General features: G+C 58.8%; 166 protein-coding genes and 5 tRNA genes. 80 read left to right on the top strand and 91 right to left on the bottom strand.

Annotation, left to right across the window (positions count from 1 at the left end; all coding sequences use genetic code 11):
* From AC2TDJ_RS06075 to AC2TDJ_RS06065, 3 genes are all read left to right on the top strand, one after another.
* Nucleotides 1-86, top strand: an 86-nt coding sequence (locus tag AC2TDJ_RS06075) for a hypothetical protein (protein ID WP_480840253.1), incomplete at its 5' end; no start/stop codon positions are given.
* A 48-nt stretch (nucleotides 87-134) separates the two neighbouring features.
* Nucleotides 135-668, top strand: coding sequence for a GNAT family N-acetyltransferase (locus tag AC2TDJ_RS06070; RefSeq protein WP_480840172.1), 534 nt, complete (start codon nucleotides 135-137; stop codon nucleotides 666-668).
* Nucleotides 669-823: 155 nt separating this feature from the next.
* Nucleotides 824-991 carry a hypothetical protein gene (locus AC2TDJ_RS06065; protein ID WP_480840170.1) on the top strand — a complete coding sequence of 56 codons (168 nt, stop codon included), beginning with the start codon at nucleotides 824-826 and terminating at the stop codon, nucleotides 989-991.
* Here AC2TDJ_RS06065 and AC2TDJ_RS06060 read toward each other — a convergent pair.
* The 3 genes from AC2TDJ_RS06060 to mazG all read right to left on the bottom strand — a co-directional run bounded on the left by AC2TDJ_RS06060 (nucleotide 988) and on the right by mazG (nucleotide 3296).
* Nucleotides 988-1437 carry a GNAT family N-acetyltransferase gene (locus AC2TDJ_RS06060; protein ID WP_480840168.1) on the bottom strand — a complete coding sequence of 150 codons (450 nt, stop codon included), beginning with the start codon at nucleotides 1435-1437 and terminating at the stop codon, nucleotides 988-990. The two genes, AC2TDJ_RS06065 and AC2TDJ_RS06060, sit on opposite strands and share 4 nt — an antisense overlap.
* Entirely contained in the window at nucleotides 1434-2375 is a 942-nt protein-coding gene (locus AC2TDJ_RS06055) for a nucleoside hydrolase (protein WP_480840166.1), read from the bottom strand. The genes AC2TDJ_RS06060 and AC2TDJ_RS06055 overlap by 4 nt, the downstream gene beginning before the upstream one ends.
* Nucleotides 2376-2438: 63 nt before the next feature.
* On the bottom strand, nucleotides 2439-3296 hold the full coding sequence (gene mazG / locus AC2TDJ_RS06050; RefSeq protein WP_480840165.1) for a nucleoside triphosphate pyrophosphohydrolase: 858 nt from the start codon (nucleotides 3294-3296) through the stop codon (nucleotides 2439-2441).
* A gap of 66 nt (nucleotides 3297-3362) precedes the next feature.
* On the opposite strand from mazG, the gene AC2TDJ_RS06045 reads away from it, so the two are divergent.
* From AC2TDJ_RS06045 to AC2TDJ_RS06030, 4 genes are all read left to right on the top strand, one after another.
* Nucleotides 3363-4526, top strand: a complete 1164-nt coding sequence (locus tag AC2TDJ_RS06045; RefSeq protein WP_480840163.1) for a M20 aminoacylase family protein — start codon at nucleotides 3363-3365, stop codon at nucleotides 4524-4526.
* A gap of 53 nt (nucleotides 4527-4579) precedes the next feature.
* Nucleotides 4580-5542, top strand: a complete 963-nt coding sequence (gene speB, locus AC2TDJ_RS06040; RefSeq protein ID WP_480840161.1) for an agmatinase — start codon at nucleotides 4580-4582, stop codon at nucleotides 5540-5542.
* Between the two features lie 85 nt (nucleotides 5543-5627).
* Nucleotides 5628-6575 (top strand): agmatinase, encoded by a 948-nt coding sequence (gene speB / locus AC2TDJ_RS06035; RefSeq protein ID WP_480840159.1) that lies wholly within the window; start codon nucleotides 5628-5630, stop codon nucleotides 6573-6575.
* Between the two features lie 62 nt (nucleotides 6576-6637).
* A complete protein-coding gene (locus tag AC2TDJ_RS06030; protein WP_480840157.1) occupies nucleotides 6638-7045 on the top strand; it encodes a DUF1499 domain-containing protein in 408 nt (135 codons plus the stop codon).
* Here AC2TDJ_RS06030 and AC2TDJ_RS06025 read toward each other — a convergent pair.
* Nucleotides 6986-7273, bottom strand: a complete 288-nt coding sequence (locus tag AC2TDJ_RS06025) for a hypothetical protein (protein WP_480840155.1) — start codon at nucleotides 7271-7273, stop codon at nucleotides 6986-6988. The two genes, AC2TDJ_RS06030 and AC2TDJ_RS06025, sit on opposite strands and share 60 nt — an antisense overlap.
* Before the next feature lie 63 nt (nucleotides 7274-7336).
* Here AC2TDJ_RS06025 and prfA point away from each other — a divergent pair, with 63 nt between their 5' ends.
* The 3 genes from prfA (at nucleotide 7337) to AC2TDJ_RS06010 (ending at nucleotide 10056) form a co-directional block, all read left to right on the top strand.
* A complete protein-coding gene (gene prfA, locus AC2TDJ_RS06020; protein WP_480840251.1) occupies nucleotides 7337-8392 on the top strand; it encodes a peptide chain release factor 1 in 1056 nt (351 codons plus the stop codon).
* Nucleotides 8389-9234 (top strand): peptide chain release factor N(5)-glutamine methyltransferase, encoded by an 846-nt coding sequence (prmC, locus tag AC2TDJ_RS06015; protein ID WP_480840153.1) that lies wholly within the window; start codon nucleotides 8389-8391, stop codon nucleotides 9232-9234. Before prfA ends, prmC begins: the two co-directional genes overlap by 4 nt.
* A gap of 240 nt (nucleotides 9235-9474) precedes the next feature.
* Complete coding sequence (locus AC2TDJ_RS06010; protein WP_480840151.1) at nucleotides 9475-10056, top strand: DUF4167 domain-containing protein; 582 nt, start codon at nucleotides 9475-9477, stop codon at nucleotides 10054-10056.
* Nucleotides 10057-10127: 71 nt separating this feature from the next.
* Here the strand turns inward: AC2TDJ_RS06010 and rsmA are convergent, their stop codons facing one another.
* From rsmA to lptG, 5 genes are all read right to left on the bottom strand, one after another.
* Nucleotides 10128-10970, bottom strand: coding sequence for a 16S rRNA (adenine(1518)-N(6)/adenine(1519)-N(6))-dimethyltransferase RsmA (gene rsmA / locus AC2TDJ_RS06005; RefSeq protein WP_480840150.1), 843 nt, complete (start codon nucleotides 10968-10970; stop codon nucleotides 10128-10130).
* Between the two features lie 84 nt (nucleotides 10971-11054).
* Nucleotides 11055-12020, bottom strand: coding sequence for a 4-hydroxythreonine-4-phosphate dehydrogenase PdxA (gene pdxA / locus AC2TDJ_RS06000; RefSeq protein ID WP_480840148.1), 966 nt, complete (start codon nucleotides 12018-12020; stop codon nucleotides 11055-11057).
* Entirely contained in the window at nucleotides 12017-13270 is a 1254-nt protein-coding gene (locus AC2TDJ_RS05995; protein ID WP_480840146.1) for a peptidylprolyl isomerase, read from the bottom strand. The genes pdxA and AC2TDJ_RS05995 overlap by 4 nt, the downstream gene beginning before the upstream one ends.
* The gene (locus tag AC2TDJ_RS05990; protein WP_480840144.1) at nucleotides 13261-15426 is read right to left on the bottom strand and encodes an LPS-assembly protein LptD; all 2166 of its coding nucleotides are present in this window, start codon (nucleotides 15424-15426) and stop codon (nucleotides 13261-13263) included. Before AC2TDJ_RS05990 ends, AC2TDJ_RS05995 begins: the two co-directional genes overlap by 10 nt.
* On the bottom strand, nucleotides 15426-16526 hold the full coding sequence (gene lptG, locus AC2TDJ_RS05985; RefSeq protein WP_480840142.1) for an LPS export ABC transporter permease LptG: 1101 nt from the start codon (nucleotides 16524-16526) through the stop codon (nucleotides 15426-15428). Before lptG ends, AC2TDJ_RS05990 begins: the two co-directional genes overlap by 1 nt.
* A gap of 219 nt (nucleotides 16527-16745) precedes the next feature.
* Here lptG and AC2TDJ_RS05980 point away from each other — a divergent pair, with 219 nt between their 5' ends.
* Genes AC2TDJ_RS05980 through AC2TDJ_RS05970 form a run of 3 tightly spaced genes read left to right on the top strand, consistent with a single transcriptional unit; the run spans nucleotide 16746 to nucleotide 19752 of the window.
* A complete protein-coding gene (locus tag AC2TDJ_RS05980; protein WP_480840141.1) occupies nucleotides 16746-18212 on the top strand; it encodes a leucyl aminopeptidase in 1467 nt (488 codons plus the stop codon).
* Between the two features lie 4 nt (nucleotides 18213-18216).
* On the top strand, nucleotides 18217-18675 hold the full coding sequence (locus AC2TDJ_RS05975; RefSeq protein WP_480840139.1) for a DNA polymerase III subunit chi: 459 nt from the start codon (nucleotides 18217-18219) through the stop codon (nucleotides 18673-18675).
* Between the two features lie 30 nt (nucleotides 18676-18705).
* Complete coding sequence (locus AC2TDJ_RS05970) at nucleotides 18706-19752, top strand: aldo/keto reductase (RefSeq protein ID WP_480840137.1); 1047 nt, start codon at nucleotides 18706-18708, stop codon at nucleotides 19750-19752.
* 66 nt (nucleotides 19753-19818) lie between these two features.
* Here AC2TDJ_RS05970 and AC2TDJ_RS05965 read toward each other — a convergent pair whose 3' ends face one another.
* A complete protein-coding gene (locus AC2TDJ_RS05965) occupies nucleotides 19819-20805 on the bottom strand; it encodes a GlxA family transcriptional regulator (RefSeq protein ID WP_480840135.1) in 987 nt (328 codons plus the stop codon).
* Between the two features lie 133 nt (nucleotides 20806-20938).
* Here AC2TDJ_RS05965 and bcoG point away from each other — a divergent pair, with 133 nt between their 5' ends.
* The 3 genes from bcoG to AC2TDJ_RS05950 all read left to right on the top strand — a co-directional run bounded on the left by bcoG (nucleotide 20939) and on the right by AC2TDJ_RS05950 (nucleotide 24165).
* Nucleotides 20939-21856 carry a 3-dehydrocarnitine:acetyl-CoA trimethylamine transferase BcoG gene (gene bcoG, locus AC2TDJ_RS05960; RefSeq protein ID WP_480840133.1) on the top strand — a complete coding sequence of 306 codons (918 nt, stop codon included), beginning with the start codon at nucleotides 20939-20941 and terminating at the stop codon, nucleotides 21854-21856.
* An 87-nt stretch (nucleotides 21857-21943) separates the two neighbouring features.
* Nucleotides 21944-23407: a carnitine 3-dehydrogenase gene (locus tag AC2TDJ_RS05955; RefSeq protein ID WP_480840131.1), complete on the top strand. Its 1464-nt coding sequence runs from the start codon at nucleotides 21944-21946 to the stop codon at nucleotides 23405-23407.
* Nucleotides 23404-24165, top strand: a complete 762-nt coding sequence (locus AC2TDJ_RS05950) for an SDR family oxidoreductase (RefSeq protein WP_480840130.1) — start codon at nucleotides 23404-23406, stop codon at nucleotides 24163-24165. Before AC2TDJ_RS05955 ends, AC2TDJ_RS05950 begins: the two co-directional genes overlap by 4 nt.
* 15 nt (nucleotides 24166-24180) lie before the next feature.
* Here AC2TDJ_RS05950 and AC2TDJ_RS05945 read toward each other — a convergent pair whose 3' ends face one another.
* Complete coding sequence (locus AC2TDJ_RS05945) at nucleotides 24181-24363, bottom strand: hypothetical protein (protein ID WP_480840128.1); 183 nt, start codon at nucleotides 24361-24363, stop codon at nucleotides 24181-24183.
* 78 nt (nucleotides 24364-24441) lie between these two features.
* Nucleotides 24442-25320 (bottom strand): helix-turn-helix domain-containing protein, encoded by an 879-nt coding sequence (locus tag AC2TDJ_RS05940; protein ID WP_480840126.1) that lies wholly within the window; start codon nucleotides 25318-25320, stop codon nucleotides 24442-24444.
* 107 nt (nucleotides 25321-25427) lie between these two features.
* Here AC2TDJ_RS05940 and AC2TDJ_RS05935 point away from each other — a divergent pair, with 107 nt between their 5' ends.
* From AC2TDJ_RS05935 to AC2TDJ_RS05925, 3 genes are read left to right on the top strand one after another with little or no spacing between them, the layout of a single operon-like run.
* On the top strand, nucleotides 25428-25631 hold the full coding sequence (locus AC2TDJ_RS05935) for a DUF2061 domain-containing protein (RefSeq protein ID WP_480840125.1): 204 nt from the start codon (nucleotides 25428-25430) through the stop codon (nucleotides 25629-25631).
* Nucleotides 25624-26526 carry a fatty acid desaturase gene (locus tag AC2TDJ_RS05930; protein ID WP_480840123.1) on the top strand — a complete coding sequence of 301 codons (903 nt, stop codon included), beginning with the start codon at nucleotides 25624-25626 and terminating at the stop codon, nucleotides 26524-26526. The genes AC2TDJ_RS05935 and AC2TDJ_RS05930 overlap by 8 nt, the downstream gene beginning before the upstream one ends.
* 21 nt (nucleotides 26527-26547) lie before the next feature.
* Nucleotides 26548-27447, top strand: coding sequence for an EamA family transporter (locus tag AC2TDJ_RS05925; protein ID WP_480840121.1), 900 nt, complete (start codon nucleotides 26548-26550; stop codon nucleotides 27445-27447).
* Here the strand turns inward: AC2TDJ_RS05925 and AC2TDJ_RS05920 are convergent.
* The 3 genes from AC2TDJ_RS05920 to AC2TDJ_RS05910 form a co-directional block, all read right to left on the bottom strand.
* On the bottom strand, nucleotides 27444-28805 hold the full coding sequence (locus AC2TDJ_RS05920; protein ID WP_480840119.1) for a DEAD/DEAH box helicase: 1362 nt from the start codon (nucleotides 28803-28805) through the stop codon (nucleotides 27444-27446). The two genes, AC2TDJ_RS05925 and AC2TDJ_RS05920, sit on opposite strands and share 4 nt — an antisense overlap.
* Nucleotides 28806-28988: 183 nt before the next feature.
* On the bottom strand, nucleotides 28989-29930 hold the full coding sequence (locus AC2TDJ_RS05915; RefSeq protein WP_480840117.1) for a glycosyltransferase family 2 protein: 942 nt from the start codon (nucleotides 29928-29930) through the stop codon (nucleotides 28989-28991).
* 40 nt (nucleotides 29931-29970) lie between these two features.
* Nucleotides 29971-31575, bottom strand: a complete 1605-nt coding sequence (locus AC2TDJ_RS05910) for a peptide chain release factor 3 (protein ID WP_480840115.1) — start codon at nucleotides 31573-31575, stop codon at nucleotides 29971-29973.
* 109 nt (nucleotides 31576-31684) lie between these two features.
* Here AC2TDJ_RS05910 and AC2TDJ_RS05905 point away from each other — a divergent pair, with 109 nt between their 5' ends.
* From AC2TDJ_RS05905 to AC2TDJ_RS05870, 8 genes are all read left to right on the top strand, one after another.
* On the top strand, nucleotides 31685-32047 hold the full coding sequence (locus tag AC2TDJ_RS05905; protein ID WP_480840113.1) for a SnoaL-like domain-containing protein: 363 nt from the start codon (nucleotides 31685-31687) through the stop codon (nucleotides 32045-32047).
* A gap of 87 nt (nucleotides 32048-32134) precedes the next feature.
* On the top strand, nucleotides 32135-32914 hold the full coding sequence (locus AC2TDJ_RS05900; protein ID WP_480840249.1) for an SDR family oxidoreductase: 780 nt from the start codon (nucleotides 32135-32137) through the stop codon (nucleotides 32912-32914).
* Between the two features lie 2 nt (nucleotides 32915-32916).
* Nucleotides 32917-34029 (top strand): hypothetical protein, encoded by a 1113-nt coding sequence (locus AC2TDJ_RS05895; protein WP_480840112.1) that lies wholly within the window; start codon nucleotides 32917-32919, stop codon nucleotides 34027-34029.
* 105 nt (nucleotides 34030-34134) lie between these two features.
* Nucleotides 34135-35181, top strand: a complete 1047-nt coding sequence (locus tag AC2TDJ_RS05890; RefSeq protein WP_480840110.1) for a methyltransferase domain-containing protein — start codon at nucleotides 34135-34137, stop codon at nucleotides 35179-35181.
* An 80-nt stretch (nucleotides 35182-35261) separates the two neighbouring features.
* Nucleotides 35262-36347 carry an ABC transporter ATP-binding protein gene (locus AC2TDJ_RS05885; RefSeq protein ID WP_480840108.1) on the top strand — a complete coding sequence of 362 codons (1086 nt, stop codon included), beginning with the start codon at nucleotides 35262-35264 and terminating at the stop codon, nucleotides 36345-36347.
* 120 nt (nucleotides 36348-36467) lie between these two features.
* Nucleotides 36468-37250: a 5'/3'-nucleotidase SurE gene (surE, locus tag AC2TDJ_RS05880; protein ID WP_480840106.1), complete on the top strand. Its 783-nt coding sequence runs from the start codon at nucleotides 36468-36470 to the stop codon at nucleotides 37248-37250.
* On the top strand, nucleotides 37247-37897 hold the full coding sequence (locus AC2TDJ_RS05875) for a protein-L-isoaspartate(D-aspartate) O-methyltransferase (RefSeq protein WP_480840105.1): 651 nt from the start codon (nucleotides 37247-37249) through the stop codon (nucleotides 37895-37897). Before surE ends, AC2TDJ_RS05875 begins: the two co-directional genes overlap by 4 nt.
* Nucleotides 37898-37957: 60 nt before the next feature.
* A complete protein-coding gene (locus AC2TDJ_RS05870) occupies nucleotides 37958-39136 on the top strand; it encodes a peptidoglycan DD-metalloendopeptidase family protein (protein WP_480840103.1) in 1179 nt (392 codons plus the stop codon).
* A gap of 64 nt (nucleotides 39137-39200) precedes the next feature.
* On the opposite strand, the gene AC2TDJ_RS05865 is transcribed toward AC2TDJ_RS05870, so the two are convergent.
* Nucleotides 39201-39872 carry a helix-turn-helix transcriptional regulator gene (locus AC2TDJ_RS05865; RefSeq protein WP_480840101.1) on the bottom strand — a complete coding sequence of 224 codons (672 nt, stop codon included), beginning with the start codon at nucleotides 39870-39872 and terminating at the stop codon, nucleotides 39201-39203.
* Between the two features lie 15 nt (nucleotides 39873-39887).
* Entirely contained in the window at nucleotides 39888-40196 is a 309-nt protein-coding gene (locus tag AC2TDJ_RS05860) for a hypothetical protein (RefSeq protein ID WP_480840099.1), read from the bottom strand.
* Nucleotides 40197-40412: 216 nt separating this feature from the next.
* Here AC2TDJ_RS05860 and AC2TDJ_RS05855 point away from each other — a divergent pair, with 216 nt between their 5' ends.
* The 4 genes from AC2TDJ_RS05855 (at nucleotide 40413) to AC2TDJ_RS05840 (ending at nucleotide 42928) form a co-directional block, all read left to right on the top strand.
* Complete coding sequence (locus tag AC2TDJ_RS05855; protein ID WP_480840097.1) at nucleotides 40413-40628, top strand: twin-arginine translocase TatA/TatE family subunit; 216 nt, start codon at nucleotides 40413-40415, stop codon at nucleotides 40626-40628.
* A gap of 6 nt (nucleotides 40629-40634) precedes the next feature.
* Nucleotides 40635-41093: a Sec-independent protein translocase protein TatB gene (gene tatB / locus AC2TDJ_RS05850; protein ID WP_480840096.1), complete on the top strand. Its 459-nt coding sequence runs from the start codon at nucleotides 40635-40637 to the stop codon at nucleotides 41091-41093.
* Complete coding sequence (gene tatC, locus AC2TDJ_RS05845) at nucleotides 41090-41968, top strand: twin-arginine translocase subunit TatC (protein ID WP_480840094.1); 879 nt, start codon at nucleotides 41090-41092, stop codon at nucleotides 41966-41968. The genes tatB and tatC overlap by 4 nt, the downstream gene beginning before the upstream one ends.
* Nucleotides 41969-42085: 117 nt before the next feature.
* Nucleotides 42086-42928 carry an ATP-binding protein gene (locus tag AC2TDJ_RS05840; RefSeq protein WP_480840092.1) on the top strand — a complete coding sequence of 281 codons (843 nt, stop codon included), beginning with the start codon at nucleotides 42086-42088 and terminating at the stop codon, nucleotides 42926-42928.
* A gap of 63 nt (nucleotides 42929-42991) precedes the next feature.
* Here AC2TDJ_RS05840 and AC2TDJ_RS05835 read toward each other — a convergent pair whose 3' ends face one another.
* The 7 genes from AC2TDJ_RS05835 to AC2TDJ_RS05805 form a co-directional block, all read right to left on the bottom strand.
* Entirely contained in the window at nucleotides 42992-43636 is a 645-nt protein-coding gene (locus AC2TDJ_RS05835; protein WP_480840091.1) for an SDR family NAD(P)-dependent oxidoreductase, read from the bottom strand.
* A 42-nt stretch (nucleotides 43637-43678) separates the two neighbouring features.
* On the bottom strand, nucleotides 43679-43927 hold the full coding sequence (locus AC2TDJ_RS05830; RefSeq protein WP_480840089.1) for a hypothetical protein: 249 nt from the start codon (nucleotides 43925-43927) through the stop codon (nucleotides 43679-43681).
* A gap of 287 nt (nucleotides 43928-44214) precedes the next feature.
* Nucleotides 44215-45738 carry an amidophosphoribosyltransferase gene (purF, locus tag AC2TDJ_RS05825; protein WP_480840087.1) on the bottom strand — a complete coding sequence of 508 codons (1524 nt, stop codon included), beginning with the start codon at nucleotides 45736-45738 and terminating at the stop codon, nucleotides 44215-44217.
* Nucleotides 45739-46398: 660 nt separating this feature from the next.
* The gene (locus tag AC2TDJ_RS05820) at nucleotides 46399-47019 is read right to left on the bottom strand and encodes a CvpA family protein (protein WP_480840085.1); all 621 of its coding nucleotides are present in this window, start codon (nucleotides 47017-47019) and stop codon (nucleotides 46399-46401) included.
* A gap of 39 nt (nucleotides 47020-47058) precedes the next feature.
* Nucleotides 47059-48423, bottom strand: a complete 1365-nt coding sequence (gene radA, locus AC2TDJ_RS05815) for a DNA repair protein RadA (RefSeq protein ID WP_480840083.1) — start codon at nucleotides 48421-48423, stop codon at nucleotides 47059-47061.
* Between the two features lie 133 nt (nucleotides 48424-48556).
* The gene (locus tag AC2TDJ_RS05810) at nucleotides 48557-49339 is read right to left on the bottom strand and encodes a kinetochore Spc7 family protein (protein WP_480840082.1); all 783 of its coding nucleotides are present in this window, start codon (nucleotides 49337-49339) and stop codon (nucleotides 48557-48559) included.
* Nucleotides 49340-49488: 149 nt separating this feature from the next.
* The gene (locus AC2TDJ_RS05805; protein ID WP_480840080.1) at nucleotides 49489-49941 is read right to left on the bottom strand and encodes a paraquat-inducible protein A; all 453 of its coding nucleotides are present in this window, start codon (nucleotides 49939-49941) and stop codon (nucleotides 49489-49491) included.
* Nucleotides 49942-50110: 169 nt separating this feature from the next.
* On the opposite strand from AC2TDJ_RS05805, the gene AC2TDJ_RS05800 reads away from it, so the two are divergent.
* Nucleotides 50111-50479, top strand: a complete 369-nt coding sequence (locus tag AC2TDJ_RS05800; RefSeq protein WP_480840078.1) for a hypothetical protein — start codon at nucleotides 50111-50113, stop codon at nucleotides 50477-50479.
* On the opposite strand, the gene AC2TDJ_RS05795 is transcribed toward AC2TDJ_RS05800, so the two are convergent.
* From AC2TDJ_RS05795 to AC2TDJ_RS05755, 9 genes are all read right to left on the bottom strand, one after another.
* Nucleotides 50476-51222, bottom strand: coding sequence for an ABC transporter ATP-binding protein (locus AC2TDJ_RS05795; protein ID WP_480840076.1), 747 nt, complete (start codon nucleotides 51220-51222; stop codon nucleotides 50476-50478). The genes AC2TDJ_RS05800 and AC2TDJ_RS05795 overlap by 4 nt on opposite strands.
* Nucleotides 51219-52001, bottom strand: coding sequence for an MlaE family ABC transporter permease (locus tag AC2TDJ_RS05790; protein ID WP_480840075.1), 783 nt, complete (start codon nucleotides 51999-52001; stop codon nucleotides 51219-51221). The genes AC2TDJ_RS05795 and AC2TDJ_RS05790 overlap by 4 nt, the downstream gene beginning before the upstream one ends.
* On the bottom strand, nucleotides 51998-53032 hold the full coding sequence (alr, locus tag AC2TDJ_RS05785; RefSeq protein ID WP_480840073.1) for an alanine racemase: 1035 nt from the start codon (nucleotides 53030-53032) through the stop codon (nucleotides 51998-52000). The genes AC2TDJ_RS05790 and alr overlap by 4 nt, the downstream gene beginning before the upstream one ends.
* A gap of 272 nt (nucleotides 53033-53304) precedes the next feature.
* A complete protein-coding gene (locus AC2TDJ_RS05780) occupies nucleotides 53305-54795 on the bottom strand; it encodes a replicative DNA helicase (protein ID WP_480840071.1) in 1491 nt (496 codons plus the stop codon).
* Nucleotides 54796-55054: 259 nt separating this feature from the next.
* On the bottom strand, nucleotides 55055-55732 hold the full coding sequence (locus AC2TDJ_RS05775) for an orotate phosphoribosyltransferase (RefSeq protein WP_480840070.1): 678 nt from the start codon (nucleotides 55730-55732) through the stop codon (nucleotides 55055-55057).
* Between the two features lie 143 nt (nucleotides 55733-55875).
* Complete coding sequence (locus AC2TDJ_RS05770; RefSeq protein WP_480840068.1) at nucleotides 55876-57057, bottom strand: ammonium transporter; 1182 nt, start codon at nucleotides 57055-57057, stop codon at nucleotides 55876-55878.
* 201 nt (nucleotides 57058-57258) lie between these two features.
* Nucleotides 57259-57735 (bottom strand): CinA family protein, encoded by a 477-nt coding sequence (locus AC2TDJ_RS05765; protein WP_480840066.1) that lies wholly within the window; start codon nucleotides 57733-57735, stop codon nucleotides 57259-57261.
* On the bottom strand, nucleotides 57732-58229 hold the full coding sequence (locus tag AC2TDJ_RS05760; protein WP_480840064.1) for a phosphatidylglycerophosphatase A family protein: 498 nt from the start codon (nucleotides 58227-58229) through the stop codon (nucleotides 57732-57734). Before AC2TDJ_RS05760 ends, AC2TDJ_RS05765 begins: the two co-directional genes overlap by 4 nt.
* The gene (locus tag AC2TDJ_RS05755; protein WP_480840062.1) at nucleotides 58226-59356 is read right to left on the bottom strand and encodes a bifunctional 2-C-methyl-D-erythritol 4-phosphate cytidylyltransferase/2-C-methyl-D-erythritol 2,4-cyclodiphosphate synthase; all 1131 of its coding nucleotides are present in this window, start codon (nucleotides 59354-59356) and stop codon (nucleotides 58226-58228) included. Before AC2TDJ_RS05755 ends, AC2TDJ_RS05760 begins: the two co-directional genes overlap by 4 nt.
* A 234-nt stretch (nucleotides 59357-59590) precedes the next feature.
* On the opposite strand from AC2TDJ_RS05755, the gene dusB reads away from it, so the two are divergent.
* The 5 genes from dusB to ntrX all read left to right on the top strand — a co-directional run bounded on the left by dusB (nucleotide 59591) and on the right by ntrX (nucleotide 66760).
* On the top strand, nucleotides 59591-60520 hold the full coding sequence (gene dusB, locus AC2TDJ_RS05750; protein ID WP_480840248.1) for a tRNA dihydrouridine synthase DusB: 930 nt from the start codon (nucleotides 59591-59593) through the stop codon (nucleotides 60518-60520).
* Nucleotides 60517-61599 carry a two-component system sensor histidine kinase NtrB gene (locus AC2TDJ_RS05745; protein ID WP_480840060.1) on the top strand — a complete coding sequence of 361 codons (1083 nt, stop codon included), beginning with the start codon at nucleotides 60517-60519 and terminating at the stop codon, nucleotides 61597-61599. The genes dusB and AC2TDJ_RS05745 overlap by 4 nt, the downstream gene beginning before the upstream one ends.
* Entirely contained in the window at nucleotides 61599-62966 is a 1368-nt protein-coding gene (locus AC2TDJ_RS05740) for a response regulator (RefSeq protein ID WP_480840058.1), read from the top strand. The genes AC2TDJ_RS05745 and AC2TDJ_RS05740 overlap by 1 nt, the downstream gene beginning before the upstream one ends.
* 192 nt (nucleotides 62967-63158) lie before the next feature.
* A complete protein-coding gene (locus tag AC2TDJ_RS05735; RefSeq protein ID WP_480840246.1) occupies nucleotides 63159-65354 on the top strand; it encodes a sensor histidine kinase NtrY-like in 2196 nt (731 codons plus the stop codon).
* Nucleotides 65351-66760: a nitrogen assimilation response regulator NtrX gene (gene ntrX, locus AC2TDJ_RS05730; RefSeq protein WP_480840057.1), complete on the top strand. Its 1410-nt coding sequence runs from the start codon at nucleotides 65351-65353 to the stop codon at nucleotides 66758-66760. The genes AC2TDJ_RS05735 and ntrX overlap by 4 nt, the downstream gene beginning before the upstream one ends.
* Before the next feature lie 10 nt (nucleotides 66761-66770).
* Here ntrX and AC2TDJ_RS05725 read toward each other — a convergent pair whose 3' ends face one another.
* On the bottom strand, nucleotides 66771-67250 hold the full coding sequence (locus AC2TDJ_RS05725) for a hypothetical protein (protein WP_480840055.1): 480 nt from the start codon (nucleotides 67248-67250) through the stop codon (nucleotides 66771-66773).
* A gap of 96 nt (nucleotides 67251-67346) precedes the next feature.
* Here AC2TDJ_RS05725 and trkA point away from each other — a divergent pair, with 96 nt between their 5' ends.
* The 5 genes from trkA to AC2TDJ_RS05700 all read left to right on the top strand — a co-directional run bounded on the left by trkA (nucleotide 67347) and on the right by AC2TDJ_RS05700 (nucleotide 72243).
* On the top strand, nucleotides 67347-68723 hold the full coding sequence (gene trkA / locus AC2TDJ_RS05720; RefSeq protein ID WP_480840053.1) for a Trk system potassium transporter TrkA: 1377 nt from the start codon (nucleotides 67347-67349) through the stop codon (nucleotides 68721-68723).
* The gene (locus AC2TDJ_RS05715; RefSeq protein WP_480840051.1) at nucleotides 68723-70264 is read left to right on the top strand and encodes a TrkH family potassium uptake protein; all 1542 of its coding nucleotides are present in this window, start codon (nucleotides 68723-68725) and stop codon (nucleotides 70262-70264) included. The genes trkA and AC2TDJ_RS05715 overlap by 1 nt, the downstream gene beginning before the upstream one ends.
* Nucleotides 70265-70394: 130 nt before the next feature.
* Nucleotides 70395-70634 carry an RNA chaperone Hfq gene (gene hfq / locus AC2TDJ_RS05710; RefSeq protein ID WP_005982826.1) on the top strand — a complete coding sequence of 80 codons (240 nt, stop codon included), beginning with the start codon at nucleotides 70395-70397 and terminating at the stop codon, nucleotides 70632-70634.
* Nucleotides 70634-71905, top strand: a complete 1272-nt coding sequence (hflX, locus tag AC2TDJ_RS05705; protein ID WP_480840049.1) for a GTPase HflX — start codon at nucleotides 70634-70636, stop codon at nucleotides 71903-71905. The genes hfq and hflX overlap by 1 nt, the downstream gene beginning before the upstream one ends.
* A gap of 29 nt (nucleotides 71906-71934) precedes the next feature.
* Complete coding sequence (locus tag AC2TDJ_RS05700) at nucleotides 71935-72243, top strand: putative quinol monooxygenase (RefSeq protein ID WP_480840048.1); 309 nt, start codon at nucleotides 71935-71937, stop codon at nucleotides 72241-72243.
* Nucleotides 72244-72281: 38 nt separating this feature from the next.
* Here AC2TDJ_RS05700 and AC2TDJ_RS05695 read toward each other — a convergent pair whose 3' ends face one another.
* The 5 genes from AC2TDJ_RS05695 to hemB all read right to left on the bottom strand — a co-directional run bounded on the left by AC2TDJ_RS05695 (nucleotide 72282) and on the right by hemB (nucleotide 78000).
* Complete coding sequence (locus AC2TDJ_RS05695) at nucleotides 72282-72677, bottom strand: SgcJ/EcaC family oxidoreductase (RefSeq protein ID WP_480840046.1); 396 nt, start codon at nucleotides 72675-72677, stop codon at nucleotides 72282-72284.
* 117 nt (nucleotides 72678-72794) lie between these two features.
* Nucleotides 72795-73502, bottom strand: coding sequence for an alpha/beta hydrolase (locus AC2TDJ_RS05690; RefSeq protein ID WP_480840044.1), 708 nt, complete (start codon nucleotides 73500-73502; stop codon nucleotides 72795-72797).
* 151 nt (nucleotides 73503-73653) lie between these two features.
* Nucleotides 73654-76119 carry a penicillin acylase family protein gene (locus AC2TDJ_RS05685; RefSeq protein WP_480840042.1) on the bottom strand — a complete coding sequence of 822 codons (2466 nt, stop codon included), beginning with the start codon at nucleotides 76117-76119 and terminating at the stop codon, nucleotides 73654-73656.
* Between the two features lie 167 nt (nucleotides 76120-76286).
* Nucleotides 76287-76859: a lipid-binding SYLF domain-containing protein gene (locus AC2TDJ_RS05680; RefSeq protein ID WP_480840040.1), complete on the bottom strand. Its 573-nt coding sequence runs from the start codon at nucleotides 76857-76859 to the stop codon at nucleotides 76287-76289.
* Between the two features lie 142 nt (nucleotides 76860-77001).
* The gene (gene hemB / locus AC2TDJ_RS05675) at nucleotides 77002-78000 is read right to left on the bottom strand and encodes a porphobilinogen synthase (protein ID WP_480840038.1); all 999 of its coding nucleotides are present in this window, start codon (nucleotides 77998-78000) and stop codon (nucleotides 77002-77004) included.
* A gap of 120 nt (nucleotides 78001-78120) precedes the next feature.
* On the opposite strand from hemB, the gene AC2TDJ_RS05670 reads away from it, so the two are divergent.
* Both AC2TDJ_RS05670 and mfd read left to right on the top strand, forming a co-directional pair.
* The gene (locus AC2TDJ_RS05670; protein WP_480840037.1) at nucleotides 78121-78648 is read left to right on the top strand and encodes a component of SufBCD complex; all 528 of its coding nucleotides are present in this window, start codon (nucleotides 78121-78123) and stop codon (nucleotides 78646-78648) included.
* 19 nt (nucleotides 78649-78667) lie between these two features.
* On the top strand, nucleotides 78668-82123 hold the full coding sequence (gene mfd, locus AC2TDJ_RS05665) for a transcription-repair coupling factor (protein ID WP_480840035.1): 3456 nt from the start codon (nucleotides 78668-78670) through the stop codon (nucleotides 82121-82123).
* Here mfd and AC2TDJ_RS05660 read toward each other — a convergent pair.
* The 5 genes from AC2TDJ_RS05660 to AC2TDJ_RS05640 form a co-directional block, all read right to left on the bottom strand.
* Nucleotides 82120-82797, bottom strand: a complete 678-nt coding sequence (locus AC2TDJ_RS05660; protein ID WP_480840033.1) for an SH3 domain-containing protein — start codon at nucleotides 82795-82797, stop codon at nucleotides 82120-82122. The genes mfd and AC2TDJ_RS05660 overlap by 4 nt on opposite strands.
* Nucleotides 82794-84458 (bottom strand): tetratricopeptide repeat protein, encoded by a 1665-nt coding sequence (locus AC2TDJ_RS05655; protein WP_480840031.1) that lies wholly within the window; start codon nucleotides 84456-84458, stop codon nucleotides 82794-82796. The genes AC2TDJ_RS05660 and AC2TDJ_RS05655 overlap by 4 nt, the downstream gene beginning before the upstream one ends.
* A gap of 57 nt (nucleotides 84459-84515) precedes the next feature.
* On the bottom strand, nucleotides 84516-85724 hold the full coding sequence (locus AC2TDJ_RS05650; RefSeq protein WP_480840029.1) for a multidrug effflux MFS transporter: 1209 nt from the start codon (nucleotides 85722-85724) through the stop codon (nucleotides 84516-84518).
* Between the two features lie 74 nt (nucleotides 85725-85798).
* Nucleotides 85799-86458 (bottom strand): DsbA family oxidoreductase, encoded by a 660-nt coding sequence (locus AC2TDJ_RS05645; protein ID WP_480840028.1) that lies wholly within the window; start codon nucleotides 86456-86458, stop codon nucleotides 85799-85801.
* Entirely contained in the window at nucleotides 86455-87972 is a 1518-nt protein-coding gene (locus tag AC2TDJ_RS05640; RefSeq protein ID WP_480840026.1) for a class I adenylate-forming enzyme family protein, read from the bottom strand. Before AC2TDJ_RS05640 ends, AC2TDJ_RS05645 begins: the two co-directional genes overlap by 4 nt.
* A 65-nt stretch (nucleotides 87973-88037) precedes the next feature.
* Between AC2TDJ_RS05640 and AC2TDJ_RS05635 the strand changes: the two genes are divergently transcribed.
* Nucleotides 88038-88661 carry a helix-turn-helix domain-containing protein gene (locus AC2TDJ_RS05635; RefSeq protein ID WP_480840024.1) on the top strand — a complete coding sequence of 208 codons (624 nt, stop codon included), beginning with the start codon at nucleotides 88038-88040 and terminating at the stop codon, nucleotides 88659-88661.
* On the opposite strand, the gene AC2TDJ_RS05630 is transcribed toward AC2TDJ_RS05635, so the two are convergent.
* Entirely contained in the window at nucleotides 88658-88885 is a 228-nt protein-coding gene (locus AC2TDJ_RS05630; protein WP_480840022.1) for a hypothetical protein, read from the bottom strand. The genes AC2TDJ_RS05635 and AC2TDJ_RS05630 overlap by 4 nt on opposite strands.
* Before the next feature lie 637 nt (nucleotides 88886-89522).
* Nucleotides 89523-91337: an extracellular solute-binding protein gene (locus AC2TDJ_RS05625; protein ID WP_480840020.1), complete on the bottom strand. Its 1815-nt coding sequence runs from the start codon at nucleotides 91335-91337 to the stop codon at nucleotides 89523-89525.
* A 293-nt stretch (nucleotides 91338-91630) separates the two neighbouring features.
* Here AC2TDJ_RS05625 and AC2TDJ_RS05620 point away from each other — a divergent pair, with 293 nt between their 5' ends.
* Together AC2TDJ_RS05620 and AC2TDJ_RS05615 are read left to right on the top strand one after the other, a co-directional pair.
* Nucleotides 91631-92404 carry a 3-hydroxybutyrate dehydrogenase gene (locus AC2TDJ_RS05620; protein WP_480840018.1) on the top strand — a complete coding sequence of 258 codons (774 nt, stop codon included), beginning with the start codon at nucleotides 91631-91633 and terminating at the stop codon, nucleotides 92402-92404.
* A gap of 48 nt (nucleotides 92405-92452) precedes the next feature.
* Nucleotides 92453-93478 (top strand): patatin-like phospholipase family protein, encoded by a 1026-nt coding sequence (locus AC2TDJ_RS05615; RefSeq protein ID WP_480840017.1) that lies wholly within the window; start codon nucleotides 92453-92455, stop codon nucleotides 93476-93478.
* Here AC2TDJ_RS05615 and AC2TDJ_RS05610 read toward each other — a convergent pair whose 3' ends face one another.
* From AC2TDJ_RS05610 to AC2TDJ_RS05595, 4 genes are all read right to left on the bottom strand, one after another.
* Nucleotides 93479-94156, bottom strand: coding sequence for a DUF502 domain-containing protein (locus AC2TDJ_RS05610; protein WP_480840015.1), 678 nt, complete (start codon nucleotides 94154-94156; stop codon nucleotides 93479-93481). It lies immediately after the preceding gene.
* A gap of 64 nt (nucleotides 94157-94220) precedes the next feature.
* Nucleotides 94221-95135 (bottom strand): pseudouridine-5'-phosphate glycosidase, encoded by a 915-nt coding sequence (locus AC2TDJ_RS05605; protein ID WP_480840013.1) that lies wholly within the window; start codon nucleotides 95133-95135, stop codon nucleotides 94221-94223.
* Nucleotides 95132-96025 carry a PfkB family carbohydrate kinase gene (locus AC2TDJ_RS05600; RefSeq protein WP_480840011.1) on the bottom strand — a complete coding sequence of 298 codons (894 nt, stop codon included), beginning with the start codon at nucleotides 96023-96025 and terminating at the stop codon, nucleotides 95132-95134. Before AC2TDJ_RS05600 ends, AC2TDJ_RS05605 begins: the two co-directional genes overlap by 4 nt.
* A gap of 63 nt (nucleotides 96026-96088) precedes the next feature.
* Complete coding sequence (locus AC2TDJ_RS05595) at nucleotides 96089-96709, bottom strand: thiamine phosphate synthase (protein ID WP_480840009.1); 621 nt, start codon at nucleotides 96707-96709, stop codon at nucleotides 96089-96091.
* Between the two features lie 163 nt (nucleotides 96710-96872).
* Between AC2TDJ_RS05595 and AC2TDJ_RS05590 the strand changes: the two genes are divergently transcribed.
* From AC2TDJ_RS05590 to AC2TDJ_RS05580, 3 genes are read left to right on the top strand one after another with little or no spacing between them, the layout of a single operon-like run.
* Nucleotides 96873-97616: an RNA methyltransferase gene (locus AC2TDJ_RS05590; protein ID WP_480840007.1), complete on the top strand. Its 744-nt coding sequence runs from the start codon at nucleotides 96873-96875 to the stop codon at nucleotides 97614-97616.
* Nucleotides 97617-97676: 60 nt separating this feature from the next.
* Complete coding sequence (gene ctaA, locus AC2TDJ_RS05585) at nucleotides 97677-98822, top strand: heme A synthase (protein WP_480840005.1); 1146 nt, start codon at nucleotides 97677-97679, stop codon at nucleotides 98820-98822.
* 5 nt (nucleotides 98823-98827) lie between these two features.
* Nucleotides 98828-100297: a carboxypeptidase M32 gene (locus AC2TDJ_RS05580; protein WP_480840004.1), complete on the top strand. Its 1470-nt coding sequence runs from the start codon at nucleotides 98828-98830 to the stop codon at nucleotides 100295-100297.
* Between the two features lie 83 nt (nucleotides 100298-100380).
* Here AC2TDJ_RS05580 and trhA read toward each other — a convergent pair whose 3' ends face one another.
* Entirely contained in the window at nucleotides 100381-101049 is a 669-nt protein-coding gene (gene trhA, locus AC2TDJ_RS05575; RefSeq protein WP_480840002.1) for a PAQR family membrane homeostasis protein TrhA, read from the bottom strand.
* 130 nt (nucleotides 101050-101179) lie between these two features.
* Nucleotides 101180-103906, bottom strand: a complete 2727-nt coding sequence (gene gyrA, locus AC2TDJ_RS05570) for a DNA gyrase subunit A (protein WP_480840000.1) — start codon at nucleotides 103904-103906, stop codon at nucleotides 101180-101182.
* 193 nt (nucleotides 103907-104099) lie between these two features.
* Here gyrA and AC2TDJ_RS05565 point away from each other — a divergent pair, with 193 nt between their 5' ends.
* The gene (locus tag AC2TDJ_RS05565) at nucleotides 104100-104369 is read left to right on the top strand and encodes an usg protein (RefSeq protein ID WP_480839998.1); all 270 of its coding nucleotides are present in this window, start codon (nucleotides 104100-104102) and stop codon (nucleotides 104367-104369) included.
* A 4-nt stretch (nucleotides 104370-104373) separates the two neighbouring features.
* Here the strand turns inward: AC2TDJ_RS05565 and AC2TDJ_RS05560 are convergent, their stop codons facing one another.
* Nucleotides 104374-105327: a radical SAM protein gene (locus tag AC2TDJ_RS05560; RefSeq protein ID WP_480839997.1), complete on the bottom strand. Its 954-nt coding sequence runs from the start codon at nucleotides 105325-105327 to the stop codon at nucleotides 104374-104376.
* Nucleotides 105328-105489: 162 nt separating this feature from the next.
* On the opposite strand from AC2TDJ_RS05560, the gene zwf reads away from it, so the two are divergent.
* From zwf to AC2TDJ_RS05540, 4 genes are all read left to right on the top strand, one after another.
* A complete protein-coding gene (gene zwf / locus AC2TDJ_RS05555) occupies nucleotides 105490-106944 on the top strand; it encodes a glucose-6-phosphate dehydrogenase (RefSeq protein WP_480839995.1) in 1455 nt (484 codons plus the stop codon).
* Nucleotides 106941-107612: a 6-phosphogluconolactonase gene (gene pgl / locus AC2TDJ_RS05550; RefSeq protein WP_480839994.1), complete on the top strand. Its 672-nt coding sequence runs from the start codon at nucleotides 106941-106943 to the stop codon at nucleotides 107610-107612. The genes zwf and pgl overlap by 4 nt, the downstream gene beginning before the upstream one ends.
* Nucleotides 107613-107617: 5 nt before the next feature.
* Entirely contained in the window at nucleotides 107618-109228 is a 1611-nt protein-coding gene (gene pgi / locus AC2TDJ_RS05545; RefSeq protein WP_480839992.1) for a glucose-6-phosphate isomerase, read from the top strand.
* Nucleotides 109229-109416: 188 nt separating this feature from the next.
* On the top strand, nucleotides 109417-111036 hold the full coding sequence (locus AC2TDJ_RS05540) for a long-chain-fatty-acid--CoA ligase (RefSeq protein WP_480839990.1): 1620 nt from the start codon (nucleotides 109417-109419) through the stop codon (nucleotides 111034-111036).
* 14 nt (nucleotides 111037-111050) lie between these two features.
* Here AC2TDJ_RS05540 and AC2TDJ_RS05535 read toward each other — a convergent pair.
* From AC2TDJ_RS05535 to AC2TDJ_RS05525, 3 genes are all read right to left on the bottom strand, one after another.
* Nucleotides 111051-111125, bottom strand: a tRNA-Asn gene (locus AC2TDJ_RS05535).
* A gap of 127 nt (nucleotides 111126-111252) precedes the next feature.
* Nucleotides 111253-111327: transfer RNA gene (locus AC2TDJ_RS05530), tRNA-Asn, on the bottom strand.
* A gap of 76 nt (nucleotides 111328-111403) precedes the next feature.
* Entirely contained in the window at nucleotides 111404-112318 is a 915-nt protein-coding gene (locus tag AC2TDJ_RS05525; RefSeq protein ID WP_480839989.1) for an MBL fold metallo-hydrolase, read from the bottom strand.
* A gap of 44 nt (nucleotides 112319-112362) precedes the next feature.
* Here AC2TDJ_RS05525 and AC2TDJ_RS05520 point away from each other — a divergent pair, with 44 nt between their 5' ends.
* The gene (locus AC2TDJ_RS05520) at nucleotides 112363-113682 is read left to right on the top strand and encodes an ATP-binding protein (protein WP_480839987.1); all 1320 of its coding nucleotides are present in this window, start codon (nucleotides 112363-112365) and stop codon (nucleotides 113680-113682) included.
* Between the two features lie 10 nt (nucleotides 113683-113692).
* Here AC2TDJ_RS05520 and AC2TDJ_RS05515 read toward each other — a convergent pair whose 3' ends face one another.
* The 9 genes from AC2TDJ_RS05515 to AC2TDJ_RS05475 all read right to left on the bottom strand — a co-directional run bounded on the left by AC2TDJ_RS05515 (nucleotide 113693) and on the right by AC2TDJ_RS05475 (nucleotide 123667).
* The gene (locus tag AC2TDJ_RS05515) at nucleotides 113693-115069 is read right to left on the bottom strand and encodes a dipeptidase (protein ID WP_480839985.1); all 1377 of its coding nucleotides are present in this window, start codon (nucleotides 115067-115069) and stop codon (nucleotides 113693-113695) included.
* A 120-nt stretch (nucleotides 115070-115189) separates the two neighbouring features.
* Complete coding sequence (locus tag AC2TDJ_RS05510) at nucleotides 115190-115642, bottom strand: SRPBCC family protein (RefSeq protein WP_480839983.1); 453 nt, start codon at nucleotides 115640-115642, stop codon at nucleotides 115190-115192.
* Between the two features lie 106 nt (nucleotides 115643-115748).
* Nucleotides 115749-116561, bottom strand: coding sequence for an XdhC family protein (locus AC2TDJ_RS05505; RefSeq protein ID WP_480839981.1), 813 nt, complete (start codon nucleotides 116559-116561; stop codon nucleotides 115749-115751).
* Between the two features lie 12 nt (nucleotides 116562-116573).
* Entirely contained in the window at nucleotides 116574-117761 is a 1188-nt protein-coding gene (locus AC2TDJ_RS05500) for a vWA domain-containing protein (RefSeq protein WP_480840244.1), read from the bottom strand.
* Nucleotides 117761-118627, bottom strand: coding sequence for an AAA family ATPase (locus AC2TDJ_RS05495; RefSeq protein WP_480839980.1), 867 nt, complete (start codon nucleotides 118625-118627; stop codon nucleotides 117761-117763). The genes AC2TDJ_RS05500 and AC2TDJ_RS05495 overlap by 1 nt, the downstream gene beginning before the upstream one ends.
* A gap of 53 nt (nucleotides 118628-118680) precedes the next feature.
* Entirely contained in the window at nucleotides 118681-121098 is a 2418-nt protein-coding gene (locus AC2TDJ_RS05490) for an aerobic carbon-monoxide dehydrogenase large subunit (protein ID WP_480839978.1), read from the bottom strand.
* Nucleotides 121095-121589 carry a (2Fe-2S)-binding protein gene (locus AC2TDJ_RS05485; RefSeq protein WP_480812100.1) on the bottom strand — a complete coding sequence of 165 codons (495 nt, stop codon included), beginning with the start codon at nucleotides 121587-121589 and terminating at the stop codon, nucleotides 121095-121097. Before AC2TDJ_RS05485 ends, AC2TDJ_RS05490 begins: the two co-directional genes overlap by 4 nt.
* A 14-nt stretch (nucleotides 121590-121603) precedes the next feature.
* A complete protein-coding gene (locus AC2TDJ_RS05480) occupies nucleotides 121604-122437 on the bottom strand; it encodes an FAD binding domain-containing protein (protein ID WP_480839976.1) in 834 nt (277 codons plus the stop codon).
* A 138-nt stretch (nucleotides 122438-122575) separates the two neighbouring features.
* Complete coding sequence (locus AC2TDJ_RS05475; protein ID WP_480839974.1) at nucleotides 122576-123667, bottom strand: MHYT domain-containing protein; 1092 nt, start codon at nucleotides 123665-123667, stop codon at nucleotides 122576-122578.
* 443 nt (nucleotides 123668-124110) lie between these two features.
* Between AC2TDJ_RS05475 and AC2TDJ_RS05470 the strand changes: the two genes are divergently transcribed.
* Nucleotides 124111-124338 carry a hypothetical protein gene (locus AC2TDJ_RS05470; protein WP_480839972.1) on the top strand — a complete coding sequence of 76 codons (228 nt, stop codon included), beginning with the start codon at nucleotides 124111-124113 and terminating at the stop codon, nucleotides 124336-124338.
* 159 nt (nucleotides 124339-124497) lie between these two features.
* Here the strand turns inward: AC2TDJ_RS05470 and AC2TDJ_RS05465 are convergent.
* Nucleotides 124498-124574 (bottom strand) — tRNA-Ile (locus AC2TDJ_RS05465).
* Nucleotides 124575-124681: 107 nt separating this feature from the next.
* Between AC2TDJ_RS05465 and purM the strand changes: the two genes are divergently transcribed.
* From purM to rnd, 3 genes are all read left to right on the top strand, one after another.
* Entirely contained in the window at nucleotides 124682-125728 is a 1047-nt protein-coding gene (gene purM / locus AC2TDJ_RS05460; RefSeq protein ID WP_480840242.1) for a phosphoribosylformylglycinamidine cyclo-ligase, read from the top strand.
* The gene (gene purN / locus AC2TDJ_RS05455; RefSeq protein WP_480839971.1) at nucleotides 125725-126321 is read left to right on the top strand and encodes a phosphoribosylglycinamide formyltransferase; all 597 of its coding nucleotides are present in this window, start codon (nucleotides 125725-125727) and stop codon (nucleotides 126319-126321) included. The genes purM and purN overlap by 4 nt, the downstream gene beginning before the upstream one ends.
* A gap of 117 nt (nucleotides 126322-126438) precedes the next feature.
* Complete coding sequence (gene rnd, locus AC2TDJ_RS05450; RefSeq protein WP_480839969.1) at nucleotides 126439-127596, top strand: ribonuclease D; 1158 nt, start codon at nucleotides 126439-126441, stop codon at nucleotides 127594-127596.
* On the opposite strand, the gene AC2TDJ_RS05445 is transcribed toward rnd, so the two are convergent.
* Nucleotides 127593-128150, bottom strand: a complete 558-nt coding sequence (locus AC2TDJ_RS05445; protein WP_480839967.1) for a hypothetical protein — start codon at nucleotides 128148-128150, stop codon at nucleotides 127593-127595. The two genes, rnd and AC2TDJ_RS05445, sit on opposite strands and share 4 nt — an antisense overlap.
* Before the next feature lie 110 nt (nucleotides 128151-128260).
* Between AC2TDJ_RS05445 and AC2TDJ_RS05440 the strand changes: the two genes are divergently transcribed.
* Nucleotides 128261-128671: a SufE family protein gene (locus AC2TDJ_RS05440; RefSeq protein WP_480839966.1), complete on the top strand. Its 411-nt coding sequence runs from the start codon at nucleotides 128261-128263 to the stop codon at nucleotides 128669-128671.
* Nucleotides 128672-128673: 2 nt separating this feature from the next.
* On the opposite strand, the gene AC2TDJ_RS05435 is transcribed toward AC2TDJ_RS05440, so the two are convergent.
* Both AC2TDJ_RS05435 and AC2TDJ_RS05430 read right to left on the bottom strand, forming a co-directional pair.
* Nucleotides 128674-129351 carry a DUF1638 domain-containing protein gene (locus tag AC2TDJ_RS05435; protein ID WP_480839965.1) on the bottom strand — a complete coding sequence of 226 codons (678 nt, stop codon included), beginning with the start codon at nucleotides 129349-129351 and terminating at the stop codon, nucleotides 128674-128676.
* A 123-nt stretch (nucleotides 129352-129474) separates the two neighbouring features.
* Complete coding sequence (locus AC2TDJ_RS05430) at nucleotides 129475-130173, bottom strand: corrinoid protein (protein ID WP_480839963.1); 699 nt, start codon at nucleotides 130171-130173, stop codon at nucleotides 129475-129477.
* Between the two features lie 278 nt (nucleotides 130174-130451).
* On the opposite strand from AC2TDJ_RS05430, the gene AC2TDJ_RS05425 reads away from it, so the two are divergent.
* Nucleotides 130452-131540: a PA0069 family radical SAM protein gene (locus AC2TDJ_RS05425; protein ID WP_480839961.1), complete on the top strand. Its 1089-nt coding sequence runs from the start codon at nucleotides 130452-130454 to the stop codon at nucleotides 131538-131540.
* A 50-nt stretch (nucleotides 131541-131590) separates the two neighbouring features.
* Here the strand turns inward: AC2TDJ_RS05425 and gltA are convergent, their stop codons facing one another.
* Nucleotides 131591-132886 carry a citrate synthase gene (gene gltA, locus AC2TDJ_RS05420; RefSeq protein ID WP_480839959.1) on the bottom strand — a complete coding sequence of 432 codons (1296 nt, stop codon included), beginning with the start codon at nucleotides 132884-132886 and terminating at the stop codon, nucleotides 131591-131593.
* 121 nt (nucleotides 132887-133007) lie between these two features.
* Nucleotides 133008-134408, bottom strand: coding sequence for a glutamate--tRNA ligase (gene gltX, locus AC2TDJ_RS05415; RefSeq protein ID WP_480839958.1), 1401 nt, complete (start codon nucleotides 134406-134408; stop codon nucleotides 133008-133010).
* 78 nt (nucleotides 134409-134486) lie between these two features.
* Here gltX and AC2TDJ_RS05410 point away from each other — a divergent pair, with 78 nt between their 5' ends.
* Entirely contained in the window at nucleotides 134487-136526 is a 2040-nt protein-coding gene (locus AC2TDJ_RS05410) for a ComEC/Rec2 family competence protein (protein WP_480839956.1), read from the top strand.
* Here the strand turns inward: AC2TDJ_RS05410 and lexA are convergent.
* The 6 genes from lexA to AC2TDJ_RS05380 all read right to left on the bottom strand — a co-directional run bounded on the left by lexA (nucleotide 136520) and on the right by AC2TDJ_RS05380 (nucleotide 141345).
* Nucleotides 136520-137218: a transcriptional repressor LexA gene (gene lexA, locus AC2TDJ_RS05405; RefSeq protein WP_480840240.1), complete on the bottom strand. Its 699-nt coding sequence runs from the start codon at nucleotides 137216-137218 to the stop codon at nucleotides 136520-136522. The genes AC2TDJ_RS05410 and lexA overlap by 7 nt on opposite strands.
* Before the next feature lie 78 nt (nucleotides 137219-137296).
* Entirely contained in the window at nucleotides 137297-138469 is a 1173-nt protein-coding gene (locus tag AC2TDJ_RS05400; RefSeq protein WP_480839954.1) for a molybdopterin molybdotransferase MoeA, read from the bottom strand.
* Nucleotides 138466-138939 (bottom strand): cyclic pyranopterin monophosphate synthase MoaC, encoded by a 474-nt coding sequence (gene moaC, locus AC2TDJ_RS05395; RefSeq protein ID WP_480839953.1) that lies wholly within the window; start codon nucleotides 138937-138939, stop codon nucleotides 138466-138468. The genes AC2TDJ_RS05400 and moaC overlap by 4 nt, the downstream gene beginning before the upstream one ends.
* Nucleotides 138939-139751, bottom strand: coding sequence for an indole-3-glycerol phosphate synthase TrpC (gene trpC, locus AC2TDJ_RS05390; RefSeq protein WP_480839951.1), 813 nt, complete (start codon nucleotides 139749-139751; stop codon nucleotides 138939-138941). Before trpC ends, moaC begins: the two co-directional genes overlap by 1 nt.
* Nucleotides 139748-140767 (bottom strand): anthranilate phosphoribosyltransferase, encoded by a 1020-nt coding sequence (gene trpD, locus AC2TDJ_RS05385; protein WP_480839949.1) that lies wholly within the window; start codon nucleotides 140765-140767, stop codon nucleotides 139748-139750. The genes trpC and trpD overlap by 4 nt, the downstream gene beginning before the upstream one ends.
* Nucleotides 140764-141345, bottom strand: a complete 582-nt coding sequence (locus tag AC2TDJ_RS05380; protein WP_480839947.1) for an anthranilate synthase component II — start codon at nucleotides 141343-141345, stop codon at nucleotides 140764-140766. The genes trpD and AC2TDJ_RS05380 overlap by 4 nt, the downstream gene beginning before the upstream one ends.
* Nucleotides 141346-141543: 198 nt before the next feature.
* Here AC2TDJ_RS05380 and AC2TDJ_RS05375 point away from each other — a divergent pair, with 198 nt between their 5' ends.
* Nucleotides 141544-143058 (top strand): divergent polysaccharide deacetylase family protein, encoded by a 1515-nt coding sequence (locus AC2TDJ_RS05375; protein ID WP_480839945.1) that lies wholly within the window; start codon nucleotides 141544-141546, stop codon nucleotides 143056-143058.
* 47 nt (nucleotides 143059-143105) lie between these two features.
* Here AC2TDJ_RS05375 and trpE read toward each other — a convergent pair whose 3' ends face one another.
* From trpE to fabI, 5 genes are all read right to left on the bottom strand, one after another.
* A complete protein-coding gene (trpE, locus tag AC2TDJ_RS05370) occupies nucleotides 143106-144617 on the bottom strand; it encodes an anthranilate synthase component I (protein WP_480839944.1) in 1512 nt (503 codons plus the stop codon).
* A gap of 12 nt (nucleotides 144618-144629) precedes the next feature.
* Nucleotides 144630-146471, bottom strand: coding sequence for a peptidyl-prolyl cis-trans isomerase (locus AC2TDJ_RS05365; RefSeq protein WP_480839942.1), 1842 nt, complete (start codon nucleotides 146469-146471; stop codon nucleotides 144630-144632).
* Between the two features lie 82 nt (nucleotides 146472-146553).
* Nucleotides 146554-147729, bottom strand: coding sequence for an aminotransferase (locus AC2TDJ_RS05360; RefSeq protein WP_480839940.1), 1176 nt, complete (start codon nucleotides 147727-147729; stop codon nucleotides 146554-146556).
* 69 nt (nucleotides 147730-147798) lie between these two features.
* Nucleotides 147799-148308, bottom strand: coding sequence for a xanthine phosphoribosyltransferase (gpt, locus tag AC2TDJ_RS05355; protein ID WP_480839938.1), 510 nt, complete (start codon nucleotides 148306-148308; stop codon nucleotides 147799-147801).
* A gap of 4 nt (nucleotides 148309-148312) precedes the next feature.
* The gene (fabI, locus tag AC2TDJ_RS05350; RefSeq protein WP_480839936.1) at nucleotides 148313-149119 is read right to left on the bottom strand and encodes an enoyl-ACP reductase FabI; all 807 of its coding nucleotides are present in this window, start codon (nucleotides 149117-149119) and stop codon (nucleotides 148313-148315) included.
* 135 nt (nucleotides 149120-149254) lie between these two features.
* Here fabI and pdxH point away from each other — a divergent pair, with 135 nt between their 5' ends.
* The 4 genes from pdxH to AC2TDJ_RS05330 all read left to right on the top strand — a co-directional run bounded on the left by pdxH (nucleotide 149255) and on the right by AC2TDJ_RS05330 (nucleotide 151102).
* A complete protein-coding gene (gene pdxH / locus AC2TDJ_RS05345) occupies nucleotides 149255-149860 on the top strand; it encodes a pyridoxamine 5'-phosphate oxidase (protein WP_480839934.1) in 606 nt (201 codons plus the stop codon).
* A 121-nt stretch (nucleotides 149861-149981) separates the two neighbouring features.
* Nucleotides 149982-150509 (top strand): cold-shock protein, encoded by a 528-nt coding sequence (locus AC2TDJ_RS05340; RefSeq protein WP_480839932.1) that lies wholly within the window; start codon nucleotides 149982-149984, stop codon nucleotides 150507-150509.
* A gap of 8 nt (nucleotides 150510-150517) precedes the next feature.
* A complete protein-coding gene (locus AC2TDJ_RS05335; RefSeq protein ID WP_480839930.1) occupies nucleotides 150518-150982 on the top strand; it encodes a DUF192 domain-containing protein in 465 nt (154 codons plus the stop codon).
* A gap of 43 nt (nucleotides 150983-151025) precedes the next feature.
* Nucleotides 151026-151102, top strand: a tRNA-Pro gene (locus AC2TDJ_RS05330).
* Nucleotides 151103-151108: 6 nt separating this feature from the next.
* Here AC2TDJ_RS05330 and AC2TDJ_RS05325 read toward each other — a convergent pair.
* Nucleotides 151109-151390: a hypothetical protein gene (locus AC2TDJ_RS05325; protein ID WP_480839928.1), complete on the bottom strand. Its 282-nt coding sequence runs from the start codon at nucleotides 151388-151390 to the stop codon at nucleotides 151109-151111.
* 697 nt (nucleotides 151391-152087) lie between these two features.
* On the opposite strand from AC2TDJ_RS05325, the gene AC2TDJ_RS05320 reads away from it, so the two are divergent.
* Nucleotides 152088-155705, top strand: a complete 3618-nt coding sequence (locus AC2TDJ_RS05320; protein ID WP_480839926.1) for a vitamin B12-dependent ribonucleotide reductase — start codon at nucleotides 152088-152090, stop codon at nucleotides 155703-155705.
* A gap of 542 nt (nucleotides 155706-156247) precedes the next feature.
* Entirely contained in the window at nucleotides 156248-156493 is a 246-nt protein-coding gene (locus tag AC2TDJ_RS05315) for an EF-hand domain-containing protein (protein WP_480839924.1), read from the top strand.
* 54 nt (nucleotides 156494-156547) lie between these two features.
* On the opposite strand, the gene AC2TDJ_RS05310 is transcribed toward AC2TDJ_RS05315, so the two are convergent.
* On the bottom strand, nucleotides 156548-158092 hold the full coding sequence (locus tag AC2TDJ_RS05310) for a trimethylamine methyltransferase family protein (RefSeq protein ID WP_480839922.1): 1545 nt from the start codon (nucleotides 158090-158092) through the stop codon (nucleotides 156548-156550).
* A gap of 431 nt (nucleotides 158093-158523) precedes the next feature.
* Here AC2TDJ_RS05310 and AC2TDJ_RS05305 point away from each other — a divergent pair, with 431 nt between their 5' ends.
* On the top strand, nucleotides 158524-159042 hold the full coding sequence (locus AC2TDJ_RS05305; protein WP_480839921.1) for an outer membrane protein: 519 nt from the start codon (nucleotides 158524-158526) through the stop codon (nucleotides 159040-159042).
* Between the two features lie 15 nt (nucleotides 159043-159057).
* On the opposite strand, the gene AC2TDJ_RS05300 is transcribed toward AC2TDJ_RS05305, so the two are convergent.
* Together AC2TDJ_RS05300 and AC2TDJ_RS05295 are read right to left on the bottom strand one after the other, a co-directional pair.
* Entirely contained in the window at nucleotides 159058-160245 is a 1188-nt protein-coding gene (locus tag AC2TDJ_RS05300) for a pyridoxal phosphate-dependent aminotransferase (protein ID WP_480839920.1), read from the bottom strand.
* 53 nt (nucleotides 160246-160298) lie between these two features.
* Nucleotides 160299-160643, bottom strand: coding sequence for an MmcQ/YjbR family DNA-binding protein (locus tag AC2TDJ_RS05295; RefSeq protein ID WP_480839919.1), 345 nt, complete (start codon nucleotides 160641-160643; stop codon nucleotides 160299-160301).
* A 217-nt stretch (nucleotides 160644-160860) separates the two neighbouring features.
* Here AC2TDJ_RS05295 and cysS point away from each other — a divergent pair, with 217 nt between their 5' ends.
* Genes cysS through AC2TDJ_RS05280 form a run of 3 tightly spaced genes read left to right on the top strand, consistent with a single transcriptional unit; the run spans nucleotide 160861 to nucleotide 164671 of the window.
* A complete protein-coding gene (gene cysS / locus AC2TDJ_RS05290; RefSeq protein ID WP_480839918.1) occupies nucleotides 160861-162258 on the top strand; it encodes a cysteine--tRNA ligase in 1398 nt (465 codons plus the stop codon).
* The gene (gene cimA / locus AC2TDJ_RS05285; protein ID WP_480839917.1) at nucleotides 162258-163892 is read left to right on the top strand and encodes a citramalate synthase; all 1635 of its coding nucleotides are present in this window, start codon (nucleotides 162258-162260) and stop codon (nucleotides 163890-163892) included. Before cysS ends, cimA begins: the two co-directional genes overlap by 1 nt.
* Before the next feature lie 2 nt (nucleotides 163893-163894).
* Nucleotides 163895-164671: a squalene/phytoene synthase family protein gene (locus AC2TDJ_RS05280; protein ID WP_480840238.1), complete on the top strand. Its 777-nt coding sequence runs from the start codon at nucleotides 163895-163897 to the stop codon at nucleotides 164669-164671.
* Nucleotides 164672-164674: 3 nt separating this feature from the next.
* On the opposite strand, the gene AC2TDJ_RS05275 is transcribed toward AC2TDJ_RS05280, so the two are convergent.
* Nucleotides 164675-165901 (bottom strand): MFS transporter, encoded by a 1227-nt coding sequence (locus AC2TDJ_RS05275; protein ID WP_480840236.1) that lies wholly within the window; start codon nucleotides 165899-165901, stop codon nucleotides 164675-164677.
* Between the two features lie 99 nt (nucleotides 165902-166000).
* Between AC2TDJ_RS05275 and AC2TDJ_RS05270 the strand changes: the two genes are divergently transcribed.
* From AC2TDJ_RS05270 to AC2TDJ_RS05260, 3 genes are read left to right on the top strand one after another with little or no spacing between them, the layout of a single operon-like run.
* Complete coding sequence (locus AC2TDJ_RS05270) at nucleotides 166001-166633, top strand: DNA-3-methyladenine glycosylase family protein (protein WP_480839915.1); 633 nt, start codon at nucleotides 166001-166003, stop codon at nucleotides 166631-166633.
* Entirely contained in the window at nucleotides 166630-167295 is a 666-nt protein-coding gene (locus AC2TDJ_RS05265) for an alpha/beta hydrolase (protein WP_480839913.1), read from the top strand. The genes AC2TDJ_RS05270 and AC2TDJ_RS05265 overlap by 4 nt, the downstream gene beginning before the upstream one ends.
* A 3-nt stretch (nucleotides 167296-167298) precedes the next feature.
* The gene (locus AC2TDJ_RS05260) at nucleotides 167299-167787 is read left to right on the top strand and encodes an N-acetyltransferase family protein (RefSeq protein WP_480839911.1); all 489 of its coding nucleotides are present in this window, start codon (nucleotides 167299-167301) and stop codon (nucleotides 167785-167787) included.
* On the opposite strand, the gene AC2TDJ_RS05255 is transcribed toward AC2TDJ_RS05260, so the two are convergent.
* On the bottom strand, nucleotides 167784-168209 hold the full coding sequence (locus tag AC2TDJ_RS05255; RefSeq protein WP_480839909.1) for a VOC family protein: 426 nt from the start codon (nucleotides 168207-168209) through the stop codon (nucleotides 167784-167786). The genes AC2TDJ_RS05260 and AC2TDJ_RS05255 overlap by 4 nt on opposite strands.
* Nucleotides 168210-168240: 31 nt before the next feature.
* The gene (locus AC2TDJ_RS05250; protein ID WP_480839907.1) at nucleotides 168241-168846 is read right to left on the bottom strand and encodes a pseudouridine synthase; all 606 of its coding nucleotides are present in this window, start codon (nucleotides 168844-168846) and stop codon (nucleotides 168241-168243) included.
* A 212-nt stretch (nucleotides 168847-169058) separates the two neighbouring features.
* Between AC2TDJ_RS05250 and AC2TDJ_RS05245 the strand changes: the two genes are divergently transcribed.
* On the top strand, nucleotides 169059-169646 hold the full coding sequence (locus AC2TDJ_RS05245) for an HNH endonuclease (protein ID WP_480839905.1): 588 nt from the start codon (nucleotides 169059-169061) through the stop codon (nucleotides 169644-169646).
* A 3-nt stretch (nucleotides 169647-169649) separates the two neighbouring features.
* On the opposite strand, the gene AC2TDJ_RS05240 is transcribed toward AC2TDJ_RS05245, so the two are convergent.
* Both AC2TDJ_RS05240 and AC2TDJ_RS05235 read right to left on the bottom strand, forming a co-directional pair.
* Nucleotides 169650-170114: a disulfide bond formation protein B gene (locus tag AC2TDJ_RS05240; protein WP_480839903.1), complete on the bottom strand. Its 465-nt coding sequence runs from the start codon at nucleotides 170112-170114 to the stop codon at nucleotides 169650-169652.
* The gene (locus tag AC2TDJ_RS05235) at nucleotides 170111-170689 is read right to left on the bottom strand and encodes a YqaA family protein (RefSeq protein ID WP_480839902.1); all 579 of its coding nucleotides are present in this window, start codon (nucleotides 170687-170689) and stop codon (nucleotides 170111-170113) included. Before AC2TDJ_RS05235 ends, AC2TDJ_RS05240 begins: the two co-directional genes overlap by 4 nt.
* Nucleotides 170690-170833: 144 nt before the next feature.
* Between AC2TDJ_RS05235 and AC2TDJ_RS05230 the strand changes: the two genes are divergently transcribed.
* Both AC2TDJ_RS05230 and AC2TDJ_RS05225 read left to right on the top strand, forming a co-directional pair.
* A tRNA-Leu gene (locus AC2TDJ_RS05230) sits at nucleotides 170834-170919 on the top strand.
* A gap of 313 nt (nucleotides 170920-171232) precedes the next feature.
* Nucleotides 171233-172201 (top strand): TAXI family TRAP transporter solute-binding subunit, encoded by a 969-nt coding sequence (locus AC2TDJ_RS05225; RefSeq protein WP_480839900.1) that lies wholly within the window; start codon nucleotides 171233-171235, stop codon nucleotides 172199-172201.
* The last annotated feature ends 31 nt before the right edge of the window (nucleotides 172202-172232 follow it).

Here is a 172232-nt window from a genome sequence, read left to right as displayed (position 1 = left end):
TGGCCAAGTACAACCAGCTGATCCGCATCGAGGAAAGCCTCGGTGAGGTTGCGGAGTATGCAGGCAAGGCCATCCTTCGCAAGTGATGTGAGTGGTGCTAAGCTGATCCTCGGTTGCTGTTTGAGGATCGCCATTTGCTGAAGATCATAGAACCCAAGGCGCCGGACCACTTCGATGCGGTTCGGCGTTTGTGTTGGGAATATCGGGATTTCCTGTTGTCGCTGGACGACAGGTCGGCACAGATTGTCGAGACTGTCTATCCGTACGAAAAATATAAGCGCCTGATGGAGGCTGTTGAGACAGAACATACCCCGCCTTGTGGCGGCGCCCGGTTGGCTATGCTGGACGGGCAGGCGGTCGGCTGCGGTATGTTTCACGCGCTGGAACCCGGTGTTGCCGAAATCAAACGGGTCTTTGTCAACGACAAAGCGCGCGGGACCGGGGCGGGGTGCGCCATCATGCTGGCGCTGATCGAACAGTGCCGTGATGACGGGTATGGCTATATCCGAATGGACACGGGCAAGCCCCTTGAAGCTGCGACTCGCTTATACCTGTCTTTGGGCTTCAAGTTGCGTGATGCTTATTCCGATATCCCCGAGGTTGCCAAAGACCATCTTCTGTTCTTCGAAATGGCGCTGGCGTCCGATAAAACCGGAGAGTGCCGTTAACCGGCTGTTTTTTATTCAGAACACCTGATTTCATCGGTCCTAGCAGGCCTAAATGTCATGATGCGATCATCATAAAGATCGTTATGTGTGAACTTGTACCTAAGAAACGCGACACACGTAGCCTATACTCCGGACATTGCAGTAAGGGGGCTACAATGTCTGTATCAAAGATCCTTCTGACGATTTCAGCACTCTCAATCAGTTTCCTGGCCGCTTGTGCAGGACCCGACACCTATCCGATCACAGGAGCAGAAGTTTCTCAGGATGACCCGGTCAGGGGGATGTACAATCCGGATCTGATTTTCCGCGGAGAGTCCCGCTAAAGCGTTCTGCTCATCAGCATGTAGCGTTCGCGGGGCTTGAAACCTGAACGAAAATATAGCTTCTGGGCTGCCTCGTTGGTGCGGTCGACTTCAAGATGCAGGGCGGTCAGCCCCGCCTCGGCAAGGGCTTTGGGGAGCTCTTGCAGAACTTCGGTTGCGATGCCGCGGCCACGCACGGCCGGGCGGATGTAAATCTCGTCCACAAACCCATCCATGCCCCCGAATTCGACCGACCAGCCGAAAGTCAGAATGATGTATCCCAGCGGGGCACGGCCGGGGCCGATCAGATAAACGCATCCATGAGGGATGCCTTCGAGAAGCGGCAGCAGGGCTTCGCGCCTTTGATCGGCATCCTGCTCGATACCTGCTTCGACATGAAAGGCTGAAACCAGAGTCATCAGACGGTCCAGGTCCTCGGGGCGGGCAAGGCGGAGCGCAGCACTCATAGTTTCGCCAACCGCTCGGTGAGCAGGGCAAAAAAGCCATCCGCGTCTATCTCGCCCATGAATATGGCATTCGGAGGGTGATCGGTGACCCGCCACCAGTCTGCGACGGTCATTCCCATGGTCAGTTCGGACTGTGTTTCGATTTGCACGTTGATATGGCGACCCTCGAACAGGTCCGGCCGGATCAGGTACGCGGTCACGCAGGGATCATGCAGCGGGGCACCTTCGGAGCCGTATTTTTCCTTGTCGAACCGCTCAAAAAAATCCGTCATTTCGGCCACTGCATGACCGACTTTTGAGTTCAGTGCGCGGAAGGCATCGTTGCGCTGTTTCGTGACCAACGCATCATGAGTAACGTCCAGCGGCATCACCACGATATGAACGCCGGATTTGAAAACAATATCTGCCGCTTCCGGATCGACGTAAATGTTGAACTCGGCAGCGGGTGTGATGTTGCCGACCTCAAAATACGCCCCGCCCATCAGCACGATTTCCTGAACCCGGTCGATGATGTCGGGCGCTTTTTCAAAGGCCGTCGCAATATTGGTCAGAGGGCCCAATGGGCAGAGCGTTACCGTTCCCGGTTCATGCGCGCGCAATGTGTCGACGATGAAATCGGCGGCGTGGCCATCAGCCAGCGGCATTTCCGGATCGGGCAGAACGGGTCCGTCCAGACCCGTTTTTCCGTGTACATGCTCGGCGGTCACCAAGGGCCGTTTCAGCGGGCGGTCACACCCGGCATAGACAGGAATGTGGCTGTGCCCGGCCAGTTCGCAGACTATACGGGCGTTCTTGGCGGTCAACTCCAGCGGCACGTTTCCGGCAACAGCTGTGATACCCAGAACTTCGATCTCTTCGGGGCTTGCCAGCGCCAGCAGAATGGCGACGGCGTCGTCCTGCCCGGGGTCGGTGTCGATGATGATTTTGCGCGGTGCCATGGCTGCCCTCCGGGGTATTGAAGGGCGGACACTGACAAGAGCGGCCCGCGTTGTCCAGTGGTTTTAGGCGCCGGTAGCGGCATCCACAGGCGGGAGTTTGCCGTTGGCCCGATGCTCTTCGTTTTTGACCTCATCCCACAGCGCGTCCATCTCGGCCAGATCGCTCTGCACGGGTGTTCTGCCGCGTTCCGCCAGCCGCGCCTCGACCTTTCCGAACCTGCGGGTGAATTTGGCGTTGGTGCGTCGCAGGGCGGCTTCGGGTTCGATGCCCAGATGACGCCCCAGATTGACCATCACGAACAGCAGGTCCCCGAATTCATCTTCCAGCGCATCTGCGTCCTTGCTGTCGCGTGCCTCTTCCAGTTCCGCGGCCTCTTCGGTGATCTTGGCAAGTACGTGGCTGGCGTCGGGCCAGTCGAAGCCCACCCGTGCCGCGCGTTTTTGCAGCTTGTAGGCGCGCAACAGGGCGGGCAGGTTGGATGCCACCCCATCCAGCGCACCTTTTTGTTCTTTGCCGGCGCGTTCTGCGGCCTTGATGGCCTCCCAATCCACGGTTTGCTGATCGGCGGATTTATCGCGGGATTCGTCGCCGAATACATGTGGATGACGGGCGACCATCTTGTCCGACATGGAGCGCACCACGTCCTGAAAAGCGAAATGCCCCGCTTCCTCGGCCATTTGGGCGTGAAACACCGACTGGAACAGCAAATCGCCCAGTTCGCCCTTCAACTCGTCCCACGCCTGCCGTTCAATGGCGTCGGCGACCTCGTAGGCTTCTTCGATCGTATAGGGTGCGATGGTGGCGAAATCCTGTTCGATGTCCCATGGGCAGCCCGTTTCCGGGTCGCGCAGACGGCGCATGATTTCCAGTAAACGCTCGATCCCGGCGTCCGAGTCATGGATCAGCGGATTTTCAACCATTGCGAAGCCCCTTATTCCGGTGTCAGATGCATCCATCTCGCAGCTTGGATCAGGAGTCCACCCCAGATGCCCGTCGTCAACCGCATTGCTGAATTCACCGCCGATATGACCGAATGGCGCCAGCACCTGCATTCGATCCCCGAACTGGAGTTCGAATGCTACGAGACCTCGGCCTTTGTGGCTGAGCGTTTGCGCGAGTTCGGAGTGGATGAACTGCACGAGGGAATTGCCAAGACGGGAATCGTCGCCATCATCAACGGGCAAGGAGAAGGTCCGACGATCGGTCTGCGCGCAGATATGGACGCGCTACCGATTCCGGAAGAGACCGGCGTCGGCTATGCCTCGAAGAACCCGGGCAAGATGCATGCCTGCGGTCATGACGGGCACACCACGATGCTGCTGGGTGCCGCACGCTATCTGGCGGAAACGCGGAATTTCAGGGGCCGGGTCGCGCTCATCTTTCAGCCCGCCGAGGAAGAAGGTGGCGGCGCCGGGGTGATGGTTGAAGAAGGTGTCATGGACCGGTTCGACATTTCCCAGGTCTATGCGCTGCACAATGCGCCCGGGTTTGAAGAGGGTACGTTCTACACGACGCCGGGCCCGATCATGGCGGCCGTCGACACGTTCGAGGTGCATATTCAGGGCGTCGGCGGCCATGGCGCCATGCCGCATGAAACCCGGGATCCGGTGATGGCGGCTTGTGGTATTGCACAGGCGATGCAGACCATCGTCAGCCGCAATCACTATGCGCTGGACGATCTGGTGGTGTCGGTTACGCAGATACATACGGGAACGGTGAACAACGTGATCCCGGACACGGCGTATATCAACGGCACGGTGCGCACTTTCGACCCTGCCGTTCAGAAAATGGTTATGGAACGGATGGAGCAAATCGTGCAGGGGCAGGCCACCTCTTACGGGGTCGAGGCGCGGCTTGAATATCAAGTGAGCTATCCTGCCACGATCAACGACGCTGAAAAGGTTGCTTTCGCCGCCGACGTTGCCCGCGAGGTTTCGGGTGCTGAACGCGTTAGCGCCAATTCCGGCCGCGAAATGGGGGCCGAGGACTTTTCCTACATGCTGCAGGTACGGCCCGGTGCCTACTTGTTCTTGGGGCAGGGCGATGGCGCGGGCCTGCACCACCCGAAATACAACTTCAACGATGAAATCGCGCCGGTGGGTGCATCCTTTTTTGCGAAGATCGTGGAAAAGGCGCTGCCTGTGGCTTGACGTTAACGCGCGTCGCCAGCCCATCGGGAACTTTGGAAGGAAGAAAACCCGATATGGCATTGGAAGATGCAAAGAACCAGGTGGACGAGGCGTTCACCAACCCGGATCTCAAAGGTCTGTCTAATGAGAATACCTTTGGTGGTGCGACGTCGTTCCTGCGCCGTCTCTATACAAAGGATCTCAAGGGCGTCGACATTGCGGTGACCGGTGTGCCGTTCGATCAGGCGGTTACCAACCGTCCCGGCACTCGGCTGGGTCCTCGCGCCATCCGCGAGGCCAGCGCGTTGCAGTCGCCCGATGCGCCATACGGCTGGCCCTTTGACGCGCTCAGCGAACTGGCAATCGTGGACTACGGTGACATGGCCTATGACTACGCCAATATCCCGGCCTTTCCGGATACACTGACTGATCATATCCGAACCATTCTGGCGGCTGATGTGGCCTCTGTCGCCTTGGGTGGGGATCACTATATCAGCTTCCCGATCCTCAAGGCTTATGCCGAGAAATATGGGCCGATGTCTTTGCTGCAGTTCGATGCGCATACGGACACATGGGCCGATGACGACATGTCACGCGTGGATCACGGGACAATGTTCTACAAGGCCGTGAAATCGGGGATAGTCGACCCGAAGCGATCCGTTCAGGTGGGCATTCGTACAACAAATGAGGATACGCTGGGCGTCAACATCATCGACGCCCGCGAGGTTTACGAATCCGGCCCGGCCGCCGTGGCCCAAAAGATCAAAGGCATATTGGGCGACAGCCCGGTTTATCTGAGCTTCGACATCGATGGGTTGGACCCGGCTTTTGCGCCCGGCACCGGTACGCCCGTTTGGGGCGGGCTGAGTTCCATTCAGGCGCAGATCATCCTGCGGGACATCGCCGGGATAAACATTAAGGGGGGCGACGTCGTCGAGGTCTCACCCCCGTTTGACACTTCGGGCGCGACGGCGATTGCCGGGGCGCATGTGGCAACGCAAATCATCTGCTTGTTGGGGTGGAACAAGCTGATTTAGGGGTTTTTGCGCAAGGCATTAACTTTTGGTTAGCCATACTTCCGGTATTTGCAGACCCAACGGGCCGGATGGGAGAACAACACGCATGACAGACTACAATCAACCGATCAGCGGTAACGACCTTGCGCGGTTTTCCGGGCCGAACACGTTTATGCGTTTGCCGCAGGCGTCTTCGCTTGATGGGCTTGACGTGGCAGTTCTTGGGATTCCGATGGACATCGGCACCTCGTGGCGGTCGGGGACGCGGTTCGGGCCAAAACAGATCCGCAGCGAAAGCGCTATGATCCGGCCTTACAACATGGCGACGTTCGCTGCACCTTTTGACAGCCTGCAAATCGCGGATATTGGCGATCTGGCGATCAATACGTTCTCGCTGGCAGACAGTCTGAAGATCATCAAGGATAGCTATGACGGTATTCTGGCGCAGGGTGTGATCCCGGTTGCCATGGGTGGGGATCACTCTATTACACTGCCGATCCTGCGCGCGATTGCCGCCAAGCACGGCCCGGTCGCACTTGTGCATGTCGATGCCCATGCCGACGTCAATGACGAAATGTTCGGTGAGCGTGAGACCCACGGCACTGTCTTCCGTCGCGCCTACGAGGAAGGGCTGATCGTTCCCGACAAGACTTTCCAGATCGGTATCCGCGGCTCGGGCTATGCCGCCAGCGATTTTACCGAGGCTCAGACCTGGGGATTCCGTCAGTTTCCCGCGTGGGATCTGTGGCAGCAAAACCTGACCGAGATCGGCTCGCAAATCCGCAAAACGGTTGAGGACCATCCGATCTATGTTTCATATGACATCGACAGCCTGGACCCGGCTTACGCACCCGGTACCGGAACGCCCGAAATTGGTGGATTAACAACGCCTCAGGCGCTGCAGTTGATCCATGCACTGGCGGGGATGAACGTGGTGGGCTGCGATCTGGTCGAGGTGTCTCCTCCCTATGATCCCTCGGGCAACACAGCATTGACTGCGGCAAACCTGTTATTCGAGCTTTTGTGCATTCTGCCCGGAGTGACGTCGCGATAAGCGGCTGGGTGGGTTGTGCCATTCATTGTTCGCGGTACTTTTCCCAAAAGTATGAGAACAGGATGAAGATGATCATTCCATTGCTGCTGGTGGGGCTGCTGGTGTCACTCGGCGCCTATGTTCGGCTGACCCCATCCAACCCTGACCGTTGGCATGTCGCGCCAGTTGGCGATGTGGACCGGGATATGAAAGGCGGCGTTCTACGCGTCGTCGAAACCGGTCCAGGCGGATTGGCTCGTTTGGATGCGATCGCGCGTGACACCGCGCGGACCAAAGTTGTTGCGGGATCTGTGGCGAAGGGAATGATCACTTATGTCACACGTACGCCCGTATTGGGATTTCCGGACTACACAACTGCGCAGCAGGACGGCGATATCCTGCGTATTCATGCAAGGCTGCGGTTTGGGCGGTCAGATTTTGGGGTGAACCGGGATCGTGTCGAAGGGTGGCTTGTCTTGTTGCAACCCTGAGGACAAGCACCCTTCCTGCACCTCACGCCACATCGGTACGTTCAGCGACATCTGACACTGCGCCATGAACATGCGGCCGTCGACTTGCAGGCAAATCATCTCTCCCAACTCGACGCGTGACCCGGATTGGTCGGTACAATAGCAATCCTGAACCTTGCCGCCGGGGCCAATTACATCGGCCAAGGCAGGGGATGCACACAGGGTCAGAGCAAGCACAATCCGTTTCATGGCTCTAAGCTTAGCACGATGCAGCCCCTTGACCAAAGCCCCCGGATGATAGACACCGCCGTGATGATCCCCGAAGAACGCCTTGAACAGATAACTCAGCGATTCCAGTACCTCGAAGCGGCCATGGCCGATGGCGCCTCGGGCGGGGATATCGCGGCATTGGCCAAGGAATACTCGGACCTCAAGCCGGTGGTCGATCAGATCACCGCCTGGAGACAGCTGGTGGCCGATCTGGCCGAGGCCGAGGCGATGCTGGCCGATCCGGACATGAAGGAACTGGCCGAGGAAGAAATACCGCAGCTACAGGCGCGTATCCCCGAGGCCGAGCATGCGCTACAACTGGCGTTGCTGCCCAAAGACGCGGCCGATGCGCGTCCGGCGATGCTTGAAATCCGGCCCGGAACCGGAGGCGACGAGGCGGCGCTATTTGCCGGTGATCTGCTTCGCATGTATCAGCGCTATGCCGAGGCTCATGGCTGGCAGTTCGAGATTATCGAGGAACAGGCCTCGGACCTGGGCGGCATCAAAGAGGTTGTGGCCCATATCAAGGGCGACAATGTCTTTGCCCGAATGAAATACGAGTCCGGTGTGCATCGGGTGCAGCGCGTGCCCGAGACGGAAAGCGGCGGGCGGATTCATACCTCGGCGGCCACTGTGGCTGTGCTGCCCGAGGCGGAGGACGTTGATATCCAGATCGACGCGAATGATATTCGCATCGACACGATGCGCAGCTCGGGTGCGGGTGGGCAGCACGTGAACACGACGGATTCGGCTGTTCGGATCACGCACCTGCCCAGCGGTATCGTGGTCACCAGCTCGGAAAAGTCTCAGCATCGCAACCGCGAGATCGCGATGCAGGTTCTTAAAACGCGGCTTTATGATCTGGAGCGGCAGCGGATCGACAGCGAGCGTTCTGCGGATCGCGCCAGCCAGGTCGGCTCGGGCGACCGGTCCGAGCGGATCAGGACCTATAATTTCCCGCAGGGCCGGATGACGGACCACCGTATCAACCTGACGCTCTATAAGCTGGATCAGGTGATGCAGGGCGATCTGGACGAAGTAATCGACGCGCTGACCGCTGACGATCAGGCACGCTTACTGGCCGAGATGTCTCAATGACCGGGGCGCAGACAGCGGCACAGGCAATGGTTGCGGCCACAGCACGCCTGCGGGCGGCGGGTGTACCCGATCCGGCTCGCGATGCGCGCCTTTTGCTGGCCCATGCCGCCCGCGTTGAAGCCAGCCGCGTGACCTTGATTGCGCCGGAAGAGCTACCGCTGGATATAGCAGAACGTTACGACCAGTTGGTCTCGCTGCGCGCCATTCGGGTGCCGGTTTCGCATCTGTTGGGCGAGCGGGAGTTCTACGGCCGTCGTTTTCGTGTCAGCGGAGACGTGCTTGATCCGCGACCCGAGACCGAAGCTCTGATTGAAGCGGCGCTTAGTGAGCCATTCGATCACGTTTTGGATCTGGGAGTGGGTTCGGGCTGCATCCTGATCACTCTGCTGGCCGAACGCACCAGTGCCTCGGGCGTTGGTGTTGATCTGAGCGAGGCCGCATGTCTGCAAGCTAGCGCCAATGCGGTGCAGCATCAGGTGCAGACTCGGACCGAGATTCTCCAGTCAAATTGGTTTGGAAACATTGAGGGGAAATTTGACCTTATTGTTTCTAATCCACCATATATCTCGGTTTCCGAGATGGACGAACTGTCCCCTGAAGTGCGCGAGCATGAGCCGCGATTGGCCCTGACGGATGAAGGCGATGGACTGGGTGCGTATCGCCAAATCGCGTCCGCTGCCCCTGATTTTCTGGTCCCGGGCGGGCGTATTCTGGTTGAGATCGGGCCGAAACAAGCTTCGGATGTCTCGGCTTTGTTCGATGCGGCTGGATTGTCGAATATTCGCGTAATCCACGATCTCGATGGCCGGGACCGGGTCGTGGGTGCCAAAATGCCTGGATAATGCGCGATTCTGCGGCTGAAAAACGCCGGTAATTGTAAAAAAGCTGCGAAATTTCTGACAAACCCCTTGTCTGCGCGCGCAGGACATGTTTACTCAGGATTAGTCGGCGAGGTTGACGCTGCTTCAGCGCACCCCTGACGCCAAGCCCAAAAAAGTCGATGACACGTTACGGGACAAGCCTCTGAGCAGCGTAAGGTACGGGTTGATCGACAGCGAATGACAAGGCTGACGTAAAATAAGATGAGATCCTCCAAATCCCGCTCGCGGGCCAAGAACAACCGCAATCGTCCTTCTGGCGGCAACGTCGTAAACCGGGTTTTTGACAGCTCGGGCCCCGAGGGCAAAGTGCGTGGCACACCGCAGCAGATCATTGACAAGTACAATCAGTTGGCGCGCGACGCTCAGCTCTCCAATGACCGCGTGGCCGCCGAGAACTTTCAGCAGCACGCCGAGCATTACCTGCGCCTGCTGAGCGAAGCGCAGCGCGAGATTGAAGCGCGCCGCGAAGAGCAGGAGCGCCAGAACCGCGAGCGTCAGGCCGAGCGTGACCGTGAACGCGCCGAGCGTCAGGAACGCGAAGCAGCACGCCAGGCAGATTTGGCCGAAGCACCGCAACCGGATGTCATGAGCTTTGACGCTCCGGCCGAGGCGCCGGAAAGTGGTCTGGTCGAAACCCCTGAAAGCAAGGACAATGCCTCTGCGGCGGCGTCCGAAGCACCGGAGCGGAAGGAAAAGCCTGCGCGCAAACCCCGTGCCCGCAAACCCAAACCCGCGCCGGAGCCGGCTGCCGACAACGGCGACGCACCGGAGGCGGCGGAATAGTCGCTCCACATCATTGTATATGAAGACAAGGAACCCTGGCCCAGTCGCCGGGGTTTTTTCTTTGCTTGATGTCAGGGATTGCGAATTTCGCGGGCGAGCGCGCAGAACGCCTCCAACGGAACCTGTTCGGCGCGTTCGGTGGGTTTGATCCCAGCAGTAATCAGACGGTCTTCGATATCTGGCGCGACACCTTTCAGCGAGGCGCGCAGCATTTTGCGGCGCTGGTTGAAGGCCGCTGCCACCACACGCGACAGGGTAGCTGCGTCGGCCGGATAGCGCGGTTCTGGCAGGGCGGTCAGGTGGACCACGGCGCTGGAGACCTTGGGCGGAGGCGTGAATGCGCCGGGGGGCAGCGACATGGCAATGCGCGCCTCGGCCCGCCATTGGGCGAGGATGGCGAGGCGACCATAGGCCTTGCTGCCCGGATGGGCCGAGATGCGATCGGCCACTTCGCGTTGAAACATCAGTGTCAGGCTCTGCCAGAACGGTGGCCATTCGGGCGGGGTCAACCAGCGGACCAGAAGCTCGGTGCCCACGTTGTAGGGCAGGTTGGCGGCGACGCGGATAGGTGGCGTCAAATGCGCCAGCGGGTCAAGTTCCAGCGCGTCACCGTTGATCACCTCGAGCCGACCGGGATAGGCAGCAGCGATATCGTTCAGTGCGGCGATGCAACGCGTGTCTTTTTCGACCGCTACAACTTTGCGCGCGCCTTCGGACAACAGACCGCGAGTCAGGCCACCGGGACCGGGGCCGATTTCCAGCACGTCGCATTCCGTCAGGTCGCCCGCCTGCCGCGCGATCTTGGCAGTCAGGTTCAGGTCCAGCAGAAAGTTCTGCCCCAGCGATTTGCGTGCTGAAAGCTGGTGAGTTGCGATGACTTCGCGCAACGGCGGGAGGGTGTCGATGGCGCTCATGATTGGTCTACCGTGGCGCGGAACGAACGGGGCGCGCCAGAGATTTCTTGCCTCCGGCAGGGATATTTTCGGCCAGGTGAAGCATCAGCCGCTTTGGGCCATGCGCTGCGCCAGTTTCAGGGCTTCGATCAGGCTGGTTGGGTTGGCGACATTCTGACCGGCAATATCCAGTGCGGTTCCGTGGTCGGGTGAGGTGCGAATGAAGGGCAGGCCCAGCGTCACATTCACGCCCCGGTCAAAATCCAGTGTCTTGATCGGGATCAGCGCCTGATCGTGGTACATCGCAATCGCTGAATCATAACGGGCGCGAGCGGCAGCGTGGAACAGCGTGTCGGCCGGGTGCGGGCCGGTGACCGTATAACCGCTGGGGTTGAGGTCAGCCAGCAGTGGCGCGATCCAGTCCAGCTCCTCGGTTCCCATTTTGCCGCCTTCACCGGCATGCGGGTTGAGGCCTGCGACGGCGATGCGCGGCTGTGCTATTCCAAATTGGGCGCGCAGTCCGTGGGCGGTGATCTCAATGGTTTCCCGCAACAGTTCCGGCGTCAGTGTCGTTGCGACTTCGCACAGTGGTATATGGATCGTGGCGGGCACCACGCGCAACTGGTCGCTGGCCAGCATCATGACCACCCGGTTGCGTTCGGCCAGGGCCGCCAGAAACTCGGTATGGCCGGGATAGGCGAAGCTGGCGCCGTCAATCAGTGCCTTTTTGTGGATGGGCGCGGTACAGAGTGCCGAGGCAGCGCCGGATTTCACCATCTGCACGCCTTGTTCGATGGCTGCAATGACCGACGGTGCATTGGCGGGGTCTGGGTGCCCGGGAACATTGGAGGCAGGGAAATCCCTATGCAAAACCGGCAAGGCAGAAGTGCTGGCAGCCCGCGCCTGAGAGGTGTCCGCCAATTCGGCCACGGGGGTTCCCTTGGGCAGATGCGAGGCGTCACCGATATAGACGAAAGGACAAGTGTCGCGCAGCGCGTCCCAGGCCTTGGCCGCGATTTCGGGTCCTATGCCGGCCGGTTCACCGCAACTGAGCGCAATGGGGCCGGTCATTGCTCGATAATGACGGCGTCTGCCCTCAGCTGCTCCAGCAGGCTTTCAGCGAAGGCTTGCAGACGTTGCTGCGTCAGGGCGTTTGCAACATCCACGCGGGACGTATCTTCACCCAGATCGCGCGTGCGGTTGCACATCATCAGGAACACAAGCGTCTGCCCGTTGTTGCGCGTCAGAGTGGTGGAGACCTCATTCGGGTCGAGCTTTGCCAGCTCCAGCGCGATGTCGCGCGGAATCTCTGAGGGCGCGGCTGAGACACGGTCCAGCACCTCGGGCGGCTGATCTTTGGCAATACCGTATAGGTCGTCACAGGTATCGATTTCTTCTTTCAGCCGGGCTGCTGTCGCCAGCGTTTCGGTGCTGCGGCCTCCGGGCAAGTAGTAGACCGCGTAGTCAATCTTGGAGTATTGGGGCGCACCGGTCGAGACCTCACGAATTCCGCGCATCTGGAACAATGCCACGGCGTTGGGCAAGGTTATCGGCTCGGTGATCTCGCCATTCTTCAGACCCAGAATAACCGGCTGCAGTGCGGGGGGCAGGTTTGTGATTGGCAGCCAATCGAGGCGCCCGCCATTCTCGCGGGTAACAGCGCCCGAGTATTGCGTTGCTGCTGCTGAAAACGCCTCCTGGCCTTCTACCTGTGAAATCTCCTGTGCCAGGGCATCGGCTTGCGCGAGGGTTTGCGGAGTCACGGGAATGATGAGCTCGGACAGCAGAACTTGCAGCCCGCCGCCGCCGCCCTGTCCCATGGCGCGGTCAATCTCTTCTTCGGTCGGTCGTGCCTGCGAGATAAAACGTGCCGAGACGTAATCCCGCCACGACATCTGATCGGCAACGAAATCACGAACGGTTTCAGGGTCGATTCCCGCCTCGCCGAGTATCTGAAGAAATTGATCGGTACTCAGCTGTCCGCGCGCGGCAAATTCATCGATTCCGGTCTGAACGTCTTCGGGTGCGGCCTGAATACCGGCTTCGCGCATGGCCTGTTTGCGCAGACGATCGTCAATCAGGGCCTGCCGAACCTCTGCTTCCGAGCTGCCGGGAACACCGAGGATCTCAAGAAACTGTTGCCGTTGCTGTAGTTCGTACCAGGTGACGATGTCCTGATTGACCCGAATGGCCGGAGAAAACAGGCTTTGCGCGCCGGCATGTGGCGGCGCCCCGACGATCAAAGCGGCGGCCAGTGCCGGGAGGGCCGGTTTGCACCAGACAGAACGGAGTAATTTGGTGAATCCTGAGATCAGCTGCATGTTTTCTTGTACTTCTTACCACCGCTTTCGACGGAATACCCTGTCAGGGCAACGGTAAAGCCGATTTCCGTCGAAGGCTCAATACTTGATGTCGAGGTAAAGCGCCGCCTTACGGACATGTTAACCTGGACGCATTCGTTACTGTACGTCACGCCGACGCCGAACCGGATGGGTTCGGATTCGGCCAGATCATAGCGTGCGAAGGCGCTTGTCAGCCAGTTCTGATCGATGCGGTGACGCCCGGTCAACCAGAGTTCCGAGATTTTGTCGCCGGGGCTGATTGCCGGATCAGGCTCTTGCCAGACATAGCTGCCAGTCAGCAGGGTTGCATCTTTCGACCAGGCTGTTCGGATTTCGGCCGAGCTAAAGCTGAGATCGTCGTCCAGCAGCCCACGCGCCGCCAGAGACAGGCCCTTGCCATTGTCCAGCTGACCGGCCAGCAAGATGTCGGACGCGGTGCCCTGCAATCCGGATGTCAGCGTGAAATCGGGGTCGGCGGTTGAGCGGAACACTTGACCGATCGTTGCCCGCGCGCGCCATCCAGATGTGTCAAACCGCGACCAGTTCAGGCCAAATACCGCGGTCGTCCCGTCTTCGCGGCGATCTTCGGCGGGAAAGCGCGACAGGGACAGCAGGTTGCCCTGGTCGAACTCCTGAAATGTACTCTCGTCGTTCGGGACATCCGTGTCCGACACATGGGTCCAGCCGACCTGCGCGATCGGTTCCAGAATTTGCGTCGCGCCTGATTGTTCGCGACGCAACATGGGATAGCGCAAAGTCAACGCGGCGCGCGGCGTCGAGCGGGTGATGCTGTTCGGATAGGTGCTGTCGTTCGTGATGTCGAACGTATCGACCGAGGCACCGATCTGCGCATCAGCCCTGATGCCCGTGGCAAAGGTCCAACTGCGTAGCCATTCGGCATCAAATGTCGCCCGTGCAACATCGCGGCCGATGATGTCCTGATCGCTGGTGCGTTCATGGGCATGACCGATAAAGGCCAGCTGAACTTCGCCACCCAGCCCGCTGGGAAAAAAGCGTTTTCGATAGTTCAGGTCGAATACGCGCGATGGGATTTCGTCCTGCTGTTCACTGTCGCGCAGCGTTTTGTAGTGGATAAACCCGGTTTTGAAAGCCGTATCGCGCTTGATCCGCTCCAACGCGATTTCGCTGCGCAACCGATCATAGTCGGGCAATCCGTAATCGGCGAGATATGCATCGTCCGAGGCGGTCTGGATGTTGAAGGTCAGTCGGTAATCGTTCTTCAGGTTGAACCAACCGTTGGCAAAGAAATAACCCCGGTCCTGATCCAGTTGCAGGTCGTCGCGTGTAAAAGCGCCTTCGAACTCGATGCGACCATACTTGAAGGCCTGCCGATAGCGGTAGCCCAGGGTCCGGGTGTTCGGCGACACATACGGCGTCAGGGTCAGGTCTTTGTGATCGCCCAGTTTGATGAAATACGGAACCTGTACTCCGGTGCCCAATTGCGACGTTGTGCGAATGGAAGGCACCAGGAACCCGGTAGCCCGCTCTAGCGTTGGATCGGGCAGGCGAAGGGCAGGAAAATAGAAAACCGGCACATCACGGATGAGAAACTGCGCGCCTTCGAAATACAGTTGGCGCTCAAGCTGATCATGGGTCACTTTGCGCGCCCGTATCTGCCAAAGCGGCGGCCTTCCATTTGAGCATACATGGCACGAGGTGGCCGCAACCTTGCTGAATTGCGTATAACGCCCCGCCGCACGGTTGGCCTGCACCGAGGCGACCTGAACCTGCTGGTCAAACACCATTCGCGCACCGGTCAGCAGGCCGTTCTGAATGCCGCTGTCCAACTGGGCGGTATCGGCCAGCAGGGTGGTTCGACCGCCCTGATCAATGCGTATTGGCCCGGTCAGCGTCAATTCTCCGGTTTCCCGGTCATATACGACCTTGCGGGCCGTCAGTTTGACGTCACCCTGAAAGGCTTCGACATTGCCTTCGGCCACAAGTTCGCGGTCGGGCGTGATGAAGATACGGTCAGCCACCAGCAGTGCGGGTTCGTCCTGTTGCGTTGCCGATTGATCCGGATTTGCGCCACCCGCCGCGGATTGGGCCGCTGCCGCCGCCGGAAGTGAAAGGATCAAAGTGGTGGACAGGAGAAGTGAAAGGATTGGCCGCATCAGCCATCCTCCGCATGCAGCAAGAGGCCCAGAGACAGAAGAACTGCCGCAAAGGGCGGGGCCCAGGCTGATACGAAGATTGGCAACTGGCCGTTTTCACCAAGGATTTGCGCGAAATTGCGGACGAAGTAGATTGCAAAGCCCAACAGAACTGCGGACAGAACGGCGACACCGGTCCCGCCAAACCGCACGTGGCGCATGGTAAAAGCAGCGCCGATCAGCACCATCGAGACAAGAAAGAAGGGACGCGCCAGCTGCACCTGTAGCCAAACCTCATATTGTTTTGTGGAAAAACCCGCCTCTCGCAGATCTCGAATCAACTGCGGCAGGTCATAGACCGACACGGAATCCTGCTGGCCCAAGGTGTCGAGAATCCGGTCGCGCGTCAGCGTCGTGGGCAGGTTCAGGACTTCGTGGGTTATTGCATTCGTTTCAGGGTTCAGGTCGTTCTGCAAAGTCCAGACCTTGGCCTGACGCAGGGCCCAGTGACCGTTTTCCAACTGAGCGTGGTCCGCAAGGATTTGCTCGATCGGTTTGCCGTCTGGCGAAAACGTAGTGATCGTTACGTCGCGCAAGCCGAACTTGTCTCCGTTCAGCGTGCCCAGGGCATGTATGACCGACTGCCCTGAAGCCGAACCCTGACGCAGCCACAGTCCTTCGCGGCTGATGGACAGGGTTGAAATGCCGTTGTTGCGATAGCTGTCTGAAAGGCGCTGATATTCTTCGGACGTGGCGGCGGCAAAAGGGTTGAGCAAGCCCACGGCCAACGCTCCAATCAACAGCGCCAATGTGACCGGAGCGACCAGGGCGCGGATGCCGGACCGGCCAATGGCACGCGTTACCACCAGCTCCGAACTTCGGGCCAGGCCGACAAACAGCGCGATCGTCGACAGGATCATCAAAAGGGGCAGAATCTCGCTGATGGCTGCCGGCGTATTCAGCAGCGTCAATTGCAACAACTGCCCGAACGACAGATTCGCTTCTTCAAAGCGGCGGGCCTGCTCGATCAGGTCGATCAGCATCATCAACGTCAGAAAAATAGCGCCGATCACGACAAAGCTTTGAATGAAACGGCGGGCGAAATAGCGGTCGAGGATCACGCAGGCACCCTCGGTATTCGGTGGTGATCGGGAATCACCCGAACCGTGCCCCGGCATGCTGGCCTTTGCTTGCCGAACTCTGTCACTTCACTGCCCCCTGGTACCCGTCGGTTATTTTCGGGCGACCATAGTGTAATTGCGGTGCGGGGAAAACTGCTATCTGGTCAACTGCGGCGGCGCGGGCTAGGTCTTGTGCAAAGTTTTTTCCAGGAGAACCTCATGAGCAGTCTCGTCCCCGTCCGTTTTCAACCGTTTGACCTTGACCTGATGGCGCAAGCCGAAGGGCGTGTGGTCATCGTCGTTACCGAAGACGGCAAAATGGGGCCCGCGGTGCGCCGGGCCAATCGCTTGACGCGTGGTGCCGTGGCACGGCTGATCGAGAGTGAAAGGTTCGAAAAGGTCAAGACGGGCGAAGTTATCTCGCTTGCCTGGCCGGGCGGTATGGCGGCCGAAGCGCTGGATGTGCTGGTACTGCCCCGTCGTCCCGATCAGGATGATGCTCGAAAGGGCGGGGCGAAGCTTGGCAAGCTGGCGGCGGGCAAGTCCGTTCTGGTGATGGCCGGAAATCAGAACCGAACTGAGGATTTGATCTTGGGGATGGTTCTGCGCAGCTATGATTTTGACGTGCACAAGACCAAGGAATCGGACCCGACGGGCGAGATTACCGTCTGTCACAACAAGCCGGACGAGGCGGAAGCGGCCTTTGCGCCGCTCTATGCCGTTGCCGACGGCGTGCGCATGACGCGCGACCTGACCAATGAGCCCGCCAACGTGCTGACCACGACCGAGTTTGCCAACCGCCTGTCCGAGATGCAGGAACTGGGGCTCGCGGTTGAAGTCCTGGAAGAAGACAAGCTCGCCGAATTGGGCATGCGGACGCTTCTGAGCGTCGGGCAGGGCTCGGACAGCCCTTCGAAAGTTGTGGTGATGCAGTGGAACGGTGGCGACAAGGACGACGCGCCATTGGCGCTGGTCGGTAAGGGTGTGGTGTTCGATACCGGTGGTATCTCGCTGAAACCGGCAGCGGGCATGGAAGACATGACCATGGACATGGGCGGTGCTGGCGTCGTTGCGGGTACCATGCGCGCGCTGGCCATGCGCAAGGCCAAGGCGAATGTCGTGGGCCTGGTTGGGTTGGTCGAGAACATGCCATCGGGCAATGCCTCGCGCCCCGGAGATGTGGTCAAGTCGATGAAAGGTGACACGGTCGAGATCATCAACACCGATGCCGAGGGCCGTTTGGTACTGTGTGATGTGATGTGGTACGCGCAGGAACGCTTCAAACCGGTAGGGATGATCGACCTAGCGACCCTGACGGGCGCGATCATCATCGGTCTGGGGCATGAGAACGCCGGTGTGTTTTCGAACAATGACACGTTCTGCGATGCCTTCCTGAAATCGGCCAAGGCCGAGGATGAGGGCGCGTGGCGCCTGCCTTTGGGTAAGGCGTATGATGAGCTGCTGAAATCGCGGATCGCGGATATGAAAAATGTGGGCGGACGGCCTGCGGGCTCGATTACTGCGGCACAGTTCCTTCAGCGATTTGTCAAAGAGGAAACACCGTGGATTCACCTGGATATCGCAGGCGTTGCCTCGGTGTCGTCGGAAACCTCATATGCGCCAAAGGGGGCGACTGGCTGGGGCGTGCGCGCGCTCAGCCGGTTCGTGCAGGACAATTTCGAGTAGGCACATGGGAGCCGTCTATTTCTACCACCTGACCCGTCAGCCGCTGGAGCACACTTTGCCGGTGCTGTTGGGCAAGGCGCAGCAGGCCGGGTGGCGGATTGCCGTGCGGGGCACAGATCCCGCACGGATGGACTGGCTGGACGAAAAGCTGTGGCTTGGGTCCGACGACGGGTTCCTGCCTCACGGTCGCGCCGGTGGCCCGCACGATGCGGCGCAGCCCATATTATTGACGACCGACGCGCACGCCGCCAACGATCCGTCTTGTGTCATGGCCGTTGATGGGGCGTCTGTCGAACCGGATGAAGTTACCGCGCTGGAGCGGGTGTGCATTCTGTTTGACGGAAACGATCAGATGGCCGTTCAGCACGCGCGCGGTCAGTGGAAGGCACTGACCTCTGCCGGGTGCTCAGCGCAGTATTGGTCCGAGGAATCAGGGCGGTGGGAGAAAAAGGCCGAAGCCTGACCGGTCGCAACTTTTTCAGGAGATGATTTTATGACAAAAAAGCCATTGGGCCGCACCGGTATTTTGGTGTCGGATATGTGCCTTGGGACAATGACTTTCGGAACCCAGACCTCTGAAGTCGAAGCGCATCGACAGATGGACATGGCGCTTGCGGCAGGGATCAATTTTGTCGACGCGGCGGAAATGTATCCGGTGAATCCGGTCTCGAAAGAGACGATTGGGCGCACCGAAGAGATTCTGGGAAACTGGAACGCCGCCAACCCGTCGCGCCGCAGCGATTACGTGCTGGCCACCAAACATTCCGGCGAGGGATTTGTACACGCCCGTGGCGGAGCGCCGATTTCCAGAGAAACGATCCCCGAAGCGATCGAAGGCTCGCTGCGCCGTTTGCAGACGGATTGCATCGACCTCTATCAGTTTCACTGGCCCAATCGCGGAAGCTATATGTTTCGGAAGAATTGGGAGTATGCGCCGACGGGAGGAAACAAGGACGAGGTTCTGGCCGAGATGCAAGGCTGTCTTGAGGCCCTGCAGGCGCAGGTCGACAAGGGCAACATCCGCGCATTCGGCCTGTCTAATGAAAGCGCGTGGGGGACGGCGCAATGGCTGCGACTGTCTGAGGAGACGGGCGGGCCGCGGGTAGCGTCGATCCAGAACGAATACTCCCTTTTGTGCCGCCTGTTCGATACGGATCTGGCCGAGCTGTGCTTGTTCGAGGATGTCGGTCTGCTGGCATTCTCCCCGCTGGCCGCCGGGTTTCTGACCGGGAAATATCAGGGCGGAGCTGTCCCCGAAGGTTCACGGATGTCGCTGGTGCCGCAGATGGGCGGGCGCAAGACGGCGCGGGTATTCGACGCGGTGGCGGCCTATCTGGAGGTGGCCGACCGCCACGTGCTGGACCCCGTGCATATGTCGCTGGCCTGGTGTCGCAGCCGACGCTTTATGATCTCGACCATATTTGGAGCGACAAATGTGGGCCAGTTGGAGCACATTCTGGATGGATTGGATTTGGTGCTGCCGGAAGACGTTCTGGCTGAAATCAATGCGGTCCATCGGGCGTATCCGATGCCGTACTGAGGGAAGGGGGCTCTGCCCCCGTCGCCTTTGGCGACTCCCCCGGGATATTTTTGGCCAGATGAAGCTTTAGTGATGTGTAGGTTGGGTTCGGTCCTGCCTCAGGTCGCGGGCTGACAAGCCGTGCGCAGTGCGAAAGGCGCGCGCAAAGCTGGATTGTGAAGCGAAGCCCGTGGCCAGCGCCACGTCCATCAGCGGCATGTCGGTGTCGGTGACCAGGCGACGGGCCTCGGCCAGGCGCAGTTGCAGATAGTGATCCTGCGGTGTGGTGTTCAGGCGCAGGCGGAACTGTTGTTGCAGGGTGCGGGGGCTGGTGCCCAGCCGGTCTGCGATATGGGCCAGGGGCAGGGGGTCGTCCAGCGAGGTTTCCATCAGCGAATTGGCGCGTGCTGTCAGAGCGGTGTGTCGGTGCGGCGCCCCGGTGCGGCTTTGTGGTTTCGAGCGTTCGGGAGCCCCATCGTAGAGGAACAAGCCCGACACACGGGCCGCAAATCCAGCCCCATGACGGGCGGCGATGACGTGCAGCATCATCTCGATCGCTGGAATCGCGCCCCCAGAGGTCAATCGTCCATCCGAGACGGTGAATCGGTCCGGCCGCACCATCACATCGGGGAAGCGGGCGGCGAAATTGTCCAGGTCTTCCCAATGGGTCGTGGCAGCGTGTCCGTCCAGCAATCCGGCCTCGGCCAGAAGCCAGGGGCCGCCATCAATACCCGCCATGGTCGCCCCGGTTGCCGCGATGCGACGCAAGCCTGCCAGCAGGCTGGGGGTTGCGTGGCGGGCCAGTTGAAATCCGGCAATCACGATCATCAGGTCGCAGCCGTCCAGTCGGGCCAGCGGAATGCCGGGAACACTGAGTGCGCTGGTCAGCATTGCGGGTTCGGACCCGGCTGTGACGTAGTCCCAATCGAAAGCGGGCCGATCCGCCAAGCGGTTGGCCGCGCGCATCGGGTCAACGGCCGATGCAAAGCTGAGCGTGTTGCATTCGTCCAGCACCAGCACAGCCGTTTTCAGGGCGCGATGTTCGGGCTGAAGTATGTTTTTTGCGGATTTCATCAAGTTCGATTCGCATCTTGGAAAGTTGTTTTCACAAGGCTGCGCCAGAGTCGGGTGAGAAAGCAAATCGGAATCCGGGGAGAAGCCTGGGGAAAACTCAGCTCGGAACCGGGTATAACTTGGGGAAAAAGTCATGCCTCTGGAAATGAACCGCGAAGTCTTCATCACCTGTGCCGTCACCGGCTCGGGCGGAACACAGGATCGAAGCCCGCATGTTCCGCGCTCGCCGCAGCAAATCGCCGACAGTGCGATTGCCGCCGCCAAGGCCGGCGCGGCTGTGGTGCATTGTCACGTGCGCGATCCTGAAACCGGGGCGCCCAGCCGCCGTTTGGATCTGTATCGCGAGGTGACGGACCGTATTCGTGAGGCCGATGTCGACGTCGTGCTGAACCTGACTGCGGGCATGGGCGGGGACATCGTGTTCGGTGGTGTCGAGAGCCCGTTCCCGGTGAACGAGGCCGGGACCGACATGATCGGTGCGTCGGAACGTGTGTCGCACATTGCGGAGTGCTTGCCCGAAATCTGCACTCTGGACTGCGGCACCATGAACTTTGCCGAGGCCGACTACGTCATGACGAACACTCCCGGTGCGTTGCGGGCGATGGGGCAAATGATGACCGACATGGGTGTGAAGCCCGAGATCGAGGCATTTGACACTGGCCATCTGTGGTTTGCCAAACAGTTGGTGAAAGAAGGTATTCTGGAGCCCAACGCGCTGGTGCAGCTTTGCATGGGTGTACCGTGGGGTGCGCCGGATGATCTGAACACCTTCATGGCGATGGTGAACAATGTGCCCGACGACTGGACGTTCAGCGCGTTCTCGCTTGGCCGTAACCAGATGGCTTATGTGGCGGCCACAGTGCTGGCGGGTGGCAATGTGCGCGTGGGCCTCGAGGACAACCTGTGGCTGGATAAGGGCGTTCTGGCTGAAAACTGGCAACTGGTCGAACGTGCGGGCACGATTATCGAAAACATGGGGGCAAAGGTGATCGGGCCGCAGGAAGTGCGTGAGAAGCTGGGGCTGGTGAAACGGCCACCGGCGGCGAAGTGAAGAAGGATCAGGCTTGGGGGCCAGCCCCCAAACCCCCGGAGTATTTTGAAAAAGATGAAGAACGGCGAAATCAATGGGTCGATTAATATGAAAACTGCAGCGATCATTGGTGGCGGGGTTATCGGTGGTGGTTGGGCCGCTCGGTTCCTGCTCAATGGCTGGAATGTGCGGGTGTTCGATCCGGACCCCGAGGCCGAGCGCAAGATTGGTGAGGTTCTGGACAACGCGCGGCGTTCGCTGCCGGGGCTGAGCGATGTGCCATTGCCGCCCGAGGGGGGCTTGTCGTTCCATGACGACATGGCCGAGGTCGTACAGGGGGCCACGTGGATTCAGGAAAGCGTGCCGGAACGGTTGGATCTGAAACTTAGGGTTTACAAAAATCTGCAAGAGGCATGTGGTCCGGATGCGATCATCGGTTCTTCGACCAGCGGTTTCAAACCTTCCGAGCTGCAGGAAGGTGCGCTGCGGCCAGAGCAGATCGTGGTGACTCACCCGTTCAACCCGGTCTACCTGTTGCCGCTGATTGAGCTGGTGCCGACCGACAAGAACGCGCCGGGAACCATCGAGCGAGCCAAGGACCTGCTGACTTCAGTCGGGTTTTTCCCGCTGCACATCAAGAAAGAGATCGACGCACATATCGCGGACCGGTTCCTCGAGGCGGTCTGGCGTGAGGCGCTTTGGCTTGTGAAGGATGGCATCGCCACAACCGAGGAAATAGACGAGGCGATCCGCATGGGCTTTGGCATCCGATGGGCGCAGATGGGGCTGTTCGAAACCTATCGTGTTGCCGGTGGCGAGGCCGGAATGCGGCATTTCATGGCGCAGTTCGGTCCGGCGCTGCAATGGCCCTGGACCAAGCTGATGGATGTGCCAGAGTTCACCGACGAGCTGGTTGACATGATCGCCGATCAGTCTGATGCGCAGTCGGGGATGTATTCGATCCGCGAGCTGGAGCGTATCCGTGACAATAATCTTGTCGGCATGATGCGTGCACTCAAGGCGCAAAACTACGGCGCGGGCGCGGTGCTGAACCAGCATGACGCCGTGTTGAAATCCGCCGCGTTGCCGACGCTGGACCAGGCTGATCTGAGCCAGCCGATCCTGACAGTTTCGCGCGCGGTGCCGCTGGATTGGACCGATTACAACGGTCACATGAATGAGGCGAAATATCTTGAAGCGTTCTCGTTAGCCAATGACCGGTTCATGGAAATCATCGGCTGTGATGCGGACTATATCGCGTCGGGCGGCAGCTATTTCACGGCCGAGAACCACATCCGTTATGTGGGCGAAGCCCATGCCGGGTCGAAGATCGATATCCGCACCCAGATGATGTTGGGGCAGGGCAAGAAGCTGCACCTGTTCCACAGCATGTATGAAGGCGACACGCTGCTGGCGACCTGTGAAAGCTTCATGCTGCATGTCGGGCTTGAAACGCGGCGTCCGAGCGCTCCGTCGGCCGAGATCGAGGTTGCGATGGCACGAATCGCCGAGGCGCAGGCCGGGTTGCCCTATCCGGACGGTGCCGGGGCATCTATTCGGAAACCATCGTGAGTGGCCGGGTTTTGATCACGGCCGGCGCCTCTGGTGTCGGTCGGGCGATGGCAGACGCATTTGATACCTCAGGGGCGCAGGTCTGGGTTGCGGATATTGACAAAGCCGCCCTGGCGAAATGTCCGGCGCACTGGCAGAAATCCGAGCTGGACGTGTCGGACGAAGCCGCCGTTGCCGGAATGTTCGCCCGGATTGAAGTGGATTGGGGCGGTCTGGATGTCCTGTGCGCCAATGCGGGAGTCGCCGGGCCCACTGCATTGATTGAAGACGTGGCGCTAAGCGACTGGCGTACATGCCTTTCCGTCAATCTGGAAGGCGCGTTTTTGTGCTCGAAATACGCGGCCCCAATGATGAAGCGGCAGGGCAGCGGTGTGGTGCTGATTACGTCATCGACAGCGGGTCAGTTCGGGTATCCGAATCGCGCGCCCTATGCAGCGGCGAAATGGGGCATGGTCGGCCTTGGCAAGACCCTTGCGATGGAGCTTGGTCCTCACGGAGTGCGCTGCAACGTGATATGTCCCGGCGCCGTCGAAGGACCGCGCATGGAGGGCGTACTGCAACGCGAGGCCGCGGCCAAGGGCATGACCCGCGATCAGGTATACGAAGGATATGCCTCGGGTACGTCCATGGGCAGTTTTGTCGAAGGGCGGGACATCGCCAATATGGCCGTTTTTCTTGCGTCAGACGCCGCACGGCTGGTGTCAGGGCAAGTCATCGCGGTGGATGGCCATACCGTCAACCCTGACCCCAAAGTATAAGTGCTTGCGTTGGCGTCAGCCCTGATTGGGGCCACGAATCTGGCGTATGGCGCTACGCACCGCCTGCCAGTCCTGTGCTTCCTGAGTGTTTCCGGCGGCTTCGCATTCGCGCATTTTTTGCGCGGCTTCCGCCTCGGCCCTGTCACCATGGGCGGCATAAAGGGCACGTGCGTATTCAGCGGTCTTTAGAGCGTCCATTCCTGTCATCCTCCATCTAGATCGGAATGCCCGAAGGTTCGCGCAGAATGACTATACTACAGGAATCGTTTCCTCGCATCACGCGCTGCCGGAACTTGTGACAAGCCCCTCGCGCAGATGTCGGAGATGCGCTGGAAAACTACGAGCAGTCACGTCAGCTTCGCGCACTAAGTTATCGAATTGACGGGTAAAAACCTCGATACGATCACGGTCGCGAAATGCCATGTAGTGACTGCCTGCATAAAACACGCACATCAGAGGGCCAAAGATCGTCATCGGCGCGGAATACAGGCGCTTTGCGTCGAACAAGTAGATGCGCAGACGCGGATAGAGCTGTTCGCAAAGATCCAGCAGGTGGTCGATCTGCTCCAGCCGCACGTGCTGTGGCAGGCCGTCGTAATACCCTGTCGCTTGCGCAAAGCTGTGGATCTCGTAAAGCGGCATCGCAATTTCGTAGTCGGATTGTGCGCTTCGCATCCACATCAGCCTGTCTGCCGAAGCCCCAATTGCCTGATCCGCAGTGCGGCCAAGATGCGGGGCATACTCCCATTCCAGAACAGCGCGGGTTTTTAGCATATCAGGCAGAGTCGCCGGAACGTAGCGGATTTTGTACCCGGCGGCTTCCTGATGCCACTCGAATATCCGTTCATCCACCAGCGCGCGGGGGGCTTCGGTCATGGTAAGCGAACTGGCCAGCAGCTCGGCCGCGCTTTCCGGTCGGTTGGACAGGCTGAGCAACCAATCAGCCGACACGCCAAGGGCCGAGGCGCAACTGCCGACGACATGTGCATTCGGCAGCCGCGCGCCATCGTCGGTCAACAATTGCGACACCGTGGACCGGTCGACACCAATATTGCGGGCAAGCGCGCTCTGGCTGACGCCGCCTTCCTCCATGGCGCGGGCCAGCCGGTGGCGAAATCGGGCAGCGCGGTCGAGTTTGTCGATTTTATCATGCATGTGATGACAAATATCACATTCGATGAGTTTTGTTAATCATATTCAGAATTCCCAACATCAGCACCAACCGGTAACGCTTGAATAACAACAAAAAAATGGGGTCCGGAATGGAAACGCGACGAAGATCGGTCGTGAAAGCAATCGTTTGGAACGTGATGGGGCTGGCAACAATGACGCTTGTCGGTCTGATCGCAACAGGCTCTGCCGCAGTGGGCGGAGTCCTGGCCGTGGTGAACACCGCTATCGGCCTGTCACTTTATATCGTCTACGAGCGGATTTGGGCGGGAATTTCGTGGGGACGTCATGGCTGAACCGACAACACCCAACTCGCCCGAATGGGGTACCTTTGGCCTGATTGCCGCGTGCTATGCGGCGTGGCTTGTGATCGTGTTCTGGCTGGCCGCCTGGTCCTTATGGCTGGCGGTACCGTTCATGGGAGTAATTGCGGCGCTGCATTCGTCGCTGACGCACGAAGTTCTGCACGGGCATCCGTTCCGGGCCAAATGGCTGAATGAGGCGCTGATGGCGCTACCTCTGACATTGTTCATTCCCTACAACCGCTTTCGGGATCTGCATTTGGCCCATCATCAGGATGCCAACCTGACCGACCCCTATGACGACCCGGAATCCAACTATCTGGACCCGAAGATCTGGGATTCCTTGTCCCAATGGCAAAGGCGCCTTTTCTTCGCCAACAATACCTTGCTGGGCCGCATCGTTCTGGGCCCTGCCATTGGGCAGTTGGCCTTTATGCGGGAAGAATTGCGCGGTGCATTGCGAGGGGACCGCGCAATTCTGTTGGCGTGGGCGCTGCATTTGCCTGGGGTTGTTGCGGTATTGTGGATCGTTTCACAATCCCCGATGCCAATATGGGCGTTTGTCCTGTCCGCTTATATCGGGCTGGCAGTCATCAAGATCCGCACGTTCCTGGAACATCGCGCGCATGAAAAATCCCGTGCCAGAACGGTTATTATCGAAGACCGCGGCCCATTGGCTTTTCTGTTTCTGAATAACAACCTGCACGTCGTTCATCACATGAACCCGGCTGCTCCCTGGTATCGCCTGCCTGCGCTATACCGCACCGGAAAGGATCGCTATCTGGCCTGTAACGAGGCTTACGTCTATCGTTCATACGTGCAGATTTTCCGCGAATATTTTTTGCGGGCAAAAGACCCGGTGGCGCATCCACTCTGGCCAAAGCCCTGATTTGAGGACAGAAGGGAATCCATGAGTTTGTGGATTCCCGTCACGGTCGCCGCCGCCTCGTTTCAGACGGTGCGCTTCATGCTGCAGAAATCGCTCAGCAGTGCGAAGCTGTCGGCGGCTGGCGCCACATTCGCGCGATTTGCTTATTCCATGCCTCTGGCCCTTGTCGGGCTGGTCGCGGCCCTTTGGACCGGGCAATCGCTGCCGCCGCTGACTGCGCCATTCTGGCTTTATGTTGTTATTGGCGGTACGGCGCAGATCTTGGCAACAGTGTGCGTCGTCGCATTGTTCAAGCAGCGTAACTTTGCCGTTGGAATCACGTTCAAGAAGACCGAGGTGATCCAGACCGCAATCGTCGGGTTCGTCGTTCTGGGCGACAGTGTATCGACCGGTGCGCTCGGGGCGATCATACTTGGTTTGGTGGCAGTGCTGTTGCTGTCGAAAACGCCGGGTGGTGATGGGAAATGGTGGCGGAATCTGACCAACCGCGCATCGCAACTGGGCTTGGGCTCGGGCGTATTGTTTGCGTTTTCCGCAGTCAGCTATCGGGGTGCGTCGCTGCAATTGGGTGATCTGGAGGCGTGGTTTCGGGCACTGGTCACGCTTGCGGCTGTCGTGACGTTCCAGTTTCTCAGCATGGCTTTGTGGCTCATGTGGCGTGACCGGGACGAGTTGCGTGCGGTGTGGGACACACGCAGTACCGGCGTTTTTGTGGGGCTGACAAGCCTGGGCGGCTCGTTCTGCTGGTTTCTGGCATTCACCCTGCAGAACGCGGCCTATGTCAAAGCGTTGGGGCAGGTGGAACTGATCCTGAGCCTGCTCGCTTCGATCCTGTTTTTCCGCGAGACCATCACCCGGCGAGAGATTGCCGGGATGTCATTGCTGGGGATTTCGATTTTGGCGCTGGTGCTGACAATCTAGCCAGCACGACGTTCTTCAAAGCTGAGCGCGATAAAACTGGGCAAGTGATCGCCCATACCGACGACCGCAGGGCCGCTATCTTCGCGACGGCCACGCCCCTTGGGTTCCCGATCCTTTTTGGGCTCCCGGTCCTTTTTACTCTCACCCTTTTTACTGTCCGCAGATTTGGACCTTTTCTCAGGCGAGGGTTTCTCGGCCTTGGGCTCTTCCTTGACCGGGTTTTCGATGCGCGGAATCTCTTTCTGGATCAGTTTTTCGATCGCGTCCAAAGCCTTCTCATCGCGGCCCGAACAGATCGTGACAGCCTTACCTTCGCGCCCTGCACGACCCGTGCGTCCAATGCGATGCACGTAGTCCTCGGCATGGCCCGGCACGTCGAAGTTGAACACATGGCTGACCGAGGGAATATCCAGTCCGCGTGCGGCCACATCCGAGGCGACCAGCAAGCGCAGAGTTCCATCGCGGAACCCGTCCAGCGTTTTCGTCCGCTGCGATTGGTCCAGATCACCGTGAATTGCGGCGGCGTTGTAGCCGTATTTCTTCAGCGACTTGGCGCAGATGTCCACGTCCGTCTTGCGATTGCAGAAGATGATGGCGTTGGTGCATTTGTCACCCTCGGCATCGATCAACGCGCGCAGAACCTTGCGTTTTGCACTGGCCTCGCGGTCGCGGCGCCCGCCTTTGAAGATGACGACGCCCTGTTCGATTGTCTCGGAGGCGGTGGCCTGACGGGCAACTTCGATCCGGGCAGGGGCAGAGAGGAAGGTGTCGGTTATCCGCTCGATCTCAGACGCCATTGTGGCCGAGAAGAAGAGGGTCTGGCGGGTGAAGGGCGTCAGCGAGAAGATGCGTTCGATATCGGGAATAAAACCCATATCAAGCATCCGGTCGGCTTCGTCCACGACCATGATCTGCACACCGGTCAACAGCAGCTTGCCGCGCTCGAAATGGTCCAGCAGACGGCCTGGAGTGGCGATCAGCACGTCAACGCCACGGTCGATCAGGGCGTCCTGTTCCTTGAAGCTGACACCGCCGATCAACAGCGCTTTGGTCAGTTTCACATTTTTGGCGTATGTGTCGAAATTCTCGGCCACCTGCGCGGCCAGTTCCCGCGTCGGGCACAACACCAGAGAGCGCGGCATCCGTGCGCGGGCACGTCCGCGGGCCAGCAATGTGATCATCGGCAGGGTAAAGCTGGCGGTTTTGCCGGTTCCGGTCTGGGCGATGCCCAGAACATCACGACCCTCAAGCGCCGGTGGGATGGCGCCTTCCTGGATCGGGGTCGGAGTTTCATAGCCGGCTTCCTCAATGGCTTTGAGGACCTTCGGGTTCAGGTTCAATTCGTTGAATTTTGTCATGTATGTCCGGTTTTTGCGGACACTTGACCTGGCCCGCGCGTCTGTATCATGCCGGGCCCGGATGGCCATGCGCACCATGCGCGTTTCGGCTGAACGCGGACATAACAAAAACGTGGGACAGGGTCAAATGAACTCGCATTAACCTGAGGCACACCGCATGAAGGCGGGATTCTGTGCAACAATTCAGAGGGTTCCGGGGAAGTGTTTCGAAACTATTCGCTCCAAATCCAGTGGTCTGTAGAGGATTTGGGCGTTTTCCTGCAAACGTTGGCGCGCATCTGGGGCACCTCCGCTGATCTCATCATAAAATGCGCGCAATCCGTCCAGGCCTTCTTCGGCCTCGATCCAACTAAGTAGTTCGTGTTTGTTCAAGCCACCACGCTCACGCGGGACATTGGGGCTGAGGCCCGGTTTGTACGAGCCGTGCGCCATGCGGAACCGATAATGGACCAGCCAATGCTCCCACGTCGGAGCGTGCCTGTGGCATAGCTCGATCTCGGGGATCTCGGTGTTTGTGACCAGCGGTTGATTGTTCTGAAACAGGCTGTGAATGCGGTCGCTGATGTTTGGCAGGCCAGAGCGCACAAACAGTTTTCCGCGCGTGTGGCTGAGGAAGCCTCCGGTGAGAAAAGGGCCGAAATTCGGATAGAGCGTTTCGATCAGCGCGTGTCGGTCCGGGCCTTTGGGAATATAGGCTTTGTAGAGGTCTTCCTCACCGGCCATCGCCTCGATCGGGCGCATGCGCACTGCTGGAATGTCTAGGTCGATTGCGTGCAACAGCTCAGCGATGGGGGCTGAGGGCCAAAGGAACTCATCGACATCTATGTGAGTCAGCCAATCCATATTGGTGCGGCGATAGACGTAGGTCGCGTTTGCAGATTGGCGCTGCTGATGCGTATCTGGCCTTTCGCGATTTCTGCTTTTCCAGAAGGCCTGATCGCAGACCCAAAGCGCGACCCTGGGGTGGTTCTTCAACGCGCGTTCGGCCTGAGGATTAGGCTCGTCCAGATGCAGATAGAGGCGCGAAGCATCCAGCTCCAGGTGGTAGGCAGCGAACCGAAGAATTTCCTCGGCTGGCGCGCGGATCGTGGATACTACGCCCCATGTCGGTCGATCATGCGCCATATGCTGCCTTTGGTTTCCTTTCATTGGGCCGGAAAGCGGCTTAAGTCATCATCTCTTTCGTCGCGGTCAGGTTCAGCTCGGGGTAATCGCGGACGACGCGGTCGATGTCCCATTGCAGGCGCGTCAAATAGACGATGTCGCCGTCATGATCGTGGGCGATATGCTGTTTGTTGGCGTTGACGAATTTGTCGACCTCGGCCTTGTCGCCGCTGACCCAGCGGGCGCTGGTGAATTGGGAGGCTTCGAACCGCACAGGCAAGCCATATTCCATCTCGATCCGGCTGGCGAGCACTTCGAATTGCAGGGCGCCCACGACGCCCACGATAAAGCCCGAGCCGATAGAGGGTTTGAACACTTTGGCCGCGCCTTCCTCGGCAAATTGCATCAGAGCCTTTTCCAGATGCTTTGCTTTCATCGGATCGCCCGCGCGGACGCCCTGCAGCAGTTCCGGCGCGAAGGAAGGGATGCCGGTCACGCGCAGCGCTTCGCCCTCGGTCAGGGTATCGCCGATACGCAGCTGGCCGTGGTTCGGGATGCCGATGATGTCTCCGGCCCAGGCCTCTTCGGCCAGTTCCCGGTCAGATGCGAGGAACAGAACAGGGTTCGAAATCGCCATCGGCTTTTTGGACCGCACATGCGTAAGTTTCATGCCGCGCTTGAAGTGGCCGGACGCCATACGGACAAAGGCCACCCTGTCACGGTGCTTGGGGTCCATATTGGCCTGCACCTTGAAGACAAAGCCTGCCACTTTCTTTTCGTCCGGCGCGATCTGCCGCGGCTGTGCAGACTGAACCTGCGGTTGAGGACCGTAAGCACCGATGCCCTCCATCAGTTCTTTCACGCCGAACGAGTTAATCGCCGAGCCGAACCAGATCGGGGTCATATGCCCCTCAAGCACCGCTTGCGGGTCGAGCTTGGGCAGCAGTTCGCGCGCCATCTCGACCTCTTCCAGCAGCTTGTCCAGCAGATGCGCGGGCACGTGCTCGGCCAGCTTGGGGTCGTCCAGCCCGTTGATCTCAACGCTCTCGGCCACCTTGTTTCGGTCGGCGCGGTCCATCAGTTCCAACCGGTCGCGCAGCATGTCATAGCAACCGATGAAATCCCGACCGACACCAATCGGCCAGGCTGCGGGTGTCACGTCAATGGCCAGCATTTCCTGAATTTCGTCGATGATCTCGAACGTATCGCGGCTTTCGCGGTCCATCTTGTTACAGAAGGTCAGGATCGGCAGATCGCGCAGGCGGCAGACCTCGAACAATTTCTGCGTCTGGCTTTCCACACCCTTCGCGCCGTCGATCACCATCACCGCCGCGTCCACCGCGGTCAGGGTGCGATAGGTATCCTCGGAGAAATCCGAGTGGCCGGGCGTATCCACCAGATTGAACCGGAAGTTGTCATAGTCGAACGACATCGCCGAGGCGGAAACCGAGATACCCCGATCCTTCTCCATCTGCATGAAGTCGGAACGTGTGCGCCGTGCTTCACCCTTTGCGCGCACCTGACCGGCCATCTGAATGGCACCCCCATAAAGAAGGAACTTTTCGGTCAGCGTCGTCTTGCCCGCATCCGGGTGCGAGATGATGGCGAATGTCCGGCGCCGGGCAATCTCGGGCGGCAAGGTGGGTTGGTTCGAGGTATCAAGCATGAGCGCGCGTATAGGCGGGGAATCCAGCCGAGGCAAGACAAAGGGGCTGTTCCGAATCGCGTCTCTGTGGCAATAAGAACATATAGTGAACAAAATTCGGAGTGGATCAATGGATTTGAAAGAAATCGCCGAAGAGTTGGTGGCGGGTTGCCGTGAAAACCGGGCCAAGGCCAATCTGGACAAGCTATATGCAGCAGATGCCGTCTCGGTCGAAGCTGCGGATATGCAGGGCATGGGGCGCGAAGCGCACGGTCTGGACGCAATCCGCGGCAAGCATGACTGGTGGGAAAACTCCACCGAAGTTACCGGAGGCACGGTCAGCGATCCTTTCATGCACGGAGACGACCGGTTCGCCGTGATCTTCGAAGTGCAGGGTACGATGAAGGAAAGCGGCGAGAGTTTCGACATGCGCGAAGTGGGGGTTTATCACGTCGCAGACGGCAAGATCGTGCGCGAGGAATTTTTCTACTGATTGCCAGACATTTCCATGGAACCCATTCTGGCGTTCTTGGATGCGCCGGTGCTAGATGTGGGCACAGTGTTTACAGGGAGGGTCGGAATGGATCTGGGAATTCGCGGCAAACGCGCGTTGGTTTGTGCCAGCAGCAAAGGTCTGGGTCTGGGTTGCGCCGAGGCCTTGGCCCAAGAAGGTGTTGATCTGGTCATGAATGCGCGCGGCGCCGAAGTATTGGAATCTGAGGCTGCGCGCCTGCGGTCCGAATACGATATTGATGTGCAGACGGTGGCCTGTGACGTGACTACGGCAGAGGGTCAGGATAAGGTCATAAATACGGCGCAGGATGTTGATATCCTTGTGACAAATGCCGGCGGACCTCCACCCGGAATGTGGTCGGATTGGGAGCGGGAGGATTTCATCAAGGCGCTGGATGCAAATATGCTGACCCCGATTGCGTTTATGAAAGCCCTGTTGCCGGGAATGATGGACAAAGGCTGGGGTCGCGTTGTCAATATCACCTCTCAGTCCGTCCGTGCACCAATCGCAGTGCTGGGGCTTTCGAACGCAGCGCGAACCGGGTTGACCGGATATGTCGCCGGAACGTCACGGCAGGTAGCGCCGCACGGTGTCACCATCAACAACCTATTGCCGGGAATCCACGCAACGGACCGGGCGATTTCCTTGGACAGCGGAGTGTCTGCCCAAAAGGGAATCTCTATGGACGAAGCGCGTGCGGAGCGCGAAGCCACGATCCCCGCGCGCCGCTATGGCACACGACAGGAATTCGGAGCGGCCTGCGCTTTTCTGTGTTCGCAACATGCGGGCTTTATTGTCGGGCAGAATATCCTGCTGGATGGCGGCGGAACCAATCTGACGATGTGAACATGGCGCAAGGGTTCTCTCTGAAAGATCAGTTGTTCAACGCGGAAAAAACTTGCTACCTCAGCGGTTTGTTCGCGAATATTGAGCCGGATTTTGATAGCCACTCCTTTGAATCTGCCGTGATGTCGCGATTGCCGACACTGGAACTGAAAGAGCGGATGTCATGGATTGCCGACTGCCTGCAGAAAGCTATTCCGGGCGAACTGCCAGTGGTTGCTCCAGTGATCCTGCAGGCTTTACCGCCCCCGCTGGACCCGAGCAAAAACGACGACGACTTCGGTGATTTCATCTTTGCGCCGCTTGGCGAGTGGGTCGTGTCCGTTGGCCTGAACCATCCGGAGCTGGCGCTGGATGTATTCGAAGAACTGACCCAGAGGTTCTCGATGGAGTGGGCGATCCGTCCGTTCCTGAACACCCATCCGGATCTGGTCATGCAGCGGATGGAGGATTGGTGTGGTCACTCCAGCTATCACGTGCGACGTCTGGTCAGCGAGGGAACGCGCCCTCGGTTGCCTTGGGGGCAGGCCGTGGGGCTTGACCTGACAGATCCGTTGCCGTTGCTGGACCGTTTGAATGGCGACGACACGCGATATGTCACCCGTTCGGTCGCAAATCACCTGAACGACATAACCAAGAAAGCCCCGGATGTGGTGTTGGATCGGTTGCACCTCTGGCGGGACGCTGGGCGCCAGAACGATGATGAGCTTCAGTGGATGACCGCCCATGCCTTGCGGGGACTGGTGAAATCGGGCCATCCAGGCGCGATGAAGGTGCTGGGCTATGACCCGGACGCCGAACTGGTGGCGGATATTCAGGTGAATGGAGAGGCCAAGATCGGCGGTGCACTTGTGTTTGACATCGCGTTGAAGGGCAGCGGAGAGCAACCTGTGCTTGTGGATTATATCGTTCATTTTCAACGCCCTGGTGGAAAGATTTCACCTAAAGTGCACAAACTGAAACAAACCGCATTGAAGAACGGCGCACTGATGCTGAGCAAACGCCACAAGCTGAAAGGTGATGCCACTACGTTCAAGTTGATACCCGGCCCGCACCGGTTGGAGGTTCAGGTCAACGGGCGCGTGCGCGCCGGAGTCGATTTCGAATTGGTGGGCTGAAGCAAGCAAAACTCCTCACGCTTGCGTCAGGTTTGTTTGCGCGGGATTGCTCTGGCATTGCGGCGGCGCTAGTTGCGTTGTGACAATGGACAGGGGAACAAGCCGATGAAGCATGAAGCTGTGCAGAACTACTATGGCGAGGTGTTGCAGGGCAGCGCGGACTTGCAGACAAACGCTTGCTGTACACCGGATGACATGCCGGATCACGTAAAGCAGATTCTGGCGCAAATTCATGATGATGTGTTGACACGTTACTATGGCTGCGGTCTGATCGCTCCGCTGGATCTGGAGGGGATGCACATCCTTGATCTGGGCTGCGGCGCGGGGCGGGACGTATTTGCGCTGTCGGCCATGGTCGGTGAAACCGGCCGCGTCGTGGGCGTGGACATGACGCCCGAGCAACTGGACGTTGCTCGCAGGCATCGGGACTATCATGCGCAGGTATTTGGTCATTCGGCCAGCAATGTCGAATTCCACCACGGCTACATCGAAAAGTTGGATGAGTTGGACCTGCAACCCGGCTCCTTCGATATCATCGTGTCGAATTGCGTGATCAACCTCGCCACAGATAAGGCCGCTGTGCTGGAGGGTGCGCATCGATTGCTGAAGGATGGCGGAGAGATGTATTTCTCGGACGTCTATGCAGATCGTCGCATACCGCGCGCCATGGCGGAAGATGAAGTGCTGTATGGCGAGTGCCTGTCGGGTGCCTTGTATTGGAACGATTTCCTTTCGATGGCACGCGCCGCAGGGTTTGGCGATCCGCGCAGGGTCTCGCATCGTTCGCTGACCATTGAAAACCCTGTTCTGGAACAGCGGGTTGCACCGCTGAACTTCATTTCAGCCACCTACAGGTTGTTCAAGTTGCCCGCGTTGGAACCAGCTTGCGAGGACTATGGTCAGGCGGTGATCTACAAGGGTACGATTCCACACGCACCACATGAGTTTGTTCTGGACGATCATCACGCCATCCGGACGGGCAAAGTCTTTCCTGTTTGTGGCAACACATGGATGATGTTGCAAAACACGCGTTTTGCCCGGCATTTCGACTTCATCGGTGATTTCTCGACTCATTACGGAATTTTCGAAGGCTGCGGCGGGGATAGTCCGTTTGTGGAACGGGGTGAGGTCGCCTCGGCCAACTGCTGCTGACGCCTTGCGTCCAGCGGGCGGGGTTGCTATCCCCGCCCAAGCCCGATGGAATTGATCGGGTAAGGCAATGGGGTCCATCGGTGACAGGCAACGCAACGCCTCCGCGGCTTGAAATTCGCAATCTTGTCGCTCGATTCGAAGGGCGCGCCGTTGTGGATGATGTCTCGCTGACAGTGCAGGCGGGGCAGGTCACCTGCCTGCTGGGGCCTTCGGGCTGCGGAAAGTCCACTACATTGCGGATGATTGCCGGCGTCGAGATGCAGAGCTCGGGCGAGATCTACGTCGACGGTAAACTGGTCTGTGACACCGTCTTTCGCGTTCCGCCCGAACGGCGCGAGATCGGTTTGATGTTTCAGGATTTCGCCCTGTTCCCGCATCTGAGCGTTGCTGACAACGTCGCCTTCGGTCTGAAAGGCGGCAAGGACCAGAAACGCGCCCGCGTTGAGGAACTGCTGACCAAGGTTGACCTGATGCGGTTCATCGACGGATTTCCGCATCAATTGTCGGGGGGTGAACAACAGCGCGTTGCGCTGGCCCGCGCGCTGGCTCCGCGACCGCGGATCATGCTGATGGACGAGCCGTTCTCGGGTCTCGATAACCGTTTGCGTGACGGAATTCGCGACGAAACGTTGGCCATTCTCAAGGAAGAAGATGCCGCGGTCCTGCTGGTCACACATGAACCAGAAGAGGCGATGCGCATGGCGGATGAGATTGCCCTGATGCGACGTGGCAAGATCGTGCAGCAAGGTGCGCCATATAACGTTTACACCCGACCAGTGGATAAGGCAGCGGTTTCATTCTTTAGTGATATCAATGTTTTGCCTGCGCAAGTTAACGGCGCGCTTGCGCAGACGCCGTTTGGACAGTTTTTGGCGCCCGGATATCCGGATGGAACGGATGTCGAAATTGTTTTTCGCCCACAACATGTGCGGCTGGATTTTGACCGCAACGGCAAGGGGCCGTCGCCGACGGCCACCGACGGCGTCGCAGCGCGCGGCGTTGTGGAACGGGCACGTTTTCTGGGCAACGAGAGTCTTGTCGAGTTCCGGATGGATTATGATTGTTCGATCCTGAGGGCGACCGTTCCCAACGTCTTCGTGCCGAAACCGGGCCGGGTCATGTGGCTGACCATTCGCCGCGACAAGTGTTTCGTCTTCCCCACCTGACACCCGGTAAACGCAGTTTCTGGCTAAGTGGTGCGCGAATGCCTCAGATTGCGTGCGCCCTTTGCTTGCCGCAACGCGGGGGCGGGTCTATCAAGGGCGAAAGGCAGGGGTGGATCGGGCATGCGAATTCTTCTGACAAACGATGACGGTATCAATGCGCCGGGGCTGATCACGCTCGAGGCGATCGCCAAGGATCTGGCGGGGCCGGGTGGTGAAGTCTGGGTCGTGGCGCCGGCGTTTGAACAGTCGGGCGTCGGTCACTGCATCAGCTATACGCACCCAATGATGCTGGCAAAGCTGGGCGAGCGCCGGTTTGCAGCCGAAGGTTCACCCGCCGATTGCGTGCTGGCGGGGCTGCATGACGTGATGAAAGACGCACGTCCGGATCTGGTATTGTCGGGCGTGAACCGTGGTAACAATTCTGCCGAAAATGCGCTGTATTCCGGCACCTTGGGGGGCGCAATGGAAGCAGCATTGCAAGGCGTGCCGGCCATCGCCCTGTCGCAGTACTTCGGGCCTCGGAACCTAGGTTTGGACGACCCGTTTGAGACGGCAACCCGGTTTGGCGCTGACCTGATACGCCGTATTCTGGACGCAACCCCGGAGGAGCAGGTAGATTATCGCCTGTTCTACAATGTCAACTTCCCGCCTGTCCCGGCGGACGAGGTGCTGGGGACCCGTGTAGCGCCACAGGGTTATCGCCGTGATACCCATTTTGGGGTCGAGCCGCACAGCTCGCCCTCGGGTCGGCGGTTTTTATGGATCAAGGGCGGATATCAGCACAATCCGACCGCGCCGGGCACCGATGCGGCGGTCAATCTGGAAGGCTATATTTCGGTCACGCCGATGCGGGCCGACCTGACGGCGCATGATGCGCTTGAGGCATTGAAGATGATCGAATGACGGGACTGACTCCAGAAAAAACCATGCAGTTCCTGTTCGCACTACGGTCGCGCGGTGTGACGGATGCGCGCGTGTTGGCTGCGATGGAGCAGGTCGACCGTGGCTTCTTCGTCAGGGGCTTGTTTGCAGAACGCGCCTATGAGGATACGCCGCTGCCGATTGCCTGCGGGCAAACGATCAGCCAACCGTCGGTCGTGGGGTTGATGACCCAGGCGTTGCAGGTCCGGGCGCGGGACACCGTTTTGGAAATCGGAACCGGGTCCGGCTACCAGGCGGCGATCCTGTCGAAGCTGGCGCGGCGGGTTTACACGGTGGAACGCCACAAACGGCTGGTGCAGGAAACCAGTCAGCTGTTTCGTGACCTCGGATTGACCAATGTGACCTCGATGTTGTCGGATGGGTCCTTTGGCTTGCCCGAGCAGGCCCCGTTCGATCGGATAATTGTGACGGCGGCTGCCGAAGATCCTCCGGGCCCGCTCTTGGCGCAGCTGAAAATCGGCGGTATCATGGTGTTGCCTGTAGGCCAGTCCGATGCGGTGCAGACCCTGATCCGGGTCACGCGCACCGAGACAGGTCTGGACTACGACGAATTGTTACCTGTTCGGTTCGTGCCTCTGTTAGAGGGGCTCGGGAAGGATGGGGCTTAAACGGATTTGCAGGATGCGCCAGAACCCCGGACAACAGGGGCGGGTGTTGAGGACAGTAGAATGAGAGCAGTTTCCAATTCAGCCATGCGCCGCTGTATGACAGCCGTTGCCGCGCTTGTGGTTCTGGCGGGGTGCGAAGGCCCGTTTGATTATGATCTTCGCGGCAATGTCGGTGGCTTCTCCACAACAGACGCCGTTCAGTCAGCTACCGCAAGCCGACCAGCGCCCGATGCGCGCGGGGTGATCACCTATCCGAATTATCAGGTCGTGGTTGCACGGCGAGGTGACACTGTCGGCGACGTTGCAGCCCGCGTGGGCCTGCCTGTGGTCGAGCTGGCCCGGTTCAACGGGTTGCAACCCAATGACTCGCTGCGCGACGGAGAGGTTCTGGCATTGCCACGTTCGGTCGGCGCCGCCGCCGGTAGCGTGGATATTGCCACAATCGCAGGAACAGCGATCGACGAAGCGCCGGATACGGGTTCGGTCCAGACGACCACGCTACAGCCAGCGCAACCTTCAGCAGCGCCGACACCGGCACCGGTCGCTTCGGGCCCCGAACCGATCCGCCACAAGGTCAAGCGGGGCGAGACTGCCTATACAATCTCGCGCCTGTATCAGGTCTCGGTCGAGTCGCTTGCAGAATGGAATGGGTTGGGCTCGGATTTCACCGTGCGTGAAGATCAGTACTTGCTGATCCCGGTCAAGAACCAGTCCGCACCGAAACCTGCCAGCGCAGCTACGCCCGCGGCTGCCACGAACGTGACGGAACCGGGGCAGGGATCTCCGACTCCTACGCCGCCGAGTGCAACCCAGCCCTTGCCGGATGAGAAGATCGAACCGGCGGCTGAGGCGCCGGACGTGACGGCAGAGGCGCCGACCAACAGCGGGACATCGGCCTTGGCTTTCCCCGTATCGGGGCGGATCATTCGCACCTATGACAAGGGCAAGAACGAAGGCATCGACATCGCAGCCGCACCCGGAACACCGGTCAAGGCAGCGGAGGCCGGAACAGTAGCAGCGATCACCGCCGATGCGGATCAGGTGCCGATCATCGTGGTCAAGCACAATAATGACCTGCTGACCGTCTATGCCAATGTCGACGACATCAAGGTCAAAAAGGGTACCCGGGTGCGGCGGGGGCAGAACATTGCTGCGCTGCGGGGTGGCGACAACGCCTATGTTCATTTCGAAGTGCGCAAAGGGTTCGAATCGGTCGATCCTGAGCCCTACCTGAAGTGAGGTGGAATGGCCCGTTCCGGGCCATGCCTCCGGCGGGGATATTTTTGGCCAGATGAAGGGCGGATCAGGCGTGTGGGTCGTAGTCGCTCAGACGTTTGCCGGGTTCGTCGGTGAAAAGTTCCGGCAGCGGAGTGACCGTTTCGATCAGGTCTATGCGGAAGACGCGGAAGGCGTCACGCTGCTCGCACCAGGCGGTCAGGGTCCAGACGCGCCCCCAGTATTCCATGTGTAATGGGCGAATGACGCGATCTGTCAGCACGCCATCAATGCGTCGGTAGGACAAGCGCAGCTTCTGTCGGGATTTGATCGCCGCGCGGATTGGGGCCATGTGGGCCAGCCCGCGCGCGGCGTCGGCAAAGGGATAGACGGCGAATTTCCACGCATCGGCCTCGGCCACGACCTGCGTCGGCAACACAGCGTCGATTTTTTCGGCCAGCGACTCGGCAGCGGCCTTGAGGTCGGCATCGGCGGCCTCGGCCACAATTGCCATGCCGAGGTTCAGCGCTTCGAGCTCGGCAGGGGTCAGGTTCAGTGGGGGCAGGGTGATCTGCTCGCGCACCATGTAACCCACGCCGCGTTCACCTTCGACCGGAACACCAGACGCCACCAGGGTATCCATGTCGCGATAGATCGTGCGGACCGAAACCTCGAGCCGGTCCGCGATGTCCTGCGCGCGGTGCAGTTTGCCGTCGCGCAGGATCTGGATAACATCGAACAGCCGGTCAGTGCGGCGCATGGGATATCCTGTTTGTCATGACGCTCCTATGGTCCAATGGATCGCATCGTGTCGCATGGTTACTGTATCGGGTGCGATTGCGGCCATCACGGCGGGGGCGAATTCCTGCTTCGGGAATGCGGTTGCGGCAGCCTGTGCACTGTCCATGTCCGCCCAGATGACCGTGTCGGTCCAAAGCCCGTCCTCACCTGAACTGAGGCGCCGGAAGACAAAGCCCTGAGCATTTCGAACAAAGGCTTCTGTGCCCTTCATGATGTTCACGAAATCCTCCTCAGTTACGTCGGCGGCAAGTTTGAAGGTTACGGTTTCTGCGATTTGTGTCATGTCACGCTCCTGTTTTGTTGAGACAGGGTCGTTATAGTGGCTAGCAACTGACATAAACCTGTCAGTTGAAAAAAGCGAGACCTGTTAAAATGCGCCGACCCATCAATTTTCGGTGTCAATTTGATCTGGGTCCCTTTTGGCAAACCGTATCCGGGCGTAAACACGGTCCCAGATCAAATTCTCGGCGCGCTGCGTCGTTGTACAAGGAGAAGAGACATGCTCAACAATATCGGCCTTCCCGGTCTTCTGCTGATCGCCGTTGTGGTTCTGGTGCTGTTTGGCCGTGGCAAGATCAGCTCACTGATGGGCGAAGTGGGCAAAGGCATCACTGCGTTCAAAAAAGGCGTCAAGGACGGCTCGGAAGAGATCGAACAGGACGCGTCCGAGCTGGCCAAGGACGTCACGCCCGAGTCTGACAAAGACAAGGTCTAATCGGCCATGTTTGATCTGGGCTGGACCGAGCTTCTGGTCATCGGCATCGTTGCGTTGATCGTGGTAGGCCCGAAGGACCTGCCAGTGCTGTTCCGCAATGTCGGTCGCTGGGTCGGCAAGGCGCGTGGTATGGCGCGCGAATTCAGCAATGCCATGAACGAAGCAGCGGACGAGGCCGGCGTGAACGAGATCAAGAAAGGTCTCAACGCGGCTACCAATCCTGTGAACACGGCGATGGATGGCGTGAAGCAGGCAGCGCAGGACATGGCCAAAAGCATGGACCCGACCAAGTTCGATCCTGACAGCGAAACCGGTAAACTGGCAGCCGAGCGGGCCGAACAGGCCAAGAAAATCCAGGCCTCGACCGCACGCGCCGCAGCCGAGCGCAAGGCCAGGGAAGCTGCTGAAGCGCTGGCCAAAGCCGAAGAAGCCGAAGCCGCGCTGAACAGTGAAGGCAAAACATGACGAAGACCGACGAAATAGAAGATTCCTCGGCCCCGTTGATCGAGCATTTGACGGAGCTGCGCACGCGGTTGATCCACAGCGTGGTGGCTTTTCTGATCGGAATGATCATCTGCTTTTCGGTCGCGACGCCGATTTTTAATTTCCTGACCAACCCGTTGTGTGAGGTTCTGACCGAACGGGGGCAGGATTGCGGGTTGATATTCATCTCGCCTCAGGAAGGTTTCTTTGTCGCCATCAAGGTCTCACTTCTGGGTGGCTTCATACTGGCCTTCCCCTACATCGGAATGCAGATGTGGCGGTTTGTTGCACCGGGTCTGTACCGTTCGGAAAAGAACGCGTTCTTGCCTTTCATGCTGGCTTCGCCCTTCATGTTCCTGTTGGGCGCCAGCTTTGCCTTTTATGTTGTGACGCCGCTGGCCTACGACTTCTTCCTCGGTTTCCAACAGTTCGGAACGGAAGGTGAGGCCGTCGTGGACGGAGCCTCAACAGCACCGCTGAGCGTGGTGTTCCAGGGTTCGGCTCAGGAGTATCTGAACCTGACGATCAAGTTCATCGTGGCCTTTGGCCTTTGCTTCCAACTGCCGGTTCTTCTGACGCTCATGGGAAAAGCGGGCCTGGTCAGCGCCCAGGGCTTGGGCGAAGTGCGCAAGTACGCTGTGATCGGTATTCTGGTTCTGGCAGCGGTCGTGACGCCCCCGGATGTCATCACTCAGATCATCTTGTTCACGGTTGTGTACGGTCTCTACGAAGTCTCGATCTTCCTGGTCGCACGTGTCGAGAAGAAACGCGAAGAACAATTGCGGGCGGACGGCTACTATGACGACGAAGCCGAAACGGACGAAGAGATGGTGCAGGAACACGACAACGGCAAGTAACTTGTAGAAAAAACTGGATCAGGCGCGCCAATTGGTGGTGCGCCTTTTTCTTTTCCGCCTCTTGTTGCGCGGGATGGAACATGGTTTGAACCCATCCAGACAAGACCGGAGACGCCGATGGACGATCAAGCCCTGAACCGAATCGCCGATGCGCTGGACCGCATGGCGCCCGCGCCTTTGGCTGCGCCGGATTTCAACGCAGCGCCGGCGTTTGTATGGCATGTCGACCCGGATCGGCTGGAACCGGTCACGCTTGTCAACCGGGTCGATCTGGACCTTCTGGTGGGCATCAACCGCTCGCGCGATACCCTGCTCGATAACACGCGCCGCTTTGCGGCCGGATACAAGGCCAACAACGCGCTGCTGTGGGGCGCGCGCGGGATGGGAAAGTCCAGCCTCGTCAAGGCGGTCCACGGCGCGTTGCAAGCTGATCATCCGGACCTGAAGCTTGTAGAGTTACAGCGCGAGGACATGGCCTCGGTCGCGCGGCTTCTGAACCACCTGCGCGAAGCCCCGCACCGTTTCATTCTGTTCTGCGATGACTTGTCATTCAGCCACGACGACCAGCACTACAAGTCGCTCAAGGCAGTGCTGGATGGTGGTATCGAAGGGCGGCCTGAAAACGTCGTTTTCTACGCCACGTCGAACCGCCGCCATTTAATGCCGCGCGACATGATCGAGAATGAACGCTCCAGCGCCATCAACCCGTCCGAGGCGGTAGAAGAGAAAGTCTCGCTGTCGGACCGCTTCGGTCTGTGGCTGGGCTTCCATCCCTGCGACCAGGACGAATACCTGGCGATGATCGACCGCTATTGCTCGGCCTATGGCGTCAGCGTCGATGCGGAAACCCTGCGCGCCGATGCTATCGAGTGGCAGGCCACACGCGGTGCGCGCTCGGGCCGGGTGGCCTGGCAGTTTTTTGTCGACCTGGCTGGCCGAAACGGCGTTCACATCGCCTGATCCGCCGCTTCATCTGGCCAAAAATATCCCCGCCGGAGGCATGGCCCGCAGGGCCATCCCCATTCACAACGTCGAAATAATGCGCTTTGCCTCATCATCCGGGCTGGTCAAGGCCTCCCGATCCTCACCGGGGTGGAACCGAGCCCTGACAGCTGTGGGCATCGGCGCCGGCTCGACGATGGACACACGCGGGCCGGTACGTTCCGTCTCGGTTGCCCAGCTTCGTGCCAGCGCCATCTGTGCGGCCTTGGTTGCGCCATAGATGCCATAGAACTTCTCTCCCGCTTTGGGATCGTCAAAGAACACGGCGTGACCGGAGTCTCCCAATAGAGGAGCGATATAAGGGATCAGCACGGAGGTTGCGGTCGCGTTGGTGTTGATCGCCTTGGTCCACTCCTTGGGATCGACGAAATGCGCGGGCGTCAGAGCCGAGGTGTGAACGGCCGTATGCAACCAAAGATCCACTTTGCCCCAGCGATCGTGAATTCCGCGGCACAGTGTTGCCATGGCGTTCGGATCGGCAATGTCCATCGGTGCCAGTGTAGCCGAACCACCTTTGGCTTTTATGCGATCGTCCAGCTCTTCCAGCCCGCCTGTGGTGCGGGCAACGGCGACGATGTGGTAGTCGGGAGCCAGCGCTTCGGCCAGAGCTGCACCCAACCCGCGAGAAGCCCCGGTAATGAGGGCGATTTTGGTCTGATCGGTCATAAGTGCGGTTTGAACGCCCATGCGCGGGGCGTCAAGACTGGATCAGCTACCAGGTATGCTCATGCGCTTGGTCTGGCCGCTTTGTCGCAGCACGATACCGTCTTCATCGATGGCAACCACTGTCCCCGAGGCTACACGGCTGCCCAGTTTCACCTTCTTGATACGGCCCGAGGACAAACGCATCAGGGCCTGCATCTCTGCCTTGGGGCCAAAGACGCCCAATAGAGAGACTGAGTTCTTTTTCAGCGCTCCCTTCTGGGTCGCTGTGACTTTGACCGTAGCGTTTGGCATTCTTTGCGGTCCGGGAAATTGCCGGACCCCTTTTGGTGAGTGATTTGAGCCCGTCGGGTATCAAAGTGACGAGGGGAACAAAAGCTCACACGGCATGGCACGAAAGACCACGCGGAGGCGGTTTTGGAGAAACCTTTGCAATTACGGCAGGTTCATCGAAGGGTTGTGGGCGGATTTTCACCGGGCGCCGCTGGATGCACTCGCCAACGCAGTGTTGTCACACTCACAAACAATTCTGGGTAGTGCCGAGCTGATTCGCGAAAGGCGCGATACGTTCGCCGAGGCGCTTATCCTGAGGCCAGCTTGGCGGCGTTCCATGACCCGCCCGGTACCTGCATATCTTCCCGCTTTTTGCTGACGCGGCTGCTGTTCTCCAGGCTGTCCAGATAGTTTTCGCTGACGCTGCCGGTGATGTAGTTGCCGTCAAAGCAGGAACAGTCAAACGCCTCGATCTCAGGGTTGCCTTCCTTAGCGGCCCAGATCAGATCGTCAAGGTTCTGATAAAACAGCGCATCCGCGCCCAGTTCCTCGCGGATTTCCTCGATCTCTTTGCCGTTGGCGATCAGTTCATGCTTGGTGGGCATATCGATGCCATAGACATTGGGGTATTTCACCGGCGGTGAGGCGCTGGCGACATAAACCTTTTTCGCACCCGCTTCACGACACATCTGCACGATCTTCTTGATCGTATTGCCGCGCACGATCGAATCGTCGATCAGCAGGACATTGTGGCCTTCGAACTCCAGCGGAACCGCGTTCAGTTTGCGGCGAACGGATTTCTGCCGCTCGGCCTGACCGGGCATGATGAAAGTCCGCCCGACATAGCGGTTCTTGACCAGACCTTCACGGTAGGGAATGCCGGTGATCTTGGCCGCCTCAAGTGCCACCGGGCGGGCGCTGTCGGGAACGGGGATGATCCGGTCGATGTCCAGCCCCGATTCCTGTATCTGTTTGGCCAGTGTCTGACCCATGCGCATCTGAGTTTTGTAGACCGACACGCCATCCAGCAGCGAATCCGGGCGCGCCAGGTAGACATACTCGAAAATGCAGGGGGTCAGTTGGCCTTCGACCGCCTGGAACTCGTGCATTTTGCCGTCCAGATCGATCAGGATCGCCTCGCCGGGGCGCAGGTCGCGCATCTTGTCAAACCCGTTGATACCAAAGGCCACGTCTTCCGAGGCAAAGGCATAATCGTCGCCTTCACCTTCGATCGCGCGCTTGGCGACGGACAAGGGACGGATGCCGTAAGGGTCGCGGAAAGCCAGCATGCCGACACCGGCCACCAGACAGATCACCGAGTAGGCACCCTGAACACGTTCCATCGTCATTTTCACACCGGCAAAAATGTTGCGGATTGGGTCAGAATTGCCGTTCACCTTGATCGCGTCTGCCACTTTGTCGGCCAGCACATTCAACAGAATTTCCGAATCCGAGGTGGTTCGAAGGTGACGGCTGTATTTGCCGGTGACCTTCTCGCGCTGTTCGGCGGTATTGGTGATATTGCCGTTATGCACAAGATAGATGCCATACGGGGCATTCACGAAAAACGGCTGCGCCTCGGCCGCGCTGAGTGATCCGGCGGTGGGATAGCGGACATGACCGATGCCGACCTGACCCAGAAGCACCTCGGCATCCTGTGCGGTGAACACATCCTTGACCAGACCATTTGCCTTCTTTTCGCGGAAGAACTCTCCGTTATAGGTCACGATGCCCGAAGCGTCCTGACCCCGGTGCTGCAACATCAGCAGCCCGTCATAGATCTCCGCAAACACATCATGTGTCCGGCTTGCGATTCCCAAAATCCCACACATGTACGGGGCTCCAATATTCTATGACGTTTTGGCGTGAGGTTTGACCGACGAGCGGTTCCGGTTGCCCGGCATCCTCAGGGCAATGTGCCCGGGTGCTGCTGTTCCTGGTGCCAGAGTGGCGGTCATCATTGCGGCGCAGGCGCATGAGAACAGAAAGAACAAGATCGGCAGCTCCGATTCCGTGGCGGTTTGGCCATCACATAATGGCAAATCGCGCGCCTGTCATCAAAGGATCACATTTACCTTTTGACGCAGGCAAAAAACGGGCACGAGGGTTGGAAATGATGACAAGGCCGCCCGCGTGTGGTGTCATGGCCGGAATGGTGGCTGATCGTCCACCGTAGCGTAGCGAGTGGAAAACAGCCATGTGGGAACACAAGCCCAACACCCCAAAAGAACCCCCGGCCAAACGCCGATGCCATCGGTGCCGCGGGGCAGGGCGGGCACCGTGTGAAATCTGCAAAGGCGCCGGAGAAGTCGTCAAGAGCAGGGATATTTACGGTAAACCGGTTTCCAGCCGCTGCGACGGTTGCTTTGGGCTGAAAACCATTCGTTGCACGGTTTGCGGAGGAGAGGGGTTTGTCTGAACGCTCCGGTCCCCGTTAAAGCAAAAGCCCGGGCAATGCCGGGCTTTCGAATGGCTCTGAAAAGATCGCGGTCTCAACCTTGCGAGTCGTCCTGAGACTCCTCGTTTGTGGTGTCCGGCGTCGTGGCGTCCGGCGCATTGTCAGCGGTGCACGAGGCGACCAGTTCTTCGTACTGAGCGGTAATCCAGCCCAAAGCGGCCTCGGGGTTTTGCTCTTCGATTTTGTCGCTGAACTGTTCGAACACTTTGGCCGAACGGCTTTCGTCAACGATTGTGTAAGACTGCCCGGTCATCACGGTATCGTAGACAAAGAAGGCGATGGCCACCAGAAGGATGCCGCGGGCAACGCCAAAGAAGAACCCCAGGGCTTGGTCCAACCCGCCAATGGCTGAGCGCTGCACCAGCGATGAGAAGAGCGGGGTAAAGATGCTGACCACGATAAGTGCTACCGCAAACACGGCGGCAAAGCCGGTGATCACGGACAATTCACAGCTGTCGCGCAGGAATTCGCCAACCACCGGGACTTCTTTGACCAGTGGAACGACCTGGGGTGCGAAGATAAAGGCCAGAACGGCGGCTGCGACCCAGCCTGCGATGGCCAGAACCTCGCGCATGAAGCCGCGAGAGTAGGCGAGAATGCCCGACACCACGACGATCAGGGCAACGACCCCGTCAATAATTGTAAAACCTTCCATGGCCCTCGCCTGTTCGTTTCTGCCCCTCAGGGCGCGACTTTAACCTGCTCCGAAGGTTTCGCCAACAAACCCCACCAAATCAGAGGGTCGGGTGAGTGTCAGACCTGCCACAGTGCCGGTTTTGCCTCCGGCCGGAGCAATTGCCGCTGTGAAACCAAGTTTTTGCGCCTCTTTCAACCTGTTTTCGGTCTGCGGAGCCGGTCTAAGTGCCCCAGATAGCGAGATTTCTCCGAAAACGACCGTGTCGGCAGGCAGGGCGGTATCTTCGCGCGCGCTGAGCAGTGCTGCGGCAACCGCGAGGTCCGCAGCAGGCTCGCTAACCTTCAGGCCTCCGGCGACGTTCAGGTAGACATCAAGGCCCGCAAACGGGATGCCGCAACGCGCCTCGAGCACGGCGAGGATCATCGCCAGCCGTCCGCTGTCCCATCCCACGACCGTGCGGCGGGGTTGGGAATGGGGCGAGGGCGCGACAAGGGCCTGAAGCTCTACCAATACCGGGCGGGTGCCTTCGATGCCCGCGAATACCGCCGAGCCGGGGCTGGGTGTGCCGCGTTCCGACAGGAAGAGGGCGGACGGGTTCGTAACCTGTGCCAAGCCCTTGCCGGTCATCTCAAATACACCAATCTCGTCCGCCGGGCCAAAGCGGTTCTTGACCGCGCGCAGGATGCGGAACTGGTGGCCGCGCTCGCCCTCGAAATAAAGGACGGTATCGACCATATGCTCGACGACCCGTGGGCCGGCGATCTGGCCTTCCTTGGTGACATGGCCGACCATCACGATGGAAACGCAGTGCCGTTTGGCAAATGTCGTCAATTCGTGCGCGGCCGCACGGACCTGACTGACGGAACCCGGCGCGCTGTCGACATTGTCTGCCCACATGGTCTGGATCGAGTCGATGATGGCAAGACCGGGTTTTTCGGTTTCGAGCGTTGTCAGGATGTCGCGCAGGTTGGTTTCGGCGGCCAGTTGCACGGGGGCGTCTTCAAGCCCCAAGCGGCGGGCGCGCATTCGCACCTGCGCGCTGGCTTCCTCGCCCGAGACATAGATGGTTTTCACACCCGCGCGGGCAAACCGGGCTGCGGCCTGTAGCAGCAAGGTGGATTTGCCGATGCCGGGGTCTCCGCCAACCAGCAGGGCCGACGCCGGGACGAGACCACCGCCAAGCACGCGATCCAGTTCCTCGACCCCGCAAAGTGTACGCGGCGGGGGTGTTTCTTCGGTCGAAAGGTCCGTGAGCGTGAGGGATTTGCCCCGCTTACCGCCCAGCGATTTTCTTGCCGGACCAGCAGAAAGGGGCACGTCTTGGATGATAGTGTTCCACTCACCACAGGCGTCGCACCGTCCGGACCATCGGGTGTGAGAGGCGCCGCAGGCGGAGCATGAGAACGAAACAGTCTTGGCCATGCGGCCCTTGGTGCCCGAGGATTGGCAGTTCTTCAAGCCCTTACGGGCTTTCATCACTGCCGATATGCGCTGCGATCTCGGGCCCGAACGGGCCGTCGATCCCAACGGGCGCTGACGCGCCGATGCCGCGTAGCTATTCGGCGGCGCGCGGAGGTGTCATCGCGATGACGCTGGACGCGGTCGGATCGCTTCCATCCGGTGGTGATTGCAGTTGGGCTGTCAACTCGGGCAACAGTTCGAACAGTTCGTCCCGCAGGCGAATGAGTTGCGATCGGGCGATGGATTCCTCGATTTCGATGTCGCGGGTCCATTGGCGCAATTCGTGTTGAATGGTTTGTGCGTCTTCGATCCGTTTCTGGAAGCGCTCAACCTCTTCCTGACGCTGTTGCAGGAACGCACGGGCACGGGCGACCTTGGCTTCGCCGTAGGTTTCCGCCAACTCCTGACTGACCTGGCTCATCTGTGCCGCAAGTTCCAGCACCTCGGGTTCCAGCGCCTCGAGATCGGGATGGTCGCGCAGATAGGCCATCCGCTCTTTGACCGCATCGAACTCGGACGCCAGCGCAAAGGCACCGCTGCGATCAGCGGCATGGGCAACCTGATAGGCTTCGGCCACATCCTGCATGTTAAGTGTGAATTTGCGGTGTGCGTTTTCCAGCGCCATCATCCGGGCGTTCGACGGCAGGTAGAAGGCGAGCATCAGGATCAACGCGGTTAGGCCGGTCTGAACGTAGATACCCGCATCAATGGTTGCTCCGCCGCCCAGACCGGCCTGTATGGACAGCCAGGGCAGGACACCAAACGCGGACATCAGGGTGGTGGTCACGGCAAAAAGCGCCGCCGCGCAAATAAGAAAAAACGTCAGTTTCAGGAAAGCATTCTGGAATTGCAAGGTAACACTGTGGAGGGCGGCCATGGTCGTCGAACTCCTTTTCAAACCGATACACACCGGGCCGAAGCGGAGGACACATCAAACAGGTAAAGCGATCCGCTACGGACCCGTAACTACGAAAACGTTGCTGCTCGAAATACAAAAATGATACTCAGATAAATGTTTTCAATCAATTAGGGCTGAGGATTTCGTGAACTGGATGTCATTTCCGTAATGTGCCCCAGTGCGATCGAGGCCAGAATGCAGGCCGTGAAAAGGTAAAGACCCCACGCAGTTTCGATGGTCGCGTAGGAAAATCCCTTGGCCAGAGTGATGTAGAGTGCGATCAGGAAGATGTCGGCCATGGCGAGCTTGCCGAGAATGTGCAGGGCGGGCTGAACGCGGGCGTCCAGAAGGTTCCACTGGATCAGCGCGGTGCCGATGGTTTTGAGGTAAGGGGCGAAGAGGGCAAAGACGGTGACGATCAGCGCCAGGAAGACGTCCGATTTCCACAGCGATTGGAGCCCGGTAATGACGCTGATTTCGCTGAGGCCGAAGATCGGCAGCAGGCCCGCGCGCATCAGCGGGGCGAACCACGCGATGGGGTAGAGGATCAGGAGCGAGAGGGTGGCGAGGCGGAGGGTCATGTGCAAGATTTTGGTAAGGCAACTGAATACTTAGTGAGTGCAGGTATCTGCGGCAAGTTCTGAGTTGCGGTCGCTTGAGTTGAGTGTAAGTTTAGGTAACTCATAAATTAATCAGCTTTAGATTGCAGTGTCTGACCCTATAATAAAGATCGTAAATGGCCCATCCGCGTTGAGCAAAGGAATCGCTGCTGCGGGAACTGACGGCTTAAATGCTGTCTTTTCTGCTGGGAGTGCTGCAGCAGACAGATTACCGTTTGACCGAGAGCAGCTTTTCGGTGTTTTGCATTTCCGGCTATATGAAACGGATCGCGCAAGAAAAAGAGCAGGATGGATTGGTGGCCGCCTCTACAACAAGTTTTCCGGTGAAGATCCCGACTACATTCCAGTTTCCGGCACACATCTTCGACAAGTGTTTGATGCAATTCGCATCCAAACCCCTGATTTTATTGTAAATTCCGGACAATACCTGTTGCGTTGTGACTACGCCAAGCGCGCATATGACCAGATAAAGCATGAACGCGAGGCGGGGAAAGTTTAGCGCACCGCCTCAATCGGCCCCTCAGCACTCCCACTGATGAACTGCTCGACATAGGGATCACCCGACGCATCCATCTGCTCAACCGGCCCGGTCCACTGGATCACGCCGTCATGCAGCATCGCCACGTTGTCGGCAATCGCGCGGACCGAGCTCATGTCGTGGGTGATGGTCATGGCGGTGGCGCCCATCTCGGTCACGATTTCGCGGATCAGGTCGTTGATGACGCCGGACATGATCGGGTCGAGGCCGGTGGTGGGCTCATCGAAAAAAATGATCTCGGGGTCGGCGGCGATGGCGCGGGCCAGGCCCACGCGTTTTTGCATACCGCCCGACAGTTCCGATGGGTACAAATCGGCCACCTTGGCCCTCAGACCGACGCGGCGCAGCTTGTCGATGGCGATTTCGCGGGCGTACTCCGGGGGACGTTTCAGCGGTCCGCGCAACAGCCTGAAGGCGACGTTCTGCCAGATGGGGAGTGAGTCAAACAACGCACCGCCCTGAAACAGCATGCCAAATCGGGCCAGAAATGCATCCCGGTCGCCTTTTTGTGCATCCTTGCCGTCCACATAGATCTTTCCGCTGTCGGGTTTGATCAGGCCGAGGATACACTTCAACGCCACGGATTTCCCAGTGCCCGAGCCACCGATGATGACCATCGACGTGCCCTTGGGGATTTCAAGATTCATGCCCTGCAGCACATGGTTGTCGTCAAAGGCTTTATGTACGTTCTCCATCCGGATCATAGCGAGAAGAACACCCCTGTCAGAACGAAGTTGGCGGCGAGGATCAGAACGGCGGCAGCCTCGACCGAGCCCTTGGTGGCGCGCCCCACACCCTGCGCGCCGCGGCCTGAGGTCATGCCGTAATAGCACCCCATGATGGCGGCGATCATGCCGAAGGCGGCACCTTTGACCAGCGACGATACGATGTCCCGGATTTCAAGGAAGTCGACCGTGTTTTTCAGGTAAGCCGCCGGGTTGAAGCCCAGGTTTTGCGTTGCAACCGTGTACCCGCCGGCGATGCCGATGATGTCGCCGACCGCAACCAGAGCCGGAACTGTCAGAACGGCCGCAAGCACGCGGGGTGCGGTCAGGTATTTCATCGGATGGGTCGACAATGTGACCAAGGCGTCGATTTGTTCGGTCACTTTCATCGTCGCGATCTCGGCCGCGATAGAGGAGGTCACGCGCGCCGCGATCATCAGGCCGACCAGCACGGGGCCAAGCTCGCGCACCATGCCGATAGCGACGATTTGGGGCACAACGGCCTCGGCATTGAAACGCGCACCCCCGGCGTAGATTTGCAGGGCCAGCGCACCGCCGGTGAAGATGGCAGTCAGGCCGACGACGGGCAGGGACAGCCAGCCGATATTCAGCAGCGCGATCATGATTTCCCGCGGATAGAACGGCGGGCGGAATATGTGCGAGATTGCGTCCACGGCAAACAACGCCACCCGGCCAAACGACGCAAACGCGTTCAGCACGGCCCGGCCCAGCCCCCCCAGCGCGGTGATTGGGTTCATTCCACGTAGCCTCGCGAATATCGGCTGCCCATCGAGGTCAGGATCTCATATCCGATCGTGCCGGCGGCTTCGGCCAAATCATCGACGGTTTGATGTCCGTTCAGGATGCGCAGGCGCTCGGGGTCTTCGGGCAGGTCGGTCACGTCGACCGTGATCAGGTCCATCGAAATGCGACCGACGACGGGGCAGGGCAATTCCCCCGCGAAGGTATCGATGCCGCCTCCGATGGCGCGATGCAACCCGTCCGCGTAGCCTGCCGAGACGGTCGCGATCCGGGACGGGCGACGAGCGGTCCAGGTGTTGCCGTATCCGACGGTTTCACCCACCTCGACCTGACGGACCTGAATGACGGGCAAATCGACGGTAACGACAGGCTTTGCCTCGGCAAAGGGCAGACCACCATAGAGGCCAATCCCCGGTCGGCAGAATTCAAAATGGAACTCGGGCCCCAGCAACGTTCCACCCGTTGCCGCCAAGGACCGCGGTATCGAAAGACCTTCGGTCATGCCCCGGAAGGTCTGCAACTGCTGCAGGTTCATCGGATGGTCTGGCTCGTCCGAGCAGGCCAGATGCGACATCGCCACGACTGGATTGAGCGATAAGGCAGAGTCCCGCAGTTCGGCCCAGTCCGTGGGTTCCATCCCCAACCGGTTCATACCGCTGTCCAGTTGGATACCGAAGGGGTGATCGGGCAGGGCCTCGCGGTGACGCTGAAACTGTTCCGGAGAGTTGATCAACGGGATCAAACTATGGTCGGATATCAGCTCGTTGTCGCCGTCCATATGGCCCGAGAAAACAAAAATTTCCGGGCCCGGCCCCAGTGCCTTTCGCACTTCGACCCCTTCTTCGGCCGCAGCGACAAAGAACTTGCGAACGCCTTCTTCAGCCAGAGTCCAGGATACCGGTCCGGCGCCCAGCCCATAGGCGTCCGCCTTGACCACAGCGCCGGTTTCGACATTCGTTTTGGCATCCAGCGCGCGCCAGTTATGGGCAAGCGACTGAAGATTGATCGTTAATCGTGCAGTACTCATGCGTCGTTCATGACATTGGATCGTCGCAGGTCAAGGGGGGAATACCCTATTTCTTTCCCGGTTGGTGCGCCTCGTAGGCAGCTTCCGGTTCAGAACTTAGAAAATCGGCAAATATCAGCGGGTTGAAACGGGGTTAACCGACATCTGGCAAGGGTTGTATTATTGTATTCGCATGCGGGTCAAAGAGGTTCGGAAAGCTGTATCGTTCACGACCCAAACGGTCGACTGCACGATGCGGCTTGGGCAACATCCGTCCGTATCGCATCTGCGGATCAGTAACTTTCGATCTCGCCGCCCTGTTGCCAGGGCTTCACCAGATTGCCAAAGCGGGTGAACTGCGCCTCGAACGACAACTCGACCGTGCCGATGGGGCCGTGGCGCTGCTTGCCGACAATCACCTCGGCCTTGCCATGCAGGCGCTCCATGGCCTGTTTCCACTCTTCCATCTTTTCCAGCTCATGATCGCCTGGCTTTTCGCGTTCCTTGTAATATTCCTCACGGAATACAAACATCACCACGTCCGCATCCTGTTCGATCGAGCCCGATTCCCGCAGATCGCTTAGCTGCGGGCGTTTGTCGTCGCGGCTTTCTACCTGACGGCTCAGCTGGGACAAGGCGATGACGGGGATGTTCAGTTCCTTGGCAATCGCTTTCATGCCCATCGAAATCTCGGCGATTTCGTTGACGCGGTTGTCGGACATGCCCCGGCACAGCTGCAGATAGTCGATGACCAGCAGGTCCAGTCCATGCGTCCGCTTCAACCGCCGTGCGCGGGCGGCAAGCTGTGAGATCGGCAGGGCAGGTGTGTCGTCAATGAACAGAGGGCAGGCTTCCAGTTCCTTAGCGGCATCGACGAAACGGCGGAACTCGGCCTCGGTCATGTCACCTTGACGGATCTTGTGGCTGGAGATTTCAGAGGCTTCGGCCAGAACGCGACCGGCCAGCTGTTCGGCGCTCATCTCGAGCGAGAAGAATCCCACGACGCCGCCATCAATCGCGCCTTCGCTGCCATCAGGTTTCAGCCCGCGCTTGTAAGCCTTGGCTACGTTGAACGCCACATTGGTCGCTAGCGAGGTTTTACCCATCGACGGACGACCCGCGAGAATGATCAGGTCCGATGGGTGCAACCCGCCCAATTGTTTATCCAAGTCGGCCAGACCGGTGGAAATCCCCGCCATGCCGCCACCGCGCTGGTACGCCTCATTGGTGACGTTGACGGCTTCTGTGACCGCCTTTAGGAAGGATTGGAAACCCTGTTCGGTCTGGCCCTGCTCGGAGAGCTGATAGAGCTGTTGCTCGGCCTCGACGATTTGCTCTTTGGGCTCACTGGACACATCGACCCGCGCGGCCTTGTCCGAGATGTCGCGACCCAGCCGGATCAGCTCGCGCCGGATCGCCAGATCATAGATCATCTGGGCATAGTCATGCACCGCGAAGGCACTGATCGAGGCCCCGGCGAGTTTGACCAGATAGGCGGGTCCGCCCAATTCCTTCAGGCCCTCGTCATCCGCCATGAAGGATTTCAGCGTCACGGGTGAAGCCAGCGCATTCTTGGCGATGCGCGTGGCTGCGACCTCGTAAATCCGCGAGTGAACTGGGTCGTAGAAATGCTCGGCCCCGATGATCGAAGCGACCCGGTCATAGAGGTCGTTATTGGTTAGGATCGCGCCCAAAAGCTGCTGTTCGGCCTCAATGGAATGCGGCATGGTCTCGGCGTTCTGAATCTGCGCTGCTGCCTGCTCGATACTGCTGATCTCGTTCATCTTGTCCCCGCTGCCCGTTCCGAGGTTCTACACGCCAAGCCCCGGTTCAAGCTATCTGCAAATGAATGGGGGTAAGTTGGTATAACCGCCCCCGGCTTCGGGATAACTGCCCATCTGAATGGGGATAACTTCCGCCCAGTTTTGCACGGGACGAAAGCTATCGCAACATTTGGTGTGATGGGCGCGAAATTCGACTAGATAGGCGCGCTTTGGATCGATTCGAAAATCAACTATCCCCAGCTTACCCACAGGCCGAATTTTACGATTTATTCGCGTCCTGCCACCCGCGCGGGTCGTTCAGGAAGGCTTCGACACCGCTAAGGGTCTCTTCGTCAAAGGCCTTTTGCGCCTTGGCCTCGGCCAGGACGTCCCACCAAGTGCACAGCGAATGCAGCTTCACGCCGTGATCGCCCAGGGTCTTCTCGGTCTCTGGAAAGATGCCGTAGTAAAAGATCACCGCTGTATGGCCGCAGGTCGCGCCCGTTTCACGGATCGCATCGACAAAGGACAGCTTGGAGCCGCCATCGGTGGTCAGATCTTCGACCAGCAGCACGCGTTCCCCTTCGCTCATCGCGCCTTCGATGCGGGCGTTGCGGCCGTAGCCTTTGGGCTTCTTGCGCACATAGGTCATGGGCAGGGCCATACGCTCGGCGACCATGGCGGCAAAGGGGATGCCGGCTGTCTCGCCGCCCGCGATATTGTCGAACGCCTCGAACCCGGCCTCGCGCATCACGGTGACGGTCAGGAAATCCATCAAGGTCGAGCGGATACGCGGGTATGAGATCAGCTTGCGGCAATCGATATAGGTCGGGCTGGGCAGGCCGCTGGCCAGTGTGAACGGTTCACGCGAGTTGAAATGCACGGCCTTGATCTCCAGCAGCATCCGGGCAGTCAGGCGGGCGATTTCGGTGCTGTCGGGAAATGAACTGGGGATCATGGCGCAAACCTCTGGGCTGAAAGGACGTTGCGGGCTGATAGCGCGACGCCTGGGTCAGAGTCGAGAGGGGTTGGCCAAAAGAAAAGCGGACCCCCAAGAGGTCCGCTTGTGCCCTTGCAGGCGATCAGGCAACTAAGGTGGGCTTAGCTGCTGATGTCGTAGGCACGTTCTCCGTGTACCGATAGATCGAGCCCGTTTGTCTCGGTCTCGGCGTCTACGCGAAGCGGTGTGATCAGCGCAACCACTTTTACCAACACAAACGTGACAACTGCCGTAAAGGCACCCACGATCAGCAGCCCGCCCAGCTGTGCAGTCCAGGTGCCCAGACCGAATAATGCGATCATAAGCGTTCCGAAAATCCCACCAACGCCGTGCACGGCGAACACGTCCAGCGTGTCGTCGATATTCAGCTTGTTGCGAATGACATTGACCGCTTCCTGACACAACACGCCGGCCACTGCACCGATGATCAACGCCTGCACCGGTCCCACGAATCCCGAGGCCGGGGTGATCGAGGCCAGACCGGCAATCGTACCCGTAACCAGACCAACCATCGACGCCTTGCCGAAACGAATCTTCTCCCACAGCGCCCAGGTCAGCGAAGCAGTGGCAGCGGACAGATGCGTCACGGTCATCGCCATTGCGGCGCCTCCGTCAGCGGCCAGTTGCGAACCGCCATTGAAGCCGAACCAGCCGACCCACAGCATCGCCGCACCGACCATGACAAAACCGGGGCTGTGCGGCGGGGTGGTGCGATTGCGGCGTGGTCCAAGGATCACAGCGATGATCAGGGCGGCCAGACCGGCCGTTTCATGGACGACAATGCCGCCTGCGAAATCTCGCACACCGATCTCACCCAGAATACCGCCATCGGTCAGCATGCCGCCGCCCCAGATCCAATGGACGACCGGTGCATAACACAGCAGCATCCAAAGGGCCGAGAAGGTCAAAACGAATCCGAAACCCACCCGCTCGACATAGGCCCCAACAATCAGTGCTGGGGTGATGATGGCGAAGGTCATCTGGAAGGCGAAGAACAGGACCTCGGGCAGGGTACCAGCCAAGCTGTCGGCATCGACGCCGTTCAGAAACGCTTTGCCCAACCCGCCCCACAAGCCGGAAGCGCCGGGGCCGAATGCAATCGAGTATCCGGCGACCAGCCAGAGGATGCTCATCAGGCACGCGATGCTGAAACAGTGCATGAACACGCTCAGCACGTTTCGGGCGCGAACGAGGCCGCCGTAAAACAGGGCAAGGCCCGGTAATGTCATGAACAGGACCAACGCCGTTGCGACGATGATCCAGGCTGTATCGGCTCCGTTCATGGGCCGCTCTCCTCTTTCGCTGCAGGGGCGCCGATCCGTGCTTGCACGTCACCGACTGGCGCCTGATGAGTGGTGTGCTGTGCGTTGAAGCGAAGAGAGGGCGAGGAAAAAAGAGGCAGCACCCCAAAAGACCGCTTATTTTGAGGGCCTTTTTTCAACTGGTGACAAATTTTGCGCCTTCATGGGGCGAGTGGCGCAAATTTAGGCAAAGCGCGAAACGCCCTGAGAGAGCAGCGTCAACGCGTGGTCGCGGGCAGCGCGTCGGACGTCGTCGCGGCCCAATGCTCCGAATTCAACGGTTTCCACCTGTGTCGGCTGACCTATAGCCGCCAGCCCAAAGCAGACGCGCCCTTCGGGCTTGAACTCGGATCCGCCGGGGCCCGCAATGCCAGTAATCGAAACAGCCAGCTGCGCCTGAGACTGGCGCAATGCCCCTTCGGCCATCTCACAGGCAACCTCCTCGGACACCGCTCCATGCGTTGCCAGAGTTTCGGCATCAACGCCCAGCATCTGCTGTTTGGCTTCGTTCGAGTAAGTGACGAACCCCCGGTCGACCACGGCTGAACTGCCGGGAATATCGGTCAGCGCGGCGGCAACCATGCCGCCCGTGCAGCTTTCGGCTGTGACGATCATCAGGTTCCTTGCCTTGGCCCGTTCCAGCAGATCAGCGACATTCATAGGCCCAAAACCCCATGGGCAATCCCTGCAAGGATCACTACGCCAACGGCGGCGAATGCTCCGGCGATCACGTCGTCCAGCATCACACCCATCGGATCACCTCGCCGGTCGGCCCAACCGACGGGCCCGGGTTTGGTGATGTCGAACAGGCGGAACAGAACAAACCCCGCCACCCAGCCGGGCCATAGCGCCGTGATTTCGATCCCATTTGCCCAGGCAGGGTAGGATATTGCCCAAAGGGCGATGAATTGCCCCGCTACTTCGTCGATCACGATTTCCGACGGGTCGTGGTCATCCTGTCCTTCGGTCATGACACGGGTGGCCCACAAACCGCCAAAAAACGCCGCGAGCGTTGCCAGCACCAGCAAAGGAAACCCGCCAAGCGTATGCAGCACCCAGGCCATTGGCAAAGCTGCCAGCGACCCCCAGGTACCCGGGGCAGGGCGCAGATAACCGACGCCGCCAACTGTTCCGATCAGGCGCGCGGCCGTCATGCTTTCACCAGACAGGCCGTGGCAATCGAGGCAATCCCCTCACCGCGGCCGGTAAAGCCCAGTCGTTCGGATGTGGTCGCTTTGATCGAAACTTGATCCGCTTCTAACTCCATGATTTTGGACATTTCTTCCTGCATCGCCTGGGCGTACGGCCCGATCTTGGGATATTCGCAAACCAGCGTGCAATCCACGTTCGAGATGCGAAAGCCCATCTGGCCCGCCAATTCGACCGCGTGCCGCAGAAAGATCTTGCTGGCTGCACCCTTCCACTGAGGATCGGATGGCGGGAAGTGCTGGCCGATATCGCCACGCGCCAGTGCGCCGTAGATCGCGTCCGTGACCGCGTGCATTCCTACATCGGCATCCGAATGCCCCTGTAGCCCGCGATCATGCGGAACCTCTACTCCGCACAGGATCACACGATCCCCGTCGCCAAAACGATGCACGTCGTACCCGTTGCCCAGCCTTACATCCATATCCGTTCCTATTATGCGTTCAGCCCGGGCAAAGTCCTCGGGTCGGGTGATTTTTATGTTGTCCGCGTCGCCCGGCACAATGGCAACGTCCATCCCGGCTGCCTGCGCGACTTCGACATCGTCCGCTGCGACTCCGGCATGTCTCGCGTGGGCAGAAACGATGGCGTCATACAAAAAACCCTGCGGAGTTTGTGCCGCGAACAGGTTGCTACGGTCTTGAGTGCCTGAAACACTTGCATCTGCACCGATCCACAGAGCATCGGTAATAGCCAAACCCGGCGCTGCGGCAGGGCTGGTTTCAAGGGCTTCCAGAACGCCCCGAATGACGCGGGCACTGACACAGGGGCGTGCCACGTCATGAATAAGAACCCGCTCGACATTATGTCCGGCCAGTGCCTTTAGCCCGTTTCGAACCGATCCAGCCCGATCTGCGCCGCCCTTAGTCAGGATCAAATCCGTCTTGCCGAACTCTTTCCACGCCGGCGTATCCTCGGGGGCAAGCACCAAAACGATGTGATCGACCTTTTTGCGGAACCGGTCGATGGTCCAGTCGGCCACTCGCCGTCCAGCCAGAGCACGCCATTGTTTTGGTGTGCCGCCTCCGGCGCGCAATCCGCGTCCTGCGGCGACAATAATGGCGGCGGTGGTCATGGGGTGGCGTCTCCTGTCTTGGGCAATGTTTAGGGGGCGGTGAATGCAGAGGCAATCACCCGCGTCAATTCGCCCAAAAAATAGGCATATGATGATTTTGCGGGCTTGTTTGGCGCCGTTTTCTTGTTCATATGCTGCGTTTTCGATATCAAATCTGCAATTGCTCAAGGATTAGGCACGTTGACCCTGCGTCTTGCTGAAAAGGAACTGACCCCTCCGGTGTTGTTGGCGCCGATGGCTGGAATCACTGACCGACCGTTCCGCGATCTCGTCATGCGGTTCGGCGCAGGCATGGTCGTCAGCGAGATGGTCGCCAGTCAGGAGATGGTGCAGGCGAAACCCGGCGTGCGTGAGCGGGCCGAGCTTTCCGCGGATATTGAAAACACCGCCGTGCAACTGGCGGGTCGAGAGGCGCACTGGATGGCCGAAGCCGCCCGTCAGGTGGCCGACCGGGGTGCGCGGGTGATCGACATCAATATGGGGTGTCCCGCCAAAAAGGTAACGAATGGGTATTCCGGATCCGCATTGCTGAAAACACCGGACCACGCACTAACGCTGATCGAGGCGGTAGTGGGCGCCGTGGACGTGCCTGTGACGCTGAAAACGCGGCTGGGCTGGGATGACTCGCTGCTGAACGCTCCGGATGTGGCCCGGCGTGCGCAGGATGCCGGCATTCAAATGGTCACGATTCACGGACGCACGCGGTGTCAGTTCTACAAAGGTCGCGCTGACTGGCAGGCGATTAGGGCAGTGAAAGAGGCCGTTTCGATCCCCGTGATCGCCAACGGAGATATCGTTGATACGACGGCCGCCAAAGAGGCTTTGGAAAGGTCGGGCGCAGACGGTGTTATGGTAGGACGCGGCGCGCAGGGCAAACCTTGGCTGCTGGCCCAGATTTGTCACGATCTCTACGGGGGGGAGGCGCCGGAAATTCCTGAAGGCAAGGACCTGATTGCGATGGTCCGGGCACATTATCAGGCAATGCTGGGCTTTTACGGTCAGGATTTGGGCCTTCGCGTCGCCCGAAAGCATCTGGGGTGGTATATGGATGAGGCAGGCACACCCTTGACCCTGCGCCGGGCGGTCTTGACCTCACGGGATCCGGACGAAGTGTTGCGCTTGCTGGGCGACGCTCTGATCGTCAGGACGGAGGAGGCCGCATGACGTCGGATCAAGCCATCTGGGCCTCTTTGCCGGTTCCTGCCTTCATCATTGACCCGGATGACCGGGTTGCTGATGTCAACTCGTCAGGTGAGGGGTTTCTGAACGCGTCGCGCAAATCCGTACTGGGAAACCCGGTCTGGGATTTGTTGGCCGTCGACGCTCCTCTGGAAGAGGCGTTTGTGCGTGCCCGGCAATACGGGACTCCGCTTTTCGTGAATGATGTGGATGTCGGGTCGGGCAACCGGGCGCCATTGCAATGCGCGCTGCAAATCGCGCCGTTGATGGGGCATCCGGGCTCGATGATCATGACCATCTCGCCGCGTGAACTGGCGGGTCGAATGACACTTGGCAACACAGTCAAATCAGCGGCCCAATCCGCGATCGGAATGGCCGAAATGCTGGCGCATGAGATCAAGAATCCGCTGGCCGGCATCACGGGTGCCGCGCAGCTTCTCAGCATGAATATTCCGCAGCAAGATCTTGAACTTACAGACCTAATCGTTGCCGAGACTCGACGTATCGTGAAATTGCTGGAGCAGGTCGAGCAATTCGGAAACCTGTCAAAACCTGATTTCAAGCCGGTCAATATCCATGATGTTTTGGATCGCGCGCGCCGGTCGGCGCTGCTGGGTTTTGGGGCGCATATGACCATTATTGAGGACTACGACCCCTCACTGCCCTTGGCTTATGGTGATCCCGATCAGTTTTTGCAAGTGGTGCTGAACCTGCTCAAGAACGCCTCGGAAGCCGCTGATCCCAAAGGCGGAACCATTCGTCTGCGTACTTATTTCGAACATTCTTTCCGCCTACGCCGCAGCGACGGCACGGGCCATTCGCTGCCCCTGCAGATCGAGATCATCGACGATGGTCCCGGTCTGCCCGAGAAAATCCGCAGCGACATTTTCGATCCCTTCGTTTCGGGTAAAGACAACGGCACTGGCCTCGGGCTGGCACTGGTCAGCAAGATCGTGTCGGACCACGACGGCTGGATTTCAGCCGACTCCGTACCCGGACGCACCGTATTTCGCCTGTCCCTGCGACGGGCGCACAGTGAAGAGCAGCGCAAGGAGAGCCTCTGATGGATGGCACAGTTCTGGTCGCCGATGACGATCGCACAATCCGAACGGTTTTGACTCAGGCCCTGACGCGGGCGGGATGCAAGGTGCATGCGACCTCGTCGCTGACCACGCTGATGCGCTGGGTGGGCGAGGGCAAGGGCGATGTCGTGATTTCGGACGTTGTCATGCCCGATGGCAACGGGCTGGAGATGCTGCCGAAAATAGCCCAGGACCGGCCCGGACTGCCGGTGATCGTGATCTCGGCCCAGAACACGATCATGACGGCAATTCAAGCGGCCGAGGCAGACGCATATGACTATTTGCCGAAGCCTTTTGACTTGCCGGACCTGATGAAACGCACTGCGCGCGCATTGGAGGCCAAACAGCGCGCGCTGCCGGAACCCGCCGACACGACAGAGGAGCGACCGGACGAGTTGCCGTTGGTGGGGCGGACGCCTTTGATGCAGTCGCTATACAGGCTGGTTGCGCGCGTGATGAATACGGATCTGTCGGTCATGATTTCCGGTGAAAGCGGAACCGGTAAGTCGCTGATAGGGCGCGCTATTCACGATTTCTCGGACCGTCGCACATTACCATTCGTGACCGTAACGGCGACCGAACTGAGCGATCTGGAAGGCCCCGCGCGGGTGATGGCCCGGGTACGTGGCGGGACGTTGTTGATTGACGAGATTACCGACATTGAAGATGAAGTTCAGGCCCGGATCGTTCGGATGATGGACACGCCGGGCGACCATGTGCCGCGCTTCATGGCCACCAGTCAGTCGGACCTGACCGGTGCGATGGAATCCGGCCGTGTGCGCCAGGACCTGTATTATCGTTTGTGCGGCGCGACGATCCACGTTCCGGCACTGCGGGAGCGCGTGGACGACATCACCCTTTTGGCCGATCATTTTCTGGCCCGGGAGGAGCGTGAAACGGGAACGAAGCGCTGGCTCAGCCCGGATGCGGTTGAACTGGTGCGACGGTATTCCTGGCCCGGCAACGTGCGCCAACTTGAAAACGCCATTCGCCGTCTCAGCCTGACCAGCCGGGCCGACGAGATTTCCCGGACCGAAGTAGAAACGGTTTTGGGCAGTCAGCCCGAAGCCGAACCGGTTCTGGGAGACGGAGAACGCGAAAAACTGTCGGCCTCGGTCGGGCGACATCTGCGACGGTATTTTGATTTGCACGGGAATATTCTGCCGCCGCCGGGCCTGTATCAGCGGATTTTGCGCGAAGTCGAAGCGCCGCTGATCGAAATCGCTTTGGATGCAACCGGTGGAAATCAGGCAAAATGTGCTGATTTATTGGGGATTAACCGAAATACGCTGCGTAAAAAAATTACGGATCTCGATATTCAGGTGACACGTCGCCGCAAACTGATGTAATATCGCCACACAAAACGTGGCATCCGGGTTCGTTCCGGCCAACGACCACGACATATGGCGGTAAGTCGCGCAGGCGACACATCAGAATGAGGGCAGACGGTGGCAACCCGGGCACAGAACGGGCCGATCCTATCGATCAACCGGTGGCGCAAGTCCCGGAGATTCCGCAATTTCAGCACCTTGGGTCTGGTCATGTTGGGTCCGGTGCTGGCGCTTGCGACCTATCTGGTTATCGGTCCATTTGATCTTGGCGCGACGGCCCCGACACTTCGGCTGATTCTCCTTGCAGATCTCGTTTACGTTCTCGTTGTCGCTGCGTTGGTGCTGGGGCAGCTGGGCAGCCTGATCGCTGCGCGGCGGGCGAAATCCGCAGGATCTAGGCTGCACTTGCGCCTGATCGGCGCATTCACGCTGCTTGCGCTGGTGCCAACGGTCACCGTCGCGATCTTTGCCGGACTCACTGTGAATATCGGCCTCGAAGGGTGGTTCTCGGACCGCGTGCGACAGGTTGTCGGGTCGTCCCTGACCGCTGCTGAAGCTTACGAGCAGGAACACCGGCAAGGTCTGACGCAGGACGCCACCGTATTGGCACGGTATCTGGATAATGCGCGGGCGCTGGATTTCTATATCAGTGATGCCGAGCTGCGCGAGGTCCTCGCGCAAGGGCAGGGACAAATTCAGCGCGGCCTGCGCGAGGCTTATGTCATTGACGGAAGTGGAGAGATCAGATCCCGCGGTGATCGGTCTTACTTGTTCAACTACGAAAAACCCACGCCAGAGCAGATAATTGAGGCCAATGATCAGGGCATGGCGATTATTGCCGACTGGGACAACAGCGAGTTTCGCGCGCTGGTGCCATTGCAGGCCTTTGCTGACCGATATTTATATGTCAGCCGTGAGGTAGACGGCCAACTACTGACGCTGTTGGACGACACCAAGGAAACGGCCCAGTTCTACCGGCAGCTTGAAAGTGAACGGGGAAGGGTTCTGTTCGAATTTGGCCTGCTGTACTTGGCATTCGCAGTGATCCTCATTCTGGCGGCGATGTCGCTGGGTATGTGGTTCGCGGAACGCCTGTCGCGCCCGGTCGGACGGTTGACCACGGCGGCGCAGCGCGTCGGAGCCGGTGATCTGAGCGTGCAGGTGATAGAAGAGGCCAGCGATGATGAAATCGCCATGCTCGGTCGGTATTTCAACCAAATGACGCGCCAGCTGAAAGGGCAACGCGACACTCTGCTGGAGAACACGCGCCACATCGAACGGCGTCGGCGTCTGTTTGACTCGGTGCTGAGTTCGGTGACTTCCGGTGTTGTGGGTGTCGACCCGGATGGCTGCGTGACCTTTGTGAATCGCTCGGCCGAGCGATTGTTGGATTGGTACAGCGGCGAGCAACACCTGGCGATTGGTATCGCTGTGCCTGAGTTCCTGCCTTTGTTCGAGAACCTCAAGGAAAGCGGGCAGGAGGCCGTGCAGGGCGAGGTCAAGGTCACGCGCAAGGGGCAGCTAGAAAATCTTCTGGTCCGCATGGCGACGCGCCGGGGTGAGGATGGCGGGCTTGAAGGGTACGTGGTTGCATTTGACGATGTGACCGATCTGGTCAGCGCCCAAAGGATGGCGGCCTGGGGCGACGTGGCACGCCGCATCGCGCATGAAATCAAGAACCCTCTGACCCCGATCCAATTGAGCGCCGAACGGATCAAGCGCAAATTCTCCCGCAAGCTGGACGAGGAAGATTGCGACACCTTGGAATCGATGACGGATGTCATCGTGCGCCAGACCAACGATTTGCGGCGCATCGTGGACGAGTTCTCGAAATTTGCGCGTATGCCGGAACCGGATCGCCACGAAGAGAACCTTGTCGAACTGGTGCGCGAGGCTGTGTTGTTGCAACAGTCGGGGCAGCCCGATGTGGACATTGATGCCGACCTGCCCGACCAGCCTGTATTCGCGGATGTGGACGCAACGATGCTGAATCAGGCGCTGACCAACCTGATCAAGAACGCGGGTGAAGCTATAGGCACGCTGAAAGAAAAGGGCGCGCCAGAAAACCTCAAACCGCAGATCAAAGTGGCAATGGCGCCCGATGACGCCGGGACAGTCATCACGATTGCCGACAATGGCATCGGCTTGCCCGAAGACCGGGCGCGGCTGTTTGAACCTTATGTAACCACACGTGACGAGGGCACTGGTCTGGGACTGCCGATCGTCAAGAAGATTATCGAAGAACACGGCGGAGCGCTGACATTGGAAGACGCGCCCGTTTTCGACGGACAAGACCATTTCGGCGCGATGGCTGTGATCCGTTTGCCCGGGGCCGAAGGGGCCTCTTCCGTCGCGCCACAAAAGCAGGCGATTAAAACCAACAAACTGAAAGCAGGCCAAAGATGAGCGACATTCTGATCGTAGATGACGAACGCGATATTCGCGAGCTTGTGTCCGATATTCTCGAGGACGAAGGCTATTCCACCAGGCTTGCCGGCAACTCGGACGAGTGTATGTCGGCAATCAATTCCGAGCCACCAGGGCTGCTGATTCTGGATATCTGGCTGAAAGACAGCCGCATGGACGGGATCGACATCCTGAAGGCGGTGAAACGTGACAATCCGGATGTACCGGTGGTGATTATCTCAGGCCACGGGAATATCGAAATTGCGGTCGCTGCGATCAAGCAGGGCGCGTATGATTTCATCGAGAAGCCCTTCAATATTGATCAACTGATGGTCGTGATCCGCCGCGCAATGGAAACCTCGCGATTGCGTCGCGAGAATGCCTCGCTGAAGAGGAAAGAAGTCAGTTGTTCGGACATGATCGGCAAGTCGGCTTCCTTCCGCGCGATGCAAGGTCAATTGGACAAGGTCACCAAGTCAAACGGCCGCGTGATGCTCAGCGGGCCGGCCGGGTCGGGCAAGGAAATCGCGGCCCGGTATATCCACGCCCATTCCAACCGGGCCAACGCCCCGTTTGTCACAGTGAACTGCGCAGGGGTCGAGCCGGAACGTATGGAAGAAGTTCTGTTTGGGCGCGAATCTTCTGAGCGCGGTGTCGAATCCGGCCTGCTGGAAGAGGCGCATGGCGGAGTGATCTATTTCGATGAAGTCGCCGACATGCCCTTGGGCACTCAATCCAAGATCCTGCGTGTTCTGGTGGACCAGCAGTTCCAGCGTGTCGGAGGCACCGACAAGGTACGGGTCGATCTGCGCGTCATCTCTTCGACCAACCGCGATCTCGAAGAGGAAATCGCGGCGGACCGGTTCCGTGAAGAACTGTATCACCGTCTGAACGTTGTTCCGATTACGGTGCCTTCGCTGGAGGAACGGCGCGAGGATATCCCGGTATTGGCGCAGCACTTCATCGAAATGTGCAATGAAACCCAAGGCTTACCGATACGAGAACTGTCCGACGAGGCGGTTGCCCTGCTTCAGACCATGACCTGGCCCGGCAATGTGCGGCAGCTAAAGAATTTGATCGAGCGAGTGCTGATCCTCGGCGATGGAACGGGGCCGATTGAAGCGCGCGAACTGCCCAACGAGGAAGAAAAATCTGACGAAACCGGTCGTGTTGTCCTGTCCGGTGTCTTGGCGACCCTGCCACTGCGCGAAGCCCGTGAAGCGTTTGAGCGGGAGTATCTGCTGACCCAGATCAACCGTTTCGGCGGCAATATCAGCCGCACCGCCAGCTTCGTCGGAATGGAGCGCAGCGCGTTGCACCGCAAGCTGAAGTCGCTGGGCGTGGTCACTTCGAACAAATCGGGTGCGCGGGTGGCGCAGCTTGACGAGCCTGAACCGGCGGAATGATCCGCCGGGGCTAGCCCGTTTGCCCCGGTGTAATGATCTGGAACGAACCGTCGTCGAATTTCACGAAACAGGATGACGGGTTCAGCGGCGGCAGGACCGTTGTGCGCGCAGGTGTGACCCGTGACTTCACGCTGTTTTTGCAAGGCGGAAGGCTGACCGGCCGAAACCCTTTCTGAGCCATGCACTGAGCCTCGACCGTGTTGCGCAACCCCTGGTTTACATCCACTGTGTAAACACGCCCGGGTTCCCACCAGCCTGGCGAGCGGTAGCAATTTCCCTTTCCATCGCAATAGGTGCGTCCGGGCCAGTAGACGGGCGGGCTCTGTCGGATTTGGTTGGCTACCGGCGCGTCCTTAAGCGCCTTTACCTGACATTCTGTCGTCTCAGTCTGCAGGCGCGAGACGCTTTCGCCTTCTCGATAATACAGCGACAGAGGACCGCAAGCGGACAGAACGAGGACGGAAATCAGGAAAGCAGGTACTGTTTTCATACTGTTATCTTGCCTCAACCACCCGATCATGACAATTCAATTGACCGCTTTGGGGGCATCTGTCATTCAATGATTTCAGGCAGAAGGGCCAGAAACATGAAGGTCATCATTTGCGGCGCCGGTCAGGTCGGCTGGCAGATTGCGCGGCACCTGTCGAGCGAACTGAATGATGTGACGGTGGTCGACAACAATCCCGACCTGGTCCGTCGCGCAACCGAAACGCTGGATGTGCAGGGGATCGCGGGCTTTGCAAGCTACCCGGATGTGCTGGATCGGGCAGGGGCGCGCGACGCAGATATGATCATTGCGGCCACTCATTCGGACGAGGTGAATATGGTCACCTGTCAGATGGCGCATTCCGTATTCTCGATCCAGCGCAAGATTGCGCGTCTTCGGTCGAAATCTTACCTTGAGGCGATCCATTCGGACCTTTACCGCCGGGATCATTTGCCTATCGATGTCGTGATCAGCCCCGAGCGTGAGGTCGCAGCGGCCGCAATGCGCCGTCTGTCGGCCCCGTCGGCATTTGACACCGAGATTTTCATGGATGGCAGGGCGCAGTTGTTGGGCATTCGCGTTGATGAGGACTGCCCGATTGTAAACACGCCGCTGCGGCAGTTGACCGATCTGTTTTCGACGCTCAGCTCGATCGTGGTGGGTGTGCGGCGCGAGGGATCCCTGTTTGCCCCGGAATCCGAAGACCAGCTGTTTGTCGGGGACGAATGCTATGTCTTTACCAATGTCAAAGATGTCGACCGCACGATGGAAGTCTTTGGCAAGGCTCAGAAAAAGCAGGACCGCGTCGTGATTGTCGGCGGCGGCAATGTCGGGCTCGAGGTCGCTCGGACGCTGGAAGAACGTGAAAGCCGGGTGCGCGCCAAGATCATCGAGCGGGACCGGAAATGCGCCGAAATCGCCGCCGAAACGCTGGAACGTACAATTGTTTTGAACGGGGATGGGCTGGACACCGCGTTGCTGAGCGAGGCCGGGATTGACCGCGCCGATGCGATGCTGGCCGTCACCGATGACGACCGGACCAATATGCTGGCAGCCGTTCGTGCCAAAAGTGAGGGCTGCGCTCTGGCCATCGCTCTGATCAACGACCCGAGCATGGTGGCGCTGATGGGTCCCCTTGGGATCGACGCTTATATCAACCCGCGCGCCACAACGGTCAGTTCGATCCTGCGACACATTCGCCATGGCCGCGTAAGGCAGGTCTATTCCATCGGAGATGCAGAAGCCGAGGTGATCGAAGCAGAGGTTCTTTCGACCTCGCCCATGGCCGGACAGAAACTGCGCGACATCGATTTCCCGGAAGGTGTCCTGGTTGGTGCTGTGCGAAAAGGCGACGATGTCGTGCGTCCCACGGGCAGTCTGCGGATTGATGAAAAAGACGTGGTCGCCATTTTTGCGCTGGCTAAAGACGTGCCCGAGGTGGAACGCCTGATGCAGGTCTCCATTGATTTCTTCTGATGTTACGGGCGAAGGGTCAGCAGCAGATCGGGTTTTTTCGGCGATTGCCGCTGCTTTTGCTGATCTGGGGTGTCGCGTCGTTGGCGATGTGGATTCCCGCCGTTTATGCGCTGGCCCTGGATGACCATGATACGTCACGGTCGTTTTTCTACTCCGGCCTTCTGGGCATTTTTGTCGTCACGCTCATCTCTCTGGCTCTGATGAATCGGAAGCCTCGTCGGGGGACATTGGGTCAGCTGGCGGTGATGTTGTCTTCGTTTACGATCCTGCCTTTGTTTCTGGCGATCCCGTTACATGAGGCCCTGGGCAATACCAGCTTTTTAAATGCGTATTTTGATATGGTCAGCGCGGTTACAACAACAGGGGCTGACCTGTTCCCTGATCCTGCGCGTCTGACCGCACCGCTGCATTTGTGGCGGGCCCTTGTGGGTTGGCTGGGCGGTTTGCTGATGTGGATCGCCGCGGCGGCGATTCTTGCGCCATTGTCACTGGGAGGGTTCGAAGTCACGGCACGTGGCCAGCCGGGCCGCCCGGTATCGGGTGTCGCGCAGAGCGAAAAGATGGACCCGCGCGGGCATCTGATCCGAGTGACACGCGCTCTGGCACCGGTCTACACCGGGTTGACCGTGGTGATGTGGATCCTGTTGCTGATCGCAGGCGAACAGGGGCTGACCGCAATTTGTCATGCCATGTCCGTCATGGCGACGTCGGGAATCTCGCCTGTGGGTGGGCTTGAGGGGTCGACTGCAGGCATCACAGGCGAGGCAATTGTATTCTTGTTTCTGTTTTTCGCTTTGTCCCGCCTCACGTTTTCGGCGGACACGGCAACAACGGGGTACGCACGGCTGGACAAGGATCCCGAATTTCGTATCGGTGTTTTGATCGTGATGGCGGTCGCAGCTTTGTTGTTCTTCCGCGTCCTGGCCGGCGTTGCAGAACTAGGCCTACAGATCGAACTCATTCAGGCGCTGCATGTCATCTGGGGCATGGTGTTCACTGTAATGTCGTTTCTGACTACGGCCGGGTTCGAAAGCGCCAACTGGAATGACGCCCAGCAACTGTCGGGTTTGGGTACTCCCGGATTGGTCCTGATGGGGCTCGCACTGATCGGCGGCGGCGTCGCTACTACCGCCGGCGGGGTCAAGTTGCTGAGGGTCTATGCCCTCTATCTGAATGGCAAGCGCGAGATCGACCGGCTGATCTACCCCTCATCTGTCAGCGGCGAGGGCGGAGGCAACCGCCGTATTCAAAGCGATGGTGCCTTTATTGCCTGGATCTTCCTGATGATGTTCGCGCTGACCCTTGGTCTGTTCGATGTGTTGCTGGCCGCGACAGGCGTGGGTTTCGAACAGGCGATGGTTTTGAGTGTCGCCACTCTAAGCACGACCGGACCGCTGATCGAACTGGCCACGGACGTACCTATTAGACTGGTTGACCTGTCTGCCGGGGCCAAGCTGACGCTTTGCGCTGCAATGGTTATTGGCCGGTTGGAAACCCTTGCCATCATCGCACTGATTACTCCGGCCCTGTGGCGGGATTAACCTGCTTGCAGGCCATTCCATTAACGCCTGATTTTTCATCTGGAATATCTGCGCGCGCCACTCCATACTCAGCCGGAGGGAGCGCGTTGGTCCGCAGCGCGTAGCAAGAACAATGGCGAGATAACAAAATATGGCTTCGGACAGACAGAATCTGCAGGACGCGTTCCTGAACAATGTACGGAAAGCAAAAGTCCCGGTCACGATTTTCCTGATCAACGGCGTTAAATTGCAGGGTGTCATCACCTGGTTCGACAATTTCTGTGTACTGTTGCGCCGCGACGGACAGTCGCAGTTGGTGTACAAGCACGCAATTTCGACCATCATGCCGTCGCAACCGATCAATCTCTATGAGGGCGAAGACGCCTCTTGATGGAACATGACAGGACGCGCACCCGTGCCTGGGTGCTGCATCCCGAAATCAAATCAGATGAACAGCGCCGTGTTCCCGAACCAGCGCTGGAAGAGGCGGTGGCACTGGCCGCCGCTTTGCCCGATCTGGATGTGATCGGTTCGGAAATCGTGCGCCTGCAACGCGCGCAGCCGGGGCTTCTGTTTGGCAGCGGCAAGATCGAAGACCTGGGCGAGCGACTTCATGACAACAAGATCGAGCTTGTCCTGATCGACGGTCCGGTGACGCCTGTTCAGCAGCGCAACCTTGAAAAGGCGTGGAAGGTCAAAATCCTCGATCGCACCGGTCTGATCCTGGAAATTTTCAGCGACCGCGCCCGCACGCGAGAGGGCGTTCTTCAGGTCGAGATGGCGGCGCTCAGCTATCAGCGCACGCGGCTGGTACGGGCGTGGACCCACCTGGAACGGCAGCGTGGTGGTCTGGGCTTTGTTGGCGGACCCGGTGAAACCCAGATTGAAGCAGACCGTCGCGCCATTGACGAACAGCTCGTGCGCCTGCGGCGGCAGCTGCAAAAGGTGGTCAAAACCCGCACGCTCCATCGCGCCGCGCGTGCAAAGGTGCCGTATCCGATTGTAGCCCTGGTGGGCTATACGAACGCGGGCAAATCGACGTTGTTCAATCGCCTGACCGGGGCTGAGGTGATGGCCAAGGACATGCTGTTCGCCACCCTCGATCCAACTATGCGCCGGGTCGAATTGCCGGACGGCCCCGAGGTGATACTGTCGGACACGGTGGGATTTATCTCGAACCTGCCCACGGAACTGGTCGCGGCGTTTCGGGCGACATTGGAAGAGGTTCTGGGTGCGGACCTGATCGTTCATGTGCGTGATATCAGTCACGAAGAATCCGACGAACAGGCAAAGGACGTCGAAACCATCCTGACCTCGCTAGGTGTGGACGACGAACGTCCCCGGCTGGAAGTCTGGAACAAGACTGACCTGCTTTCACCCGATGAAACCGAAGCGGCCCTGTCACGGGCAGAGCGGGACCCGGCAATATATCCCATTTCCGCCGTAACAGGCGCAGGCGTCGAAAAACTGCTGGCCGAGATTGCAGTCAAGCTGCAGGGCGCCCGGCATGAATCTGTTCTGAACCTGGATTATTCGGAAGGCAACAAGCGCGCGTGGCTGTTCCGTCAGGACGTTGTGCGCACAGAAAAGCAGACCGATGAAGGGTTCGTTATTACTGTGCTCTGGACCGACAAACAGGCCGCACAATACTCTGCGCTGTGAATTGTCGCGCGTGAATATGGGAGAGAGCGATGTCGCAGGCCGATAGCGCGAAAATCAGATTGCAGGGGTTTCTGATTGTCCCGCCCGACAGGCTGGCGGATGTGCTTCGGGCATTGCCGGAGCACATAGCACTGACCCGAAATGAGACTGGATGCCTCGCATTCGAGGTCAGAGAGGATGCAGAGCTTCCAGGGCGGTTGATCGTGTCCGAGGTCTTTGAAAATCAGGCCGCATTCGAAGCGCATCAAGCACGCACAAAAGCATCCGACTGGTATCTGGTCACTCAGGGCCTCGAACGCGATTATGAGATTATCACGGATGCAGAAGACCCCCTTTAGAGTCTTTTGTCAGTGTGGATCGACGCGACTGGGGCAGATTACTTCCCGTCTATCTGCCTCTGGTAATCGTCTGCGTCAAACCATCCGAGTGATGATTTTATCTTGTGGTCCGCGCCCAACTCCCACTCTTCCCAGCCACGGGTGATGACATGGTTGCCGGTTTGGGCATGGTGTCCCTCGAGCGTCCAGACAAAGATGGCGTGCGAACCAGCCCACCGCAGCATATCGCACCGCACTTCAAGATCGGGAAAATCTGCGTGAAATCCGCGCGCCATTTCCGCAATTTCGTCGCGTCCGCGTAAAGGCTCGCCCCGGTTGATCGAAATCTGACCGTCCGAGGCAAAGAACGAGGCGACCGCATTTGCGTCGCCCGAACTCCATGCAATGGCATAGTCGCGCGCCAAATTGTTCAATGTGTCTCGAACACTGCCCACCGGTTTCCCCCTTCATTGTCGCTGCAATGGCCTTGCGAATGCTATGCCAAATGCGCGCAGCGGCGTCCATGCTAGCCCCAACAATGCGCGGATATCGGCGAAAAACTGAAGAAGAGCTCAGTATTCCCGGCTCAATCCATGCATCCACTGCCAGCTGTCGCGGGCGATCTCGGGCCCAACGACGTAAAGCCAATGAGAATGCGCCGGGATCAGGTGCAGGTCGACCGGGTGCCCCGATTGCGCAAGCGCCCGAGCTGCTTCGCGCGCTGCGGCGGCCGAGAAGATGTGGTCGCGCGTGCCCAGATACAGGCGAACCGGCTTGGCTTTGCTGGTCGGGGCGTGGCTGTCGGCTGGGTTAAAGCCAGCATGAAGCACAACCGCTTTCCACGGCCCATTGGTCCGGTTGACGAGAAATGCTGCCAGTTTCGCCCCGTCGGAATGGCCAAACAGATAGATATCACCCGGGTCGAGGCCATACTGATCGGGAACCGACTTAAGCATGTCCTCCAGAAATGTTTGTGAGATGTCGTCCGCCGTCCAGGTCTTGCCGCGCGCATTGGGTGCAATCAGGATCAGGCCGTTGTCGCTGGCTGTGGTCATCCACATATCCAACACCGACAATCCGTTCCGACCGGCCCCATGCAGCAGGATAACGACAGGCGCCGAAGGTTCCGCGGTCGGCCCGTAGCTGTACCAGCGCCGTCCATTCGCCGTGTGAAGCGTCGACAGTTGTTTCACCTGTGAAGAGGGTGCGTAGGAAAATTCCTCGGGCCACGGGTATTCAAGATCCCGGCGCTCAGCCACTTTGACCTGTTTTGGTTGCACTTGATCAGGTTGAGCGGCGGCGGCAAGGGGACTAACCGGCCGTTGGGCTGCGTGTTCCGAAAGCAAAAACGCGGCAAGCACGAAGCAGGCAAAACCAAAAAGCAGGCCAAGTACCAATAGGCGGAGCGTGAACACTTATGACTCCGATAGATTAGCGGGCGGGGTTAAGGTGGGTCACGCCAACCGCAGCCGCGCGGGCGAGGTCTATGTCCAATGACATGGGGATGTATTCTCCGCGGCGCCAAAGTTGGGCCTGATCGTCATAATAGCGCGACAGGAAATGGCCGGACTGGCCGGTTGCCGTAATGAAGACCGAGCTGTCCGGATCGGCAAAATCATAAACCCCACGATAGCCCGCGCCGTGGACGTTCTGAAATGGATCGGGACCGACGCCGGATGTCCGACCCCGAAGAAGAGTGTTGTCACCGCCGCTTGTCGATTGGCGGATGTTCACAAAAAACCGCAGCACTGGAACCTCGCCCAGAACCGGGTGATCGTGCGTGGCCTGATGCGCGTCGCCCCAGCGCAGGGATTCCAGCGCGTTTCCGTACCGTTCCGATATCCAGATCAGCGCATCGTCCAACGCCAGCCGCGCCATGTCGGTGCAGGTTTCAACCGGAGCACTTTGACGCACGTCGCACCAGACCGACGCACCGTCGATATCGCGGTAAACCCGTTCGATGAACAATGGCTCGACATGTTTGTACTCACTCGCGAGCGGACCAAGGTCGTCCGAAATCAGGCGGATCTGCAACGCGCGCAGCCATGCGGCATAGATCAGAGGCTCTGGCAGATGTTCATTCATCTCGCCATTCCATTCGGCCAGCAGGCTGAGTGCGGTTTGGCGCTGGCGCTCCAATGTCCCTTCCGGAGCGGACTCGCCTGTAAACCAGAGGTCGGCACCGATCAGTGGCAGCAACGAACGCGCCGTGAAGCTGACGGTGTCCAACTGAGCCTCGATAAAGCTGTCGCGAGTATGAACTTCGCGCGACTGCATCAGGCGTTCCCAGCGGTGTACCCGTTGAGTGTCGCCCCATTCATATGAGACGTGTTTTGGAAAGGGCCGGTCGATGATCTTGTTGTTGGTGTTGCCCAGGATGCCGCCTGCAGGGGCAACGAATTCAGGATTGTCCGCATAGGGCAGGCGGCCCTGCCAGCGATTACGTTTCAGCCAACCGGGGGTCGGAATGCGGCCCCGGCTTTGATTGTTCAGATCCCGATTGGGCATTGCGCCAATCAGTTTCAGTCCGATCGTGTCCTTGTCGACCAGCGACAGGTTCTGTGAGGGCGCAATATAGTTTTCAGCTGCGGCAATCGCCTGCCGCACCGTGTCAGCATTCATCAGGGCCATCGATGCCGTCATCGATGTATCGCGAGGGCTAAGGGCGTTCCAGGACAGCGAAGCGACATGCCCCGGAGGCGTGATGGTTTCCAGATTGTAATCCGTGCCTGGTAGAACGGGGCCGTTTTCTGTCCAGCGTAAAGTCAGGGTGATGGGGGCTTCATCCTTGATCTCAATGATCGAAGGGCGGGTGCGGAATTTCTTGTACCCATCGGGGGTCAGGTATTCTTCGGGGTTATCCGAGTTCAGCCGTTCGATATGCACGTCCTGATCGTCCAGATAGGACGAAGTTAAACCCCAACCCAACCGGTCGCTTCGTCCGGTCATGACTGCCGGGACGCCGGGAATGGTGGCGCCGATGACGCCCCCTTTTACCAGTTCCAGCCGCGCGAGGTACCAGACGCCGGGGGCGGTGAGACCCAGATGCGGGTCGTTCGCCAGCAAAGTGCCGCCACTGGCCGAGCGGGATGGCGCAGCAGACCAGGCATTGGAAGCGCCAGCCAATCCGCGGCGCGGAATAGGCGACAGGGGGAGGTCGGGCGTTTCCGTACCGGCGGCATATCGTGGCAAGTTTGGAAAAAGCGCGGCATATTCGGGAAGGGCGGCGATCCCCGGACCGGGTACATCCGGCAGGATATCGGCAAGACGGGGCGGGTCGTCGAGCATCAGTGAAGTACGGGCCCTGAGAACTTCATCCTGCAGGTGGCCGGACAGTTGCAACGCCATCAGCTTGATCACCGCCAGGCTGTCGCCGGGCTGCCAGGGAGACACCGGTGCGTTGAACAGAAACATTTCGGGCGCGCCGCGGCCCAGTGCCTGCTCGTTAATCTCATCCAGCCGGGCGTTCACTCCGGCGGCATATGCCCGCAATGCAGCCTTGGTATAGTCGTCCTGAACTTCGACCGACCGATGGGCCAACCCGTACAGATCGAAGCGGCGCAACAGCTTGTCGATATGAACCGTACGCTGGCCAAAGATTTCCGAGAGCCGCCCCTGCGCAGTACGGCGCAGAACCGTCATCTGCCACAGCCGGTCCTGCGCATGGGCATAGCCCAGACCAAAGAACACATCCGGATCGTTCTGGCCCAGAATGTGCGGTACGTTCGCGGTGTCACGGACGATCTCGATCGGGGCGGTCAGACCTTTGACTTCAAGGCTTTGATCGTAGTCGGGCAGGGACTGGCTGGCCAGAAAGTAGACCAGTCCGATGGCGGCCAGTACCAGCAAGATCAGCCCCGAGGTAATCCGTACCAGCCAGCGAAAGACAAGACCCATCCGTGCCCCACATATCCATTCGGTTTAAGTTGGGTCGGAGATTAGAGGATGCCCGGAACGACCGAAAGGGGATTACCCACGTAAACCGTCGCGAAACGGCCCAAAAAACTCAGAACCCCGCCACGTCACACGGCGGGGTTCTTCAGAGGGGGAGTGGTGTCTTGTGTTTACGGAATGATGCGAGTGTATTTGGTGCCTTCGACCGTGGCTCCGAATTTCAGACCCGCCTGCCCGAAGACAGCGGCCAGAACGGGTTTGCGCAGCTGCGTCGTGTCGGTTGACAGAGAGTCTCCGGTTGCATCGACCACGTAACCAATATCGGCCCCGGCGGTCCAACCGCTGGAACGGCGGAAGTCGTTCAACGCTTCTTCGGTCATGAAAAACAGAACATGCGCGTATTGCTGCGCGCCGATCTGCAGGCCTGCGCTGCCCGAAATGGCCGAATAGTAGTCGACGGTTGCACCCTGAATGCGCAGCGCGCCCTGACCATAGGCGCCGCCAAATATGAACCCGGCCTCGGTGATCAGCGGCATGACCAGCATACCATTGGCTTTGTTGGCGATTTCGACGGTATTGGGGTACTTGCTGTACATTTCGTTCAGCGTGGCGTCGACGCGGGCGTCGATCGCCGCCGCGTTGTTATTTCCGACCCCGTTACCGCAGGCGGCGGTCAGGGTCAGTCCGGCCATGCCAAAAGCAAAGCCGCGACGGCTCAGTCGGGGGGTATTGGAACTGCTCATGTTTCCTGTCTCTGTAGATGTGCCTGATTTGCCGGGTGATCCCGATCTTGTGTGCAAGAATACGCCGATTGCCTTGGTATGTCACGGGAAAGCTGCCCCGCAGCGCTGAGCCATCGGCGAAAAGTTGCGAAATGGCAGGGTTTTAGCCTTGAAGGATTCGGGCAACCTGCGGCGCGAAGTAGGTGAGGATACCGTCGCACCCCGCACGCTTGAAGGCCAGAAGGCTTTCCAGCATGGTCTTTTCACCGTCGATCCACCCGTTCTGAGCCGCTGCCTGTATCATCGCGTATTCACCGGAAACCTGGTAGGCGTAGGTCGGTGCGCCAAAGGCGTCTTTGACTCTGCGACAGATGTCCAGATAAGGCATGCCGGGTTTGATCATCACCATATCCGCACCTTCGGTGAGGTCCCGTTCGATCAGGCGCAGCGCTTCATCCGAGTTGGCCGGATCCATCTGATAGGTCTTTTTGTCACCTGTCAGCGCGCCCGACGCGCCGACTGCGTCGCGGAACGGGCCGTAAAAGGCGCTGGCATATTTGGCTGCATAGCTGAGGATCATCACATTGTGATGGCCCGCCGATTCCAGCGCCTGCCGCATTGCGCCGATACGTCCATCCATCATGTCCGAGGGCCCGATGATGTCGGCCCCGGCCTCAGCTTGTGCCAGCGTCATCTTTACCAGCGCCTCGACCGTCCGATCGTTCACAATCTCGCCATCCACGACATACCCGTCGTGACCGTTGATGTTGTAAGGGTCCAGCGCGACATCTGTCATGACAGCGATATCGGGGGCGGCAGACTTGACGGCCCGGATCGCGCGGTTCGACAGGTTTTCGGGGTTCCAGGCCTCGGCACAATCTTCGGTTTTCAAGGACGGGTTTGTATAGGGAAAGATACAGATCGCCGGTATGCCCAGTGCCTGCGCTTCGACCGCAGCCTCGGCGATCAGATCAACCGAGCGGCGCATCACACCGGGCATCGAAGGCACGGGTTCTTCGACCCCTTCGCCATCACGCACGAAGACAGGCCAGATCAGGTCGTCAGTTGTCAGCGTGTTTTCTCGCACCAGGCCTCGGATCGCCTGCGTTTGGCGAGCCCGGCGAAAGCGAGCGAGGGGATAGGGGGCGATGGTCGGTTTCATGTCGCGCTCTCCTTGAACAATTGCGCATTGGGTGGCATGAATTCGTCGTGGTCTCAAGGGTATCAATGGACGCGCCGGTGCGATGCAAGGCCCCAAGGACGGTGAACAAAGGGCTGACGCTTGGACTTATATTCTTCGATCTTCGAACTCATCGATATGCGCAGCTTTTCGAATCTGTGGTATTGGATCGGTCTGGCGGTGCTCTGGTCCATGGCCAGCCACTGGTCGATGGGGGTGCCTTATGATCTTGTTGTCCGGGCGCGTCGTGTCGGCGGACAAACCGAGCAGGATCTGCTGGACATATCTCGTATCAACGCCAACCGGCTGCTTTACATTGCAGATGTCTCTGGCCTGGTCATCATGGCGATTGTCTGCTTCATTTTTACCGGCCTTGCCACGCTGGGGTTCTACTATGGCGTTGAGTTCGCGCAGGCAGTTTTTTTGTTGCTGTTTCCCTTGTGTTTCGTGGCATTGATCAATATCACCGCCGCCCGGCGGCTGAAACGACAGGAACCAACGGTAGAGATCGTCTCGAAGACTTTGACGCGCTGCCGGATTTTCACTCAGATCATCGGCATGGTGTCGATTGTGATCACGTCGCTTTGGGGTATGTACCAGAACATTTCGATCGGCGTTCTGGGCTGGTAGTAAACGAAAGGGCGCGGCAATGCAGGCTCCGAACCACTTAACAGTCGGCGGCGCCCCCGAAGGGTTTGACGCACAGCTTGTTCTGAACGAAGTCGCCCGCTCGGGCGGGCCGGTCTGCCATGTCGCCCGCGATGACAAGCGGATGGAGGCGATGCGTGCAGCACTTGCCTTCTTTGCGCCGGATATGCCCGTCTTTGTGTTTCCCGGTTGGGATTGCCTGCCTTACGACAGAGTATCACCCAATGCGGATATTTCCGCTGCCCGGGTTGCAACGCTGGCCGCACTGGTTCACCAGATGCCCAAGGAATTCGTACTGCTGACCACGCTGAACGCTGCAACTCAGCGCGTACCGGCACGGGATGTCCTGCGTGAGGCTGCGTTTACCGCGCGCGTGGACCATCGCATCGATGAAGACGCGCTGCGCGCATTCTTGGTTCGGATGGGATTCACCCAAAGCCCGACGGTGATGGAGCCCGGAGACTATGCGATCCGGGGCGGGATCATCGACATTTTCCCTCCGGGTGAAACTGGGCCCGTGCGCCTTGATCTGTTCGGAGACGTTCTGGACGGTGCCCGCCGTTTCGACCCGGTATCGCAGCGTACGACCGAGAAGCTGGATGTCGTCGAACTAGCCCCGGTCTCCGAGGTCATTCTGGATGATGCTGCCATCACGCGGTTCCGCCAGAACTACCGCATCGAGTTTGGTGCCGCCGGAACCGATGATCCGCTCTACGAAGCGGTCAGCGCCGGTCGCAAGCATCAGGGTATCGAACACTGGCTGCCATTCTTTCACGAATACCTTGAGACATTGTTCGATTACCTTCCGGGTGCCACGATTTCACTGGATGATCAGGTCACACCGGCGCGATTGGCGCGGTGGGACAGTATCGAAGACCAGTACGAAACGCGGCGTCTTGCACTGGAAAACCGGTCGCGCATGGACACGGTTTATAAACCGACCCCGCCAGGCCTTTTGTATCTGGACGATGACGCTTGGACCCAGACCGTGAGAGACCGGCGTCTCATGCAATTCAGCCCCCTGCCGCAGGCCAGCGGACCCGGCGTGATCGACGCAGGTGGGCGGATCGGGCGCAACTTTGCGCCCGAGCGGCAGCAGGAATCCATCAGCCTGTTTGGCGCTCTGGCAACCCATATCACGGACAAGATGGCCAACGGCCCGGTCCTTATTGCATCTTATTCTGAAGGTGCCCGCGAACGCCTGACCGGGCTGATCGAAGACGAAGGACTGGCCGAGGCGATCCCGGTCACCGATGGTACCCGTGTCGGTAAGCGCGGTCTGCATCTGGCCGTCTGGGCTCTGGAACATGGGTTCGAAACGCCCGGCCTGACCGTGATCGCGGAACAAGACGTGCTGGGTGATCGCCTGATCCGACAGCCCAAGAAACGCCGCAAGGCCGAGAACTTCCTGACCGAGACCCAGTCGCTCAGCCCCGGTGATCTGGTTGTGCATGTGGACCACGGAATCGGGCGTTATCAGGGAATGGAAGTTGTGACGGCCGCTGGTGCCGCCCATGAATGCCTGCTGCTGGAATATGCCGAACAGGCAAAGCTGTATCTACCAGTCGAAAACATCGAACTGCTGTCGAAATACGGCCATGATGAAGGTTTGCTCGACCGTCTGGGCGGTGGCGCGTGGCAGGCCAAGAAGGCCAAGCTGAAAGAGCGCATCCGCGAGATGGCGGACAAGCTGATCCGCATCGCGGCCGAACGTGCCCTGCGAAAAGCGCCGGTTATGGACCCGCCACCGCACGCTTGGGAAGAGTTCAGCGCCCGGTTCCCGTATCAGGAGACCGATGATCAGTTACGCGCCATTTCGGATGTGATGGAAGACATGCATTCCGGTGCTCCAATGGATCGTCTGATCTGCGGAGATGTGGGTTTTGGCAAGACCGAGGTCGCCATGCGCGCAGCTTTTGTAGCGGCCATGTCCGGCGTACAGGTAGCAGTCGTAGCACCTACAACCTTGCTGGCGCGTCAGCACGCTTCCAGCTTCAAAGACCGTTTCCGAGGCTTCCCGCTGGAGGTGCGCCAGCTTTCCCGTTTTGTCTCAGGCAAAGAGGCACAACAAACCCGTGATGGGTTGGCGCGGGGCACGGTGGACATTGTAATCGGCACTCACGCGTTGTTGGCAAAAGGGATACGTTTCAACAATCTCGGGCTTTTGATCATCGACGAGGAACAGCATTTCGGCGTGGCGCATAAAGAACGGTTGAAGCAGCTACGCTCGGACGTGCACGTCCTGACCCTGACCGCGACACCGATCCCGCGGACCCTGCAGCTCAGCCTTACCGGTGTACGCGATCTGTCGATCATCGGTACGCCGCCCATCGACCGTTTGGCCATCCGCACCTATGTCAGCGAATTCGATGTGGTCACCATCCGCGAAGCGCTGCTGCGTGAACACTATCGCGGCGGGCAGAGCTTCTATGTGGTCCCGCGCATCTCGGACTTGCCCGAAATCGAGGAGTTTCTGAAGGAACAATTGCCGGAACTTACCTATGTGGTCGCACATGGTCAGATGGCAGCCGGAGAACTCGACGATCGGATGAACGCATTCTATGACGGCAAGTATGACGTGCTGCTGGCCACGACGATTGTGGAAAGCGGGCTGGATATTCCGACGGCGAACACAATGATCGTTCATCGCGCCGATATGTTCGGGTTGGCGCAACTCTATCAGATCCGGGGCAGAGTTGGGCGGTCCAAGACACGGGCATACGCCTATCTGACTACCAAGCCGCGCGCGCGATTGACGCCCGCCGCCGAAAAACGCCTGCGTGTTCTGGGCTCGCTGGACACGTTGGGCGCAGGCTTTACGTTGGCCAGTCAGGACCTCGACATTCGCGGCGCGGGCAACCTGTTGGGCGAGGAACAGTCCGGCCAGATGCGCGACGTCGGCTATGAGCTTTATCAGTCGATGCTGGAAGAAGCGATTGCCAAGATTAAAGCCGGTGAGATGGAAGGCCTCAGCGATGCCGATGACCAGTGGGCGCCGCAAATCAATCTGGGCGTACCAGTTCTGATCCCCGAGGACTACGTGCCCGATCTGGACGTGCGCCTGGGGCTCTACCGCCGTTTGTCGTCGCTTTCAACCAAGGTCGAACTGGAAGGGTTTGCTGCCGAGTTGATCGACCGCTTCGGCACATTGCCGAAAGAGGTGAACACTCTGATGCTGGTCGTGCGGATCAAGGCGATGTGCAAACGGGCCGGCATTGCCAAGCTGGATGGTGGGCCGAAAGGGGCAACGATTCAGTTCCACAACGACAAGTTCGCTTCGCCTCAGGGTCTGGTCGAGTTTATTCAGAACCAGCGCGGGCTTGCTAAAGTCAAAGACAACAAGATTGTCGTGCGCCGGGACTGGAAAAAGGACAGCGACAAGATCAAGGGTGCCTTTGCCATCGCTCGTGATCTGGCGGAAAAAGTCGTTGCTGTGAAAAAGAAAGCGAAAGCCTAATCTCCGGTCACAAAGGTGCAGAGTTGCCAGTTGCCTGTTTCGGATTTCACAAACGCCGCGCGGTAACCGACCATGGACCACAAAAAATCTCGGTGCATGTAGCCCGCGGTTCCGTCTGTCAGCAGCACGCGCTGGTATTCCTCATACGGCAGGTAGTTCGGAACGATCACTACCTCATGGCTGATCAGGCCCGAAACCGCCCCTTCTCGCGATGGGTCCTTTCGAAGAGAGACGTTTTCACCGTTAACGAAGTAGGCCGTGAACGGATCGAGTGAAGCAGGCAGGGTGATTTGCCATTGATGCGGCATCCAGAATTCGCCCTCATCGTCGAAATAGCCGGGCTGCGACAGGGTGTTTTGCAGAGCAGTCCAAAAAGACTCGCGCAGGTCGTCGGCCTCGGACCGGAATTCTTCGGCCAGCGTTTCCGGGGGGACCGTCAGGTTGAGGCGAAACTCTTCCGGGCCGCCGTTGCTTCCGTGGCTGAGGTAGATGTCCGGGCAGGCCGCGGCGACGACGAAGTCCGTGTCACGCGCCTTGACCCGGTCCAGCAACGTGGTTCGGAATGCAACCAGGGAGGGGTCGCGTTCAGCTTCATCAATCGGAGTGAATTTCTGCCGTTCCGCCAAAGCGGGTCCGCAAATCAGGGCCGCAACAACAGATATTGCCAATTTCATTCAGCGGCCCTCATCGCGGCCTGAGCGCAGAAACAGGACGCTGCAACGGCTTGGTCAGCGCGTGCCAGAGCCAGGTCCAGCCTTTGCTTAATCTGCTTGATCTCAGTGTTTTCCCCGCGTTCCGTAAGGCAGTCGTGCAGACCCTTAAGGCTCCAGACATTGTCGGGATGGATCGATGCGCGGCTAAGGCTGCCGCCCAGTCCAAGGTCTTCGCGATAGATCGCCTCGGCTTCGGCTACATGTCCCTGTTCGAACAGCAAGGCACCCAGAGCGTGCCGCGTTGGCTGCATCCAACCCCACGGTTCGTCATAGGGCAAGGTGTCGTCCAGTTCGACCGAGCGGCGCAGGTGGGCAAAGGCCATTTCATAGTTTCCTTTGCGGTATTCAATTTCGCCGCGCAGCATTTCCGTTGCAATTTCAAGCAGATCAATGACGAGGTTATTGTGCAGCCTGCGCGTTTCAGGGACACAGGTCTTGGCAGCGAGGAACAGGTTCTCCTCAGCTTCCGCCTCGGCGATCTGTCCCGTAGCAGCATAGGCGATCGCCCGGGCATAGTGCGTGGTGGTTGTCAGGGTACGATAAAGATCCGGGTCGGACGGAAGTTCGAGCTTTTTGGCCTCTTCCCACCGGCCAAAGCGGATCAGTATATGCGGGCCCATGGACATGTAGCTTTCGAAGTAGTCGGCCATTGGCGGGCTTTCGATACGCAACATCTCTTCGGGCGTCGTGTCCCAAAGCCCGCGATTTGCGCGCAGGGCCGGTTCCATCTGGCCCAGAAACAAGGCGCCATAGATGGCAAAGTGATAGTTGTGCTGACGATAGCCGGTGTAGATGTTGAACGCGCCCTCGCGCTCGTAATATTTCAAATCAGCTTCGGTCGCCTTGGCGTTCCAGTAGGCAACATTGTGGTAGTGGCCGCACAGAACGTCGATATGCGTGGGCATGTGCACCAAATGTCCGGCATCCGGCACCAGAGTGCGCAAGACGTCCCCGGCTTTCAGCGCCTTTTCCGGGGCCGGCGACATTTCCATCAGGTGAACGTACAGGTGCAGAAGGCCTGGGTGGGACATGGCGTCGGGGTCGTTGGCCATGGCCCATTCCAGCGCCTCTTGTGCCTCCAACGTCGCGGCACCCTCGGCAGGTTGGCCGCTGTTCAGGTCCCACATCTGCCAGGGGGTGAGGTTCAGCAGCGCCTCGACATAGATTGTACGCAAGTCCAAGTGATCCGGTTGATCCGCAAAGGCTACGCGCATAGCGTCGGCGAAATCATAATCCCACATGTGCATGTCCGGGATCGGGTCGCGCTGAGGATACCGCGCGGGCAGGGCGCGGATCAGGGCCTGCTCGACCGGCGTTCCGCGATCAGCCAGAGCCAGGGCCTTTTGTGTGGCGTCATACGCGGTTGCCAGCGCCTTGGTTTGACCCTGCTCATCGCGCAAATCCCACGGCAGGTTGTAGTTTGGGCCAGCGGCATAGGCGATGCCCCAATACGCCATGGCGCACTCGGGATCATGTTCTGCAGCGCGCTGAAAGCAGGCGACGGCCTCGTCGTGGTTGTAGCCATAGGTCCACACGAGGCCCCGGTCGAACCAGCGTTGCGCTTCATCCGAAGGTGTTGTCACCGCACAGGAATATGTGCCGAGGTCGTAATCATAGCTCATCGAAATCCTCCCCTCGCATTGCGCGCAGGTTAGCGCGTTTCGAGGGGGCTGGACAGATCAGGCGGGTAGTCTGTTTTCGATCCGCCCCATATGCAGCATGAGCCCGAAGGCGAGAACGCACATGGTCAGCACACCGGTCGTCAGTGGCCCGATCGAGCCATCAAACAGCAAGCCGACCGGTGCGGCAATCGCCGCAGCGAGCACCGTCGAGATCGATCCGATAACCGAGGCTGCCATGCCGGCGATATGACCCATCGGCTCCATCGCGATGGCGTTCAGGTTGCCCATAGTCACGCCTGCCATGAAAAAGACGGTGGTTTGCCAAAAGACGAACAACGCAAAAGAAGCTTCGGGGGAAAGGTTCGCCATGTTCAGGACGATCACACACGATGTGATCAGAATTTGGCCACCAAGCGCCCAGGTCACAATCCGCCGCATACCCAAGCGCACGACAATGGCTGCGTTCAGCAAGCTGGCCGAACCTGACATCAGCGCTACAAAGCCGAACCAGAACGGAAAGCTCTCGGCGCGGTCATGAATGACGTCGTAGACCGGTTGCACCATGGTCAGCATGGTAAAGAGCATCCCCATGCACAGCGTCTGAACCAGTATGGACAGCCGGACTGTGGGATGGGCAAACATCTCTTGCACTGCCGCGATCATCAAGGGCAGGCGAAACGGGCGACGGTTTTCCGGTGGCAATGACTCGGGCAGGCGGACAGTCATCCACAGAACGATGACCAGGGCGAACAGAATGAACGACACGAAAATACCGCGCCAGCCGACCAAAGCGATGACGCCTGCACCCAGCATCGGCGCGATGGCGGGAACGAGGGTGAAGATCATCATGGCAATCGACACGATCCGCGCCATCTCGCGGCCGGCGTACAGATCCCGAATGATGGCCATGGCGACAACGCGCGGTCCTGCGGCGCCCAAACCCTGAACGATGCGCGCTGCCAGAACCAGTTCAAGCGACGAACTGGCCCAGGCCACAGCAGAAGCCAGGATGTACAGTGCTGCACCGCCATAAATCACAGGCTTGCGTCCGACGGCGTCCGAAATGGGACCAGTAAAAAACGTACCGATCCCCATGCCCAGAACGAAAGACGTCAGGATCAGCTGCGCCTTGTTGACGTCATCCGGGCTGAGCTGCGCGCCGATTTCGGGCAGCGCGGGCAGCATGGAATCGATCGAAAAGGCGATGGTCGCGAACATCATCGCGATCAGGGCAACGAATTCACCCCGAGACATGCGATTGGTCATAGAAGACTCCTTCCCGTTCGCGCTAGCACGACAAGACGGGTTGGGCTAGGTGAGAAAACGCACAGGGCTATGTGCTATTCTGCAGGGGAAGCCTCAATTTGAGACATGATCTCGGAGATCACTTTTCCCCAAAGCTCAGGGGGTTGCGCACCAGGTACAGCGTGTTGGTTGGCCACAATAAAGGTCGGTACCGAGTTAACACCCATTTGGCGCGAATGGCTGTCGCGGTTGCGAATATCTTCGCGGTCGGCATCCGATTTCAGCAGTTTCAGCACCACGGCAGCATCCATTCCTACACTGTCGGCGATGTCTGCCAGGACCTCGTGATCGCCAATGTCGCGGGCCTCGACAAAATAGGCATTGAACAGGGCATCGACGACGTCGCTCTGCTTGCCTTCAATCCCGGCCCAGTGGATCAGTCGGTGGGCATCCAGCGTATTCGGCGTGCGCTTCATCCCTTCGAAATCGATTTTCAAACCCGCATTTTCTGCATGTTCGACCACAGGGGCATAGGCGCGCACAGCGCCTTCCTTGCCGCCGAATTTCTGTTCCAGATATTCCCGGCGGTCCATTCCGCCCTCGGGCATGTCGGGGTTCAGCTGAAACGGATGCCACTCGATCACGAAGGGGTGGTTCGGAACGTCCGCCAAGGCCTTGTCCAGATGTGTTTTGCCGATGTAGCACCATGGGCAGATAGGGTCGGACATGATGTCGAGTTTCACGGTCTGGGTCATAAGGACGTCGCCTTGAAATAGGCCGGCAGGGCGCGGCGCAGGAGTTTGCCGTTGCCACCAGTGGGCAATGCGGGCAGGTAAACATAGACGCGCGGTTGCTTGTAACGCGCCAGCTTGTCGGACACATAGGCGTGCAGGGCGGCCTCGTCCAGTTCTTCGGGGCCGGTGTAAAAGGCCGCTATCACAAATGTGTCCGGTTTGATCTCGATCGCCGCGGCCCCGGCTTGCACTATGCCCGGGTGATGCGAGAGTACGGCTTCGACCTCGACCGGTGACACCCGATAGCCCCCCGCGTTCATCATGTCGTCGTCGCGACCGAGATAGGAAATCTGCCCGTCGACGGCCATGGCCCCCTGGTCACCGGTCAGGAACCAATCGCCCTGCATCCGAGCCTCAGCCTCGTCCGGGGCATTGAGATAGGTCAGCATCAAGCCAGGATCGTCGCGGTGGATCGCAATTGTACCTTCCTGTCCTTGCGGCACAGGGCCGTCGGGCCCGAGGATTGCCACGCGGCGGCCGGGTTGGGGCTGCCCTAACGAGTCGCCTCGTGCGGGATGTTCAGGGCAGGACGAGATGAATGTTGAACACTCGGACATGCCGTAGGCTTCGTAAAGCTCGGTTCCTGTGGTTTGCGTCCAACGTTCGTGCAAAGGACGGGACAGCTTTTCACCTGCACAAAGCCCGTGCCGCAAATCGGGAAGGGCGGGCAGGTGCTGTTGCTGTAAAATCTTGCGGAACACGCCCGGAGCCGCGGCGAAAATCGTGGCCTTATGGGCGTGCAGCAATGCGGGAAGTTCGGCCAGATCTGTGCCCGGCTCGGGGATGAGCGCGGTCGCACCGATGGTCCATGGATCCATGAGTCCGGTTCCCAGCGTGTAGGTCCAGTTGAACGCACCCGCGTGACACAGGCGGTCGGTTTCGCGCAAGCCGTACCAACCGTCCACCATCATCTGCCGCGCCCAAATCGCCCGGTGGGCGTGGGCTACGGCTCGCGGCTTTCCCGAGGTGCCGGAAGTATAGACCACATAAGCCAGCCGGTTCGGGTCCCCCATTGCAAATTCGGCAGGCGGCAAGTCACGCATCGCGGTCAGTCGATCCAGCCCAATTTTGTGCGGGTGGGATGCGCAGGCGATGGCCGGGTCATGCAATACCGCCGCTGGGAACAGGTCCGAGATCATTCGGGCGGTTTCCGGTTCGGTCAGTTGCGCCGAGGTCGGCACCGGAATAATCCCGACAGAAATGGCGCCTAAATAGGCGATTGGAAATTCGACTGTATTTCCCAGCCGCATCAACACGATGTCTCCGGGATGCAGACCGGTCTGCAACAACCCTGATCCCGTACCAAGAATTGCCGCTTGCAGCGCGGCATAGCTCCAATTCTCGGCGCCTTGTGCTTTGAGGATCGATAGGGCGGTCTTGTCCGGAAAATCCGACGCGTGACGCAGAACATGTGCCGCCATGTTGAATGGCGCAGGGCAGGCGGGCGGTGGGCCCTGATCAAAAACCGAAAGCATGGCGATTGGCTATCGCGACCGCTGGCGCGTTGCAAGCGCGCAGCACTGGCCCTATAGAGTTGGCCATGACATCAAGCGACCCGAAATCCCTGATCCGCATTGCCCGCGATAATGGTGCCGATACTCATGTCGAACCTCTGGATCTCGGCGCCCGGGTGCGTGAACTGCGCAAGGCGCGCAACTGGACGCTGGAACAGGCGGCAAGTCAGGCCGGATTGGCGCGGTCGACCCTCAGCAAGATCGAAAATGGGCAGATGTCACCCACTTACGATGCACTTAAGAAGCTGGCGATCGGATTGGAGATCTCGGTGCCGCAGCTTTTCACGCCACCGCAGCGCGACCAGGTGATCGGGCGCATGGCGGTGACGAAAATGGGTGCCGGCACGGCCCATGCAACGGCAACATATGAACATGAACTGCTGGCAGATACGCTGACGAAGAAGCAGATGCTGCCTTATCGTGCCCGGGTCCGGGCCCGGTCAATGGACGAATTTGATGGATGGGTGCGCCATGACGGCGAAGAGTTTCTGTATGTGCTGACTGGAATCGTGCGCCTATACACCGAGTTCTATGAACCCGTGGAGATGCGCCGCGGGGACAGCGCATATTACGACGGCAGTATGGGCCACAATGTCATATCCGTAAGCGATGAGGACGCAACGATCCTTTGGGTAACTTCGCTGACTTAAAGCCGATTGGCTTCACGGTTCAGCGACTCGGTAAACAGAAAATCTTCAAGCTCTTCGTGCGCTTCGTTCACGGTCAGATGGTGGCGTTCGGCAAGATAGGCTTCGAACTGTTTTCGGTCCTTCCGAACGCGCGCCATATCTTTATCGCGCAGGTTCGGAAACCTCCGTTTTGCGCGCGCGTAGGCCGCACCCCAATCTTGCGTCAGATCAGCCCAGTTTAACATCTGCGAGCCTTCCTTTAGTTCCGGTTTCAGGACTGCTCTCCCCTAAACAGGGTACGTATGAGTTGTGTGCTCCGCTTACATGACAAAATGTCGCACCCTGACGTCACGTAAGTGTCACAAATAAAAACCCGCTGCGGAGATACCGCAACGGGCAGACGGACCTGCAGTTAAGTGAGTGGCGGCCGGTCCGTTTATTCCAAGGCTTGAAGCCCGGATTCAAAACTATGTGCCCGATAAATACAGCAATAATCTGCCTCACAATGATAATCGGACTTCGCGCAACGTATATGCCTGTGGATATATCCGTAAACCCCCTAGCGAAAGTTTCGACTGGATCGGCAAAGATTGTGGGAGGCACCTACCTGTGCGAAATGCATGCGGAAATCCCACAAAATCTGGTGCCGTATCCCATATGTGCCGAATTCCGCCGAAGGTGTTTGCTTATCGGTTTGTACTTCGATGATCTTGAACGCCACACCATTACGGATTGGATCGATGCAAATTTCGGACGTCCGAAGAATCGGCAGCCGGAACTTTCGATGACGGGAACACGGCAACGCTATTTGAGTGGCAGTTTCCACGGTTCAGTGTAATCCGCAAACTCAATGCACTCAGATGCAGACAAGACTTACTCGGATCAGTCCTGATACCACCAGACCTGTGGCATGTATTCCGGCCCATCCCCATAGATCGGCAGGGTTTCGGGGAATTTCAGTTCCTTGGCATGGGCAATGCGCCCGACATCAAAGCTCCAGATCGGGATGACATATCGTCCAGCGGTCAACACTCGGTCCAGCGCACGAGTCGCGGCCACGAAATCCTCGTGGGTTTCCGAAGCCAGCATTGTGGAAATCAAGCCATCCACAGCCGGAGATGCCACGCCCATCAGGTTGCGGGTTCCCGGTGTATTGGCGTTTTCGCTGCCCCAGTACAGACGTTGTTCGTTTCCCGGCGACAGTGACAAGGCGCGGCGGAAGATGGTCATGTCAAAATCCAGGGCCGATGTCCGCTCGGTAAACTGCGCGCTGTCTACCTGTTCGGTCGTGACCTGGATGCCCAGCCGCTGCAGGGCGGCAGTGTAGATGTCGATTGCGGTCTGGTTGTCGCTGTCGCCCTGTTGCAGCAATACCGTGATGGTAAACGGGTCGCCGTTTGCATTGCGCAGCACACCGTCCTGAATGGTCCAGCCGGCCTCGGTCAGCAATTTGCTTGCTTTGCGAATGTTGGCGCGGTTGCGGGCCGATCCATCGCCTTGAGGTAAGGTGTAGCCCTCGATCGTGCCGGGTATCAGGCTGTCGGCATAGGGCAGAAGAAGCTCTTTGACCTTGCCGGTTGCCGCGCCAGGTTGCATCGCCAGATCCGAGCCTGAGAAATACGAGGTGATCCGTGGCTGCGCGCCGCCTGTGATCGTGTCATTGATGAACTCGAAATTAAATGCCAGCGTCAGCGCTTCGCGGACACGCCAGTCATCGAACGGGGCCTTCCGCGTGTTCATCACGAAACCGGTCATGCCCGACGGTTTTCCGTGCGGGATTTCCGTCTTGATTACATCACCGCGCTGGACGGCGGGGAAGCCAAACTGAGTCTCCCATTTGTCCGCGTTGAATTCGCGCACCGCAGACAACTCGCCAGCCTTGAAGGCCTCAAACAGAACTGTGCCGTCACCATAGAATTCGATCCGCATCTCATCCAAATTCATCGTGCCCTTGCGGAAAGGAATGCCGGTGCCCCAATAGTCAGGATTGCGGCGCAGGTTCACATATCGGCCAGCTTCATAGTCATCGATCACGTAAGGACCGGAGCCAACGGGGACGTCGTGCAAAGGTGCGTTGGCAAAGTCCTTACCCTCCCACTGGGCTTTTTGCAGGATCGGGCGCAGGCCGGCGATCAGGGCCAGTTCGCGGTCGGGCTCGTTGAAGGTGATGCGCACGCTGCGCGGACCCGTCTGTTCGATGCTGTCGATCTTGCCCCAAAGCCCGCGATACCGCAGGTGGCCTTCGGTGCCCAATGTCTCATACGACCAGATCACATCCTCGACCGTCACCGGGCTGTCGTCCGAAAATCGGGCGTTTTCACGAAGAGTAAACTCGACCCAGGATCGGTCCGGAGCGGTCTCAACTGATTCGGCTAACAACCCGTAAAGTGTGAAAGGTTCGTCCCAGGACCGGCCCATCAGGCTTTCATGGGTCCAAAACCGCAACTGCCAGGGTGACGTGCCTTTTTGCACAAACGGGTTCAAACTGTTATAGCCGCCGGTGTTTCCGAAAACGACCTTGCCGCCCTTCGGCGCATCCGGATTTGCATAGGGCAAAGACACAAAATCCGGTGGTAGGGCAGGGTCGCCATACATAGCTATGCCGTGGGCCGAATCTGCCAAAGCCAGCGAAGCAGAAAAAACGGCGGTGATTCCCGCGATCACTGGGAGAACGGGGTGGAGATAATTGGCACTCATTTTGGAAACAATCCTGCTCTGGCCTTATTTTGTTTGGGATTCATCGTAGCCATGATTTTTCTTATTATCAAACTTTTAGCTTGGACGATGGCGTGGAATTGCTTATAAAGGATGCACTGCTCGATAGGTTTCTTGCCTGTATGAAACCTGCCTCAATAACTTAACGCCCGCTTCGTGCGGGCGTTTTTTTGTGCAGAATTTGTCTGGGAAAGGCCCCCGGATCATTCCCCGTTTTCTTTGCAGGTGCAGCATGGCACTGTGTCCGCGAATTGAACACGAGAGGGAGAGCGGCCATGAGCCTGTCTGGAAAAACAGCCATCGTTACAGGATCGAATTCGGGGATCGGGCTTGGCGTCGCGCGCGAACTTGCCAGGGCCGGGGCGGATGTCGTTCTGAACTCGTTCACGGATCGTGACGAAGATCATGATCTGGCTGCTGAGATCGCCCAGGAAACCGGAACCAAAACGCGCTATATCAAGGCCGACATGTCCAGGGGGGAGGAGTGTCGTGCCCTGATCGAACAGGCTGGCGCCTGTGATATTCTGGTGAACAACGCGGGCATTCAGCACGTGTCGGCGATCGATCAGTTTCCAGTCGAAAAGTGGGACGCGATCATCGCGATCAATATGAACTCGGTCTTTCACACGACCGCCGCCGCGCTTCCGATGATGCGCAAGGCGGGGTGGGGCAGGGTCGTCAATATCGCTTCGGCCCATGGTCTGACCGCTTCGCCATACAAGGCGGCTTATGTTGCGGCCAAGCATGGCGTCGTTGGAATGACCAAGACCGTCGCTCTGGAGACCGCACAGGAACCGATCACCTGCAACGCAATCTGTCCGGGATATGTGCTGACACCGCTGGTCGAATCCCAAATCCCCGACACGATGAAAGAATACAACATGAGCCGCGATGACGTGATCAAGAACATCATGCTCGAGCGGCAGCCCTCCAAGGAATTCGCAACGGTTGAACAGTTGGGCGGAACGACTGTTTTCCTGTGTTCGGAGGCCGCGTCGCAGATCACGGGGACGGCAATCTCGGTGGATGGCGGCTGGACGGCTCTATAACGTACCGTGGCACTTGCCATCAGCGCTGATCAAAGGGAGGAACGCAGTTTGAAACGCATCAACCTGGCTTTGCAGGGCGGTGGTGCCCACGGTGCGTTCACTTGGGGCGTGCTTGACCGGTTTCTGGATGAAGAAGATATCGAGGTTGCGGCGATTACCGGAACCTCGGCCGGGGCGCTGAATGGCGCCGCATTCAAGTCAGGGATGGTGCATGCGGGGCGTCAGGGCGCGCGGGATTATCTGGACGGTCTTTGGAAACGCATGGGGGCGGTCGGGGATATGCGGATCGCCCACTGGATGCGCGGAGTCGAACCGGCGCATATAGCGCAGGCGCTGGAATATGCAGCTCCGTTTTCGGTGGCCGATGCCTGGTCGCGGCTGGTGTCGCCTTATGCGTACGGACCCTTCTACAAGAACCCGCTGGAGTCGGTCGTGGACCGGTTCAACTTTGATGAGATCTGTGCCGATGACGGGCCCAACCTGTTCGTGTGCGCCACCTGTGTCCGTAGCGGCAAGATCAGAGTTTTCACGGGTCACGAGATTTCAACGGATGCCATTCTGGCCTCGGCCTGTTTGCCGAACCTGTTTCAGGCGGTCGAGATATTCGATCCCAATTCCGGGCGAACCGAAGCTTATTGGGACGGCGGTTATACAGGCAACCCGGCGCTCTATCCGCTGTTCAACGGGGAATTGCCGGACGATGTGGTGATCGTGAATATCAACCCGCTGGAACGGGACGAAGTGCCGAAAACACCGCAGCAGATTCAGAACCGGATCAATGAGATCAGCTTTAATTCGTCGCTGTTCCGCGAGTTGCGTGCGATCAATTTCGTGCAGCGGCTGCTGGCAGAAGGAAAACTGAAGGCCGGAGAAATGAATCGCGTTCTAGTTCACATGATTGCCGATGACGAATTGATGAACGATCTGTCTGCGGCGACCAAGACCGTTCCCAATCCGATCATTCTGCACAGGCTGAAACAGGCCGGGCAGGCAGCGGCGCATCAGTTCCTGCGCGACCACAAGGACGATTTGGGTGAGCGCAGCACCGTCGATCTGCCATCGATGTTCGGCTGATTACTCGGGCGGTAGTGTCGGATCTTTTTCGTTTGGGTACACAAGCCCGGCTGAAATCACCAGTTTTGCCGCGTCTTCGATGGACATATCCAGCAGGATGACATCCTCTTCCGGAAAGAACAGAAGGAAGCCGGACGTAGGGTTCGGCGTGGTGGGGACAAAGACGCTCATCAACCCGCCGCTGGTTTCTGCGCGCTCACTGACCTCACCCTTGGCGGTGGTCGACACAAACCCGATGGCCCAGATGCCCCGGCGCGGATACTGGATCAGACAGGCTTTTTCGAAAGAACGTTCCGTCTGGGCGAAAACGGTTTCCGAAATTTGCTTGATGCCGGAATAGACGGACCGAACCACCGGCATACGGTCCACAAGGCTTTCCGCGAAATGGATCAGCGATCTACCCAGAATGCCCTTAGCGACCCACCCGACCATCACTGTGAAGATCAGGAAGATCACCACACCTACACCACGCAGGTTGATCCCCACATATTCCTGAGGCTGAAACCGCTGCGGCACCAGCGGAAGAACTGCGCTGTCGATCCAGCCGACCACCGACCAGATCAGCCAGACGGTCAGCCACACCGGTGCGATGACGACGATCCCCGTCAGGAATGACGCGCGGAGCCCGGCGAACAAGCCCGGGCGGCGATGCGGTTCTTCGTCAAAGGGTGTATTCATTGCAGTCCTGAGTGATTTGCGGAATTAGTTAAGCAGTCCGGCGCATTGGTACAATAGGGCAGTGTTATGCGGTGCCGTCGGTCAGAGCACGCGCGATTCCGGCTGCGAGCCGCGCGTTGTTCCGAACCAGTGCAATATTTGCGACCAGTGAGCGCCCTTCGGTCTGCTCAAAGATACGCTGCAACAGGTAGGGTGTGACGCCTTTGCCGGTGATCCGATGCGTCTCGGCATCAGCCTGAGCTGAAGCGATGATCGGGGCCAGTTCCTCGGCCGGGATCTGGTCGGTGATCGGGATCGGGTTGGCGACCAATTGTCCGCCGGGTAAGCCGAGCGCGCGGCGGGTGGCGTGAGCTTTCGCAATCATGTCTGCGCTGTCCATCCGAAGCGGTGCCACAAAGGGGGATTTGGCGGACCAGAATGCAGGGAACTCGTCCTGACCATGTGCGATGACGGGAACACCGAGTGTTTCCAGAACCTCCAGGGTTTTGGCGAGGTCCAGTATGGCTTTGGCACCCGCAGCGACAACTGTTACCGGCGTTTGCGCCAGCTCGTGAAGATCGGCCGAGATGTCGAATGACGTCTCGGCGCCCTGGTGTACGCCTCCGATCCCGCCGGTCGCAAACACGTCGATCTCTGCGTAATGCGCAGCGATCATGGTGGCGGCAACGGTGGTGGCCCCGGTGCCGCCTGTGGCGATGCAGGCTGCCATGTCCGCGCGCGAGATTTTGGCCACGCCCTGCGCTGAGCCCAACGCTTTCAACTGTTCCGGTTCCAGCCCGACATGCAACTGGCCTTCAATCACGGCGATGGTTGCCGGGGTGGCACCCGCATCTCGGATGTCTTGTTCCACCTGTGCCGCGACCTCGATGTTCTGAGGGTAGGGCATGCCGTGGGTGATGATGGTGCTTTCCAGCGCGACGATAGGTTGGCCAGCATCCTTGGCAGTGCGGACCTCGTCAGAGTATTGGATGTCGATCACAGTGGGGTTTCTCCGGAGACATAGGTGGCAGCGGCATGCAGGGCGCGGCTCAGGGCCGCTTCGTTATCCGCACCGCTCGATTCTGAAGCGATATGGGCCGCCATGAAAGTGTCGCCCGCGCCCGTCACCCGGGTGACAAGAACGGACGGTGGGGTTTGGGTCAGAACGCCGGAAGCCGAACCGACGGTTGCCGAGTTACCGCCGTCCGTGACCAGGACCCGCAAAGCACCCCGATCCAGCAGACTTTTGGCGGCGCTTTCGGAATCGGTGAATTCTCGCTGGCACAACAAGCCGGCTTCTTCGAGGTTTACATAAAGGGTTGCACGGGCGTGCTTGAGGAAGGGCAGCAGGCGCTCGGCCTTGCCGGGAGAGGCAGGTGCAACCCTCAGGTCGGCGCGGGCGAAGGCCGGGCTTTGGGCGATTTCTTCCAACAGGGTCAACGTCAGGTTGCCGTCTAGCGCGATCGGGCCTTCGAAAGGTGTGTTCTCATACCCCAAAGGACCATGCATCAAGGGGCGCAGTATCTTGGCGCCCGCCGCTTCCAGCGAATGGGCGTCGGCGATGGCCGCAATCAGACCATTTGCGCCCTCGACGGCCATATAGCGGTCGGTCGGCAAGTCTTGTGAACGGTAGACATGATCCGTCACCATACCAAGCCGTGAACAGGCATGGATCAGCTCATCGCCTTCGGGGTCGCGGCCAATGGCCGTCAGAAGGGTTGGCGTCATGCCGAAACGCACAAGGGTCATGGCAATATTCATGGCCACGCCGCCGGGTAGGCGGGTAATCCGCCCCGGTACGTCCGAGCCCTGCCGCATCGCGCTGGCAGACCGCCCGATCACGTCCCACAGGACCGAGCCGATACACAGGATTTCGCTGTTCTGAGTCATGCTGATGTCATGCCGCAGTACCCGTTTCCCTGCAAGTCGGAATGGTACCGCAAACAGCCAGGTTCAACCCATTGCCGCGATCAGAGCGTTCAATTCGGACAAAGGATCGTCTTTGGACCAGATCTCATCCCCGATGCCGAAGAAGTCTGTGCAGGGCGTGAGTTCGCGGATCAGGTCCGGGGTCAGCGCTCCTTCGGCCACTACCGGAACCTCGATCATCTCGGACCACCACTGGAACAGATCCTTTTCCGCGCGGGTGCCGTCACCCAGGGCCGCATTGCCAGCGGGACCAAAGGCCACATAATCCGCTCCGGCCTCGCCAGCGGTCATGCCATCATGGCTGGACGCGCCGCAAAAGCTGCCCACGATAGCGTCGGTACCCAGTTCCTTGCGTGCAGCCCTAACCGAGCGTGCAGCATCGTCCAGATGCACTCCGTCCAGCCCCAGCCGTTGCGCCAGCAACACATGGTTGGAGATCACCAATGCCACATCGCGTGCGTGGGCCACGTCGCGGCAGGCATCGGCTGCGCGCGCGATTGCATCTTCGTCATTTCCGGCAAGCGCCAGACGAATGCAGGCGATTTCGGCGCCGTCCAGCACACGGGCTATCTGGTCAGGGAAGGTGCTCAACGAGATTGTCGGCGGGGTAATCAGGTAAACCTGCGGCTGCTCGGGTGTGTCCATTGGCGCGTCCTTCGCTTTCAGTCTTTGGCGCGGTTTAGCGGATTGCGACGGGGAAGCAAACTTTTATGCCTGTCGCGCCGGTAATTGGGAGCAGAAGGGGCACGGGCGGCTTGCTCTGCGCGATTGCGCGGATTAGAGCAGGCGGACCTTTCCGGAGTAAGTGATGCCCAGCGATACATCCCAACCTTCATTCGTGCTCGTCCGCCCGCAGATGGGCGAAAACATTGGTGCCGCTGCGCGGGCGATGTGGAATTTCGGTCTGGACCGGATGCGGATCGTGACACCTCGGGATGGCTGGCCGAATCCAAAGGCGGTGGCAATGTCGAGCGGGGCCGGTAGGCTGCTGGACGAGGCGCAACTGTTCGATAACCTGGCTGGCGCGCTGGCTGATAAAACCTTTGTCTTCGCCACAACCGCCCGGCAGCGTGGCCTGACCAAACCAGTCTACAGCCCAGAACGCGCAATGCAGATCGCGGTCCAGAAAGTCGCGGCTGGTGAAAAGGTGGCGGTACTGTTTGGCCCCGAACGCGCCGGGCTTGAGAATGAAGATATCGCCAGGGCCAACGCCATTATCTCTGTCCCGGTGAATCCGGAATACGCCTCGCTGAACCTCGGCCAGTGCGTATTGCTGACGGCTTATGAATGGATGCGCCAGACCGGCGACGTCGTGCATGAGGCTACCGATTTGGGCAGGGGCGACTGGGCCACTGGCATCGAGGTTGAAAAGCTGGTCGAGCATTATGAGGATCGGTTGGACGAGGCCGGGTTCTTCTATCCACCTGAAAAGGCAGAAGGCATGAAGGTAAACCTTCGCAACTTGTGGTCACGGATGCGAATGACGCGGTCGGATGTGCAGATGCTGCACGGCATCATGCGTCAGATGGTCCGCTGGAAGGAAAAGGGCTGAGGCTGGACCTATCAACCTCCAAGCCCTAGCTTGCGACGAAAATCAGGACATGAGGACGGCATGAGCGGCAAGCGCAGCATCTTCGAAGACGTCTCGGACACAGAAAAGCAACAGGCGGTTCAGCCCGGAATGATCGACAAGGGGCGCGGAGGCGCGCGTCAGGCCATTCGGGTCTGGCTGATGGTCCTGTTTGCTCTGGTCGTTGTGATGATCGCGGTCGGAGGTCTGACACGCCTGACCGACAGCGGCCTCTCGATCACCGAGTGGCGTCCGCTCACCGGAGCCATCCCGCCGATGACCGAGTCCGACTGGCAGGCGGAGTTCGACAAATACAAGCAAATCGACCAGTGGCGCATCCAGAACCAGTGGATGCAACTGGACGATTTCAAAACGATCTATTGGTGGGAATGGGGACACCGTCAGCTGGGCCGGGTGATCGGGTTGGTCTGGGCCGCTGGTTTCCTGGGCTTCCTGATCGCGCGTAAGATTCCGGCTGGCTGGACCGGCCGGCTATTTATCCCCGGAGCGCTAGGCGGAATTCAGGGGGCCGTGGGCTGGTGGATGGTTGCCTCGGGCGTGACACAGGGCGAAGGGATGACCGCCGTGGCCAGTTATCGGCTGGCCGTGCATCTGGGGCTGGCTTTCGTGATCCTTGGGTTTCTGGCCTGGTATATTTTCATGCTTCGGCGCGAGGAGCGCGACCTGATGCAGGCCCGCCGTGCGAAAGAGGCGAAACTGTTTTCACTGTCGACCGGCCTAATGCATTTCGCCTTTTTACAAATACTCATTGGTGCGCTTGTTGCCGGGATCGACGCTGGCAGGTCCTATACCGACTGGCCGCTGATTGGAGGGCAACTGTTGCCGCCGGATGCCACGATTCTGGAACCGATGTGGCGCAACTTCTTCGAAAGCCCGGGGCTCGTCCAGTTCATCCATCGCTGCGCTGGCTATCTGCTGTTTGCCTTCGGTGTCGTGGTCTGGAGGCGCGGTGGCGCCAGCGCGCACCCACAAACGCGCTTTGCCTTCAATGCCATGTTTGCGGCTCTGTCCCTGCAGGTGGTCGTCGGCATTCTGACTGTCGTCTACGGCGCGCCCTGGCAGATCGCGATTTTCCATCAGTTTATGGCCGTCGTCGTCTGGACCCTGATACTGCGCGCACGGTTCCTGACGGCGTACCCCATTGCAACTTCTTTGCGCGGAGCATGACATAAATGACAGCTTTCAACGATCTGATGGCCTATCAGCGAGAAACCTCGGCCCTCGGACAGATTGCCGGACGTCTGGGCTGGGATCAGGAAACGGTGATGCCGCGTGGGGCAGCGCCACAACGCGCCGAGGAAATGGCCGCGATCGAGGCTGTCTTGCATGCCCGTCGATCTGACCCGCGCGTGGCAGATTGGCTGGAGCAGGCCGCCCCTCAGGATGAGGTCGGCAAGGCGCAGATGCGCGAAATCCGCCGTGCCTATGACCGCGCGGTCAAAGTGCCCGCGGATCTGGCAACGGCTATTGCGCGCGTGACGTCCGCTGCGCAAGGCACATGGGCCCAAGCCCGTGCGGACGAAGATGTTTCGGCCTTTCTGCCTGTGCTGGAAGAGGTTGTCTCGCTCAAACGTCAGGAAGGTGAGGCGCTGGCACAGGGCGGTGACGTCTATGATTCCCTGGTCGAGGATTACGAACCCAACACGACCGGCGCCCAGATTGCGGCGATCTTCGATCAGATGCGTCCGCGTCTGGTTGCCCTGCGCGCGGCGGTTCTGGACAAACCGGAACCCGCTGCATTGAAAGGGAAGTTCGACGAACTGGCTCAGATGCGTCTGTCGCAAAAACTGGCCATCGCGTTCGGCTACGATCTGAACCGGGGCCGCGTGGACAAGGCCGTGCATCCGTTCAGTTCCGGCAGCGGCTCGGACGTGCGGATCACCACGCGGACCAGCGAAACCGACCCGTTCAACTGTTTCTACTCAACGATTCACGAGGTTGGTCACGCCGCATACGAACAGGGGATCGACCCCAGTTATGCCCTGACACCCTTGGGCCGGGGCGTGTCGATGGGTGTGCACGAAAGCCAGAGCAGGATCTATGAAAACCAGTTGGGCCGGTCCCACGCGTTCACTGGCTGGCTTTTTGGGCAGATGACCGAGGTTTTTGGCGACTTCGGAATTGCGGATGCCGATGCCTTCTACCGCGCCGTCAATCGCGTCCACAACGGGTATATCCGCACCGAGGCGGACGAGGTTCAATACAACCTTCACATCATGCTGCGCTTTGATCTGGAGCGCGCGCTGATGAGCGGTGACCTTCAGGTAAGTGACCTGCAGACGGCGTGGAATGATCGCTTTGCCGCTGATTTTGGTTATGCCGTGGACAAGCCATCAAACGGGTGTCTGCAGGATGTGCACTGGTCTGTTGGCCTGTTCGGTTACTTCCCGACTTATTCTTTGGGCAATGTCTATGCCGGGTGCCTCTATCAGGCGTTGCGCAACGCTGTTCCGGAACTGGACAATCAACTGGCTAAGGGCGACACCTCGGGCGCAACGGGTTGGTTGCGCGACAGCGTTCAGCAATATGGCGGCCTCTATGCACCACGCGAGATCATTCAGCGCGCGAGCGGAATGGAGCCGGGGCCGGAGCCGTTGCTGACCTACCTGGAAGACAAGTTCGGCGGTTTGTACAACCTGTGAGGTCGCGAGAACCCGCTGTAGCTATGAATCCGGCAGAGAGCCGAACCCCTGCTTGGGCGTCGTCCGCGCAGCTGAATTCGGGATCAAAGTATCACAATCGGTGTGTGCTCAATGCGGACGGCGACTGCGGCAAAAAACAAGACGCTTCCGGTCAACACGAACACATGCCAGATCGTGTTGTGATAGGGTAGCCAGTCCAGAAGATAAAACGCGATACCAGCGGTATAGACGATCCCGCCCGCCAACATCAAAACCAGAACGGTTTGCGGAAGTTCAGCCAGCATCCCATGGCCAGCCCAGACCGCGGCCCAGCCCATCAGGACATAAAGCGCAAGACCGAACCACCGGAACCGGTTTGGATGCACCATCTTCATGACGGCACCCAAAGTTGCAGAGGACCACAGCCCGATAAGAAGACCTGTCGCCGGAACGCCGGACAATAGAACAAATGGCGTGTATGTGCCCGCGATTTTGACATATATCCCGGAATGATCGAGGCGGCGGAGGAGCTCCGACCACTCGTCGCTCTCGATCATGTTGTAAAGCGCCGAAAAGGTCAGCATGACAACAAGTGTAATACCGTAAACGGATGCACCCAGCACAGCGGCCGGGTCCGAGCGGTAATAGAAGGTCAACGCAACTAGTATCGGAGCCGCGATCAGAGCCGAAGACACGCCCAAAACGTGAACAACGCCGTCGCTGATGCGTTCGGCACGGCTGTAGGCCGGTCTGATATGTGCAAAAGATTGCATATACAAAACCTAGGCAGCCATCGGGCTGCGGGCAAGCGGATCGTCTGCGGCGCTACCGAGATCGTGATTCAAAACGAAAAAACGCCCGCAGAGCGAGCGTTTTGTTTCAGATGTGACGTAATGCGTGAGGTTATTCCTCGGTTTCCTCGTCCCCCTGATCGGCGATCCAGGCGACACTGACGACTTCTTCGCCCTTGCCGGTGTTGAAGACTTTCACGCCGCCAGCCGAACGTGAGCGGAAGGAGATGCCGTCAACGGGGACACGGATCGATTGGCCCTTGGACGTTGCCAACATGATCTGGTCGTCGATTTCCACCGGGAACGAAGCCACCAGTTCACCGCCGCGCATCGCCTTGTCCATGGCGGCAACACCCATACCGCCGCGCCCCCGCACTGGATAGTCGTGGCTGGAACTGAGCTTGCCAGCACCGCCGGCCGTGATGGTCAGGATCAGGTTTTCAGCGGCCGACATTTCGGCGTAACGGTCCTGTGGCAACAGGCTGTCGGCATTGCCTTCTTCTTCATCCGTCTCTGCATCATCAGTAACACCGGCGACAGCGCGCCGCATCTTGAGGTAAGCTGCACGCTCGTCCGGGTCGGCCTCGAAGTGGCGGATCACCGACATTGACACAACGCGGTCGCCGTTGGACAGCCTAATTCCCCGAACACCGGTGGATTCGCGAGAGTTGAAGACGCGAACATCTGTTGTCCGGAAGCGGATCGCGCGGCCGGAATTGGTGACCAGCATCACGTCTTCGTCTTCTGAACAAATGCGCGCGTTCACCAGTTCCACGCCTTCTGGCAGTTTCATCGCGATTTTACCGTTACGGCGGACGTTGGTGAAGTCCGACAAACGGTTGCGGCGCACATCGCCGGCGCTTGTGGCGAAAACGATCTGCAGGTTTTCCCATTCGTCGTCCGGCACATCCACAGGCATGATCGCCGCGATGGAAACGCCGGTCGGGATCGGCAGGATGTTGACGATCGCCTTGCCCTTGCCGGTGCGGCTGGACTGTGGAAGGCGCCAGGTCTTGAGCTTGTAGACCATGCCTTCGGTGGTGAAGAACAGCAGTTGTGTATGCGTGTTGGCCACGAAGAGGTTGGTGACAACATCCTCTTCCTTGGTCTGCATTCCCGAAAGGCCCTTGCCGCCACGTTTCTGGGCACGGAAATCGGCAAGCGGGGTCCGCTTGATGTAACCGCCCGAGGTGACGGTCACGACCATGTCTTCGCGCTCGATCAGGTCCTCGTCTTCCATGTCGCCCGACCAGTCGACGATCTCGGTACGACGATCGACGGCGAATTGTTCACGGACGCTGCGCAGCTCATCTGCGATGATGCCCATGATGCGCTCGCGCGAGGACAGAATATCCAGGTATTCCTTAATCTTGGCTGCCAGTTCTTCCAGCTCGTCAGTGACCTCTTTGACGCCCAGTTGGGTCAGGCGCTGAAGGCGCAGGTCGAGGATCGCTCGGGCCTGAACCTCGGTCAGGTTGTAAGTGCCGTCGTCGTTCATCTTGGACAGCGGATCGTCAATCAGGCGCAAGTAGCCCTCGATCTCGGCGGCGGGCCAGCGGCGGGTCATCAGCTTTTCACGCGCTTCAGCGGCATCAGCCGAGGAGCGGATAGTGGCGACCACTTCGTCCACGTTCGAGACTGCCACGGCCAGACCACACAGGATGTGGCTGCGCTCACGCGCCTTGCGCAGATCGTATGCGGTACGACGTGCAACAACATCCTCGCGGAAATCGATGAACGAGGTCAGGAATCGGCGCAAGGTCAGTTGTTCGGGGCGGCCGCCGTTCAAGGCCAGCATGTTGCAGCCGAACGAGGTCTGCATCGGTGAGAACCGATAGAGTTGGTTTAAAACCACCTCGGGCGTCGCGTCACGTTTCAGTTCCACCACGACGCGCACGCCATTACGGTCGGATTCGTCCTGGACATGGGCGACGCCTTCGATGCGCTTTTCGCGCACGGCCTCGGCGATCTTTTCGATCATTGCGGCCTTGTTCACCTGATAGGGAATCTCGTCCACGATGATGGCATAGCGGTCCTTGCGGATCTCCTCGGTGCGGGTCTTGGCGCGGATGATGACACTTCCACGTCCTTCCAAATAGGCCTTGCGCGCGCCAGAGCGGCCAAGCATCACACCGCCGGTCGGGAAGTCGGGGCCCGGGACATATTCGATCAGTTGCTCGGATGTCAGGTCCGGATCATCGATCAGAGCCAGCGTCGCGTCGATCACCTCGCCAAGGTTATGCGGCGGGATGTTCGTCGCCATACCCACGGCGATGCCGCCGGCACCATTGACCAGCATGTTCGGGAAACGGGCTGGCAGGACGGTCGGTTCCTTGTCCTTGCCGTCATAGTTGTCCTGAAAATCGACCGTTTCTTTTTCGATATCGGCCAGAAGGGACGCGGCGGGCTTGTCCATACGCACTTCGGTGTAACGCATGGCCGCCGGGTTATCACCGTCCATCGAGCCAAAGTTGCCCTGACCGTCCAGCAGCGGCAGCGACATCGAGAAATCCTGCGCCATCCTCACCAGCGCGTCATAGATCGCGCTGTCGCCGTGCGGGTGATATTTACCCATCACGTCGCCAACCGGACGCGCCGATTTGCGATAGGCCTTGTCGTGCGTATTTCCTGTCTCGTGCATGGCGTAAAGAATGCGGCGGTGCACTGGCTTCAACCCATCGCGCAAATCGGGGATCGCGCGGCTGACGATGACCGACATGGCATAGTCCAGATAGGACGTGCGCATCTCGGATTCGATAGAGACCGTCGGGCCGTCGTAGACTGGGCGCTCGGGCGGGGTTTCGTCCATGTTTTCAGTAATTTCTGGCGTATCGCTCACGTAAACTGCCCGTGTATTGTTCTGGGTCTATATCTTGTGGATGCACCTTATCAGACCCGGCACATAAGGTGCAAGCAAGCAACGATTCCGCGTGCAAAAATCCTTGGTAACACCAGAGTAACATATTGTTAAGTAAGGGTTAGGTGGTTTTCATGCTATCCTGAAGAGACCTTGCAACAATCTGGAGGTCTGCATGGCGCAAAGCGAAACAGAATTAATGCTCAAGGGGTACGGGCTGACGACGGCGGAGTTTTTCTATCACATGCCCGATTACATACACGTGTTGAACACGTTCATCTGGCAAGAATACGATCTGGCGCCGGATCATCCAAAGCTGTTCGATTTCATCGACTTCTGGCAACGAGAGATCGAAGGTCCGTTGCATTCCGTGCGATTCACGCACCGCAAGATGATCGCGCCCGGTGAGTGGCAAAACATGGTCGGAGAGTTTCGGATCAACTGACGACTCAGGCAGAGCAACTTGCCCCGCCCAAAACGCAGAACTTGGCGCAGTGCGGGTGATTCAGGTGCACATCCGCCTCAGCTTCGGCCAGTGTCTTACCCATTTCGAATTCCGGCGAATACGGCAGCAGAGTGCAAGCCAGAACCGCCGGGTTGGACGCGCCTCTGCGTTTCACGACCATCCGTGAGCTTGCGCACATGACCGAGTCGGGGGATTTGTTCAGAATACTCCAGCAACCGGTTGTAATTTCGGGAACATCAACCGTTTCATCCATCTCGGGAAACAGGACTGTCTGACTCGGGTTATGTGCATCGATGTCAAAGCCGTGTTCGGCAAAAAACGCGGCATAGCCGGCCCGGCTCTCGGCATCTCTGTCGCCCCAGACAGAGCGACCGGCCACAGCCATCCTGAATCCATTGTCCCGCAGCCATTTCATTCCGGTCAGGGTCTTTTTGAAACTGCCGACGCCGCGCTCTTTGTCGTGCAACTCGGGCCTAAAGTGATCCACGGAAACCCGCAGTATTAGCTTGTCTGGATAATCGCGTTGTAAATCCAACAACCCTTCTCGCATTTTGCGGCGCATCATTGGCAGCATGGCATTGGTCAGGATCAGAACGTCGAAGCCACGCTCAAGAGAAACCCGGGTCATGTCGATCATTTCCGGGTTCATGAAGGGCTCACCACCAGTGAACCCGATCTCGCGAATTGGCCAGTTCCGGGCTTCGATCTGGTTCAGGTAGTCCCGGACTTCGTCGGCAGTAATATAAACCAGCGCATCATTGGTCGGGCTACTGGCGATATAGCAGTTTTCGCATTCAATATTGCACAGCGTGCCGGTGTTGAACCACAAGGTCTCGGGATTTCTTAACGGGACCGATGCGCGGGGTTGGCCGTCTGCTGTCACCAATTTGTCCTGAAACTTGCCGATATTAGCGATCTGAGTGGCGTTGTGTTTCATTCCCGCTTCCGGTTCTTTGCGTCTTTACACTCGATCTAGTTCGCTCCGGATCGGGGGGAAAGGTGAAAAAGGCGGACCTGACAGAGTTTTGATTGAGCGAAAAAGAGAAAAATGGTGGCGCTAACATTGGACATGGCCGGAACGGCAAGGTAAGGAAAAATCATGGTTTCTCGCGTCATACCTGTTGATCCCTTTGATCTGGTCATTTTCGGCGGAACCGGCGATCTGGCACAACGCAAGATCCTGCCGGCGCTGTTTCGTCGCTATTGTGCAGGTCAATGGTCCGCAGATGCCCAGATCATCGGAGCAGCCCGTGGTGCACTGGACGTCGAAGCGTTTCGCGAAATGGTCTCCGAATCGTTGCGTCTGCATGTGCCCAAGCGGGCTCAGGACGCGAATGCGTTGAACGGGTTCTTGCAGTGCGTGGATTACGTTCCCCTGGACGCGCTTTCGGACGATGGCTGGTCCGCTTTGGCGGAGAAGCTCGCGCGGGATCGCATCAGGGCGTTCTACTTTTCGGTTGGTCCGCGGTTGTTCGGGCCTCTTGCCGAGCGGATCAATGCAAATGGTTTGGCCAATGCCCAAACGCGTGTGGTGGTGGAGAAACCTTTTGGGCACGACCTCGACAGCGCGAGGGTATTGAATGCCACTCTGGCGGCGCATTTTGCCGAAGGGCAGATTTATCGCATCGATCACTATCTGGGTAAGGAAACAGTTCAGAACCTGATGGCGGTGCGGTTCGGGAACATGTTGTTCGAACCGCTGTGGAACAGTCAATACGTCGATCATATCCAAATCACCGTTGCAGAAACAGTGGGTGTCGAAGGGCGGGAAGAGTATTACGAGCGTGCAGGTGCCATGCGGGACATGGTGCAAAACCACCTGATGCAGCTTTTGTGCCTGATCGCAATGGAGCCGCCGGCCAAGTTCGATCCAAACGCCGTGCGCGACGAAAAGCTGAAAGTGATCCGTGCGCTGGACCCGGTTGAGCCGCATCACATCGTGCGCGGTCAGTATTCGGCAGGGCCAGAAGGGCCGGGTTACCGTGAGATTGTGGGAAATCCACGCTCGACCACGGAAAGTTACGTCGCGTTGCGTGCCCATATCAGCAACTGGAGATGGGCGGGCACTCCGTTTTATCTGCGCACGGGCAAACGTTTGGTGGCGCGCTCGTCGGTCATTAATGTACTGTTCAAGGACGCGCCGCATTCGATCTTCGGGGAAGAGGCCGGACGGCACGCCAATGCGCTGTCGATACGCCTGCAACCGAACGAGGGTATCACGCTGAAGGTGACGATCAAGGAGCCGGGGCAGGGCGGTATGCGCTTGGTCGACGTCCCGCTGGACATGAGTTTTGCCGAGGCCCTGGGTCCGGAAAATCAGGACCCGCCGGATGCCTATGAACGACTGGTGATGGACGTGATCCGGGGCAACCAGACGTTGTTCATGCGGGGGGACGAGGTCGAGGCCGCCTGGGCCTGGACCGATCCGGTCATTGCGGGATGGCAGGCACGGGGCGATGTGCCCAAACCTTATGACAGCGGCAGCACCGGCCCCGGCGACGCCGAGCTGCTGATGAAACGCGACGGTCGCCACTGGCAAGGGATCAAGCCATGAAGATACGGGAATATGCTGACCGCGATATGCTGGCCATCGACGTGGCAAACGATTTGGCCGGAGAGCTCGAGGCCGCCTTGCTGCACCATGATCTGGTGTCCTTTGCCGTTCCGGGCGGCACGACCCCGGGACCGATTTTCGATGGGCTGTGCGCGGCTGATCTGGAATGGGACCGCGTGCGTGTACTTCCTACTGACGAACGCTGTGTACCGGCCGATCACGAACGTTCGAACGAACGCCTGATCCGTGAACGGCTGCTGACCAGTCGCGCTTCGGTCGCCGAATATGTGCCGCTTTTCGTACCGGGACGAGGTCCGGAAGAGGCATTGGCCGAGATCGAAACGCTTATTGCGCCCGTTTTACCGCTTTCGGTTCTGGTCTTGGGCATGGGTGAGGACATGCATACGGCTTCGTTGTTTCCCGGAATGGATGGATTGGACAGGGCGCTGGACAGTCGCGCGCCGATGCTTGCCGTTGCACGGACAGACGTGCAGCCGGAACCGCGTATTACACTGACGGCTCCGGTGCTGGACGGGGCGCTGTCCAAGCACCTGATCATTTATGGCGATGCAAAGCGGACCGCGCTGGATAGGGCAATGTCCCTGCCTCCCGAAGAAGCGCCGATCGCCGCCGTATTGAGCGGCATGACCGTACATTGGTCGGAGTGATTGATATGCAGATTGAAAGCCTGAAGTCCCTCGCCGCCCAGAACGCCGACACCCGCATTGTGGATATTTTCAATGCTGATTCTGAGAGGGCTGGCACCTTTTCTGCCTCGACAGGCGATTTGCTGTTTGATTACTCGAAAACGAGGATCGACAAGGATATCCGCAAGGAGCTGATCCGTCTGTGTGATGAGGCCGGCCTTGCCTCTCGACGCGACGCGATGTTTTCCGGGCAGAAAATCAACGAGACCGAGGGCCGGGCGGTTTTGCACACTGCCTTGCGCAATCTCGACGGTGGCTCGGTCGAAGTCGACGGTGAGGACGTCATGCCCGGCGTTCTGGACACGTTGCAACGGATGCGCGTCTTTGCCGAGGAAGTGCGTGGCGGGGCTATCCAGGCCCCCGGTGGCAGTTTCACCGATGTGGTGAATATCGGAATCGGGGGGTCCGATCTTGGTCCGGTGATGGCGACCCATGCGCTTGCGCCCTATCACGACGGTCCGAGGTTGCACTACGTTTCGAACGTGGACGGCGCTCATATCGCCGACACGTTGCGCGAACTTGATCCGACTCGCACGCTGATCATTGTGGCCTCCAAGACCTTTACAACGATCGAAACCATGACCAACGCGCGCACCGCTCGTGCGTGGATCATCGATGGTGGCGGCGATCCGGCGCACCAGTTCGCAGCCGTTTCCAGCGCATTGGACAAGACAGCGGCCTTTGACATTCCCGAGGACCGGGTTTTTGGTTTCGCCGATTGGGTTGGCGGGAGATATTCCATTTGGGGACCCGTAGGTTTGCCGGTGATGATCGCCGTCGGCTCGAATGCCTTTGATGCGTTCCTGCGCGGTGGGCAGGCGATGGACCTGCATTTCCGCTCCGCTGAATGGATTGAGAACATGCCGGTGATGCTGGCTTTGGTTGGCATCTGGCACCGCCAGGTGCTGGGCCACACCAGTCGTGCCGTTCTGCCCTATGACCAGCGCCTGTTGCGCCTGCCTGCCTATTTCCAGCAATTGGAGATGGAATCGAACGGCAAATCGGTCGTCATGGACGGCAGCGTGCTGACCATGCCCTCGGGTCCGGTGGTCTGGGGAGAGCCCGGCACCAACGGGCAGCACGCCTTTTATCAGCTGATCCATCAGGGCACTGATGTGATCCCATGCGAGTTCATGGTCGCCGCTGAGGGTCATGAACCAGAACTGGTCCATCACCACCGCCTGTTGCTGGCCAACTGTCTGGCCCAGTCCGAGGCACTGATGCGCGGCCGTTCACTGACTGAGGCGCGCGAGCGCATGGCGGCCAAGGGGTTGCATGGGGAAGAGTTGGAACGGCAGTCCCGCCATCGGGTGTTCCCCGGCAACAGACCCTCGACCACTTTGATCTACCCCAAGCTGACACCGTTTGTTCTGGGCCAGATTATCGCACTGTACGAACACCGGGTCTTCGTCGAAGGTATTCTGTTGGGGATCAACTCGTTCGATCAATGGGGTGTTGAGCTGGGCAAGGAACTGGCTACCTCACTTGGGCCGATCGTCGACGGGGATGTCAGCGCGGCGGACAAGGATGGGTCAACTGCCGCACTGATCGATTATGCGCTGCGGCATCGGGGCTGATTAACACCTCGGTACGAATTATGCGCCGGTGCAGCGTGCATTCTTTTATTGTCAGACAATTGAAAGATTGGCAGGGTTACTGCCAATCAAGGCCTTGTTTGATCCACCCGGTCTTGTCCGGGCGTAGTGCAGACAGGTCAAAAGAAGCGCGGCCATAGCGGCACGACGCTGACAATGGGAGGATGTCCATGCTGGGACAGATGATGACGCAGCCGCTGCTGATTTCGTCACTGATTGATCACGCTGACCGCTATCACGGGGGAACCGAGATCATCTCGGTCGAGACCGACGGTTCGGTAACCGAGACCAACTGGGCCGGAATTGCGCAAAACGCGCGGCGGTTGGCCTCGGCGTTTGGCAAATTGGGGTTGCAGCCGCAAGACCGGATCGGGACCCTGGCCTGGAACAACCGACGTCATCTGGAGGTCTACTATGCTGTGTCCAGTGCGGGGTTTGTCTGCCACACGATCAACCCGCGCCTGTTCCCGGAACAGCTGATCTATATCATCAACCACGCGCAGGATCGTGTGTTGTTCTTTGACGCGACCTTTATTCCGCTGGTTGCCGCTTTGCAGGAACACCTGACCGAAGTTCAGCATTATGTGCTGATGGGTTCCAGGGACGACGCGGCATCGGAACAGGTGGCCGATCTGAAATTCTACGACGAGTTGATTGAAACCGGCAACGATGATTTCGAATGGCCTGACCTCGACGAAAACACGGCCAGTGGCCTGTGTTACACCTCGGGTACGACAGGACATCCCAAGGGTGTTTTGTATTCTCACCGCTCGACCGTGTTGCACAGTTTTGCGTCGAATACGCGGGATGTCATCGGGTATTCTGCCATGGACGTCGTAATGCCTGTTGTGCCGATGTTCCATGTCAACGCCTGGGGCTCTCCTTACGCCTGCGCAATGTCCGGGTCGCGGATGGTGCTTCCGGGGCCCGGTTTGCATGGCGAAGCGCTGGTTGATCTGATCGACACCTATGGTGTGACGCTGGCAATGGGTGTCCCGACGATCTGGCAGGGGCTTCTGACTCATGCCGAGCAAAGCGGATCGCAACTGGCCAGCCTCAAGCGCACCGTCATAGGTGGCGCTGCCTGTCCGCCGTCGATGATTGAAACCTTCCGTGAAACCTATGGCGTCGACACCGTACACGCCTGGGGTATGAGCGAGATGAGTCCGCTGGGGACGACCAATTATCCTCTGGCCAAACATCTCAACCTGCCGCTCGAAGAGCAGCACAGGCTTCGCGAAAGCCAGGGACGCCCGCCCTATGGGGTCGAGTTGAAGATCGTGGACGATGACGGCAATGATCTGCCTCATGACGGAGAGACTCAGGGCGATCTGATGGTGCGTGGTCACTGGGTGCTGGACAGTTATTTTCATCTTCAGGATCAGCCGCTTCTCCAGAATGGCTGGTTCGCGACCGGCGACGTCGCGACACTGGACCCAGATGGCTATATGACAATCCGCGACAGATCCAAGGATATCATCAAATCAGGCGGCGAATGGATCAGCTCGGTCGAGTTGGAAAACATCGCCGTCGGCCACCCGAAACTGGCCACCGCCGCGGTAGTAGGCGTACCCCATCCGAAATGGGACGAACGTCCCTTGCTTGTCGCAGTCAAGGCAGACGGTGAGAATCCGACCGAACAGGAGTTGTTGGAATTTTTCGACGGCAAGATCGCCAAATGGCAAGTCCCGGACAAGGTGGTGTTTGTGGATGCGCTTCCGCTCAACGCCACGGGAAAAATCCTGAAACGCACCCTGCGTGACGAATTCAGGGAAGCCCTGACTGGGTGATATTTTGAGAAGAATGGCTCCGGCGGTAGGGATCGAACCTACGACCAATTGATTAACAGTCAACTGCTCTACCGCTGAGCTACGCCGGAACGGTTCGGGCGATATAGCAATCTGATTTCTGGGCGTCCAGAGGGCGCAGAGTGATTTTTGCGAAAAAAATCGGAAATCGCCGCATACTCAAAGCAGGCGATTCAGGTGCAAACATAAGGGGGGATTTGGCTCCGGCGGTAGGGATCGAACCTACGACCAATTGATTAACAGTCAACTGCTCTACCGCTGAGCTACGCCGGAACTGAGGGCGCGTATAACAACACCGATTTTCGCCGTCCAGAGGGGAAGCGCTTTGCGGTGAAAAAATTTTCGCGGGTCAGCTAAGTCGTCTGAATTGTGTTGATACGGACAGCTCCTGCAGCGGGTCCACGCGGGATTTACCGACCAGATCCACGAGATGCGCAAACACGTTTCGTTCGGCGGCCGGCAGCAGCGCGTTGGGAGTCTCGACATAAATTCGGCGGGTCAGGTCCTGTACCGTTGTCGGGCCATCCTCCAAAGCGGCCAAAATCTGCGCTTCACGCTCCAGGCGGTGCCCAATCAGCCAATCCAGTCGAGCCGCAGGGTCTGTCACCGGAGCGCCGTGCCCGGGATGAAACACGGACCAGTTGCGCGCACGCAGGCGATGGCAGGCACCCATGAAATCCGTCAGATCGCCATCGGGAGGGGAGACCAGTGAACTGGCCCACCCCATGACATGATCTGCCGTGAAACACGCATCACCCCAGGCCAGTGCAATATGATTGCCCAGATGACCTGGCGTGTGGATGACCTCAAGCTCCCAATCATCGCCCCTGATGAACTGACCGTCCGCCACTTCCTGATCCGGGCGAAATGCCGAGTCGATTCCTTCACCGCCACCCGCGAGGCCCTGTTGGGCAAGACGGGTCATGACAGCGCTGCGTCCGGCCATGGGGCCGCCATATGCCAAAATCGGCGCACCTGTGCGCGCTGAAAGCGGTGCCGCGAGCGGAGAATGATCCAGGTGCGAATGCGTCACAAGTATGTGGCTGATATTCTGACCGGGTTCCAACGCGTTCAGAATCGCGTCCAGATGCGCCTCGATCATCGGGCCGGGGTCGATCACCGCGATATCTCGGGTTCCCAGTAGATAAGTGTTCGTGCCGCGATACGTCATGGGCGAGGGATTCGGCGCGAGAATCCGACGAAGTCCGGGCGAAAGTTCCTCTGCCATGCCGGGTAAAGGGTTGAAATTGTCGGGGGATTGCATTCTGACCTCTTCCTCTTACCCAGGTGGCCAGCTAGGTTTAGCCCATGTCGTCGCAATGGCTCAAACCCTATATGCCTCGCAGCCTTTATGCCCGTGCTGCTTTGATCCTTGTACTGCCGGTGATTGTACTGCTGCTGGTTGTATCCATCGCGTTTTTGCAGAAGCACCTCGAAGAAGTGACGCAGCAAATGACGCTTACGGCATCGCGCGAAGTCGATCTTATAATGGACGGCATTCAGGGCGCCGAAACGCAGCAGGAGGCGCTGGCGGCTCTACGATCCGAACTCACGGTTCTGGGGATGACGGCGCGGTTCCTTCCACCGAACGAAGAAGCCGAGCCCGGCCCACGTCGTTGGCACGACTTCATTGCGCCGCAAGTTGCCGCAAATCTGAGCGACCGTATACCTGAAATCGTCACAATCGCCCTGCCAAGCGGCAGAGAAGCCCGGGTATATCTGGACACCGACCTTGGAATCCTCGAGCTGGTTTTTGATCGCAGGAGGTTGTCGCCCGCTGCGCCGCACCAGTTGATTGTCACGATGGTGTTCTTTGCCGTCCTGATGACAACAATCTCATTCCTTTACATGCGCAATCAGCTGCGCCCGATCACCCGCCTTGCGGATGCGGCGCAGGCTTTCGGGCGGGGCAGGGTGGTGCCCTATACGCCGAACGGAGCAATCGAAGTGCGTGCGGCAGGTAATGCTTTTCTGGATATGCGGGCGCGGATTGAGCGCCAGATAGAACAACGTACGCGGATGCTGTCTGGTGTCAGCCATGATCTGCGCACCCCGCTTACGAGGTTGAAACTGGGATTGTCGCTGCTGCCGGAAGACGATGGTGCGCAAATGCTGAAAGATGTGGACGAAATGCAGTCGCTTCTGGACGCGTTTCTGGAGTTTTCCCGAGGGGCCGCGGAAGGCGCGCCTGAAAAGGTCGAACCCAAATCTTGGTTGCAGGGAATTGTGCAGGATTCCCAACGCGCCGGTCACGATGTTGAAATTGTGTCGGTCGACGGTGAGGGATCCGCGATGGTGCGCCCAATGTCGATGCGACGCGCGGTCGAAAACCTGATCGGCAACGCCGTTCGCTACGGCTCCCGCGCTGAAGTGAGCCTGACGCTCTCGCCAAAGTCCTTGCGCATTCGGGTCGAAGATGATGGCCCCGGTATTCCGCTAGAGCAGCGAACCGAAGCCGTAAAGCCGTTCACCCGGCTTGACCCTGCCCGAAACCAGAATCAAGGCAGCGGAGTCGGTCTGGGTCTTGCCATCGTTGCCGACATCGCGCGCGCGCATGGCGGTACATTGCGGCTGGGTAAAAGCGAGCGTCTGGGTGGTCTATGTGCGGATATCGTGATCGGGCGATGAAAAAGCGGGTTCAGGCCGTTTCATCGCCAAGTCGCTGCATAAGCCGCACATATGCCGTCTGACCCAAACGGAATGTCGGGAGGCGAAAGAACTCGTCCGGAGCGTGCTGGTTTTCGTCCTCATGTCCAAATGCGAACATGACGGCGTGCAGCCCGAGTTGATCAAGCAGCGTGGACATAACGGGAATTGAGCCGCCGACCCGGGTCTTGTAGGGGGTCTTGCGATAAACCTCTTCCAGAACCTGACCGGCGATGGCCGTGGCATTGTGGCCTGCCGGTACAAGGAAAGGATCGGCGCGTCCGGGGTTTCTGGTGACTCTGGCCGAGACGCCGGGCGGGCAATGCGCGTCGACGTGCGCAGCGATCAGCTCGAATATCCGTTCCGGGTTTTGGTTGGCCACCAACCGACACGTAATCTTCGCCGACGCAGATGCAGGTAGAACAGTCTTGGTTCCCTGGCCCTGCCAGCCGCTGGTCAAACCGTTGATTTCAAATGTCGGGCGCGCCCAAAGATTTTCGCGTGTGGAGTATCCCGGCTCGCCATGCGTCGCAGGTGCACCGGTCTGTGCAAGATAGGCGGCTTCGTCCCACGGAACCCGCGCAATTGCGTCACGGTCTTCGGCGGTAAGCTCGACGACATCGTCATAAAACCCCTCAATCGTGATGCGCCCCTCCGGTGCCTTCATGCTGGCAAGCAGATGGGCGAGGGCCTGAGCTGGATTGGCCACACCGCCCCCATGCATGCCAGAGTGCAGGTCGGCGCGCGCTCCGGTCACCTCGATTTCAAGCGACGTCAGCCCCTTCAATCCAAGAACCAACTGCGGTGTTTCGGTGTCCCATTGTGATCCGTCGGCGGAAAAAATCATGTCTGCCTGAAGGCGATCGAGGTTCTTTTCGATAAACGGTGGCAAATCAGGAGAGCCGATTTCCTCTTGCCCTTCGAAAAAAAACCGCACGTTCACGGGCAGATTGCCTGTCTCCGCCAGCAATGCTTCTGCGGCCAGAATTGGGATCAGCATCGCGCCCTTGTCATCGGTCGCGCCGCGCCCGTAAATCCGATCACCGCGTATCGTCGGTTCGAACGGTGGTGAAGTCCAAAGATCAAAGGGCTCTGCCGGCTGAACGTCGAAGTGACCGTAAACAAGGATTGTAGGCTTGTCGGGCCCGGCGTGCAGCCAGTCGGCGCAGACGACAGGATGACCTGCCGTCTGATACATATTGGCGTTTTCGATGCCTGCAGACTTAAGGCGATCAACTACCCATTGGCCCGCGGTCTGCACATCTGCCGCACTCTCGGGTTTTGCCGAAACGGATGGAATCCGGATGAAATCGCAAAGCTCATCGACAAAACGCGTCTGATGCACGTCCAGATATTCACTCCATCCCATAAGAACCCCCGCAAAAATTTGGGATCAATCTGGCGTGACCCGGAACATCCCTCAAGGGGATTGTTGCCGGGTCAGGTCGGAAAACGGTGAATACTTAGGCTTTGATCTTTCGATGAACCTTCAGGTAACCGTTTGTTCGGCGACGATTTCCCCAAAACGCTCGAAAAACTTGGCCGAGAGTTTCTTTGCAGTACCGGCAATCAACCGGCTACCCAATTGCGCGATCTTTCCGCCGACTTCGACCTTCGCGGTATAGGCCAGAGTTGTTTCTTCCCCTTCCGGTACCAGAGAGACATCCGCACCCCCCTTTGCAAACCCGGCGGCACCTCCTTTGCCTTCACCCGACAGAGAAAACTCGTCTGGGGCCTTGGACTTGTCCAAAGTCACCTCTCCACTAAAGCGTGCTTTGACCGGACCGATCTTCAAGACAACTTTGGCCTCAAGATGCTCGGGCGAATGCTGTATCAGTTCTTCACAGCCGGGGATGCATTCTTTCAGGACATCCGGATCATTCAACGCGCGATACACGACGTCACGCGGGGCGGCGATGCGGATTTCGTCATTTAGTTCCATCTGAGTGTCCTCTGCTCAACAACATCTTGGGAAAACGCGAAGCGCGGCCTCGGTCGCTTCTTCGGGTGTCATTTCGGGATGCGCAGGCCACAATGCCCGTAACACGTCACGCCATTTTTTCATCATGCGATGTCTCCTCGGATTTGTCTGAATTCCGCCAGAGGATGATCTCGGCCAGGATCGACAGCGCGATTTCATGCGGATCAATTGCGTGGATATTCAGGCCCGCGGGTGACTTGAGCCGATTTGTTCGTTCGGCGGCCATTCCCATCGCCTCAAGCTTGTCACACAAGACCTGAGCCTTGCGCCGGCTGGCGACCATCGACACGCGATTTGCGGGCGTTTCCAGCGCCGCCTTCAATGCCGCTCCGTCACCCTTTCCCTGAGAGGCAACCACGACAAAATCGCGCGGTTCGACGCCAAGCGCATTTATATCGTCTGAGCGGAAACTGGTGTGATCTGTTGAGCTTTCCGAACCTTCCGGCAGGCAAACCCGGAACCCGGCAAGTGCGGCGTGGTCCGCAAGGGCCAAAGCGATTGGTGAATCGCCGAAAATTACAACGCGGGGTGCGTGCTGATATGGCTCGACCAACAGATCGACCGTGCCACCCGACGGGCAGCCGCTTTTGAAGGTCCGAACACCATCCGGATCTGTCATGGCCACCACCTTTTCTGTAGGTTTCACGCGGATCATTTTCGGAGATCCGCTCGCAAGCGCCTCCAGCGCGGATGTGCGGACGGCGCGCTGCACGCATGCACCGCCCAGGTGACCCAATATCCGCCCGTCGCGGGTAATCGCTGCTTTGCCACCTGCTTTGGCCGAAGTCGCGTCGGCGGTGCGAAGGACAGTTGCCACGCAAAAGGCGTCGCCCTTGCGGCGCAACTCCTCAATCGTGTCGAATATGTCGAAACCTGCCATGGCCGTGTCCTTTCACAGTTTCCGGAACTCGGGTTCCAGCGCTGCCAGTGCGTCGAGCGTATTTGCCGGCAAATGCGCATCGAGATATGGCTCGGCCGCCTGCATGGCGGCTGCAACGGGCTGGTAATCTCTCCAGCCCTTCAACGGGTTCAGCCAGACAATCCGCCGCGATTTGCGCCGGATGCGCGCCAGAACGTCGCCCAAGTCGCGCGGATCAGAGCTGCAATAGCCGTCCGACAGGATCAGAACGATCGTCCGCCCATTCAGGGCGCGTGCGCCATAGCCAGTCAGGAAGGTCTCAAGACTGCCGGAGATATCGGTGCCACCGCCAAAGCCTTCAGCCATCAAAGACAATCGTCCCGCAGCGCGCAGTGTGTCGTGGTCGCGCAACGCGTCGGTCACCCGCATCAGCCTTGTGTGAAACAGATATGCGTCCGCTTCGGTTCCGCTGCCGACCAAGCCCTTTAGAAAGGCCAGAAAAACCCTTGAATAAACGGTCATCGACCCGCTGACGTCGCACAAGGCGACAATCCGCATGGGTCGGAGTGGTCGGGCTCGCCGGAACAGGTCGATGGGTTCACCGCCGCGCGCCAGACTGGCGCGCTGAATCCGACGCATATCTAGGGACGGACCCCTGAGGGCCTGTTTTCTACGACGCGACCGCCGATCCCGGATTGCCCGCGCGAGTGCCGTTGCCGCAGCTTCGGCTTGTTTCAGCGACTCCTCGTCCATCAACTCGCGCAGATCCCGGCGCGACTGGTTGTCCACGCGGGTTGCAACAAGTTTGCCGTCTATCCCTTCGGCCTCTGCGTTGCCTTCCGCCGGAGTTGTGGCGTGATCTGCCTTGGGTTCGTGTTCGTCTTCCTTCCGACTTGTCTCTTGCCAAATCATGGGTTTGGCGGATTGCACCCGCACATGCGTGTCTCGTGCCATTCCGGTTCTTTGCTTTCCAGCGTTAAACCAATAGGAGTCAAAGAGGTCATTAAAGCGACGCCAATCATCGGCGTCGCCGGACAGCAACACGCACAAGGCTTGCCGTGCCTGATCGACATCGGTCGCTTCGACGGCCGACAAGGCCGCAAGCGCATCTCCGGCTTCCTTCGGACCGACACGCAACCCATTCATTCGCAGATGCGCGATGAACCCGGACATGCGATCCGCCAATCCTTGCGCGCGAGATGGAAACTGGGTGACCTGCATCACGCAACCTTTCCGATGAGCCGGTCCATGACCTCTGGCGGGGCAGCATCGTAGTCCGCGGCGGTTTTGAGCAGGCAAACCAATGTGGCCTGAACCTCACTCCGGGATTTGGCCAGGTCATTAACGCCAAGGCCGGACAAAGCAGCCGCCCAATCCAGCATCTCGGCAATGCCGGGGGTCTTCTCCAGATCTTCTTTGCGCAATGCCTGCACAACACCGACGATTTGCCGGGCCAGTTGACCTTCGATCTGGGGCATTCGGGCATGCAGAATGGCGATTTCAGTTTCGCGGGACGGGTAGTTGAGGAAGCTATAGAGGCAGCGGCGGCGCAGTGCGTCGGACAGATCCCGGGTGCCGTTGGCCGTCAGGATCACGACAGGCCGCGAGCGCGCCTTGATTGTACCGAGTTCGGGGATGGTGATCTGAAAGTCTGAAAGTATTTCAAGCAGGTAGGCCTCGAATTCTTCGTCCGCCCGGTCGATCTCATCAATCAACAAAACCGGCGGTTCGTCCTCGCTGATCGCTTCCAGCAAGGGCCGCTTCAGCAAGTAGTCGTCGGTGAACAACTGCGCCTCGCTGGTGCCGCCCTGCGCCTCGCTGGCACGAATGGCCAGAATCTGGCGCTGGTAATTCCATTCATAGATGGCATGGCTGGCATCCAGCCCTTCGTAACACTGCAACCGGATCAAGCGCGCGGTGCGTTGGGCTGCCAACGCCTTGGCGACTTCGGTTTTGCCGACGCCAGCCGGGCCTTCCAACAGCAGCGGTCGGCCAAGTGTCTGCGCCAGATGCAGCGCCATCGCCAATCGATCGTCGGCGACATAGCCCACCTGTGCGAGGCCCTGCTGTATCTCATGCAAGCTCATGCCATTCTCCCGGATTGCCGCCGCGAAGGGGTTCAACGCGGCGGCTTTTCCTTTTAGCCATGCATTCCCAGACCGTTGGCGATCTTCCAGATGCGCCAGTGGTCATGCGGCATATGGCTCTGGACCAAACCGAAGGGCCTGAACGCATCATGCACCGCGTTCGAGAACGCAGGGACGCCACCGACATTCGGGCTCTCGCCCACTCCTTTGGCACCTATCGGGTGGTGCGGAGACGGCGTCACCGTGTGATCGGTGGTGTAGTTGGGCGTCTCCCAAGCCGTCGGCAGGAAGAAATCCATCAGCGTGGCGGTTTTTACGTTACCCATCTCATCATAGGCGATTTCCTGACCCATCGCGATGGCCAGTGCCTCGGTCACGCCACCATGGACCTGGCCTTCGATGATCATGGGGTTGATCCGGGTGCCGCAATCATCCAGCGCATAGAACTGCCGGACGTCCCATTCGCCGGTATCCACATCGATCTCCATGACGCAGATATAGGCTCCGAACGGATAGGTCATGTTCGGCGGGTCATAGTAACTGACGGCCTCCAGACCGGGCTCCAGCCCTGGGATCGCCTGATTATAGGCGGCGAAGGCGATTTCCTTCATCGTCTTGAACCGCTCAGGCGCACCTTTGACTGAGAACCGGTCCACGTCCCATTCGACATCGTCGTCGTGGACCTCCAGCAGATAGGCCGCGATCATCTGCGCCTTGGCGCGGATTTTGCGCGCAGCCATTGCCGTTGCCGCACCGGCCACAGGTGTCGACCGAGACCCATAGGTCCCAAGCCCATAAGGCGCGGTGTCGGTGTCACCTTCCTCCAGCGTGATATCGTCCGCAGGCAAGCCGATCTCACTTGCGATGATCTGGGCAAAGGTCGTTGCGTGGCCCTGACCCTGACTGATTGTCCCCAGCCGCGCGATGGCAGAGCCGGTCGGATGAATACGGATTTCGCAGCTATCGAACATACCAAGCCCAAGGATATCGCAATTCTTGACCGGGCCTGCGCCGACGATTTCGGTGAAATGCGTCAGGCCTATCCCCAGAAGCTTGCGGGTTTTTCCAGCCTTGAAATCCTCGACCCGCTGTGCTTGTTCGGCCCGCAGACCTTTGTAGTCGACAGCCTTCAGGGCTTTGTCCCAAGCCGTGTGATAGTCCCCCGAGTCATATTCCCAGCCCAGCGCGGACTGATACGGGAACTGATCGGCCTTGATAAAGTTGATCCGCCGCAGCTCGGCCGCGTCCATGTTCAGCTTGATGGCCAGAACCTCGATCATCCGTTCGATGAAATAGGCAGCCTCGGTCACCCGGAACGAGCAGCGATAGGCGACACCGCCCGGTGCCTTGTTGGTATAGACCCCGTCCACTGCCAGATAGGCAGTTGGAATGTCATAGGACCCGGTGCAGATGTTCATGAAACCGGCCGGGAACTTGGTCGGATCGGCACAGGCATCGAACCCACCGTGATCCGCCGTGGTATGGCACCACAGGCCGGTGATCTTGCCATCCTTGGTCGCAGCGATCTTGCCCTGCATCCAGTAATCGCGGGCAAAGGCTGTGGACATCAGGTTTTCCATCCGGTTCTCGACCCATTTCACCGGTCGGCCGGTGACAATGGACGCGACAACCGAGCAGACGTAACCCGCATAGGCGCCAACCTTGTTGCCAAAGCCACCACCGATATCAGGGCTGATCACCCGGATATTGTGCTCGGCTAGGCCAGAGATCAGTGAAACGACCGTACGGATCGCATGTGGGGCCTGGAACGTGCCATAGAGCGTCAGCTTGCCGGTCACCTTATCCATCGAGGCAACGCAGCCGCATGTCTCCAGCGGGCATGGGTGGGTCCGGTGGTAATAGACCATCTCTTCGGCCACGACATCGGCCTCGCCCAGAACAGCTTCGGTCGCGTCTTTGTCGCCCTGTTCCCAGGTGAAGATGTGGTTGTGATGCTTGCGCGGCCCGTGCGCACCCTCGGTCTGACCCGCAAGGTCTTCGCGCAGAACGACGTCCGACTTCAGCGCCTCGAACGGGTCGGTCAGGACGGGGAGCTCTTCGTACTCAACTTCAACCAGCTCTGCCGCATCCGCCGCGATGTAGCGGTTTTCGGCTACGACATAGGCGACTTCCTGGCCCTGGAACAGAACCTTGCCATCTGCCAGCACCATCTGCTTGTCGCCAGCCAGCGTCGGCATCCAATGCAAACCCAGCGGCGCCAGATCTTCGGCCGTCAACACAGCAACAACACCGGGAACGGCCTGCGCAGCCTCTTTGTTCACACTGACGACACGGGCATGGGCATAGGGCGAGCGGACGAATGCGCCGAACAGCATCCCGTCAAGTTTGATGTCGTCGACATAGTTGCCCTTGCCTTGGGTGAAGCGCACGTCCTCGACGCGTTTGCGGGCGCAGCCCATTCCTTTGAGGTTGGCGGCGCGTTCTTCGGGGGTCATGGTTTGATCGTTCATTCCGCGGCCTCCTTCTGAGCGTTCAGCATGTCGGCAGAGGCCGAGATCGCCTTGACGATGTTCTGGTATCCGGTGCAGCGGCAGAGGTTGCCGGCCATGCCAAATCGGATTTCTTCCTCGGTCGGGTTCGGATTTTCCTGCAACAGACGGTGCGCGCGGGTGATCATGCCCGGCGTGCAGAAACCGCATTGCAGCCCGTGATGTTCGCGGAACATCTCTTGCAGAACACCAAGGCTGCCATCGTCATTGGTCAGGCCTTCGACAGTGGTGATATCCGCCCCATTCACCTGGGCCACGAAGGTGGTGCAGGATTTGACGGACTTGCCGTCGACATCCACGGTGCAAGCGCCGCAATGGCTGGTCTCGCAGCCGATATGAGGGCCAGTTATTTTCAGATCTTCCCGCAGGAAGTGGATCAGCAACGTGCGCGGCTCAGCCAATCCTTCGACTTGCTTGCCATTAACGGTGAGTTTGACGTGCATTTTCGACATGAATAATCCTCCCCTCAGCCAGCTCGGCTTTGAGCGCGTTCGATGGCGCGGCGCAGTATCACAGCGGCCACGTGTTTCTTGAATTCGACGGGGCCGCGGTTGTCGGCAACCGGGTCGATGGCACTGAGCATTGCGGCGACGCAGCCATCGATGTCTCCACCAGCCAGCGCAGAGCTGGCGGTTTCTGACCAGACGGGCGTGTCCGACAGGTTGGTCATTGCCACCGAAGCCGAGCCATTGCCAACCATCACTGCGGCGGCAGCAGTCGCGTAGTCGCCGATTTTGCGTTTCTGCTTCTCGTACGCCTGTCCGACACCCGCACCCGGCACCGGAATCGAAATGCGGGTCAGGATTTCCTCATCCTCGCGCGCGGTGAAATAGGCGGCCTCGTAGAAATCCCGCGCCGCCACGCTGCGCGACCCGTCCGGACCGGACAGCTCAAACGTCGCGTCGAGGCACTGCATCAAGCCCGGCATGTCATTTCCGGGGTCCCCATTGGCGACATTGCCGCCGACGGTGCCCATATAGCGAACCTGCGGGTCTGCGATCTGCAACGCAGCCTCGCGGATCAAGGGAATGGCGGCAGCCAGCCCCTCATGCGCGATCAACTCGTGCTGTGTGACCATCGCGCCCAAGGTGACGGTATCGGAGCCGATCTCGATGCCCTTCAACTCATCAATGGCCTGAAGATCGACCAGATGGCCCATTTCGGCCATGCGCAGCTTCATCATCGGGATCAGGCTGTGCCCGCCCGCAATCACACGCGCTTCGTCTCCATGTTCTTGTAGAATCCCAATGGCCGAGGCGATATCGCCTGGCCGGTGATACTCAAAACCGGCTGGTATCATGTTCTTCCTCCCTGGGTCCGAGCGATTTGCCTTGAGGACCTGAGGCTAAGAATGAACGGTGGGATTACCTGATCCAGCCGCCGGGAACGGGGCGCGCAGCTTGTTTCACGAAATGCGAATGGGCTGCACGAGCTGCGATTACAGGCCCAGAGCCTCGCGGATGTCATTCAGGCGGGATCGGCTGACAGGTACTTTGGTCAAAGCATCGACATCATCGAAATAACAGGTGCCGTTGTCCTTATGCCGCTCGAAGCTGGAGACATGCTTGGGGTTCACCAGATAGCTTCGATGTGACCGCAAGAAACCGTCCGGTTTCAAACGCGTTTCAGCTTCGGTGATGGACCAGGGACAAAACAGTTTCTCATTGTCCATGTAGAGGACTGTGTAGTGCCCTTCGGCCCGGATGGCAGCGATTTTGGAGGGTCCTGCAAAAAACGTCTGGCCCTCACGCTCGTATGGAACCCCAGCACGAAGGGTGACAATTGGTTCCGGAGAGGGAAGGTCGGCAGGAGCAGCGGCAGGCTCGGACTCGATAAAGGAAATACCGGTCAGTAAAAACGCGCCGCAAATCAGGAATACCGCCACCGTGACCCCCATTGCCAGCACTTGATTGTTCAGGGCTGGACCAGCGCCCCCGGCGCTGTCCGTAGCGACAAAATCAGTCAGGCCCGTAGCAACGAAATGCATGGTAAAAACTGCCAGGCCAAAGCACACGGTGCCCAACAGGATATTGCGTTGCGTACGGTTGTCATACGCGGCCCAGATCGCCAGCACGGACAGTACCACCGAAGCCAGCGTCGAAATGGCAACGTCCCATACGTTGTAGACGGGTCGACACAGCTCCATCCCGGCCATACCGACATAATGCATCACCACGATACCCAGCCCCACGATCACACCGGCGCCAACGATCGTTCGCATTGTCCGGGGGCGGAAATGAAGCAACAGCAACGCCAGACCGACCATCAGGATCGCAACAAGCGCTGAAATCAGCGTGATCAGGGCGTCATAATAAAACAGGATCGGCAATTGGAGCCCCAGCATGGCCACAAAATGCATGGACCAGATGCCGCCGCCGAGGATGATCGCAGCCAGGGCTACGAAAAACTTACGTCTCTGATCATCCAGTTTCGACGCGCCGTGTGTCAGATAGAGTCCTGTGAATCCGGCCATCAAAGCCACGGCCAAAGACGCCGCCACCAGCCAGACGTTATGTGAATACTCCAACATGTAGGCGTGCGCGCCCTCCCCAGCGCAGGGTGACGTTAGCAAACCTCATATAAGGGTACAATCGACACATCTGCTAACCCGGTTCAGATCACAATCTGGGTGCAGTTTCAGACTTTTCCATAGGGTTTTCGGAAAGACAAAAGTCATCATGCTGCTCTTGTCAGGCACTGATTTCTTTCAGGACGAAGATGAGTTGCGAAAGTAGTGATGTTCAGCGCCGCCTCAGTGTTCGCCTTATTCGACGTTGTAGCTATTCACCGACAATAAGCGTGTGAATTACGGTACGCGGTATGTTGCGACACCTTCAGTTACCGTTTTGCGGAAATCTACACCATCAGGCGGTCAGATGCCTCAAGTCAGAGTTCTTCGCCAATTAGTAGAACTGGAAAACCGTCCCAAGGTAAGGCACTCTGGAACTCTGCGCGCATGTAGGAGGTCCCGGAATGCCCCAATACAACGACATGTTCGAACTGTCCGTCGACGACATAGACCTTATCGAATCTTCTTTGCGGCGTGCTATGACATCACTGTCTCATGAGTTGGCCAACGAAGACGAGGAAAACAACTCTGAAAAAGAGGAATCCCTTCATCGCATTCAAGACCTGCTGGGGCGGCTTCACGATCAGAAAATATTCTACCGGCCCAAAAGCGGTGTGTACGTGAGCGGCTGAAGCTTGTGCGAGAAATAACAAGCCGAGCAATCGGCGAATCCCGGGGCTATTTACAGAGATAAGCGCCTGGCTGGATGGGCCTACGTCAGATGATAGGCCGTTCACGGGTGTGTTTGCGGGACACCTTTTCACAGAAATTTGGGGCCGCAAGGCGGTATTTGGTAGGCCCGGAGGGACTCGAACCCCCAACCAAAGCGTTATGAGCGCTCTGCTCTAACCAATTGAGCTACAGGCCCGCCTGAGCGCCTTGCGTATCACGATCAGGGCCCGCGTCAAGCCTGACCGTTGCAACATGTCCAACAATCGACTAACCCGCGCGCAAAGCATTCACGGGGGACTGACGATGACAGCGGGCAAGAACGGAATCACCTACGCCGATGCAGGTGTGGATATTGACGCAGGCAACGCTCTGGTCGATCGGATCAAGCCGGCGGCGAAGCGAACAAATCGCCCGGGTGTGATGAGTGGCCTCGGTGGTTTCGGCGCGTTGTTCGACCTCAAGGCGGCCGGCTACGAAGATCCGATTCTCGTCGGGGCCACCGATGGTGTTGGCACAAAGCTGCGGATCGCGATTGATACCGGTGTGGTCGATGGCGTGGGTGTCGACCTAGTCGCGATGTGCGTCAACGACCTGATCTGTCAGGGGGCCGAGCCGTTGTTTTTCCTGGACTATTTCGCCACAGGCAAGCTGGACACGGACACGGCTGCGCGGATTATCGAAGGAATTGCTGACGGTTGTGCCCAGTCCGGATGCGCTCTGATCGGTGGTGAGACGGCGGAAATGCCAGGCATGTATCCGGATGGAGATTTCGATCTGGCTGGTTTCGCAGTTGGTGCGATGGAGCGTGGTACAGCTTTGCCCGATGGCGTGCAGGCGGGTGACGTGTTGTTGGGGCTGGCCTCGAATGGGGTGCATTCCAACGGCTATTCGCTGGTGCGCAAACTGGTCGAAATGTCGGGGCTGGGCTGGGATACGGCGTCTCCCTTTGGTGATGGCTCGTTGGGTGAGGCACTGCTGACGCCGACGCGTCTCTATGTCAAACCGGCACTGGCGGCGATAAGGGCAGGGGGCGTCCACGCGCTGGCCCACATCACCGGCGGAGGTTTGACAGAAAACCTACCGCGTGTTCTGCCAGAAGGGCTGGGGGCTGAGATCGACCTCAACACGTGGGACTTGCCGCCTGTGTTTGGCTGGATGGCCGGAATTGGCGGGATTGCCGAGGCCGAAATGCTCAAGACCTTCAACTGCGGCATTGGTATGATCGTTGCCTGCGCCGCAGATCAGGCCGACACGGTTGCAGCAGTGCTGGCCGATGCTGGTGAGACGGTTTCGCGCATCGGAACGGTCACCGAAACCCCGGGTGTTGCCTATTCGGGCTCGCTGTTGTGAGGCACAAACGGGTCGCCATTCTGCTGTCCGGCGGGGGGTCGAACATGGTGTCGCTGGTCGACAGTATGACGGGCGATCATCCCGCGCGCCCGTGTCTGGTTATGTCCAACGAGGCACAGGCGGGCGGGCTGGAAAAAGCGGCGGATCGCGGTATCCCCACAGCCGTAGTGGATCACCGTCCCTACAAGGGCGACAGGGCGGCTTTCGAAGCAGAGTTGATCAAACCTTTGCAGGATGCGCAGCCCGATATCGTTTGTCTGGCCGGGTTCATGCGGGTTCTGACCGGCGGATTTGTTTCGCATTTTCAGGGGCGGATGCTGAATATTCACCCGTCGCTATTGCCGAATTACAAGGGTCTGAACACACATGCCCGCGCAATCGAGGCCGGTGACGCCGAGCATGGTTGCACCGTTCACGAAGTAACGGCGGCACTGGACGATGGCCCGATCCTGGGACAGGCACGCGTCGCGATCGAAGAAGGGGATACGCCAGAGGTTTTGGCTGCACGGGTTCTCGCATGGGAGCATAAGCTGTATCCTGCGGTCTTGCGGCGGTTTTCTGGCGGGGACAGGACACCGTTTCACCTGCCCTGAATTGCCTTGGGTGATTTACACGCCCCCGGAATTCGGCCTATGGTCGCCCCTAACGCTCGGGACGAGGACAAAAAGACGGGCAGTCACCAAAGAACAAGAGCAAACACAGCACGGCGCATGAAAACCCTGACAACCACGCAAGAACTGGCCGATTTTTGCCAGACGGCTTCGAATTACTCCTATGTCACTGTAGATACGGAATTTCTGCGTGAACGAACCTATTATTCGAAACTGTGCCTCGTTCAGATGGCTTACCCGTCTGACGACGAAGACAGCGCAGTTCTGGTTGATCCTCTGGCCGCAGGTATGTCGCTGGCACCGCTCTATGACCTGTTCACCAACGAAAACGTAATCAAGGTTTTCCACGCCGCGCGGCAGGATCTTGAGATTTTCTGGGTCGAAGCCGGTATCTTTCCGACACCGCTGTTTGATACGCAGGTTGCCGCGATGGTCTGCGACTTTGGCGAACAGGTGGGTTATGAAACGCTGGTCCGGAAAATCTGTAAAGAAGGGGTGGACAAGACCTCGCGCTTTACCGATTGGTCGCGCCGCCCTCTGACGGATGCGCAGAAGACTTACGCTCTGGCGGATGTGACCCACTTGCGGAAGATCTACGAATATCTCGCAGCTGAGCTTGAAAAGACCAGACGCAGCCACTGGGTTGCCGAGGAACTACGGATACTGACGCGCCCGGAAACCTACAATATTCGCCCCGAGGACGCCTGGCGGCGCGTCAAAACACGCACCAACTCGGCGAAATTTCTGGCCGTGGTCCGGGAACTGGCGCAATTCCGCGAAGCATATGCGCAAGAGAACAACGTTCCGCGCAGCCGGGTGTTCAAGGATGATGCTTTGATCGAATTGGCCTCGACCAAGCCGAAATCGCACTCGGATCTGGGTGGTTCGCGGTTACTGCTGCGCGAAGCGCGCAAAGGTCCGATCGCCGACGGCATTCTGGCCGCCGTCAAACGTGGGGTGAATTGCCCGCCAGATCAACTGCCAAAGGTCGATAACAGTCGCGACAAGCTGAAGGTCAATCCTGCGTTGGCGGACCTGCTGCGGGTGCTTCTGAAATCAAAGACGGAAAGCGCGGGCGTTGCAGCCAAGCTTATCGCGTCAAGCGCTGACCTGGATCTTATCGCAGCAGGAGAACGAGAAGTGCCGGCCATGACCGGCTGGCGGTTTGAAGTGTTCGGGGAAGATGCCCTGAAGCTCTGCGATGGCAAGATCGCGCTGGCGGCCAAAGGGCAGACCGTTCAGGTCGTGTCGCTTTAGCGGCGGCGCGATTCCAGGGCGTTCTGTTGACCCACCACGCGGACCATACGAATACCCTGCAGTTCGTCTGCCGACACGTTGATGGCGTCTGAAACCATACGTGAACGTTCAGTCCCCTGCGCCGTCGAGTAATCGGGATAGTTCACGCGGAATGAGAACTCCAAAACGCCGTTTTTTGTGTTTTCTTCCGAGTCGACACGGCTGAGCCGGGCTTCGTAAGCGCCCTGTCGAATTGCGGTGCCGGATGCGTAGACGATGGCGCCGGACGGTGTGGGCTCGATCCTCAGCTCATCGATTCTGGCTATAGGGACACTTGTGTCCTGTGCCTCGGGGCGTTCAAACAGGCCGATGCCATCGCCTTGCTCAGGAACCAGAGCATTCGGATCGTCTGCCGACGTCTCGACCGGGGCAGGGGTGCTGGAGCCAAACCAGTTGGAGGGGTTCACCCGCGAGTCGCGCCAGCCGCTGCAGGAGGACAGAATGAACGAGGAAACCAGAAGAACGGTCAGAGATTTGTGCATGGGCCCCAGAGATTTGCGCGTATTTTCCTGCATGGGGTTACCGTAATTTGATCGCCTTGAAAAGCCACGCTGGGGGGTGGACAGGAGGTAAAGGTGAGCATAGGTCACATTTGTGACCGCGTAACGCAAGGAAAAGCCGACCTATGGCAACGTCCGCCTTTGAAGAGATCGTCGAGGACTTCGAGTTCCTGGAGGACTGGGAAGACCGGTACCGCCATGTCATCGAGCAGGGCAAGGCGATGCCGCCTTTGGATGACGCGTTAAAAGTGCCCGCGACCAAGGTCCACGGCTGCGCAAGTCAGGTTTGGCTACATCCCGTCATCGAGGGGGGAGTGTTCCATTTCGATGGCGATAGTGATGCCCTGATCGTGCGCGGCCTGATCGCGGTTTTACGCAGTCTTTACAATGGTTTGCCTGTGAACGAAGTGCCCCGCGTGGATGCCGCAACTGAATTGGCGCGGCTGGGGCTGAACGATCATCTGTCTGCGCAACGCTCTAACGGGCTGCGTTCAATGGTCGAACGGATTCGCGAAGTCGCATTGGCCAACGCCTGACCTTAGTCCTGCCGTTCGGCGTTTGGGCGCGCCGCCCAATCGGACAGTGTGGTTTCCAGATCGCCATATCGTGTCAATCTGCGTTCAAAGGCCAGCCCCATCCGGTCCGCGCAGTCCTGTGCACGCCGGGTCAGGTCAGGGTCGTCGGTCTGCGCCTGATAGACGAGTTTGGTGTAATTCCCGAAATACATGTCGCGTAGTTCAGGATGCCGATCGAGACCCAGAGGTTTCCAGACGAAAGCATCGAATTGCCGCGCCAAGAAGTCCGTCAGATAAAAGGCGGTGGTTTCGTCTTCGCTGTGGTCCGCGAAGGCGTCGTTGCCTTCAAAAAACGAGTAACAATGCGGGCCTTTGACCATCTCTACGCCTAACCGGTCGCAGGCCTGCTGCAGCAGCCCGCCCGTGCCGCAATCGGCATAGACGACATAGATTTTTTCATAGCCGTCGCGGTGTTTGGCCACCGCTTCCTCGACAGCTTGAGTGATGCGTTCGGGATGGACATGCAGAATCGCCGGAAGACAGGTTAGCGCCATGTGGTCCCAGCCGTTACGGGCTTTCAAATCCAGAATCTCTCGCGCTAACGCACCGCAGGCAATCAGCAGTATATTTTCTGACCGACTTTGCGCGTCATAACCTTGCTGCGTCAGGCTTTCGTCGTCTGGAAATGGCGTGTCCGTCATGACCCATCCGTTCGATTGCGTATCAGATCAAATCTAGTGTTTCGGGTGGCCGGTATTCAAGCGTGGCCCCGGAACAAAAAAGGCCGCCCGAAAAGGACGGCCTTTGGTAATCTTTCCGTTGCCTTAGCCCGCCATCTGGTTGTGGCGGCGTGACACGAAGTCCTTGGCCATTTCCACAGCCACAGCCGCGTCACGGCAATACCCGTCTGCGCCAATTGCCTTGCCGAACTCTTCGTTCAACGGTGCGCCACCTACGAGTACGATATAGTCATCGCGCAAACCCTGTTCGACCATCGTGTCGATAACGACCTTCATATAAGGCATCGTGGTGGTCAGCAGAGCGGACATGCCCAGAATGTCCGGTTTTTCGGACTCCAGAGCCTCAAGATAGTTTTCGACCGGGTTGTTGATGCCCAGATCGACCACTTCGAAGCCCGCGCCTTCCATCATCATCGAAACAAGGTTCTTGCCGATGTCGTGGATGTCGCCCTTGACGGTGCCGATCACCATCTTGCCCACGCGCGGTGCGCCGGTTTCCGCCAGCAGCGGTTTCAGGATCGACATGCCACCTTTCATAGCGTTGGCAGCCAGCAGAACCTCGGGGACGAACAGAATGCCGTCGCGGAAATCGTGGCCAACGATCGTCATGCCACCCACAAGCGCCTTGGTCAGGATGTCGTAAGGGGTCCATCCGCGTTCCAGCAGAATGTTCACGCCTTCTTCAATCTCTTCCCTCAGACCATCATAAAGGTCGTCGAACATCTGCTCGACAAGTTCGTCGTCGTTCAGTTCGGACAGGATGATGTCTTCTTCATCGGACATGGGGCATTTCCCTGAGCTGTTCGGGCCCTCGGCCCGGGGTGGCAATTTTTACCGTTTTGGCCATTTCGTCGCATGCATACTGTGACGATTGCGACCTTGGTCGTTCTTAGACCGACCTATAGGTCAAATTTTGGCGCAATGGGACGGATTTTTTTGCATGATTATCTTGTGATCCATTCAGGATCGTTCGGTTTTTTCAAATTATCCCATTGGCTGACGGCTCGGAGGTCCGCGGAAATCGCCTTGTCTGAGTAGCCGTGGTCCTATATCACAGAACAATGAGAACAAAGAGCGAACAAATTGTCAATCATGCAAGACTGGTCGCTCGCGGCACGGCGTCCAACCAGACCGGTCGTTTCGAGCGGTTTTCGACTGTCGCCATGAGTGATGGTTGGCACGACGACGAGGAATTGCCGCCGTTGCGTACCGAAATCCGGGATGAAGTTGCACGAAGCCTGATTACCTACAATGCGTCACCGGATTTACCCTTCGACCGTTCGATCAACCCATATCGAGGGTGCGAACACGGGTGCGTCTACTGTTTCGCGCGTCCGACGCATGCCTATCTGGGGCTTTCCCCGGGATTGGATTTCGAAACACGTCTGGTCGTGCGCCCGAACGCGGCAGAAGTGTTGCGGCGCGAACTGTCTGCTCGATCCTATAAAGTCGCGACCATCGCTCTGGGGACGAACACGGACCCCTACCAACCCGTCGAAAAAAAACGCGAAATCACAAGGTCTTGCCTTGAAGTCCTGAGAGAGTTTCAGCACCCGGTCGGTATCGTGACCAAGGGCGCACTAGTCGAGCGTGATCTGCACATTCTCGCACCGATGGCAAAGCTGGGTTTGGTTCGCGTAGGGATTTCGTTGACGACCCTAGATGCCGATCTGTCCCGCAGGATGGAACCACGCGCGCCATCTCCGCAACGCCGGTTGGAAACGATCCGGCGGCTGACCGAGGCCGGCGTTCCGGTGCGTGTCATGACGTCGCCTATCGTACCCGGACTGACGGATCACGAGCTCGAGCACCTGTTGGAGGCAGGTCAGGAGGCGGGAGCTGACGCAGCCAGTTGGATCATGCTGCGGCTGCCGCGGGAAGTTTCCGAGTTGTGGCAGGATTGGCTGGCAGAGCATGAACCAAACCGCGCCGGGAAAATCATGGCGCGCCTGCGAGAGATGCACGGGGGCAAAGACTATGATCCGCGCTGGGGCCATAGAATGCGAGGTGAAGGCACATATGCCGAGATGATCGCCCACCGCTTCAAGGCTGCGGTCAAACGACTTGGCTTGGCACTTCAAACGCCGCCATTACGGTGTGATCTGTTTGAAGTACCGCCGCAAGTCGGGGATCAATTGAGTCTGTTCTGACAAAAGAAGCCCCGGCGCGATGCCGGGGCTTTTTTGCGTACTGTTTGATTTCAACGATTCTCGATATCGACATAATCCCGCAGGGTTTCGCCCAGATACAACTGGCGCGGGCGACCGATTTTGTTCTGAGGATCGGCGATCATTTCCTTCCACTGGCTGACCCAGCCGACCGTGCGCGACAGCGCGAAGATCGGTGTGAACATCGATGTCGGGAAGCCCATCGCCTCGAGGATGATGCCCGAATAGAAATCGACATTCGGGAACAGCTTCTTCTCGGCGAAATACGGATCTTCCAGAGCTTCCTTCTCCAGCTCCTTTGCGACCTGCAGTTTCGGATTGTCCTCAATGCCCAGCAGGTCCAGCACCTCGTCCGCAGACTGCTTCATCACTTTGGCGCGTGGGTCGAAGTTTTTGTACACGCGGTGGCCGAAGCCCATCAGGCGGAACGGATCGTCCTTGTCCTTGGCACGGGCGATATACTCGGGGATGCGATCAACGGTGCCGATCTCCTCGAGCATTTCAAGGCAAGCCTGGTTGGCGCCACCATGGGCCGGACCCCAGAGGCAGGCTATGCCGGCGGCGATACACGCGAACGGGTTCGCACCCGAAGACGAGGCCAGACGCACGGTCGAGGTCGAAGCGTTCTGTTCATGGTCGGCGTGCAGCGTGAAGATCCGGTCCATTGCGCGGCTTAGGATCGGGTTAACTTCATACTCTTCGGCCGGAACGCTGAAACACATGCGCAGGAAATTCGACGCATAGTCCAGATCATTACGCGGATACACGAAAGGCTGGCCGGTGTGATACTTGTACGCCCAGGCCGCGATGGTGGGCATCTTGGCGATCAGGCGGTGCGACGCGATCTCGCGCTGGCGCGGGTCCGAGATATCGGTCGAATCGTGATAGAAGGCAGACATCGCGCCCACGACGCCAACCATAATGGCCATCGGATGCGCGTCGCGACGGAAACCGCGATAAAAATACTGCATCTGTTCGTGCAGCATGGTGTGGCGCGTGATCGTGGTTTCGAACTTTTCCAGATCCTTCGCGACCGGAAGCTCTCCGTACAGCAGCAGGTAACAGACTTCCAGAAAGTGGGATTTTTCAGCAAGTTGGTCGATGGGGTAACCCCGGTGCAGCAATTCACCTTTTTCCCCGTCGATATAGGTGATTGTGCTGTCGCAGCTTGCAGTCGATGTGAAACCGGGATCATAGGTGAAAACACCGGCATCGCTATAAAGTTTGCGGATATCAACAACGTCCGGACCAGCGGTCGGCGAGTGAACCGGCAACTCATACTCTTTACCATGAACAGTCAGAGTGGCGGTTTTGTTGCTATCGGTCATTTCGTCCCTTCCTTAGTCATGCGCAAGTCGGTTCGCTGTCCGACCTTGCGGGCAACGGCTGCACGCAAGCGCGCAGTCCGGGTCTTAGCGGAGCAGCGTTACCCGAATGTGAAGGTCGGGCTTAATTCACTGCATCGGAAAGCCGCGCCAGGGTCTCATCCCTCCCAAGCACGAGCATCATATCAAAAACCGAAGGTGTCACGGCTCGACCTGCAAGCACCGCCCGCAGCGGACCTGCCAGTTTACCGAACTTTAGCCCATTCGCTTCTGCGAACGAATTCAGGGTTTCCTCCAGTTCGTTACGGGACCAGCTAGCATTTTGCAGCTGCGGCGTCAATTCGCCCAGTATACCATCGGATACAGATGAGAGCGCTTTTTGAGCCTTCTCGTCTGGTTCGATCGGCCTTTCAGTCAAAACAAAATGCGCTTTTTCAAGCAGTTCCGGGAAAGTTCGGGCCCGATCCTTGAGGCAATACATCGCACGTTCCAGATCACTGGATTGTGTGCCAATCAATGGATCAAGCTCAGCCGCTGCCAGATAGCCATCAATCTCTTGCCGCAATGCAGCATCATCGGAAACTGCGATATGCTGCCCACAGAGGTTCTCAAGCTTCTTCAGATCGAACCGGGCGGGACTTTTGCCGATACCATCCAGATCAAACCATTCTTTCGCCTGTTCGTCGGTAAAGAACTCATCGTCGCCGTGGCTCCAACCCAGCCGCGCCAGGTAATTGCGCATGCCGGCGGCGGGATAGCCCATGGCCTGATATTCCTGCGCACCCAACGCTCCGTGCCGTTTGCTGAGTTTCTTGCCGTCGGGGCCGTGAATCAACGGGATATGCGCCCAGACCGGCACGTCCCATCCCATAGCCTCGTAGATCATCATCTGACGCGCTGCGTTGTTCAGATGGTCGTCTCCCCGGATCACGTGGGTCACGCCCATGTCGTGATCGTCCACCACCACCGCCAGCATGTAGACAGGCGTTCCGTCCGAGCGGAGCAGGATCATATCGTCAAGTTGATCGTTGCGAATGGTAACGTCACCCTGAACCCGGTCCCGGATCACTGTAGTTCCGTCCTGAGGGGCCTTGATGCGGATCACAAACGGCAAATCAGGATGGGTCGATGGGTCGGCATCTCTCCAGGGGCTGCGGAACAAGGTCGATTTGCCCTCAGCGCGCGCCTGATCCCGGAACGCGGCAATTTCTTCCTGTGTCGAGAAACACTTATAGGCCTTACTTTCAGCAAGCAGCTGGTGCGCCACTTCGGCGTGACGCGAAGCACCTTCGAACTGGCTGATGACGTCGCCGTCATGATCCAGCCCCAGCCATTCCATCCCCTGCAGAATCGCTGCCGTCGCTTCGGGGGTCGAGCGTTCACGGTCGGTGTCTTCGATCCGCAACAGGAACTTGCCGCCACGACCCCGTGCATACAGCCAGTTGAACAGTGCGGTGCGAGCGCCGCCGATATGCAGAAAACCAGTGGGAGAAGGGGCGAAACGGGTGACGACCTGATCGGACATGGTGGTGATTAACCTTTTGGTAACCGTAGCGGCTTAGAGTTGGCGCCTGTCTAACGAGCCCGGAGGACGGGGGCAACCATGCGTGTTCTGGCCGGGATTGAGACCGCATTATTGAAGCAGCGAGGGTATCTGTTTCCGTGGTCGCCGGTCTGCCTGGCAGTTGGAGTTGGCCTCTATTTCAACCTGCGGTTTGAACCCGGCCCGCAACTCTATGGCTGGGTTCTGGTCGTGGCGCTGGGTGCGGCAACTGGTGGTTTGAAACTGCCCGCCGCATGGTCTCCGCTGGCTGTTGGTGTGGCGCTGGTCGCCGCCGGTTTCCTGCTGGCCGGTGCGCGCGCCCACGCAGTTGCAGATCCGGTTCTGCAATGGCGCTACTATGGCCCGATCGAGGGGCGGGTCGTGGCGCTGGACCGCTCTGCGTCGGATGCGCTGCGGGTGACGCTGGATCGGGTACGACTTAGGGATGTACCTGAAGAACAGCGACCGCAGCGCATCCGGCTTTCCGTGCATGGCGAAGCTGTTCCGTTGGCGCCGGGTCAAAGGATCATGACGACCGCGCATATGTCTCCGCCGCAGGGACCGGTCGAGCCCGGTGGTTTTGATTTCCGCCGACATGCCTGGTTTCAACAGCTGGGTGCCGTTGGGTATACCCGGGTTCCTATCATGTCTGCGGCCCCGGCGCAGGATGGTCGCACGGGAATTTGGATCACGTCCTGGCGCATGGCGATATCCGATCATGTGCGCAGCGAACTACCGGGCGACATTGGCGGTTTTGCTGCTGCCGTAACAACCGGGGATCGCAGCGGAATGGGGCAGAAAACACTTGAATCACTAAGAGCGTCCAACCTTGCGCATCTGCTGGCTATTTCCGGGTTGCACATGGGCCTTCTGACCGGATTTGTCTTCGTGGCTTGTCGGGTCGGATTCGCAGCGATTCCCGTGCTGGCATTGCGCTGGCCGGTGCGAAAGCTTGCCGCTGTCTGTGCGTTGGTTGCCGCAACGATTTATCTTCTATTGTCGGGTGGAAACGTCGCGACCGAGCGCGCCTTTGTGATGGTCAGCGTCATGTTCGGCGCAGTGCTATTCGACCGCAGGGCGATTTCCTTGAGGGCCGTAGCTGTTGCAGCCCTGATCGTTTTGATCCTTCGACCTGAATCCCTGTTAAGTCCCGGGTTCCAGATGTCTTTTGCCGCAACTACGGCTTTGGTCGCGGTATTCGGAGGGTTGCGTGATTTCGGACCGTTCCACGGCCCAAAATGGGCGAAGCCCGTGCTGGGATTGTTGATGTCTTCTGCCATCGCGGGCCTTGCCACAGCACCAGTCGGAGCCGCGCATTTCAATACCATGTCTCACTATGGTCTGCTGGCGAACCTTTTGTCCGTACCCGTCATGGGTTCGGTGGTGGTTCCAGCCGCCGTTGTGGCGGCGTTGCTGGCGCCATTTGGGTTGGAGTGGCTTGCGTTGGCGCTGATGGGCATTGGGTTGCGCTGGATTCTGGGGGTTGCCGAATGGATCTCGGGGTTGGATGGCGCACAGGGGTATGTGGTCAGCCCGCCGGATCTTGTGCTTCCCATCCTGGCATTGGGCGCCCTATGGGTGATCCTTTGGCAAGGTCGTGCCAGATGGGCAGGTGTGGTGCCAATCATTGCTGCGCTGATGCTGTGGGGACAGGGGCATCGGCCGGAAGTTCTGGTTGCCGATACGGGCGGCCTGGTTGGCGTTATGACCGAAAACGGACGGGCACTGAGCAAAGAAAAGGGGAACGGTTTTGTGGCGTCAGTCTGGCTGGAAAATGATGGTGATGGTTCGGATCAAGCCCACGCCGCCGCCAGATGGCCTAATGTGCCGGATCGCATACAGCGGTATTTGCTGGCAGACAAAGAACTGGTTCACGTCACTGGTAAAAAAGCGGCTCAACGCTTTGACGAATGCAACGAAAAACAGATCGTGGTATCGCCAGTTGCCTTGGAACTCAGCGGCGAATGCGTTGTATTCGGCCCGGAAAAACTACTGAGGTCGGGCAGCCTGGCAATTGACAATGGTCAGCTTGTGACCAGCGCTGAGGTTTCCGGGCGCAGGCTTTGGTCGCCGGATGCCCGGAACATCAAGGATCAGTAGCTGCGGATCAGCCCGACCAGACGACCCTGAACCTTAACCTTTTCTTCAGGAAGAACGCGTGTCTCATAAGCCGGGTTGGCGGCTTCCAACGCGATTGCGTGCCCGCGCCGGAAGAACCGCTTGAGCGTGGCTTCCTGATCTTCGACCAAGGCCACTACGATATCGCCATTATCTGCGACAGTCGTTTCGCGGATCACAACGACGTCCCCGTCGTTGATTCCCGCGTCGATCATCGAATCTCCTCGCACTTCAAGGGCGTAGTGGTCGCCATGTCCGGATACCATGGTACCGGGAACCGCAACGTGATGAGATACATGGCTGATCGCTTCGATTGGAACACCGGCGGCGATACGGCCCATTACCGGCAATTCCATCGCGTCTACCGCAACCGGTTCATAATTCGCCGGACGTGGCCCGGAGGGGCGGTTGCCTTCGATCACGCGTGGTGTAAAACCGGCCGTCGGCTCGCCCCCAAGGCTTTCCGGCAACTTGACGATCTCGATGGCGCGGGCCCGATGGGCGAGTCGGCGGATAAAGCCACGCTCCTCTAACGCCGTAATCAAACGGTGGATCCCGGATTTAGACCTCAGATCCAGTGCAATCTTCATTTCGTCGAAACTGGGCGGAACACCGTCCGCCTGAACGCGTTTATGAATGAATTCCAGCAAATCCAGCTGTTTCTTGGTCAGCATCGCTCGCACCTCGTCGCTCATGCGTTTTCTTTTGTTCTACGCATGTTCACGTTTTGTGTCAACGGATTTGCCAGATTGCTAGATAGGCAGGTACAGAACCTCGTCGCCGATTGTACATTCTGGATCATGTGGGTCACGTACAAGCAACGCGTTGGCCCGGGCCAATACGCTGAGCAGAGAACTGTCCTGATCGTCGCAGGCCCGGATGCCGGTCTCGTCAAGAATGGCGCGCATGTAGTGTTCGCGTGGACCGTTCTTGCCAAGTGGCGCTGTGAGTTTGGCGCGTTGAAAAGGCGACAGCACTTGTTCAAGCCCAAGCATACGCCGCACCATGGGGGCCAGGAACAGATAGCCGCAAACCATGGCGCTGACCGGGTTTCCGGGTAGGCCGACCATCGCGGCATCGCTCAGCCGCCCGGCCATAAGCGGTTTTCCCGGGCGCATCCTTATCTTGTAGAAGGACCGTTCCATCCCAAGTGCCTCTGAGACATCAGCGACGAGGTCATGATCTCCGACCGAGGCGCCCCCGATGGTAACGACCAGATCGGTTCCGTGCGCCAACTCGAACGCTGCTTCGAGTGATGCGGGTGTGTCCTGCGCGATCGGCAATACGCGAACATGCGCTCCAGCGTCTTCCAGTAAGGCTTTGAGGCCAAACGTATTTGAGGCGATAATCTGGTCCGGGCCAGGGGTTTCGCCGGGCATGACCAGCTCGTTTCCCGTCGAAATCAGCGCGATCTCCGGTTTTCGAGTCACCGAAGCGACGGGGGCGTTCATCGCCGCCATCAGGGCAATGTCTTCCGCGCGCAGGTGTCGTGGCGCGGAAATCCTAGTTCCGACCTCGAAATCAATCCCTGCCGGGCGGATGTTGGTCTTGGCGCCGGGGTCGTCAGTGATCGTGATCAGGTTGTCCCGCCAGTCTACGTCTTCCTGAATAACGACAAAGTCAGTGCCTTCTGGAACCGGTGCACCAGTAAAGATGCGCACGGCCTGACCGGCACCGACGGAGCCGTCAAAACGATGACCTGCTCTGGCCTCACCAATAACCTTGAACATCGCGTGCAGTTCAACTTCGGTTGATTTGACCGCATAGCCATCCATCGAGGACGCGGCAAACGGCGGTTGGTTTCGCGTGGCGACCACATCTTCGGCCAGAACGCGGCCGGCGGCTTCGGCCAAAGGAACAGTCTCGGCAGGGAGTGGAGTAACCAGATCAAAGAGTAGGCTGCGTGCCTCTTCTACGGTAATCATTCCGCTTCGTAACGCCCTGATTTACCGCCATCTTTCAGCAGAACCCTGATCCCGCCTATTTCCATCGCCTTGTCCACCGCCTTGGTCATGTCATAGACCGTCAGCGCTGCCGTCGAAACTGCCGTCAGAGCTTCCATCTCAACGCCGGTCTGCCCTGATGTCTTGACAGTCGCTTCAATTTGTACGCCCGGTAAGTCGGGATCCAGCGTCAGTTCCACGGCCGCACGTGTGATCGGCAACGGGTGGCACAAGGGGATCAGGTCCGGGGTTTTCTTTGCACCCATGATCCCGGCCAGTCGCGCCACGCCCAGGACATCGCCTTTCTTTGCGCGGCCTTCCGAAATGATTTCAAAGGTTTCCCGAGCCATCTTCACGTGACCTGCAGCCACGGCAACGCGATCCGTTACCGCCTTGTCCGAGACATCGACCATATGGGCCTGGCCTTGTGCATCGAAATGGGTCAGTGGCATCACATCACTCCGGGAACCAACGGGTTGGCGAGCAGCGTGTGGGTTGCGGCGGCCACATCATCCTGACGCATCAGGCTTTCGCCGATCAGAAAACAGCGCGCGCCATACCGGGCAATATCTGCCAAATCTTCGGGCGTGCTCAATCCGCTTTCGCAGACAATCGTACGATCCGCAGGAACCAGCTTTGACAATCGCCGTGTTGTGTCAAGAGTGGTCTCGAACGTCTTGAGGTTGCGGTTGTTTATTCCAATCAGCGAGCTTTTTAGTTGCGCAGCACGTTCCAGTTCGGCCTCGTCGTGCACCTCGATCAGAACATCCATACCCCAGTCAAAAGCGGTTTGTTCCAGTTCCGCAGCCTGTGCGTCGCTGACCGAGGCCATAATGATCAGGATGCAATCAGCCCCCAGCGCGCGCGCTTCGACCACTTGATAGGGGTCATACATGAAGTCCTTGCGCAATGCCGGCAGCGAGCACGCGGCGCGGGCTGCTGTCAGAAATTCCTTGGCTCCCTGAAAGCTGGGCGTATCGGTCAGAACTGACAGGCACGCAGCACCGCCTTGCTCATAAGCTTTGGCCAGGGACGGTGGATCGAAATCCGCGCGGATCAATCCCTTGGACGGGCTGGCTTTTTTTATCTCGGCGATCAAGCCATAGCCCTTGCGCGTCGCAGTTTGCAGGGCATCCGCAAATCCCCGAGTTTCCGGAGCCGCGTGCGCCTCGGTTTCCAGAGTTTCCAATGACTTACTGGCCTTGTCCGCAGCAACTTCTTCCAGTTTGTAGGCTTTGATCCTGTCCAGAACGGTCTCGGTCATGCGGCTTCCTGTGTAATTCGGGCCAGGGCGGCGATTTTGTCTTTGGCTTTACCGCTGTCGATACTTTCAGCTGCCATCGCGACGCCTTCCCGCAGGTCATTGGCCGCGTCGGCAACCACCAGCGCGGCAGCGGAATTCAGCAAGACAGCATCGCGATAGGCCGAAGGCGCGCCATCCAGCAGAGCGCGGAAAGCGATGGCGTTCTCTTCGGGCGTTCCGCCGATGATATCCTCGAACGGATGAACCGGCAGGCCAGCGTCTTCGGGGTGAATCTCGACCTCTTTGACAGTGCCGTCCTCGACCGAGGCGACCCAACTGACACCGGTAATAGTCAACTCGTCCGTGCCATCCGATCCGTGAACCAGCCACGCGTGCTCGGATCCAAGCAAACCCAGAGTTTCGGCCATCGGGCGGATCAGGTCACGGCTGAAAGCGCCGGTCAGCTGTCGTCGCACCCCGGCCGGGTTGGTCAGCGGGCCCAGAATATTGAAAATCGTGCGCGTGCCCAGTTCCTGCCGAGACGGCATGACATGGGCGATAGCCGGATGATGCATAGGGGCCATCATAAAGCCAATACCGGCCTCTTTTAAAGCCCTTTCAACGACTTCCGGGCCGACCATAACGTTGATACCCAGTTGCCCCAGCGCATCCGCAGCCCCTGATTTCGAACTGAGATTGCGGTTGCCGTGCTTGGCCACGGTAACCCCCGCGCCGGCGACTACAAATGCCGTCGCGGTCGAGATGTTCAGCGTCCCTTTGCCATCGCCACCGGTGCCGACGATGTCCATGGCACCCACCGGAGCGTGTACCGCATGGCATTTGGCGCGCATCACTGCCGCTGCGGCAGCGTATTCATCGACGGTTTCACCGCGTGTCCGCATGGCCATCAGTAATCCACCGATCTGGCTGGGTGTTGCTTCTCCGTCAAACAAAATGCCAAATGCCTGTTCGGCCTCGGCGCGGGTCAGCGGCCGGTCGGCCGCAGCACCGATCAGCGGTTTCAGTGCGTCGCTCATGCGGGGACTTTCATTTCATTCAGGAAGTTCTTGAGCAGGGCATGGCCATGTTCTGACGCAATGGATTCAGGGTGAAACTGAACGCCATGTATCGGCAATTCCTTGTGCTGCAGCCCCATGATCGTGCCGTCGTCGAGTTCAGCCGTGATTTCAAGACAGCCGGGCAGGGTGTCGCGTTCGACAATCAGCGAGTGATACCTAGTTGCGTCAAACGGCGTCGGCAGGCCGGCAAAAACGCCCATTCCGTTATGGTGCATCTGGCCCATCTTGCCGTGCACGATCTCGTGACAGCGCACGACGTTGCCGCCAAAGGCTTGGCCGATGGTCTGATGCCCAAGACACACACCCATCAGTGGCGTTCGAGTTTCAGCCGCAGCTTCCGTCAGTGCCAGGCAAATGCCGGCCTGATCCGGGTCACAGGGGCCGGGGCTCAGCAGTATTCCTGCCGGATTCATGGCCATCGCTTCCTGCACGTCCAGCGCGTCGTTGCGCCGCACAACCATTTCAGCGCCCAGTTCGCCCAGATAGTGAACGAGGTTGTAGGTAAACGAGTCATAGTTGTCGATCAGCAGCAGCATTTTGCACGTGTCTTATGTTCGAGCATTTCGGGCTGGCGATGCAGCCCCGAGACGCGATATAATGTCGGGACATACATGCTCAGGCTTGTGCGGCAGCGTCAAGGGGACATCGGCCCCCGGCGTTTTCGCAAGTGAGTGCCGCAGCAGACGGCGCCCGAGGTAGGTAAGGCAGGAAACAACGCGAGAGGCGAGATTTCGATGGGCGGATTTTTCGGTGGACTGATCGCCGGGGCGGTCACTGTGTTGATCGTGGGCGTGGCATTGTCCGTGACCACACCGCTGACCCGCAAACCCGAAGTTACAACCACAGCGCCTGTCGTGGCGACTGTGCCCGTGCTTGAGGGCACGGCGAATGTGGACGGAACCGGAAACGACGCGGATCTGGTCGAGTTACCTCCTCGTGCACCGGAAAGCCCCGAAGACCAATCTGATACGCTAGCCAGTCTGAGTGATGCCGAGCCGCAAACCGACGCTTTACCGCAGACCGGGACCGCGCCCCTGGAATTGGATGAACCGGACACGCCGACTGCGCCTTCGGTGACGGTAGCGGTGGATTCACCTGCCGTGCCGGCAGAAACCGCGCCTGCGCCGGTGTTGCCCAGTCAGGACGTGGAACCAGATACGGTCGCGGAAGTGCCATCCCCGCCAAAACCGGTGGTCATCGAAGAGTCGACGCCGGAACCGGAACCGCAACTGACGGAACCAGTTGTACCGGAGGTGACCCCCGAAGTCGCCGAGCAGCCCGAAGAGCCTGCACCCAAGGAAGACGAACAGCAGGTCGCTATCGTGGAGCCGGAACCAGAACCTCAGCCCGTGTTACCGGAAGTCCGGTCCGAGCCTCGGGTCGAAGGCAATCCAATTGCCGTTGAGGGGGAAGAAGACACAGAACCGCGCGACCTGCCTCGGATCGCGTCCTTGCCTCAGATCGGTGGCGAGCAACCTTCGGTGACATCTCCGGGCGTTGGTAAACGAATCCTGCCGCTGACGGAACGGGACGAGCCCGAGGTCGAAGAAGTTGTCGAAGCACCGACGACCACAGGAAAGCCGATCGAGGACTATGCGGCAAGTTTTGAAAACCCCGAAGCCAAGCCGCTGATGTCGATTATTCTGATCGACGACGAAGGCGCGTATGGCGCAGAGGCGCTGAAGGATTTCCCATACCCTCTGAGCTTTGCCGTAAAGCCGTCCGATCCCGAGGCCGCCGAGAAAATGGCCCGCCACCGTGCAGCGGGTTTCGAGGTCTTGGCTGTGGCCGATTTGCCTGCGGCAGCCAGTGCGCAGGATGCCGAAGTGTCCCTGTCGGTGTGGTTGGACGCTCTGCCCGAAACTGTTGGAATTCTGGAAGGTGTCGACACCGGCATCCAGGGCAACCGCAAGCTGGCTGATCAGGTGGCTGCAATTGCCGGAGGGACAGGACGTGGTCTGGTCACGCAGGGCAAGGGCTTGAACACAGTGCAGAAACTGGCTGCGCGTAACGGCATCCCGTCAAGCGTCGTGTTCCGGGATTTTGACGGTGCGCGCCAGGACCCGGACGTGATGCGCCGCTTTCTGGATCAGGCCGCGTTTCGTGCCAATCAGGAGGGCGCGGTCGTGATGCTGGGTCGCCTTCGCCCCGAGACTATTTCGGCCCTGTTGCTTTGGGGGCTTGAGGATCGCGGCAGCCGGGTCGCAATGGCCCCGATCTCGGCCGTGATGATGAACGAGATTCAGTGATGCATTGAGCGTGTGAAAGGGGCAGAGTTCGCGAGACCTGCCGCCGCTCAGCTGTTGCCGTTGCCGGTGAACCGCGCTGCATCGGCCGCCGCGCGACGGATGGCGTTCGACTTGTGAACGGTTTCCATGAACTCCGCTTCGGGGTCGCTGTCATAAACAACTCCGCCGCCGGCCTGAATATACAGCTTGTGATCCTTAACGATGGCCGTGCGTAGGGCGATGCACATATCCATGTCGCCGCCTGCGCTGAAATACCCGACACCGCCGCCATAGACGCCGCGCTTTTCCGGTTCCAGTTCGTCGATGATTTCCATCGCACGAACCTTTGGTGCACCAGACACCGTACCGGCAGGCATTCCCGCAAAAAAGGCATCTAACGCGTCTTTGTCCTCGGCCAATTCACCGACCACGTTGGAAACTATGTGCATCACGTGACTGTAGCGTTCGATGATGAACTCTTCGGTTGGACGCACGGTACCGATTTTCGAGACCCGACCTGTATCGTTGCGACCCAGATCCAGCAGCATCAGATGTTCGGCCAGCTCTTTCTTATCGGCCAACAAGTCGACTTCGTTGGCCTTGTCTTCTTCGGGCGTGGCGCCGCGCGGGCGGGTTCCGGCGATAGGTCGAATCGTCACTTCACTGCCGAAGACCCGCACCAGAATTTCCGGGCTGGCGCCAACGACCTGAAAGCCGCCAAAGTTGAAGTAGAACATGAAGGGCGACGGGTTCGTGCGCCGCAAGGATCGGTACAGCGCGAAGGGAGGCAGCGGGAAATCCTGCGTCCAGCGTTGTGCAGGGACGACCTGAAAGATGTCGCCGGCGCGGATGTACTCCTTGGCTTTCTCGACCGCTTCCATATAGCCGGACTTGGTAAAGTTCGACACCGGTGGCGCGACTTCGCCGGCTTCACCCAGATCGCGGGTTTCGGCGGGCATGGCGCGTTCCAGATCGCGAACGGCGTCCATCACGCGTTCGGCAGCCTGCGCATAGGCCGCTTTGGCCGACTGCCCGTCGCTGACCCAGGCCGGAGACACGACGGTGACTTCACCTTTGACCCCGTCCAAAACGGCAACGACCGAAGGGCGCAGCATGATTGCGTCCGGCAGGCCGAGCGGGTCCGGGTTCACGTCTGGCAGATATTCCACGAGACGAACCATGTCATAGCCCAAGTACCCAAAAAGACCTGCGGCGGCTTGGGGCAGGTTGTCGGGCAGTGCAATGCGGCTTTCCGCCAACAGCGCACGCAAGTTGTCCATCGGGTTGCCGCCCTGCGGCGCAAACGCATCCGCATCGAACCGGGCCGAGCGGTTCAGTGACGAGGTTTCCCCATGACACCGCCAGATCAGGTCGGGTTTCATCCCGATGATCGAATACCGACCACGGACCTCGCCACCGGTGACAGACTCCAACATGAAGGCGTCTTTCTGCGCGCCCGTCAGCTTGAGCATCAGGGACACGGGCGTATCCAGATCAGCGGCCAGTCGGGTATAGACGACTTGATTTTCACCCGCCTCATATGCGCGTGCGAATGCGTCGTACTCTGGTGTCAGGGCCATGTCCGGTCTCTTTTAGTAACTGGCCTGTACGGCGTTCAGGGCCTGTTGATCCACGACAGGACGGGCCCGGGTCTGAGCATCGCGCACGTAGATATCAAAGATGTTCTGTGCAAGCGCCTGATCCAACTGCGCGGCCAGCGCGTCCTGCATCTGACGTTGTTCATCGGTTTCCGCAGGTGGCAGTTCTTCGTCGAGACGCACGATCAGAGCAGTGCCAGGGCCCGGAATAACGCGCAGCTCTCCGGGCTCCATCTCGAATACCTGGCTCATGAAGTTGACCGGTGCATCATCCAGAAACGCCGTCCGGGTCAGCGCGTTTTCCACGCGGAAGGGCAGACCTGTTGCCGCGAAATCACCATCGGTCGCCAGTTGGGTCAAAATGCTGTTGGCCTGTTCCTGCAACGCCTTTGCGGTCTCTGCCTGCACCCATGCGCCGGCCACGCGAGAACGAGCTGTCTCCAGCGGTTCGGGGCGGGGTGGCAAAACCTCGTTCAATCGCAAAGCAAAGATCGAGCCATCTTCGAGAAACGCAACTTCGGGGAAATCACCGTCTTGCACGGCTTCTGCCGCAGTGCGGAACCCGTCATACGCGGCAATGCCGTCGTCGCTCTGCCGGGTCCAGTCAATCGTACCCAGCTCCATATCGGTTTCTGCCGCCAGTTCCTCCAGCGTGGCCCCACCGGCCAACATGTCGTTGATATCTTCGGCCTGCGCCTCGATCTGGCGGCGCGCACGGTCGGCGGCCAGTTCTTCCCGAAGTTCGGCTTCTGCGTCTTCAAAGCTAACGTTATTTGCGGCCAGCGAACCGTTGATGCGGAAAAGGGCGGGGCCAAAGACTGACGGAAGCGGCCCAACCACATCGTCGATCTCGGCCGCAAACACGGCGTCTGCTGCCTCTCCCAGGTCTTCGCGCGTGACGTCGCCCAGATCCACGTCGCTCAGCTCCAGCTCGCGGTCGCGAACCAACTGTTCGAAATCCGCCCCGCCGACTTCAAGCTGTGCCAACGCTTCGGTTGCTTCTGCTTCGCTTGAAAACACCAGACGTTCGACCAGGCGTCGTTCCGGCTGCTGGTACTGCTCGGCCCTCTGGTCAAATAGGCGGCGCACGGTCTCTTCGTCGACTTCGACCGTGTCCAGCAGCATGTCTGGCGACAGAACTGCATAAGTCAGCTGCTTGGTGCGGGGCAGGGTGAACTGATCGGTGTTCTCGTCGTAATAGGCCTGAACCTGTTCGTCCGTCGGCTCAGAGATCGGCGTCTCAAGCGCGTCAGAGGACAGGGTTGCTAGGGTAAAGCTGCGCCGGGCCAGAATATAGTTGGACAGCGCATCGGTCAGGGTGCGCGGCATCTCTACACCGCTCATGACAGCGCCCTGCACGATGGTGCGGGCGGATTCCTTGCGCAGGTCCGCCTCGAACTCGGAGTCCGTCAACCCGACCTGCTCAAGCTGAAAGCGGTAGGCCTCGCGATCAAACTCGCCGTTGACGCCTTGAAAGGCTTGAATTTGCACGATTTCCTTTTGCAGGTTCTCGTCACCGATTGAAACGCCCAACTGAGCAACCTCGTTGTCCAGCGCGGCCAGTGCGATCAGGCGTGACAGGGCCAACCGGTCCAAGCCCAGGTCGCTGGCCTGAGACATCTGCATCGGCTGGCCGGTCTGCGCTTCGACCGCCCTGATTTCCCGTTGCAATTCACGCACATAGGAATCGATCGAAACGTTTTCATCGCCAACCTGCGCAACGGTTCGCACTGTGCCGGTGAGGCTGGTCGCACCAAACCCGGCCAGGCCCAGCATCAAAAGGCCCATGAGGATCCAGACAAAGGTCTTCGATAGGTTATTCATGCCTGCGGCCATGGTGCCCTCTTGCTTTGGTGGTGGCAGGAACTGCCCGGTCGGTTGGCGCCCTGAATACGACGCGCACCGCCGAGGGGCAAGCTCAGAAGGTTACCGCTTGCAAACGGTCGAACAACCGCTCGATTCCGGCGCGATCAAGATTGGCGAAAGCCACGCGCACCTGTCGCTTTCCGGCCGGGTCGTGATCGGGCATGAACATCGTGCCCGGCAACAACAGGACGCCTGCTTCGCTGACCAATCGGCGGGCAAGCTCGTCCGAGTCGATGTCGAAGGGGTGTTCGAGGTAGGCGAAATAGGCGCCAAGCCCCAGCAGCCGCCATCCTTTGTCGGCAAGACGGGGCATACCTTCACTGATTGCGGCACGGCGGTCGAGAATCTCGTTGCGTTCAGCCGCCACCCATTCAGACAGGTGCTGCATGCCCCAGAGGGCGGCAAACTGGCCGATTTGGCCGGGGCAGATTGCAACCGTATCCAGAAACTTCTCCATCTCTGCCAAAAGCGCGGCGCTGCTGGCGACGGCGCCCACACGGTGCCCAGTCAATCGGTATGCTTTTGAGAATGAATAAAGATGAACCAGCGTATCCTGCCAGTCCGGCAACTGGAACAATTCGTGCGGTGGTCCGCTGCGGCTGTCAAAGTCGCGGTAGGTTTCATCGACGAGCAGGCGAATGCCCGCCTCCTGTGCTAGTTCATAGAAAGCACGCACAAGATCGGCGGGATACTCCACGCCGCCGGGATTGTTGGGGGTTACCAGCGCAATCGCGCGGGTTTTGTCGGTGATCAGGCCTCGGGCCCTGGCCGGATCGGGAAGCAGGTCGTCACCGGTCGGTAAATCGACGGCCTTAACGCCTGCCATGTCCAGCCACATTTTGTGGTTAAAATACCACGGGGTTGGCAGGATGATTTCATCCCCTTGATCAGTGATTGCCGAAACGACGGCCGAAAACGCCTGATTGCAGCCTGAGGTGATTGCCACTTGATTCTGGGAAATCCGGGCCGCGTAATGATCGCCGATTTGCACAGCAAGTTCCGCGCGCAGATCATCGTTTCCCAATACGGGCCCATAAAGATGGGCGCTGTCCTCTGAGATGGCGAATTCGGCCATGGCCTCGCGCAGCGCGAGGGGCGGCGGATCAACCGGGGCCGCCTGACTGACATTGATCAGCGGGCGGTCGGTGGGAAATGTGACCCCTTCAAGCCACCGGCGTGCCTCCATCACCGGAGGGGGAAAGGTGGCTGTGGTGCGGGTCTGGATCATGGCGTGCCGTTCTTGAGGCGAGGAACCTCCTCGCGCTTCGAGGTGTTTGTTGTGGAGAAATCCGTGGGATCAGTCGGTGCCCCGGTAGGGTTCGACATATTGCAGTGCCATGTCCCATGGAAAAAAGATCCAAGTGTCCTGGCTGACTTCGGTAATGAACGTGTCGACCATGGGGCGGCCCTTGGGTTTGGCATACACCGTCGCAAAATGCGCCTTGGGGTACATTACCCGCACAAGCTCCAGCGTTTTGCCGCTGTCGACGAGATCGTCGATGATCAGAATGCCTTCACCATCTCCCATCAGGTCCTTGTCCGGCGACTTCAGAACTTCGGCTTCGCCCTGGGCCTGATGGTGGTAAGATCTCACGCTGATCGTGTCGACAGTGCGAATGTCCAGCTCGCGGCTGACGATCATCGCCGGTGCCATGCCGCCGCGTGTAATCGCGACGACTGCGCGCCATGCACCGTCATCTGGGCCTTGGCCGTCCAGCCGCCACGCCAACGCGCGCGAGTCGCGGTGGATCTGATCCCAACTGATGTGAAAACCTTTTTCGTGGGGTAGGCGGTCTTTGGCGCTCATGATCTTAACCCTTTTCAACGTCCGGCGCGTCTACGGCTTTCATGCCGACGATGTGGTATCCGGAATCAACGTGCAGATTCTCGCCGGTCACACCGCTTGACAGATCGGACAGCAGATAGAGGGCCGACTTGCCGACATCGTCAATTGTCACATTGCGGCGGAGGGGCGAATTGTACTCGTTCCACTTCATGATGTAGCGGAAATCGCCAATGCCGCTGGCGGCCAGCGTCTTGATCGGCCCCGCCGAGATCGAATTGACGCGGATGCCGTCCTTGCCCAGGTCTTCCGCGAGGTACTTGACGGATGCCTCAAGCGCGGCTTTGGCGACACCCATGACATTGTAATGCGGCATGACCTGCTCGGCGCCATAATATGTCAGGGTGATTGCGCTGCCGCCCTCGGCCATCATCTTTTCAGCCCGCTGCATCACGGCGGTGAAGGAATACACCGAGACATCCATGGTCAGGTTGAAATTGGCGCGGCTGGTGTCGACGTAACGACCGCGCAGTTCGTTCTTGTCCGAAAACCCGATCGCGTGAACCACGAAGTCCAGCTTGCCCCACTTCTGTTCGAGCGAAGTGAACAGGGCGTCAATCGATTCTTCGTCGCTGACATCGCAGGGCAAAACGATTTCGCTGCCCAACTGGGCGGCAAGTGGATCGACGCGTTTCTTCAGCGCATCGCCCTGATAGGAAAAAGCAAGCTCGGCGCCGGCATCGGACAAGGCGCGCGCGATCCCCCAAGCGATAGATTTGTCATTGGCCAGTCCCATGATGAGGCCGCGTTTTCCGGCCATCAACTGATTTGACATGTTCGGTTCTCCGCCAGTCGTCGCATTGTGTTCGGTTGGTTTATGCCATTGATTGCCCTGCATCAAGGCCATGCGCTCTTGCCCGCAGCGGGTTCTCGCCTTAGGGTCGGGACCAATTGTTTCCAGGGGATGGAAATGAACGAGCGCAGTGGCATCTTTGCCGGCACCGATCCGTTTGAAATAGCGCGGCGGTGGCTGGGTGAAGCTGAGAAAACGGAATCCAATGACCCGAACGCAGTTGCCCTGGCAACTGTGGATGAGGACGGGTTGCCCAACGTTCGCATGGTGCTGTTGAAAGACATCGAAGCGGACGCTTTTGTCTTTTACACAAACTACCACAGCACCAAAGCGGCAGAATTGGACGGCTCGGGCAAGGCGGCGTTTGTCATGCACTGGAAATCGTTGCGGCGCCAAATCCGCGTTCGTGGTACAATCAGCCGGGAAGACGGCCCGCAGGCGGATGAGTATTATGCCTCGCGCTCGCTCAAAAGCCGTTTGGGGGCCTGGGCCTCACGTCAGTCGCAGCCATTGGAAAGCCGAACCGCGCTGATGGCCGAGGTGGCCAAAGTTACGGCAAAGCTGGGCCCGAACCCGCCGCGCCCTGAATTTTGGGGCGGTTATCGGTTAAAGCCGACCGAGATCGAATTCTGGGCAGATGGAGCTTTCCGTTTGCATGACAGGTTCCAGTGGCGGTGGAATCCCGACCGTTCGGAATGGCACATACAAAGGCTGAATCCATGACACTCGCGTATCGTGAAATGCAACGGCCCATAAATAAAGGACTTTTTCGGCTTGAATTTGTGTGCCAATCTCATAGAAACCAAACCCTTAACGACCTTAATGCTTTCGTGATGGGAAAACAGTGCCAGAAGATCTGAACAGCATGTATCGCGTCCGTGGACACGTTAAATGGTTCGATCCCGCAAAGGGGTACGGATTTGTTGTGTCCGAAGAAGGCGGCCCGGATATTCTGTTGCACGTCAACGTGCTGCGCAATTTCGGCCAAAGCTCCGTCGCGGACGGTGCAGGTATCGAGATCATGACGCATCGCACCGACCGGGGTGTTCAGGCGGTCGAAGTGATCAGTGTCGATCCACCCGCCCGGGCCGAGTCGATGATGCTGGCTGATTTTGCTGAGCTGGACCCGAACGTAATCGCGGCGGCACCGTTGGAAGCTGCGCGAGTCAAATGGTTCGACAAGGGCAAGGGATTTGGCTTTGCCAACGTGTTTGGCAGCAGCGAAGATGTGTTCCTGCATATCGAAGTCCTGCGTCGATCCGGCCTTGCGGACCTGCAGCCGGGCGAAGCATTGGCGATGCGCGTGATCGACGGCAAGCGCGGCCGCATGGCGGCGCAGGTTCTTGCCTGGGAAGCAGCTCTGAACAGCTGAGAGCCGTGATGAAGTTTGCCTCTCTCCTGGTGATTCTCACTTTGATACTTAGTGCGGCCGCCAGAGCAGAGTGCAGGTTGGATCGAGTAGACCTGAAGAACGAAAATTCGCAGGTTCGCTTCGACATCGAACTGGCCCGGACTCCTCAGGAAAGATCACGCGGGTTGATGTTTCGTGAAGAACTGCCTGCACGCTCCGGGATGCTTTTCGTGTTCGATCCGCCGCAACGCGTGGCCTTCTGGATGAAGAATACTCTGATCCCCCTGGACATGATTTTTGTCGATCGGTCGGGGACAGTAACCCATGTACACGAAATGGCGATTCCCGGAGATCTGACGCCAATCGAAGGCGGAGATTCGGTTTATGCGGTGCTGGAAATCAATGCGGGCCTTGCCGCAAGCTATGGTATTCGGCCCGGTACACGGATGCGGCACGAAATTTTTTCGCAAGGCCCCGCGATTTGGCCTTGTTAGGGGTTTTCAAATCAAATCGGCATCGTTAGGAAGGCGCACGGTCCGGGGCGTGGCGCAGTCTGGTAGCGCACCTGTTTTGGGTACAGGGGGTCGTAGGTTCGAATCCTGCCGCCCCGACCACTTCTCTCACAATACTGGTGTTCCACCATATCCGATATAGATGTCGGAGAGGTCACGATCCAACGCATCCCCTTGGACCGGAACTTTCACTGTCGACCCGTTTCTTTGCGGAACTAGAAAGAACAAATCCGCGTCGACCCGATACCCTTGGCTATTCTTGGTCGAACTCAGGCGCGTCACGATTTGCGGCAGGTTCTGTGGATAGCCGTCATAGTTGAGAATCAGAAACGCCGTGGTTTGTGGCGACAGCAACTCGCGGCATTCAAAGGTGCTCTGACCCGTTTTCACATAGTCTTCTCCCGGCCCTGCACAGTCTGTTTCGAAAGAGGTGAACAGTTTTTTCGGATAGTCAGCGAATTGTGCGCTACGGGATGCAGGCGGCAATTCCTGTGGTGCGCAGGACACTGTAAGGACCAGGATTGGTAGCAGTCGCAACAAATGCATAATTAAATCCGGCCTTGTTCAAATCCGTTCACTTCCGTCGAGTATGGCACGCGTTCAGATTTCGCGAAGATGATTCTCTTACACCTACGTTAATTGTGTTGCAGATGATCTACTGCCTGTAACTGTGGTGTTCATAACAGGAAATCAATTTGAATGTTCGCGGCGTTGATCTGACGTAACTGTGAATCGATTTGTGGAGGAATCGCGGATTGGCGGTTTACCGCCGGTTTCGTGGGTTACGTCAACAAAAAAGATTTCAAAAATGACGGAAAAAGAACGTTGACCTCCTATGGGTAGATACGCCAAATTGTATGGGCCGAAAGGATTGCCACTAAATCTGGTAGCGAAATAGCCAGAACAGGCAATGGGCGAGGGTCGGAAAGCACTTAATTGCGACGTGCAACCGTTTGATCGGTTCTGCGCTGTCTTGGACGGCGCACCGTCCCGTAGTGTCCGAAATTTGGCGGCAAGGCGGGCGGCACCCCGCAGGACAAGTTTAAGTGCCGGGAAGCGAACATTGGGCTGAATTGGGGCTGCGGAAATGAAGATTGAAAGAAAGTTCACCAAACCAGGGCAAGATGCATACGCAGATCTGGATTTTGTGTCGGCGACCTCGGAAATCCGAAACCCTGATGGCACCATCGTGTTCCGACTCGACGAAATCGAAGTCCCGGCCAGTTGGAGTCAGGTGGCCAGTGATGTCATCGCGCAGAAGTATTTCCGCAAGGCCGGTGTTCCGTCCAGGCTGAAAAAGGTCAAAGAGAAGGACGTTCCCGAATTCCTGTGGCGCTCTGTCCCCGCTGATGGTGCTGAATTCGACGGCGAAACCTCCTCAAAGCAAGTGTTCGACCGTTTGGCCGGCGCTTGGGCATATTGGGGCTGGAAGGGTGGCTATTTCTCGACCGAAGAAGATGCGCGTGCTTACTTTGACGAGATGCGTTATATGCTGGCCACGCAGCGTGCGGCGCCGAACTCTCCGCAGTGGTTCAACACCGGTCTGCACTGGGCCTATGGAATCGATGGCCCGGCGCAGGGCCATCACTATGTCGATTACAAAACCGGCAAGCTGACCAAATCAAAATCCGCTTACGAGCATCCGCAGCCGCACGCATGTTTTATCCAGTCCGTTGATGATGATCTGGTGAACGAAGGCGGCATCATGGATTTGTGGGTGCGCGAAGCGCGCCTGTTCAAATACGGCTCGGGCACCGGGACCAACTTCAGCCATCTGCGTGCAGAAGGCGAGGCGCTGTCGGGTGGCGGCAAGTCCTCGGGCCTCATGGGCTTTCTCAAGATCGGCGACCGCGCCGCTGGCGCGATCAAATCAGGCGGGACAACCCGTCGGGCAGCAAAGATGGTAATCGTCGATGCAGATCACCCGGATATCGAGCAATTCATCGAATGGAAGGTGATCGAAGAGCAGAAGGTGGCCTCGATCGTTGCCGGATCGAAGATGCACGAGAAGATGCTGAACGGCATTTTCGAGGCCATCCGCTCATGGGACGGTGCGCAGGACGATGCGTATGATCCCAACACCAATGACAGCCTGAAGAAAGCGGTTCGCGAGGCGAAAAAAGTCGCGATCCCCGAAACTTACATCAAACGTGTGTTGGATTACGCCAAGCAGGGCCATGACAGCATCGAATTCCCAACCTACGACACCGACTGGGATTCGGAAGCCTACAGCTCGGTTTCGGGCCAGAACTCGAACAACTCGATCCGTGTGACAAATGCATTCCTGACCGCCGTCGAGAAAGACGCGGATTGGGAACTGATCAACCGCACGGACGGCAAGGTTGCTCGCACAGTTAAAGCACGCGACCTATGGGAAAAGGTCGGCCACGCTGCATGGGCTTGTGCTGATCCCGGCATCCAGTTCCACGACACGGTCAACGAATGGCACACATGCCCCGAAGACGGAGAGATTCGCGGCTCGAACCCGTGCTCGGAATACATGTTCCTGGACGACACGGCCTGTAACCTGGCGTCGATGAACCTGCTGACCTTCCTCAAGGATGGTGAGTTCCAAGCGGCCGACTACATGCACGCCTCCCGTCTGTGGACCCTGACGCTGGAAATCTCAGTGACCATGGCGCAGTTCCCGTCGAAGGAAATCGCGCAACTGTCCTATGACTTCCGCACTTTGGGTCTGGGTTACGCCAATATCGGTGGCCTGCTGATGAACATGGGCTACAGCTACGACTCGGATGAGGGCCGGGCGATCTGTGGCGCACTGACCGCGATCATGACCGGTGTAGCCTATGCGACCTCGGCCGAGATTGCCGGAGAGCTTGGCCCGTTCAAAGGTTACGAACGCAACGCCGACCACATGCTGCGCGTCATCCGTAACCACCGCCGTGCGTCGCAGGGTGTGACCGAGGGTTATGAGAAACTGGCGGTGAAGCCGGTTCCTCTGGATCACGACAATTGCCCGGACAAGCGTCTGATTGATCTGGCCATGTCAGCCTGGGACGAGGCGCTGAGCCTCGGCGAAAAGAACGGTTACCGCAATGCGCAAGCGACTGTAATTGCGCCCACCGGCACCATCGGTCTGGTGATGGATTGCGACACCACCGGAATCGAACCGGACTTTGCACTGGTGAAGTTCAAGAAGTTGGCCGGCGGCGGTTACTTTAAGATCATCAACCGCTCGGTGCCGTCGGCACTGGAAAAGCTGGGTTATTCCTCGTCTCAGATCGAAGAGATCGTGGGTTACGCGGTCGGTCACGGCACCATCGGCAACGCGCCGGGGATCAACCATACCTCGCTGACGGGTCATGGCTTTGGCCCCAATGAGCTGGCCAAGGTGGATGCCGCGCTGGAAAGTGCCTTCGACATCCGGTTCGTGTTCAACCAGTGGACACTAGGCGAGGATTTCTGCACCGGCGTTCTGGGCATCCCGGCAACCAAGCTGAATGACCCGACCTTCGACCTGCTGCGTCATCTGGGCTTTACCAAGGCGGATATCGACGCGGCCAACGACCACGTTTGTGGAACCATGACGCTGGAAGGGGCGCCGCATCTGAAGGAAGAGCATTACGCGATCTTCGACTGCGCCAACCCGTGCGGCAAGAAAGGCAAGCGTTTCCTTGGGGTTGATAGCCACATCACTATGATGGCTGCAGCGCAAAGCTTCATCTCGGGCGCGATCAGTAAAACGATCAACATGCCGAACGACGCGACCATCGAGGATTGCCAGAAGGCCTATGAACTCAGCTGGTCGCTGGGTGTTAAGGCGAATGCATTGTACCGCGATGGCTCGAAACTGTCGCAACCTCTGGCAGCGGCGCTGGTCGAGGATGACGATGAGGCGGCGGAAGTGCTGGAAAGCGGTTCGACGCAGGAAAAAGCCGTCGTTCTGGCCGAAAAGGTGATCGAGAAGGTTGTGGTCAAGGAAATGATCCGCAGCCATCGTGAGAAACTGCCGCATCGCCGCAAAGGATACACGCAGAAGGCGATCGTGGGTGGCCACAAGGTCTATCTGCGGACCGGTGAGTTCGAAGACGGCAAGCTGGGCGAGATCTTCATCGACATGCACAAGGAAGGCGCTGGCTTCCGGGCGATGATGAACAACTTTGCCATCGCTGTGTCGGTCGGTCTGCAATACGGTGTGCCGCTGGAAGAGTTCGTGGATGCCTTCACCTTCACCAAGTTCGAACCAGCAGGGATGGTGCAGGGCAACGACTCGATCAAGAACGCGACCTCGATCCTGGATTACATCTTCCGCGAACTGGCCGTGTCCTATCTGGACCGCACCGATCTGGCCCATGTGAAACCTGAAGGCGCGACCTTTGACGATCTGGGCCGGGGCGAGGAAGACGGTTTGTCAAATGTCTCGGAAATCAGCGACAGTGCGGCCACCAAGTCCTTGGAAGTGCTGAAACAAATCAGCTCGACAGGCTATTTGCGCAAACGCCTGCCGCAGGATCTGATGGTTTTCAACGGCGGACAGGCCGAAGTGAACGGCTTGGCAGAAACAGCCGCGCAGTTCGAAGCGCCGGCGGAAACCGCCGTGGCGACCAGCATGGACGCCCGCACCAAGGCCAAGATGCAGGGCTATGAGGGCGATCCCTGCGGTGAATGCGGCAACTACACATTGGTGCGCAACGGCACCTGCATGAAGTGCAACACCTGCGGCGCGACAAGCGGGTGTAGCTGAGGAAAACGCCCCGGCAACCCGGGGTGCAGGGGTCGGAAGCTGCCACAGTGACCGGCCCCGACGAATACGGAGCAAGGCCTGAGACTTACCCAAGGCGCCTTGCTCCACTCGGTCGGCATGCCCGTGTCGACCGGGAACAGGGTGGGGCGGAATATTGCTCCCTCCCACTCTCTCACGGGGCGGGTGCGCTCGTCCCATGCGCAGTCCAGGCCGCAGGCAAAAAAACACCGGGCGGTCAACGATATGAGCCTGGAAGGCGAAACTGACAGGGGGCTTCGGCCCCCTTTCTTTTTGAGGCTGCCGAGTCGCCGATTTGAGCACAGGTTCGCCGGATCACTGCAATTCTGTCGGGCAAGAACCGCCGAAACGCCCATTGGTCATTTTGTACAGCGGCGGATTGCGGATGCGACTCGGCGAAACACGCGGAGATTGGCGCGAAAACGCAAAAGTCCCGCAAAACGGGTGACGAGGGGGTGGGTGAGGGTGTTTTTGATGCCTGTCCGGACACCAAGACACAAAAAACTCACTCAGGAGGCACCTTTATGAAACCGCAAAACATGGCTGTCATTTCAGCAATTGTACTTGGACTGCCGACTCTGGCAGTTGCGCAATCCACGGCTGACGCCAACGGCGACGGGGTACTGACCATCGAAGAAGTTCAGGCCGTTGTGCCCGAAGTTGACGCCGACGTCTTCTCGACCATGGATACAAATGGTGACGGCGCGCTGGACGCGGACGAGATCGCGGTGGCGCAGGAAGCCGGTCTGCTTCCCCCAAGCAACGGCTGATCTCTCATCGCGACGGCGGCCCGACTCCGTTCGGGCCGCTGCATTTTCAACGGGTTATACAGGCAAGTGAATGCTGAATTTGGCGCGCAGTTCAGCATCCAGAAGGGGATCGAATTTCGCTTGTGACGGGGTGGCCAGGATTTCTTCCTTACGCGCAATCGCCTTTTCGATCAGATCCGGTTTGCCCAGTTCCGCCCACTCCTTGGGCGACGTTCGGTCGCCCAGTGCAGGGTAGACGTAGTCCACCTGCATCCGGCTGAGGGTGGCATCCGTTCCGAGGTAATGCCCGGGCCCGCCCAGGCAAACCTCGGCGATCTGGTCGAGAGCCAACGTGTCATCCGTGACTTCGATTCCACGTACGCAGCGCAGGGCCTGACCAATCAGATCATCACTAAGGATCAGGCTTTCAAGGCAGAAACCCAGCAGCGACGAATGCATGCCGGCAGCCTCGTACACCATGTTGAGACCGGCCAAACCTGCCATGACGTTTGAGCACATTTGCTCCCAGCCGGCTTGCATGTCCGGCAGTTTCGAATCCGATGCACCGGCCGCGGCGCCACCGGGCAGGCCATAAAACTTGTGCATTTGCGCGCAGCCTGCGCTCAGCAGGGCCTGCTCACCGGATCCGACCGACATTGCACCGGTACGCAGGTCCAGACCGAACGGCCAGGTGCCGAAAACTGCCGGAGCGCCGGGTTTGACAGCATTTACATAGACCAGACCAGCCAGACATTCGGCCGTGGCCTGCGTGATGGCGCCGGCAATAGTGGACGGCGCCGTTGCGCCTGCCATGCCCGCTGACAGAAGCAGAACCGGCATTCCGGCCTTGATGCAGGCCTCCATCACCTCGCAACTTTCGGTTGCAAATTTCATTGGCGGCACGACAAAACAGTTGGAGTTCGACACGAATGGCCGTTCGCGCCATTTTTCCTCGCCACCAGCGATCATGTGCAGCATTTCCATGGCCGGAGCGACATAGCTTGGATCGGTGAACGAGGTGCCAACATGCTTGTACGTGCCCGAGCAGCACGCGTAGATGGTGTTCAGATCCATCTCTCGATTGTCCAGGATATCGCGGCACACCATGGGGCGCTGGACAAAGTGGATATTATCCAGCCTGTCACAAATGCGGGACGCATCATGCAGGTCCTGAACCGTCGAATCGCGATACTCGCGCCCGTGGACGTCGACCATGTGAACGGCGGCACCGGCGGTTCCGTAATGTACGCGATTTCCAGACAACTCCAGGTCGGTTTTGCCGTCACGGCTATACAACGTGACCGAGCGGTTTGCCTTGGCCAGCATGTCCTCGACCAGTGCGCGGGGGAAGCGGATGCGACCGTCCTCGCCCAGAATGCAGCCCGCACCAACAAGGTAGTCGATGCCACTTTGCGGTGCGTCGGCCAGACCGATGGTTTCCAGTGCGGTCAGGGCTGCGGTGTGAATACGCTCCATATCCTGCTGGCTGAGCGGCTTGTAGGTTCCGCCCTCCATACCGGGGCGCACTGGACGCAAATGGTCGGGCAGGGCGCTCGAGCGAGCTGCGCGACGGGCCGAGCGGCCGCCACTGCGCGAGGAGTTTCGGGATTGATCATTCATTATTTTTGGGTCCGGTTACTAGACAGGATGTACGTTTTGGCGGGCTCAACCCGCCAGAGGCCGCCCCCTTGCGGCACGTCCCCGGTCCGCACCGATGGTGCGGCTTACAAGGGATATCTTCCATACATCGTTCTTCATCAGAGCCCTCGGCATTTCATACGAGAATAGGCAACCAACGCCGGCATAATCTGTTCTATTTGCGACCACTGCGCGGAATTCTTTAACCATGCTGCACTTCCTCTCGACAGTGCCGAATGGCCTAAATGTCACGCAAGATTCCGTGAGGAAATGTTTTTTCCCGCAAGGATGGAATTCTGTTAAGCTGATATCAGTTATTTAATGAGGAACTTTGGGTTAGCTGATTTTCTGGCATGCTTCAGATTCGCGTGAGGCAACCCGCCAAAACCGGCAGCGCACGTCCGGAGGTTTGAGTGAAACCGATTAAGGCCATACTGTCCGCAATTCTGATGTTGAGCGCCGGACCGGCGCTGGCGGAGGATTGGACGGGAGTTTTTGCCGGGTTTAGCTTTGGATATTCAGATGTTGATGGCCCCGGCGGCAGTGGCGGCAACGATTTTGTTTTCGGCCCCCATATTGGATACGACTACGATTTCGGCAATTTCGTTCTGGGCGGAGAGCTGGAATACAACCGCTTTAACCTGGATCTCGGGCAATCTGAAGGAACCCTCGACAGCATGTCCCGGCTGAAACTGCGGGGCGGCTACGACTTTGGATCGGCCCTTGGCTACGTGGTTGTTGGTACTGCGCGCGCGGACACATCCGGCAGAAGTGACACCGCAGCTGTCTATGGGATCGGCGTCGCGTATCCGATCGGGGACAGGTTCGTCATCAGCGGCGAGGCCTTGCGCCAGAATTTCGATGACGTGACTCGGTCCAGCGGTGGGCTGGATGCAAATGTCATCAATCTGCGCACGACATTCCGTTTTTAACGAGCGCTGCGTGCCTTAGGCGGCACCCCTGTCCCGAGACAACTGACCGGCGAAATCGCACAACACTTTCAGCGAATCCTCGAATCTCTCATCATCAACCGTCATCGCGACGCGCACGTGACCCGCGGCAGCAACGCCGAAGCTTTCACCGGGCATAACGGCAATGGAATGTGCGTCCAGCAGGGCGTTTGCGAACCCCTCACCGCTCAGGCCGGTGGCGCGAATATCCAGCATCAGATACATCGCCCCCTGTGCCGGGATCAGACCGACAGTGTTTTGCTGCGCAAGCAGCCGTGTTGCCAGTTCACGCCGCCGGCGGAATGGGGCGGCTACCTCTTCCTCGGGTCCCTGACCCGCGCTAAGGGCAAAACTTGCAGCGTCCTGAATGAACCCCGGTACGCCATAGGTTGTATGGGTCGCCAGATTGATCAGGTGTTCGATCACCTCTTCCGGGCCGACGATCCATCCGCAACGAGAGCCGGTCATTGCATGAGATTTGGACATGGAGCCAACGACCAAAGTACGCTCGTCCATGCCAGCCAACGCACGGGGCGAAAGGTGCGATCCTTCCCAAACCTGAGTGTCATAAACCTCGTCCGAGATCAGCCACAGATCGTGGCGCTGGCAAAGTTCAGCGATCATGCTTAGCGTTTCGGGGGAATAAACCACGCCAGTTGGATTGTTCGGCGTGTTGATCAGCAGGGAAACGGCCCCGTCCGCGTGCTGTTCTATTTCATCCGCGCGGGGCTGAAAGGCGTCCTCAGCGTGTGTCTGAACCGCTTTGGCGATCCCCCCCGCGCCGCGTATCGTGCCGGGGTAGGTGGCGTAATAGGGATCCAGGAACAATCCCGTATCGCCGGGATTGCACACCGCGACGTGAGCGGCGAACAGGGCGGCCTGACCGCCTGGCGTGATCAACACGTTGTGGCGCGAAGTTTTCACTCCGGTGCGCATCTGAACCCGAGCGGCCACAGTGTCGCGCAGCAGATCGGTGCCGGGAACCATCGCATAGCCCGTGTGCCCGCTTTGGGCAGAGGCATACATTTCCGCAAGTATCTCGGGGCTTGTCCCGATGTCATGTTCACCGATCGTCAGTTCGGTCACTGCATGGCCTTCCGAAATCATGCGGCGCGCGCGGTAAAACACGTCCCAGCCATCGGAACCACCTTGGGTCAGATGTGTGATGCGATGCGACAGTTTCATTCCACGCCTCCCTGATTTCGCCCGAATGGGGCAGAGGCTGGAAGGTTTGTCAATCAGCTTCGTGCAGCCAGGGTTGCCTGTACCTTTTTGGTCAGCGAGGCGCGCACGATGTCATAAGAAGCGGTCAACCGGTGGCGCATTTCCTCGGGGTCGGTTTCCCAGGGCAAGCGAATCCAGCTTCTGTGGAAATAAGGGGCCTTGGTGCCAATACCCGCATCTATCAGCATCTGGGCGGTCTCAATATCCGGTGTCTTTACAGAAACGCCATCCCCGACCGAGCCGACGCAAGCAAACATCTTGCCGCCAACTTTCCATGCGTCGTGCCCTCCGCCCCAGGGGTCGGATAATTCGGCGCCGGGCAAGTCCCGGCATATGGAATTGACGAAATCGCGGCTCATGCCACTAACCTTGCCGTGTGGTGCGAATGAACTCAAGGCTTGGCGCAGAATGTGTCTCGTGATATGCGAAGCTTATGAACCGTATGACCTGCATCATTATCTGCTGCATTCCCTGCTGATCACTCACGCGGGCCGGTTTCTTTCGTTTTCATCCCTGAGACAAGTTGCTATGCCCGCGCCAACGCGCAAGCGCATGCTGTTTTAGGAGCAAGACCCGATGACGACGATCAAACTGCACAACACACGGACGCGGACGAAAGAGGATTTCGTGCCGATCGACCCTGAAAATGTGCGGATGTATGTCTGTGGCCCGACGGTCTACGACCGGGCACATCTGGGAAATGCGCGGCCCGTTGTCGTATTCGACGTGTTGTTTCGATTGCTGCGCCACGTGTTTGGGGCCGAGCACGTGACATATGTCCGCAATTTCACCGATGTGGACGACAAGATTAATGCGACTGCGCTGGCCCGGAAAAAGGCAGGCGCTGGTGGCCCTTTGGAGCAATTGGTTCAGCAGCGGTCGGATGAAACGATCGGCTGGTATCTGCATGACATGGGTGCGTTGGGCGCGTTGGAGCCCAACCAGATGCCGCGCGCGACAGAGTATATCGCGCAGATGATCGCGATGACGCAGGACCTGATCGACAAAGGCCATGCCTATGCGGCCGAGGGGCATGTGTTGTTTGCCGTCGACAGCTGGAAAGAGGAATACGGCAAGCTGTCGGGTCGGTCGGTGGATGACATGATCGCTGGCGCTCGTGTCGAGGTGGCGCCTTACAAGAAGAACCCGATGGACTTTGTGCTCTGGAAGCCATCAACAGACGACCTACCGGGGTGGGCGTCGCCCTGGGGACGCGGGCGACCGGGGTGGCACATCGAATGCTCGGCCATGAGCTATGAGTTGCTGGGCGAAAGTTTCGATATCCATGGCGGCGGCAACGATCTGATGTTTCCGCATCATGAGAACGAAATCGCACAAAGCCGCTGCGCACACCCGCATGGAGAGTTTGCAAGGGTCTGGATGCACAACGAAATGCTGCAGGTGGAGGGAAGGAAAATGTCCAAATCGCTGGGCAATTTCTTCACCGTTCATGACCTGTTGGAGCAAGGCGTTCCGGGCGAAGTGATCCGGTTTGTCTTCTTGCAAACCCATTACCGCAAGCCGATGGACTGGACCGAGAAAAAGGCGCGCGAAGCCGAGGCGACGCTGCGCAAATGGCGGACGCTGACAGCGGGCATCGAGCCCGCCGCCAACGTGGCACCCGCGGTGATCGAAGCGTTGGCAGATGACCTCAATACTGCGGGCGCCATCGCAGAACTTCATCGTCTGGCAGCGGAAGGCAATGCGGCGGCTCTGTTGGCCGGTGCGCAAACATTGGGTTTGTTGACGGCTGAAATGGGCGATTGGGCGGAAACCTGCACGCTTGATTTGTCATCACATGCCGAAAGGCTCGCCCAAGCGCGGGCGACCGCCATGCAGACCAAGGACTTTGCCGAGGTTGATCGTCTGAAAGCGCTGTATCTGGCTGCGGGGCTTGAGGTTCGGATGAGCAAGGACGGCGTGGATCTGGTGCCGGGTGCCGGTTTCAACGCCGCCAAGCTGGAGGATGTGTGATGGTCAAAGAACGCCTCTACCTCTACGACACAACCCTGCGTGATGGTCAGCAAACACAGGGGGTTCAGTTCTCGACAGCCGAGAAGGTTCAGATCGCTCAGGCTCTGGACGAGTTGGGTGTCGACTATATCGAAGGTGGATGGCCCGGCGCCAACCCAACGGACAGCGCGTTTTTTGACGCCGCCCCCGTGACGTCAGCCATGTTGACAGCGTTTGGAATGACCAAGCGTTCCGGCCGGTCGGCTGAAAACGACGATGTTCTGGCGGCCGTCATGAACGCCGGGACGCAGGCTGTTTGTTTGGTCGGCAAGTCGCATGATTACCACGTGACCCATGCCTTAGGTGTTTCGCTTGAGGAAAATGTTGAGAATGTGCGCGCCTCGATTGCACATATCGTGGCGTCGGGGCGTGAGGCACTGTTTGATGCCGAACACTTTTTTGACGGCTACAAGGACAACCCGGCCTACGCGGTCGAGGTCTGCCGCGCCGCCCTGGACGCGGGTGCGCGCTGGGTTGTGCTGTGCGACACGAATGGCGGTGCCTTACCGGCAGAGGTTGGGCAGATTGTCGCCGCGGTGATCGCCGCCGGACTGCCGGGGGACCGGTTGGGCATCCACACGCATAACGATACCGAAAATGCGGTGGCCTGTTCGCTGGCGGCCGTGGATGCCGGGGCGCGACAGATTCAAGGTACGTTGAACGGGTTGGGAGAGCGGTGTGGAAATGCCAACCTGACGGCTTTGATCCCAACTTTGCTGCTGAAGGAACCTTACGTGTCGGGTTTCGACATTGGTGTCAGTGAGGAAGCGCTGACCGGGCTGACCCGGATCAGCCGGATGCTTGACGACATCCTGAACCGGGTCCCCAGCAAACAGTCGGCTTATGTCGGCGCATCGGCTTTTGCCCACAAGGCAGGGCTGCACGCCAGCGCGATCCTCAAGGACCCATCAACCTATGAACACGTGGACCCGGCCAGTGTCGGTAATGCGCGTATCATCCCGATGTCGAACCAGGCCGGACAGTCCAACTTGCGCAAGCGGTTGACCGAGGCTGGATTGACGGTCGAAGCCGGCAATCCCGCGTTGGGACGCATTCTGGAACGGATAAAATCCCGCGAAGCCGAGGGGTACTCCTATGACACCGCGCAGGCGAGTTTCGAACTTTTGGCGCGGGACGAACTGGACCAACTGCCTGAATTCTTTGAGGTGAAGCGCTACAAGGTCACGGTCGAGCGCCGCAAGAACAAGTACAACAAGATGGTCAGCCTGTCCGAAGCTGTTGTCGTGGTGAAGGTCGACGGGGAAAAGAAACTGTCAGTCAGTGAATCGCTGGACGAGGATGGTAGTGATCGCGGCCCGGTGAACGCTCTGGCGAAGGCTTTGGCCAAGGATCTGGGCCAATATTCCCGCATTTTGAACGACATGCATCTGGTCGACTTCAAGGTACGCATAACGCAGGGCGGCACCGAAGCTGTGACCCGCGTCATCATCGACAGCGAGGACGGGCAGGGGCGGCGTTGGTCGACCGTCGGCGTCAGCGCGAACATAGTTGATGCGTCTTTCGAAGCATTGCTGGATGCGATCCAGTGGAAACTGGTACGGGATTGCGGTTCGCAAACGGCTGCGGCGGAGTGACCGTGGAGTTCGGCGAAGACGTCAAAGCCTGCGCGGCGTTGGTACACAAGGCCGACCCCGACCGGTTCATGGCGGCCATGGCTGCACCCGTCGCGGCGCGCGCGGTTCTGTTCCCACTCTATGCCCTAAATGTCGAGGTAGCCCGCGCGCCGTGGGTCACGCAGGAACCGATGATCGCCGAGATGCGCCTGCAGTGGTGGCGCGATGCGCTACAGGAAATCGCCGAGGGTCAAACTGCTCGTCGTCATGAGGTCGTGACGCCCTTATCACACTGCCTGTCCCCGCATTTGGCTGCATTGCTGGATGAATATGTCGCCGTAAGGCGTTGGGATATCTATCGCGATCCGTTTGAGGACGAGGATCATTTCGACAACTACATTAATCAAAGCGCAGGAACTCTGATGGTTGTTGCCGCTCAATCTTTGGGCGCTGGCGACGAACAGACATTGCGTGATTTTGGCTATGGCGTGGGTGTCGCGAACTGGTTTCGGGCTATTCCCGATCTTGAAAGCCGGGGCAGGATTCCTTTGCTGGACGGTACCCCGGTCGGTGTTCGAAACCTGGCTGAGAAGGCACTTATCCGGCTAGTTGCCGCCCGAAAGGCACGGTCATCGATTTCAGCCGAAGCACGTCCGGCACTTTTTGCCGGGTGGCAGGCAGAATGGGTGCTGCGTCGGGCCCTGGCGCAGCCTGCGCGTGTGGCCGCCGGTGACTTGTCTCAGGGCGAAGTGCGGCGAAGGCTGTCGTTGATGTGGGCTGTTGCTACCGGCCGATGGTAGGGATCAGACTGTCTCGGCTTCAGAGGGGCGCAGGACCAGCCACAACAAGGCGCCACCTGCAAGGGTCAGCAATGGGATCATCGCCAGGTTGACGGCAGTCCAGCCTTCGACGGGTGACCCGCCCGAACAGTTCATAAGGCCGCCCGAGGCCAGCGAAGCCACCGTAACGCCCCCAAACACCAACAGGTCGTTGAGACCCTGCATTCGGCCGCGTTCATTCACGTTGTGAGATGCGGCCAGCATGGTTGTGGCACCGATAAAGCCAAAGTTCCAGCCGAGGCCGAGCAGGATCAGTGCAACGAAGAAATTGCCAAGATCAACCCCTTGCAGGGCAACGACCCCGGCCCCTGCCAGAATGGCCAGGCCCAGGGCGACGATTTTTTCGACGCCGAAACGGGCGATCAGGTGACCCGTGAAGAAGCTGGGAACATACATGGCCAACACGTGTGCGGTGACCACATCGGCAGCGTCATTTGCAGTGTAGCCACAACCCACAACCGCCAGCGGTGTGGACGTCATTACCAGATTCATGAGCGCGTACGAAACCATGGCGCAAGTGATGGCAACGGCAATGCGGGGTGTTTTCAGCAGCTCTAACCGCGAGCGCCCTTTGGCCGACTCTTCAGTCGGGCGTGGAGGTGTCGGGATATCGAGAAAAAAGAACAGGACCGAGCCAATGACGTTAATCGCAATCACCGCAAGATATGTCCCCAGAAAGGGAATGACATAGGCGGTTGACGTAAGCTTGACGATCTGCGGACCGATAATGGCCGCTGCCAGCCCGCCGGCCATGACATAAGAGATCGCCTTGGGTCGAAACGTGTCCGATGCGGTGTCGGCAGCCGCAAAGCGATAGAAACCGTGCGCGCTCATATAGATGCCGGTCAACAGGCTGCCCAGCAAGAAGACGGGGAAAGATCCCAGAAACAGGCCATATGCACCTATCAAGCCGCCGCAGGCACCGGCGGTCGCGCCGACAAGAAACCCTGCGCGCCGCCCCCAACGCTGCATGATGGCGGAAACAGGTGTGGCGGCCAGCATCGATCCCAGGACGATCAGCGAGATCGGCAGGGTCGCCAGACAGGGATTGGTCGCCAGCGACTGACCGGCCAGCCCTCCGACGATAAATATCATCGGCATCTGCGACCCCAGCAGGGACTGCGCTGCAACCAATACGGCGACGTTGCGTTTGGCCTGCCTGTCGTTCGAGGTCGTGGCGGTCATCGTCATGGCGTAATCCGTATCGGCGATCCGTCCGGCATACAAGCGGGTTGCATATGCGACAAAGGTGCCTAACGTGCGGCGGGGACCACGAAACGCGGAGCGCGCATGTCCGTCGGACGCATCATTGAAACATCAGACTGCGTTGCCGAGGGCGCCGAATGGTTGTCCGGAGCCTGCCCCCGCATGGCATACGCACTCGGGCAGACAGGTCCGTTGCCCTTGCGCCGCCGTCCGGACGGATTTGCCCAGTTGCTGAGCGCGATTGTCAGTCAGCAGGTCAGTGTTGCTTCGGCCAATGCCATCTGGAGGCGGATGCAGGACGCAAAACTGACAGGTCCGCGTAAGATCATGTGGGCCAGCGACGACGATCTGCGTGCTGTAGGCCTGAGTCGCCAGAAGATCCGTTATGCCCGCGCTCTGGCCGAAGCGCGCATTGATTACAAAGCTTTACGAGACGCTTCTAATGAAGATGTTGTCGCTATTCTGACACAGGTTTCCGGAATCGGTGTCTGGACAGCCGAGATTTACGCCATGTTCTCTCTGGGCCGGGCCGACGTCATCGCGCCGGGTGATCTTGCGCTGCAAGAGGCAGCTCGAATTCTCTACGAATTGCCCAAGCGTCCGACAGACAGGGAATTGCGTCAGATGGCCGAGGCATGGTCGCCATGGCGATCGGTTGCGGCACGCGTTTTGTGGGCCTATTACCGCGTGGCCAAAGACAGAGAAGGGATCAGATGACACGGGTTTTGAATGCGCTCCGAAAAGAGCCGGTTTCGGGCGACACGCGCTCGGTTGTGGTGTTCGTTCACGGCTATGGCGCCAATGGGGCCGACTTGCTGGGTCTTGCGGACGTTCTGGGTGAGCATTTGCCGGACACGCTGTTTGTCGCTCCGGATGCGCCCGAGCAGATCCCCGGAATGCCCAACGGGTTTCAGTGGTTCCCGATCCCCTGGATCGATGGGTCGTCCGAAGAAGAGGCGCGGCGCGGTATGGAAATGGCTGTCGAGGACTTCAACGCGTTTCTCGACGCCCTGATGGTAGATGAGGATGTGTTGCCCGAGCAGGTTGTGCTGTTCGGGTTCTCTCAGGGAACGATGATGAGCTTGCACGTGGCTCCGCGCCGCGAAGACCCTGTCGCGGGGATCGTTGCATTCTCAGGTCGGTTGCTGGAACCGGACCTGTTGCCCGATGAAACGATCAGCCGGATGCCCATTCTTCTGGTACATGGCGACTCGGATGACGTCGTGCCGCCCCAATCGCTACCCGAAGCGGCCGAGGCCCTGCAGACTGCGGGTTTCAAGGAAATCTACGCGCATGTCATGAAAGGCACCGGGCACGGTATCGCCCCCGACGGGCTGAGCGTCGCGCTGGCCTTCATGCGCGACAAGCTGAGCCTCTGATCCATGATTGCTGTGCGGCCGATGATGCGAGAGGACGTGGCCGATGCGTGCTGCATTCTAAACGACATCATAGCCGCCGGCGGAACGACCGCGCTTGAAATCCCGTTTTTCGAGCCCTTGTTCGCACAAAGTTTTCTAGAGGGCGCGGATACGATCTGTTGCCACGTCGCGCTTGATGATCAGGGCGAGGTAGCCGGGTTTCAATGGTTGGGGACCTATGAAGACTTGCCGGAAGATTGCGCCGATATCGCTACTTTCACCCGCCGCCACCCGGTTTTGCGCGGGGCAGGGCGCGCACTGTTCGAAGAAACTGAGAGACGGGCCGCGGCGTTGGGTTTTCAAGCTATCAATGCGACGATCCGGGCGGATAATGTCCTTGGACTAAGCTACTACGAAAAGATGGGATTTCGGGATTTTTCCGTGGCTTATGGCGTTCCATTGCGGGATGGAACGCCGGTCAACCGGATTTCGAAACGATACGCCCTGCGCTAGTCCCACAGATGACCTTCTGCAAACTCAACCGAGTTACCTGCCGGGTCCCTGACGTAGAGCGATCTGGCGCCGCCGGGCCAGTCGAATTCGGCATCAAGCGGGATGTTCCAATCCAGCAGGTGTTTCCGCATGGTTGCGATCTCTTCGCGCGTCAGAACCAGACAGACGTGCCCCGGGCCACGGGCACCATGCGGAGGAACGGGTAGGTCTGGGTTGTTGGGCGGCTGTTCGGTCTGATCCGGGTTGAACAGCAAAAGTACAGATTCCCCGACCCGATAGAAAACGTGACGGTCTTCAACGCGTTGAATCTGCGTTAGCCCCAGAATCTCACCATAAAACTGCTCGGCTGCATTCAAATCATTTACGTACAATGCGGCTTCAAGAATGGCGGACGGGGCAGGGATGCCCTTCGTAATCTTCATAAGTCGAGTTTAACCGCTATCGCAGCTCGTGTCACCGGCGGGGGCGGCGATCACGCTTGCGGTGGGTCACGGAGTTCAGCGTTGGCATCGGCAAACTTTCCCATTGACCGGGTGCCAGGTCTTCCAGCGTCCAATCGCCAATCCGGGCGCGGATCAGACGCAGCGTGGGATGGCCCACGGCCGCTGTCATTCGGCGCACCTGACGGTTTCGGCCTTCCCGGATCGTCAATTCGATCCAGCTGTCCGGCACCGTCTGCCGAACGCGAATCGGCGGAGTGCGAGGCCAGAGCGCATCCGGCTGATCGATCAGCCGGGCTTTGGCCGGACGTGTCGGTCCTTCTTTCAGGTCCACGCCGTCGCGTAACGCCTTCAATGCGGATGCGTCCGGTATCCCCTCGACCTGCACCCAATAAGTCTTGGCCATCTTGTGTTTGGGATCCGATATCTGAGCCTGCAACTTGCCGTTATCGGTCAAAAGCATCAGCCCTTCGCTGTCGCGATCCAGACGACCCGCCGGGTACACACCGGGCAGGTCGATGAAATCCGACAGTGTACTACGCGGTGATTCTGCATTTGCACGATCTGTGAACTGCGGCAGCACATCGAAGGGTTTGTTGAATCGGATGAACCAGCTCATGCCTCGCCATAGCCTGCCGGACACAGTGAACGCAACCTGTGGATAACTGTCACGATGTTGTTACGGATTCGGCTTAACCAATCCCCGAGATATTGTGGAAACTCAGGGCTTGTCAGAGTTTTAACACGATATATAGTTAAGTTAAGGCCGGGGCGGGTGTTCCCCGCTCTGATGTCAAAAACGGGCAGTACAGAGCGAGGAGCGATTCTGTTATGGACGGAGACTTCAGGACCGAATTCGTCAGGGAACCCGGTGCGCTAAAGCATCATCCGGCATTGGTTTTGAACGCCGATTATCGCCCGCTTTCCTATTATCCCCTGTCTTTATGGCCATGGCAGGAGGCTATCAAAGCCGCCTGGCTGGATCGGGTCGACATCGTTGCCGAATATGACGAAGTGGTCCGCAGTCCCAGCACCCAGATTCGAATACCATCGGTGGTTGTCCTGAAAGACTACGTAAAACCCAGAAAGCGCGTGGCCTTCACGCGCTTTAATTTATTTCTGAGGGACGAATTCCGATGCCAGTATTGCGGCAGTCGCGGGGACCTGACATTTGATCATGTCGTTCCGCGCGCGGCAGGCGGTGTCACAAGCTGGCAGAACGTGGTTGCAGCCTGCAGCCCCTGCAATCTGCGCAAAGGGTCGAAATCTCTGCGTCAGGCGAGAATGACGCTGCGCAAACCTCCGCGCCAACCCGATGCCGAGGCTTTGCGGAATATTGGGCGCAAATTCCCTCCGAACCACCTGCACGACAGTTGGATCGATTTCCTGTATTGGGACGCAGAGTTGGACGAACAATAAAGCCTAGCGCGCACGCCAGGCTGCGATCCAAACCAGGACCAAACCGGCCGAAATCAAGGCGTTCCAGCCCGCCATCGACACCCCGAACAGTTCCCACGGAATCTCGTCGCAGCGGACCAGCGGGGCTGACATGATCTGGTTCATCAGTTCTTCCGCTGACAAGCCGCTAATATCGCCCGACGAGCAACTGGACGGGCCTTCCCACCACTTTTGTTCGACTCCGGCGTGGAACAGACCAATCCCCGCAGTGATCGCAGCGGCCAAAGCGCCCAGAAGCGGAAGCGCCCGCTGACCAGGCAGCGCCAGCGCGGCAGCACCGATCAGAACCGCAACCCCGTGCGGGTAGCGCTGCCAGATGCACATTTTGCAGGGCGCCATTCCGCCGAGGTATTGGAAACCCCATGCGGCCAGCAGCAGAGCAGCCGAACCGCCTGCGGCCAAAGCGATCAGTGATGTTCGATTTGTCATAAGTACCGTACTGCAAAGAAGCCGCCAAACAGCAGCAGGATGAACAGTGTGAACATTAGACCCAACCGCTTTTCGATGAAATCGCGGATTGGCTCACCAAACTGCCACAACAGCCCCGCAACGATGAAGAACCGCAAGGCGCGTGCGAGGATGGACGTGGCTATGAAAGTTCCCAAAGGCATGCCTGTCCAGCCGGACATGATCGTGATCACTTTGTAGGGGAAGGGTGTGACCCCCGCCGTCAGCACAGCCCAAAACCCGAAATCGTTGAACCTTTCGTTGAACTCTTCCATCGCCTGCGCTTTGCCCATGGCTTCCAGTATGGGTTGGCCGAGGCTTTCGTAAAAGAAGGCACCGATGGCATATCCCAGCAACCCGCCCAACACAGAGGCCACAAGCGCCACCGTCGCGATCAGCCACGCGCGCGAAGGCCGCGCCAGGATCATGGGAATCATCAAAACGTCCGGAGGGATTGGAAAAAAGGAGCTTTCGACAAATGCAACTATTGCCAGCGCCCATAGGGCATGAGGGTGATCCGCCAGACGAATGGTCCAGTCATAAAGTGATCGCAACATAAAACACAAAATCCATGTCTAGGGACAGGCAACCAAAAACACGCACCCGAAGAACCGTCAACCTCCGTCGCGGGAACAAACGTCGGAAAGGTCGATTTTTGCCTCTGGACCTTCCCGTTGCGGGACGCTAATCCAGTGTGCGTGGCCCAAGTGGCGGAATGGTAGACGCAGGGGATTCAAAATCCCCCGCCTTCACGGGCGTGAGAGTTCGAGTCTCTCCTTGGGCACCACCACATCCCATTCGACTTGAAAGATTACTGATCTCGCTAAGGACCATTGGAGGATGGTTGTTTTGGGGTCTATACTGGCTACAGGCGGGGAAACTTCCGGTTTCAGCGTCAAATCTGAGGCTTTGGGCGGTCTGGCGAAGTGCCGGCCTTGACATTCGTTGTGTCTGAATGAAACCTCGGAACGGTTGGGAGACATTGGAAAATTCACATAGTTGCACCCGTTGCATGACGGGCTGATCTGGCTTATCGGCACGTTCCCCGGACAGGGGCTTTCGCCTTTTTCCGCCCACACAATAAAAATGGGAGTTCTTAAATGAAAAACAGCAGCAAGCTTAGCCTCGGCGCATTTGTTACCGCTGCCATGATGGCTCCGGCAGCTTATGCCGAAGAGTTCATCACCATCGGTACCGGCGGTGTGACCGGCGTGTACTATCCGACCGGTGGCGCGATTTGCCGCCTGGTGAACAAGGGCCGCAAGGAACACGGCGTACGTTGCTCGGTCGAATCGACCGGCGGCTCGGTCTACAACATCAACACCATCCGCGAAGGCGAACTGGAGTTTGGTGTGGCGCAGTCCGACTGGCAGTACCACGCGTTTAACGGCAGCTCGAAATTCGAAGAGGCCGGGCCCTTCGAAAACCTACGCGCCGTATTCTCGGTTCATCCCGAACCGTTCACGGTTGTGGCACGTGCCGACGCCGGCATCACCAACTTCGAGGACCTGAAAGGCAAGCGCGTCAATATTGGAAACCCCGGTTCCGGTCAGCGCGGCACCATGGAGGTTCTGCTGGGCGAAATGGGTTGGACCACAGACGATTTCGAACTGGCGACCGAGCTGAAAGCGGCTGAACAGTCTGCCGCCCTGTGCGACAACCAGATCGATGCGATGGTCTATACCGTCGGTCACCCGTCGGGTTCGATCCAGGAAGCCACTACGGCGTGCGACTCGGTTCTGGTGAACGTCAGCGGCGATGCGGTTGACAAGTTGGTCAACGACAACTCGTTCTATCGTACCGCGACCATCCCCGGTGGCATGTATCGTGGTTCGGACGGCGACACCGCTACCTTTGGTGTGGGCGCGACATTCGTGACTTCGGCAGACGTGTCGGAAGACGCGGTTTACGCGGTTGTCAGCTCGGTCTTCGAAAATTTCGATGACTTCAAAAAGCTGCACCCGGCGTTTGCCAACCTCAAGCCCGAAGAAATGATCGCGGACGGCCTGTCGGCTCCGCTGCATCCGGGTGCCGAGAAGTACTACAAAGAAAAAGGCTGGATTCAGTAAGCCAGACTTATAGCAGGGTGCCTACGGGCGC

This window comes from Ruegeria sp. HKCCD6647-2, from assembly GCF_057221075.1.
Note: the sequence above shows the minus strand (reverse complement) of the source record. Positions and strands in the feature narration are given on the sequence as shown.

Coding starts and splice junctions, on each gene's coding strand:
- AC2TDJ_RS06065 (WP_480840170.1), top strand. CDS start 824: ATGTCTGTATCAAAGATCCTTCTGACGATTTCAGCACTCTCAATCAGT.
- AC2TDJ_RS06060 (WP_480840168.1), bottom strand. CDS start 1,437: ATGAGTGCTGCGCTCCGCCTTGCCCGCCCCGAGGACCTGGACCGTCTG.
- AC2TDJ_RS06055 (WP_480840166.1), bottom strand. CDS start 2,375: ATGGCACCGCGCAAAATCATCATCGACACCGACCCCGGGCAGGACGAC.
- mazG (WP_480840165.1), bottom strand. CDS start 3,296: ATGGTTGAAAATCCGCTGATCCATGACTCGGACGCCGGGATCGAGCGT.
- AC2TDJ_RS06045 (WP_480840163.1), top strand. CDS start 3,363: ATGCCCGTCGTCAACCGCATTGCTGAATTCACCGCCGATATGACCGAA.
- speB (WP_480840161.1), top strand. CDS start 4,580: ATGGCATTGGAAGATGCAAAGAACCAGGTGGACGAGGCGTTCACCAAC.
- speB (WP_480840159.1), top strand. CDS start 5,628: ATGACAGACTACAATCAACCGATCAGCGGTAACGACCTTGCGCGGTTT.
- AC2TDJ_RS06030 (WP_480840157.1), top strand. CDS start 6,638: ATGAAGATGATCATTCCATTGCTGCTGGTGGGGCTGCTGGTGTCACTC.
- AC2TDJ_RS06025 (WP_480840155.1), bottom strand. CDS start 7,273: ATGAAACGGATTGTGCTTGCTCTGACCCTGTGTGCATCCCCTGCCTTG.
- prfA (WP_480840251.1), top strand. CDS start 7,337: ATGATCCCCGAAGAACGCCTTGAACAGATAACTCAGCGATTCCAGTAC.
- prmC (WP_480840153.1), top strand. CDS start 8,389: ATGACCGGGGCGCAGACAGCGGCACAGGCAATGGTTGCGGCCACAGCA.
- AC2TDJ_RS06010 (WP_480840151.1), top strand. CDS start 9,475: ATGAGATCCTCCAAATCCCGCTCGCGGGCCAAGAACAACCGCAATCGT.
- rsmA (WP_480840150.1), bottom strand. CDS start 10,970: ATGAGCGCCATCGACACCCTCCCGCCGTTGCGCGAAGTCATCGCAACT.
- pdxA (WP_480840148.1), bottom strand. CDS start 12,020: ATGACCGGCCCCATTGCGCTCAGTTGCGGTGAACCGGCCGGCATAGGA.
- AC2TDJ_RS05995 (WP_480840146.1), bottom strand. CDS start 13,270: ATGCAGCTGATCTCAGGATTCACCAAATTACTCCGTTCTGTCTGGTGC.
- AC2TDJ_RS05990 (WP_480840144.1), bottom strand. CDS start 15,426: ATGCGGCCAATCCTTTCACTTCTCCTGTCCACCACTTTGATCCTTTCA.
- AC2TDJ_RS05980 (WP_480840141.1), top strand. CDS start 16,746: ATGAGCAGTCTCGTCCCCGTCCGTTTTCAACCGTTTGACCTTGACCTG.
- AC2TDJ_RS05975 (WP_480840139.1), top strand. CDS start 18,217: ATGGGAGCCGTCTATTTCTACCACCTGACCCGTCAGCCGCTGGAGCAC.
- AC2TDJ_RS05970 (WP_480840137.1), top strand. CDS start 18,706: ATGACAAAAAAGCCATTGGGCCGCACCGGTATTTTGGTGTCGGATATG.
- AC2TDJ_RS05965 (WP_480840135.1), bottom strand. CDS start 20,805: ATGAAATCCGCAAAAAACATACTTCAGCCCGAACATCGCGCCCTGAAA.
- bcoG (WP_480840133.1), top strand. CDS start 20,939: ATGCCTCTGGAAATGAACCGCGAAGTCTTCATCACCTGTGCCGTCACC.
- AC2TDJ_RS05955 (WP_480840131.1), top strand. CDS start 21,944: ATGAAAACTGCAGCGATCATTGGTGGCGGGGTTATCGGTGGTGGTTGG.
- AC2TDJ_RS05945 (WP_480840128.1), bottom strand. CDS start 24,363: ATGGACGCTCTAAAGACCGCTGAATACGCACGTGCCCTTTATGCCGCC.
- AC2TDJ_RS05940 (WP_480840126.1), bottom strand. CDS start 25,320: ATGCATGATAAAATCGACAAACTCGACCGCGCTGCCCGATTTCGCCAC.
- AC2TDJ_RS05935 (WP_480840125.1), top strand. CDS start 25,428: ATGGAAACGCGACGAAGATCGGTCGTGAAAGCAATCGTTTGGAACGTG.
- AC2TDJ_RS05930 (WP_480840123.1), top strand. CDS start 25,624: ATGGCTGAACCGACAACACCCAACTCGCCCGAATGGGGTACCTTTGGC.
- AC2TDJ_RS05925 (WP_480840121.1), top strand. CDS start 26,548: ATGAGTTTGTGGATTCCCGTCACGGTCGCCGCCGCCTCGTTTCAGACG.
- AC2TDJ_RS05920 (WP_480840119.1), bottom strand. CDS start 28,805: ATGACAAAATTCAACGAATTGAACCTGAACCCGAAGGTCCTCAAAGCC.
- AC2TDJ_RS05915 (WP_480840117.1), bottom strand. CDS start 29,930: ATGGCGCATGATCGACCGACATGGGGCGTAGTATCCACGATCCGCGCG.
- AC2TDJ_RS05910 (WP_480840115.1), bottom strand. CDS start 31,575: ATGCTTGATACCTCGAACCAACCCACCTTGCCGCCCGAGATTGCCCGG.
- AC2TDJ_RS05905 (WP_480840113.1), top strand. CDS start 31,685: ATGGATTTGAAAGAAATCGCCGAAGAGTTGGTGGCGGGTTGCCGTGAA.
- AC2TDJ_RS05900 (WP_480840249.1), top strand. CDS start 32,135: ATGGATCTGGGAATTCGCGGCAAACGCGCGTTGGTTTGTGCCAGCAGC.
- AC2TDJ_RS05895 (WP_480840112.1), top strand. CDS start 32,917: ATGGCGCAAGGGTTCTCTCTGAAAGATCAGTTGTTCAACGCGGAAAAA.
- AC2TDJ_RS05890 (WP_480840110.1), top strand. CDS start 34,135: ATGAAGCATGAAGCTGTGCAGAACTACTATGGCGAGGTGTTGCAGGGC.
- surE (WP_480840106.1), top strand. CDS start 36,468: ATGCGAATTCTTCTGACAAACGATGACGGTATCAATGCGCCGGGGCTG.
- AC2TDJ_RS05875 (WP_480840105.1), top strand. CDS start 37,247: ATGACGGGACTGACTCCAGAAAAAACCATGCAGTTCCTGTTCGCACTA.
- AC2TDJ_RS05870 (WP_480840103.1), top strand. CDS start 37,958: ATGAGAGCAGTTTCCAATTCAGCCATGCGCCGCTGTATGACAGCCGTT.
- AC2TDJ_RS05865 (WP_480840101.1), bottom strand. CDS start 39,872: ATGCGCCGCACTGACCGGCTGTTCGATGTTATCCAGATCCTGCGCGAC.
- AC2TDJ_RS05860 (WP_480840099.1), bottom strand. CDS start 40,196: ATGACACAAATCGCAGAAACCGTAACCTTCAAACTTGCCGCCGACGTA.
- AC2TDJ_RS05855 (WP_480840097.1), top strand. CDS start 40,413: ATGCTCAACAATATCGGCCTTCCCGGTCTTCTGCTGATCGCCGTTGTG.
- tatB (WP_480840096.1), top strand. CDS start 40,635: ATGTTTGATCTGGGCTGGACCGAGCTTCTGGTCATCGGCATCGTTGCG.
- tatC (WP_480840094.1), top strand. CDS start 41,090: ATGACGAAGACCGACGAAATAGAAGATTCCTCGGCCCCGTTGATCGAG.
- AC2TDJ_RS05840 (WP_480840092.1), top strand. CDS start 42,086: ATGGACGATCAAGCCCTGAACCGAATCGCCGATGCGCTGGACCGCATG.
- AC2TDJ_RS05835 (WP_480840091.1), bottom strand. CDS start 43,636: ATGACCGATCAGACCAAAATCGCCCTCATTACCGGGGCTTCTCGCGGG.
- AC2TDJ_RS05830 (WP_480840089.1), bottom strand. CDS start 43,927: ATGCCAAACGCTACGGTCAAAGTCACAGCGACCCAGAAGGGAGCGCTG.
- purF (WP_480840087.1), bottom strand. CDS start 45,738: ATGTGTGGGATTTTGGGAATCGCAAGCCGGACACATGATGTGTTTGCG.
- AC2TDJ_RS05820 (WP_480840085.1), bottom strand. CDS start 47,019: ATGGAAGGTTTTACAATTATTGACGGGGTCGTTGCCCTGATCGTCGTG.
- radA (WP_480840083.1), bottom strand. CDS start 48,423: ATGGCCAAGACTGTTTCGTTCTCATGCTCCGCCTGCGGCGCCTCTCAC.
- AC2TDJ_RS05810 (WP_480840082.1), bottom strand. CDS start 49,339: ATGGCCGCCCTCCACAGTGTTACCTTGCAATTCCAGAATGCTTTCCTG.
- AC2TDJ_RS05805 (WP_480840080.1), bottom strand. CDS start 49,941: ATGACCCTCCGCCTCGCCACCCTCTCGCTCCTGATCCTCTACCCCATC.
- AC2TDJ_RS05795 (WP_480840076.1), bottom strand. CDS start 51,222: ATGATCCGGATGGAGAACGTACATAAAGCCTTTGACGACAACCATGTG.
- AC2TDJ_RS05790 (WP_480840075.1), bottom strand. CDS start 52,001: ATGAACCCAATCACCGCGCTGGGGGGGCTGGGCCGGGCCGTGCTGAAC.
- alr (WP_480840073.1), bottom strand. CDS start 53,032: ATGAGTACTGCACGATTAACGATCAATCTTCAGTCGCTTGCCCATAAC.
- AC2TDJ_RS05780 (WP_480840071.1), bottom strand. CDS start 54,795: ATGAACGAGATCAGCAGTATCGAGCAGGCAGCAGCGCAGATTCAGAAC.
- AC2TDJ_RS05775 (WP_480840070.1), bottom strand. CDS start 55,732: ATGATCCCCAGTTCATTTCCCGACAGCACCGAAATCGCCCGCCTGACT.
- AC2TDJ_RS05770 (WP_480840068.1), bottom strand. CDS start 57,057: ATGAACGGAGCCGATACAGCCTGGATCATCGTCGCAACGGCGTTGGTC.
- AC2TDJ_RS05765 (WP_480840066.1), bottom strand. CDS start 57,735: ATGAATGTCGCTGATCTGCTGGAACGGGCCAAGGCAAGGAACCTGATG.
- AC2TDJ_RS05760 (WP_480840064.1), bottom strand. CDS start 58,229: ATGACGGCCGCGCGCCTGATCGGAACAGTTGGCGGCGTCGGTTATCTG.
- AC2TDJ_RS05755 (WP_480840062.1), bottom strand. CDS start 59,356: ATGACCACCGCCGCCATTATTGTCGCCGCAGGACGCGGATTGCGCGCC.
- dusB (WP_480840248.1), top strand. CDS start 59,591: ATGGCTGGAATCACTGACCGACCGTTCCGCGATCTCGTCATGCGGTTC.
- AC2TDJ_RS05745 (WP_480840060.1), top strand. CDS start 60,517: ATGACGTCGGATCAAGCCATCTGGGCCTCTTTGCCGGTTCCTGCCTTC.
- AC2TDJ_RS05740 (WP_480840058.1), top strand. CDS start 61,599: ATGGATGGCACAGTTCTGGTCGCCGATGACGATCGCACAATCCGAACG.
- AC2TDJ_RS05735 (WP_480840246.1), top strand. CDS start 63,159: ATGTTGGGTCCGGTGCTGGCGCTTGCGACCTATCTGGTTATCGGTCCA.
- ntrX (WP_480840057.1), top strand. CDS start 65,351: ATGAGCGACATTCTGATCGTAGATGACGAACGCGATATTCGCGAGCTT.
- AC2TDJ_RS05725 (WP_480840055.1), bottom strand. CDS start 67,250: ATGAAAACAGTACCTGCTTTCCTGATTTCCGTCCTCGTTCTGTCCGCT.
- trkA (WP_480840053.1), top strand. CDS start 67,347: ATGAAGGTCATCATTTGCGGCGCCGGTCAGGTCGGCTGGCAGATTGCG.
- AC2TDJ_RS05715 (WP_480840051.1), top strand. CDS start 68,723: ATGTTACGGGCGAAGGGTCAGCAGCAGATCGGGTTTTTTCGGCGATTG.
- hfq (WP_005982826.1), top strand. CDS start 70,395: ATGGCTTCGGACAGACAGAATCTGCAGGACGCGTTCCTGAACAATGTA.
- hflX (WP_480840049.1), top strand. CDS start 70,634: ATGGAACATGACAGGACGCGCACCCGTGCCTGGGTGCTGCATCCCGAA.
- AC2TDJ_RS05700 (WP_480840048.1), top strand. CDS start 71,935: ATGTCGCAGGCCGATAGCGCGAAAATCAGATTGCAGGGGTTTCTGATT.
- AC2TDJ_RS05685 (WP_480840042.1), bottom strand. CDS start 76,119: ATGGGTCTTGTCTTTCGCTGGCTGGTACGGATTACCTCGGGGCTGATC.
- AC2TDJ_RS05680 (WP_480840040.1), bottom strand. CDS start 76,859: ATGAGCAGTTCCAATACCCCCCGACTGAGCCGTCGCGGCTTTGCTTTT.
- hemB (WP_480840038.1), bottom strand. CDS start 78,000: ATGAAACCGACCATCGCCCCCTATCCCCTCGCTCGCTTTCGCCGGGCT.
- mfd (WP_480840035.1), top strand. CDS start 78,668: ATGCAGGCTCCGAACCACTTAACAGTCGGCGGCGCCCCCGAAGGGTTT.
- AC2TDJ_RS05660 (WP_480840033.1), bottom strand. CDS start 82,797: ATGAAATTGGCAATATCTGTTGTTGCGGCCCTGATTTGCGGACCCGCT.
- AC2TDJ_RS05655 (WP_480840031.1), bottom strand. CDS start 84,458: ATGAGCTATGATTACGACCTCGGCACATATTCCTGTGCGGTGACAACA.
- AC2TDJ_RS05650 (WP_480840029.1), bottom strand. CDS start 85,724: ATGACCAATCGCATGTCTCGGGGTGAATTCGTTGCCCTGATCGCGATG.
- AC2TDJ_RS05645 (WP_480840028.1), bottom strand. CDS start 86,458: ATGACCCAGACCGTGAAACTCGACATCATGTCCGACCCTATCTGCCCA.
- AC2TDJ_RS05640 (WP_480840026.1), bottom strand. CDS start 87,972: ATGCTTTCGGTTTTTGATCAGGGCCCACCGCCCGCCTGCCCTGCGCCA.
- AC2TDJ_RS05635 (WP_480840024.1), top strand. CDS start 88,038: ATGACATCAAGCGACCCGAAATCCCTGATCCGCATTGCCCGCGATAAT.
- AC2TDJ_RS05630 (WP_480840022.1), bottom strand. CDS start 88,885: ATGTTAAACTGGGCTGATCTGACGCAAGATTGGGGTGCGGCCTACGCG.
- AC2TDJ_RS05625 (WP_480840020.1), bottom strand. CDS start 91,337: ATGAGTGCCAATTATCTCCACCCCGTTCTCCCAGTGATCGCGGGAATC.
- AC2TDJ_RS05620 (WP_480840018.1), top strand. CDS start 91,631: ATGAGCCTGTCTGGAAAAACAGCCATCGTTACAGGATCGAATTCGGGG.
- AC2TDJ_RS05610 (WP_480840015.1), bottom strand. CDS start 94,156: ATGAATACACCCTTTGACGAAGAACCGCATCGCCGCCCGGGCTTGTTC.
- AC2TDJ_RS05600 (WP_480840011.1), bottom strand. CDS start 96,025: ATGACTCAGAACAGCGAAATCCTGTGTATCGGCTCGGTCCTGTGGGAC.
- AC2TDJ_RS05595 (WP_480840009.1), bottom strand. CDS start 96,709: ATGGACACACCCGAGCAGCCGCAGGTTTACCTGATTACCCCGCCGACA.
- AC2TDJ_RS05590 (WP_480840007.1), top strand. CDS start 96,873: ATGCCCAGCGATACATCCCAACCTTCATTCGTGCTCGTCCGCCCGCAG.
- ctaA (WP_480840005.1), top strand. CDS start 97,677: ATGAGCGGCAAGCGCAGCATCTTCGAAGACGTCTCGGACACAGAAAAG.
- AC2TDJ_RS05580 (WP_480840004.1), top strand. CDS start 98,828: ATGACAGCTTTCAACGATCTGATGGCCTATCAGCGAGAAACCTCGGCC.
- trhA (WP_480840002.1), bottom strand. CDS start 101,049: ATGCAATCTTTTGCACATATCAGACCGGCCTACAGCCGTGCCGAACGC.
- AC2TDJ_RS05565 (WP_480839998.1), top strand. CDS start 104,100: ATGGCGCAAAGCGAAACAGAATTAATGCTCAAGGGGTACGGGCTGACG.
- AC2TDJ_RS05560 (WP_480839997.1), bottom strand. CDS start 105,327: ATGAAACACAACGCCACTCAGATCGCTAATATCGGCAAGTTTCAGGAC.
- zwf (WP_480839995.1), top strand. CDS start 105,490: ATGGTTTCTCGCGTCATACCTGTTGATCCCTTTGATCTGGTCATTTTC.
- pgl (WP_480839994.1), top strand. CDS start 106,941: ATGAAGATACGGGAATATGCTGACCGCGATATGCTGGCCATCGACGTG.
- pgi (WP_480839992.1), top strand. CDS start 107,618: ATGCAGATTGAAAGCCTGAAGTCCCTCGCCGCCCAGAACGCCGACACC.
- AC2TDJ_RS05540 (WP_480839990.1), top strand. CDS start 109,417: ATGCTGGGACAGATGATGACGCAGCCGCTGCTGATTTCGTCACTGATT.
- AC2TDJ_RS05525 (WP_480839989.1), bottom strand. CDS start 112,318: ATGCAATCCCCCGACAATTTCAACCCTTTACCCGGCATGGCAGAGGAA.
- AC2TDJ_RS05520 (WP_480839987.1), top strand. CDS start 112,363: ATGTCGTCGCAATGGCTCAAACCCTATATGCCTCGCAGCCTTTATGCC.
- AC2TDJ_RS05515 (WP_480839985.1), bottom strand. CDS start 115,069: ATGGGATGGAGTGAATATCTGGACGTGCATCAGACGCGTTTTGTCGAT.
- AC2TDJ_RS05510 (WP_480839983.1), bottom strand. CDS start 115,642: ATGGAACTAAATGACGAAATCCGCATCGCCGCCCCGCGTGACGTCGTG.
- AC2TDJ_RS05505 (WP_480839981.1), bottom strand. CDS start 116,561: ATGGCAGGTTTCGACATATTCGACACGATTGAGGAGTTGCGCCGCAAG.
- AC2TDJ_RS05500 (WP_480840244.1), bottom strand. CDS start 117,761: ATGCAGGTCACCCAGTTTCCATCTCGCGCGCAAGGATTGGCGGATCGC.
- AC2TDJ_RS05495 (WP_480839980.1), bottom strand. CDS start 118,627: ATGAGCTTGCATGAGATACAGCAGGGCCTCGCACAGGTGGGCTATGTC.
- AC2TDJ_RS05490 (WP_480839978.1), bottom strand. CDS start 121,098: ATGAACGATCAAACCATGACCCCCGAAGAACGCGCCGCCAACCTCAAA.
- AC2TDJ_RS05485 (WP_480812100.1), bottom strand. CDS start 121,589: ATGTCGAAAATGCACGTCAAACTCACCGTTAATGGCAAGCAAGTCGAA.
- AC2TDJ_RS05480 (WP_480839976.1), bottom strand. CDS start 122,437: ATGATACCAGCCGGTTTTGAGTATCACCGGCCAGGCGATATCGCCTCG.
- AC2TDJ_RS05475 (WP_480839974.1), bottom strand. CDS start 123,667: ATGTTGGAGTATTCACATAACGTCTGGCTGGTGGCGGCGTCTTTGGCC.
- AC2TDJ_RS05470 (WP_480839972.1), top strand. CDS start 124,111: ATGCCCCAATACAACGACATGTTCGAACTGTCCGTCGACGACATAGAC.
- purM (WP_480840242.1), top strand. CDS start 124,682: ATGACAGCGGGCAAGAACGGAATCACCTACGCCGATGCAGGTGTGGAT.
- rnd (WP_480839969.1), top strand. CDS start 126,439: ATGAAAACCCTGACAACCACGCAAGAACTGGCCGATTTTTGCCAGACG.
- AC2TDJ_RS05445 (WP_480839967.1), bottom strand. CDS start 128,150: ATGCAGGAAAATACGCGCAAATCTCTGGGGCCCATGCACAAATCTCTG.
- AC2TDJ_RS05440 (WP_480839966.1), top strand. CDS start 128,261: ATGGCAACGTCCGCCTTTGAAGAGATCGTCGAGGACTTCGAGTTCCTG.
- AC2TDJ_RS05435 (WP_480839965.1), bottom strand. CDS start 129,351: ATGACGGACACGCCATTTCCAGACGACGAAAGCCTGACGCAGCAAGGT.
- AC2TDJ_RS05430 (WP_480839963.1), bottom strand. CDS start 130,173: ATGTCCGATGAAGAAGACATCATCCTGTCCGAACTGAACGACGACGAA.
- AC2TDJ_RS05425 (WP_480839961.1), top strand. CDS start 130,452: ATGAGAACAAAGAGCGAACAAATTGTCAATCATGCAAGACTGGTCGCT.
- gltA (WP_480839959.1), bottom strand. CDS start 132,886: ATGACCGATAGCAACAAAACCGCCACTCTGACTGTTCATGGTAAAGAG.
- gltX (WP_480839958.1), bottom strand. CDS start 134,408: ATGTCCGATCAGGTCGTCACCCGTTTCGCCCCTTCTCCCACTGGTTTT.
- AC2TDJ_RS05410 (WP_480839956.1), top strand. CDS start 134,487: ATGCGTGTTCTGGCCGGGATTGAGACCGCATTATTGAAGCAGCGAGGG.
- lexA (WP_480840240.1), bottom strand. CDS start 137,218: ATGCTGACCAAGAAACAGCTGGATTTGCTGGAATTCATTCATAAACGC.
- AC2TDJ_RS05400 (WP_480839954.1), bottom strand. CDS start 138,469: ATGATTACCGTAGAAGAGGCACGCAGCCTACTCTTTGATCTGGTTACT.
- moaC (WP_480839953.1), bottom strand. CDS start 138,939: ATGCCACTGACCCATTTCGATGCACAAGGCCAGGCCCATATGGTCGAT.
- trpC (WP_480839951.1), bottom strand. CDS start 139,751: ATGACCGAGACCGTTCTGGACAGGATCAAAGCCTACAAACTGGAAGAA.
- trpD (WP_480839949.1), bottom strand. CDS start 140,767: ATGAGCGACGCACTGAAACCGCTGATCGGTGCTGCGGCCGACCGGCCG.
- AC2TDJ_RS05380 (WP_480839947.1), bottom strand. CDS start 141,345: ATGCTGCTGCTGATCGACAACTATGACTCGTTTACCTACAACCTCGTT.
- AC2TDJ_RS05375 (WP_480839945.1), top strand. CDS start 141,544: ATGGGCGGATTTTTCGGTGGACTGATCGCCGGGGCGGTCACTGTGTTG.
- trpE (WP_480839944.1), bottom strand. CDS start 144,617: ATGGCCCTGACACCAGAGTACGACGCATTCGCACGCGCATATGAGGCG.
- AC2TDJ_RS05365 (WP_480839942.1), bottom strand. CDS start 146,471: ATGGCCGCAGGCATGAATAACCTATCGAAGACCTTTGTCTGGATCCTC.
- AC2TDJ_RS05360 (WP_480839940.1), bottom strand. CDS start 147,729: ATGATCCAGACCCGCACCACAGCCACCTTTCCCCCTCCGGTGATGGAG.
- gpt (WP_480839938.1), bottom strand. CDS start 148,308: ATGAGCGCCAAAGACCGCCTACCCCACGAAAAAGGTTTTCACATCAGT.
- fabI (WP_480839936.1), bottom strand. CDS start 149,119: ATGTCAAATCAGTTGATGGCCGGAAAACGCGGCCTCATCATGGGACTG.
- pdxH (WP_480839934.1), top strand. CDS start 149,255: ATGAACGAGCGCAGTGGCATCTTTGCCGGCACCGATCCGTTTGAAATA.
- AC2TDJ_RS05335 (WP_480839930.1), top strand. CDS start 150,518: ATGAAGTTTGCCTCTCTCCTGGTGATTCTCACTTTGATACTTAGTGCG.
- AC2TDJ_RS05320 (WP_480839926.1), top strand. CDS start 152,088: ATGAAGATTGAAAGAAAGTTCACCAAACCAGGGCAAGATGCATACGCA.
- AC2TDJ_RS05315 (WP_480839924.1), top strand. CDS start 156,248: ATGAAACCGCAAAACATGGCTGTCATTTCAGCAATTGTACTTGGACTG.
- AC2TDJ_RS05310 (WP_480839922.1), bottom strand. CDS start 158,092: ATGAATGATCAATCCCGAAACTCCTCGCGCAGTGGCGGCCGCTCGGCC.
- AC2TDJ_RS05300 (WP_480839920.1), bottom strand. CDS start 160,245: ATGAAACTGTCGCATCGCATCACACATCTGACCCAAGGTGGTTCCGAT.
- AC2TDJ_RS05295 (WP_480839919.1), bottom strand. CDS start 160,643: ATGAGCCGCGATTTCGTCAATTCCATATGCCGGGACTTGCCCGGCGCC.
- cysS (WP_480839918.1), top strand. CDS start 160,861: ATGACGACGATCAAACTGCACAACACACGGACGCGGACGAAAGAGGAT.
- cimA (WP_480839917.1), top strand. CDS start 162,258: ATGGTCAAAGAACGCCTCTACCTCTACGACACAACCCTGCGTGATGGT.
- AC2TDJ_RS05275 (WP_480840236.1), bottom strand. CDS start 165,901: ATGACGATGACCGCCACGACCTCGAACGACAGGCAGGCCAAACGCAAC.
- AC2TDJ_RS05270 (WP_480839915.1), top strand. CDS start 166,001: ATGTCCGTCGGACGCATCATTGAAACATCAGACTGCGTTGCCGAGGGC.
- AC2TDJ_RS05265 (WP_480839913.1), top strand. CDS start 166,630: ATGACACGGGTTTTGAATGCGCTCCGAAAAGAGCCGGTTTCGGGCGAC.
- AC2TDJ_RS05260 (WP_480839911.1), top strand. CDS start 167,299: ATGATTGCTGTGCGGCCGATGATGCGAGAGGACGTGGCCGATGCGTGC.
- AC2TDJ_RS05255 (WP_480839909.1), bottom strand. CDS start 168,209: ATGAAGATTACGAAGGGCATCCCTGCCCCGTCCGCCATTCTTGAAGCC.
- AC2TDJ_RS05250 (WP_480839907.1), bottom strand. CDS start 168,846: ATGAGCTGGTTCATCCGATTCAACAAACCCTTCGATGTGCTGCCGCAG.
- AC2TDJ_RS05245 (WP_480839905.1), top strand. CDS start 169,059: ATGGACGGAGACTTCAGGACCGAATTCGTCAGGGAACCCGGTGCGCTA.
- AC2TDJ_RS05240 (WP_480839903.1), bottom strand. CDS start 170,114: ATGACAAATCGAACATCACTGATCGCTTTGGCCGCAGGCGGTTCGGCT.
- AC2TDJ_RS05235 (WP_480839902.1), bottom strand. CDS start 170,689: ATGTTGCGATCACTTTATGACTGGACCATTCGTCTGGCGGATCACCCT.
- AC2TDJ_RS05225 (WP_480839900.1), top strand. CDS start 171,233: ATGAAAAACAGCAGCAAGCTTAGCCTCGGCGCATTTGTTACCGCTGCC.